At 42.1% G+C, this 230,686-nt stretch carries 244 protein-coding genes, 1 pseudogene and 2 riboswitches (2 of these 247 cut by a window edge); of the genes and pseudogenes, 57 read left to right on the forward strand and 188 right to left on the reverse strand.

Annotated elements, in window-relative coordinates; all coding sequences use genetic code 11:
* From AC0VYO_RS20440 to AC0VYO_RS20455, 4 genes are all read right to left on the reverse strand, one after another.
* Window positions 1-2,457, reverse strand: the start of a protein-coding gene (locus tag AC0VYO_RS20440; protein WP_475368174.1) for an alpha amylase N-terminal ig-like domain-containing protein. 3,057 nt of this gene lie to the left of the window's left edge; 2,457 of the gene's 5,514 nt are visible here — the first part of the coding sequence; the start codon lies at window positions 2,455-2,457; its stop codon lies beyond the left edge, outside the window.
* A gap of 178 nt (window positions 2,458-2,635) precedes the next feature.
* A complete protein-coding gene (gloA2, locus tag AC0VYO_RS20445) occupies window positions 2,636-3,022 on the reverse strand; it encodes an SMU1112c/YaeR family gloxylase I-like metalloprotein (protein ID WP_430247052.1) in 387 nt (128 codons plus the stop codon).
* Between the two features lie 71 nt (window positions 3,023-3,093).
* Window positions 3,094-3,861 (reverse strand): SDR family oxidoreductase, encoded by a 768-nt coding sequence (locus AC0VYO_RS20450; RefSeq protein WP_475368175.1) that lies wholly within the window; start codon window positions 3,859-3,861, stop codon window positions 3,094-3,096.
* An 85-nt stretch (window positions 3,862-3,946) separates the two neighbouring features.
* Window positions 3,947-4,240, reverse strand: a complete 294-nt coding sequence (locus tag AC0VYO_RS20455) for a hypothetical protein (RefSeq protein ID WP_475366136.1) — start codon at window positions 4,238-4,240, stop codon at window positions 3,947-3,949.
* 213 nt (window positions 4,241-4,453) lie between these two features.
* A riboswitch (cyclic di-GMP riboswitch) is annotated at window positions 4,454-4,554 on the forward strand.
* A gap of 22 nt (window positions 4,555-4,576) precedes the next feature.
* Between AC0VYO_RS20455 and AC0VYO_RS20460 the strand changes: the two genes are divergently transcribed.
* Window positions 4,577-4,696, forward strand: coding sequence for an anti-repressor SinI family protein (locus tag AC0VYO_RS20460; RefSeq protein ID WP_194218417.1), 120 nt, complete (start codon window positions 4,577-4,579; stop codon window positions 4,694-4,696).
* A gap of 113 nt (window positions 4,697-4,809) precedes the next feature.
* Window positions 4,810-5,145 (forward strand): helix-turn-helix domain-containing protein, encoded by a 336-nt coding sequence (locus AC0VYO_RS20465; protein WP_194218416.1) that lies wholly within the window; start codon window positions 4,810-4,812, stop codon window positions 5,143-5,145.
* A 190-nt stretch (window positions 5,146-5,335) separates the two neighbouring features.
* Here AC0VYO_RS20465 and AC0VYO_RS20470 read toward each other — a convergent pair whose 3' ends face one another.
* The 3 genes from AC0VYO_RS20470 to AC0VYO_RS20480 are packed head-to-tail and all read right to left on the reverse strand — an operon-like array spanning window position 5,336 to window position 5,900.
* The gene (locus AC0VYO_RS20470) at window positions 5,336-5,473 is read right to left on the reverse strand and encodes a DUF5658 family protein (RefSeq protein WP_475367532.1); all 138 of its coding nucleotides are present in this window, start codon (window positions 5,471-5,473) and stop codon (window positions 5,336-5,338) included.
* Between the two features lie 28 nt (window positions 5,474-5,501).
* Window positions 5,502-5,765, reverse strand: coding sequence for a hypothetical protein (locus AC0VYO_RS20475; RefSeq protein ID WP_475366137.1), 264 nt, complete (start codon window positions 5,763-5,765; stop codon window positions 5,502-5,504).
* A gap of 12 nt (window positions 5,766-5,777) precedes the next feature.
* Entirely contained in the window at window positions 5,778-5,900 is a 123-nt protein-coding gene (locus AC0VYO_RS20480) for an anti-repressor SinI family protein (protein WP_226615716.1), read from the reverse strand.
* A 312-nt stretch (window positions 5,901-6,212) separates the two neighbouring features.
* On the opposite strand from AC0VYO_RS20480, the gene AC0VYO_RS20485 reads away from it, so the two are divergent.
* Complete coding sequence (locus tag AC0VYO_RS20485) at window positions 6,213-6,545, forward strand: helix-turn-helix domain-containing protein (protein ID WP_430245758.1); 333 nt, start codon at window positions 6,213-6,215, stop codon at window positions 6,543-6,545.
* A gap of 71 nt (window positions 6,546-6,616) precedes the next feature.
* Here AC0VYO_RS20485 and AC0VYO_RS20490 read toward each other — a convergent pair whose 3' ends face one another.
* The 6 genes from AC0VYO_RS20490 to AC0VYO_RS20515 form a co-directional block, all read right to left on the reverse strand.
* Window positions 6,617-6,772 carry a hypothetical protein gene (locus tag AC0VYO_RS20490; RefSeq protein ID WP_475368176.1) on the reverse strand — a complete coding sequence of 52 codons (156 nt, stop codon included), beginning with the start codon at window positions 6,770-6,772 and terminating at the stop codon, window positions 6,617-6,619.
* Window positions 6,773-7,011: 239 nt separating this feature from the next.
* Window positions 7,012-7,434, reverse strand: a complete 423-nt coding sequence (fabZ, locus tag AC0VYO_RS20495) for a 3-hydroxyacyl-ACP dehydratase FabZ (protein WP_194218411.1) — start codon at window positions 7,432-7,434, stop codon at window positions 7,012-7,014.
* 18 nt (window positions 7,435-7,452) lie between these two features.
* Window positions 7,453-7,737, reverse strand: a complete 285-nt coding sequence (locus tag AC0VYO_RS20500) for a DNA-directed RNA polymerase subunit beta (protein ID WP_475366139.1) — start codon at window positions 7,735-7,737, stop codon at window positions 7,453-7,455.
* A 36-nt stretch (window positions 7,738-7,773) separates the two neighbouring features.
* Complete coding sequence (gene mreB, locus AC0VYO_RS20505; RefSeq protein ID WP_194218409.1) at window positions 7,774-8,775, reverse strand: rod shape-determining protein; 1,002 nt, start codon at window positions 8,773-8,775, stop codon at window positions 7,774-7,776.
* Window positions 8,776-8,914: 139 nt separating this feature from the next.
* Window positions 8,915-9,187, reverse strand: a complete 273-nt coding sequence (gene spoIIID, locus AC0VYO_RS20510) for a sporulation transcriptional regulator SpoIIID (protein ID WP_048311390.1) — start codon at window positions 9,185-9,187, stop codon at window positions 8,915-8,917.
* Window positions 9,188-9,688: 501 nt separating this feature from the next.
* Window positions 9,689-10,597, reverse strand: a complete 909-nt coding sequence (locus AC0VYO_RS20515; RefSeq protein ID WP_475368177.1) for a peptidoglycan DD-metalloendopeptidase family protein — start codon at window positions 10,595-10,597, stop codon at window positions 9,689-9,691.
* Window positions 10,598-10,898: 301 nt separating this feature from the next.
* On the opposite strand from AC0VYO_RS20515, the gene AC0VYO_RS20520 reads away from it, so the two are divergent.
* The gene (locus AC0VYO_RS20520) at window positions 10,899-12,386 is read left to right on the forward strand and encodes a glycosyltransferase (protein ID WP_475368178.1); all 1,488 of its coding nucleotides are present in this window, start codon (window positions 10,899-10,901) and stop codon (window positions 12,384-12,386) included.
* A 53-nt stretch (window positions 12,387-12,439) separates the two neighbouring features.
* On the opposite strand, the gene spoIID is transcribed toward AC0VYO_RS20520, so the two are convergent.
* From spoIID to AC0VYO_RS20595, 15 genes are all read right to left on the reverse strand, one after another.
* Window positions 12,440-13,444 carry a stage II sporulation protein D gene (gene spoIID, locus AC0VYO_RS20525; RefSeq protein ID WP_430245333.1) on the reverse strand — a complete coding sequence of 335 codons (1,005 nt, stop codon included), beginning with the start codon at window positions 13,442-13,444 and terminating at the stop codon, window positions 12,440-12,442.
* Window positions 13,445-13,628: 184 nt separating this feature from the next.
* The gene (gene murA, locus AC0VYO_RS20530) at window positions 13,629-14,957 is read right to left on the reverse strand and encodes a UDP-N-acetylglucosamine 1-carboxyvinyltransferase (RefSeq protein ID WP_430245331.1); all 1,329 of its coding nucleotides are present in this window, start codon (window positions 14,955-14,957) and stop codon (window positions 13,629-13,631) included.
* Window positions 14,958-14,986: 29 nt separating this feature from the next.
* The gene (locus tag AC0VYO_RS20535; RefSeq protein ID WP_475366141.1) at window positions 14,987-15,733 is read right to left on the reverse strand and encodes a YwmB family TATA-box binding protein; all 747 of its coding nucleotides are present in this window, start codon (window positions 15,731-15,733) and stop codon (window positions 14,987-14,989) included.
* 491 nt (window positions 15,734-16,224) lie between these two features.
* Window positions 16,225-16,458 (reverse strand): DUF1146 family protein, encoded by a 234-nt coding sequence (locus tag AC0VYO_RS20540; protein WP_098445370.1) that lies wholly within the window; start codon window positions 16,456-16,458, stop codon window positions 16,225-16,227.
* A 205-nt stretch (window positions 16,459-16,663) separates the two neighbouring features.
* Entirely contained in the window at window positions 16,664-18,190 is a 1,527-nt protein-coding gene (nuoN, locus tag AC0VYO_RS20545; RefSeq protein WP_475368179.1) for an NADH-quinone oxidoreductase subunit NuoN, read from the reverse strand.
* A 3-nt stretch (window positions 18,191-18,193) separates the two neighbouring features.
* A complete protein-coding gene (locus AC0VYO_RS20550) occupies window positions 18,194-19,693 on the reverse strand; it encodes a complex I subunit 4 family protein (RefSeq protein WP_283153348.1) in 1,500 nt (499 codons plus the stop codon).
* Window positions 19,693-21,534 (reverse strand): NADH-quinone oxidoreductase subunit L, encoded by a 1,842-nt coding sequence (gene nuoL, locus AC0VYO_RS20555; RefSeq protein WP_475368180.1) that lies wholly within the window; start codon window positions 21,532-21,534, stop codon window positions 19,693-19,695. Before nuoL ends, AC0VYO_RS20550 begins: the two co-directional genes overlap by 1 nt.
* Before the next feature lie 16 nt (window positions 21,535-21,550).
* Window positions 21,551-21,865: an NADH-quinone oxidoreductase subunit NuoK gene (gene nuoK / locus AC0VYO_RS20560; RefSeq protein ID WP_194218400.1), complete on the reverse strand. Its 315-nt coding sequence runs from the start codon at window positions 21,863-21,865 to the stop codon at window positions 21,551-21,553.
* Window positions 21,862-22,380, reverse strand: a complete 519-nt coding sequence (locus AC0VYO_RS20565; protein WP_194218399.1) for an NADH-quinone oxidoreductase subunit J — start codon at window positions 22,378-22,380, stop codon at window positions 21,862-21,864. The genes nuoK and AC0VYO_RS20565 overlap by 4 nt, the downstream gene beginning before the upstream one ends.
* On the reverse strand, window positions 22,377-22,796 hold the full coding sequence (nuoI, locus tag AC0VYO_RS20570; RefSeq protein WP_194218398.1) for an NADH-quinone oxidoreductase subunit NuoI: 420 nt from the start codon (window positions 22,794-22,796) through the stop codon (window positions 22,377-22,379). Before nuoI ends, AC0VYO_RS20565 begins: the two co-directional genes overlap by 4 nt.
* A 19-nt stretch (window positions 22,797-22,815) precedes the next feature.
* Window positions 22,816-23,823 (reverse strand): NADH-quinone oxidoreductase subunit NuoH, encoded by a 1,008-nt coding sequence (nuoH, locus tag AC0VYO_RS20575; RefSeq protein WP_194218397.1) that lies wholly within the window; start codon window positions 23,821-23,823, stop codon window positions 22,816-22,818.
* The gene (locus tag AC0VYO_RS20580) at window positions 23,823-24,923 is read right to left on the reverse strand and encodes an NADH-quinone oxidoreductase subunit D (protein ID WP_475368181.1); all 1,101 of its coding nucleotides are present in this window, start codon (window positions 24,921-24,923) and stop codon (window positions 23,823-23,825) included. Before AC0VYO_RS20580 ends, nuoH begins: the two co-directional genes overlap by 1 nt.
* Window positions 24,924-24,925: 2 nt before the next feature.
* On the reverse strand, window positions 24,926-26,077 hold the full coding sequence (locus tag AC0VYO_RS20585; RefSeq protein WP_475368182.1) for an NADH-quinone oxidoreductase subunit C: 1,152 nt from the start codon (window positions 26,075-26,077) through the stop codon (window positions 24,926-24,928).
* On the reverse strand, window positions 26,074-26,592 hold the full coding sequence (locus AC0VYO_RS20590; protein WP_194218394.1) for a NuoB/complex I 20 kDa subunit family protein: 519 nt from the start codon (window positions 26,590-26,592) through the stop codon (window positions 26,074-26,076). Before AC0VYO_RS20590 ends, AC0VYO_RS20585 begins: the two co-directional genes overlap by 4 nt.
* Window positions 26,583-26,960 carry an NADH-quinone oxidoreductase subunit A gene (locus AC0VYO_RS20595; RefSeq protein WP_194218393.1) on the reverse strand — a complete coding sequence of 126 codons (378 nt, stop codon included), beginning with the start codon at window positions 26,958-26,960 and terminating at the stop codon, window positions 26,583-26,585. Before AC0VYO_RS20595 ends, AC0VYO_RS20590 begins: the two co-directional genes overlap by 10 nt.
* A 120-nt stretch (window positions 26,961-27,080) precedes the next feature.
* On the opposite strand from AC0VYO_RS20595, the gene AC0VYO_RS20600 reads away from it, so the two are divergent.
* Together AC0VYO_RS20600 and AC0VYO_RS20605 are read left to right on the forward strand one after the other, a co-directional pair.
* Complete coding sequence (locus AC0VYO_RS20600) at window positions 27,081-27,554, forward strand: YbgA family protein (RefSeq protein ID WP_475368183.1); 474 nt, start codon at window positions 27,081-27,083, stop codon at window positions 27,552-27,554.
* A gap of 103 nt (window positions 27,555-27,657) precedes the next feature.
* Window positions 27,658-28,218 (forward strand): DUF1697 domain-containing protein, encoded by a 561-nt coding sequence (locus AC0VYO_RS20605; RefSeq protein WP_475368184.1) that lies wholly within the window; start codon window positions 27,658-27,660, stop codon window positions 28,216-28,218.
* 57 nt (window positions 28,219-28,275) lie between these two features.
* Here AC0VYO_RS20605 and AC0VYO_RS20610 read toward each other — a convergent pair whose 3' ends face one another.
* From AC0VYO_RS20610 to AC0VYO_RS20680, 15 genes are all read right to left on the reverse strand, one after another.
* Window positions 28,276-28,677, reverse strand: a complete 402-nt coding sequence (locus AC0VYO_RS20610) for a F0F1 ATP synthase subunit epsilon (RefSeq protein WP_194218390.1) — start codon at window positions 28,675-28,677, stop codon at window positions 28,276-28,278.
* Window positions 28,678-28,779: 102 nt separating this feature from the next.
* Complete coding sequence (gene atpD / locus AC0VYO_RS20615) at window positions 28,780-30,189, reverse strand: F0F1 ATP synthase subunit beta (protein ID WP_194218389.1); 1,410 nt, start codon at window positions 30,187-30,189, stop codon at window positions 28,780-28,782.
* A gap of 190 nt (window positions 30,190-30,379) precedes the next feature.
* Entirely contained in the window at window positions 30,380-31,243 is an 864-nt protein-coding gene (locus tag AC0VYO_RS20620) for a F0F1 ATP synthase subunit gamma (RefSeq protein ID WP_194218388.1), read from the reverse strand.
* Window positions 31,244-31,292: 49 nt separating this feature from the next.
* A complete protein-coding gene (gene atpA, locus AC0VYO_RS20625; RefSeq protein WP_194218387.1) occupies window positions 31,293-32,801 on the reverse strand; it encodes a F0F1 ATP synthase subunit alpha in 1,509 nt (502 codons plus the stop codon).
* Between the two features lie 19 nt (window positions 32,802-32,820).
* On the reverse strand, window positions 32,821-33,375 hold the full coding sequence (locus tag AC0VYO_RS20630) for a F0F1 ATP synthase subunit delta (RefSeq protein ID WP_194218386.1): 555 nt from the start codon (window positions 33,373-33,375) through the stop codon (window positions 32,821-32,823).
* Window positions 33,372-33,881, reverse strand: coding sequence for a F0F1 ATP synthase subunit B (gene atpF, locus AC0VYO_RS20635; RefSeq protein WP_194218385.1), 510 nt, complete (start codon window positions 33,879-33,881; stop codon window positions 33,372-33,374). The genes AC0VYO_RS20630 and atpF overlap by 4 nt, the downstream gene beginning before the upstream one ends.
* Before the next feature lie 106 nt (window positions 33,882-33,987).
* Window positions 33,988-34,200, reverse strand: a complete 213-nt coding sequence (atpE, locus tag AC0VYO_RS20640; protein ID WP_121681967.1) for a F0F1 ATP synthase subunit C — start codon at window positions 34,198-34,200, stop codon at window positions 33,988-33,990.
* Window positions 34,201-34,267: 67 nt separating this feature from the next.
* Window positions 34,268-34,978: a F0F1 ATP synthase subunit A gene (atpB, locus tag AC0VYO_RS20645; protein WP_194218384.1), complete on the reverse strand. Its 711-nt coding sequence runs from the start codon at window positions 34,976-34,978 to the stop codon at window positions 34,268-34,270.
* Window positions 34,979-34,997: 19 nt separating this feature from the next.
* Complete coding sequence (locus AC0VYO_RS20650) at window positions 34,998-35,366, reverse strand: ATP synthase subunit I (protein WP_194218383.1); 369 nt, start codon at window positions 35,364-35,366, stop codon at window positions 34,998-35,000.
* A complete protein-coding gene (locus AC0VYO_RS20655; RefSeq protein ID WP_475366149.1) occupies window positions 35,367-35,597 on the reverse strand; it encodes an AtpZ/AtpI family protein in 231 nt (76 codons plus the stop codon).
* 378 nt (window positions 35,598-35,975) lie between these two features.
* On the reverse strand, window positions 35,976-36,605 hold the full coding sequence (gene upp / locus AC0VYO_RS20660) for a uracil phosphoribosyltransferase (protein ID WP_159786319.1): 630 nt from the start codon (window positions 36,603-36,605) through the stop codon (window positions 35,976-35,978).
* A 209-nt stretch (window positions 36,606-36,814) separates the two neighbouring features.
* Complete coding sequence (gene glyA, locus AC0VYO_RS20665; protein WP_194218381.1) at window positions 36,815-38,062, reverse strand: serine hydroxymethyltransferase; 1,248 nt, start codon at window positions 38,060-38,062, stop codon at window positions 36,815-36,817.
* A gap of 137 nt (window positions 38,063-38,199) precedes the next feature.
* Complete coding sequence (locus AC0VYO_RS20670; protein ID WP_276511787.1) at window positions 38,200-38,772, reverse strand: TIGR01440 family protein; 573 nt, start codon at window positions 38,770-38,772, stop codon at window positions 38,200-38,202.
* A 14-nt stretch (window positions 38,773-38,786) separates the two neighbouring features.
* On the reverse strand, window positions 38,787-39,230 hold the full coding sequence (gene rpiB, locus AC0VYO_RS20675) for a ribose 5-phosphate isomerase B (protein WP_283153341.1): 444 nt from the start codon (window positions 39,228-39,230) through the stop codon (window positions 38,787-38,789).
* Between the two features lie 2 nt (window positions 39,231-39,232).
* Entirely contained in the window at window positions 39,233-39,862 is a 630-nt protein-coding gene (locus tag AC0VYO_RS20680) for a low molecular weight protein arginine phosphatase (protein ID WP_475369081.1), read from the reverse strand.
* 154 nt (window positions 39,863-40,016) lie between these two features.
* On the opposite strand from AC0VYO_RS20680, the gene hflK reads away from it, so the two are divergent.
* A complete protein-coding gene (gene hflK, locus AC0VYO_RS20685) occupies window positions 40,017-40,982 on the forward strand; it encodes an FtsH protease activity modulator HflK (RefSeq protein ID WP_194218378.1) in 966 nt (321 codons plus the stop codon).
* A complete protein-coding gene (hflC, locus tag AC0VYO_RS20690) occupies window positions 40,975-41,904 on the forward strand; it encodes a protease modulator HflC (protein ID WP_194218377.1) in 930 nt (309 codons plus the stop codon). Before hflK ends, hflC begins: the two co-directional genes overlap by 8 nt.
* Before the next feature lie 110 nt (window positions 41,905-42,014).
* Here the strand turns inward: hflC and AC0VYO_RS20695 are convergent, their stop codons facing one another.
* Complete coding sequence (locus AC0VYO_RS20695; protein ID WP_475366150.1) at window positions 42,015-42,572, reverse strand: manganese efflux pump MntP; 558 nt, start codon at window positions 42,570-42,572, stop codon at window positions 42,015-42,017.
* Window positions 42,573-42,715: 143 nt separating this feature from the next.
* On the opposite strand from AC0VYO_RS20695, the gene AC0VYO_RS20700 reads away from it, so the two are divergent.
* Window positions 42,716-42,982: a DUF2533 family protein gene (locus tag AC0VYO_RS20700; protein ID WP_194218375.1), complete on the forward strand. Its 267-nt coding sequence runs from the start codon at window positions 42,716-42,718 to the stop codon at window positions 42,980-42,982.
* 38 nt (window positions 42,983-43,020) lie between these two features.
* On the opposite strand, the gene AC0VYO_RS20705 is transcribed toward AC0VYO_RS20700, so the two are convergent.
* From AC0VYO_RS20705 to prfA, 5 genes are all read right to left on the reverse strand, one after another.
* Window positions 43,021-44,061 (reverse strand): L-threonylcarbamoyladenylate synthase, encoded by a 1,041-nt coding sequence (locus AC0VYO_RS20705; RefSeq protein ID WP_475369082.1) that lies wholly within the window; start codon window positions 44,059-44,061, stop codon window positions 43,021-43,023.
* Between the two features lie 188 nt (window positions 44,062-44,249).
* Entirely contained in the window at window positions 44,250-44,681 is a 432-nt protein-coding gene (locus tag AC0VYO_RS20710; protein ID WP_226615742.1) for a GNAT family N-acetyltransferase, read from the reverse strand.
* Between the two features lie 84 nt (window positions 44,682-44,765).
* Window positions 44,766-45,371 carry a stage II sporulation protein R gene (gene spoIIR, locus AC0VYO_RS20715; protein ID WP_194218373.1) on the reverse strand — a complete coding sequence of 202 codons (606 nt, stop codon included), beginning with the start codon at window positions 45,369-45,371 and terminating at the stop codon, window positions 44,766-44,768.
* A 93-nt stretch (window positions 45,372-45,464) separates the two neighbouring features.
* A complete protein-coding gene (gene prmC / locus AC0VYO_RS20720) occupies window positions 45,465-46,313 on the reverse strand; it encodes a peptide chain release factor N(5)-glutamine methyltransferase (protein WP_475366152.1) in 849 nt (282 codons plus the stop codon).
* Window positions 46,314-46,317: 4 nt separating this feature from the next.
* Complete coding sequence (gene prfA / locus AC0VYO_RS20725; protein ID WP_194218371.1) at window positions 46,318-47,388, reverse strand: peptide chain release factor 1; 1,071 nt, start codon at window positions 47,386-47,388, stop codon at window positions 46,318-46,320.
* A 148-nt stretch (window positions 47,389-47,536) separates the two neighbouring features.
* Between prfA and AC0VYO_RS20730 the strand changes: the two genes are divergently transcribed.
* Entirely contained in the window at window positions 47,537-48,871 is a 1,335-nt protein-coding gene (locus tag AC0VYO_RS20730; protein ID WP_475366153.1) for a CoA-disulfide reductase, read from the forward strand.
* 32 nt (window positions 48,872-48,903) lie between these two features.
* Here the strand turns inward: AC0VYO_RS20730 and AC0VYO_RS20735 are convergent, their stop codons facing one another.
* From AC0VYO_RS20735 to AC0VYO_RS20775, 9 genes are all read right to left on the reverse strand, one after another.
* Entirely contained in the window at window positions 48,904-49,278 is a 375-nt protein-coding gene (locus tag AC0VYO_RS20735) for a hypothetical protein (protein ID WP_475366154.1), read from the reverse strand.
* 120 nt (window positions 49,279-49,398) lie between these two features.
* Window positions 49,399-50,016 (reverse strand): thymidine kinase, encoded by a 618-nt coding sequence (locus AC0VYO_RS20740; protein ID WP_194218368.1) that lies wholly within the window; start codon window positions 50,014-50,016, stop codon window positions 49,399-49,401.
* Between the two features lie 307 nt (window positions 50,017-50,323).
* Entirely contained in the window at window positions 50,324-50,530 is a 207-nt protein-coding gene (gene rpmE, locus AC0VYO_RS20745; RefSeq protein ID WP_303532428.1) for a 50S ribosomal protein L31, read from the reverse strand.
* 150 nt (window positions 50,531-50,680) lie between these two features.
* Window positions 50,681-51,946, reverse strand: coding sequence for a transcription termination factor Rho (gene rho / locus AC0VYO_RS20750; RefSeq protein ID WP_194218366.1), 1,266 nt, complete (start codon window positions 51,944-51,946; stop codon window positions 50,681-50,683).
* 504 nt (window positions 51,947-52,450) lie between these two features.
* Window positions 52,451-53,419, reverse strand: coding sequence for a class II fructose-bisphosphatase (glpX, locus tag AC0VYO_RS20755; RefSeq protein WP_194218365.1), 969 nt, complete (start codon window positions 53,417-53,419; stop codon window positions 52,451-52,453).
* Window positions 53,420-53,512: 93 nt separating this feature from the next.
* Window positions 53,513-54,802 carry a UDP-N-acetylglucosamine 1-carboxyvinyltransferase gene (locus AC0VYO_RS20760; protein WP_194218364.1) on the reverse strand — a complete coding sequence of 430 codons (1,290 nt, stop codon included), beginning with the start codon at window positions 54,800-54,802 and terminating at the stop codon, window positions 53,513-53,515.
* Window positions 54,803-54,915: 113 nt separating this feature from the next.
* Window positions 54,916-55,569 carry a fructose-6-phosphate aldolase gene (gene fsa / locus AC0VYO_RS20765; protein WP_194218363.1) on the reverse strand — a complete coding sequence of 218 codons (654 nt, stop codon included), beginning with the start codon at window positions 55,567-55,569 and terminating at the stop codon, window positions 54,916-54,918.
* Window positions 55,570-55,757: 188 nt separating this feature from the next.
* Entirely contained in the window at window positions 55,758-56,621 is an 864-nt protein-coding gene (gene fba, locus AC0VYO_RS20770) for a class II fructose-1,6-bisphosphate aldolase (protein WP_159786369.1), read from the reverse strand.
* Between the two features lie 290 nt (window positions 56,622-56,911).
* Complete coding sequence (locus AC0VYO_RS20775) at window positions 56,912-57,280, reverse strand: response regulator (RefSeq protein WP_194218362.1); 369 nt, start codon at window positions 57,278-57,280, stop codon at window positions 56,912-56,914.
* A 251-nt stretch (window positions 57,281-57,531) separates the two neighbouring features.
* On the opposite strand from AC0VYO_RS20775, the gene AC0VYO_RS20780 reads away from it, so the two are divergent.
* Entirely contained in the window at window positions 57,532-58,062 is a 531-nt protein-coding gene (locus tag AC0VYO_RS20780; protein ID WP_475368185.1) for a DUF2529 family protein, read from the forward strand.
* A gap of 55 nt (window positions 58,063-58,117) precedes the next feature.
* On the opposite strand, the gene AC0VYO_RS20785 is transcribed toward AC0VYO_RS20780, so the two are convergent.
* From AC0VYO_RS20785 to AC0VYO_RS20830, 10 genes are all read right to left on the reverse strand, one after another.
* Window positions 58,118-59,731 carry a CTP synthase gene (locus AC0VYO_RS20785; RefSeq protein ID WP_194218360.1) on the reverse strand — a complete coding sequence of 538 codons (1,614 nt, stop codon included), beginning with the start codon at window positions 59,729-59,731 and terminating at the stop codon, window positions 58,118-58,120.
* A 420-nt stretch (window positions 59,732-60,151) separates the two neighbouring features.
* Entirely contained in the window at window positions 60,152-60,643 is a 492-nt protein-coding gene (gene rpoE, locus AC0VYO_RS20790) for a DNA-directed RNA polymerase subunit delta (protein WP_430245258.1), read from the reverse strand.
* 296 nt (window positions 60,644-60,939) lie between these two features.
* The gene (icmF, locus tag AC0VYO_RS20795; protein WP_475368186.1) at window positions 60,940-64,203 is read right to left on the reverse strand and encodes a fused isobutyryl-CoA mutase/GTPase IcmF; all 3,264 of its coding nucleotides are present in this window, start codon (window positions 64,201-64,203) and stop codon (window positions 60,940-60,942) included.
* Window positions 64,204-64,216: 13 nt separating this feature from the next.
* On the reverse strand, window positions 64,217-64,831 hold the full coding sequence (locus AC0VYO_RS20800; RefSeq protein WP_430245337.1) for a TetR/AcrR family transcriptional regulator: 615 nt from the start codon (window positions 64,829-64,831) through the stop codon (window positions 64,217-64,219).
* Between the two features lie 17 nt (window positions 64,832-64,848).
* A complete protein-coding gene (gene meaB, locus AC0VYO_RS20805) occupies window positions 64,849-65,808 on the reverse strand; it encodes a methylmalonyl Co-A mutase-associated GTPase MeaB (RefSeq protein WP_475368187.1) in 960 nt (319 codons plus the stop codon).
* Window positions 65,809-65,816: 8 nt separating this feature from the next.
* The gene (locus tag AC0VYO_RS20810; protein ID WP_475368188.1) at window positions 65,817-66,959 is read right to left on the reverse strand and encodes an acyl-CoA dehydrogenase; all 1,143 of its coding nucleotides are present in this window, start codon (window positions 66,957-66,959) and stop codon (window positions 65,817-65,819) included.
* A gap of 306 nt (window positions 66,960-67,265) precedes the next feature.
* Complete coding sequence (locus tag AC0VYO_RS20815; RefSeq protein ID WP_475368189.1) at window positions 67,266-68,408, reverse strand: acyl-CoA dehydrogenase; 1,143 nt, start codon at window positions 68,406-68,408, stop codon at window positions 67,266-67,268.
* A gap of 20 nt (window positions 68,409-68,428) precedes the next feature.
* Window positions 68,429-69,283: a 3-hydroxybutyryl-CoA dehydrogenase gene (locus tag AC0VYO_RS20820; protein ID WP_475366161.1), complete on the reverse strand. Its 855-nt coding sequence runs from the start codon at window positions 69,281-69,283 to the stop codon at window positions 68,429-68,431.
* Window positions 69,284-69,297: 14 nt separating this feature from the next.
* Window positions 69,298-70,476 (reverse strand): acetyl-CoA C-acetyltransferase, encoded by a 1,179-nt coding sequence (locus AC0VYO_RS20825; protein ID WP_475368190.1) that lies wholly within the window; start codon window positions 70,474-70,476, stop codon window positions 69,298-69,300.
* Window positions 70,477-70,622: 146 nt separating this feature from the next.
* Window positions 70,623-72,731: a (Fe-S)-binding protein gene (locus tag AC0VYO_RS20830; protein ID WP_283153329.1), complete on the reverse strand. Its 2,109-nt coding sequence runs from the start codon at window positions 72,729-72,731 to the stop codon at window positions 70,623-70,625.
* Window positions 72,732-72,972: 241 nt separating this feature from the next.
* Here AC0VYO_RS20830 and cls point away from each other — a divergent pair, with 241 nt between their 5' ends.
* Together cls and uvsE are read left to right on the forward strand one after the other, a co-directional pair.
* Window positions 72,973-74,160, forward strand: coding sequence for a cardiolipin synthase (gene cls / locus AC0VYO_RS20835; RefSeq protein WP_475368191.1), 1,188 nt, complete (start codon window positions 72,973-72,975; stop codon window positions 74,158-74,160).
* 86 nt (window positions 74,161-74,246) lie between these two features.
* A complete protein-coding gene (gene uvsE, locus AC0VYO_RS20840; RefSeq protein ID WP_475368192.1) occupies window positions 74,247-75,203 on the forward strand; it encodes a UV DNA damage repair endonuclease UvsE in 957 nt (318 codons plus the stop codon).
* Between the two features lie 41 nt (window positions 75,204-75,244).
* Here uvsE and AC0VYO_RS20845 read toward each other — a convergent pair whose 3' ends face one another.
* The 7 genes from AC0VYO_RS20845 to bacA all read right to left on the reverse strand — a co-directional run bounded on the left by AC0VYO_RS20845 (window position 75,245) and on the right by bacA (window position 82,504).
* A complete protein-coding gene (locus AC0VYO_RS20845) occupies window positions 75,245-75,415 on the reverse strand; it encodes a XapX domain-containing protein (protein WP_194218349.1) in 171 nt (56 codons plus the stop codon).
* A gap of 227 nt (window positions 75,416-75,642) precedes the next feature.
* On the reverse strand, window positions 75,643-77,217 hold the full coding sequence (locus AC0VYO_RS20850) for an IS1182 family transposase (RefSeq protein ID WP_475367971.1): 1,575 nt from the start codon (window positions 77,215-77,217) through the stop codon (window positions 75,643-75,645).
* Window positions 77,218-77,388: 171 nt separating this feature from the next.
* Window positions 77,389-79,050, reverse strand: a complete 1,662-nt coding sequence (argS, locus tag AC0VYO_RS20855; RefSeq protein WP_475366165.1) for an arginine--tRNA ligase — start codon at window positions 79,048-79,050, stop codon at window positions 77,389-77,391.
* Entirely contained in the window at window positions 79,047-79,475 is a 429-nt protein-coding gene (locus AC0VYO_RS20860; RefSeq protein WP_194218347.1) for a YwiB family protein, read from the reverse strand. Before AC0VYO_RS20860 ends, argS begins: the two co-directional genes overlap by 4 nt.
* A 332-nt stretch (window positions 79,476-79,807) precedes the next feature.
* On the reverse strand, window positions 79,808-80,686 hold the full coding sequence (gene speB, locus AC0VYO_RS20865; RefSeq protein WP_475367534.1) for an agmatinase: 879 nt from the start codon (window positions 80,684-80,686) through the stop codon (window positions 79,808-79,810).
* A 2-nt stretch (window positions 80,687-80,688) separates the two neighbouring features.
* The gene (gene speE, locus AC0VYO_RS20870; protein WP_194218346.1) at window positions 80,689-81,516 is read right to left on the reverse strand and encodes a polyamine aminopropyltransferase; all 828 of its coding nucleotides are present in this window, start codon (window positions 81,514-81,516) and stop codon (window positions 80,689-80,691) included.
* Between the two features lie 205 nt (window positions 81,517-81,721).
* Window positions 81,722-82,504 carry an undecaprenyl-diphosphate phosphatase gene (bacA, locus tag AC0VYO_RS20875; RefSeq protein ID WP_475366166.1) on the reverse strand — a complete coding sequence of 261 codons (783 nt, stop codon included), beginning with the start codon at window positions 82,502-82,504 and terminating at the stop codon, window positions 81,722-81,724.
* A 209-nt stretch (window positions 82,505-82,713) separates the two neighbouring features.
* Here bacA and AC0VYO_RS20880 point away from each other — a divergent pair, with 209 nt between their 5' ends.
* A complete protein-coding gene (locus tag AC0VYO_RS20880) occupies window positions 82,714-84,771 on the forward strand; it encodes a transglycosylase domain-containing protein (protein WP_475368193.1) in 2,058 nt (685 codons plus the stop codon).
* A gap of 38 nt (window positions 84,772-84,809) precedes the next feature.
* Here AC0VYO_RS20880 and AC0VYO_RS20885 read toward each other — a convergent pair whose 3' ends face one another.
* Both AC0VYO_RS20885 and AC0VYO_RS20890 read right to left on the reverse strand, forming a co-directional pair.
* Entirely contained in the window at window positions 84,810-85,055 is a 246-nt protein-coding gene (locus tag AC0VYO_RS20885; protein ID WP_194218343.1) for a DUF2164 domain-containing protein, read from the reverse strand.
* A gap of 196 nt (window positions 85,056-85,251) precedes the next feature.
* Window positions 85,252-85,779, reverse strand: a complete 528-nt coding sequence (locus AC0VYO_RS20890; RefSeq protein ID WP_303532471.1) for a YwhD family protein — start codon at window positions 85,777-85,779, stop codon at window positions 85,252-85,254.
* A gap of 186 nt (window positions 85,780-85,965) precedes the next feature.
* On the opposite strand from AC0VYO_RS20890, the gene AC0VYO_RS20895 reads away from it, so the two are divergent.
* Window positions 85,966-87,282, forward strand: coding sequence for an NCS2 family permease (locus tag AC0VYO_RS20895; RefSeq protein ID WP_475368194.1), 1,317 nt, complete (start codon window positions 85,966-85,968; stop codon window positions 87,280-87,282).
* A 35-nt stretch (window positions 87,283-87,317) separates the two neighbouring features.
* Here the strand turns inward: AC0VYO_RS20895 and AC0VYO_RS20900 are convergent, their stop codons facing one another.
* Window positions 87,318-88,349: an oxidoreductase gene (locus AC0VYO_RS20900; protein WP_475368195.1), complete on the reverse strand. Its 1,032-nt coding sequence runs from the start codon at window positions 88,347-88,349 to the stop codon at window positions 87,318-87,320.
* A gap of 175 nt (window positions 88,350-88,524) precedes the next feature.
* Here AC0VYO_RS20900 and AC0VYO_RS20905 point away from each other — a divergent pair, with 175 nt between their 5' ends.
* A complete protein-coding gene (locus AC0VYO_RS20905) occupies window positions 88,525-88,956 on the forward strand; it encodes a hypothetical protein (RefSeq protein WP_430245224.1) in 432 nt (143 codons plus the stop codon).
* 81 nt (window positions 88,957-89,037) lie between these two features.
* On the opposite strand, the gene AC0VYO_RS20910 is transcribed toward AC0VYO_RS20905, so the two are convergent.
* The 3 genes from AC0VYO_RS20910 to AC0VYO_RS20920 all read right to left on the reverse strand — a co-directional run bounded on the left by AC0VYO_RS20910 (window position 89,038) and on the right by AC0VYO_RS20920 (window position 92,452).
* On the reverse strand, window positions 89,038-89,532 hold the full coding sequence (locus AC0VYO_RS20910; protein WP_194218338.1) for a YwgA family protein: 495 nt from the start codon (window positions 89,530-89,532) through the stop codon (window positions 89,038-89,040).
* Between the two features lie 188 nt (window positions 89,533-89,720).
* The gene (locus AC0VYO_RS20915) at window positions 89,721-91,034 is read right to left on the reverse strand and encodes an HD domain-containing protein (protein WP_427409017.1); all 1,314 of its coding nucleotides are present in this window, start codon (window positions 91,032-91,034) and stop codon (window positions 89,721-89,723) included.
* A gap of 185 nt (window positions 91,035-91,219) precedes the next feature.
* The gene (locus AC0VYO_RS20920; RefSeq protein WP_475368196.1) at window positions 91,220-92,452 is read right to left on the reverse strand and encodes a dicarboxylate/amino acid:cation symporter; all 1,233 of its coding nucleotides are present in this window, start codon (window positions 92,450-92,452) and stop codon (window positions 91,220-91,222) included.
* 409 nt (window positions 92,453-92,861) lie between these two features.
* On the opposite strand from AC0VYO_RS20920, the gene lipL reads away from it, so the two are divergent.
* Window positions 92,862-93,698: an octanoyl-[GcvH]:protein N-octanoyltransferase gene (gene lipL / locus AC0VYO_RS20925; protein ID WP_475368197.1), complete on the forward strand. Its 837-nt coding sequence runs from the start codon at window positions 92,862-92,864 to the stop codon at window positions 93,696-93,698.
* A 43-nt stretch (window positions 93,699-93,741) separates the two neighbouring features.
* Here lipL and pta read toward each other — a convergent pair whose 3' ends face one another.
* A complete protein-coding gene (gene pta / locus AC0VYO_RS20930; RefSeq protein WP_475368198.1) occupies window positions 93,742-94,716 on the reverse strand; it encodes a phosphate acetyltransferase in 975 nt (324 codons plus the stop codon).
* Between the two features lie 430 nt (window positions 94,717-95,146).
* On the opposite strand from pta, the gene hemQ reads away from it, so the two are divergent.
* The 3 genes from hemQ to gerQ all read left to right on the forward strand — a co-directional run bounded on the left by hemQ (window position 95,147) and on the right by gerQ (window position 96,963).
* The gene (gene hemQ / locus AC0VYO_RS20935; RefSeq protein ID WP_430245216.1) at window positions 95,147-95,893 is read left to right on the forward strand and encodes a hydrogen peroxide-dependent heme synthase; all 747 of its coding nucleotides are present in this window, start codon (window positions 95,147-95,149) and stop codon (window positions 95,891-95,893) included.
* A gap of 168 nt (window positions 95,894-96,061) precedes the next feature.
* A complete protein-coding gene (locus AC0VYO_RS20940) occupies window positions 96,062-96,493 on the forward strand; it encodes a cell wall hydrolase (protein ID WP_475368199.1) in 432 nt (143 codons plus the stop codon).
* Window positions 96,494-96,513: 20 nt separating this feature from the next.
* Window positions 96,514-96,963, forward strand: coding sequence for a spore coat protein GerQ (gene gerQ, locus AC0VYO_RS20945; RefSeq protein ID WP_283153318.1), 450 nt, complete (start codon window positions 96,514-96,516; stop codon window positions 96,961-96,963).
* Window positions 96,964-97,082: 119 nt separating this feature from the next.
* Here gerQ and AC0VYO_RS20950 read toward each other — a convergent pair whose 3' ends face one another.
* From AC0VYO_RS20950 to flgB, 33 genes are all read right to left on the reverse strand, one after another.
* Complete coding sequence (locus tag AC0VYO_RS20950) at window positions 97,083-97,451, reverse strand: DUF423 domain-containing protein (RefSeq protein WP_194219551.1); 369 nt, start codon at window positions 97,449-97,451, stop codon at window positions 97,083-97,085.
* A 115-nt stretch (window positions 97,452-97,566) separates the two neighbouring features.
* Window positions 97,567-98,796 (reverse strand): ABC transporter permease, encoded by a 1,230-nt coding sequence (locus tag AC0VYO_RS20955; RefSeq protein ID WP_475368200.1) that lies wholly within the window; start codon window positions 98,794-98,796, stop codon window positions 97,567-97,569.
* On the reverse strand, window positions 98,793-99,491 hold the full coding sequence (locus AC0VYO_RS20960; protein ID WP_475366172.1) for an ABC transporter ATP-binding protein: 699 nt from the start codon (window positions 99,489-99,491) through the stop codon (window positions 98,793-98,795). The genes AC0VYO_RS20955 and AC0VYO_RS20960 overlap by 4 nt, the downstream gene beginning before the upstream one ends.
* A gap of 48 nt (window positions 99,492-99,539) precedes the next feature.
* Window positions 99,540-99,782: a helix-turn-helix domain-containing protein gene (locus AC0VYO_RS20965; protein ID WP_430245210.1), complete on the reverse strand. Its 243-nt coding sequence runs from the start codon at window positions 99,780-99,782 to the stop codon at window positions 99,540-99,542.
* A gap of 2 nt (window positions 99,783-99,784) precedes the next feature.
* Window positions 99,785-99,931, reverse strand: a complete 147-nt coding sequence (locus AC0VYO_RS20970; protein ID WP_194218329.1) for a YvrJ family protein — start codon at window positions 99,929-99,931, stop codon at window positions 99,785-99,787.
* Window positions 99,928-100,491, reverse strand: coding sequence for a sigma-70 family RNA polymerase sigma factor (locus AC0VYO_RS20975; protein WP_430245207.1), 564 nt, complete (start codon window positions 100,489-100,491; stop codon window positions 99,928-99,930). The genes AC0VYO_RS20970 and AC0VYO_RS20975 overlap by 4 nt, the downstream gene beginning before the upstream one ends.
* A 156-nt stretch (window positions 100,492-100,647) precedes the next feature.
* Complete coding sequence (locus AC0VYO_RS20980) at window positions 100,648-101,085, reverse strand: YaaR family protein (RefSeq protein WP_194218327.1); 438 nt, start codon at window positions 101,083-101,085, stop codon at window positions 100,648-100,650.
* Window positions 101,082-101,519 carry a DUF6115 domain-containing protein gene (locus AC0VYO_RS20985; RefSeq protein ID WP_475368201.1) on the reverse strand — a complete coding sequence of 146 codons (438 nt, stop codon included), beginning with the start codon at window positions 101,517-101,519 and terminating at the stop codon, window positions 101,082-101,084. The genes AC0VYO_RS20980 and AC0VYO_RS20985 overlap by 4 nt, the downstream gene beginning before the upstream one ends.
* A 14-nt stretch (window positions 101,520-101,533) precedes the next feature.
* Window positions 101,534-102,319, reverse strand: coding sequence for a FliA/WhiG family RNA polymerase sigma factor (locus AC0VYO_RS20990; protein ID WP_475368202.1), 786 nt, complete (start codon window positions 102,317-102,319; stop codon window positions 101,534-101,536).
* Window positions 102,320-102,349: 30 nt separating this feature from the next.
* The gene (locus AC0VYO_RS20995; RefSeq protein WP_475366174.1) at window positions 102,350-103,213 is read right to left on the reverse strand and encodes a MinD/ParA family protein; all 864 of its coding nucleotides are present in this window, start codon (window positions 103,211-103,213) and stop codon (window positions 102,350-102,352) included.
* Entirely contained in the window at window positions 103,206-104,375 is a 1,170-nt protein-coding gene (gene flhF, locus AC0VYO_RS21000; protein ID WP_475368203.1) for a flagellar biosynthesis protein FlhF, read from the reverse strand. The genes AC0VYO_RS20995 and flhF overlap by 8 nt, the downstream gene beginning before the upstream one ends.
* Window positions 104,372-106,405, reverse strand: a complete 2,034-nt coding sequence (gene flhA / locus AC0VYO_RS21005; protein ID WP_303532516.1) for a flagellar biosynthesis protein FlhA — start codon at window positions 106,403-106,405, stop codon at window positions 104,372-104,374. The genes flhF and flhA overlap by 4 nt, the downstream gene beginning before the upstream one ends.
* A gap of 2 nt (window positions 106,406-106,407) precedes the next feature.
* Window positions 106,408-107,508 (reverse strand): flagellar biosynthesis protein FlhB, encoded by a 1,101-nt coding sequence (flhB, locus tag AC0VYO_RS21010; protein WP_475368204.1) that lies wholly within the window; start codon window positions 107,506-107,508, stop codon window positions 106,408-106,410.
* A gap of 4 nt (window positions 107,509-107,512) precedes the next feature.
* On the reverse strand, window positions 107,513-108,289 hold the full coding sequence (gene fliR, locus AC0VYO_RS21015; protein WP_475368205.1) for a flagellar biosynthetic protein FliR: 777 nt from the start codon (window positions 108,287-108,289) through the stop codon (window positions 107,513-107,515).
* Window positions 108,290-108,291: 2 nt separating this feature from the next.
* Window positions 108,292-108,561 carry a flagellar biosynthesis protein FliQ gene (gene fliQ / locus AC0VYO_RS21020; protein ID WP_098445458.1) on the reverse strand — a complete coding sequence of 90 codons (270 nt, stop codon included), beginning with the start codon at window positions 108,559-108,561 and terminating at the stop codon, window positions 108,292-108,294.
* An 11-nt stretch (window positions 108,562-108,572) separates the two neighbouring features.
* Window positions 108,573-109,256: a flagellar type III secretion system pore protein FliP gene (fliP, locus tag AC0VYO_RS21025; RefSeq protein ID WP_226615792.1), complete on the reverse strand. Its 684-nt coding sequence runs from the start codon at window positions 109,254-109,256 to the stop codon at window positions 108,573-108,575.
* Complete coding sequence (locus AC0VYO_RS21030; protein ID WP_475366178.1) at window positions 109,256-109,834, reverse strand: flagellar biosynthetic protein FliO; 579 nt, start codon at window positions 109,832-109,834, stop codon at window positions 109,256-109,258. Before AC0VYO_RS21030 ends, fliP begins: the two co-directional genes overlap by 1 nt.
* Window positions 109,835-109,849: 15 nt before the next feature.
* Window positions 109,850-110,980: a flagellar motor switch phosphatase FliY gene (gene fliY / locus AC0VYO_RS21035; RefSeq protein ID WP_475368206.1), complete on the reverse strand. Its 1,131-nt coding sequence runs from the start codon at window positions 110,978-110,980 to the stop codon at window positions 109,850-109,852.
* The gene (fliM, locus tag AC0VYO_RS21040; protein WP_475366180.1) at window positions 110,970-111,953 is read right to left on the reverse strand and encodes a flagellar motor switch protein FliM; all 984 of its coding nucleotides are present in this window, start codon (window positions 111,951-111,953) and stop codon (window positions 110,970-110,972) included. The genes fliY and fliM overlap by 11 nt, the downstream gene beginning before the upstream one ends.
* Window positions 111,954-111,975: 22 nt before the next feature.
* On the reverse strand, window positions 111,976-112,167 hold the full coding sequence (locus tag AC0VYO_RS21045; protein ID WP_303532536.1) for a flagellar FlbD family protein: 192 nt from the start codon (window positions 112,165-112,167) through the stop codon (window positions 111,976-111,978).
* A 41-nt stretch (window positions 112,168-112,208) separates the two neighbouring features.
* On the reverse strand, window positions 112,209-112,961 hold the full coding sequence (locus AC0VYO_RS21050) for a flagellar hook-basal body complex protein (protein ID WP_226615797.1): 753 nt from the start codon (window positions 112,959-112,961) through the stop codon (window positions 112,209-112,211).
* 73 nt (window positions 112,962-113,034) lie between these two features.
* Window positions 113,035-113,397: a TIGR02530 family flagellar biosynthesis protein gene (locus tag AC0VYO_RS21055; protein ID WP_475366181.1), complete on the reverse strand. Its 363-nt coding sequence runs from the start codon at window positions 113,395-113,397 to the stop codon at window positions 113,035-113,037.
* 1 nt (window position 113,398) lies between these two features.
* Entirely contained in the window at window positions 113,399-113,815 is a 417-nt protein-coding gene (gene flgD, locus AC0VYO_RS21060) for a flagellar hook assembly protein FlgD (protein WP_430245173.1), read from the reverse strand.
* Window positions 113,816-113,825: 10 nt separating this feature from the next.
* Window positions 113,826-115,100: a flagellar hook-length control protein FliK gene (locus AC0VYO_RS21065; RefSeq protein WP_475368207.1), complete on the reverse strand. Its 1,275-nt coding sequence runs from the start codon at window positions 115,098-115,100 to the stop codon at window positions 113,826-113,828.
* A gap of 14 nt (window positions 115,101-115,114) precedes the next feature.
* On the reverse strand, window positions 115,115-115,960 hold the full coding sequence (locus AC0VYO_RS21070) for a MotE family protein (protein WP_475368208.1): 846 nt from the start codon (window positions 115,958-115,960) through the stop codon (window positions 115,115-115,117).
* Window positions 115,961-115,972: 12 nt separating this feature from the next.
* Window positions 115,973-116,425: a flagellar export protein FliJ gene (gene fliJ, locus AC0VYO_RS21075; protein ID WP_475369083.1), complete on the reverse strand. Its 453-nt coding sequence runs from the start codon at window positions 116,423-116,425 to the stop codon at window positions 115,973-115,975.
* A 2-nt stretch (window positions 116,426-116,427) separates the two neighbouring features.
* On the reverse strand, window positions 116,428-117,747 hold the full coding sequence (gene fliI / locus AC0VYO_RS21080; protein ID WP_303532550.1) for a flagellar protein export ATPase FliI: 1,320 nt from the start codon (window positions 117,745-117,747) through the stop codon (window positions 116,428-116,430).
* Complete coding sequence (locus AC0VYO_RS21085) at window positions 117,737-118,534, reverse strand: FliH/SctL family protein (protein ID WP_475368209.1); 798 nt, start codon at window positions 118,532-118,534, stop codon at window positions 117,737-117,739. The genes fliI and AC0VYO_RS21085 overlap by 11 nt, the downstream gene beginning before the upstream one ends.
* On the reverse strand, window positions 118,527-119,540 hold the full coding sequence (gene fliG / locus AC0VYO_RS21090; RefSeq protein ID WP_430245159.1) for a flagellar motor switch protein FliG: 1,014 nt from the start codon (window positions 119,538-119,540) through the stop codon (window positions 118,527-118,529). The genes AC0VYO_RS21085 and fliG overlap by 8 nt, the downstream gene beginning before the upstream one ends.
* Before the next feature lie 9 nt (window positions 119,541-119,549).
* Window positions 119,550-121,190: a flagellar basal-body MS-ring/collar protein FliF gene (gene fliF / locus AC0VYO_RS21095; protein WP_475368210.1), complete on the reverse strand. Its 1,641-nt coding sequence runs from the start codon at window positions 121,188-121,190 to the stop codon at window positions 119,550-119,552.
* A 21-nt stretch (window positions 121,191-121,211) separates the two neighbouring features.
* The gene (gene fliE, locus AC0VYO_RS21100; RefSeq protein ID WP_303532558.1) at window positions 121,212-121,502 is read right to left on the reverse strand and encodes a flagellar hook-basal body complex protein FliE; all 291 of its coding nucleotides are present in this window, start codon (window positions 121,500-121,502) and stop codon (window positions 121,212-121,214) included.
* A gap of 22 nt (window positions 121,503-121,524) precedes the next feature.
* A complete protein-coding gene (flgC, locus tag AC0VYO_RS21105; RefSeq protein ID WP_226615807.1) occupies window positions 121,525-121,968 on the reverse strand; it encodes a flagellar basal body rod protein FlgC in 444 nt (147 codons plus the stop codon).
* 5 nt (window positions 121,969-121,973) lie between these two features.
* Window positions 121,974-122,363, reverse strand: coding sequence for a flagellar basal body rod protein FlgB (gene flgB / locus AC0VYO_RS21110; RefSeq protein ID WP_430245157.1), 390 nt, complete (start codon window positions 122,361-122,363; stop codon window positions 121,974-121,976).
* Between the two features lie 243 nt (window positions 122,364-122,606).
* Here flgB and AC0VYO_RS21115 point away from each other — a divergent pair, with 243 nt between their 5' ends.
* Complete coding sequence (locus tag AC0VYO_RS21115; RefSeq protein ID WP_303532564.1) at window positions 122,607-123,428, forward strand: flagellar hook-basal body protein; 822 nt, start codon at window positions 122,607-122,609, stop codon at window positions 123,426-123,428.
* A gap of 11 nt (window positions 123,429-123,439) precedes the next feature.
* Window positions 123,440-124,237, forward strand: coding sequence for a flagellar hook-basal body protein (locus tag AC0VYO_RS21120; RefSeq protein WP_475366187.1), 798 nt, complete (start codon window positions 123,440-123,442; stop codon window positions 124,235-124,237).
* A 49-nt stretch (window positions 124,238-124,286) separates the two neighbouring features.
* Here the strand turns inward: AC0VYO_RS21120 and flgL are convergent, their stop codons facing one another.
* The 15 genes from flgL to fliW form a co-directional block, all read right to left on the reverse strand.
* A complete protein-coding gene (gene flgL / locus AC0VYO_RS21125; RefSeq protein WP_475368211.1) occupies window positions 124,287-125,165 on the reverse strand; it encodes a flagellar hook-associated protein FlgL in 879 nt (292 codons plus the stop codon).
* A gap of 19 nt (window positions 125,166-125,184) precedes the next feature.
* Window positions 125,185-126,564, reverse strand: coding sequence for a flagellar hook-associated protein FlgK (gene flgK, locus AC0VYO_RS21130; RefSeq protein ID WP_475368212.1), 1,380 nt, complete (start codon window positions 126,562-126,564; stop codon window positions 125,185-125,187).
* 30 nt (window positions 126,565-126,594) lie between these two features.
* On the reverse strand, window positions 126,595-127,068 hold the full coding sequence (locus AC0VYO_RS21135) for a flagellar protein FlgN (protein WP_475368213.1): 474 nt from the start codon (window positions 127,066-127,068) through the stop codon (window positions 126,595-126,597).
* 14 nt (window positions 127,069-127,082) lie between these two features.
* Window positions 127,083-127,343, reverse strand: a complete 261-nt coding sequence (flgM, locus tag AC0VYO_RS21140) for a flagellar biosynthesis anti-sigma factor FlgM (RefSeq protein WP_194218296.1) — start codon at window positions 127,341-127,343, stop codon at window positions 127,083-127,085.
* A 111-nt stretch (window positions 127,344-127,454) separates the two neighbouring features.
* A complete protein-coding gene (locus tag AC0VYO_RS21145; RefSeq protein ID WP_226615815.1) occupies window positions 127,455-127,886 on the reverse strand; it encodes a flagellar basal body-associated FliL family protein in 432 nt (143 codons plus the stop codon).
* Window positions 127,887-127,904: 18 nt separating this feature from the next.
* Window positions 127,905-128,690 (reverse strand): flagellar motor protein MotB, encoded by a 786-nt coding sequence (gene motB, locus AC0VYO_RS21150; protein ID WP_475367536.1) that lies wholly within the window; start codon window positions 128,688-128,690, stop codon window positions 127,905-127,907.
* The gene (gene motA, locus AC0VYO_RS21155) at window positions 128,680-129,498 is read right to left on the reverse strand and encodes a flagellar motor stator protein MotA (protein WP_226615816.1); all 819 of its coding nucleotides are present in this window, start codon (window positions 129,496-129,498) and stop codon (window positions 128,680-128,682) included. The genes motB and motA overlap by 11 nt, the downstream gene beginning before the upstream one ends.
* A 24-nt stretch (window positions 129,499-129,522) precedes the next feature.
* Window positions 129,523-129,894, reverse strand: coding sequence for a flagellar export chaperone FliS (gene fliS, locus AC0VYO_RS21160; RefSeq protein WP_303532581.1), 372 nt, complete (start codon window positions 129,892-129,894; stop codon window positions 129,523-129,525).
* A gap of 11 nt (window positions 129,895-129,905) precedes the next feature.
* The gene (locus tag AC0VYO_RS21165; RefSeq protein WP_303532584.1) at window positions 129,906-130,286 is read right to left on the reverse strand and encodes a hypothetical protein; all 381 of its coding nucleotides are present in this window, start codon (window positions 130,284-130,286) and stop codon (window positions 129,906-129,908) included.
* 3 nt (window positions 130,287-130,289) lie between these two features.
* Complete coding sequence (fliD, locus tag AC0VYO_RS21170; protein ID WP_475368214.1) at window positions 130,290-131,759, reverse strand: flagellar filament capping protein FliD; 1,470 nt, start codon at window positions 131,757-131,759, stop codon at window positions 130,290-130,292.
* 112 nt (window positions 131,760-131,871) lie between these two features.
* A complete protein-coding gene (flaG, locus tag AC0VYO_RS21175; protein ID WP_475368215.1) occupies window positions 131,872-132,210 on the reverse strand; it encodes a flagellar protein FlaG in 339 nt (112 codons plus the stop codon).
* Between the two features lie 32 nt (window positions 132,211-132,242).
* Window positions 132,243-132,419: a YjfB family protein gene (locus AC0VYO_RS21180; RefSeq protein ID WP_475368216.1), complete on the reverse strand. Its 177-nt coding sequence runs from the start codon at window positions 132,417-132,419 to the stop codon at window positions 132,243-132,245.
* Window positions 132,420-132,489: 70 nt separating this feature from the next.
* A complete protein-coding gene (locus AC0VYO_RS21185) occupies window positions 132,490-133,593 on the reverse strand; it encodes a flagellin N-terminal helical domain-containing protein (protein WP_475369084.1) in 1,104 nt (367 codons plus the stop codon).
* A 226-nt stretch (window positions 133,594-133,819) separates the two neighbouring features.
* Window positions 133,820-134,068 (reverse strand): carbon storage regulator CsrA, encoded by a 249-nt coding sequence (csrA, locus tag AC0VYO_RS21190; RefSeq protein WP_098445488.1) that lies wholly within the window; start codon window positions 134,066-134,068, stop codon window positions 133,820-133,822.
* A complete protein-coding gene (fliW, locus tag AC0VYO_RS21195; protein ID WP_427391409.1) occupies window positions 134,069-134,518 on the reverse strand; it encodes a flagellar assembly protein FliW in 450 nt (149 codons plus the stop codon). It lies immediately after the preceding gene.
* A 197-nt stretch (window positions 134,519-134,715) separates the two neighbouring features.
* Between fliW and pxpB the strand changes: the two genes are divergently transcribed.
* From pxpB to AC0VYO_RS21210, 3 genes are read left to right on the forward strand one after another with little or no spacing between them, the layout of a single operon-like run.
* Entirely contained in the window at window positions 134,716-135,441 is a 726-nt protein-coding gene (gene pxpB / locus AC0VYO_RS21200; RefSeq protein WP_475368217.1) for a 5-oxoprolinase subunit PxpB, read from the forward strand.
* Window positions 135,438-136,205, forward strand: a complete 768-nt coding sequence (locus AC0VYO_RS21205) for a LamB/YcsF family protein (RefSeq protein ID WP_475368218.1) — start codon at window positions 135,438-135,440, stop codon at window positions 136,203-136,205. Before pxpB ends, AC0VYO_RS21205 begins: the two co-directional genes overlap by 4 nt.
* Window positions 136,202-137,125, forward strand: coding sequence for a 5-oxoprolinase subunit C family protein (locus AC0VYO_RS21210; RefSeq protein WP_475368219.1), 924 nt, complete (start codon window positions 136,202-136,204; stop codon window positions 137,123-137,125). The genes AC0VYO_RS21205 and AC0VYO_RS21210 overlap by 4 nt, the downstream gene beginning before the upstream one ends.
* On the opposite strand, the gene AC0VYO_RS21215 is transcribed toward AC0VYO_RS21210, so the two are convergent.
* On the reverse strand, window positions 137,122-137,400 hold the full coding sequence (locus AC0VYO_RS21215) for a hypothetical protein (protein WP_194218284.1): 279 nt from the start codon (window positions 137,398-137,400) through the stop codon (window positions 137,122-137,124). The two genes, AC0VYO_RS21210 and AC0VYO_RS21215, sit on opposite strands and share 4 nt — an antisense overlap.
* 146 nt (window positions 137,401-137,546) lie before the next feature.
* Here AC0VYO_RS21215 and AC0VYO_RS21220 point away from each other — a divergent pair, with 146 nt between their 5' ends.
* Together AC0VYO_RS21220 and AC0VYO_RS21225 are read left to right on the forward strand one after the other, a co-directional pair.
* Entirely contained in the window at window positions 137,547-139,004 is a 1,458-nt protein-coding gene (locus tag AC0VYO_RS21220; protein WP_430245582.1) for an aldehyde dehydrogenase family protein, read from the forward strand.
* Between the two features lie 167 nt (window positions 139,005-139,171).
* On the forward strand, window positions 139,172-139,684 hold the full coding sequence (locus AC0VYO_RS21225; protein ID WP_475368220.1) for a GNAT family N-acetyltransferase: 513 nt from the start codon (window positions 139,172-139,174) through the stop codon (window positions 139,682-139,684).
* Window positions 139,685-139,722: 38 nt separating this feature from the next.
* On the opposite strand, the gene AC0VYO_RS21230 is transcribed toward AC0VYO_RS21225, so the two are convergent.
* Entirely contained in the window at window positions 139,723-140,019 is a 297-nt protein-coding gene (locus AC0VYO_RS21230; protein ID WP_475366200.1) for a DUF5327 family protein, read from the reverse strand.
* 93 nt (window positions 140,020-140,112) lie between these two features.
* Between AC0VYO_RS21230 and AC0VYO_RS21235 the strand changes: the two genes are divergently transcribed.
* Window positions 140,113-140,661, forward strand: coding sequence for a beta-class carbonic anhydrase (locus AC0VYO_RS21235; protein WP_404683744.1), 549 nt, complete (start codon window positions 140,113-140,115; stop codon window positions 140,659-140,661).
* Between the two features lie 44 nt (window positions 140,662-140,705).
* Here the strand turns inward: AC0VYO_RS21235 and AC0VYO_RS21240 are convergent, their stop codons facing one another.
* A complete protein-coding gene (locus AC0VYO_RS21240) occupies window positions 140,706-141,227 on the reverse strand; it encodes a type 1 glutamine amidotransferase domain-containing protein (RefSeq protein ID WP_475366201.1) in 522 nt (173 codons plus the stop codon).
* 179 nt (window positions 141,228-141,406) lie between these two features.
* Between AC0VYO_RS21240 and AC0VYO_RS21245 the strand changes: the two genes are divergently transcribed.
* Window positions 141,407-142,231 carry a TerC family protein gene (locus AC0VYO_RS21245; RefSeq protein WP_194218275.1) on the forward strand — a complete coding sequence of 275 codons (825 nt, stop codon included), beginning with the start codon at window positions 141,407-141,409 and terminating at the stop codon, window positions 142,229-142,231.
* 37 nt (window positions 142,232-142,268) lie between these two features.
* Here the strand turns inward: AC0VYO_RS21245 and AC0VYO_RS21250 are convergent, their stop codons facing one another.
* Entirely contained in the window at window positions 142,269-142,649 is a 381-nt protein-coding gene (locus AC0VYO_RS21250) for a DUF1499 domain-containing protein (protein ID WP_475366202.1), read from the reverse strand.
* Window positions 142,650-142,843: 194 nt separating this feature from the next.
* Here AC0VYO_RS21250 and AC0VYO_RS21255 point away from each other — a divergent pair, with 194 nt between their 5' ends.
* Complete coding sequence (locus AC0VYO_RS21255; protein ID WP_194218273.1) at window positions 142,844-143,191, forward strand: YflT domain-containing protein; 348 nt, start codon at window positions 142,844-142,846, stop codon at window positions 143,189-143,191.
* Window positions 143,192-143,247: 56 nt separating this feature from the next.
* Here AC0VYO_RS21255 and AC0VYO_RS21260 read toward each other — a convergent pair whose 3' ends face one another.
* On the reverse strand, window positions 143,248-143,736 hold the full coding sequence (locus AC0VYO_RS21260) for a pentapeptide repeat-containing protein (protein ID WP_475368221.1): 489 nt from the start codon (window positions 143,734-143,736) through the stop codon (window positions 143,248-143,250).
* Window positions 143,737-143,964: 228 nt separating this feature from the next.
* On the opposite strand from AC0VYO_RS21260, the gene AC0VYO_RS21265 reads away from it, so the two are divergent.
* The gene (locus AC0VYO_RS21265; RefSeq protein WP_098445502.1) at window positions 143,965-144,156 is read left to right on the forward strand and encodes a hypothetical protein; all 192 of its coding nucleotides are present in this window, start codon (window positions 143,965-143,967) and stop codon (window positions 144,154-144,156) included.
* A 293-nt stretch (window positions 144,157-144,449) separates the two neighbouring features.
* Here the strand turns inward: AC0VYO_RS21265 and fumC are convergent, their stop codons facing one another.
* From fumC to AC0VYO_RS21295, 6 genes are all read right to left on the reverse strand, one after another.
* Entirely contained in the window at window positions 144,450-145,838 is a 1,389-nt protein-coding gene (fumC, locus tag AC0VYO_RS21270) for a class II fumarate hydratase (protein ID WP_475368222.1), read from the reverse strand.
* A 192-nt stretch (window positions 145,839-146,030) separates the two neighbouring features.
* Window positions 146,031-147,983, reverse strand: coding sequence for a TRAP transporter permease (locus tag AC0VYO_RS21275; protein WP_475367538.1), 1,953 nt, complete (start codon window positions 147,981-147,983; stop codon window positions 146,031-146,033).
* A 40-nt stretch (window positions 147,984-148,023) separates the two neighbouring features.
* Window positions 148,024-148,554, reverse strand: coding sequence for a DUF1850 domain-containing protein (locus AC0VYO_RS21280; protein ID WP_475368223.1), 531 nt, complete (start codon window positions 148,552-148,554; stop codon window positions 148,024-148,026).
* A 62-nt stretch (window positions 148,555-148,616) separates the two neighbouring features.
* Window positions 148,617-149,591 (reverse strand): TAXI family TRAP transporter solute-binding subunit, encoded by a 975-nt coding sequence (locus AC0VYO_RS21285; RefSeq protein WP_226615837.1) that lies wholly within the window; start codon window positions 149,589-149,591, stop codon window positions 148,617-148,619.
* Between the two features lie 236 nt (window positions 149,592-149,827).
* Window positions 149,828-150,187: an SLAP domain-containing protein gene (locus tag AC0VYO_RS21290; RefSeq protein ID WP_475366206.1), complete on the reverse strand. Its 360-nt coding sequence runs from the start codon at window positions 150,185-150,187 to the stop codon at window positions 149,828-149,830.
* Window positions 150,171-151,232 carry an FUSC family protein gene (locus AC0VYO_RS21295; RefSeq protein ID WP_283153281.1) on the reverse strand — a complete coding sequence of 354 codons (1,062 nt, stop codon included), beginning with the start codon at window positions 151,230-151,232 and terminating at the stop codon, window positions 150,171-150,173. The genes AC0VYO_RS21290 and AC0VYO_RS21295 overlap by 17 nt, the downstream gene beginning before the upstream one ends.
* 100 nt (window positions 151,233-151,332) lie before the next feature.
* Here AC0VYO_RS21295 and AC0VYO_RS21300 point away from each other — a divergent pair, with 100 nt between their 5' ends.
* Window positions 151,333-151,959, forward strand: a complete 627-nt coding sequence (locus AC0VYO_RS21300; RefSeq protein ID WP_475366207.1) for a DUF429 domain-containing protein — start codon at window positions 151,333-151,335, stop codon at window positions 151,957-151,959.
* A 24-nt stretch (window positions 151,960-151,983) separates the two neighbouring features.
* Here the strand turns inward: AC0VYO_RS21300 and AC0VYO_RS21305 are convergent, their stop codons facing one another.
* From AC0VYO_RS21305 to AC0VYO_RS21315, 3 genes are all read right to left on the reverse strand, one after another.
* Complete coding sequence (locus tag AC0VYO_RS21305; protein ID WP_194218264.1) at window positions 151,984-152,178, reverse strand: hypothetical protein; 195 nt, start codon at window positions 152,176-152,178, stop codon at window positions 151,984-151,986.
* A 55-nt stretch (window positions 152,179-152,233) separates the two neighbouring features.
* A complete protein-coding gene (locus tag AC0VYO_RS21310; protein WP_371017887.1) occupies window positions 152,234-152,707 on the reverse strand; it encodes a glutathione peroxidase in 474 nt (157 codons plus the stop codon).
* A gap of 63 nt (window positions 152,708-152,770) precedes the next feature.
* Entirely contained in the window at window positions 152,771-153,817 is a 1,047-nt protein-coding gene (locus AC0VYO_RS21315; RefSeq protein ID WP_475366208.1) for a class I SAM-dependent methyltransferase, read from the reverse strand.
* A gap of 157 nt (window positions 153,818-153,974) precedes the next feature.
* On the opposite strand from AC0VYO_RS21315, the pseudogene AC0VYO_RS21320 reads away from it, so the two are divergent.
* The 3 genes and pseudogenes from AC0VYO_RS21320 (at window position 153,975) to AC0VYO_RS21330 (ending at window position 158,232) form a co-directional block, all read left to right on the forward strand.
* Window positions 153,975-155,721: pseudogene (locus tag AC0VYO_RS21320) on the forward strand (B12-binding domain-containing radical SAM protein).
* A gap of 144 nt (window positions 155,722-155,865) precedes the next feature.
* On the forward strand, window positions 155,866-157,314 hold the full coding sequence (locus AC0VYO_RS21325) for an amidase (protein WP_475368224.1): 1,449 nt from the start codon (window positions 155,866-155,868) through the stop codon (window positions 157,312-157,314).
* A gap of 24 nt (window positions 157,315-157,338) precedes the next feature.
* Window positions 157,339-158,232, forward strand: coding sequence for a DMT family transporter (locus AC0VYO_RS21330; RefSeq protein WP_475368225.1), 894 nt, complete (start codon window positions 157,339-157,341; stop codon window positions 158,230-158,232).
* A gap of 78 nt (window positions 158,233-158,310) precedes the next feature.
* Here the strand turns inward: AC0VYO_RS21330 and AC0VYO_RS21335 are convergent, their stop codons facing one another.
* The 4 genes from AC0VYO_RS21335 to AC0VYO_RS21350 are packed head-to-tail and all read right to left on the reverse strand — an operon-like array spanning window position 158,311 to window position 161,919.
* Complete coding sequence (locus AC0VYO_RS21335) at window positions 158,311-159,057, reverse strand: IucA/IucC family C-terminal-domain containing protein (protein WP_475368226.1); 747 nt, start codon at window positions 159,055-159,057, stop codon at window positions 158,311-158,313.
* Window positions 159,047-159,847 carry an ABC transporter ATP-binding protein gene (locus tag AC0VYO_RS21340; RefSeq protein WP_475368227.1) on the reverse strand — a complete coding sequence of 267 codons (801 nt, stop codon included), beginning with the start codon at window positions 159,845-159,847 and terminating at the stop codon, window positions 159,047-159,049. The genes AC0VYO_RS21335 and AC0VYO_RS21340 overlap by 11 nt, the downstream gene beginning before the upstream one ends.
* 15 nt (window positions 159,848-159,862) lie before the next feature.
* The gene (locus AC0VYO_RS21345; RefSeq protein ID WP_371017893.1) at window positions 159,863-160,912 is read right to left on the reverse strand and encodes a FecCD family ABC transporter permease; all 1,050 of its coding nucleotides are present in this window, start codon (window positions 160,910-160,912) and stop codon (window positions 159,863-159,865) included.
* A complete protein-coding gene (locus AC0VYO_RS21350; RefSeq protein ID WP_475368228.1) occupies window positions 160,909-161,919 on the reverse strand; it encodes a FecCD family ABC transporter permease in 1,011 nt (336 codons plus the stop codon). Before AC0VYO_RS21350 ends, AC0VYO_RS21345 begins: the two co-directional genes overlap by 4 nt.
* A 166-nt stretch (window positions 161,920-162,085) precedes the next feature.
* On the opposite strand from AC0VYO_RS21350, the gene AC0VYO_RS21355 reads away from it, so the two are divergent.
* Both AC0VYO_RS21355 and AC0VYO_RS21360 read left to right on the forward strand, forming a co-directional pair.
* Window positions 162,086-163,042: an ABC transporter substrate-binding protein gene (locus AC0VYO_RS21355; RefSeq protein ID WP_194218257.1), complete on the forward strand. Its 957-nt coding sequence runs from the start codon at window positions 162,086-162,088 to the stop codon at window positions 163,040-163,042.
* Between the two features lie 158 nt (window positions 163,043-163,200).
* Window positions 163,201-164,118, forward strand: a complete 918-nt coding sequence (locus AC0VYO_RS21360; protein ID WP_194218256.1) for a zinc dependent phospholipase C family protein — start codon at window positions 163,201-163,203, stop codon at window positions 164,116-164,118.
* Between the two features lie 175 nt (window positions 164,119-164,293).
* Here the strand turns inward: AC0VYO_RS21360 and AC0VYO_RS21365 are convergent, their stop codons facing one another.
* Window positions 164,294-165,580, reverse strand: coding sequence for an MFS transporter (locus tag AC0VYO_RS21365; RefSeq protein ID WP_475368229.1), 1,287 nt, complete (start codon window positions 165,578-165,580; stop codon window positions 164,294-164,296).
* A gap of 162 nt (window positions 165,581-165,742) precedes the next feature.
* Here AC0VYO_RS21365 and AC0VYO_RS21370 point away from each other — a divergent pair, with 162 nt between their 5' ends.
* On the forward strand, window positions 165,743-166,051 hold the full coding sequence (locus tag AC0VYO_RS21370) for a hypothetical protein (RefSeq protein ID WP_194218254.1): 309 nt from the start codon (window positions 165,743-165,745) through the stop codon (window positions 166,049-166,051).
* A gap of 93 nt (window positions 166,052-166,144) precedes the next feature.
* Here AC0VYO_RS21370 and AC0VYO_RS21375 read toward each other — a convergent pair whose 3' ends face one another.
* Window positions 166,145-167,020, reverse strand: a complete 876-nt coding sequence (locus tag AC0VYO_RS21375; RefSeq protein ID WP_475367539.1) for an NAD(P)-dependent oxidoreductase — start codon at window positions 167,018-167,020, stop codon at window positions 166,145-166,147.
* 77 nt (window positions 167,021-167,097) lie between these two features.
* Between AC0VYO_RS21375 and AC0VYO_RS21380 the strand changes: the two genes are divergently transcribed.
* Window positions 167,098-168,054 carry a YndJ family protein gene (locus AC0VYO_RS21380; protein WP_475366214.1) on the forward strand — a complete coding sequence of 319 codons (957 nt, stop codon included), beginning with the start codon at window positions 167,098-167,100 and terminating at the stop codon, window positions 168,052-168,054.
* A gap of 46 nt (window positions 168,055-168,100) precedes the next feature.
* Here the strand turns inward: AC0VYO_RS21380 and AC0VYO_RS21385 are convergent, their stop codons facing one another.
* On the reverse strand, window positions 168,101-168,550 hold the full coding sequence (locus tag AC0VYO_RS21385) for a MarR family winged helix-turn-helix transcriptional regulator (RefSeq protein ID WP_276511785.1): 450 nt from the start codon (window positions 168,548-168,550) through the stop codon (window positions 168,101-168,103).
* Window positions 168,551-168,631: 81 nt separating this feature from the next.
* Window positions 168,632-169,078: a MarR family winged helix-turn-helix transcriptional regulator gene (locus tag AC0VYO_RS21390; protein WP_475368230.1), complete on the reverse strand. Its 447-nt coding sequence runs from the start codon at window positions 169,076-169,078 to the stop codon at window positions 168,632-168,634.
* A gap of 162 nt (window positions 169,079-169,240) precedes the next feature.
* Between AC0VYO_RS21390 and AC0VYO_RS21395 the strand changes: the two genes are divergently transcribed.
* Window positions 169,241-169,663, forward strand: a complete 423-nt coding sequence (locus AC0VYO_RS21395; protein WP_475366216.1) for an organic hydroperoxide resistance protein — start codon at window positions 169,241-169,243, stop codon at window positions 169,661-169,663.
* Window positions 169,664-169,947: 284 nt separating this feature from the next.
* Window positions 169,948-170,676, forward strand: a complete 729-nt coding sequence (locus AC0VYO_RS21400) for an MBL fold metallo-hydrolase (RefSeq protein WP_475368231.1) — start codon at window positions 169,948-169,950, stop codon at window positions 170,674-170,676.
* Here AC0VYO_RS21400 and AC0VYO_RS21405 read toward each other — a convergent pair.
* From AC0VYO_RS21405 to msrB, 3 genes are all read right to left on the reverse strand, one after another.
* Window positions 170,673-171,722 (reverse strand): GGDEF domain-containing protein, encoded by a 1,050-nt coding sequence (locus AC0VYO_RS21405; protein ID WP_475366218.1) that lies wholly within the window; start codon window positions 171,720-171,722, stop codon window positions 170,673-170,675. The genes AC0VYO_RS21400 and AC0VYO_RS21405 overlap by 4 nt on opposite strands.
* 135 nt (window positions 171,723-171,857) lie before the next feature.
* On the reverse strand, window positions 171,858-172,856 hold the full coding sequence (locus tag AC0VYO_RS21410) for an NAD(P)/FAD-dependent oxidoreductase (protein WP_475368232.1): 999 nt from the start codon (window positions 172,854-172,856) through the stop codon (window positions 171,858-171,860).
* Complete coding sequence (msrB, locus tag AC0VYO_RS21415; RefSeq protein WP_475367540.1) at window positions 172,853-173,803, reverse strand: peptide-methionine (R)-S-oxide reductase MsrB; 951 nt, start codon at window positions 173,801-173,803, stop codon at window positions 172,853-172,855. Before msrB ends, AC0VYO_RS21410 begins: the two co-directional genes overlap by 4 nt.
* A gap of 265 nt (window positions 173,804-174,068) precedes the next feature.
* On the opposite strand from msrB, the gene AC0VYO_RS21420 reads away from it, so the two are divergent.
* Both AC0VYO_RS21420 and AC0VYO_RS21425 read left to right on the forward strand, forming a co-directional pair.
* Window positions 174,069-175,301, forward strand: coding sequence for an aminopeptidase (locus tag AC0VYO_RS21420; RefSeq protein ID WP_475366220.1), 1,233 nt, complete (start codon window positions 174,069-174,071; stop codon window positions 175,299-175,301).
* A gap of 139 nt (window positions 175,302-175,440) precedes the next feature.
* Window positions 175,441-176,385 (forward strand): ATP-grasp domain-containing protein, encoded by a 945-nt coding sequence (locus tag AC0VYO_RS21425; protein WP_475368233.1) that lies wholly within the window; start codon window positions 175,441-175,443, stop codon window positions 176,383-176,385.
* Between the two features lie 28 nt (window positions 176,386-176,413).
* On the opposite strand, the gene AC0VYO_RS21430 is transcribed toward AC0VYO_RS21425, so the two are convergent.
* The gene (locus tag AC0VYO_RS21430) at window positions 176,414-177,535 is read right to left on the reverse strand and encodes an HD domain-containing phosphohydrolase (RefSeq protein ID WP_475368234.1); all 1,122 of its coding nucleotides are present in this window, start codon (window positions 177,533-177,535) and stop codon (window positions 176,414-176,416) included.
* Window positions 177,536-177,836: 301 nt separating this feature from the next.
* Between AC0VYO_RS21430 and AC0VYO_RS21435 the strand changes: the two genes are divergently transcribed.
* Window positions 177,837-178,946: a DUF2515 family protein gene (locus tag AC0VYO_RS21435; protein WP_475368235.1), complete on the forward strand. Its 1,110-nt coding sequence runs from the start codon at window positions 177,837-177,839 to the stop codon at window positions 178,944-178,946.
* A gap of 52 nt (window positions 178,947-178,998) precedes the next feature.
* Here AC0VYO_RS21435 and AC0VYO_RS21440 read toward each other — a convergent pair whose 3' ends face one another.
* The 3 genes from AC0VYO_RS21440 to AC0VYO_RS21450 form a co-directional block, all read right to left on the reverse strand.
* Window positions 178,999-179,454 carry a hypothetical protein gene (locus tag AC0VYO_RS21440; protein WP_194218241.1) on the reverse strand — a complete coding sequence of 152 codons (456 nt, stop codon included), beginning with the start codon at window positions 179,452-179,454 and terminating at the stop codon, window positions 178,999-179,001.
* 1 nt (window position 179,455) lies between these two features.
* Window positions 179,456-180,268, reverse strand: a complete 813-nt coding sequence (locus tag AC0VYO_RS21445; RefSeq protein WP_226615863.1) for a DUF3100 domain-containing protein — start codon at window positions 180,266-180,268, stop codon at window positions 179,456-179,458.
* Between the two features lie 215 nt (window positions 180,269-180,483).
* A complete protein-coding gene (locus AC0VYO_RS21450; protein WP_475368236.1) occupies window positions 180,484-181,716 on the reverse strand; it encodes a dicarboxylate/amino acid:cation symporter in 1,233 nt (410 codons plus the stop codon).
* A 226-nt stretch (window positions 181,717-181,942) separates the two neighbouring features.
* On the opposite strand from AC0VYO_RS21450, the gene AC0VYO_RS21455 reads away from it, so the two are divergent.
* Entirely contained in the window at window positions 181,943-182,230 is a 288-nt protein-coding gene (locus AC0VYO_RS21455; RefSeq protein WP_194218238.1) for a hypothetical protein, read from the forward strand.
* A 62-nt stretch (window positions 182,231-182,292) separates the two neighbouring features.
* Here the strand turns inward: AC0VYO_RS21455 and AC0VYO_RS21460 are convergent, their stop codons facing one another.
* From AC0VYO_RS21460 to AC0VYO_RS21470, 3 genes are all read right to left on the reverse strand, one after another.
* Window positions 182,293-182,925 carry a class D sortase gene (locus tag AC0VYO_RS21460; RefSeq protein ID WP_194218237.1) on the reverse strand — a complete coding sequence of 211 codons (633 nt, stop codon included), beginning with the start codon at window positions 182,923-182,925 and terminating at the stop codon, window positions 182,293-182,295.
* Between the two features lie 72 nt (window positions 182,926-182,997).
* Window positions 182,998-183,906, reverse strand: coding sequence for a DUF6612 family protein (locus tag AC0VYO_RS21465; RefSeq protein ID WP_475368237.1), 909 nt, complete (start codon window positions 183,904-183,906; stop codon window positions 182,998-183,000).
* Between the two features lie 310 nt (window positions 183,907-184,216).
* On the reverse strand, window positions 184,217-185,254 hold the full coding sequence (locus AC0VYO_RS21470) for an aldose epimerase family protein (RefSeq protein ID WP_475368238.1): 1,038 nt from the start codon (window positions 185,252-185,254) through the stop codon (window positions 184,217-184,219).
* A 365-nt stretch (window positions 185,255-185,619) separates the two neighbouring features.
* Between AC0VYO_RS21470 and AC0VYO_RS21475 the strand changes: the two genes are divergently transcribed.
* Genes AC0VYO_RS21475 through AC0VYO_RS21485 form a run of 3 tightly spaced genes read left to right on the forward strand, consistent with a single transcriptional unit; the run spans window position 185,620 to window position 189,399 of the window.
* Window positions 185,620-187,725 carry a BglG family transcription antiterminator gene (locus AC0VYO_RS21475; RefSeq protein ID WP_475368239.1) on the forward strand — a complete coding sequence of 702 codons (2,106 nt, stop codon included), beginning with the start codon at window positions 185,620-185,622 and terminating at the stop codon, window positions 187,723-187,725.
* Between the two features lie 14 nt (window positions 187,726-187,739).
* Window positions 187,740-188,015: a PTS sugar transporter subunit IIB gene (locus AC0VYO_RS21480; protein ID WP_160918338.1), complete on the forward strand. Its 276-nt coding sequence runs from the start codon at window positions 187,740-187,742 to the stop codon at window positions 188,013-188,015.
* Window positions 188,016-188,019: 4 nt separating this feature from the next.
* Window positions 188,020-189,399: a PTS ascorbate transporter subunit IIC gene (locus tag AC0VYO_RS21485; RefSeq protein WP_475366230.1), complete on the forward strand. Its 1,380-nt coding sequence runs from the start codon at window positions 188,020-188,022 to the stop codon at window positions 189,397-189,399.
* A gap of 42 nt (window positions 189,400-189,441) precedes the next feature.
* Here the strand turns inward: AC0VYO_RS21485 and AC0VYO_RS21490 are convergent, their stop codons facing one another.
* From AC0VYO_RS21490 to AC0VYO_RS21500, 3 genes are all read right to left on the reverse strand, one after another.
* Window positions 189,442-189,579 carry a hypothetical protein gene (locus tag AC0VYO_RS21490; RefSeq protein ID WP_475366231.1) on the reverse strand — a complete coding sequence of 46 codons (138 nt, stop codon included), beginning with the start codon at window positions 189,577-189,579 and terminating at the stop codon, window positions 189,442-189,444.
* A 73-nt stretch (window positions 189,580-189,652) separates the two neighbouring features.
* A complete protein-coding gene (locus tag AC0VYO_RS21495; protein WP_194218232.1) occupies window positions 189,653-189,820 on the reverse strand; it encodes a hypothetical protein in 168 nt (55 codons plus the stop codon).
* Between the two features lie 198 nt (window positions 189,821-190,018).
* The gene (locus tag AC0VYO_RS21500) at window positions 190,019-191,443 is read right to left on the reverse strand and encodes an aldehyde dehydrogenase family protein (RefSeq protein ID WP_283153259.1); all 1,425 of its coding nucleotides are present in this window, start codon (window positions 191,441-191,443) and stop codon (window positions 190,019-190,021) included.
* A 200-nt stretch (window positions 191,444-191,643) separates the two neighbouring features.
* Here AC0VYO_RS21500 and AC0VYO_RS21505 point away from each other — a divergent pair, with 200 nt between their 5' ends.
* Window positions 191,644-192,366, forward strand: a complete 723-nt coding sequence (locus tag AC0VYO_RS21505; protein ID WP_194218230.1) for a 3-ketoacyl-ACP reductase — start codon at window positions 191,644-191,646, stop codon at window positions 192,364-192,366.
* Between the two features lie 103 nt (window positions 192,367-192,469).
* Here the strand turns inward: AC0VYO_RS21505 and AC0VYO_RS21510 are convergent, their stop codons facing one another.
* The 3 genes from AC0VYO_RS21510 to AC0VYO_RS21520 form a co-directional block, all read right to left on the reverse strand.
* Window positions 192,470-193,702 (reverse strand): SGNH/GDSL hydrolase family protein, encoded by a 1,233-nt coding sequence (locus AC0VYO_RS21510; RefSeq protein ID WP_475368240.1) that lies wholly within the window; start codon window positions 193,700-193,702, stop codon window positions 192,470-192,472.
* Window positions 193,703-194,115: 413 nt separating this feature from the next.
* Window positions 194,116-195,291: a GNAT family N-acetyltransferase gene (locus AC0VYO_RS21515; protein WP_475368241.1), complete on the reverse strand. Its 1,176-nt coding sequence runs from the start codon at window positions 195,289-195,291 to the stop codon at window positions 194,116-194,118.
* Window positions 195,292-195,306: 15 nt separating this feature from the next.
* Window positions 195,307-195,888, reverse strand: a complete 582-nt coding sequence (locus AC0VYO_RS21520; protein ID WP_475368242.1) for a hypothetical protein — start codon at window positions 195,886-195,888, stop codon at window positions 195,307-195,309.
* Window positions 195,889-196,068: 180 nt separating this feature from the next.
* Between AC0VYO_RS21520 and AC0VYO_RS21525 the strand changes: the two genes are divergently transcribed.
* Window positions 196,069-196,353, forward strand: a complete 285-nt coding sequence (locus AC0VYO_RS21525) for a spore morphogenesis/germination protein YwcE (protein ID WP_194218224.1) — start codon at window positions 196,069-196,071, stop codon at window positions 196,351-196,353.
* Window positions 196,354-196,446: 93 nt separating this feature from the next.
* On the opposite strand, the gene qoxD is transcribed toward AC0VYO_RS21525, so the two are convergent.
* Genes qoxD through qoxA form a run of 4 tightly spaced genes read right to left on the reverse strand, consistent with a single transcriptional unit; the run spans window position 196,447 to window position 200,294 of the window.
* Window positions 196,447-196,773 carry a cytochrome aa3 quinol oxidase subunit IV gene (gene qoxD, locus AC0VYO_RS21530; RefSeq protein WP_194218223.1) on the reverse strand — a complete coding sequence of 109 codons (327 nt, stop codon included), beginning with the start codon at window positions 196,771-196,773 and terminating at the stop codon, window positions 196,447-196,449.
* A gap of 1 nt (window position 196,774) precedes the next feature.
* On the reverse strand, window positions 196,775-197,383 hold the full coding sequence (gene qoxC, locus AC0VYO_RS21535) for a cytochrome aa3 quinol oxidase subunit III (RefSeq protein ID WP_194218222.1): 609 nt from the start codon (window positions 197,381-197,383) through the stop codon (window positions 196,775-196,777).
* Window positions 197,384-197,397: 14 nt separating this feature from the next.
* Entirely contained in the window at window positions 197,398-199,341 is a 1,944-nt protein-coding gene (gene qoxB / locus AC0VYO_RS21540; RefSeq protein WP_194218221.1) for a cytochrome aa3 quinol oxidase subunit I, read from the reverse strand.
* Window positions 199,342-199,358: 17 nt separating this feature from the next.
* On the reverse strand, window positions 199,359-200,294 hold the full coding sequence (gene qoxA / locus AC0VYO_RS21545; protein WP_194218220.1) for a cytochrome aa3 quinol oxidase subunit II: 936 nt from the start codon (window positions 200,292-200,294) through the stop codon (window positions 199,359-199,361).
* 331 nt (window positions 200,295-200,625) lie between these two features.
* On the opposite strand from qoxA, the gene AC0VYO_RS21550 reads away from it, so the two are divergent.
* Window positions 200,626-201,417, forward strand: coding sequence for an SDR family NAD(P)-dependent oxidoreductase (locus tag AC0VYO_RS21550; RefSeq protein WP_475368243.1), 792 nt, complete (start codon window positions 200,626-200,628; stop codon window positions 201,415-201,417).
* A 51-nt stretch (window positions 201,418-201,468) separates the two neighbouring features.
* On the opposite strand, the gene AC0VYO_RS21555 is transcribed toward AC0VYO_RS21550, so the two are convergent.
* From AC0VYO_RS21555 to AC0VYO_RS21565, 3 genes are all read right to left on the reverse strand, one after another.
* The gene (locus AC0VYO_RS21555) at window positions 201,469-202,914 is read right to left on the reverse strand and encodes a glycoside hydrolase family 32 protein (RefSeq protein WP_475368244.1); all 1,446 of its coding nucleotides are present in this window, start codon (window positions 202,912-202,914) and stop codon (window positions 201,469-201,471) included.
* Between the two features lie 66 nt (window positions 202,915-202,980).
* On the reverse strand, window positions 202,981-204,375 hold the full coding sequence (locus AC0VYO_RS21560; protein ID WP_475366239.1) for a sucrose-specific PTS transporter subunit IIBC: 1,395 nt from the start codon (window positions 204,373-204,375) through the stop codon (window positions 202,981-202,983).
* Between the two features lie 176 nt (window positions 204,376-204,551).
* Window positions 204,552-205,541 carry a LacI family DNA-binding transcriptional regulator gene (locus AC0VYO_RS21565; RefSeq protein WP_475368245.1) on the reverse strand — a complete coding sequence of 330 codons (990 nt, stop codon included), beginning with the start codon at window positions 205,539-205,541 and terminating at the stop codon, window positions 204,552-204,554.
* Window positions 205,542-205,770: 229 nt separating this feature from the next.
* Here AC0VYO_RS21565 and AC0VYO_RS21570 point away from each other — a divergent pair, with 229 nt between their 5' ends.
* Window positions 205,771-207,168 (forward strand): MFS transporter, encoded by a 1,398-nt coding sequence (locus AC0VYO_RS21570; protein WP_475368246.1) that lies wholly within the window; start codon window positions 205,771-205,773, stop codon window positions 207,166-207,168.
* A 39-nt stretch (window positions 207,169-207,207) separates the two neighbouring features.
* On the opposite strand, the gene AC0VYO_RS21575 is transcribed toward AC0VYO_RS21570, so the two are convergent.
* Both AC0VYO_RS21575 and AC0VYO_RS21580 read right to left on the reverse strand, forming a co-directional pair.
* Complete coding sequence (locus AC0VYO_RS21575) at window positions 207,208-208,539, reverse strand: NAD(P)/FAD-dependent oxidoreductase (protein ID WP_475368247.1); 1,332 nt, start codon at window positions 208,537-208,539, stop codon at window positions 207,208-207,210.
* Between the two features lie 87 nt (window positions 208,540-208,626).
* Window positions 208,627-208,992, reverse strand: coding sequence for a hypothetical protein (locus tag AC0VYO_RS21580; RefSeq protein WP_475368248.1), 366 nt, complete (start codon window positions 208,990-208,992; stop codon window positions 208,627-208,629).
* Window positions 208,993-209,224: 232 nt separating this feature from the next.
* Here AC0VYO_RS21580 and AC0VYO_RS21585 point away from each other — a divergent pair, with 232 nt between their 5' ends.
* The gene (locus AC0VYO_RS21585; protein ID WP_475366241.1) at window positions 209,225-210,301 is read left to right on the forward strand and encodes a CotH kinase family protein; all 1,077 of its coding nucleotides are present in this window, start codon (window positions 209,225-209,227) and stop codon (window positions 210,299-210,301) included.
* 82 nt (window positions 210,302-210,383) lie between these two features.
* On the opposite strand, the gene AC0VYO_RS21590 is transcribed toward AC0VYO_RS21585, so the two are convergent.
* The 5 genes from AC0VYO_RS21590 to AC0VYO_RS21610 all read right to left on the reverse strand — a co-directional run bounded on the left by AC0VYO_RS21590 (window position 210,384) and on the right by AC0VYO_RS21610 (window position 218,329).
* Complete coding sequence (locus AC0VYO_RS21590; protein ID WP_430245471.1) at window positions 210,384-212,276, reverse strand: cation:proton antiporter; 1,893 nt, start codon at window positions 212,274-212,276, stop codon at window positions 210,384-210,386.
* 351 nt (window positions 212,277-212,627) lie between these two features.
* Window positions 212,628-214,790 carry a DNA topoisomerase III gene (locus tag AC0VYO_RS21595; RefSeq protein ID WP_475368249.1) on the reverse strand — a complete coding sequence of 721 codons (2,163 nt, stop codon included), beginning with the start codon at window positions 214,788-214,790 and terminating at the stop codon, window positions 212,628-212,630.
* Window positions 214,791-214,954: 164 nt separating this feature from the next.
* Window positions 214,955-215,863, reverse strand: a complete 909-nt coding sequence (locus AC0VYO_RS21600) for an HD domain-containing phosphohydrolase (RefSeq protein ID WP_303532725.1) — start codon at window positions 215,861-215,863, stop codon at window positions 214,955-214,957.
* 105 nt (window positions 215,864-215,968) lie between these two features.
* Window positions 215,969-216,451 (reverse strand): hypothetical protein, encoded by a 483-nt coding sequence (locus AC0VYO_RS21605; RefSeq protein WP_475366243.1) that lies wholly within the window; start codon window positions 216,449-216,451, stop codon window positions 215,969-215,971.
* 216 nt (window positions 216,452-216,667) lie between these two features.
* Window positions 216,668-218,329 (reverse strand): glycoside hydrolase family 13 protein, encoded by a 1,662-nt coding sequence (locus AC0VYO_RS21610; RefSeq protein ID WP_475368250.1) that lies wholly within the window; start codon window positions 218,327-218,329, stop codon window positions 216,668-216,670.
* Between the two features lie 209 nt (window positions 218,330-218,538).
* Window positions 218,539-218,640: riboswitch (purine riboswitch) on the forward strand.
* Window positions 218,641-218,680: 40 nt separating this feature from the next.
* Between AC0VYO_RS21610 and ade the strand changes: the two genes are divergently transcribed.
* Window positions 218,681-220,396 carry an adenine deaminase gene (gene ade, locus AC0VYO_RS21615; RefSeq protein WP_475368251.1) on the forward strand — a complete coding sequence of 572 codons (1,716 nt, stop codon included), beginning with the start codon at window positions 218,681-218,683 and terminating at the stop codon, window positions 220,394-220,396.
* Between the two features lie 47 nt (window positions 220,397-220,443).
* On the opposite strand, the gene AC0VYO_RS21620 is transcribed toward ade, so the two are convergent.
* Together AC0VYO_RS21620 and AC0VYO_RS21625 are read right to left on the reverse strand one after the other, a co-directional pair.
* On the reverse strand, window positions 220,444-221,607 hold the full coding sequence (locus AC0VYO_RS21620; RefSeq protein WP_475368252.1) for an iron-containing alcohol dehydrogenase: 1,164 nt from the start codon (window positions 221,605-221,607) through the stop codon (window positions 220,444-220,446).
* 66 nt (window positions 221,608-221,673) lie between these two features.
* Window positions 221,674-222,645: a Gfo/Idh/MocA family protein gene (locus tag AC0VYO_RS21625; protein ID WP_475368253.1), complete on the reverse strand. Its 972-nt coding sequence runs from the start codon at window positions 222,643-222,645 to the stop codon at window positions 221,674-221,676.
* Between the two features lie 173 nt (window positions 222,646-222,818).
* Here AC0VYO_RS21625 and AC0VYO_RS21630 point away from each other — a divergent pair, with 173 nt between their 5' ends.
* Window positions 222,819-223,304: a CarD family transcriptional regulator gene (locus AC0VYO_RS21630; protein WP_194218204.1), complete on the forward strand. Its 486-nt coding sequence runs from the start codon at window positions 222,819-222,821 to the stop codon at window positions 223,302-223,304.
* 99 nt (window positions 223,305-223,403) lie between these two features.
* Here the strand turns inward: AC0VYO_RS21630 and gntK are convergent, their stop codons facing one another.
* Window positions 223,404-224,936 (reverse strand): gluconokinase, encoded by a 1,533-nt coding sequence (gene gntK, locus AC0VYO_RS21635; RefSeq protein ID WP_430245616.1) that lies wholly within the window; start codon window positions 224,934-224,936, stop codon window positions 223,404-223,406.
* Between the two features lie 208 nt (window positions 224,937-225,144).
* Window positions 225,145-226,044, reverse strand: coding sequence for a phosphogluconate dehydrogenase (NAD(+)-dependent, decarboxylating) (gene gnd / locus AC0VYO_RS21640; RefSeq protein ID WP_475366247.1), 900 nt, complete (start codon window positions 226,042-226,044; stop codon window positions 225,145-225,147).
* 154 nt (window positions 226,045-226,198) lie between these two features.
* Here gnd and AC0VYO_RS21645 point away from each other — a divergent pair, with 154 nt between their 5' ends.
* Both AC0VYO_RS21645 and AC0VYO_RS21650 read left to right on the forward strand, forming a co-directional pair.
* Entirely contained in the window at window positions 226,199-227,056 is an 858-nt protein-coding gene (locus tag AC0VYO_RS21645) for a MurR/RpiR family transcriptional regulator (protein ID WP_194218202.1), read from the forward strand.
* A gap of 152 nt (window positions 227,057-227,208) precedes the next feature.
* Entirely contained in the window at window positions 227,209-228,321 is a 1,113-nt protein-coding gene (locus tag AC0VYO_RS21650; protein WP_430245614.1) for an NADH-dependent flavin oxidoreductase, read from the forward strand.
* Window positions 228,322-228,363: 42 nt separating this feature from the next.
* On the opposite strand, the gene AC0VYO_RS21655 is transcribed toward AC0VYO_RS21650, so the two are convergent.
* Together AC0VYO_RS21655 and AC0VYO_RS21660 are read right to left on the reverse strand one after the other, a co-directional pair.
* On the reverse strand, window positions 228,364-228,681 hold the full coding sequence (locus AC0VYO_RS21655; protein ID WP_475368254.1) for a DUF1330 domain-containing protein: 318 nt from the start codon (window positions 228,679-228,681) through the stop codon (window positions 228,364-228,366).
* Window positions 228,653-230,686 carry the 3' portion of a molybdopterin-dependent oxidoreductase gene (locus AC0VYO_RS21660; protein ID WP_475368255.1) on the reverse strand. It continues 237 nt past the right edge of the window, so the window shows 2,034 of its 2,271 coding nt (coding positions 238-2,271); its start codon lies beyond the right edge, outside the window — the gene reads right to left on this strand; the stop codon is at window positions 228,653-228,655. The genes AC0VYO_RS21655 and AC0VYO_RS21660 overlap by 29 nt, the downstream gene beginning before the upstream one ends.

Genomic DNA, 230,686 nt, shown 5'->3' on the forward strand with positions numbered 1-230,686 from the left:
CTTCTCATCTGTACTTGCTGCATTCCCATTTTTCAAGAAATCAAGAATAGCACCTTCGAAACGATAGTTCATCACGGAATCATATTGATCCCCAAGGAAGTATTTTGATGCGTCATCCCAGATCTCACCTAGAATCAGCGGCTCTTCCCCATCCTTCAGCGTTGCTCCGGCACCGGCCATTTCTTCAGATTTCAATTCATCACGGAACTCACGCCAGAATTCCATATCGACTTCATTTGCGACATCAAGGCGCCATCCGGAAGCCCCATTTGTTAACCATGATTTCGATGCAGAATCTTTGTCATACATAATGTAATCAGAAAATTTCTCATTGTTTAACTCACTATCATAATCAACTGCGTCTCCTTCAACGCTTTTGATTTCAGGAAGAGAATCATATCCCCACCACGCCTGATAGTCGTAGCGTTCCTTCCCATTCTCATCCTTCACTTTTTCATTTTTGATATTAAACCAGTTATGAAAGCCATATTCGTCATTAAACGTTTGGCCTTCTTTTTCAAGCTGTTTTCGTGCTTCTACTCTCGCATCTTTTTCACTCATGTCCTCGTCATTCATTAGGTCATAAATACGAGACCAATATTCATAAGCCCCAACGACATCGTACTTACTATAGCGATCAAAGTAGATGGAGTCATCCCCAACATGATTAAATACGCCATCCATAATCAGGTGCATGTCACGTTTTTCAAGTTCATCGGTAAATGCTTTAAATTCCTCAGGTGTTCCAAACATTGGATCAATCGTTTTCCAATCCGCTGCATCATATTTATGATTTGATGCTGCCTTCGCAATTGGATTTAAATAAAGGGTATTTACACCAAGGGATTGAATATAATCAAGCTTCTTTTGAATGCCTTCGATATCCCCACCAAAGAAATCGTTACTCCATATCTTATCTCCATCATAATCTGCACTGTCCGAAAGCCTTGGATTATCGGGAAGCTCTCCCCACTCCTGGTGCTCAATTGGTTCATGACCACGTGCGGTTTCCTTTGAATCATCGTTTTCTTCATTTCCATTATTAAATCGATCAGGGAAAATTTGATACACCACAGCTTCTTTCATCCAGTCTGGCGTTTCGTATCCTGGATCGAAGACCGTTAATTGATAAAGTTCAGCATTCGTATCAACTGCTTTTCCAGCCGCTCCTTGCTTCGTATCTTCTCCATACTCCGCTTTTGCTGAACCATCACGCACGATAAATTTATAGCCGTAAAGTCCTTTTTCTTCAGGCGTTACTTTCGCTTCCCAAAAATCTTTCCCATCATTTGTGGCTGCCTTCTCCATTGAGATCAGCTTGCTTGTACCCGTATTTTGATTCTTGATGTAGAGGTCGGCTTTCGCTACATCATCTTTCTTTGCTGCTAGACGTAGCGTCACCGTCTTTCCTTCTTTCACAGCACCAAACGGAGCACGATAAGCTTCTTCCCATGAGTTATGTAGAAGACTTGCCTTATTTACTGCACCATCTGACCCTTCAGCACTATAATCTGTGCTTACTTCTTTTGAATCGGCATTGAAAAAGAACGTGACGTCTGCCTTTTCAATGACGTTCAACTTTGCATTCTCTGCTGGATAATCGTCTCCCCATTTATCGCCAAGCACCACTTTATACTCATAATTCCCTTTTGGTACGCTTGTCGTAAAGGAATAGACATTATCAAATTGATCATCAGTCAGAAGCGCTGTTGACTGATCAGGGCTCCACTCTGCCCCTGCATCAATGGCAGGCTGGATCGAGCCAACAAGTCTAGGTGATTTTTCTTTTAGCGGTGTGTAAGTAGTTGAATCTGCAATCGCATGTGTTCCATCATGATAATAAAACGTTACTTTTGTTTTCTCATCCAGTGTTAATTTAAGATTGTTTCCACCATCACCATAGCTCTCTCCCCAAGATTGATTGATCGCTATTTTATATTCATAACTCCCTGCTGGAAGTTCACCAGAGAATTCATAAAACCCTCCTCCCATGGCTTCCATCTTTGTTTCCTCAGCTGTTGGATCCCATTCCTTTGAAGCACCGAGCTCGTCCTGCAAATCGCCAACAAGGGTGACAATTCGTTCGTCTTTCACCTCGCCAATCGTAAAGGTACTATTATCGCTACCATTTGGATTTAAAGGATCTTTCATCCATTCATCTCCCACGATAAATTTGTACTGATGAAGTCCATCGGATAGATCATCTATCGTTAACTCCCAGACGTCATCTACTTTCTCGAGTGGAAGTGCCCCTTCCTGCCAATTTGTAAAATCACCTGCAACAAGAATCGATTCTTCGCTCCCATCTCCTTCATAAATAAACGTAGCTGATGATCCGTCTATGACAGGACTAACTGCTGCCGCTTTCACTGCTCCAGGAATAGCTCCAGCAAGCAATTGAATCAACAGAACGACGACGAGTGACAGTGAAAATCTCCTTCGATTACCCCTTTTCATCCTTTTCCCCCTTGAAAATACGATTAGCGAAACCGTTTGCACAAAACCGTAAATTTCAGGAAACCGTTTGCAGTTATAAATAAAAAATAAGCTAACTGTTCCAAATCCAAGCAAACGCTTTCGCGATCTATTTTGCCACAGGATTTGGAAGTAATCAACTTATTTTTAGAAAATTTCATTATTTTTCGTACAGCTCGATCGGTAGACCATCCGGATCATTGAAAAAAGTGAACCGCTTCATTGTGAGCTCATCCACTCTTACATCTTCAATAGAAGATACTCCTCTTTCTGTTAGATGATTAACGGCCTTATCAAGGTCTAATACTTCAAAAGCGATATGTCTTAGTCCCTTTGCTTCAGGATAGCTTGGTCTTTCTGGCGCATTCGGGAATGAAAATAATTCAATTCTTGTATGATCTCCGACGGCAAGATCAAGTTTGTATGAATTTCGTTCTTCTCTGTAAGTTTCCTCGATAACCTTAAGACCGAGTGTATCTACATAGAACTTCTTTGATTTTTCGTAATCTCCGCAAATAATTGCAACATGGTGCACTTTAGTAAACATCTGCTTCACCTCACTTTAAACGATAAGCTGACAAATGAGCGTCGTCAATAAGAAACCCGAGCAGCTAGTCATTATAGCAGCGATTCCGCCCCATCTACATACATATCTGTCCCTGTTACATGACTGGATGCATCAGAAGCTAGAAAGTAAACGACGTCTGCCACCTGTTGTGGCGAACCTGGTTTTTGCTCAAGCGGATGACTTCCTTCAGGATATTCTACTGGAATTTCAATTTCTTCTACACTATCTTTTTTGTCTGTGTTTTGATCAATGTTCGTCTCGATTGCCCCAGGGCAAATGGCGTTTACGCGGATGTGATACTGTGCTAGTTCAAGAGCAGCCATTTTCATAAAGGCTACCTGTCCTGCTTTTGAAGTACTATAAGCAGACATGCCAAAGTTCGAAAAAGTCCGATTGCCATTTATGGAACTAGTAATAATGATACTCCCTCCATCTTCTTTCATATAAGGGATTGTATGTTTCACCATTAGAAAAGTACTTCTTAAATTTGTTTCAATCGTCTGATCCCACTCATCAACCTTCATTTCTTCAATCGGATTCAGTGTGCCATTAATTCCTGCATTGTTAAACAGAATATCAATGCGTCCCCATTTGTTAACAACTTGCTTCAAACCATATGTAACTCGTTCTTCATCGGCCACATCCACATCAAGGACAAACGCCTCTCCCCCGTTTTTTACGATCGACTCCTTCACTTGTTCTGCTCGACTTTCCTTCAAATCAAATAAGCAAACTCGAACGCCTTCTTTTGCAAAGCGTTTAGCTGCGGCTTCTCCAATTCCAGATCCACCACCTGTTATAACGGCTACCTTCTTCATATTTAGCACTCTCCTTTTTTCTGACTATTCCCGTCCACCTACTTTTTAGACAATTTTATATAAAAAAAGAGACCCGTTAAGGTCCCTATTGCTGGTTTTCAGTTTCATCATTCGGTTGCTTTTCAGTGTCGTCCATGTCCCCTTCATCCATGTTACCATCTTCATCTTTATCGCCTTCTTCTGAACCATCCTTATTCATTGTATCATCGTCTTCCTGATCAATCGTTCCATCGTCTTCGTTAACATTCTCTTCATCTTCTGGTGTATCTTCTTGCATTTCGGGATCTTCTACCGGTCCTTCTTCTTCATTTGCATTCGAACAAGCCGCAATACTCAGGGAAAGAAACATCGTCATCAGTAACAACATCCACTTTTTCATAGAAAAACCTCCATCGTTGTAATAGTCCTATTTTGACCATCTCAAGTGGATGTATGTATTTTCCTAACACCAAATTTAAAAAAAGCTATTTATTTACAAAAAAAGTCATATATTTTTGATATTTTTTACAAATTACAACACATTTCGTAGGTTTAATGGCCTATTATAATAGTAGGATTTTCATAAATATATGATGGATCGTACAAAGTATCCTCCAGAAAAGGGCAACCATTTTTGAAAAAAAGTGGGCGCAAAGTAAACAGATCTAAGGAAGCTTGTTGATAGAAGGCTTCTATGATGGCTGAACTACCTGGAAAGAGTTTAAGGAGGAGTTACATGGGCGTACATACGGAAGAAAATCTGGACGAGGAATGGATTAAATTAATGAAAGAAGCGAAGGAATTGGGCATCAAAATTTCTGAAATCAAAGCGTTTCTCAAAAATGAGGGAATGTAACCTGAACGAAAGCGGCGGAACGGACGCCGCTTTCGTTCTATTTACGGAACAATAACATACTGGTATAATTACATACAATCAAAGAATTTTGTCGAAGCATCGGAGGGATACACGTGATAGGTGAAGAAGTAAAGAAGTATCGTTTACGCAAAGGGTTATCTCTTTCAGAATTAGCGGAACGTGCGAATGTGGCCAAGTCATATCTGAGTTCAATTGAACGAAATATACAATCAAATCCCTCTATCCAATTCCTAGATAAAATATCTAATGTTCTTGATGTTTCGGTAGAGGTACTACTTCAGGGAGATGATCCTATTCATCAGAGTGAGTTAGACTCGGAATGGAAAAAGATCGTTAAAGAAGCAATGGAGTCTGGTATAAGTAAGGACCAGTTCAGGGAGTTTCTGGAGTTTAATAAGTGGCGTGCCAAACAGGGATCTGATCAATAAATTGTTTTTTTAAGAGCCGACATCTTCCAGTAGGCTCTTATCTATTTAGTTAACAGGATATATACCTAATAGCCGTGGATACACAATATGAAAGAATATAATGTTGAAGCCACGATTAATAAAATCCGTATTAAACCGGATTTAAAGTGATGAAATTTTAAAAGTAAGGCGATCAAAAAAAGAGACAAACCTATTTATACATTAGGATAACAAGTGGATCCATTTGAAATAGCATTCGCATTAATGGATTCACTTCTCCGATCCATCCATTTTGAACTCCACAATATGTGATAAATCCATCAAGAGCGTTAATCCATGCTAAATAAATAACAAAAAACTGCTCCTACGTTTTCCCTTTATTCATAATGAGACGATATATTTTGGTTTTGTATAATCTCCCTAAGTTCATCGTACATTTTCTGTTCATCTCGGATTATTCCTTTGATGTCTTGTTCTTTATTTTCAAGTCCGTGGATTTTCTCTAGAATAAAAGATAAATCGCACTTCCCTTTATATTCGTCATTGATGTAGAGTTTGGCGATCTGTTTATCAACCGCAATGATTTTAATCCTCTTCCCTAAAATATAAGAGACAAAAGTCCCTTCCCCTAATTTGATCACCATCATTCCTCCTTATTTTTTTGAGGAATTGATTAGAAAATCCTTCACTTCCTCCTTAGATAATCCCATTCTTCTTGCAATTGAAATAAGGGTCACCCATTCCTGATCCAATTTTTCGTCAGTATACGTTTTCATTCCCCATCCCCCTTATATAATTCAGCAATAAACGACATTAATAAAGAACGTTTTGTTCTTTATTTAGAATGTACATCTAATATAGTCTTATTTTGGAAGATTAAAAAGACTGAAAATTCTTTATATAAGGCTGTTACCAGCTTATAATCTTCTATATCCTACCAAATACTCTCTCGTTCTTAAATTTTAATTATTTTGTTCAAAGAGACTTTTAGAAAATTAATATAAAAACACGACATTTGTTCTGTTTACAGAACAAATTGTTCTTGATAAAATTAACACAATAAATAATGATAAAGTCGAGGTAAAGGGATGATAGGGGAAAAAATTAAACTTTATCGGAATCGTATGGGACTGTCTTTAACTGAACTCGCTAAACGGGCAGGGGTTGCCAAGTCTTATTTAAGTTCGATTGAACGAAATCAACAGGCTAATCCTTCTATTCAATTTCTTGAAAAAATAGCGGCAGAATTAAAGGTTCCTATGGAAGTGTTCATATTAGAAGAAGATCACGAGGAGCCGGCACTCGACACGGAGTGGAAAGAATTAATCGAAGAAGCGATGCGCTCAGGTATTACAAAAAAAGATTTCGCAGACTATTTAGAGTTTAAAAAGTGGCAACTCCATCATGGCAATGATGAATAAAACAACTACTTAAAATCGAATTTCTATTGAAATATGAAACTCCTGTCCACGAAGGACAGGAGAGAAAGTTCTTATTCAGCAGAGTTCTCAGAGTTTTCGTTAGCCGCTGGCTCTTCGGTGTTGGTTCCATTGTTCATAGAGTTATTGCCGTTCTCAGAATCATTTTCACCGCTGTTACACGCTGTGATTAACATTACAGCTACTAACGAAGTTGCAATTTTGAGCATGAATTTCTTGTTATTCATTTCCAAAATTCCTCCCTGAACTCGATAAGTTTTACCGCTATGTAGCGGTTGAGTAAATCATAGCAGGTAAAAAAGGGTATTTGTTAGAATTTACATAGTCTCTATGATCGTTTAACATTACATCAACATTTGAGTCATCATCGAGCCTCTACTAAAGTGAACTTCACACTCCAAAAAACCCCTATTTCCGTATAAATTACGGAAATAGGGGTTTGCTTGTCCTACTTCAATGCAAACATAATCTCGGCTTCAGCTGCAACTTCGCCGTCCACTGTTGCTGTTGCTTTACCTTTGCCGATCGGTCCTTTGATACGAATGATTTCAACTTCGAGACGAAGCTGATCTCCCGGTTTAACCTGTTTTTTAAAGCGACATTTGTCAATACCAGTAAAGAAAGCTAACTTGCCTTGATTATCTTCCTTCTTCAGCATCGCGACAGCACCTACCTGAGCAAGTGCTTCAACGATTAACACACCTGGCATAACAGGGTAATCTGGAAAATGTCCATTAAAGAACTCTTCATTCGCTGTTACGTTCTTAATACCAACTGCTCTTACTTCTTCTTCTACTTCAAGAATTCGATCAACGAGCAGAAAAGGGTAACGATGCGGGATAATCTTCTTAATGTCCTGACTATCTAACATAATTCATTCTCCTAACTGTTACTCTTCTTTTTTGACGATATCACTAATCTTTACCCATGTACTCTTCTTAAAGACGTCTGCAGGGCTTCCGTCTCCAATGACACCGTAACCGATCATCGCACCTGCTACAAGTGAAGCGACGAGCAATAGGGCAACGAGAAGAAGGCGTAGCCAGATTGGAATTAACCGAATCCTTGGCTTACGCTCTTTAATTTCTTTATTCTTATTCGTTTTTATGGCCTCTTCATTAGGAAGTTCCTTATGCTCTGAGGTCTGGTTCACCTTTTCATGGTTGTTCGCCATTATGATTACACCCTTACGAATAGTTTCCGTTCTAATTTAGACTAATTTTTTCTTTGCAATTTTGTCAATATGCTCAAGCATGAGGCCTGTCCCTTTTGCAACGCAGCTCATTGGCTCTTCGGCAATGAGTACAGGTACCATTAGCTCTTCAGCGAATAGCTGATCAATACCGTGAAGCAAAGCACCCCCGCCTGTCATGATGACACCACGGTCAATAATATCTGCTGAAAGCTCTGGAGGAGTTCTTTCAAGTACGCTCTTCGCGGCCATTACCATATGTGTAATTGGCTCCTGAAGGGCCTGCTGAATTTCATCAGATTTCACTGTGATCGTGCGTGGAAGTCCTGAAACCATATCTCGTCCACGAATATCAAGTTCTTCTTTCCGGCCGCCTGGAAATACCGTTGCTACGTTAATCTTAATTTGTTCTGCTGTCCGCTCCCCTATGAGAAGCTTATACGTTTTCTTGATGTAATCCAGGATTTCGTAATCGAACTTGTCCCCTGCCATTTTAATGGAAGAGGCGGTGACAATATCGCCCATTGAAAGAACTGCGATATCCGTCGTTCCACCGCCAATGTCCACAACCATATTACCGCTTGGCTGAAATATATCCATACCAGCGCCAATCGCTGCTACTTTTGGTTCTTCTTCAAGGAAAATTTGTTTTCCACCGCTTTTTTCAGCAGCTTCTTTAATCGCTTTCTTTTCAACAGACGTAATGTTTGTTGGCGTACAAATTAGAATACGCGGTTTAGATAGAAAGCTTTTTACATTAATTTTGTTCAAGAAATGTCTCAGCATCACTTCTGTAATATCGAAGTCTGCAATAACGCCATCTTTCAATGGACGTGTTGCAACGATGTTTCCAGGAGTCCGGCCAACCATTTGTCTTGCTTCTTCACCTACAGCAAGTGCTCTTCCAGTACCAGTGTCTAATGCCACGACAGAAGGTTCATCCAACACTATGCCTCTGCCTTTCACATAAATCAGTACGTTCGCGGTACCTAAATCAATCCCAATATCACGTGAAAACATGACTTATCCTCCCTGTATTCTTTCACTCATCTATTGTCTCAGTCCTAGTATGTTTAAACTACTTATCCATTAGTATATTGTACCACAAATAAAGAACCAGGAAGAAAGTATTTAGAAAAAAATGTCGTTTTTAGGCGTATTATTTGACAGCTTCTTCTTTTTCCGTATCCTTTCTATATTTTATTCTCGTCGCTTCGCCGCCGCGGAGATGGCGTATCGATTTATGATACTCGAGAATCCCCTTCACCTCATTGGCGAGGTCCGGATTAATTTCGGGAAGCCGTTCTGTTAAATCCTTATGAACGGTACTTTTGGACACTCCAAACTCTTTGGCGATCACCCTCACCGTTTTCTTAGTCTCCACGATGTAATTTCCAATCTTGATGGTTCGCTCTTTGATGTAATCGTGCACACCACTCGCCTCCCTAAATTGGATGTGAGAGATGCGAAATGAGACTGATAAAGTGATCATGCTACGAAGCTCTAGTCATCAGGTCGACCTACATGATGTCAGGAGTATTGCATGCAAGAATACTTCGAAGCCTTACCACAACTTCTCACCTCTGCCCCTCATTTACTAAGTTTTGTAACATTTTATTAAGGCAAAGGTGGTTATATACCAAAAAGTCAAGAGGGACAAGGGATTTTATTTAAATTTTCTTATAATGAGCGATTTTTGCCTTTTTTGTATGCTAAATCATTTCCTAAAAGAACCTCTTCTATAGAATTTCTCTTCGCATCTTTGCATGCGATTATTTACTAATTGATTTCTTTAATCCTCAAGATTCAGAGCAATTTCAATGCTTTTTTAAGCAATAAAACTGGAATTAGCATGCTATTTCCCGGGAAAGGTCGAACGATGTCATGTTGAATTGTAAACAAATAAAAAACCCCGATTGCTCGGGGATTTCTGTTACTCTGAATCCTTTGTACCTGATTTTTGATCATCCGATTTCTGCTCATTGTTATTTTGCTCGTCGGATTTATCCTCGTCAGCACTCTTTGCATCATCTTCGGCGTCTTTCTCAGCATCCATTTCGGATTCTGTACTGTTGTCTTTGTTCTCAACATCAGTACCTTCTGAGGCTGATGGGTTGGAAACTTCATTTCCAGCTTTTTCTGGACCTTCAATTGCTGAAGAAGGTTGATTAAAAACATCAAGTGGGTTAACTGGAGTACCATCTTTACGAACTTCAAAGTGTACGTGTACACCAGCGTCTGTATCAAATGTGTTTGTTCCAGCCTTACCAAGCTTATCGCCTTGCTTCACTTTATCGCCTTCTGCCACTTCAACTGCTTCAAGCGATTCATAGACAGTAACAACCCCATCTGCATGTTCTAAATGAACTACATTTCCTAGCAGCTGGTCGTCTGATACTTTAACAACCTTTCCACTCATAGCAGCTTTAACTTCAAAGCTTGCTCCATCTTCACTAGCGTAGTCAATTCCTGCATTTTGGTAGTAGGTATTATTATAGAAAACAAGGGCTGCTTGTTGTTCTTGCGTGCTAGCTGATGTGTCATAGAATTGTTTCTGCACAAATACACCACTATCTTCGGATGCAGGTACTTTAAAGACTTCTGAATCACCAAGGACTGGAACGGACTCGTCATTAGTGTCAAAGGCACTTCTTTCTTCATCAATTCCGCTTAAATCCGGGCCAGCATTTTCTTGCCCACCTTGCATCCAAAGAACGGCTGCAAGAACAATTGCTGCAAAACCAAGATAGACTGCCGGATAGATCCAGCGTTTCCTTGCTAGCTTCTGCCATTTAGAAGCGCTTTTTTCAACAGGATGAGATCGTTGTTTTTCGTCTCCCATTTGTTCATCACCTCAGCAACATTGTGGTCAGGTTGCGAGATTTATATACATGTTCCTAAAAAAATGTCTATTTATTTTTTGATAAGGGGGATGTTTTTATTCATGAATTCGGTTTTCCCAGTATTTACATACGATTTTAGGCGTATTTTTCTATATATGCCATTATTTCTTGTTTTATATTTTGTTATCTGTTTGTAAGAATGATTACTTGAATATGAGGGTATATAACCTTTAACAACACTTTTGGCACTAAAATCCGTTTTGATTTATTCAAGACGAGAATGAAGGGGATTACTCTATTATGAATTACGTCATTACATCAACACTGCCCGAGCAATTTGGAGGCAGAACAAAGTCCCTCCTCGATCGTACTAAGAAATTAGTAGAACAGGCTGACCTGAACTATACCATTATTACAACAAATTATAATCCTTACTATGGGGACATATATGAGCAATATTATAGTGAAAACAAAGTACCGCGTTCGGTGAAAATGATGAACATCTACGACTATCTTGCCGATCGTTCTTATTCTGGTGATAGAGTCGAACAACCACTTGAGGAAGAAGGACTTACGTATCGTGAAATTAAAAAGAATAAAGCCTATCGCTATTTTGAAAACGGCGAATACGTTCTTTATAAGAGTTACGATTCGGAAGATGGATCACTTAAATTCATTGATTTTATGGATCCTTATAATCGCAAACGTGCGTGTCGAAAGGAATTTAATAAACGAGGAAAATGCCATCGGAAGATCAATTACAAACAAGGGACGACAAATAAGCTTGAAGAAATCTATTATGATGATCGCGGACATGCTTATGTTAACCAAACATACGATGGGACGAGTGACAACAAGATTATCCGTATCCATCATTTCACTGAAAAAGGCATCCTTGAATTTAAAACAGAAAAAGATTTCTTCCGCTATTGCCTAGAGCAGATGATTGAGGATTCTTCTACCATTATCAATGACGCTCGTCTTCTTGATAAACCTATGTGTGAGCTGAAAGGTAACGATCTTACGAAAATCGCAATTCTTCATAATACACACTTACAAAGTGAAGATATCAATGATATCAAATCATCTTATCAATATATTATCGACCATGCAGATGAAGTTGATCATATCGTCGCGTTAACCCAAGAGCAAAAAAACGATCTCTCTCATTTAATTTTTAACAATGAAAAGATTAGCATTATCCCGCATTCTATCGCGCCATCAACCTTAAATCTGAAAGGAGAGCGTGAAAATAAATTTGTTTTCATCGGTCGCTTAACTGATGTGAAGCAACCTGACCATTTAATCGAAGCCTTCCAATTGGCTAGAGAACAGCTGTCTACTTTCACTCTTGATATATATGGTGAAGGCCCGATGAAAGAAAAGCTCGAAGAAAAAATCAAAGAATATCAGCTTGAAAAGCACATTTTCTTAAAAGGGCTAACAGATGACCCAGAAAGCGTATTTGCTACTGCAAAAGCATCTTTCCTGCCAAGTCAGTACGAAGGGTTTGGACTCGTTATCATGGAAAGCCTAAACAATGGTTGCCCAGTTGTAGCTTATGATATTAAATACGGACCAAGAGATTTAATAAAAGACCAGGAAAACGGACTTATGGTTGAAAAAAATAATATTGAGGCTTTGTCTGAAGCAATGGTACAAGTTAAGGATAAATTATTTGGCAAGATCGAAGTAGATAAGGAGTACCGTGAGCCAGCTTTCGTAAAAAATTGGACAACACTTATCGGAAAACAAGAGAAAAAATTTAAGTTACCCTTCTTCAAATAATAGCTATTCACAAAACTTACCCAAAGATAAAAGGCCGCATTAAATGCGGCCTTTTATCTTTGGGCTGTAAAATTCGTCACGTATTTTTCCATTTCACTAATGGCAACACCTTGATAATAATATTTAACGATATCAGAGTAAGCACTGCCGTCCTCAGCCATTCCATTAGCTCCATATTGACTCATGCCTACGCCGTGCCCAAATCCTTTCGTGGAAACAGTAATCGTATCGCCGCTCCGGTCCCATGTGAAGTCAGAAGAACGAAGGCCAAGAAGGTCCCTGACTTCTCTTCCTGTAAACTGCTTCCCATTTATTGAAACTTCCGCAACTCTTTTACCTTCCGTCAAGTTTTTGATCGTTCCAATCGATTGGTCATTAGTGAGCGTGACTCCTAACTTCTTTTCGAAGTCGGCTACTGTAAACGTCGCTTTGTCTTCATACTTTGGAGAATCAACGTCCCAAGGACTTTCGACACTTCTTAAGTACGGAGCTTTATTTTCCCAATAATCTTCCGAATTCTCGGTATAGCCGTTGCTTGTTGAGAAAAAGGAAGCATAAATCGGATTCCCATCATACGTTAAAATTTGCCCTGCCGTGGCTTGAACTGCTTCTTCTATTCTTGCATATTTCTCTTCAAAGTCTTTGCCCCATGCTTTCTTAAGCTCGGCTTCATCTCTATATACCTGATCCTGAACCGTATCCGTTACAACCGCTTGATCGGGAAGGTCCGCAGGAGGGTTTGTGAGCTTTGTTACGACAAATGTTCTCGCTGTGAGAGCTTGAGCCTTTAAAGCTTCCATATTGAAATCTGTAGGCATCTCAGCAGCAACAACGCCTTTCACATAATCTTCGATCGGTATGCTCGTCGTCACAGTCTTTGCTGAACGATAGACCGGAACTTCCACTTCCACCACTTCTGCCACCTTCTTCTCAGCCATCTGATTTCCTTCACTTACTGGTTGCTTCATCTCCGTTGTTCCAAAAGGTAAAACCAGGATAGATGGAAGAAGGATTAGAATCGCTGCAAATAGAATAAGTGAACCTACCATTCGCTTCATCCGCATGCCTCCTTCTCGATTGTTTACCCCTATCATCGTATGGAGTTGGACAACCATTTAGAACAGAAATGCTAGCAGCCAAAACGTTTTTTACCAATAATCTGTCAGTCATTAAATATAGTATTTATTTTGGTTGCATACAAAAAAGGAGGCCAGTGGCCTCCTTTTTTTCTTTATTATTAGATTATGCAAATTTTGGTTTCATGTTAACTGATTGCTCTTCAGTTGTTTCTGTTGCAGGCTTTGCATCTTCATCAACTGTTACGCGTTCAACGTCAGCTCCAAGACTTGCAAGCTTTCCAGAGAAGTTCACGTAACCGCGATCCAAGTGCTTAAGCTCATCAACGCGAGTGTAGCCATCAGCTACAAGTCCTGCAAGAATCAAAGCAGCTCCAGCGCGCAAATCAGTAGCGGATACTTCTGCACCTTGAAGTGTAGAAGGCCCTTCGATAATAGCAGCGCGTCCTTCAATCTTAATGTTACCATTCATGCGGCGGAATTCTTCCACGTGCATGAACCGATTTTCAAATACTGTTTCAGTAATCACACTTGTACCCTTCGCTTGAAGTAGCAACGCCATCATCTGGGATTGCATATCCGTCGGGAATCCAGGGTGAGGCATTGTTTTTAAATCAACAGGCTTAAGCGTTTCAGGTCCAACAATACGAAGTCCCTGACCTTCTTCTGTAATTTCTACGCCCATTTCTTCCATTTTTGCAATAAGTGGACGAAGATGTTCAGATACAGCATTCTCAATTAGAACGTTACCACCAGTAATTGCAGCAGCTACCATGAATGTTCCTGCTTCAATACGGTCTGGAATGACAGCATGCTCTGCTCCAACTAGTTTCTCAACGCCTTCAATGCGGATTGTAGCAGTACCTGCACCGCGAACTTTCGCACCCATAGCGTTCAAATAATTTGCAAGACAAACGATCTCAGGCTCTTGAGCAACGTTTTCCATTACTGTCGTACCTTCAGCAAGTACAGCAGCCATCATAATGTTCTCAGTGGCGCCTACACTTGGGAAATCAAGATAAATCTTTGCTCCTTGAAGTCTTCCTTTAATACCTGCTTCAATAAAGCCGTTACCAATCGTAACTTCTGCACCCATCGCTTCAAACCCTTTAAGATGCTGATCAATTGGTCTTGAACCAATTGCGCAACCTCCAGGTAGTGCAATACGAGCATGACCCACACGGGCCAAAAGTGGTCCCATTACAAGAAACGAAGCTCGCATTTTACGAACTGCTTCAAATGGTGCCTCTGTTTCCAAAGGTTTTGTTGCGTCTACTTTAATCGTGTTGCCTTCTATTTGCGTCTCAACATTAAGATAGCTTAATACTTCACTTATCGTGTGTACATCTGAAAGGGCAGGCACATCTTTTAACGTGCTCGTGCCTTCTCCTGCTAAAATAGATGCTGTGATGACGGGCAAGACTGCATTTTTAGCTCCTTCAACTTTCACAGAGCCAGACAATCTCCTGCCACCTCGGACGATGATTTTTTCCAACGTATTCCCCTCCGCGTCCTATTTGTATATTAATATTCAGTCGTAATTATTGGTGTGCCAATTGTTGCGGTTATTCCGCCGCCTATTCCTGTATTGCGTAATGCTATTTGTATGTTCATTCTCTTGTTGTTCGTTACAAGATCTTCTTCCCACTCTTCATGGTATGCGGAAAGAGATACAAACGTCTCTTCATTGATTTCTTCTACTTTTGAAGCGGAAAAAGCTCCTAACAGCTTGTCTGCTTCATTGTACAAAACAATGTTCATTGTATCATTTTTCTCGCCTACAAAACAAGTGAAAACTGGTGATTCTTGCGGGTATAATTGTGTCTTTTGTGCCTTAAAACGTTCGTACGTTGTTCGCCATTCCTCCTGAGAAAATCCTGTTATTTCCATTTTGTAAATAAGATAAGAGCTAATGCGATTGTTTTCTGGATAAGACACGAGTGTCAGTGTTTCTTTCGTACCTAGCTTAGAATCAATTCTTGTCCCACTTACTTTTACATTTCCATCATTTTTTACCAGATCACCCCATGAAAAACCGGGTGCTCTTTCTGTAAGCTTAGACGTAATACCTTTGTACCCTAAGGACTCCTTGATGAAACTCACTTTTTCTCGTGTGTAAAGAGACCAGCCCTCAATTGAATAATTGTGGGTTAATAAAACATTCGCCATTTCGGTTACTTTTACTTCCGTGTCATCTTCAATTGAGACCGATGTACCATTTGAAAAACTCACTAAAAGTAAAATAGATAATACTCCGATTAGAAGCTTCATCTTAACCCTCTCCCCGTTCAGGTCTTCTTATCTTTCAGTGTGACCACGAGGAGGGAGTGCATACATGGAAGTTGTAGTCAGTTCCCGACAAATTCCGTACGAAGCTTCTGTATGTTAACGCTGGTGTGTTTGTTTAGCTGCTGCGCCCACAGTCCCTTAAGTCGCTTCGGCTTTCAGATTGAACGCATGTGTTCGTGCTGAATGGTTCCAGCGCTTGTCGGGTTTAAACGGGCGCATTCGCTTTTCATTGTCTAGCTACAACCCCCAGTCCCTCGATCGCTTCACCATTTAGATTGAACACAAAGACCGTGTTCATTCTAAATGGCTCCAGCGCTTGTCGGGCCTAAACGGGGGTTTTCGCTTTTCTTTGTCTAGCTACAACCCCCAGTCCCTCGATCGCTTCACCATTCAGAATGAACACAAAGAACGTGTTCATTCTGAATGGTTCCAGCGCTTGTCGGGCCTAAACGGGGGTTTTCGCTTTTCATTTTTCAAAAGAAATATTGTAGACGGAGTGACCAGTTGTAGTAATCTAGGAAGAAACTGCTTGCGAGGGAGCCGATGCTTAGGGTTAGTAAAATCATGAGGACTTTCGCCTGTGGACTGTTCGGCTTTTTAAAGAATACATCGAACCGAACGGTTTGTAGCGCCCACCAGGTGATCATAATGAAAACCAGGTTAATGACAATCGTTAAAATCGATTGTTGCGCCAGTGCTTCTGTCATCTTCTCTACCCCCCATCTGCAAGTGCACCATTCGACAAACGTACATTTTTCCATCTAAGAGCCTATTATAAAAGATTTCCACTCAAATGAATACCCTACTTTCCCACTATAAAAGGGATTATTTCAATTCAAAATAAGTCATTTTCGTCATAATCTGGTAGGAATGCACTCATTCATGAAAAAAACAGCAGAATGATCTGCTGTTCTAAGGATTAAAAATCTCTAGAAATTGAAAATGATCATGTATAAAGGATAACGCAATGGAAGGGAAAACCCCAAGCAAAACGGTTCCAGCTGCCGTTATAGCTAGCACGGTGACGATGCCATTTGATGCCAAAACCGGCCTTTTTGTTTGGGAAGGTCTAAAGTACATTTGAATAAACAGCCCAAAATAATAAACATAGGAAAGCACTGTGCCCGCTAGCATAGCGACTACTAAAAAATATCGCTTCGGTTCGGTACCAAGAGCACTCATGAAAATCTCAAACTTACCGATAAAACCAGCTGTGAGCGGGATACCAGCGAGAGATAGAAGATAGATCGTCATAGCAATGGTTACATACGGCGCTCGCTGAAATAGTCCTGCAAACGAAGCCACCGTGACCTCCTCGTCATTTTCCGCCAAGGCATGGATGACAGCGAAAGCCCCCAGATTCATCAACAGATAAGCGGCGAGATAAAACCACACAGCATCAAAGACTAACTCAGAAAGAGCGGCAAACGGTACGAGAAGATACCCTGCGTGCGCAATGCTGGAATAAGCCAAAAGTCGTTTTGCGTTCAGCTGTCTGAGTGCCATCACATTTCCTATAAGAATCGTTAGAACAGCTAATAGAACAAGATAAGGTCGAACCGATACAAGTAGCGTTTCATAGCTGATTCCCTCTGGCGTAATCACTTTTCCTGTACCAGGTGCAAAGACAAACGGTACCATTAGCAGTCTAAGTGTGATTGCAAATCCAGCTATTTTAGAAACAACACTAAGATAAGCTGTAATCGGTGTTTCGGCTCCCTGGTATACATCTGGTGCCCACATATGAAACGGAGCAGCCGTAATTTTAAAGGCTAGACCAACGAATATCATGAGAAAAGCAAAAACGGCAAGATAACGATTTTCCGTTACTACTTCGCTTCCCATTAGCGCTTGAATTTCATATATATTCGTTTCTCCAGTAAGTCCAAATAAATAGCTCATCCCAAACAGCGTGATCGCAGTCGCTATACCGCCATTAACGACATATTTAAACGCCGCTTCATTTGCGAGCTTATCTTTCTTTCGAATTCCCACTAGAACATATGAAGATAAGCTTAATAATTCTAGACCTACAAAAAGCGTAATCAGATCTGCACTCGAAGCCATCATCATACCACCTAGTAAACCCGTTAGAAGAAGGTAGTGGTACTCACCTTTCACTTCGCTTAGATCATTCGTTTTCAAGCCTAGAAGCATAACGAAACCAGTTCCAATTAGCATAAGAAGCTTAAACGCTTTCGCAAAAGAATCCAGTCGGTAAGTTTGATTTAGAATCGTGACAACTCCATTATCAAACTGAAAAATAAGAAAGACAATGGCCAGTGCGATGCCGACGATTGCGAGCCAAACGAGAATAGACCTATCTCGCTTTTTATCCATAAAGAGATCGATCAACGAGAGTGCAACTGCTGTTACTAGTATAGTGAATTCCGGCATCATACTGCTCCATTGGTACGCTAGCAACGTATCGATATCCATTCGTTAACCTCCGATCCCGAGTGTACGAGCGATTTGAAGTGTGTTAGATAACACTGCAGGATAGACACCAATCCAAATAATCATACTGAGTAGAATAGCTGATGGAACAAGCTCAACGGCAGATAGATCTCTTTCCTTATCAAACGTTGGGCGTCTTTCACCAAAGGTAACCGCAAGAACGGCGCGAAGCATATAAACCGCTGTTAAAATGAGACCAATTACGCCAATGCTTCCGATTACAGGCATCGTTTCAAATAAGCCTAAAAAAGCTAGAAATTCACTGATGAAACCGCTCATTCCAGGTAATCCAAGTGATGCCAGCCCGGCTGCCAGGAAAAAACCTGCAAAAAGGGGCGTCTGACTTGCAATACCACCTAATTCTCCAAGTTTTGTCGTGTGAAAACGGTCGATCAGTACACCAACAAGCAGGAACAGCAGCGCTGCAATAAGACCATGAGAAATTGTTTGGAACACTGCCCCTTGAAGACCCGCGGTATTAAATGAAGCAACGCCCAGAATGACGATTCCCATATGCGAAATCGAGGAATAGGCTAGAACAGCGCGAAGTTCTGTTTGAACTAGGGCAATAAAAGCACCATACAGCAAATTAATGACGCCAAGAATAGCTAGAAGAACTGCCGTTTCTTTTAGCTGCTCTGGAAAGAATCCTGCTCCGAAACGTATGAGTCCATATGCGCCTATTTTAAGTAATACACCGGCGTGAATCATCACAATGGCGATTGGAGCCTCCACGTGTACTCGTACCATCCACGTATGTAGCGGTACGATTGGAAGCTTTGTACCAAATGCCAGTAACAGCAGGGCAAACAGCCACATTCTAGTGTTTCCAGATATGATTTCATAGGACTCTGTCTCTTGTAAGAGGGAGGTTAGCTCACTAATATTAGTCGTTCTCGTCTCAACAAAGAGAACGATAATGACAATCAACAATAGGATCGAGCCTATCCCGTTGTAAACTAAGAAAGAGAAGGCTGCTTTTTCCCGCTCATATCCGCCCCATTTCCCTACAAGTAGAAACATCGCAACAAGAGTCATTTCAAAGAATAAGAAAAACAAAAACAAGTTTTCGCTTGAAAAAACGCCGAGAATGCCAAGTTCCAGTATCAAAAACAGGATATAAAAGCCTTTCACACCTTCTTGAATGCGAAGGGCTGCAAGTGAGGCGAGAAACGTAATCAATGAAGATAGCATTAGAAAAAGAAGCGATAGCCCTGTCACCCCAAGATCATAAGTCACTGGATAAGGCTCGTTTGGACTAATCGCAGTCATTAACTCAAACCATTGATGTGTTTCCGCAAATTGAACCCCTGATACTGTTCGATCGTATAAGCTAAATACAAAAATCGTTAACGTTAGTGGTAGCACAGTGCCAAGAATGCCAACTGTTTTAATTGATTGATGCTGTGAAGGCATCATAGCAAGCACGATGACACCAAGTAGTGGGGAGAAAATCAAGATCGTTAGCAAGTAAGACTCATCCATTAGAAATACCCCCCAAATACCGCTATTAATAGGAGCACGACCACTAAACCAGAGAATGCTACGGTGCCGTATGTTTGAACCTGACCGGATTGAATTCTTGCTCCTACTTTTCCTAAGTGCTTTACAATTCCCGTTATGCCTTGAGCGCCTCCTTCAATAATAAAGCGATCAAAATACAACCAGAAATAACCGATCACGCGGGTTCCTTTTACAAAGGTAGCTTCGTATATTTCGTCGATATAATATTGATGCGTTAACAGCTTATGCACTTCGCTCCCTTCATCTGGAGCCATGCCTTTTCTTACATACATGAACCAGGCGAGTCCAATTCCTGCAATGGCTAACAAACTCGCACTGATCGGAATCCACGAGGGTCCTGAATGATGATTGGCTAATATCGGATAAGGACTCGTTTCTAGCCAGTCACCAAGAAACGAACCGAACCATGTTGTCTGAATATACCCTGCAACAATAGCCAAAGCCGAAAGGACAATCATTGGAATCAACATCACCCGAGAAGACTCTTTCGCTTCACTCGAACCTGTGCCAGAAAAGACGAGGAAGTAAAGACGAAACATATAAAACGCTGTCAGAAAAGCGGTTACTAAAGCAATCGCAAATAAAATGTAGCGCCCATCCGCATAAGTCGCGACAAGTATCTCATCCTTACTAAAAAAACCTGCAAATAGCGGAAATCCAGAAATGGATAAGCAACCTATTAAGAAGAGAACTGCTGTGATAGGCAGTTTTTTTCGAAGTCCCCCCATTTTATGAATGTTTTGTTCATGGACCGCATGGATCACACTTCCTGCAGCAAGAAAGAGTAAGGCTTTAAAGAACGCATGAGTTGTCAGGTGGAAAATTCCTGCTGTGTAGCCCGCTGCACCAAGGGCAAGCATCATATACCCTAGTTGACTAATGGTTGAGTAGGCAAGTATGCGTTTAATGTCTTTCTGGACAAGGGCGATTGTCGCTGCAAAAATGGCGGTGAATCCACCTGTTATGCCAACGGTTGTCATAGCCGTTTCTGAACTTGCGAAGAGTGGATACATGACAGCAACGAGATAAACACCCGCAGCAACCATTGTCGCTGCATGGATTAAAGCCGAGACTGGGGTTGGACCTTCCATCGCATCAGGAAGCCATGTGTGGAGCGGGAACTGACCAGATTTTCCTATCGCCCCTACGAAAATAAGAATCGCTATTAGCGTGACCATTGAAGGGGCAATATCGCCTGCTTGAGCCGCTTCAAAAATGACATCGAGTTCAAAGCTTCCTGTTTGCCAAAAGAGAAGAAAAATCGCAATAAGCAGCCCAATATCTCCAATCCTTGTGACGATAAAAGCTTTTTTTGCAGCTGCCTTTGCTTCTGGTTTATAGAAATAAAAACCTACTAGTAGAAAGGAACAAACACCAACAAGCTCCCAGAAAACATAAAGTTGAAGGAGGTTTGGTGAGAGAACGAGAGCCGTCATCGCAAAAGTGAACAGACCAAGATAACTAAAGAACGTTGCATAGCGCTCGTCATTCGCCATATAACCGATCGAATACATATGTACGAGAAAGCTGACAAGCGTGACGATCACGAGCATCAAAGCATTTAGCGGATTCACTTCAAGGCCCACCGTAATCACCACTAAATCGATGGAGAGCCAGTTGTGTTCTACGAGATAGTTCCCTTGAACGAAATGACTGTAAAGCACGAGAAGGGAACAAATAAAGGCAGCACCAGCGAGAACGGTGCCCACAACGCCGGCTTTTCGATAAAGAATCGGCCTAGTGAATAGAATGATGAGAAACGATAGAAGCGGCAACATTGGTATAAGCCAGACATAGTCCACTTTTATACCCCCTTCGCTACTTTTTGAGTGTATTCATTTCATCTACATTGACGGTAGCCCTGTTCCGATAAAGCGCCATAAGAATGGCAAGGCCGACAGCGGCTTCCGCTGCAGCGACTGTAATGGTAAAAAGAGAAAATACCTGACCCCGAATCGAAGCACCTACGCCGTATTTTGCAAAAGCTACAAGATTTAAGTTCACTGCATTCAGCATTAACTCGATCGAGATGAGGACGATGACGGCGTTCCGCTTCGTTAACGCCCCGTAGAGACCGATACAAAAAAGAATCAACGCCGTTAATAGAAAAGCCGAAAGCGGGATTGAGCTCATGACTGCTCACCTTCTTTATCATCGGGATCATCTTTCTTTGCAATAATGATCGCTCCGACAAGAGCGACGAGTAGGAGCACAGATACAAGTTCAAATGGAATAACGTAATCTGTGAACAACATCATACCTATTTGCTCCGTATTATTTTCGTGCAAGCTCTCTGCTTGTGGCCCGAGAGAAACAGTACGAATGCCTTTAAAGACGATCAGAAAGAATACGGTGATCCCAGTTAAAACGAGCCCTTTCTTTGCCCAGCTTGTTTTCGATTCTTCTTCAGAATGCTTCGTGAGCATGATGCCAAATAACATGATGATCGTAATAGCGCCAGAATAAATCAGAACTTGCACAACAGCCACGAATTCTGCTGAAAGCATCACGTAAAGTCCAGCAATGCCGAGAAAAGTTAGCACTAACGCCATCATCATATGAATCACTTTCGTTAGATTAATCATCAGCAAGCCGCCAGTAATCGTCACAAGAAATAGGAAAAGAAAGACGAGCAGCTCTCCGGTCATACTTTATTTTCCTTTCGAAGGTTCGTATCATTTTCATCGAGCCATTCTAAATTCTTAAAAAGATCATCCCGGCTATATTCGGCAAGCTCGAAATTATTCGTCATAATGATCGCTTCGGTCGGGCATACCTCTGTGCAAAGGTCACAAAGAATGCAAATTTCGAAGTTAATATCATACGTGTCGATGATTTTACCTTTCTTGCTTGGGTCTGGATGCTTCTTACCTGATAAGGTGATGCAGTCAGTTGGGCATATGGCAACGCATTGATTACAGACAATACACTTCTCAGGATAAAACTTCTGAATGCCACGAAATCGATCTGGTAAGGCTAGTGGCTGATCCGGATAGTTATAGGTTACTTTCTCTTTCGTCATATTTTTGAGGGTGTAAGCTAAACCTTTCGCAAGTCCTCGCATGTTGGGCTTCCTCCCTTATCTAGAATGAACGAATGATTTCAATGACAACGGTCGTTAGAAAAATGTTCAATAGTGCGAGTGGCAATAGTACTTTCCAGCCAAAGGACATGAGTTGATCCGCTCTTAGTCGAGGGAATGTACCGCGAATCCAGATCATCACGAAGACGACTAGGATAAATTTCAGTGCAAACCAGACTGGTCCTGGAATAAAAGATAAGTAAGGAATCGCCTGCCAGCCGCCAAGAAATAGAATCGTCGTTAGCGAAGCCATAGCGAATAAATATACGTATTCTGCAAGCATGAAGAACGCCCAGCGGAAGCCAGAATATTCAACATGATATCCGGCTACGAGCTCGGATTCCGCCTCGGGTAAATCAAACGGCGTACGGTTCAATTCAGCAACAGAAGCAATTAGAAAAATTACAAAGGCGAGCGGTTGCTTAAAAAGAAATGCCACATTCTCCTGCTCGGCAATAATCGTGTTTAAATTAAGCGATCCTGTCAAAAGCACGATGCCGATCACACTCATGACAAGTGGAATTTCATAGGAAATCATTTGAGCCGCTGAGCGCATGCTACCAAGAAGAGCGTACTTATTGTTTGATGCCCAGCCCCCTGCCAGGATTCCGATCGTAGAAATGCCAGAAATCGCAATATAATAAAGCAAACCAACGCCAATGTTCGCAAACGAAACTCGTTCTGTTAATGGAAGGGCGGCAATCACAATGAAGGCTGGGGCAAACGCGACAACCGGTGCAATGATAAACAATGGACGATCTGCGTCTCTTGGGATGGTATCTTCTTTAAGTAAAAGCTTCAGCACATCCGCTACCGTTTGCAGTAAACCGAACCTTCCCCCTACTCTGTTTGGACCATGGCGGAGCTGCATAAAGCCCAGTACTTTTCGCTCTGCCAAAATAGCGTACGTTACAAAACCGAGTACGACCATCAACATCGCAGCACCTACAAGGAAAAATCCAAGTGTCTGCCAGTAGCTCGGTGTAGATCCAAGCATGTTGTTGATCATTACCCATCCACCTCCCCGAGCACAATATCAATGCCCCCGAGGATCGCAATCAAGTTCGAGATGTTTTGCCCTTCTAACAACTCAGGTAGTATTTGTAAGTTATAAAAGGAGGGACGGCGGAACTTTAGGCGATAAGGTTCTTTCTTTCCTTTTGATGCGATGTAGCAACCGATTTCGCCACGTGGTGATTCAATTCGAACGTAAGTCTCTCCTGCAGGCGGTTTAATAATCCGCGGTACTTTTGCCATAACAGGTCCTTCAGATGGAATTTGCTCTACCGCTTGTTCTACAATCTTCAACGCTTCTTCGATCTCAGCCATGCGACAATGGTAACGCGCTAGCGCATCGCCTTCACGGAAGACTGGAACATCAAATTCAAAGCGGTTATAAAGCGAATACGGTTCGTTTTTTCTAAGGTCCCATTTCACACCGGTACACCGAAGGTTCGCCCCACTCAAGGAATACGAAAGTGCTTTTTCTTTCGAATAAGCACCTACTCCTTTGATTCTTGCCATAAAAATTTCATTCCCCGTCACAAGATCGTGATAGCCAGCAAGCTGTTCTCTCATATAAGGAACAAAAGCACGAACTTTATCAAGCCATCCATCTGGCGCATCCCACTTCACTCCGCCTACGCGCATATAATTAAAGGTAAGACGACCACCTGAAATTTCGGTTAGTAGGTTAATGATGACTTCTCTCTCTCTGAACGCATATAGAAATGGGCTCATCGCACCAATATCGAGAAGGTATGTTCCGAACCAAACGAGATGACTCGCTACTCGTCCAAGCTCCATGACAATAATGCGAAGATAATCTGCCCGCTCTGGAAGCTCCATTGCCATCATCGTCTCAACGGCATGACAGAGGATGTAATTATTCGTCATCGCAGCCAAATAGTCCATCCGGTCGGTATATGGGATGATCTGCGTATATTGAAGGTTCTCCGCAATTTTTTCTGTTCCCCTGTGCAGATAACCAATAACCGGCTTAGCTTCCTTAATGATTTCTCCATCAATTTTGAGAACAATGCGAAAGACACCATGAGTGCTCGGATGCTGAGGTCCTACATTCAAAAGCATTTCCTCTGTCCGTATCATTGCTACACCTCCACATCATACGGCTCATAATCTTTTCGAAGGGGATGCCCTACCCAGTCATCAGGCATCATAATTCGTGTTAAATTGGGATGCCCTTTAAACACGATGCCAAGTAAATCAAATCCCTCACGTTCGGGCCAGTCCGCCCCTACCCAGAGGGACGTGAGGGAATCAATAACTGGTTCGTCTCGATCTATCTTCACCTTGAGCGCTACGCTCTGGCTGTTCTGATAGGAGTAAAGATGATTGTAAATTTCCATATGCGATTCAAAATCTGTTCCATGTGTTTCTGAAAGATAGTCAAAAGCAAGAAGCTCATTGTGTTTAAGAAATTGGGCGAGCTTCAAGTACGTGTGTTTTTTAGCAACGAGCGTCGGAACGTCTTTTGCAAGACGATTAATATAAGCGTCTTCTAAAAGATCGTCACCAAGATTTTGTTGAATGATGTGAAGATAGCGGTCAAGGACAGGTTGATTCGGTGAAGGGGTCTCTTCTACAGGCTCTTCGTTTTCTTCAGATGCTTTTGCTTTCGCCTTTGCAGCCGCCTTCGCTTTTGCGGCAGCTACCGCTTTTGCTTTTGCTTTCGCTTTCGCTTTCTCATCTGAAATATCAGACGCTCCATCCTTTTTCTGCTTTTTAAGTGCTGCAGCTTTGGCCTTTGCAGCCGCTACTGCTTTCTTTTTTACTAGATCGGCATCGGTATCCATATCCTTGCTTATTGCTTCATTCTGCTGCATTTCTTTTTGCTTCTTGAGAGCCGCCGCTTTCGCCTTTGCGGCTGCTACTGCTTTCTTTTTCGCTAGATCAGCGTCTCTATCTTCGCTGGCTGTTTCATCCTGCTTCAATTCTTTTTGCTTCTTGAGAGCTGCTGCTTTGGCTTTTGCTGCTGCGACAGCCTTCTTTTTCGCTAACGCTAGGTCGTCTGACTCTTCACTCACTGATTCATTTTTTTCCAGTTCTTTTTGCTTCTTAAGAGCAGCTGCTTTCGCCTTTGCAGCAGCCACTGCTTTTTTCTTCTGAAGCTCTAGGTCGTCTGCAGGTTTCTCAGCTTCAGCAGCCTTCTTTTGTCGTAACTCAGCGGCTTTCCGTTTTGCCTCCTCAACCGCTATCCGCTTTTCTTCTGCTAGCTCTTCAGGTGTTTTGCCATCTGTCATCGATTGGTCACCCGCTTTCCGGTTCGAGCTTCATATCGAATTTTTTCCTGTAATTTATTAATTCCATAGATAAGTGCCGCTGGATTAGGTGGACATCCAGGGATATATACGTCGACAGGTACGATTTGATCGACCCCTTTGACGACCGCATAGGAATGAATATAAGGGCCGCCAGCTGTGGCACACGAACCCATGGCGATAACCCATTTAGGTTCAGGCATTTGGTCATAGAGACGCTTTAGCACAGGAGCCATTTTCTTCGTTACGGTTCCTGATACAATCATGACATCAGACTGTCTTGGCGATGTTCGAAAAAATGTTCCAAAGCGATCAAGGTCGTAATGGGAGGCCCCTGAACCCATCATTTCAATTGCACAGCATGCGAGACCAAATGTAAGCGGCCATAGTGAATTGCTTCTTGCCCAGGCCTTTACATTTTCAAGCGTTGCCAGGAACACATTCTGCTTCATTTCTTCATATTCTTCCGGTGTAATATTCTCTAGGTTTATATCCATTTCAGCACCTTCTTTTTCCATGCGTATAGTAAGCCAATTAAGAGCATGACAATAAAGATCATCATTTCGATGAACGCAAAGAAACCAAGCTTTTGATAAGCTACCGCCCACGGATATAAGAAAACGGTTTCGACATCAAATATCACAAAAAGCAGTCCGAATAAATAATAGCGAACGTTATACTGGATCCAGCTTTGGTGAAACGGCTCTATGCCGCTTTCATAGGTTGTTTGTTTCTCAGGTGTTGGTTTTGAAGGACGAAGGAATCTTCCTGCTGTTAGGGCAACAGCTGGAAGGAGAAGGCCAAGTAAAAGAAACATCATTACGAAGAGATAACTATTTTGGTACACGTTAAGCGATTCACCCATTCAGGTCTCTCCTCTCATCGTGCTGTAAAGTTGCTAGTCTTGTATACTAATTCAACATCCCAACTCTTATTCTTGCTTTTATTTGTAAGTTTTTTTAAAATTTCGAACAGAGGTGATCGTATGCCAGACAAAAGAATCAGAACGCTTACAGAGAAACTGTGGGCAAAAAACAAATATACCGTGATGGCAAAGGGATATGAACATTATCAAAAGGTGGGAGAAGCATTAAAAAACGCTCAGTCTCATGAAGAGCTAGTTGATGTTTATGATCTCATCAGTGAAAGCTTAACTCTCCCCTATACTAAAAAAGGTATGCGGACAACACTCCAACATATGTGGGGCTATTTCAAAAAACAGGCAACAAGTGAGGAAAAAGAAGATTTTTTTATAACGTTGAATCTACGAATCACTCCATCATCGCCCCTAACCGATCAAGACATTGAAAGCATTCGTAGCCATCTTGCCGTATTACTTAAAAAGTACCCATCCGATTACTTGTTACAAAGCAGCTTTGTGCAAACGAGCAGGAAGTGGAATGAAGTATATGATCAAAAACAACTAAAAACAATTTCTAGAAATGATTATTCTGAATGAAATAATTGAAATTGTGGAGGATTATCGCTTTAGCACATCGTAATTAAATCATGACTAGTTTCAAATCTGAGGCATATCAAAGTGAATAAAGGGTGGGACAAGAATGACGAGCTATATTGGATTATTAAGAGGGGTTAACGTTGGTGGAAAAAACAAACTAAAGATGGCTGAGTTACGAGATGCCCTGACAAAGGAAGGCTTTCTACATGTGAAAACGTATATACAAAGTGGAAATGTCTTTTTTGATTCAGAAGAATCGGAAGATGGTTCAAGGAGAAGAATGGAACAAATCATCAGCACCGAGTTCGGATTGAAAGTGCCTGTATTAATAAGATCTGCAACAGAGTGGCAAAGCATGATCGAGAGTTGTCCGTTTCACGAGGAACAAATTGCAAAAGCGCAAGAAAAGGCTGTTGGAGAAAGCCTTTATGTAGCTATGTTAGCGGAACCACTCCGGGCAGATGCTAAAGAAAAACTTGTTTCATATGCTTCTGAGAAAGAAGAATGTGAGCTGATCGGAAGAGACGTTTTCCTTCTGTTTCATGATAGTATTCGAAATTCAAAGCTTGCGACCTACTTAACTCGAGTCAATGAGTATGCAACAATTCGAAATTGGAAAACCATTAATAAGATAGCTGACATGCTCCCTAATAATGTAACTTAACACCTATATTTCCGCGAAAAAAAGCACCAGAGGAACGTCTCCTCTGGTGCTTTTTCCTTATTTACCTGCCAAATCCAGGCGGTTGATTGCACGCTTAAGCGCTAGCTCAGCACGCTTGAAATCAACATTATCCTGCTTCGCTTGATTTAAGCGTTCTTCTGCTCGTTCCTTCGCAGCACGTGCACGTTCCACGTCAATATCGGAAGGTAGCTCTGCAGACTCAGCAAGGATCGTTACCTGCTTTGGTCTTACTTCAACAAACCCACCGCTAACGGCCAGTACATGCGTGTCAGCTCCATTTTTGAAGCGAACTGCATTGATTGTAAGAGGGGTAACTAGTGGAATGTGTCCTGGTAAAATTCCTAGCTCACCGCTAGTTCCTTTTACGCTGACCATTTCAGCTTCCCCTTCGTATACCGGGCCGTCAGGGGTGACTACACTGACATCCAATGTATTCATTGTACCCCTCCCTGGGTGTGATCGTAATTAGAAAAGCTGGCTTATCGCCCAAATAGCCAAAAGTGGGAGCGAAGGCCCATAGGTCTCCACCCTACTTTTTATTTACGCCATTTGTTTCGCTTTCTCAACTACTTCTTCAATTGTTCCAACAAGACGGAATGCGTCCTCTGGAATATCATCGTGTTTACCATCAAGGATTTCTTTGAATCCTTTGATCGTTTCTTTAACTGGTACGTAAGAGCCTTTTTGTCCAGTAAACTGTTCAGCTACGTGGAAGTTCTGAGAAAGGAAGAACTGAATGCGACGAGCGCGGGAAACAGTTAGCTTATCTTCGTCAGAAAGCTCATCCATACCAAGGATAGCGATGATATCTTGAAGTTCTTTGTAGCGCTGAAGTGTTTGTTGCACTTCACGCGCAGTATTATAGTGCTCGTCCCCAACGATTTCCGGAGAAAGCGCACGGGAAGTTGAAGCAAGTGGATCCACCGCTGGGTAGATACCTTGCTCAGAAAGTTTACGTTCAAGGTTAGTTGTTGCATCAAGGTGAGCAAACGTCGTTGCCGGAGCCGGGTCAGTATAATCATCGGCTGGTACGTAGATTGCCTGAATTGAAGTAACAGAACCTTTGTTAGTTGAAGTAATACGCTCTTGAAGTTGACCCATCTCAGTAGCAAGTGTAGGCTGGTAACCTACTGCTGATGGCATACGTCCAAGCAATGCCGATACCTCTGAACCAGCTTGTGTAAAGCGGTAGATGTTATCGATAAAGAGAAGAACGTCTTGTCCTTGCTCATCACGGAAGTACTCTGCCATTGTAAGACCTGAAAGGGCAACACGCATACGTGCACCTGGTGGTTCGTTCATCTGACCGAATACCATTGCTGTTTTCTTAATAACGCCAGAATCAGTCATCTCGTAGTAAAGGTCATTACCTTCACGCGTACGTTCACCAACACCTGCGAATACCGAGATACCGCCGTGCTCTTGGGCGATGTTGTTGATCAGTTCCTGGATAAGTACCGTTTTACCTACACCGGCACCACCAAATAGACCGATCTTACCACCTTTAACGTATGGTGCAAGAAGATCTACTACTTTGATTCCTGTTTCAAGGATATCAGTAGTTGTTGAAAGTTCATCAAATACTGGTGCTAGACGATGAATCGGATCGCGGCGAACTTCGCCAAGTTCTTCATTAAGGTCAATTTTCTCACCTAGTACGTTAAATACACGTCCTAGTGTAATATCCCCAACTGGAACGGAGATTGGTGCACCTGTATCTAGAGCATCAACTCCACGTACAAGACCGTCTGTTGAACCCATTGCTACGGTACGAACAGAGTTATCGCCAAGGTGAAGCGCGACTTCAAGCGTCAATTCGATGCTCTCTTCGGCACCAGTTTGAGCGATATAGTTAACTTTAAGGGCGTTGTAGATTTCTGGAAGCTTTCCGCTCTCAAACTTAACGTCTACAACCGGACCCATAACCTGGGTAATGTATCCCTTGTTCATCCTGTTCCCTCCTAACTTGCTTTAAGCTGCCTTTGAAAGTAAGTCTTTCAAATAGCATTTATGGTTTATCGTAGTATTGTCCAGCTACAGTGGCCAGGCCCTCGAGTCGCTTCACCTTTTCGATTGAACACAAAGTGCGTGTTCATTCCAAAAGCCTCCAGCGCTTGTCGGGCCTAAACGGCCACTTCCGCTATTCTAACGCTGCCGCTCCACTTACAATCTCAGTAAGTTCCTGAGTGATTGAAGCCTGACGAGCACGGTTGTAAGAAAGTGTAAGATCGCCGATAAGATCGTCCGCATTGTCCGTCGCACTTCTCATCGCTGTCATACGAGATGCATGCTCGGCTGCTTTCGCATCAAGAAGCGCTCCGTAGATCAAGCTTTCGGCATATTGAGGAAGTAGTACTTCAAGAATTTCTTCTTCAGATGGCTCATACTCATAGCTTGCGAGTGATTTGCCTTCGCCCGTCTCAATATCCGTTAACGGAAGAAGTTTCTTCTCCGTTAAATCCTGCTGAATGGCACTTACATAGTGGTTGTAATAAAGATAAAGCTCATCGAAAGCTCCGTCTTCAAACATACCTACTGTTCGAGATGCAATATCCTTAATGTCTGCGAAGGCAGGCTGATCTGAAAGACCAACAATGCTTTCTACGACAGGCATTCCGCGCTTTTTAAAGAAGGAAAGTCCTACTTTACCAGCTACGATAATTGCGTACTCATCTGTAGAGTTGTGACGCTCATTAATTGTTCTATACACATGACGTAGTACCGAGCTATTGTACGCTCCAGCAAGTCCACGGTCTGATGTGATAACCACATAGCCCGTTTTCTTCACTTCACGGCTTTCTAGCATCGGATGACGTACGCCACTTGATCCATTTGCAATGCTTCCGACAACCTCTTGAATTTTCTCCATGTATGGAACGAATGACTTCGCATTCATTTCAGCACGGTTCAATTTCGCAGCGGAAACCATCTGCATCGCTTTTGTAATCTGCTTTGTTTTCTTAGTCGACGTAATTCTCGACTTAATATCGCGTAAAGATGCCACTCATTTCACCACCTTTTAAGCTGGCCACGGCGTTTCCGCCGCATCCCTCTTATTCAGATACTGCGAAGCTCTTTTTGAATTCTTCGATTGCACCGTTGAATTCTTTTTCATCAGGAAGAGCTTTTGTTTCACGAATTGTATTGAAAATGTCTTTCTTATTGTGTTCGATCCATGTCATCATTTCAGATTCAAAACGCTGAATGTCGCCAACTGGGATATCATCAAGGAATCCACGAGTTAGTGCGTAAAGAATAGCAACTTGCTTCTCAACTGCAAGTGGCTTGTTTAGTCCTTGCTTTAGAACTTCAACCGTACGAGCACCACGGTTCAGCTTCGCTTGAGTTGCTTTATCAAGGTCAGATCCGAACTGAGCGAATGCTTCTAGCTCACGGTATGATGCAAGGTCAAGACGTAGTGTACCCGCAACCTTCTTCATCGCTTTAATCTGAGCGGAACCACCTACACGGGATACAGAAAGACCGGCGTTAACCGCTGGACGTACACCCGAGAAGAAGAGATCAGATTGAAGGAAGATCTGTCCATCTGTGATGGAGATTACGTTAGTTGGGATATAAGCTGATACGTCACCAGCTTGTGTTTCGATAAACGGAAGGGCAGTTAGTGAACCTGCTCCTTTTGCATCACTAAGCTTCGCTGCACGCTCAAGAAGACGTGAGTGAAGATAGAATACATCCCCTGGATATGCTTCACGACCTGGAGGACGACGAAGTAGTAGGGAAAGTTCACGGTAAGCAGAAGCCTGCTTTGTTAAGTCATCGTATACAACAAGAACGTGCTTGCCGTTATACATGAATTCTTCACCCATTGTTACACCAGCATATGGTGCTAGGAAAAGAAGCGGAGATGGCTGAGATGCACCAGCTGTTACAACGATTGTGTAATCAAGGGCACCCTGCTTACGAAGCGTTTCAACAACGCCACGTACCGTAGATTCTTTCTGACCAATCGCAACGTAGATACAAATCATATCTTCGTCTTTTTGGTTCAAAATTGTATCGATCGCAATTGAAGTCTTACCAGTCTGACGGTCACCGATGATAAGCTCACGCTGTCCGCGTCCGATTGGAATAAGAGAGTCAATTGCTTTGATTCCTGTTTGAAGTGGCTCATGTACTGATTTACGATCCATAACCCCTGGTGCTGGGCTTTCGATCGGACGAGTTTTTGTTGTTCCAAGTGGGCCCTGTCCATCAACAGGTTGTCCAAGTGGGTTTACAACACGGCCAAGAAGCTCTTCACCGACTGGAACTTCCATGATGCGTCCAGTACGACGTACTTCATCGCCTTCACGAATTTCAGTGTATGGTCCAAGGATAATGATACCAACGTTGCTCTCCTCTAGGTTCTGAGCCATACCCATAACACCGTTTGAAAATTCAACAAGCTCTCCTGCCATCACGTTATCGAGACCGTGGGCACGAGCAATACCATCACCAATTTGGATAACGGTACCAACATCATCAACTTTAACATCAGTTTGATAATTTGCGATTTGCTGCTTGATCAGCGCACTGATTTCTTCAGCATTGATGCTCATGCATATTCACCCCTATCTTCTAGCTCTTCGCTGAAACTAATTCTCGTTCCATGCGTTTAAGTTTTCCGCTAATGCTACCGTCAAAGATGCGATTGCCAATACGTACTTTAATACCACCGATTAAAGTAGGATCGATCACATTCTCGATCAGAAGCGTTGTTTTGCCTACTCGTTTCGCAAATACTGCAGAGACCTTCATCTGCTCCTCTTCCGTTAGAGGCTTCACAGAATAAACTTTCGCTGCCGCTTTTTGCTGCTGCTCATAAGTAAATCTTTCAAATTGACTAACAAGATCAAAAACGATTGCAACACGCTTTCGTTCGATCAATGTAAGAAGCGTATTCATAACAGGTGCTGATAGAGAAGATCCAAAGCTTGTTTGGATAAGCTCTTTCTTCTGTGCTTCTGTAAATTTCGGATGTTCAAACACGTTCATTAGGTTCGGTGTTTGATGAAAAACATCCTTTACTACGACAAGCTCATTCTTGACTTGCTCGACGTTATCGTTCTCACGAGCGATGTCAAAAAGAGCACCGGCATAACGCTTTGCGATTACTTCAAGATCTCTACTCATTTCTGATCGCCTGCCTGATCAAGGTACTCATCGATCAGCTGCTTTTGAGCGCGCTCATCCAGTTCCTTCTCGACAACTTTTGAAGCGATCATAACGGATAGTGATGCAACCTGCTCACGTAGAGAGGCAACTGCACTTTCACGCTCACGCTTGATTTCAGCAGTAGCTGCTTCTTTCAAACGCTCAGACTCAATACGAGCCGCTTCGATCAATTCCTGACCTTTTTGGTCAGCCATTTGCTTTTGGTTCTCAAGCATAGCTTTTGCTTCCTGACGAACACGCTTCATTTCGTCGCGCTGCTCATTCAAGAATGCTTCCGCTTCTTTGCGGTTCTTCTCAGCCGCATCAATTTCGTTCGCAACGTGCTGCTCACGCTCTTTCATGATGCCCATAAGAGGTCCCCATGCAAACTTCTTTAATAATGCAAGAAGCACTAAAAATGCAAAAAGTTGGAAAATAATATCTCCTGCAGCAAATCCTGCTCCTAGAATTAAACTATTGAACACCGTGTTCACTCCCTTCAGAGGTCATACAAAACGAATGGCGAAGGTTTCATTTCGAAACTTTCTCCGCCATCATGAAACGATCCAAAATTACTATAAAGTTCTTAAATTATTGACCTAGTACGATGAAGGCAATAACAACACCGATGATCGGCAATGCTTCAACTAGTGCGATACCGATGAACATTGTTGTTTGAAGAGTTCCGCGAAGTTCTGGTTGACGAGCGATTCCCTCTACTGTACGTCCTACGATAAGACCGTTACCAATACCGGCACCTACTGCCGCTAAACCTACTGCAATTGCAGCTGCAATTAAACCCATGCTAAACTTCCTCCTTATAATTCATAAAATAGTTTTTTATATAATGAAAACTCATTGATACCTTTTTTTAATGGTCATCTGCCACTTTGTGTGCCATGTAAACCATCGTTAGCATTGTAAAGATAAACGCTTGAATTGTACCGACAAAGATACTGAATCCTTGCCATGCGAGCATAGGAAGAAAGGCTCCAAGCGCTCCAGCGAATGATGCTCCACCAAGTCCTGCGAGAAGTCCAAGCAGAATTTCACCGGCGTAAATGTTTCCGTAAAGACGTAGACCAAGTGTTAATGTATTGGAGAATTCCTCAATTAACTTAAACGGGAATAAGAATTTAAGAGGACTGAAAAATCCTTTTCCATATTCCTTAGGTCCTTTCATTTTCACACCGTAATAGTGTGTAAGAACCACGACCATCGTTGCTAGTGTTAGCGTGATTGTCGGATCTGCAGTTGGAGACTTCCACCAGAGTTCTGAATCGACTGCAATGGCGAATGGAAGACCAAGCATATTTGATACAAAAATGTACATGAGTAGCGTCATCCCAAGAAACAGGAAGCGCCCACCGGTTTTCCAGTCCATCGTACTTCCAATAAGTCCTTTAACAAAGTCCATCACCCACTCAATGAAGTTCTGCAATCCCGTAGGACGCATTGCTAACGAGCGAGTTGCTACAACAGCAAGGATAAATACAATAGCAGAAGCAATTGTAATCATAAGAACATTGGAAAGATTGAAAGTAAGTCCTAGAAAGTCATGTGTAGGTGCATGATGTTCCAACAGCTTTTCACCTCTCTTCCTACTTAAAGCGTATTTTGGATATTGAATCTATGAGAATGATAATGTAGGTGATCATTAACCCAATTACCACACCTAGCAAGCTGAAGTGTTCCGGATATCTTGTTGCAATTGCAACGGCTAGTCCAGCAACGGCCAGTCTCGTTAAAAAACCGAGTGACTTTGCCTTCTTACCCTCTGCAGCCGCTTCACCAAGACGATTAATCTTTCGGAACATATTGAATAGGTTGTAAATACTGAAAATAGTGCCAAGAATTAACCCGAGGAATAATGCTTTATATGAGGTAATTCCCCAACCCATCACGAAAATGGCGAGCAAATACAGGGTGAGTTGCATGTAACGGCGGAAACTTTGAGTATATTCTGTCATCTAATCTTCCCCTGTAAACTTATGTAGAAGACGAACCAATCCATAAATCCCTCCGCCCAAACCGAGCAAAAGGCCAATAATAAGAAAAAGTGGAAAGGTGTCGAATAGGCTGTCCATCCACTTGCCTAGGAACACCCCAGTAAGGATCGATCCAACTAGATAAGATAGAATGGTTGTATAGAGTGCCATCGCCTTCAAATCAAGCGCCCCTTTGCTATAAAGGTGAGTCATTGAAAAGCATATTTTGAGCAAATGAAAACCTTATCACTATACCCTTTGTAAGTCTACAATAGGGTGTACTTGATGTCAATGCGTTTAGGGGAAATGGTGTGATCAAATTCACAAATAGAAAAACACTCAAAAAACCCAGTAATACCAAGGATAGTAACGCTTACACGAGCAGAGATGTGTTATTTAGACGAAACAGGGAATCATTCCCTATTAAATACAGCGGAATTTGTCACCTTTTTTTCACATTTGTCGTCATCCGCACATTATTTCACCGATTCATTGAACCATTCTTGACCTTTCAGACACTCCTCTTAAATCGTGTTTCCTTACTTCCAATCAAAAAACCCCTTCCGTTTAGGGAAGAGGTTTTGGAATCCTTTATTTCGTTCCGTATAAGCGGTCTCCTGCATCACCAAGACCTGGAACAATGTATCCTTTTTCGTTTAGCTTCTCATCAAGACCAGCAATGTAAATATCAACGTCAGGGTGAGCTTCGTTCAGAAGTTCCACGCCTTCAGGTGCTGCGATCAGACACATCATTTTGATGTTTTTAGCTCCGCGCTTTTTAAGGGAGTTGATGGCTTCAACAGCTGAACCGCCTGTTGCAAGCATTGGGTCGATCACGATAAATTCGCGCTCTTCAATGTCAGCAGGAAGTTTCACGTAGTATTCTACAGGCTGAAGCGTTTCAGGGTCGCGATATAGCCCTACGTGTCCAACTTTTGCAGCTGGGATTAGTTTCAGAATGCCGTCTGTCATGCCAAGACCGGCTCTTAGAATTGGAACAAGTCCAAGCTTCTTACCAGAGAGAACTTTTGATTTCGCTTCTGTTACAGGTGTTTTCACCATCACTTCTTCAGTCGGAAGTTCTCTTGTAATTTCATAAGCCATAAGTGCTGCCACTTCGTCTACAAGTTCACGGAACTCCTTCGTTCCTGTTTTCTCATCACGAATGTATGTAAGCTTATGCTGAATCAACGGATGATCGAACACGTATACTTTACCCATCGTATGCACTCCCCTTTTCGTTTTGGTTTCGTTCCTAAATCTTCTTCGCAATTCTACATAAAAACACGGTTTGATTCAAGGCTTTATAAGATGATGAAATATTCACGCTCTTCCTATTAAGTTAGCAAGACTCTTTCTTGGTGTCGATTCGTCGTTTTTTCTCTATAAAAACGCCGGAAGTTCATAGGCTCCCGGCGTGTACATCTATATTAGTAGGAAATACTTTCGTACATTGGAAATTTATCCGTAAGTTCCTGAACACGTTTCTCTGCTTTTTGAAGCTCGTCTTCGTTCTCATGATGCTTCAATACGTCACCAATAATACTAGCGATTTCTTCCATCTCTGCTTCACCAAAGCCGCGTGAGGTAACAGCTGCTGTTCCAATACGGAGACCGCTCGTTACGAAAGGACTTTGTGGATCAAAAGGAATCGTATTCTTGTTTGTTGTAATCCCGATATCATCAAGTGCTTTTTCAGCTACTTTCCCTGTCATATCAAGACTCTGTAGATCTAGAAGAACAAGGTGATTATCGGTACCATTAGAAACAAGATTAATCCCCTCTTTTTCAAGTGCTGAAGCGAGTTTCTTCGCATTCGCAATCACTTTTTCGGAGTAAGTTTTAAACTCTTCAGAAAGTGCTTCACCAAATGCTACGGCTTTCGCTGCAATCACATGCATCAACGGACCGCCTTGAATTCCTGGGAAAATAGACTTATCAATTTTCTTCGCGAATTCTTCTTTACAAAGAATCATTCCTCCACGAGGTCCACGAAGGGTTTTATGTGTTGTTGTTGTAACGAAATGAGCATGTGGTACAGGGTTTGGATGATGACCTGTCGCCACAAGACCAGCGATATGAGCCATGTCGACCATAAGGTAAGCATCCACTTCATCCGCAATTTCACGGAAACGTTTGAAATCAATTTCGCGTGGATAAGCACTTGCACCTGCTACAATTAATTTCGGACGATGGGTTTTGGCTTTCTCAAGAACGTCATCATAGTCAATACGCTGTGATTCTTTATCTACACCATACTCGACGAAGTTATATTGCACGCCACTGAAATTAACAGGGCTTCCGTGTGTAAGATGGCCACCATGAGAAAGGTTCATTCCGAGAACAGTATCTCCCTGCTCAAGAATCGTGAAATAAACAGCCATGTTCGCCTGTGCCCCTGAGTGAGGTTGAACATTCACATGCTCCGCGCCAAAGAGCTGCTTCGCACGGTCTCTTGCAATATTTTCAGCGACATCGACATATTCACAGCCACCATAGTAACGACGACCGGGATAGCCTTCCGCGTACTTGTTCGTTAGTACTGATCCTTGCGCCTCCATAACGGCTTCTGATACAAAATTCTCTGATGCGATAAGTTCAATCTTGCTGCGCTGTCTACCAAGCTCGTCTTTCATTGCCTGTAAAAGTTCTTGATCCTGCTTTGCTAGGTTTTGCATTGATATCCCCTTTCCATCCCACACATATTTCCATTCGTCAACACGAACAGTTGTGATGCAATCTCGATTGCATTGTACCACAGAAGTTTGGATCCGTATATTACTTAAACGAACTAATTTATTGTTCGGTTTTGAGGCTAAAAGCAATGCTCATTTTTCCCAAGATATGAGGCGCGTTCTCCCCCAATGAGCTTCGGTCTTGAGCGAACCATTGTTAAGTGAGCTTCACCTATTGACGTGTGCCTACCTCGAACTGGTACTGCCACATGCCTGATGTGCATACCAATAAACGTATCGCCAATATCGATTCCTGCGTCCGCTGAAATAAACTCAACGAGAACTGGATCATTCATTTGAGCATAAGCATGCGTCGCCATCGAACCGCCTGCTCTCGCAGTCGGGATAGCCGCTACAATTTCATAACCCTTGTCATAAGCCGTTTCTCGCTCAACGACAAGCGCTCGATTTAAATGCTCACAACATTGAAAAGCAAGCTGAACACCTGTTTCTTTTTGAAACACATCAATACTTTCATAAATAGCCTCCGCTGCCGAAACGGTCCCAGCAGTCCCAATGCGCTGACCGATCACTTCGCTAGAGCTCATCCCAATGACGAGCAAGTGACGATCTGTCAGACGGGCATCTTTCTGAAGGTCTGAGAGCGCTTCAAGCGTATGCCGAGTAATTTGACGCGCTGTTTGTTCATCCACAGGTAACGCCCCCCTTATTCTTTTACTTCGTATTCTGTAATTTTGCCGACTCTTCTAGCATGGCGTCCTGCTTCATAGTCGGTTTCAAGCCAGACCTTGGCAATCTCCGTGGCAAGGCCAGGGCCAATGATACGTTCGCCCATCGCAAGAACATTGGAATCGTTGTGTAGTCTAGTCGCTTTCGCACTAAAAAGATCATGTACGAGCGCACATCGGATACCATTGACTTTATTTGCTGCAATCGACATTCCAATCCCTGTTCCGCAAATCAATATGCCGCGATCCGCTTCTCCTGAAGCTACTTTTTCTGCGACAGGAATCGCATAATCGGGGTAGTCCACGGAATCGTGACAATCACACCCAAGATCGATGACCTCCATACCAAGCTCCTGAATTACTTTGATGATGTCACCCTTAATGTTAACGCCCGCATGATCTGCACCTATGGCTACTTTCATTCTTACCCCTCCATGTCTTCTTGACGGATCCGTTCCATCATTTGCTCAATCGCTGTCTCAATTTCTGTATAAGTTGTTCGATACTGTTCTATTGTACCGCCAAATGGATCGGATATATCCATTGAAGGCAAACCATCTTCAAGCGCTTGCAATTCTCCAAGATCTTTTTTCATTTCCGCTTCGAATTGATTGCGCTTCTGCTGTTCATCTTCTCCTGTAACGTTTTGAATCTCATGATGAAAAGCCGCTCGCTTCATTTCAATCTCAGCCGCTTTCTCTTGATAAGAATCGTATTTCTTCTCATCTTCTGTTGCTGCATATTCTTTTAATGTATAAACCTTATCAGCTAGCTCTGGAAAATCACGAAGTACAAGTGCTTTGTGACTACTAGTCATCGTAAGAAGGAGATCGCTCCATTCTGCTAACTGTCGATCTAGCATTTTTGCCGTATGGGCAAATGGAACATTTTTCTCTTCTAGAAGTATTTCAACCTGACGACTCGCAGGAGCACCGTTCGCTGCAAAAACACCTGCTGATTTCGCTTCAACTTCTTTGCTTTTATTTTTTAGAATCACTTCCGCCATTGGACTGCGGCATGTGTTACCTGTGCATACAAATAAAACTCTCACCATGTCCACTTCCCTTCTCCTCCTATTATGAGAGATGAAGGGGGATAAATCCACCCTCTATCGCCCAACCGTTATTGTGAAAAAATATGGGAATTACGAAACCTTTTTGTTATCTGCACGTAATACTTGTTATAAGAAAATCGAGGGGGGAAGTTAGATGTCACAAAGAAAAATTGTCATCCTGTCAGGTGCGGTTGTTCTATTTCTTATCCTGGGGGTCATTCTAGTTACAAGCTGGTATACAGTGGATGAATCAGAGCAAGCTGTCATTATGACATTTGGGAAAGTAGATGAAGAAATAAGCGAGGCTGGTCTTCATTTTAAACTGCCATGGCCGATCCAACAGGTGGATATTTTACCAAGAGAGACGTTCAGCTTAACGTTTGGATATGATGAGGAAGATGGAGAAATTGTGGATTTTCCAGAGGAAACAAAAATGGTAACTGGAGATGAAAACATCGTACTCGCCGACCTGGTTGTGCAATGGCGAATTACGAATCCTAAACAATATTTGTACTACTCTGATGAACCGAAAGAAATTCTCTATAATGCTACATCCGCTTCATTAAGAGGTGTGATCGGTAGCTCAGAAATAGACGAAGCCCTTACGTCAGGTAAAGCGGAAATCGAAGGAAATGTTCGCGATATTCTCACCCAATTAATTGATCGTTACGAAATAGGAATTTCCATTCTTGATGTGAAGCTTCAAGACGTTGAACTGCCAAATGATGAAGTACGTAAAGCGTTCACAAACGTCGTCGATGCCCGTGAACAAAAAGAAACGACAATCTACGGTGCGAAGAAATACAAAAACCAGGAGCTCAATGTTGTAGAAGGTCAAAAGGATGCTCGTATTTCGAAAGCTGAGGGTGAAAAGGCTCAGCGAATCGAGCAAGCCCGTGGTGACGTTGCTACCTTCAATGCTCTTTATAATGAATATAAAACCAATCCTGATATTACAAGACAGCGCCTTGTGTTAGAGACGTTAGAAGAAGTTCTTCCTGATACGAAAATTTACATTACCGACGAAGGTGGAGACACCGTCAAATACTTACCGATTCAGCCAGCAAAAGAAAAAACAGCTGAAACCCCAAAGCCAAAGGAGAGTGAAAAGAATGAGTGAGAACGTTTTTAATATGGATGAACACCGGCGTAAGATGAGTCCTAGAAAAATTGTAAAAACCGCAATACTTATCGTTCTCCTTCTCATTATGATTGGCGGGCTTTTCAGCACACTATTTGTTGTAAAGGAAGGCGAGTACAAGGTCATTCGTCAATTTGGTGACGTCGTTAAAATCGAAACAGAACCCGGACTAAAATTTAAAGTACCGTTCATTCAGTCAGTTACGACGCTACCAAAGTATCAAATGCTTTACGATGTCAATCCAGAGGAAATTACAACGAAAGATAAAAAGAGGATGACTGTGGATAACTACGCCGTTTGGTCTGTCAGCGATCCACAAGATATGATCACTAATGCACGAACAATTGAAAATGCCGAAGCGAAAATGGGTGAATTTATTTTCTCAGTCATCCGATCTGAGCTCGGTCAGCTTGAATATGAGGAAATCATAAACGAAGAGAAATCTAACCGTGGTAGCTTCAACGATAACGTTCGGGAGCGAGTAAATGAACTCCTCGATCGCGATGCGTACGGCATTCAGGTAACGGATGTGCGCATGAAGCGCACCGACCTCCCTGACGCAAACGAACAGTCCGTTTTCCAGCGAATGATTTCAGAGCGTGAATCCAAAGCACAGGAGTATTTATCTCAAGGTGACGCGGATTCCGATCGAATCAAGGCGGAAACAGATAAAGAGGTCGATACCATAATTGCTAAAGCAGATGCCGATGCGGAAGAAATTCGCGCAGAGGGAGAATCTGAAGCGGCTAAAATCTACAACAAAGCATTTAGTAAAGATCCTGAATTCTACGAGCTTTATCGCACGCTTGAGTCGTATAAAACGACTTTGAACGACGAAACAGTGATCATGCTCCCAGCAAACTCTCCTTATGCGAGGCTTTTACAGGGGATAACGGAGTAATTCAGCTTATCTTAAGCTTCAGGGAGGGTGTCCGCAAGTACCTTAGCCTTCCCTGGAGCTTTTTATTGGCTGAAATTTGGATTTATTGGCCAAACACACTTAACTGCACATTACAAAATCAAAAGCTTCAGCCCAAACCCAAATAGTATGCAACCGCCGAGAAGTTCGCTGTACGAGCCGATCCAGCTCTGAAATTTCCGACCCATCATTAAGCCTGACCACGTTAAGAGCATGCTAATAAGCCCAAATAATAAGATCGTGATAACCACTCTTGCACCGTAAATGCCAAGACTTAGCCCAACGGAAAAGCTATCAAGACTAACGCTTAAAGAAAAAATAAGTAAACCAAACCCCACTGGAGTGACAAATGGTTTATCGCTCGATGAAAGTGATGATAGTCCCATTTGAATACCTAATAAAAGCAATAGACCGCCGCCGATCATTGTTGCAATCGTGCCAAAATGCTCGGAAAGCACGCGCCCGATGATCATACCGGCAAGTGGCATCCCCATATGAAATAGTCCGATCACAACGCCGATTTTGGCAATTTGGCGAAGCCGGAGCGGGATCATACCCATGCCTAGTCCAACTGAAAAAGCATCCATGCCGAGAGCAAATGCCATTATACTTAACGTTGCGAGCTCACCAATTAATGCAGTGGAAAACATTTCATCTCCTCCCGGGACGTGCTATTCAACTTTTATGCACGTCCTCTTGAAAATAGAAGGGAAAGGAGGAATAATAGGTTAAGAAGGGCTCGTTAAGGGTAATGTTCTAGTATGGAATGAGCCGAAATGGAGGAACTAATTAGATGAGCGTTCACAAAGGTATTTCAAATCAGCTTAATGAAAAAAATCGTGAAATTAAATTGTTTATTCAGTTAGATAAAGAGCGCGAAGCAGCGATTGCTCATGCTGTTGAACAATGTGAAGCGAACAAATCTTATACAACTGAACGGATCAATGAACTTTCACTTCAAATTAATGAACTTGCTAAACAAGGAAGTATCCCTACACGAACTTACGTAACAACGAAAATGGTAGAAGAGTTTGTGGAAAAGAAACGCAATAATAATTAGCCTCGATGAAAAAACCCGCTCAAATGAGCGGGTTTTTACTATTCTTTCATCACACGATTGTTTGCAGCTTTTGATAGCCGGTTCATAACCGCTGCTCCTACTCCCTCATGTGTGAATATTTCGCTATAAATTTCATCCACATCGGATTCATCGAACTGCCTCAATACATCATAAAGACGATTCGCTACAGAAATAAGGTCATCTCTTGATCCACATGGAATGATGATATCTGCTTGATATAATGACTTTGATTCCTCTGTTGCGAGGATGCCTATTTTCAATCCTTCTGCTCTACGCTTGTCCACGATCGTTTGCAAATGCTTTTCTGAGCCATCCACAAGCGTAACAGGAGCTGTCGGTGCATAGTGTTTGTACTTTACACCAGGAGACTTTGGCTTTTGGCCATCATCACTTAATGCTGGATCAACCTTCACTTCGCCGACCACTTCTTCTAACTGCTCCTTCGTGACACCACCTGGACGGAGAATTGTCACGACATCTCCAGAACAGTCCACAACAGTAGACTCAAGACCAACACCAGTTGACCCTCCATCCACAATGCCAGCGATCCTTCCGCTCAAATCATGAATGACATGATCGGCTGACGTCGGACTTGGTTTGCCTGATAGATTCGCGCTTGGCGCTGCAAGAGGTAAGTTCGCAGCTTTTAATATGGCCAGTGCTACAGGGTGATTTGGCATGCGAATGGCTACCGTATCGAGTCCTGCTGTTACATTTCTAGCCACACTCTGTCCACCAGGTAAAACAATTGTTAGAGGTCCCGGCCAAAATGCATTCATCAGATCATCCGCTTGCTTCGGAATACTCGTTACTAACTTTTCCACATGTGGACGAGAGGCAACGTGCACAATAAGCGGATTATCTGCAGGTCGTCCCTTCGCTTGGAAAATTTTTGCGACGGCTTCTTCAGATAAAGCATTCCCACCAAGCCCATAGACCGTCTCAGTAGGAAAAGCAACGACTTCATTTTGTTTTAAATATTCTGCTGCTTCCGCAATTTGTGGATAACTTTTTTCGCTATCCACATTTTCATCCACATACCAAACATTTGTGTGGATACCTTCCATGTTATACACCTTCTTATATCATAAATACTAATAAGCCCGGTTATTTCGGGGAGATATGTGATCTTTCCACAGGATTCTACACGATTCGTAAAAACGCTTCCTTCGTCTTATTACGCTAATATCCACATTGTGTGGATAAGGAATGCTTATTTTGTGTATAACCTTGTTGATGAGATCCCCTACGTTAACCGTTTTCTCATAATCACTCGCTGATCTGAATGATTTGTAAATAACTCATTTGTCTTCAACGTTGTTGGGATATTTTCTACAGGAATTGTCGAGAAACCGAAAACTTGAAAGAAAAAGGATTCTTCTTTTGACGTAAGGTATAACTCGTCCAATTGGTTTTTCTTCGCCAATTGAATCACCTGATCAAAGAAACGTAGCAAACGCTCTGAGGTGGATTCGGAGCTGTTTAAGACGAGAGCTCTAAGTAAACCTGCATTACCAAACGTTTCAAGGGCAATGACACCGAATAGCTCCTTCTCTTCTGATTCTGCGATAAGGAAGGACTCAATCTTAGGTAGCCCGTCCACTTCGAGTCCAGAGCGTTTCACAAAATCCCAAACTGCGGCGACATCTTCAGTAGTTGCTTTTCTAACTAGAAACAATTGAATCTTCCTCCTTCAAATTCTTTTTTGAGCACAATACCGTTCTGTTATGGTCTTATGCTTTGAAGGAGGAAAATAGACCTTTTAACTGAAAATCCCTTTAAACCATTCAACAATCGTATCAATAATTTTGACGAGGAAGAATTCAACTTCTACTTCTTCAGATGGTTCTTCCACTACATCACTTTCAGCTTGGACGGCATCACCATTTGAGAAATCAAGAAAGCAAAGCGGTGGAAACAATACGCACCACCAGTTATCCCCAAGTCCTTCCCCAATCGTAATGAGCACAGCTTCATAATCACCTGCTGGATACACGAAGTCGCCATAAAGCTTCGTTGGAAAAGCCACTTCTCCGAACGTAACGGAAAAAGATTCACGACTACCGATCATTTCTAATTGCTTGCTTACGATGGCTTCAATCTCGGCTAGACGACTTTTAATCACATGACGAGATTCTTCAATAGAAGTTAGATCAGCAACCCATTCATTAATCGATTCATTGACTTCATCACGAATGCTGCGTTTCACGGTTTGATCTTCATTGCTATTGCTATTGGCTAAAATGCGAAGACGAATCGCTTCGTCTGGAATAACCTGTTGATTTGCTGTTACTATTCCCGAACTCTGGAGACTTGAAGCAAGAATAAAAAATGAGATTAATAGATTAATAAGTCCTCTTTGATTCATCTTGTATCCCGTCCCTTCTAGCTCTCATTCTGGCCAGAATCGAACGTTTTAAACGTAGAACTCTTCACCAGAATGCGAGTAGAATCGACAGGGTTATTTTACAACACCAAATACCATCCGTTCTTTCCCACTAATATCTTTCACAACTTCCACTTCAATGTCCTCACCAAAAGAGGATTCAAGCATTGTAGCAACGGTTCTCGCCTGCTTTTCTCCTACTTCAAATCCAATTAATCCTGGAGACGAGATCAAACTAGGGAGACCTTCCGCAAGTCTTCGATAAAGCTCATATCCATCTTCTCCTCCAACGAGTGCCTGAATAGGTTCATGATCTCGAACCAACGGGTCAAGAGTTGCGTATTCTTCTTCAGAAATATACGGAGGATTTGAGACAACGATATCAAGCTTACGTCCTGCTAACGGCTGAAGTAGATCGCCATGAAGAAACGAGATTGGCGCCTTAAGCTGTCGCGCATTTTCCTTCGCAACTTCTAGAGCATCTTCAGAAATATCGACCGCAGTGACTTCTCGATTTTGAAGTTCAAGCGCTAGACTAATTGCAATTGCCCCACTTCCCGTTCCAATGTCAGCAATCGTTGCCTTTGTCGGATCAAGAAATAGCTTCTTCGCTCTTGTAAGGATGCCTTCCACAAGCTCTTCTGTTTCAGGTCTTGGAACGAGAACATGATGGTTGACCCGATACGTTCTACCATAGAACTCTTCCTTTTCGACAATGTGCTGAACAGGAATGCCGCTTGCATGCTCCTGGATTTTTGCTTCAAAACTTTCATAATCAGGCATTTCGTCTTGCATTCGAAGGAGCAATTCCGTTCTTGTTACATTTAACTCATGCTTAATCAGCCATTCAGCTGCTGACGCTTCACGTCCATGCTTCTCTAAAAAAGAAGAAGCCCATTTAAGGGCTTCGAATACAGTCTTCATAAGGTCACTCTCCAGCTTCTGCCATTAAGCGCGTTTGCTCTTCTGTAATTAGCGCATCAATGAACTCATCAAGCTTCCCTTGAAGAATCTGGTCAAGTTTCTGAATCGTTAAGTTAATTCTATGATCCGTCACGCGGTTTTGTGGGAAGTTATACGTACGGATTCGTTCGGAACGGTCGCCCGTTCCAACAGCGGATTTACGGTTATCGTCATACTCTTTCTGTGCTTCTTGTTGGAACTTATCATACACCCGAGCACGAAGAACCTTCATCGCTTTTTCTTTGTTCTTAATTTGTGACTTCTCATCCTGACACGATACAACAACACCTGTTGGCGTATGGGTTAAGCGAACAGCTGACATCGTTGTATTAACACTCTGTCCACCTGGTCCACTTGAAGTAAATGTATCAACACGAATGTCTTTGTCATGGATTTCAACTTCCACTTCTTCCGCTTCAGGAAGCACGGCTACTGTTGCCGTAGATGTGTGAATACGTCCACCTGATTCTGTTGAAGGAACACGCTGCACTCGGTGTGCGCCGTTTTCATACTTCATTTTGGAATATGCGCCGGCACCGTTGATCATAAAGATAATTTCTTTATAACCACCTAGCTCCGTTGAACTATATTCGATGACTTCAGACTTCCAACCTTGCATTTCAGCGAAGCGGCTGTACATTTTGTACAAGTCACCAGCAAATAATGCGGCTTCGTCTCCACCCGCTGCTCCTCGAACTTCGATAATTACGTTCTTCTCATCGTTCGGATCTTTAGGAAGAAGTAGCACTCGTAAGCGCTCTGCATACTCTTCTTCTTGTGGTGTAAGCTCTGAAAGCTCTGCCTTCACCATTTCACGCATTTCTGCATCTTTTTCTTCCTCAAGCATCGCCTTCGCGTCTTGAATGCCTTCGAGAATTTCCTTATATTCACGATACACCTGAACGGTTTCCTCAAGGCTAGCTTGCTCTTTGGAATATTCGCGGAGTTTCGTCGTGTCATTAATGACTTCTGGATCACTTAACAACTGATTTAACTTATCATAACGTTCTTCTACAATTTCTAAACGGTCTAACAAGATCTTTCACCTCGTTTTCGTTGCATAACATTCTAATTATAGTATAGGACATTTCGCCAGTCAAAAGCAAAAATAGCTTTAACATCATTTTTTAAGGGTAAACTGAAAGTAGGCTAGACTGAACGATTAGGAAAGGGGCTGCTTATAGATGAAGTTTGTTATTATTGGCGGAGATGCGGCTGGTATGAGTGCAGCAATGCAAATTATTAGAAACGATGAGGAAGCGGAAGTTGTGACGCTTGAAAAGGGAGATATTTATTCGTATGGCCAATGCGGGCTACCTTATGTCATTAGCGGAAAAATTGAATCTACGGATAAACTGATTGCAAGATCCGTCGATACATTTCGAGAAAAGTATGGAATTGACGCACGTGTCTACCATGAGGTTACAAACGTTGATACTGAAAACAAAATTGTAAAAGGAATCAATTTAAAAACGAATGATCACTTTGAAGAAAATTACGATAAGCTCCTGATCGCTACAGGAGTAAGTCCTGTTAAACCAAACTGGGAAGGCATCGACCTTAACGGCATACATACATTAAAGACCATTCCCGATGCTGAAAAAGTGATAAAAGATCTTGATGATTCCGTACAAAATGTGGCGGTCATTGGCGGTGGATACATTGGACTTGAAATGGCCGAAACGTTCCGTGAACTCGGTAAAAATGTACGCATCATTGAGTTAGGACCGCACCTTGCCAGTATTTTTGATGACGATATGGCTAAGCTTATACACGAAGAAGCCAAGCAAAACAATGTTTCGGTTCATACAAATGAAGGCGTTCAGTCTTTCAAAGGGGATAAGCGCGTCAAAAAAATCGTGACTGACAAAGGAGAATATGATGCAGACCTTGTTCTCGTCTCAGTCGGCGTCAAACCGAATACTGGTTTCCTCAAAGAATGCGGTCTTCATACAACTTCTAACGGTGCTATTCAGGTGAACCGCTACATGCAAACAAGTAAAGAGGACGTATATGCAGCTGGAGACTGTGCAACCCATTATCATCGCATTAAAGAACGAGATGACTTTGTTCCTCTTGGCACAACGGCAAATAAGCAGGGGCGCATTGCTGGCCTTAACATGATTGGGCAACCAAATACATTTAAGGGGATTGTCGGCACTTCTGTTATTAAATTTTTCGGATTAACTCTTGGCCGCACAGGCCTTTCTACTAACGAAGCAAAAGAATTAAATTTACCATTCTCAAGCTGCTCAACCGAGGCAACTGACATTGCGGGTTACTACCCAGAAGCTCGTGAACTTTGCGTGAAAATTATTTTCCGAGATGATAACGAACGAATTATCGGTGGACAGTTTATTGGAAAGTACGGCGTTGATAAGCGAGTTGATGTGCTTGCAACGGCTCTTTACCACCAGATGACGCTTCATGACATTGAGGATCTTGATCTCGCATATGCTCCCCCTTACAATAGCGTTTGGGATCCATTGCAACAGGCAGCGCGACGCGCCCAGCACTAATAAAACAAAACAACCCTCTCGCATGAGAGGGTTTATCTTGCTCGTACATGAATTTTGTACCTCGGTACGGCTTGATAAATTTTAGCAGCGAGGTTTTTTTTCTGTTCATTTAAACTCGCTTCATTTTTATTGCTAAATTTCACATTGACCCACGCGTGATTTCCTGTGATTGAAACGACTCCAGCATCGAAACCTTCTGTCTCGACGACTTCACGAATCTTATCTTGATCGTCACTAATTGTTGGCTTATCAACACTCATATTGCGATAGGACTGAGGATTTAAGTTAATATCTGTGTTTAAATTCTGGCCTTCTCCCGCTTGTCCATCCGCCTCTGGTGGCTTTAATGGCGAACAAGCAGCTACAAGTAAAAGGAATGCAATCATCATAGTTGAAACCTTTCTCATCAGTCAGTCACCTCCTCGTTTTAAGGTGCCCAAAGATGACTGGTTAGATTCTCGTTCTCCTCTTCTATGGAAATGAAACCAGATGTTTTCGCGCATTAAAAAAAGCCCGGTTTCCCGGACTTATTTTGATATTTGCTGCTCTTTATTGTCTCGCGCCGTTGGTTTCCCTGGTACTTTGTGACAATGACGACAGCGTGGTTCATAGGATTCTGACGCACCAACAAGGATAATCGGATCCTCATAATGCGCGGGCTTCCCATCAATTAAACGCTGGGTACGGCTTGCTGGAGAACCACATACAACACAGATTGCTTGTAGCTTCGTAACTGATTCAGCAACCGTAAGAAGCTTAGGAACTTGCCCGAATGCTTCGCCGCGAAAATCCTGGTCGAGTCCTGCGACGATTACACGAACGCCTTCATCAGCAAGCTGCTGAGCCACATCTACGATTTCTTCATCAAAAAACTGTACTTCATCTACCGCAACCATATCTGTATCCTCTGAGACGCGGTCCAGGATCGCTTGTGAATGATCAACTGGGACAGCGATAACGGACATTCCATTATGAGACACAACAGATTCTTCGCTGTATCTATCATCAATTTTAGGCTTGAACACCTGGACTTTTTGCTTTGCATAAGTCGCTCGCTTCACTCGACGAATCAATTCTTCCGACTTTCCGGAAAACATACTTCCGCAAACAACCTCAATCCAGCCGCTGTGCTTCATGACATGCATTCAACCGCTTCTCCTTTCTCCAGCATAAGCATTAAAAAATGACTGATCAGCACAGTCTTTATTTTGCGTATACTTTCATCCAATTATTGATTTTAAACGTTTATAATTTCATCGGGTATGATCTCACTCATTGACTTACTCACTTGTAGGAAGAAACGAGTGAGCAAATTTATTTGCTCGAGCCGTTTCTTCCTACAAGTGCGGAGGTGAGTCAAAAATCTCCCCTACCTTATAAAAAGTGCGTTGTTTCCACTAAGAATATTGAGTAAAAAAACAGGCAAGGAGTAAAAACTTGCCTGTTCTATCATTAACCTTTTAGATTGTATTTTCTTCTAAACTTATCTACGCGTCCACCAGCGTCATTAAACTTCTGACGTCCAGTATAGAACGGGTGACATTCAGAGCAAACCTCTACGCTGACGCCGTCCTGTTTTGTAGATCCAGTTTCGAATTCGTTACCGCAAGCACATCTAACTTTGATGTTTTCATAACCAGGATGAATTGCTTGTTTCATGAATTTCATCTCCTTCCGCCCTGATTCCTGAGGAACCAGAGTTAAATGAAGCTAAAAGGCATTACCTTTTAGCTTCTGCACACATAGAAGTATTATAGCAGGGAGGTAGAGACAATGCAATTGATCATCCTGTGACGAAAGAATCCCTAATTAGCGAGATGAACCGCTTTTTTCTTTCTCAAATAGATCGAAAAATTCTTTGTTTTCCTTTGTTTTCTTAAGGCGTTTCAAGAAATTATCAACGAATTCAAATGAGTCATCCATGCTCTTACGGATTGTCCAAAGCATTTCAAGCTGTTCTTTTGGAAGAAGTAGCTCTTCTTTACGCGTGCCAGAGCGACGAATATCAATCGCTGGGAAGACACGTCGTTCTGCAAGACGTCGATCAAGATGCAATTCCATGTTGCCTGTTCCTTTGAATTCTTCATAAATAACGTCATCCATACGAGAGCCTGTTTCCACAAGAGCTGTCGCTAAGATCGTCAAGCTTCCACCTTCTTCGATGTTTCTTGCCGCACCAAAGAATCGTTTTGGACGATGGAAAGCAGCAGGATCAATACCACCTGAAAGAGTACGTCCACTTGGAGGAATAACAAGGTTATAAGCACGAGCAAGACGTGTAATACTATCAAGAAGAATCACAACGTCTTTCTTATGCTCAACAAGACGCATAGCTCGCTCTAGCACAAGCTCAGCTACTTTTATGTGATTATCCGGCGTTTCATCAAAAGTTGAATGAACAACATCCCCATCAACAGAACGCTCGATATCCGTTACTTCCTCAGGACGCTCATCAATGAGAAGCACGATAAGTTCTGTGTCAGGATGATTCGTTGTAATGCTGTTAGCAATTTCTTTCAGCAACATTGTTTTCCCTGCTTTTGGGGGAGCTACGATTAAACCACGCTGTCCAAACCCGACAGGCGAAATCATATCAATGATACGCGTTGAAAGATTGCCTGATTTGTTCTCAAAGTTCATTCTCTTCTCAGGATACAGCGGCGTTAGCGCTGGGAAATGCACGCGTTCTTTAGAAGAATCAGGGTCTTCTCCATTTACTGCGGCTACGTGTAAGAGACCGTAGTAGCGCTCATTTTCTTTAGGGGGTCTTACTTTACCCGATACGCGATCACCGTTACGTAAATCGAATCGACGAATTTGTGAAGCGGAAATATAAATGTCTTCCGCACTAGCTGAGTAGTTAATCGGTCGTAGGAATCCAAATCCTTCAGAGGAAATAATCTCTAGAATACCTTCCATGAAAAGAAGGCCAGATTGTTCAGCCTGCGCTTTCAATATGGCAAATACAAGTTCTCGCTTGTTCAACTTGCTATAGTATGAGACTTTGTACAGTCTTGCCTGTTCATATAGATCTTTTAACGTCATTTGTTCTAATTCTGATATATTTACTGCCATGTTGACACCACACTTTTTATATAATAATAGGTTTGACCCTAACGGCTGGAAAATGATATGAGTGCGCAAAGAGGTTTGCTTTCACAACGTAAGTACGTTGTATAGAGTTGACCAATTTGACGGTTGAGAAAATAAATAAAGAGAGAAAGAGTTTGTTGAGATCCTGTGAGAGGCTATCCATTCAGGCATCTCTTAAGTGAGAGTAGAGGAAGTGCACAACGAAGGTGTTGCTTAGCAATCGTTACTCTGATAATTCTCGGCTTGTTCGAGCGTCATCTTTGGCTCATGATCAACTTGCAAAAGAAAGCACGGCGAGTATAAGTACCTCTTCTCCACAGATCGAATGAGCCAGGATTAGTTTACTATCTATTTCGTTCACATTATAGTTTCGGTAACTAAACGTAATAACAATAATACAGCACCTTATAGTTTTACCAGATTCCTTAGGAATATTCAACATGTAAAAACCAATGTTGCATGAGATCTCGCTTCCTTTATAGTGATTTAAGGTCGAATGACGAGATCAGGCTTCTTTTGTAAACTATGTTTTCCGTCGATGAAACGAACTGTTCCTGACTTTGCACGCATGACAACGGATTGCGTTGTCCCAGAAGTTCCCTGAAACCTAACTCCCTTTAACAATTCACCATCAGTAACACCTGTCGCTGCAAAAATGGCGTCGTCGCCCTTCACAAGATCTTCCATATGAAGAACGCGGGAGACATCTTCAATTCCCATTTCTTTACACCTGTTTAATTCTTCCTCATTTTGCGGTAGCAGCTTACCCTGTATTTCTCCACCAAGGCATTTCAGTGCTACTGCAGCAAGGACACCCTCTGGTGCTCCACCAGATCCAAACAAAATATCGACGCCCGTATCATCAAACGCTGTGTTAATTGCTGCTGCTACATCTCCATCAGAAATAAGCTTAATTCTAGCTCCGGCAGAACGCACTTCTTCTATAATCTTTTCGTGGCGCTTACGGTCTAATATGACCGCCACGCAGTCTTCAATATTTTTTCCTTTTGCTTCAGCTACTGCTTTTAGATTCTCGTGTACGGAGGCATTAATATCGATTTTCCCTACTGCTTTTGGTCCAACTGCGATTTTGTCCATATACATGTCAGGAGCATGAAGAAGATTTCCGTGATCGGCTACCGCTAGAACAGCGAGGGCATTCCATGTTCCTGCCGCAACAATATTTGTTCCTTCTAAAGGATCGACAGCTACATCGACACGCGGACCATATCCAGTTCCAAGCTTTTCACCGATATAAAGCATTGGTGCTTCATCCATCTCGCCTTCCCCGATGACAACTGTTCCTTTCATCGGAACCGTATCAAAAACGTCACGCATAGCAGTCGTTGCAGCATCATCTGCTTCTTCTTTCTTGCCTCTTCCCATCCAACGCGCTGAAGCAAGCGCAGCTGCCTCGGTCACTCTAACAAGTTCCATCGATAAACTTCTTTCCATCATGCTTCCCCCTAAGTTTACACGATCTCTATTTTTTAAACGCTTACACGAAAAGATGACAGAATGGCGGTTTTCACCGCCTGTTCTGCATTCTTAAGAGCTTTCCACTTCTTTAAGCTCTTCTTGATCTAATTTCTCACGCCAGACTCTCGCGCCAAGATTGCTCAGCTTTTCTACAAGTCGTTCATACCCACGATCGATGTGCTCAAGTCCTGAAACTTCCGTAACGCCTTCTGCCATTAATCCAGCAACGACAAGGGCCGCACCAGCTCTCAGATCAGAAGCACGTACCTTCGCACCTTGAAGCTTAACAGCTCCATTAATGATGGCAGAACGTCCTTCCACCTTCACATTCGCACCCATTCGGCGAAGTTCATCAATGTGCTTAAATCTTGCGCCATAAATTGTATCGGTCACAATGCTACTACCCTCTGCGTTCGTTAAGAGCGATGTAAACGGCTGCTGTAAGTCTGTTGGGAAGCCAGGATAGACGAGTGTCTTTAGGTCAACGCCTTTCCAGCCTTCGCGTGGTGAACGAATATAAACCTGGTCTTCATTCGTCTCTACCTTTACACCCATCTCACGCAGCTTTGCGATAAGTGACTCAAGATGTTGCGAGATGACATTATCGATGACGACTTCGTCTCCCATCGCCGCTGCCATAATCATGTAAGTGCCCGCCTCTATGCGGTCAGGTATGATCGAGTGGTAACAGCCACTTAGCTCGTCAACACCATCGATACGAATGACGTCTGTCCCTGCTCCTTTGATCTTCGCTCCCATACTAGATAACAGTGTGGCAACATCAATAATTTCTGGTTCTTTCGCTGCATTTTCAATGACTGTCCGTCCTTTTGCACGAACGGCTGCAAGCATAATATTAATCGTAGCTCCTACACTTACAACGTCAAGGTAAATACGGGCCCCTCTCAGTTCATCAGCACGAAGGTAAATCGCACCTTGCTCATTTGTTACTTTTGCACCAAGAGCTTCAAAGCCTTTAATATGCTGATCAATCGGACGCGGTCCAAGGTTACAACCGCCTGGAAGTCCGATAACCGCTTTATTAAAACGACCCAACATCGCACCCATCAAGTAATAAGAAGCACGAAGCTTCTTTACTTTTCCATTCGGCAGTGGCATGGCAATCATGTCCTGTGGATTCACAGTTAATGTATTTCCATCGAGCTCAGCTTGTCCTCCGATTTCCTCTAGTAAATCACGGAGAATTCCCACGTCAGAAATGTTCGGCAAATGATCAATTGTGACAGTGGAATCTGCTAGAATAGCCGCCGGAATTAATGCAACCGCACTATTTTTGGCGCCGCTCACTTGAACTGTACCGCTTAATCGGTGGCCTCCAGCGATCATCAACTTTTCCATAACGGTCTCCCTTCTTCGTCCGCATCTCATTCCTGTTCATGTTTCTGTCGAATTTTGATACTTCTTAAGAATAGTATGGGCAAAAACAGGAAGTTCATGCCAATTTAATAAGACTATTTATTTGCTTTCTTCGCTTCTTCCCAGTCAGAAAGGAATTGATCAATTCCTTTATCAGTTAGCGGGTGTTCTAGCATCTGAAGAACGACCTTAAGTGGCATTGTGCCAATGTCAGCGCCACGAAGAGCCGCTTCTGTTACATGCATTGGGTGACGAATGGACGCAGCAATAATTTCAGTCTCAATTCCATGTACCGCAAACAGTTCGGAGATTTCAGAGATGAGATCAAGACCATTTTGACCAATATCATCAAGACGTCCAAGGAATGGCGAAACGTAAGACGCACCAGCACGTGCTGCAAGCAAAGCCTGGTTAGCAGAGAAAACAAGCGTTACGTTTGTTTTAATTCCTGCTTCGTAGAATGCTTTGACCGCCTTCATCCCTTCACGATTCATTGGAACCTTTACGGTAATGTTTGGTGCGATTTCAGCTAGTTGTTTTCCTTCTTCAATCATTTCTTCAGCAGTTGTTGAAACAACCTCTGCACTAACAGAGCCAGATACTAGGCTTGTAATTTCACGAAGACGATCATGGAAATTCACCTTTTCTTTCATAACAAGAGATGGATTCGTAGTTACTCCAGCTACTACTCCCATATCGTGTGCTTCTTTAATATCATTCAGGTTTGCAGAATCTATGAAAATTTTCATTATGTTCGTCCTCCTTTGATTTTAGAAAGCGGTTACGAGAAAGATTTTAACATATTTTGTTTTAAGTTAGCTGATTTGATTGTAAATAAATGAAAAATAGTCGCAAGGTAGTAGTTAGGGGATTAAAAAACGGAAATCAGAAACCGCTCATAATAGAGCGGTTTTGATGATCCGATTTTAAGAAGTTATTACGCTTTGTTAGAAGAACCAAACTCACGCATTTTGCCGATTACTGTTTCTTTAATCGCGTCACGTGCTGGTCCCATGTATTTACGAGGATCGTAAAGATCTGGCTTTTCTTCAAGTACAGAACGAACTGCTTTAGCAGAAGAAAGTTGGCTCTCAGTGTTAACGTTGATTTTAGCATGTCCAAATTTGATCGCTTTTTTAACGTCAGCAGTTGGAATACCAGTACCACCGTGAAGTACTAGAGGAACACCAGTCATTTTGCTGATTGTTTCCATGCGGTCGAATCCTAGGTTAGGCTCGCCTTTGTAAGGGCCGTGAACAGAACCAAGTGCAGGTGCGAAGCAATCTACTCCAGTTTCGTTGATAAGGCGCTCACACTCTTCAGGGATTGCGTATGCAGCTTCAGCATCGTCAACGATAAGATCGTCTTCTTGTCCGCCAATGCGTCCAAGCTCAGCTTCAACAGAAACACCAACTGCATGTGCAGCTTCTACTACTTTTGTAGTTAGAGCGATGTTTTCGTCTAGTGGGTAATGAGAACCGTCGATCATAACAGAAGTGAATCCAGCGTTGATCGCTTGCATACACTTCTCGAAGCTAGAACCGTGGTCAAGGTGAATAGCAACTGGTACTGTAACCTTGTACTCTTCCATAAGCGCTTCTACAATTGTAACAATTGTTTTGAATCCGCCCATGTAACGAGCAGCACCTTCAGAAACACCAAGGATAACTGGTGATTGTTCTTCTTGTGCAGCTTGTAGGATAGCTTGAGTAAACTCAAGGTTGTTAAGGTTAAATTGGCCAACTGCGTAGCCTTCTGCTTTACCTTTTTCGAGCATTTCTTTCATAGAAACTAAAGGCATGGTAAATCCTCCTCAATATAATTTAAAATTGCCAGGATGATACCTGGAACATCTTAATAACGAATACTTGTCATTGAAGCATGCAGATGTATCCAGAAAAACTGTCTTCTTCAAGATGGCACAAACGCGATGTTTTTATGTATGCCGTCGTCCAAGAACTTCCCGCTAAACTGAATTCATTTGCTCTACAATTTCTCCAAAAACACGGTTCTATTATAGCATATCACTTTCATAAAAGAAGGGGAAAAGCTTGATTTAATGGGATTTGTTTATGTAAGCGTTACCTTTCTTTATGAAAGCGACGCTAATTCTTTTTTTACTGCTGCTCGTATCTCGTCAATGTCAAAAGGCTTCGCAAAATGGGTAATTGCTCCTAGATCCATCGCTTCGTGGATCATATCTAGTTCACCGTAGGCAGTCATAATAATGACAAGCGCCCTTGCTTCCATTTTTTTGATTCTCTTTAGAATTTCAAGTCCGTCCATTCCTGGTATCTTCATATCGAGAATGACTAAGTCGGGATCCTCACTTTTTACGATCGATAGTGCTTGAACGCCATTCGCTGCCTGGAATGTTTGATATCCTTCTTTTTGGAAGATTTCATTTAGAAGAATTCGGATTCCATATTGATCATCTACGATTAAAATTTTTTCATTCATGTGAGAGCACCTTCTTTTCAGTTAGTCTTACTGTTTATGTTCGCTTCAAATTGTTGAATCCCTTCCTGATTATACATCGAGGGCTGTAATTCGCAAGTGTCATGTAGTTTCGTTATAATAGGAACCTGCAATGAGCAAAAAAATTGTTCATCTCCTCTTTAGATATAATGAGATTTATTCATATATTTATATCAAAATACAACCAAAAATCAGTTCTCTTTTTTATAAAAACTTTGAAAGGCAGTGATAAGATGCTTAAGATTTTTACGACTCAGCTGATGGGGAAGTTTAAGATTATTCAAGATCAGCATGAGATGGTGATTGAAGATATATCCCGATTGTTCGCACAGACGATAACAGGAGGCGGGACGGTTTATTTTTTTGGCGAGCATGAGCTCCAGGGTGCTGCTCTTGAAGCAGTGTACGGATCTGAGAAGCTTCCTTCAAGTGCGATTCTCCATGACCATGCCACATTAACTGAAGATGACTGCGTGATATTATTTTCACGGTTTAACGATGACAAACTAGCGGCTGAGCATGCTGAGAAATTCAAAGCAAAAGGAGCTCAGGTTGTAGGCATATCAGCAACAAAGAAAGAAACTGATCCTCTGCTTGAGCAAAGCGTTCATTTTCACATTAACACCGGGCTTACTTCCGGTCTCGTGCCAAATGATGATGGGGAACGAATCGGTTACCCTTCTCTACTCACTTCTTTATACATTTATCATGCTCTTTATTTAACTACGAGGGAAATATTAGAAGAGCATGGCTACGAATTCTAATGCTACTTTCTCCTAAAAAAGCCTCTTCTCCGAACGGAGAAGAGGCTTTTTGTAATTATTTGCTGTTAGCGATAGAAGCGCCAATAAATTCTTTGAATAGCGGCTGTGGACGAGTTGGACGTGATGTGAATTCAGGGTGGAATTGTGATGCAACAAACCACGGGTGATCCTTCACTTCTACGACTTCTACAAGACGGCCATCAGGGCTAGTTCCAGAGAAGATGAAGCCTGCTTCTTCCATTTCAGTACGATACTGATTGCTGAACTCATAGCGATGACGGTGACGCTCATAAATTACTTCATCGTTATAAGCTGCATATGCTTTCGTACCTTCCGTTAGCTTACATGGATAAAGACCGAGACGGAGTGTACCACCAAGATCTTCAACATCCTTCTGTTCAGGGAGAAGGTCAATGACTGGATATTTCGTTGTTGGCTTAATTTCAGCTGAATGAGCACCTTCTAGATTCAGAACGTTACGTGCAAATTCAACAGAAGCAAGCTGCATACCAAGACAGATTCCTAAGAAAGGTACTTTGCTTTCACGCGCGTACTGAATCGCAGTAATTTTCCCTTCAATTCCGCGATCGCCGAATCCACCTGGAACGAGGATGCCATCTACGTCAGAAAGAAGTTCCTCAACGTTTTCCTGCGTAACTGTTTCAGAATTAATCCACTTAATGTCAATGTCAGCATCAAATGCATAGCCAGCGTGCTTAAGCGACTCTACAACGGAAATATAAGCATCTTGAAGAGCGACATACTTCCCTACAAGCGCAATTTTTGTTTTGCCTGAGAGGTTTTGAACTTTCTCAACAAGCTCATTCCATTCAGTCATATCCGCTTCTTGGCAGTTCAATTTCAAATGTTGACAAGTGATCTCATCAAGCTTTTGTGCTTGTAGAGCAAGAGGAACTTTATAAAGCGTATCAGCATCTTGCGCTTCAATGACCGCATGCTCATCAATATCACAGAACAAAGCGATTTTGTCTTTCATTTCTTGTGGAACTGGCTGTTCCGCACGAACAACAATAACGTTTGGCTGGATACCAAGGCTTCGAAGCTCTTTCACACTATGCTGTGTTGGCTTTGTTTTCATTTCACCAGCTGCTTTAAGATAAGGAAGAAGCGTACAGTGAATGTACATAACGTTCTCCTTGCCGATGTCACTCTTGATCTGACGAATCGCTTCAAGGAATGGAAGACTCTCGATGTCTCCAACCGTTCCACCGATTTCAGTAATAACTACATCAGCGCTTGTTTCGTTACCTGCGCGGAAGATGCGCTCTTTGATTTCATTCGTAATGTGAGGAATTACCTGTACTGTTCCTCCAAGATAGTCGCCACGACGCTCTTTACGAAGAACCGTAGAGTAGACTTTACCTGTTGTTACGTTTGAATTCTTAGAAAGGTTAATGTCAATAAAGCGCTCGTAGTGTCCAAGGTCAAGATCCGTCTCAGCGCCATCATCTGTTACGAATACTTCACCGTGCTGATAAGGACTCATTGTCCCTGGGTCAACGTTAATGTACGGGTCGAACTTTTGAATCGTTACGCTCACGCCGCGATTTTTCAAAAGTCGTCCTAATGAAGCTGCTGTAATTCCTTTACCAAGCGAAGAAACAACACCGCCTGTTACAAAAATGTACTTCTTATGTTTTGCTGTCATCTTTCTGCCCCCTCATGGTTTGTATTCTGCCCTTCAAGAAAGGAAGGGGATTCATCTGAAACGAGAGATTTTATGTTTTTTAATAAAATCAATGCAGATGGTTACATTTTTCTTAACTTAATCGGAAGGTCCACTCGTACTGGCTAAATTCCAGCTTCTCAATGCATTTCATCAATGAGCTTATTAGAAGAACATGCCAACAGGTTCTAACAGAAGCCATCGTTCTTCTTATACTTTAGCCCTTTAAAAAGCTTAAAATCCTTAAAGTATAAAAAACAAAAAAAACAAAAGTGGCACCTGTCCCATAAATGAGGGGGCACTTTTGTTTTCATATCGTATCTATAAATTAGTTTAGTATTTTGGTGAAGCCCAAAAATGATTCTACCGATTTCACTACCGAAAGTCAAGAAGCGACAGAAATTATTTCTTTTCTTCTTCGTCGTCTTCCACGTCGTCATCATCGTCATCATCAATGTCTTCATCGTCCAAATCTTCTGTATCATCATCGAAGTCATCATCGTCAAAGTCGTCAAGATCATCTACTTCTAGATCTTCAAGATCGTCTTCATCATCTTCGTCGAAACCAAGCTCATCGTCAGTTGATTTCTTGCGTTTCTTTGGTTTAATCGTCGTAGCAAGCTCTTCTTGAGATTGCTCAACAGGATACCAGCCCTTAAGGCCCCACTGGTTATCTCCAAGCGTTACGAAACGACCGTCTGTGTTCAAGTTTGTATAAACTTCTGCAAGCATGTCCTGAAGCTGAGAAGAAGTTAGACCTTTCATTTTTCCAATTCGTTCCATTAACGTATAGAAAGAAACAGGTTTTTTCTCGTCCTGCAGGATGAAATACATAATATCAATCATGGATGTTTCTTGGATGTCTTCAGCAGACAGCTGCTTTAAGCTATTCACGATATCGGCACTCCCTTTCAATTATCTCCTATGAATAATAGCTGCTAATTTGAGAAACTAGCTTATCACTATTTTTAAACGATAGCATTTATTTCAAGCTACTTGTAAATCCTAATACAAAACATACCATTCATTATAAACAAAATTACGCAATCTATGCTACGATTTTCAAACAAATCTATTGAAATAGAAGGATTTCACCTTCAAATGATGTACCTTTTCGTACGAAAAGGAGGAAGGCTACTCCTTCCTCCTACAATAATATGAACGCTTGCATTTGACAAGTTCTTAACGGTCTACATATTTCGACGGTATTTTCCACCAACTTCATAGAGTGCGGTTGTAATTTGTCCTAGACTTGCTACTTTCACCGTCTCCATTAATTCTTCGAAAATATTTCCTTTACTTAACGCTGCTTTCTTTAAGCGATTCAGCGCATCTTCTGTCGTATCCGAATGCGTTTCTTGGAACTGCTTTAAGTTTGTAATTTGCTGTTCCTTTTCTTCCTTACTCGCTCTTGCAAGCTCCATGTTCCACTCTTCTTCTGCAGGTGGATTTGGATTCTTATACGTGTTCACTCCAACGATCGGAAGCTCACCGCTATGCTTTAGCATCTCATAATGCATAGACTCTTCTTGAATTTTACCGCGCTGGTACTGTGTCTCCATTGCACCCAATACACCGCCACGCGCGTTAATCTTCTCAAATTCACTAAGAACAGCTTCCTCCACAAGGTCTGTTAATTCTTCAATAATGAATGAACCTTGTAGTGGGTTTTCATTCTTCGTCAGTCCATGCTCTTTCGTAATAATCATTTGGATTGCCATAGCTCGACGAACGGATTCCTCTGTTGGTGTTGTGACAGCTTCATCGTAAGCATTCGTATGAAGCGAGTTACAGTTGTCATGAATCGCCATTAAGCCCTGCAATGTTGTGCGTATATCATTAAAGTCCATCTCTTGCGCATGCAAAGAACGTCCTGACGTTTGCACATGATACTTTAACTTCTGGCTACGAGCATTTGCACCGTACTTCTCTCTCATTACCGTCGCCCAAATTCTGCGCGCCACTCTTCCAATAACGGTATATTCTGGGTCAAGTCCATTACTAAAGAAGAAGGAAAGATTCGGTGCAAACTTATCGATATCCATACCGCGACTTAAATAATACTCGACATACGTAAAGCCATTCGCAAGCGTGAACGCCAGCTGTGAAATAGGATTCGCACCCGCTTCGGCAATATGGTAGCCGGAAATTGACACTGAATAATAGTTGCGCACATTCTCATTGATGAAGTACTCCTGAATATCCCCCATCATCCGAAGCGCAAATTCTGTTGAGAAAATACATGTGTTTTGACCCTGATCTTCTTTTAAAATGTCCGCCTGAACGGTACCACGAACCGTGCTAAGCGTATTTGCCTTAATATCGGCAAGCTCCTGCTCGTTTGCTTTACGACCTTCTTTTTCTTCAAATCCTTGAATTTGCTGCTCAATCGCCGTGTTCATAAACATTGCGAGTATGATCGGCGCAGGGCCATTAATCGTCATAGATACTGAAGTCGATGGTGCACATAAATCAAAGCCTGCATAAAGCTTTTTCATATCGTCGAGTGTACAAATACTCACGCCACTCTCGCCAACTTTTCCGTAAATATCAGGACGATAGTCAGGATCTTCTCCGTAAAGCGTCACAGAATCGAAAGCGGTGCTTAAGCGCTTCGCATCTTCGTTCTCAGAGAGGTAATGGAAACGGCGATTGGTTCGCTCAGGCGTCCCTTCCCCTGCAAATTGACGCTTCGGGTCCTCTCCTTTTCGTTTAAATGGAAAGACGCCAGCGGTATACGGGAATGAGCCCGGCACGTTCTCTTTCAATACCCAGCGCACAATTTCTCCCCAATCTTCATACTTCGGTAGAGAAACCTTTGGAATATCCAATCCTGAAAGACTCTTCGTCGTTAGTTCTGTTACAATTTCTTTCTCGCGGATAACGGAAATGAATTCTTTTCCACTATATTTCTCTTTCACTTCAGGCCAGCTTTCGATAATCTTACGCGTTTCCCCATGCATATCGTCCATGTTTTCATCTTTCATCTTAGAGAGCATTGCAATCGTCTCGTCATTGTCTCCCGCACTCTCTAGCATCTCAATCGTCCCTTGAAGCTGGAATGCTTTCCTTGCAAGCTGAACCTGCTTTTCAACGTATTCATGGTAACGACGAACGGAACCAGAGATGTCCTGTAAATATTGCTGACGCTGCGGTGGAATAATGAGATTCAGCTTTTCTACGATGTCACTTGTTTCAATGTTTGTTGCCCAGTCATTTCGACATTTACGATGAATCGTATCAACCAATGCTTTAAAAAGCGTATTCGTGCCCGGATCATTAAACTGACTTGCGATCGTGCCGTAGACAGGCATGTTATCTAGATTTTGCTCAAACAGCATGTGACTACGCTGATATTGCTTCTTCACGTCACGCAGAGCATCTTCAGAGCCTTTGCGTTCGTATTTATTAATCACAATCAAATCCGCAAAATCGATCATATCAATTTTCTCAAGCTGTGAAGGCGCACCAAATTCACTTGTCATCACATACATCGAAACATCAGAAATTTCAACGATCTCGGCATCCCCCTGGCCGATTCCGCTTGTTTCAATAATGATCAAGTCATATCCAGCCGCTTTCACAACGGTTAACGCTTCACGTATTGAAAGTGAAAGCTCAGTTTTTGATTTTCGCGTTGCGAGACTTCTCATAAACACGCGGTCATTGTGAATAGCGTTCATACGGATTCTGTCACCGAGCAGTGCGCCGCCAGTCTTTTGTTTTGTCGGATCAATGGAAAGGATCGCTACCGTCTTATCATCAAATTCATTAATGAAACGGCGTACGAGCTCATCAGTTAAGGAGCTTTTCCCAGCTCCACCAGTACCAGTAATCCCAAGAACTGGAGAGTCGGTTGCCATATTCTTAAGCTTATCAAACACTTGCTCAGCAGCGGCCGCCGTCTCTTCTGTACGTTCTCCTCCATAGCTTTCAGCAAGGGTAATGAGACTCGAAACAGCCTGCGGATCGCGCTCATGCAAGCGATCAATCTGGTTATCAATTTGTTTAAACGTCGGAAAATCACATTCCTTGATCATCATATCGATCATCCCTTGCAGACCAAGATCACTTCCATCATCAGGTGAAAAAATGTGAGAAATTCCGTAAGCATGCAGCTCTTTAATTTCCTTAGGAATAATAACGCCGCCCCCACCGCCATAAATCTTAACGTGTGAAGCGCCTTTTTCTTTTAAAAGGTCATACATATATTTAAAGTATTCCATATGACCGCCTTGATAAGACGAGATTGCAATTCCCTGCGCATCTTCCTGTATGGCAGCGTTCACGACTTCCTCAACAGAGCGGTTATGTCCGAGATGAATAACTTCTGCACCGCTCGCCTGCAGAATGCGGCGCATAATGTTAATAGATGCATCATGACCATCAAACAAACTTGAAGCGGTTACAAAACGAACATGGTTCACTGGTTTATACGTTTCGACTACACTCACTGCTGTTCCTCCTCTATCGGTTCGTAGTTTCTACAGGATTTAAAGCTTGAATCAAAAAAGCCTCCTGCATTCTTGTATACTCTTCAATGGAATAATGAGACCGAAGCGCCCAGCGCCTGAACACCCACATCTGTCCCTGCACGAGAATGTTATGAGCAGCTCCGTAAATTTCCTCTTCTGTAAGCCGAAGTTTTCCTTCTGCTACACATTCTTCAATCAATCGCTCAAAAATTTCTGCCATGCCTAGCTCTTTTTTCAATACATAAGGGAGCGTTTCCCGAGGAAGGGACTTTGCTTCCTGGTACATAACAAGCACTTCATCCTGCATATCGTCCATCACATGATAAAACGCATGAAGGGCCTGCCTTAAACGCTCGATTCCTGTTATGTCAGGCTTAAGCTGATCTTCTAGACGCTCTCTCACTTCATCATAAATGCTGTCACAAACGAGATATAACACATCTTCTTTTTTGCGAATGTATTCATACAGCGTACCAATGCTAAAGCCAGCAACACGCGCAATTTCTCGCGTTGTCGTACGATGGAACCCTTTTTCCTTAAAAAGGGAGACCGCTGCTTTGATCATTTGCTCACGTCGTTTCTGAATGAGTTTTTCATCCTTTACCATCGAAGGAACGTTTTTCTTCACCTTCCCATCCCCTTCCTCTCAAGGCTGCCCATATAATCCTGAAGCAGCTTCACAGCGGCTGAGTAAGGGTCGATAGCGCCACTTTTCACTTCATCAATCCAGCCATTATCTTCTGCTTCGCGCTCCATAAGCTGCTTCATCATTTCATCATGCACCACTTCGATCACTTCTCGTTCAAGTGAGGTTTTGCGTCTAGCATCGCGCTCACCAGACTCCTTACTGTATTCAAAATGCTCCTGCATTCGTTTCCAAACATTCTCAAGACCTAGATTTTGAACAGAGATCGCCTTCACAATCGGTGGACGCCAAGGCGCATCATGCTTCACCAGATCGAGCATGCTTTCAAGCTCAGCCAGTAGCTTGGGGACACCAGGTAAATCTGCTTTATTGACGATAAAAAGATCCGCAATTTCCATAATGCCAGCTTTAAAGACTTGCACAACGTCCCCGCTACCTGGGTTCAACACTACGGCAATCGTATCCGCGATCTTCATAATATCGAGCTCTGATTGCCCAACCCCAACCGTTTCAATTAAAATGACATCGAATCCAAAAGCGTCCATTAAGCGAACCGTTTCCTTCGTCGTTCGAGAAAGCCCCCCAAGGCTCCCTCGTGTTCCCATGCTTCGGATAAAGACACCAGGGTCGGTAAAATGCTCCGCCATCCTGACACGATCTCCTAGAAGGGCGCCCCCGCTAAACGGACTCGTTGGATCGACGGCCACAACACCAACAGTGAGATCCTGCTTTCTAAGGTGGGTAATCAGCCTGTTAACGAGCGAACTTTTACCGGCACCGGGTGATCCGGTCATCCCAATATAGTGGGCACGCCCCGTCATCGGGTGGATATCCTTCAGTAATTCCAGTTTGTCTTCAGCATCATTTTCAACAAGACTGATCGCCTTTGCGAGCGCACGTTCATCCTGATTTGAAAGTCGTTCTGCGAGTGGATGCATAGCGCTTCTTAATCAGCCATCAGCATTCTTGAAATAACAAGACGCTGAATTTCATTTGTACCTTCATAGATTTGCGTAATTTTCGCATCACGCATATAGCGCTCAACTGGATAATCCTTCGTATATCCATAGCCACCAAAGACTTGCACTGCTTCTGTTGTTACTTCCATCGAGATATCTCCAGCGTATAGCTTAGACATCGCCGATTCCTTGCCGTAAGGAAGACCCTGACTTTCTTTCCATGCAGCCTGGTAAGTTAATAGTCTAGCTGCTTCAATTTTCGTTGCCATATCAGCGATTTTAAAGCCAATACCTTGATTTGCGCCGATCGGCTTGCCAAACTGCTTACGCTCCTTCGCATAAGCTGTGGCTGCATCAAGCGCGCCTTGTGCAATGCCAACAGCTTGAGCCGCAATTCCGTTACGCCCACCATCAAGCGTCTTCATCGCGATTTTAAATCCTTGTCCTTCATCGCCAAGACGATTTTCAACAGGTACACGGCAGTCTTCAAAAATGATTTCGAGCGTAGGAGAAGAGCGAATGCCGAGCTTTTTCTCTTTCTTACCCATAGAGAAACCTGGCGTTCCTTTTTCAACGATAAACGCAGTAATCCCTTTATGACCCTTTTCTTTATCGGTCTGAGCAAACACGATATAAATTTCCGCTTCGCCGCCGTTTGTAATGAAAATTTTCGAGCCATTTAAGATGTAGTGATCGCCATCAAGCTTCGCCGTCGTTTTCATCCCACTCGCATCCGATCCTGACCCTGGCTCTGTGAGTCCGTAAGCTCCCATTAGCTTACCTTCTGCCATTGGACGCAAGAACTTCTGCTTCTGCTCTTCTGTACCAAATGCATTCAACGGCCAGCCTGCAAGGGAGGTATGTGCAGAAAGCGTTACACCTGTAGACGCACAAACGCGTGATAGCTCTTCCACTGCAATCACATAGCTTAAGTAATCTGAGCCAATACCACCGTACTCTTCTGACCATGGGATGCCCGTTAAACCAAGCTCAGCCATTTGATCAAAAAGCTTACGATCAAAGCGCTCTTCTTCATCACGCTCAGCCGCTGTTGGTTCTACTTCTTTCCTCGCAAAGTCGCGCACCATTTTCCGTAGCATTTCATGTTCTTCTGATAGTTGAAAATTCATCCTGTTTCTCTCCTTTTTGGTGGTTTGGACAATAAAAGTTGATTTTGGACAATATATCTCGAATTTGGCCAATAAAAATGAAGTTTGGCCAATATAATGGTTTTTTGGACAATAAAACGGGTATCACCGGCTTTTCTGAGGAAGTCTCCAGTGCCTGACGGGTCTAAACGGTCACTTCCGCTTTTCTGATCCAGCTGCTGTGACCAGACCCTCTGTCACTTCACCTTCCAACTCGATCACAAAAACCGTGTTCGGTTTGGAAGCCTCCAGTGCCTGACGGGTCTAAACGGTCACTTCCGCTTTTCTCTATTTCATCAAGTTCCGACTAATGACGATTTTCTGGATTTCGCTCGTTCCTTCGTAGATTTCGCATACTTTCGCGTCTCGGAATAGGCGTTCTACTGGGTAATCTTTCGTGTAACCGTAACCGCCATAGACTTGAACCGCTTCAATCGAGGCTTTCACGGCTGCTTTCGATGCAAAGAGCTTCGCCATTGAGACTTCCTGCATGCAAGGGATCCCGTGGTTTTTCAGGTCAGCCGCACGATAGGTTAGGAGTTTCGCTGCCTCTACTTCTGTTGCCATATCGGCAAGCTTGAAGCCGAGACCTTGATTTTGCCCGATCGGCTTACCAAACTGGTGACGCTCTTTCGCGTAAGCCGTCGCGTAATTTAGCGCCGCTTCAGCAATTCCTAGTGACTGTGCCGCGATCCCGATGCGGCCGCTCTCAAGGTTTGCCATCGCAATTTTGAATCCCTGACCTTCTTCGCCGAGACGATTCTCAACTGGCACACGGCAATCTTCGAAAATGATTTCAACCGTATTCGAGCCGTTTAGCCCCATTTTCTTTTCTTTCTTCCCAACGCTAAATCCAGGCATGTCATGTTCGATAATAAAAGCAGTTACGCCTTTGCTTCCTTTTTCCTCAGGATTTGTTCTTGCGAAGGCAACATACGTATCCGCCTCGCCGCCGTTTGTAATGAAAATCTTTGAGCCGTTCAAAATGTAGTGATCGCCATCTCGGACAGCGCGCGTTTTCATGCTGCTTGCGTCTGATCCTGAACTAGGTTCCGTCAGCGCGAACGCACCAAGGTATTCTCCGGTTGCTAGCTTCGGAATGTAGCGCTTTTTCTGTTCTTCTGTACCAAACGCTAGTATCGGCAGTGTCCCAACGGATGTATGAACCGATAGAATCACGCCGACCGTGGCGCTCACTTTTGAGAGCTCATGGATTGCAATGATGTATGACGTATAATCCATTCCCGCTCCGCCATAAGCTTCTGGAATCGGAATCCCCATTAAACCAAGCTCGCCCATTCGTTTAATCACTTCGCGTGGAAAACGATCCGTCTCTTCCATTTCTTCAACGATTGGCGCGATTTCTTTTTCCGCAAAATCACGCACCATTTTCTGCATCATCTTCTGCTCTTCCGTAAATACAAGCTCCATGCTCGTTCCTCCTCGTGGTGTTAATCCTGGTATTGGTAGAAGCCTCTTCCTGTCTTACGTCCGAGCCAGCCAGCTTTTACATATTTACGTAATAGCGGACATGGGCGGTATTTATCATCGCCGAATCCTTCTTGAAGCGTTTCCATAATATAAAGACACGTATCAAGACCGATAAAATCTGCGAGAGTTAATGGTCCCATTGGATGATTCATGCCGAGCTTCATCACGCTATCGATATCCTCAGGGGATGCCACACCTTCATAAACGGTGTAGATCGCTTCGTTGATCATTGGCATCAAAATTCGGTTGGAAACAAATCCTGGGAAGTCGTTTACTTCAACCGCTGTCTTACCGAGATCCATCGCTAGCTTTTCAACGGCCTGGTAGCTTTCGTCTGTTGTTGCTAGACCGCGAATAATTTCAACAAGCTTCATGACAGGCACCGGATTCATAAAGTGCATACCAATCACTTTCTCAGGGCGCTTTGTTGATGCTGCAATTTCCGTAATTGGGAGAGAGGATGTATTCGTTGCAAGAAGCGTATGATCTTGCGCAATTTCATCCAGCCGTGCGAAAAGGTTACACTTCACTTCCATGTTCTCAACAGCTGCTTCAATGACGATGTCTACATGCTTTGCATCCTGCAGATCTGTCGTCGCTCTCAAACGTTCCATCGTTCCGCTTAGATCTTCCTGCGTAATCCGCTCTTTGGAAACTTGTTTCGAGAGGTTTTTCTCAATTCTCTCAAGTCCTTTATCAAGAAACTCCTGCTTCAAATCATTTAAATAAACTGTATAGCCAGAAGCTGCACACACCTGTGCAATTCCAGCTCCCATTTGTCCTGCACCAATCACCATAATTGTTTTGATTTCCATCATCATGCTCCCTTCTATACCTGAACCATAATAGCGTCGCCTTGACCACCGCCGCTGCAGATCGCTGCTATTCCGATGCCACCGCCGCGTCGCTTCAATTCATGAATAAGTGTTATTAAAATGCGTGCACCACTTGCTCCAATTGGATGACCAAGCGCCACTGCACCACCGTGCACATTGACCTTTTCTTCATCGAGTGAGGCAATTTTTCCGCTCGTTAGCGCTACAGCTGCGAACGCTTCATTGATTTCAAATAGATCAATTTCTTCAATTGATTTTCCTGTTTTCTTCAATAGCTCATTGATCACGAGACCCGGCGTCTTAGGAAAATCCTTTGCTTCAACAGCAATTGCTGTATGAGAAAGAATTGTAGCCATGACTTCTTTGCCTTCTTTTGAAGCACGTTCTTCAGACATAAGGACAAGCGCCCCAGCTCCATCATTTACACCTGGTGCATTCCCAGCTGTAATCGTTCCGTCGGCACCGAAGACTGGCTTTAGCTTTCCTAACTGCTCCTCTGTTGTGCCTTTTCTAGGTGCTTCATCATGTTCAACGACGAGAGGATCTCCTTTTCGCTGTGGCACGTTAACAGGGATAATTTCTTCTGCAAAAATCCCCGATTCCATCGCTTTCACAGCACGCTCCTGACTTCTTGTCGCCCAGCGATCCTGCTCTTCTCTAGAAATCTCATACTCTTCCGCTGTCGTGTTTCCATAAACGCCCATGTGACAACCATCAAACGAGCACGTTAAGCCATCATGCACCATGAGATCAACCACTTGTTTGTCGCCCATTCGCATGCCCCAGCGCGCGTCCTTCATGATGTATGGGGCGTTGCTCATCGATTCCATTCCGCCGGCAACAATGACTTCTTCATCACCAGAGCGAATGATTTGATCAGCGAGCGTCACGCTACGAAGACCTGAAGCGCATACTTTGTTAATCGTTTCCGTCTTTACTTCCCAAGGAATACCAGCGTGTCTTGCTGCCTGACGAGATGGAATTTGACCTTGACCACCTTGAAGGACAGACCCCATAATCACTTCTCCTACATCCGCAGGATCAATTCCAGCGCGAACCAAAGCTTCTTTAATCGCTGTTCCACCAAGCTTAGATGCTTCTATTGATTTAAGAGCCCCACCAAATTTTCCAAACGGCGTTCTCACACCGCTAACAATGACCGTTCTGCCCACAAAAACCTCTCCTCTCATTTTTGAAAACGCTACCATAATTGATTAAATTGCGACTGAACGCTCGCTCACCTTACCGACAAAGTAACAAAGGAAAGAGCTCATGCCGGTCGTAAAAACCAGCATAAGCTAACCCTTTGCCAAACAGTCTATTGGAGAACAGTTTCTTTTTGAACAATGGAGCGTTCTAAAATCTCGACAATATCTAGTGTTGCTACTTCTTCTTCTACTTCCTTCGCTTTCGTACCATCACTCATCATCGTTAAGCAGTAAGGACACGCACTTCCGATAACGGATGGCTTCACGCTAAGGGCCTGTTCCGTTCTCGTTACGTTAATGCGAGATCCTGTATCTTCTTCCGTCCACATCAAACCGCCGCCGGCGCCACAGCACATACCATTTTCGCGGTTGCGGTCCATCTCGATCACTTCAACGCCTGGAATACTGCGAAGAATTTCACGTGGTGGATCGTATACTTCGTTGTAACGTCCGAGGTAACAGGAATCATGATACGTGATTCTCTCGTTTACTTCGTGTTTCGGCTTCAGTTTTCCTTCTTTGATCCAGTCATACAATAATTCGGTATGGTGATAAACCTCTGCTTCAAGTCCAAACTCAGGATACTCATTTTTAAGTGAGTTATAAGCATGAGGGTCGATTGTAACGATTTTTGAAATATTATGCTTTTGGAACGTTTCAATATTTTTCTGTGCAAGATCCTGGAACAAGAACTCGTTTCCTACACGTCGTGGCGTATCGCCAGAGTTCTTTTCTTTGTTACCAAGAATAGCGAACGAAATGCCGGCTTCATTCATGATCTTCGCAAAGGAAGCGGCAATCTTCTGGCTACGATTATCGTAAGAGCCCATCGAGCCAACCCAGAAGAGATATTCGAATTCTTCGCCTGCTTTTTCTTTTTCTTTTACTGTTGGAACAACGATATCATCACGCATATCGCGCCAGTTCTCACGCTCTTTACGGCTAATCCCCCACGGGTTGCCCTGACGTTCGATGTTCGTAATCGCACGCTGTACATCGCTATCCATCTTCCCTTCCATTAAGACAAGGTGACGACGCATATCGATGATTTTATCAACGTGCTCGTTCTCAACTGGACATTGATCTTCACAGTTACGGCACGTTGTACAAGCCCAAATTTCTTCTTCTGTAATCACGTTACCAATTAATCCATCGCTCACAAGCCCTTCAGCTGCTGCAGCTGTTTCCTGCTGAGCACGTGATTGATAAGCAATTTGATTTCCTGCTGTGTTAGAAAATGCATATGCAGGAACCCACGGCGTTCTTGATGTAACGGCTGCGCCTTTTTCTGTCAGGTGATCACGAAGCTTAACGATCAAATCCATCGGAGAAAGGATTTTTCCTGTTGCCGTTGCTGGACACATATTCGTACAGCGTCCACATTCCACACAGGCATACAAATCAACAAGCTGCTTCTGATTGAAATCTTCAATCGTATTCACGCCGTAAGTTTCTTGACTTTCATCTTCAAAGTTAATAGATGCAAGCTGCCCTACTTTGTTTGTACGACCCAAGAAAACGTTGACTGGTCCTGCAATTAAGTGAGCGTGCTTGGATTGCGGTACATACACCATGAACGTAAGAAGCACGAGCAGGTGAATCCACCAGAAAAAGAAGAATAGCGCAATCGCTGCTGTTTCATTAATCCATGAGAATAAGAAAGCAATTCCCGAAGCAACTGGCGCACTCCAAGAATAACCAGCATCATGCCAGATAATTTCCATACCGCCTGCAAAAAGAACGGATATCATTAAAAGTCCAATGAACAATAGTACAAGTCCCGCTTTAAAACCTTTCTTTAAACGAGCGATCGCCTCAATATAGCGACGGTAGAATGCCCATACAACTGCTGTTAAAATCATTAGCGTCACGAGCTCCTGGAAAAACGTAAACGCTGGGTAAAGCGGTCCAAGAGGAAGATGTGACCCCGGTGATAAACCTTTCACAATCATATCGATTGCACCGAATTGAACGAGAAGGAAACCGTAGAACATCATCACATGGATGGTTCCACTCTTCTTATCTTTAAGTAATTTCTTTTGCCCAAACACTTTGACTACAATAGCTTCTAGTCGTTCTTTCATGGAATGATCAAATTCTGCTTTCTTTCCAAGCTTAATGTATTCATATCGAGTCTTCACAACATACCCAAATAAGAAGAACGCGTAAGCGGTTACAAGAATGAAAGCAATCCAGTTAGCGATCAATAAAACATCCATGCTGGCAAACCTCTCCTTTCGTGTCATTCCTTCTTAGCCGCTTCGTGATGCTTGAACAAAGATGCTCCCCGACAGTTCAAACAATTTATGAAAACGCTTTTAAGTCAGAATGAAAGTAATTTTCTGACTTTAGTATAACACATAAATAACTGAATGAGCATTCAGTCAGAGAATTTTTTTTACTTTTTTTAAGTTTAGGACAAACTAAGTCAACAGTAACTATTGAAAGGAAGGGAAAATCGTGGAGATCTTTTTAACAGTCCTACTCGCACTCATATTGTGGTTAATAACCGACCTTCATACAGGCAATAAGAAAAGAAAACTCGCTCCTTCCTCTTCACGTCAAAAAATGACGGGAAACCTGACTTTCATTAATGATGGAGATGATTTTTTTAGAGCACTAATAAATGATATTGATGCTGCAGTCTATCAAATTCATATGATGTTTTATATTTTTCGAGATGACGCCACGGGACATATCATTATCGAGCATCTTTGTCAAAAAGCAACCTCTGGCGTCTCTGTCTATTTACTCGTGGACTATGGAGGTAGTCACAGCTTAAAGAAAGCCACCATAAGAAAAATGACCTCCTGTGGCATCGTTTTTTCCTATTCCAGAAAAATTTCTTTCACACGATTTTTCACTTCCATAAATGAGCGTAATCATCGAAAAATCACTGTTATTGATGGAGAGATTGGCTACGTTGGTGGCTTTAACGTTGGAAACGAATATGTAGGGAAGGATCCTAAGTTTGGATATTGGCGAGATTATCACCTTCGCGTGACTGGCGAAGCCGTGCAAGGACTTCAAGATCAATTTTTCCTTGATTGGGAAGAGAGTCATTCCCCTATTAATAAGCATAACGTTTATATACCGCCGCTCGAAACAGGTCAGCATAAAGTCTCGTTTCATATTACGAATGGTAATAGCGTAGAGGAAGCTTTTGCCTCGTATATTGATAAAGCTACAACATCTATTATCATTGGCTCCCCCTATTACATTCCAGGACAAACTGTTCAAACGAGCCTGCTACGCGCCCTGAAATGCGGTATTAAAGTCCAGGTTATTTTGCCAATGCGTGCCGACCATCCTCTTGTAAAAGAAGCTTCATATGAATACCTCGTTGAACTGATTCGTGCCGGTGGAGAAGTTTATCAATATATGAATGGCTTCTACCACGCCAAAGTTATGATCATTGATGAGACATTGTGTGACATTGGTACAGCGAATTTTGATCAACGAAGTTTCCACATTAATGGGGAAATCAACTGCATTATCAGCACTCCTTCTCTCATTGTTGAAATCAAAGAAGCGATCCAAAAAGACATTCTACAATGTGAACGTCTGGACTTGAAGAGACTTCAAGATCGAACGATCGGAAACCGAGTGCTTGCCCCACTAGCAAGACTCTTCAGTCCGTTTCTTTAAAAAGTTCGATGTGCTTTCCTTTGTTTCAATTCGCTTGCACAGGGAAAGAAATGACCAGCCCTTTTTTTGAAAGGAGACCACTTATTATGAAGCTCAGATTTGGATATGTATCAAACGCACTTGCGTTGCACGAAGCTTCACCGTCGCGTACAATGACTTTTTCCACCTGGTCAAAGCTTTTTGAAGAAGAACGTTCAGAGAAGCTTCATACAATTACAGAAACGAATTTAAAGAGTACGTTACGTGCGCTGCACTACAATATTGCACATGAAATTGATTTGTATCGTATGTCTTCTTCCATTGTTCCGCTTGCGACGCATCCTGAAGCAAAGTGGGATTACATTACGCCTTTCCGTGACATGTTTGAAGAGATCGGTGAGCTTGTTCAAAAGCACCGCCTTCGTGTGAGCTTTCACCCGAACCAATTCACTCTTTTTACAAGCCCAAAACAACACGTAACGGACAATGCTATAGGTGACTTGAACTATCATGTTGCTATGCTAGATGCGATGGGACTAGACTCTCGCTCCATCGTTAATATACATATTGGTGGAGCTTACGGAGATAAAGAGGAAACCCTTAAGCGTTTTTACGCGAATTTTGATTCCATTCCTTCTCATCTTCGCTCGCATGTGACGCTTGAAAATGATGATAAAACATACAATGCGAAAGAAACGCTCGAGGCATGTGAGCAAACAGGCGTCCCGTTTATTTTCGATTACCATCATCATCTAGCGAATCCAGGCGACGGACTACCTGAGCGCTTTTTTGAACGCGTTCATGAAACATGGAAGCCAAAAGGACTTCTACCGAAATACCACCTTTCCTCTCCCAAATCTGCTAGCGCCTACCGGAGTCATGCAGATTATGTGGACAGTGAGTTTGCCATTCCGTTTATAGACATGTTGAAGGAATACGGAGAAGATGCTGACATCATGATTGAAGCAAAGAAAAAAGACCTCGCAGCTCTGCAGCTTGTCGACGATCTTTCAGCGATACGTGGCGTCAAAAGACTTAGTGGAGGTTCTGTATTATGGAAATAAAAAATCATTTCGCTATCGATGCAGCTACCAAAAAGCTCAATCTACAGTGACCAGAACCCTGATAACCATTCATACGCCTTAAATCCAAGGTATATCCCAACAATCCCAGCAATGCCTGCGAATGCAGGTGGAGCTGGGATGGGTAGCTTCAAAAACGCAAAAATTAACCCGACCAAAAATCCTGTTAATGTTGCAATCAAAACTGTCTTCATCACATCACCCCTTTTTTAAAGTATGACCGAATGACCGATTCATTATAAAAAATGTGAGCGTGTAAGAGTTTTTAACCTACGAAACCAGTTTAAAATTAATCAACGTATCATTCGCATAAATAGAAAGAGGCTGGGACATAACTAGCTTGAAATAATGAAAAAAGGTTCCGTTCAGCGTTTTTGATGAACGGAACCTTTTTTGTTTGGTTATTCCTAAGATTATTGGATCACTCTGCACTCATGGCGGTGTACTTTCTCAAGTTCACCGCCATGAGCGCAAAGCCCATTTCATTTTTGACCTTCTCTTTGCCCCTTACGGACATCCGAGTGAAACCCAAAATAGCCTTCAGAAATCCAAAAACTGGCTCTACATCGATTTTCCGTTGACCGTAGATTTCACCTGTTTTTTCGTCCGAAAGCAGCTCTTTAACCTTATTCTTTTGTTGTTCCCACTTGGTATTGTAATAGACTCTCCGATTCGTGCCATCTTTGGTCTTTGTACATTGTTTACGTAAGGGACAACCGGTACAATCTTCGCATTCATAAACTTTAAATTCTCGTTTGAAGCCACTCCGGTCAGTGCGATGAGAGACGTAACGGAACGGCAACAATTTCCCATTTGGGCATGTGAATAAATCTTCTTCTTCATTGTAGTCCCAGTTGGATACGCGAAACGTATCCTTCGTAAAGCTCTTCTTTTTCTCTTTGCGATAGGTATTGTACGTGATGAGAGGGATTCGCTTGCGATTCTCCAGGACATCGATGTAGTTTTCTTCGCTTCCATAACCGGCATCCGCGACGATGTAAGGTGGGAGTTTAAAGAAATCATTCTCCACACGATCTAGAAAGGGACGAAATGTGCGTGTATCCGTTGGATTCGGGAAGATATCATAAGCGAGCGTATATTGTCCCTCCGTCGCAATCTGGAGATTGTAACCGGCTTTGAGTTGCCCATTTTTCATATAGTCATCTTTCATGCGCATGAACGTGGCATCATGATCGGTTTTGGAATAACTGTTCCGTTCTTTGAAGATAGCCATATCGTTTTCGTATTTTGTTTTGCGCAATACGAAATCCTTCATTTGTTTAAGGAACTGCTTCGGTCCTTTTCGCTCTGAACGAAGCTTTTTTCGTTCGGTTACATCGGCACTGGTTTCAATCTTCTCATTGTATTCTCCGACTTTTTCTTCTAGCTTTTCTTCTATTTTAGAAAGTTCTTTAATGGAAAGTTGTTCTGGACTTTCCCGTTCGATTTCGGGGATCACTTCTTTTTCAATCAACTCATCGTACATCGCATTCGACTTTTCAATCAGACTCTCGCTGTACCTTTCAACAGCCTTGCGCCACACAAATGTAAACTTATTGGCATTCGCTTCAATCTTCGTACCATCAATAAAGATCGCTTCATCATCAATGAGGTCTTTTTGAACGAGCTGACAACGAAACTGTACGAAGCCCTGACGAAGAAGTTCTTTGACTTCTGGGTGGACACGGAACCGATTGATTGTGCGATAGCTGGGTTCATACCCTTGCGCTAACCACATCATCCGTACACTATCCTTGAGGAGACCTTCAATCTTTCTTCCTGAAAAAGCCGATTGGGTGTACGCACATAAAATAACTTTCATCATCATACGTGGGTGATAAGCAGGGCATCCCGTATCACGTAGGAACGCAGAAAAAGCTTCATCCGGAATCTGTTCGACCAACTCATGGACGGCATAGGCGATATCATTTTCTTGTAATTTCATTTCTAAATCTAAGGGCAAAATCACTTGATTCATGTTATAATCTTTAAACATAAGGGCACCTCCGATGGTTATTGTGTGGTAACTATAATTTTATCAGAGGTTGTCCTTATTTTATTGTTAAATTAAGATGAAAATATAGAAAGAGTGGCCCTGCGAACAAATTCTTTGTCCGCAGGGCCACTCTTATTTTAATTTACTGGGTTTTGTCCCAGCCTCTTTTTATTACATTTTCTCTGGTGCAGTGACGCCAATGATTTCAAGGGTGTTTTGAATCGTTTGACGAACGGCTTTCATAAGTTTGAAACGAGCCGCACTTTTCGCAAGATCTTCTGGATCAAGAACTCGTTCAGCATTGTAGAAGCTGTGTAGTGCTTGAGCAAGTTCAAATGAATAGTTTGTAATGCGATGCGTCATACGCTTATCCGCTGCTTCCGCAATCGCTTCAGGCAATTCACCGAGCTTCTTAAGAAGGTCCATTTCTTTCTCAGATGTAATGAGAGATAGATCCGCATCTTCTGTTAGCCCCATCTCTTCTCCCTGACGAAGAATACTGCATACGCGAGCGTGCGCATATTGCACGTAATACACAGGGTTTTCATTCGAGCGTGATACGGCAAGGTCCATATCAAAATCAAGGTGAGAATCTGAGCTGCGCATTGAGAAGAAATAGCGCATTGCATCGATACCGACTTCATCCATCAATTCACGAAGCGTAACAGCTTTACCTGTTCGCTTACTCATCTTCATTTTTTCACCATCTTTAAAGAGGTTCACCATTTGAATAATTTCCACTTCTAGCTGCTCACGCTTATAACCAAGTGCTTCGATTGCCGCTTTCATTCTTGGAATATAGCCGTGGTGGTCAGCTCCCCAAATGTTAATCAGCTTATCGAATCCACGAGAAAGTTTATCTTGGTGGTAAGCAATATCCGGAGTTAGATACGTATAAGAACCATCGCCTTTAATCAAGACGCGATCTTTGTCATCGCCGTAAGTAGTCGAGCGGAACCACGTAGCACCGTCCTGCTCAAATGTTTCACCGCGTTCATTTAGCTTCGCAAGAACATCATCGATTTTGCTTGATTGATAAAGAGAAGTCTCAGAGAACCAGACATCGAATTCAACACCAAATTCTTTCAAATCCTTCTTTAGCTTCTCAAGCTCGCGCTCAAGACCGTACTCGCGGAAGTAAGCATAGCGCTCTTTCTCATCGAGTTGAAGTAGACGGTCGCCTTCCTTCTCGACAAGATCTTTCCCGAACTGAACGATATCCTGACCTTGATAGCCATCTTCAGGCATGTCCTTTTCTTTTCCAAGTGCTTGCATGTAGCGAGCTTCAAGAGAAACCGTTAAATTATGAATCTGGTTCCCAGCGTCATTGATGTAATATTCACGCGAAACATCATAACCGGCACGATCAAGCACATTACAAAGCGTATCACCTACAGCCGCTCCTCGTGCATGACCAAGGTGCAGGCTTCCAGTCGGGTTCGCTGAAACGAACTCTACTTGGATTTTTTCATTCTTGTCTGCAGATCGGCCATAGTTGTTTCCTTTATCAAGAATCGTTGGAATGAGCTCTGTTAAATAAGCAGTATCCATAAAAAAGTTAATAAACCCAGGACCAGCGATATCAATCTGCTTAATCCCTGCTTTTGTCATATCAAGATTTGCTTTAAGATCCTTAGCAATAGCTCTCGGCGCTTTTTTCGCGATACGAGCAAGCTGCATCGCCATGTTCGTCGCATAGTCACCGTGAGCCTTGTCTTTAGGTGATTCCAAAATCACTTCCGGCATTTCACTCTCTGATGCAAGACTAGCCTTTAATACGGCCTGCTTGATTTCTTCTTTTAGCTGTTCTTTCTTTTGTTCCACACTGTTCATTGACTTGCTCCTTTCCAGCTTAGCGACAGTTCGTGTCGCTGCGTTTCATCTTCCTCGAGGTTAAGCAAATAGCGAAGCGTTAGGCGTCCTTTGTGCTTCTCCTTGTCCACCAATTGCTCAATTCGTTCCGTCCGGATTTGCATCGGCATCGATCCGAACGGTGTTTTATATAGAGATTCTGACACTTGTCCTGGCGCAAATTGCTGACGCATCGATAGCGCCCCTCTTCGAATCACGGTCACTTGCTCTTTATCTATTTTAACAGTAGTTGAAACCTTGCCAATCTCAAGGCTTTCTTCATAGCGTAAATAAAGCGCCTCTCCCTTTTCAACGAGGTTTCCCTGCACGGAATAGTTTGTAGATTCTTTTTCTTTTCCCGATTGGATACGGGAATCAATGGTTATTTCAATCGGATGATCACTCATCACTTCACGTCCTTACTAAATCATTAACTTTCTTATTATAAGAAAAGCGGCAGCGCCTTGTCCACCCCCGACCAGCTTAAGGCGACTCTCAATGTGACGTTCTTTGTCACAATGAGAGATGACTTAAGACCTCGAGGGGGTAGGCGCTGAAGCTAGATCATCAAAAGCGGAAGCGCCTTGTCCACCCCAGCTCATTTTCTGTGTTGATTTTTAGCTCATATATGCAGTGTAAAACTAAGGTTTCACTCAAATAAGCTAAAAGTCGCGCACGGAACATACAGAGCATCCAAACAAAAAAAGACTGTATTCAAAATGAATACAGCCTCTCTGGATTATTTTTTGTGAGTCCAGCCGAGAAGCATTTCACGGATAAATTTACTAGCCGCAATCGGCGTTTGTTCGGATGGGTCATAAGCTGGTGCAACTTCAACAAGATCCGCACCAACGACGTTTATTTCAGAACCAGCAATGGCTGAGATCGCCTCAAGCAACTCTTTGGATGTGATCCCACCTGCTTCAGCTGTGCCTGTCCCAGGCGCATGAGCAGGGTCAAGAACATCGATATCAATCGTTACATACACATTGCGTCCTCTAAGCGTTGGTAGGACTTTTTTAAGTGGTTCTGCTACTTCAAATTTGTGCATGTGCATACCGGATTCTTTTGCGAATTGAAACTCTTCACGCATACCAGAACGAATGCCGAATGAGTATACGTTCTCAGCACCAATCAATCCACAAATTTTACGAACAGGTGTGGAGTGAGAAAGAGGCTCTCCTTCATACTCTTCACGCAAATCCGCGTGTGCATCGATATGGATCAACGCAAGATCATCGTATTTTTTGTGAAAAGCTTTTAGAATGGGCCACGTTACAAGGTGCTCCCCACCCATACCAAGTGGGAATTTTCCCGCTTCAAGCAAAGAATCAAGATATTCCTCAATCATATCTATGCTTCGCTGAGGATTACCGAATGGAAGTGGAATATCTCCTGCATCGAAATAACGAATTTCTTCAAGATGACGATCTGCATAAGGACTATATTCTTCAAGTCCTAATGAAGCCTCACGAATGCGTCCTGGCCCAAAGCGAGATCCGGGACGAAAGCTAACTGTCCAGTCCATTGGCATACCATAGATAACCACATTACTTTCGTCGAAGGATGGGTTACTTAGAATAAACACGTTACCTGAATAAGCTTCATCGAATTTCATGCTCATTTTACAAGGTCCTGTACGAATTTCGGAAGTGCGAAGCAAGCATTGTGAAGCTCTTTCGTATAGTACTTAGTCTCAATCTCGTGGAAGCGACTTTCAGGTACTTCAAGCGGATCATTCTTTTTAGATCCAATCGTAAACGTCCACAGGCCACTCGGGTAAGTTGGAATGTTCGCTGTGTATACGCGCGTAATCGGGAAGATTTCTCTTACATCTTTTGATACTTGCGTAATTAAGTCTGCTTTAAACCAAGGGTTGTCCGTCTGCGCAACGAAAATACCATCTTCTTTTAGTGCTTTTGAAATACCTTCATAGAAACCACGTTCAAAAAGCTTTGCAGCTGGTCCTACCGGCTCAGTGGAATCAACCATGATCACGTCATACTCGCCTTCGCTTTTCGCGATATGCATAAAGCCATCATCAACGAGGACCTCAACACGCTCGTTATCTAGCGCTCCTGCGATAGTAGGTAAGTACTTTTTCGAATACTCGATCACTTTGCCATCGATTTCAACAAGCGTTGCTTTTTCAACAGACGGATGCTTCAATACTTCACGAATAACGCCTCCATCACCGCCACCAACAACAAGAACGTGTTTCGGGTTTGGATGTGTGAAAAGGGGCACGTGTGCGACCATCTCATGGTAAACAAACTCATCCTTCTCCGTTGTCATAACCATACCGTCGAGTACGAGCATGTTACCGAATTCTTCTGTTTCAATCATATCAAGACGCTGAAAGTCCGTTTGTTCCGTATGCAGCGTCTGCTTAATTTTCGCCGTAATGCCGAAGCGTTCCGTTTGTTTCTCTGTGTACCATAATTCCATGTAAACCACTCCTCTATGTCATTGCTACACTAAGTCCGTTCCCGAACCACATAGGTCCAAACACCATTAGTATATAGCAAAAAAATGTATCTAAGCATTCTTAAAGTACAAGAAAAGTATAGTCGACTCTGTGTAAAAAGCAAGAGAATTTTATACTTTCAACTGTCGGTTCAAAAAGTTATTTAAGTGAACAACTCTATTAACACTAAAATAAAATCATCCAAACAAAAAAAGCAAGCACAAATCTGTAAATCGCAAAAGGGATGAGACGGACGCGTTCAATGAATTTAATAAATGTTACAATAGCCAAAAGCGCCACTAAAAAGGCTGTTAAAAAGCCTGTTAGGAACACAGGAATGTCGGATACAGATAAATACTGATAACTTTGCAATAAATCATACCCACTCGCAGCTACCATCATTGGTACAGCTAGAATAAATGAAAATTCAGCAGCTGTTTTATGCGTTGTTCCGAGCAAGACGCCACCTGAGATCGTTGCACCTGACCTTGAAAATCCAGGCCAGAGAGCAAGACATTGAAATACTCCAATAGAAAAAGCCTGCTTCCATGTTAATTCATCCAGGCTCCAGCTAATTGGCGCCCCCTTTTTCAAGTCAGCTATGATCATTAACACGCCACCAATCACAAGTCCGATCACAACCGTGTAAGGGGAGAAAAGATAACTTTTAATAAAGCCATGAAGAAGAAATCCTGCTACGACAGCTGGAATCATTCCAAACATAAGATGAATCAGGGTTAATCCTTTTCTCTCGCTATTTGGTGATAATAAATCCGCAAATCGATGCCGATACATCACTACCACAGCTAAAATAGAGCCAAGCTGAATCACAATCTCAAATGTTTTTGCCCGTTCACCAGTAAAACCAAGCCAATATCCCGTTAAAATCAAATGACCTGTAGATGAAACGGGCAGAAATTCCGTTATCCCTTCTACAATTCCAAGGATAATCGCAATCATCATCTCCATACTCTTCTCTCCCTGCTCTCAGTAACATTCATTATAGTTCATCCTATTCAAAAGCTGGACAAATATTTTCCCTTGTTCATCTGAAGAAACGCATTCGCCCATTCTAGCCTATCCGCGTTGGATAAAAAGGACAATTACCGAAGAGAAACGTGTTTAAGAGTTTCTAGATTGTCACATACTAGATTTAAGATGATGTGGGGGTGAACCACATGAAATGGCTCAGAACTGAGCGATTCCATTATTGGAAGCGTTGGACAATGCTTCTAAGTAGGCTAATGATGATATGTATTGTAATAATCGGGCTATCCGTTGGATCGCTCTATTTGCTAACTGTTTTCATGGGAGCTCCTGAGCTTCAAGTACCGCAAACAACGATTTATTATGATCATAAAGAAAATGTAATTAGCGAGAGTAATAAAGACGGTCAGAATCGCTACTGGGTTGACCTTGATCACATTTCTCCTCATGTCATAGATGCCACGATTGCCATTGAAGATCGGCATTTTTATGATCATATGGGCTTTGACTTCAAACGCATTGGCGGGGCTATTCTCGCTGATATAAAAGCGATGGCCAAGGTTCAAGGAGCAAGTACGATTACGCAGCAATACGCCCGTAATCTATTTTTGGAACATGATAAGACGTGGAAACGAAAAATCGCAGAAGCTTTCTATGCTTATCGACTTGAAGTTCATTATTCAAAGGAAGACATTCTAGAAGGATATTTAAATACGATTTATTATGGTCACGGCTCATACGGAATAGAATCAGCCGCAAGAACGTACTTCGGAAAAAAAGCTGAGGGTCTTTCGGTTGCTGAGTCTGCCATGCTCGCCGGCATTCCAAAAGGACCAGGTTATTACTCTCCATATGCTGATGCAGAAAGAGCAGAGGAACGACAAAGCACGGTACTTCAAGCGATGGTAACTAATCATGCTCTAACCGAATCAGAAGCAAAACAGGCAGATATGGAACAGATGGCTCTCGAAACCTTTACAGAAGATACTAAGCCTGAAATTGCTCCATATTTTGCACAAGAGGTTAAGAAGCAATTAAAATCCGTACTTTCACTTGATGAACGTGTTATTGAGCAAGGAGGATTACACGTTTATACGACGCTTGATACATCAATGCAAAATGCTGCCGAAAAATGGGTAGAATCAAGTATTGATAAAAAAAGCGACATACAAGCTGCTCTCGTAGCGATGGAGCCTACATCAGGAGCTGTAAAAGTAATGATTGGTGGCCGCGATTATACAGAAAGTAAATTCAACCGAGCAACAATGGCCAAAAGGACACCAGGATCGACGTTTAAGCCGCTGCTTTATTATGCCGCAATCAAAAATGGCTTTACGCCGTCTACGCTTATTCGCAGTGAACCTACAACTTTTTACTATGATAATGAACGCAAAACCTACTCACCTCATAATTATGGGGATGTTTACGCGAATGATGAAATCACACTCGCCCAGGCACTTGCCCTTTCAGATAATATAGTCGCTGTGAAAACACACATGTTTCTAGAAGAAAAAACGCTTGTGAATACAGCCAAATCATTCGGCATTAGAAGTAAGCTGTCTGCTATTCCCTCATTAGCTCTCGGCACTAAGCCCGTAGGTATGATGGAAATGACGGAAGCCTATAGTATGCTTGCTAACGGTGGATATGGCGTCTCACCTTATTATATTGAAAAAGTCACGGATCGAGATGGAAAGGTCATCTACGAACACAAATCTGAATCTGAACTTGTATTGGATCCTGATGCTGCCTTTGTCACGACAAGCATGATGACGGGTGTTTTCGATGAATCCTTAAATGATTATACGCGTGTAACAGGCTCAGGCGTTGATCATCTATTAACACGTCCAGCTGCCGCTAAAACAGGTTCTACTTCAACTGATAGCTGGATGGTTGGATTTACGCCTCAGTTAACAGCGGCCGTCTGGGTTGGTTATGACAGAGGAGAGAAGCTAAATCATCGAAACGATGGTTCGTATACGAAGAAAATCTGGGTGAATTTCATTGAGGATGCACTGGCGGAAGAAAAAGCGACCGATTTCGAGCAGCCTGAAAATGTTGTCGGTGTTGAAATTGATACGCAAACAGGTTTAATCGCTACTGAAAACTGTCCTGTGAAACGCTTAACTTATTATATAGAAGGAACCGAACCAACTCACCTTTGTGAAGATCATCCCGGAACGGTCCCTAATGGAAAAGAAAATGAACAGAAAGGACTTTTGGAGCGATTCTTCCAATGGGTCCGTTAAAAAAGACGGATGAGTACATCCGTCTTTTGATTAGCCCTTTATTTTGGATCTGCTTTCTTTAATGCTTCAAGGTCTTGCTCAATACTCATCCACTTCTGCTCTGTCATGCCAATTGCATCTGAAATACCGGCATTGTATAGAGTTGGCCCGATCTCTGCCATAACAAAATGGAGAAAATTCTCTGCTGCGAGCTCACCTATTTCTTCATCACGTTCATCATAGAAATATGATTGAATGCGCTCAATAAGCTCTTTCTTTTTCTCACGAGGGATTTGATTCCACATTTAGCTCACCCTTTCTACATATAAGAGTATAACATGGAAGCGCTCACTTCATTTTCGGAGACAACCAGAACAGCCCGGGGAAGATTCCCCGGGCTGCTTTGGGTCCTAGCTATATGTGTTGCGTATACATAAGTTTACGCTCAGTTTTAGGAAACCTCAAGTGATTTTATCAATTAGTCAGAAAACGATATGAAAGTTAGTCTTGAAGTCCTAATTTCACGTCATCACTTGAACGCTCATAGACGTCTTTATCGAACTCAATCAAATACTCACGAAGCATTTTTTTGGATTTGTCATCCATATGGTCCACGACCACCTTACCTTTCATGGATTTATCCATATTATTCACATGCTCTGGCATGCTTTTCCATGCCCGCTTCGCTTCGGCATTTAAGAAGAATTCACAGGCACCAATGCCATAATAGAAAGGTCCTTCTTCACTTCGTTGAAGGGTAACCCATACGATCCAAGCAGTATGCCCATCAGGTACTTCTTCACGTGTCTTAACGAGCTTCTTCCGTTTCTCAAGGGCACTACGTGCATGCAATGCGCCAACATCAACATAAATTTCATCCGTTGTCGGATCGATAATCACAGGGGAAACGTTATCGAGGTTGATCGTTCCTACTCCATAACCGCCGTGTCCATCTGTGGAGTCCCCACTTAAAATATTAAAACCTGTTGAAGGCTTCTTTTTTGGTTTTTGTTCTTCTTCATTTGCCATTCTTTGTACCTCCTTCATTCACAATTGTCCGCTCTCATTTTATCACAATTACACTTGTGTATTCATCCGACAGCCATTCACACCTTTATCATCAACTATTTTAGATTACCCCTTGTCAAACAGCTTTATTACGAATATTATAGTATTTGTGTTTAAAAAACGTTCGTATTTAATGGAGGTATTATCATGTTTAACTCCTTTTTCCGCTTAAAAGAAAATGGAACAAACGTTAAAACAGAATTCCTTGCAGGATTAACGACTTTCCTGACAATGGTATATATTGTAATAGTTAACCCAATTATACTATCTTCAACAGGCGTGCCATTCGATACCGTCTTCATTGCCACGATTATTGCAGCTGTTGTTGGAACACTATGGATGGGACTTTTCGCGAATTATCCAATCGCGATCGCTCCAGGTATGGGGCTGAACGCCTACTTTGCGTTCTCCGTTGTAGGTGGACAAGCAGGCGTATCCTACCAGGTTGCCTTTGGTGCCGTATTTATTGCCGGACTACTGTTCATTATTCTTTCATTAACACCGTTTCGCGAAAAGCTTATCGAAGCCATTCCTACGAATTTGAAGCTTGGTATTACAGCAGGTATCGGACTTTTCATCGCGTTTATCGGACTTCGCATGACAGGGATTATCGTCGCGGATGAAGAAAACCTTGTTGGTCTAGGAAATCTTCATTCCCCTGAAGTTCTTCTAGCGCTTTTTGGACTTATGATTACACTTATTCTGATGGCCCGAAATGTTCCAGGTGCACTCTTCTTCGGAATGATCATCACGGCTATCATTGCTATTTTTACAGGACAGCTTGAATTTAAGGAAGGCTTCATGCAAGCACCTTCTGCTCCCGAACTTTTCATCTTCGGAAGTCCACTTCAGGCCATTAAGGATATGATTGAATACGGATTATATGCCGTTGTCTTCTCATTCCTACTCGTCACACTCTTTGATACGACGGGCACAATGGTCGGTGTGGCAGAACAGGCTGGTTTGATGAAAGGAAAGAAAATGCCACGTGCACGTCAGGCACTTCTTGCTGACTCGATCGGAACAACTGTCGGAGCGATCTTTGGAACAAGCCCAACTAGTGCTTACCTTGAATCCTCTGCTGGTGTTGCTGCCGGCGGGCGAACTGGGTTAACATCAGTCGTCGTTTCTGTACTCTTTATCGTCTCAGCTTTCTTTGGACCACTTGTCGGTTCTCTATCTGGACTTTCCGCCATCACAGCTCCCACTCTTATCATCGTCGGAAGCTTAATGATTGGCGCCGTTGGTAAAATTGATTGGAGTGAATTTGATGAGGCGTTTCCTGCCTTCTTGATCATTCTCACAATGCCACTTACGGCAAGTATTGCAACAGGAATCGCGCTTGGGTTTATTACGTACCCCATTTTAAAGATCGTAAAAGGGAAATGGCGTGAGGTTCATCCGCTTCTTTATCTTTTCGCTGTGTTATTCTTCTACCAGCTCGCTTTCCTCCCACATGCTTAACCAAAAAGATCTGCCCATTCAGGGCAGATCTTTTTTCATACCCATTTCACTAACCTTTTCTCTTCACTACTCTTTAATGCAAGCTCGATCACTTTAATTACTTTAAGGGCTTCTCTTGCTGTTACAGGCGCAGTACTTTGTTCACAAATCGCTCGGTGCAGTTCTATGTAGTATGTTTGATAAGAACCAGGTGTGGTTGGAATCACTCTATCGCGATTATCTTTCGTTAGCACGCCGTACTGATCGCTCTCGTCTTCTCCCCAGTGCTCATCCCCTGGTAATTGTCCCTTTTTCAGCGCTTCTTCCTGAGGATCAATACCCCATTTTACAAACGATCCCTTTATCCCATGAATTTGATAGCGAGGTCCGTGTTTTTTTACGAGAGAGCCAGCGTGGAGAATCACTCTTCTTTTTCCGTAATGCAAAACCAAGTGAAAGTAATCGTCCGTTTTCCCTTCTTCTTTTTGAGTCAAAACATCTCCATATACGGCCTCAGGCTCGCCAAATAGAGTCAGTGCCTGGTCGATTAAATGAGAACCCAGGTCAAAGAGAATACCAGATCCCTTCTTATCCTGCTCGCGCCAACGATCATGTACCTCCGCACTATACCGATCATAATGCGCCTCGTACGAAAGGACCGTTCCAAGCTCCTCTTCTTTTATGAGCTTCTGAATCGTAAGAAAATCATTATCGTATCTTCTGTTATGATACACACTTAGCAATCTGTCATAGTTTTTAGCTATTTGAATTAACTCTTCTCCTTCTTCTACACTTACCGTGAATGGTTTCTCAAGAACAACATGTTTCCCTGCTTCAAGAGCCTGCTTCGCCATTGGGAAATGAAATTCATTCGGTGTCGTAATAATGACTAACTCTATTTCTCTATCATTTAAAAGCTCGTCTATTGAAGCGACCACTTCTATTTCTGGAAACTGCTCAATTACTTTCTTCGGATTAGAAGTAACCACTTTTGTGATGGTTAACCCCTGTACAGATTCAATCACTGGCGCATGAAAAGTCGCTCCCGAAAAACCAAATCCAACTAACCCTACCTTCACTTCTTTCATCTCCCTCACTCCATTTCAATAATGTAAGACTTTTGAACCCTTTTTGTTATTCGACAAATAAGTTCTATTTTCTCGACTTGTTTTTCCAAGTTTTGATATAGAGAAACGATTATACTAATCATCAAACGGGTATTTATGTAGTGAACTCGAAGTATTTGTAAAAGGTGGTATGATTATGAAAAAATATCTTTATTCTTCCCCCGCAATTGGCTTCTCAATTGGCCTACTTGCGTCCCTTATTTATACGATTATTTTAGCAGCCGGAGGCTATCAGTATACGGGACTAGCAGGTTTCTTTTCACTACTTATTATCCTAGTCGGCTACTTTCTACTTTCGACATTCTGGCTTCCTACCCTTCTTAAAACGAGACATACAATTGCATTGATTTCAGGGATAACCTTCCATACCGTCTCTTCTTTTACGCTAGTCTTTATGATGGCAGGAACCTTGCCTAACATATCCGAACTTCTATTTCCCTATATCAGCACACTGGTATTCTCTTTTCTCCAAATGATTGCAATCATTGTTGCTGGTGTCATTCTTTCAAAAGTCGACCTTACAAAACTCTCTGAAATGAGTCAGAAGAAATTTTCGATAAAAAGTTAATTTTTGCAACAAAAGGTGCCCCTAAGGGCACCTTTTGTTTGTAGAAATATCTTATTCTATTAAACTAGATACAAATGACCTTTAGCATCCTAGCTTTTCTATAAATGTATAGGCCTCAGTAATTTCATCATCAGAATAATTCTGTTTACGTTTGATGGTATGAACCTTCTCAACCACTTCTTCCTTTGAAAGGCGATCGAAGAAAAGAATGGTTGAAACAAGCTCAAGAAAACGTGAACTTTGACTATTGATTTCATCGATGCATTGATGTAATTCCGGCATTTGGAAATCATAATGACCGAGAAATTCATGACCTTCATCTGTTACCGTGTATTTATATTGGTAATAGCCACCTTTGCTTTCCTTCACCTCTGTAACAAGACCAAGGTTACAAAGCTCTTCCACTCGTAGCGTCAATTCTTCTGAATACGGTCCATAGAAATGGAATTGATACTTCTCGTTAAATGGAAACTGTAGCTTCTTACAAATGTAAATGATTTTCTGTAATTTCTTACGTCCAATGACCTCTCCGGCTTCCTTCAACACAGCTATCACTTTCGCGTGATCTTCTAGCAACCTGCACCCCTCCCATGTACTTTTTACAGGTTGTCCAAAAAGCTTTCTTATCTATTAGAAGATGCTTAAACGTTCAGTTGAAACGGGAGCTCACTCCCAAATTAAACTCAACGTTTTAAACACCACTATTTAGCGATGCCTGTAGCGGAAGTCGTCTTCATGCCAGGATCACTTTTCTTTTTGAACAGCTAATCAATTTGAAGCAATGACTTAATACGACGAGTAGCATCTGTATTTCCTTCAAGAATGAAATCTGCAGGGAAATACAGTTTGTGGTCTGTTCGCTTCTTACCAGAAATCGCTTCAACCACATCAGATTCACGGGAAAGCTCACGCAAATCCCCACCTGGTTTCAACAAATGGATCGGCAAACGTTCTTCCTCTTCTCCAGGCCGATAGAAATCATACGGTAAATCAGAAGATGAATCAACCTCAAGATAGTAATCTGGATCAATACCTGCTTCATGAAAAGAGTCATAAAGCTCTCTCCACGCATTCATTTGCTGCATTGGATTAAACTCAATGTACTTAAACAGTCTTCGATTCATAAATCGTTCACAGAGGTCTCTTAGAATATCATCCTCTTCCTCCTGCCAGATCTGGAAATAGAACATAACGACAGAATCATCTAGCTTAAGAAAGTCTTCTAGACGAATATCTTCTTTAAATAGTGAATAGAAGTGAATCGGATCGTGTTGAAAATGATAACCCTCTTCAAACAGTCTTTTTGCACGATGGAGAATTTTACTTAGAATCACTTCTGCACTTCGTGTCACGGGGTGGAAATAAATTTGCCAATACATTTGATAGCGGCTCATAATATAGTCTTCAACTGCATGCATACCGCTCTGTTTAATCACAATTTGATCATCACCAGGTCGCATGACGCGTAAAATTCGTTCAATATCAAATTGTCCATAGCTCACTCCAGTAAAATAGGCATCACGAAGAAGATAATCCATTCGATCGGCGTCAATTTGACTTGAAATTAAGCTAACCACAAGTTTGTTGCTATGTGTTTTGGCAATTACATCAGCCACTTCCAACGGGAAATCATCGCTTACTTTTCGAAGCACTTGATTGATTTCAGTGTCCCCAAGGATAACCATCCGAGTAAAGTCTTCATGGTCCAGGTTAAACACTTTTTCAAATGAATGTGAAAAAGGTCCATGACCTACATCATGTAACAGCGCAGCACACATACTTAATAGCCTGTTCTCTTCGTTCCAGCTATCATATTGAGAGAAAATCTCGTTAATACGTCTTACAATCTCGTATACACCGAGCGAGTGACTAAAGCGACTATGTTCTGCTCCATGAAAAGTTAGGTACGTTGTTCCGAGCTGGCGAACCCTTCGCAAACGCTGAAATTCCTTAGTACCAATTAGCTCCCAGATTAAACGGTATCGGACATGAATATAGCGATGGACAGGGTCTTTAAATACTTTTTCTTCGCTTAATCGTTCGAGCATTCCGCGATAGGCTCCTTCCGTCAAAATCATTCATTCATTATATAACACCCATTCCAAAATGAAAACCTTCCCCCACTTTGTGATCAAACACATCATGAGGGAAGGCTCCTGTTGAACGGGCATATGGAAAGAATGGAACGACTAACAATAGCTATATATACGAGAAATTGTTTCCTTTTTTCATTTAAAAGGTTCGAATCTCATACTTTATGATGTTATAGAACAGTCTCTGCTTCTTTTCCTTCACGTTTCTCTTCAGATTTCGCAATATACATCGCACATGCCGCGTCACCTGTAATATTAACAGCGGTACGTGTCATATCAAGTAGACGGTCAACTGCTAGAATCAATCCAATTGGCTCTACTGGCAATCCAACTTGCTTTAGAACCATTGCGAGCATGATAAGTCCTACACCTGGCACACCAGCTGTACCTATACTAGCGAGCGTTGCTGTGACGACAACAATGATGAGCTGTGTAAAGGTAAGATCAACCCCGGTAATTTGAGCGATAAAGATCGTAGCTACACCCTGCATAATTGCCGTTCCGTCCATGTTAATGGTTGCCCCAAGCGGTTGTACAAAACTACTCACCTGCTTAGGAATCTTCAGATTTTCTTGAGCGGTTTTCATAGATACAGGAAGCGTACCGCTACTTGAAGATGTACTGAAGGCAACAGCCATTGCAGGTGCAAAAGCTTTATAGAATTTAATTGGATTCTCTTTACAAAGGAAATAAATCGCACTACCATATGTGAAGAGAAAATGGATGAGGAGTGCGCCAAGTACTACTAGGAAATACATTCCCATTGACTGTAACGCTTCTTTACCTTGTCCACCAACAGCGGAAGCAATAAGTGCAAATGCACCATATGGCGCTGTTTCCATAATAATCTTAACAAGATACATCATAACGTCGTTACCCTGTTCAAAAAGATTACTTAAGGCTTTCGTACGCTCGCCAAGAATCGCAAGGGCAAAACCTACGAAGATAGCAAATGCGATAATTTGGAGCATGTTTCCTTCAACCATGGCCGATATCGGATTCGTTGGGATAATATTAATAATGGTATCCAACACAGGAGGTGCTTCTTCTGCTTTAAAATCAGCATTTCCTGAGAATGAACCTTCAACACCCGGTTTAATTAAGTAAGCAAGCGCCATCGCAATGGAAATAGCAATGGTTGTTGTAACAAGGAAAAACGCAACGGTTTTCCCACCCATACGTCCAAGCTTCTTCGGATCGCTTATTCCAGCCGTTCCTACCACGATTGAGAAGAATACAATTGGTACAACAAGCATCTTAATTAAGTTAAGAAAGATTTGTCCAACAGGACCAAATAGATATTGATCGACAGGTCCAAATGCATCTGGTGCAAATAAGTTAAAGATAACACCAACAATAATACCTAGAACTAGACCTGCAATAATTTTAACTGTTAGCTTCATAAACATGTCCCCTTTCGTCAAATCGACGTAAATACCACCGTTTCCTGTTCATGAAGAACGATCCAACGCTGGTTGTTTCTCCTATATGTAGATTCTTCGTATGATCTTAGTCATATATGAAAGCTCTTACATACATTCCCATTTCTTTACTGTATATACCCGCTCGCTCGCTAACTTGAAACTACCGTAATTATGATTATATCATTTTAGACAATTCTCGCAATTTCCTTTTTTTCGTAATAGATATATTTCTTTATAAAATCAAAGTTTTAAAGGGAAAATAAGAAGTAAATTAGGAAAAAAGGACGAGTGTTTTGTCATCACCCGGGAAATACTGTCGGATGATGTCTTATGTCTCATTTCTTCTGCTATAATAAATACGATTAGTTAGTGAAGAAGGGATAAGAAAATGCCAACAAACGATTCCATACTTTTTCAGCCAAAATGGCGGATTATAGATCAAACAACACTAGGCCCATCCTTTGATGCGCTGCAATCTTTTGCAATGGATGATACCCTTTGTAATTCTGCTGGAAGTGGTGAATCCCCACCGATTTTGCGCTCATGGGTGCATCACAATACGATAGTTCTCGGCATACAAGATACACGCCTTCCCAACTTTGAGGAAGCCGTTCACTATTTAGAAAGTTTAGGTTATCGCGTAATTGTGAGAAACTCTGGAGGTCTTGCTGTCGTCCTTGATGCAGGGGTATTAAATCTGTCACTTGTTTTAGCTGAAAAGCAACAGCATATTGACATTGATACGGGGTACGAAGCAATGGTCGATTTCATTCAGGAAATTTTGTCGCCATATAACGTAACAATTGAAGATAGGGAAATTGTAGGATCTTACTGTCCGGGTCGATACGACCTAAGCATTAACGGGAAAAAATTTGCCGGCATTTCGCAACGCAGACTTCGCGGCGGAGTCGCTGTTCAAGTTTACCTCTGTGTCGATGGAAGTGGATCGGAGCGAGCATCTGTCATTCAGGAATTTTACAAGCGGGGCGTAAATGGAGAACCAACGAAATTCAACTACCCTGAAATCTCTCCCGAAACGATGGCTTCGTTAAGTGAACTCATTGGGGAAGAGCTAAGCGTTTCCGACATCATGATGAAAACTCTTAAAACGCTTAAGCAATATACCGAATCATTAACAACCGCACATCTTTCCATTCCAGAGCTGTCTCTTTACGATTTCAACTACCAGCGAGTGTTTACTCGAAATGAAAAAGCACTTGGCTAATAAATAAAGCCCCTGAAGGCGTGCCTTCAGGGGCTTTCATTAATTATAGGCTCTGCATTGCTGTAATCAATGCTAGCTTGTACACGTCTTCCTCGCTACATCCGCGAGATAGGTCGTTTACTGGTTTGTTTAATCCTTGAAGGACTGGACCAACGGCCTCATATCCACCAAGACGTTGAACCATTTTGTAGCCAATGTTACCTGCTTCAAGACTTGGGAATACAAATACATTTGCTTGTCCTTTAAGTGGTGATTCAGGTGCTTTCTTTTGTGCTACTTCTGGAACAAAAGCAGCATCGAATTGGAATTCGCCGTCGATCACTAGATCTGGCGCCATTTCTTTCGCTAAACGTGTTGCTTCTTCAACTTTCTCTGTTTCAGGAGATTTTGCAGAACCTTTAGTAGAGAAGCTTAGCATCGCTACTTTAGGGTCCATTCCAAACATTTTTGCAGTTTCAGCACTGCTTACACCGATTTCAGCAAGATCATTGCTGTCAGGAGAAATGTTAATTGCACAGTCAGCAAAAACGTACTTCTCATCACCTTTTACCATTACAAAAGCACCAGATGTTTTCTTCACACCTTCTTTTGTTTTGATGATTTGAAGTGCTGGACGAACTGTATCACCAGTAGAATGAGCCGCACCACTAACAAGGCCATCTGCTTTGCCTTTGTGAACGAGCATTGTACCGAAGTAGTTCACGTTAAGAAGAATATCCTGCGCTTGTTCAGCTGTTGCTTTACCTTTACGACGCTCAACAAATGATTCCACAAGGGCATCCATTTCAGAATACGTTGCTGGATCCATAATTGTAAGGTCGCTGTGCAATGTAAGGCTTAGGCTTGACGCTTTATCCTGGATTGCATTTTCTCCTCCAATAACGATTGGCTTAAGGATGCCATCCTCTGCTAGGCGGTTTGCTGCTGCTAATACGCGCTCATCTGTTCCTTCAGGGAAAACGATTGTCGGATAACCTGCTTTAACCTGGTCTTTCATGTTTGTAAAAAGATCACTCATTGGTTTCACCTCATTATTTTTAATATCCAACTCCTACGATAACCCTTTTTCCCGAAAAACGAAAATAAATCCGCAAGTGTAAGCCTTTGCATGCAAAAGTTCTATTTTTCAGACGAATCAAAAGGGACTATAGTAGTTTTCAATCTTAATTCTCTTCTAAATATAAGCTAACGTAATCATATTTAAACATTGGTACTGATTTACCATCGGATTTCTGAATATCTTTTTCATTCAATCGTCACTCTCAATCGCTTTTAAAGAGGTACAAGTATTGGTATAGTAGGTAGTGGATATAGGGAAACTTCCATCAAAGTGGGCATTGTTTGATTTGCTCTGATGGTTAGTTGAACCAATCGGACCTTTAGGAGCAGTTGCTGTATAAACGTAACCTGCCTTATTGGTGTGATAAAAGATAAGGAGTGAATCAGATATGAATCAAGCAGCAGTTACTCTTGATGGCTGGTATTGCCTTCATGATTTCCGTACTATGAACTGGACGGCATGGAAACAGCTTTCAAGCGAAGAACGTGATCTTGCGATGAATGAATTTCTAACGTTCCTTGAAAAATGGGAAGTCACAGCAGGCCATAAACAAGGAAGTCATACGCTTTATTCCATCATTGGTCAGAAAGCGGACTTTATGTTAATGCTTCTCCGCCCAACTATGGAAGAGTTAAATGAAATTGAAAATGCTTTTAATAAAACGGCATTAGCTGAATATACGGTTAAAGAATACTCTTACGTATCTGTCGTTGAGCTTAGTAACTATATGGCTGGAAAAGATAGCGATCCTGATAATGACCCGCGCATTCAGGCCCGTTTGAAGCCCGAATTAGCTGAAGCTCCTTACGTGTGCTTCTATCCAATGAACAAAAAGCGCGAAGGAAACGACAACTGGTACATGCTTTCAATGGACGAGCGTCGTGAAATGATGCGTAGTCACGGACTGATTGGACGTAGCTATGCTGGCAAAGTAAAGCAGATTATCACAGGCTCTGTTGGCTTTGATGACTGGGAATGGGGCGTTACGCTTTTCGCAGACGACGTGCTTCAGTTTAAAAAGCTTGTCTATGAAATGCGCTTCGATGAAGTAAGCGCTCGTTTTGGTGAATTTGGTAGCTTCTACGTTGGAACGCACCTACCGAAAGAGCGCCTGCCTCAATTCCTATACGTTTAATAGAAAAAATCCCTTCTGACACTTTATTGTCTGAAGGGATTTTTTGTGTATCTGAGTGGTCCACGTCAAAGTCATATTCCTTCAAATTGCACATACAATGAGTTACGTAGAGTCATGGCATCTTTCTTACTTCTTGCACATGGGGTACAACTGAGATGAGGTGTGGCTATGGCGGTGATTCAGACGAACGAAAATGATGTAAACCTTTTGGCTCGCTTGATGCGTGCAGAAGCAGAAGGTGAGGGGCAGTTAGGAATGCTGATGGTAGGCAATGTAGGGGTAAACCGTGTAAAGGTGAGATGCCTTGATTTTAAGAACATCAACACGATGAACAACATGGTTTATCAGAGTCCCGGCGGTTTTGAAGCGACTCAGAAAGGCTACTTTTACCAACGAGCACGCGAAAAAGATAAGCGTCTTGCTCGCAAAGCCATCAAAGGGATGAAATACCATCCTGCCAGCAACTCGCTCTGGTTCTTTAAACCAGGTGGTACCTGCCCTGACCAGTGGTATAACCAGTGGAATGCAGGACGCTTCAAATCCCACTGTTTCTACAAGCCTATCGAAAGTGAATGTGCAGACGTGTACAACAGCTTCTAAGAGAATGCTTAAGGAGGGTTATGATGAACAATCAATACTGGAACACTTCACCGTCACAAAACCAGGGGGGCGGCTATGGTCAAATGCCGCAGCAAGGGCAAGGCGGACAGATGGCACAGTATCCTTCAGGCTATCCTCAAGGCCAGCAGGTTCAGGGAGCATCAACACAGGGAGGCGGAGGCTTTCCAGGACAGCTACCCGTCGAGCAATCATACATTGAAAACATCCTGCGCCTAAACCTTGGAAAAATCGCCACCGTGTACATGACTTTCGAGAACAATGAGAAATGGAACGCCAAAGTATTTAAAGGAATTGTAGAAGCAGCCGGAAGAGATCATATTATTCTATCCGATCCTCAAACAGGCAAGCGGTATATTCTACTCATGGTTTATTTGGACTATATTACATTTGATGAAGAGCTTGAATACAACTACCCTCTTCAACAAACGACGCAATATTCTCCGCGTTAGCGGGTATAGAAAAAGCTGCCGGATTTCCGGCAGCTTTTTGTTTTGGCCAATAAACCGCACCGGCCTGCCACGGTTCGACAAATAGCGGGCGGTGACAGGCACCATCGACCGCCGCACCTCTACGCCTTAAACGCAGCCACAACAACCAAAATCCAGGCTGTAATAAACGCGACGCCGCCTAGTGGAGTAATTGCACCAAGGATCTTAATTCCGCTCAAGCTAAGCACGTACAAGCTTCCGGAAAAGAGGACGATCCCAGCAAACATGAGCCATCCAGCCCATTGCATGAGCCCTGCTGATTGAAGCTTGTCAGCAGCAATGGCTACACCAACTAAACCAAGAGCGTGATACATGTGGTATTGTACACCGGTTTTAAACGTCTCTAGCATTTTTTCTGATAGTCTTCCTTCTAATCCATGTGCCCCAAATGCGCCTAGTCCAACTGCAAGTGCCGCATTAATCGCACCAATAATTAAAAATACCTTTATCACATTATCCGCTCCTTCATCTGAATCTACTCTCCCATCATAGCGGAAAGCGCTTGATCGAAGCAACGAAATCTCGAATTGTTCATACACCTTTCGATTTATGATAAAAAACTTTTTATGATTGCATGTTTCTATGAACGATCTGGAGACTCTCCTTAAATACAAACCATCCGCCTAGCGGAAAGAGTACAACTCCTAGCCAACCTGGGAAAGCAACCCCTGTCACGATACACAGTAGAAGAAAACTTGGCATCGACACTAGTTTTAATGCTTTTTTCCCCGCTTCCTCTTGGATCGATTGATGCCATTGAAATAGATTGGCATAGCAGCTAGATGAGAATTCACTCCAGTCTGCCCTTGAAAGGCCAATCAGCGCATAGAGCGCAAATAGAAGCACGACCACTTTGACGATAAGAGGCAACAGAAATATCGCTGCTGTACCCCAGCCAATGACTTGTAAATAGTACTGAACCTTCCCCATTGATCGAAGTAACCATTTTAAATAAAGGTCTATCATTCTAACTTCTGGAGACTTTTTCTTACTGATTCGCCTAGATCCTCTAAAAAGCATAGGCTGCTTTCGAGTGAAAAGGGGCATTGGCGCAACACCTACTCGCCCCATCAAAAATTTCGTCACGCTCTGCTTATGCCCGCGCTCCATCACCACATCATGGAAAAAAGTCCCCTGCATATTCATTCGTGCTCGTAACTGAACAAGTAAAAGGAGAAGCAAACTTCCTCCTCCAAGAGCAACTGCCCATTCATACCGCCATCCTATGCCACTTATGAGAAGGAATACGATGATCGAGATCAGGTTCACTAAACCGATCGGGAGCCATTTCACCCAAATAGAAGGAACAAATAACTCTATAAAATACCTGCTAGTTTTTATATTCCAACTGACTAAAAGGACAAATAGGCCTGTGACGGCACAACGCTCTATGCCCCACCCCCATCCTGTAATAAGCAAGGGTAAAACAAGGGTCATTCCAATGATCGTCGCGACCAGTCCTTTTAGAAGAGAATAGCATATTCCCCATTTCTTTAATCCGTCCATAAGACTCACATTTTGCAACAAATAGACTTGATCAGCTTCTTCTGTGTACAGTCGTAATGTCCAGAAAGTTGCAACTATAAATAACGGCAGAACCGCCAACTGTTGCGGTACTTCCGCGAGCCATTCAGGCGGAAGAATCCACCAGGAGCGGTAGTACTCCACTCCAATCACGAGACCTGGGATAAGAATATACAGCCATACCGTCCAATCGAGTGCTGAGCGAAGATCTCGGATTTTATAACGCTGATCGTCACGTTCGCGTTGCCACCATAGCTGGAACGACGTCATATTCGTTGCTCCATAAAGGCATCAACACAATCAAGAAGTGAACTTTCCCGAGCGCCTGACTGCTCACGCATGTCTTCAAGCGTACCTTGAGCAAGAAGCGTTCCGTTTGCGAGCAGAACGAATTGATCACAAATTCGCTCTGCCGTATCAAGCACATGCGTACACATTAAAATACCTGCTCCACGAGACCGCTCCTTTTCAATAAGCGCGAGAAAATCCTTCGTAGCGCGCGGATCTAGTCCAAGAAAAGGCTCATCAATGATATAAATATCCGGCTTGAGCATAAAAGCCGTTATGAGCATCACCTTCTGTCGCATTCCTTTTGAAAAGCTTGACGGTAGGTTATGGATTACGTGCTCCAGTTGAAAATAGCGAATCAGTTCTTGAGCTCGCTCTTCCCATTCCTCGTCTCCAAGAACCGCCGCTGCAGCAAGCTCCAAATGCTCCCACAGCGTTAAGCTATCATAGAAGACGGGTTGCTCTGGCACATACGCATAGCGCGACCCTTTCTCAAACGTCACGCTTCCTTTCCACTCTTTCAGTAGCCCTAATATCGTCTTGATTGTTGTGCTTTTCCCAGCTCCATTTGACCCTAATAACCCCAGAAGTTCGCCGCCTTTCACTTCAAATTCGATCAGACGAATGGCGCTATCTTTCTTTTCATAACCTGCTTGTTCGATTTCAACCTTAAGCATCCGCTTCACCTCTACCTCTTTATACGGAAGAAAAAGGGAAAAAGTTTCTTACCCCTTCCCTTTTTGATCTTCAATAAATTGTTCAAAGTTTGGCACATCCTCCATATTGTATTTTTCCACCGCTTCAAGAACTTTTAATACTAATTCCTGACGCAAATCATCTCTGTTTTGAGGGGAAGTTTGCCTGAGCTCTGCTTCAATTTTCTTCTCAAATTGATGAATAATGGCGCCGAGTTCTTCTTTCTCTTCCTGCTTTGCCTGTTGTAAAAGCGTATATAGTCTTTTCTCCATAGTCATCCCTTCTTGTCAGTTTCCTGATCCGCCACCGCACTTGTTAAATCATCAATTTTCTTTTCTAGCCGCACGAGTAAATATAGTGAAACGACGATCGGAAATCCAAGATCTCCAATAATGGCATTAATCACCGTAGTTATGCTCATTTATCCCCCTCCTTTCCTGCTTCTCTTAGCTTCTCAAGCGCACGTTTACGCCTTCTGCTCGCTGCCTGTTGAGAAATCCCCGCCATTTTTGCAATCTCCGTATCAGAAGCTTCATATCGGTAAAAAAGTTCAAGAACTTCCTTCTGTTTTGGCGTTAATCGGGTATATCCTAAATAAAGTGATTTCTGCTGAAAACTTTCGGCAAATGAAATCGTTTCACCACACGTTTCCGTACTTTCAATGAAATCAATCCAGGCATCACCAGACATACCTACAGGCTGATCGAGCATAAGAGGAAAGCGAAGATGCCCAAGTCTTCGCTTTCGGTCAAAGTTGATGGCCGTGTAGCGAATCAGCTTCGTGACGTAAGCAATAAAACGAATTTCTGTATAGTACTTTTGAAAAAGTGAATTGAGCTTATTTACCGCCTCACGATCCTCTGATGCATATGCCTCCATAAAGCTTGTCCAATGCTTCTCTTCTTGAATGAATGACTTAAATAGGAGATTTCCTTTTAAATCATCATACATTTGATTTGTTAAACGACATCCATTCTTCATCCTCACCTCTCCTTTCTCTGTCTGTAGGAATGAAAGTATCCTGGCAGCAAGAAATCACAACCATCATTTCGAACGTATGTTCTTGTTTTAATTATAGAAAAAACTCATGCAAATGACCATGAGTCAATACTTCCTTTTTTAGATGGGTCGTTAGAACTAGAGAGAAAGATCAACAAGTAGCCCCTTTATTTCGCCAACAAGCGATAACAAGGTCATACCATTCTTCTCTTTTTCTCTCATCTCTTCTTGCAGTTCAACGAGCTTGTTCTCTACTGTTTCCACAAGCTTATACGTTCGATTTCTTCCATAATGGTCCATGCTGTTTTTCTCAGATAGCGTTAGCCCCTGACTTACTGCTTCCTCAAGAAACTGTTTCACCATTCGCTTGTATGCCGATAAGTTCTGAAACGTTCGTTCCTTTCCAAGCAGCTCCCCCTGACGATCAATTTGCTGTAGCAGTCGCTTTAGTTCTGCTCCCTTCAGTTCCTTTGATGCTTCCTGAATCACCGATTGAAACGCTACCTGCTTGTTACCTTTTGGGAGATCCATTTTTAAAGAGTCCAGTGACGTTTGGCCATGCTGCTGAATTTTCATCGCTGTTCAGACCTTCCGTGAATATTCACAATCAGCTCAACTTCGCCGACACCACAATTAAGGATTCTTGCAATATCCGTCACCGAAAAACCCTGTGAATGAAGCTGAAGAGCTTTTTGATTGCGTTCGTTGTTAGCAGAAGGGTGCTGGATAATGACCGGCTTCATTTGCTCCTCCACCTCAGGCGATACGGTCTTCCCCTGTTCTAACACACGAAGCCGCGTATCAAGCTGGTTTTCACGTTTATCAACGTAAGATTTCACTTCAGTCATCAGTCGATCATTTTCTTCCTCTAGCTGTTCAATATACACTTCCATCCCCGTGGCGATCTCTTCACTTACATCTGAACTCTTCGTTTGCTTTAGAAACAAGAGAACAATACATAGAAAGCTCACGAGATGAAGGGCAATACTTATAAAGATGAATGGATACATGGAAATCACTCCGATTACTTTGATTGAACGTGTTCTTTATTAGCTCGGAGGACACCCTTCATCCGAAGGAGCGCTCTCGAGTGTAGTTGCGAAATTCGGCTTGTCGATAAACCTAAGATTCTTGCAATCTCTGTAAGTGTTAACTCTTCAAAATAAACAAGAGAGACAACAAGTTTTTCTTTCTCAGGTAGACGTTCAATCGTTTCAGCTAGTAACTCTTTAATAAAATGTTGGTGCAAATGCTTTTCTGGTAAATCAGCTTGTTCATTTTCAATTACACTATAACGCTCAATTTGCTGCTGATCGTCATCGTGCACGGGCTCGTCTACGGAAACCATTGTAGACAGAGAAGCATCTTGAATCACCCGCTGTACTTCTTCAATTGTCATACCAAGATACTCTGCTACATCATGGTCGCTGCTTGACGTTTTATTTTGCTGTTCTAAAGCAGCGTAGGCTTCTTCAATTTTACGTGCTTTGTCACGAACGGAGCGTGGCACCCAATCATTCTGCCTAAGCCCATCAATGATGGCCCCTTTAATGCGCCAGCTGGCATAAGTTTCAAATTTCAAATCACGTTCTGGCTCGAATTTTTCAAGTGCATCAAGAAGCCCTTGATACGCGAAACTATTAAGATCATCACGCTGAACGGATGACGGAAGAGCTGCCGCATAGCGCTGTACAGCGAAATCAACGAGCGGACGATAAAGGGCAATCAATTTGTTACCAGCCTCTTCATTCTTCTCCTCTTTCCATGCTCTCCAATATTCGATTGTCTGTTTATCCATTTTGGGTTTCATGAAGTTCACCACCTGAAAAATTCTTCCCACTTATTTATGAAACAGCATCTTTGTTAGAAATCCTTTTACACCAAGCTTATAATTTGAAGGAAAATCTAGATAAGCATGAACTAAATCATCTATGGCCTTCGCTGCTCTGGAATTTGGATACTCTAGTAGATAAGGCGACTGAGCAATCACCGCTTTACGAACGATAGGATCATCCGGAATCCATCCGAGTACATCAATCGACTTATTCAAAAATTTTGCAGAGGCTTTTTGGAAATTGCGCGCTGTACGCTCTGCTTCCTCAGTATTAGTAGATCGATTCACAATTAACTTAACAGGTAACTGAGCATTTCTTGTATGTAATGCTTTTAGAACGCCATAGGCATCTGTAATAGACGGTGGCTCTGGATTAATCACAAGAAAAACGTCATCCGCTGCCTGCAAAAACCGGATCCCTTCATAGGAAAGGCCCGCTCCCGTATCGAGAATAATGTAATCGACTTTGCCTTGAAGAGAGCCAAATTCCTGGAAAAAGTGATTCTGCTGATTGCCTGTTATAGTTAGGATCTTTCCAATTCCGTTTCCACCAGCAATGTATTGAAGACCATTTACTCCTGTTTCAATGACAGCATTTAAAGAGAGTTTTTTTTCCAGCATGGAAATAAGCGTTTCTTTAGGCGTTACACCCATGAGCACATCAATATTCGCCATGCCAACATCTAAATCAAAAATCATCACTTTCTTATTAAGCGCTGCAAGACTGAGGGCAAAATTCAGTGATACATTCGACTTCCCCACGCCGCCTTTTCCACTTGTCACAGCAATAACCTTCGTCTTTTTCCCACTAGCATTCGGATGAATTCGCTTCATCACTTCTTCCCGCAATTGGTTTGCCTGATCAGACATTCACTCGCTCCCTCATGACCAGATCAAGAAGGAAATCCGGTGTTGTTGTCACCATATCATCAGGTACATTTTGTCCTGTCGTTAGAACCGAGATCGGAAGTTTGTATTCTTCCATCAAGTTAAAAATGGGGCCGCGAACTTTTGTTTCATCCATCTTTGTCATCATCACCTCAGAAATACCAAGAGAGTGAAAATTATCGGTGATCGATTTCATATCAGAATAGCGATGTGTGAGGCTTAACATAAGCGTGATCGATAATTCTTGACCGGATAGCAGTTCTTCAAGCTGTGAAACGTAGCTGTACTGCTGATAGTTGCGTCCCGCTGTATCCATTAGAATGACATCACATGATGAAAGGTTCGCTAGAGCTTGACCCAAATCCGCAGGAGACTGAACGACTTCTAGTGGAATACCGAGAATATCAGCATACGTCCGAAGCTGTTCAACTGCTGCAATCCGATAAGTATCTGATGTAATCAGTCCCACAGATTGACGCTCTTTTAATAATAAATGACCTGCTAGTTTTGCGATCGTTGTGGTTTTTCCTACGCCTGTTGGGCCAACGAAGCATCTTAGCTTCTTCTTTTTTATTCCTATATCAGGATAATTCTTGATTCGCTTTGCGAATTCCTGTCTCATCCACTCAAAAGCATCTTCTTTCGTGTAAGTAGGGTATGATTTTGATTTAATCATTAGTTCCGCCATCACTCCTGAACGAATCGCATGAGAGAATTCCTGTGCTTCTAAATACGTTTGAACTGGCTTTAACTGTTTTGGTAGCCGTTCATTTTCCATCAGCTGCATCATGATTTCTTTCATAGACTTCAGCTCATCAAGTACATTGGCTTCAAGCGCCTCCCGTCGTGGCGGCGTTTGTTTCTCTTGAATCACCTCTGGACTTTTTTCAACCCGTTCAGGCGTTTCTTCACGACGCTTTTTTTCAGATTGCAATAGCGTGGCAAATTCTCGAGTTTCTTCCTTCTCTACCTTTTTTTCATCAAGGGCAGCGAGCACTTCTAGACGCTGTTTTTGGAAAAAACCAAAGATCCCCCCCACTTTCACCTTTTTTGTATTTAAAATAACGGCTTCCTGACCAAGCTCCTGCCTTATCAGCGGCATTGCTTCGCGAAGATGGCTGACTACATAGCGTTTAATCTTCATGGTAGATTAATCACTCCTACACTTTGGACTTCTACATCGGGTTCTAATTCACTATAGGAAAGGATCATCAGCTCCGGCATGTAACGTTCGAGAAACTGACGTAAATACATGCGTATCGCTGGTGACGTTAGTAGAATTGGCTGAATACCTGACTGCTGCAGGCGGCTTACTTGTTGAAGTACTTCCTGGTAAATGGCCTGTGACGTTTCAGGATCAAGCGCAAGGTAGCTTCCCTGATCAGATTGCTGAACAGATTCTGCGAATCGCTTCTCCAATCTGGCCCCAGCTGTTAACACTTTAACCGCTTCGCCTGGAACGGCGACCTGAGATGTGATTTGACGTGATAGCGACTGCCGCACGTATTCAGCTAGCACATCCGTATCTTTCGTTCGAACTCCGTTATCAGCTAACGATTCTAGAATCATATCGAGCGAACGAATGGATACTTTCTCCTTCAGTAGTCTCATCAACACCTTTTGAACATCCCCGATTGTAAGGATATTAGGGATTAGCTCCTCAAGCACTGCAGGAGACGATTCTCTCACATTATCAAGAAGATGCTTCACTTCTTGGCGACTTAACAGCTCATGCGCATGACGCTTAATAACTTCCGTTAAGTGCGTTGATACTACAGAAGGTGGATCCACGATCGTATATCCTGATAGCTCAGCGCGATCCTTCATTTCTTCTGTTACCCATAAAGCAGGAAGTCCGAAGGCTGGTTCAACTGTTTCGATCCCTGAGACTGTTTCATCTTCAAGTCCGCTACTCATCGCAAGATATTGGTTTAATAGCACCTCTCCACCTGCAACACGGTTTCCTTTGATTTTAATAACGTATTCGTTTGGCTCAAGCTGAATATTATCGCGGATGCGAATAACTGGAACAACAATTCCAAACTCAAGTGCGATTTGTCTTCGAATCATAATCACGCGATCAAGAAGATCACCGCCTTGCTTTTGATCAGCAAGAGGAATTAATCCGTAGCCAAATTCAAACTCAATCGGGTCGACCTGAAGAAGACTTGTGACGCTTTCAGGCTTCTTCATTTCTTCTACTTCTTCTTGACCAGCAGCTAGCTCAACTTCCTTCGTCTGATCAAGATTCTTCTGCATCGTCCAGCCGCCATAGACGAGTAATCCTGCGATTGGAAAGGTGAGAAGCGGGTTTATGGGAGTTGCAAGTCCAAGGAGCGTAATAACCGCTCCAACAACGTAAAGCAGCTTTGGATATGCAAAAATTTGTGCAGTAATATCTGAACCTAGATTGCCGTCTGATGCCGCTCTCGTTACGACGATACCTGTAGCAGTCGAAATAAGAAGAGCTGGGATTTGACTGACAAGACCATCACCAATCGACAGCAGCGTAAAAGTAGTTGCCGCATCACCAACCGGCATGCCGTGCACAACCATGCCGATAATCAATCCGCCAATAATGTTAATCAACGTAATGACGATTCCAGCAATCGCATCCCCTTTTACGAACTTACTGGCCCCATCCATTGCCCCATAAAAATCAGCTTCGCGCTCAATTTTCTGACGTCTTTCTTTTGCATCGCGATCTGATATCATTCCTGCATTTAAATCAGCATCAATGCTCATCTGTTTCCCCGGCATGGCATCAAGTGTAAATCGAGCACCAACCTCTGCTACTCGTTCGGATCCTTTTGTAATAACGATAAATTGAATAATAACAAGAATAAGAAAAACAAGGAGTCCGATGACAACACTTCCGCCAACAACGAAAGAACCAAACGTTTCAATAACCTGTCCACCTGTTTTATTCGTCAGAATGGATCTTGTAGTCGAGACGTTCAAACCAAGTCGGAAGAGCGTAGTCAGCAATAAAAGCGATGGAAAAATCGAAAATTGGAGCGCTTCTCTCGTATTCATTGCAACAAGGATAATTGTTAAAGCGAGACTAATATTCAGCATAATAAGAAAATCAAGTAGGAGCGGAGGGAACGGAATAACCATCATGATCACAATCATAATGACAGAAACGAGCACGGCATAATCTTTTATTTTCATTGTTAGTTCCCTCCTCCCGGGTAGCCTTTTATGCTATAAACGTACGCGAGCACTTCTGCAACAGCTTTGAAAAGATCCTCAGGGACGCCGTCACCTATCTCCACCTGATGATAGAGCGCTCGAGCTAGCTGGACGTTCTCTGATGTTATGATGTCATGCTCTTTTGCTTTTTCTTTAATTTTTAGCGCAACGAAGTCCATTCCTTTTGCCACAACTGTCGGTTTATCCATTTCTTTTGGATCGTACTTAAGCGCAACAGCAAAGTGTGTTGGATTTGTAATGACGACGTCAGCATGGGGAATTTCCGAGATCATCCGGTTCATTCCAAGTGCGCGCTGCTTTTCTTTAATTTTTGATTTAATGAGCGGATCGCCCTCGCTCTTTTTATATTCATCTTTAATGTCCTGCTTCGACATTCGGATGTTTTTTTCGAAGTCATATTTCTGATAAACATAGTCTAATAGGGCAAGGAATAATAATAGAATTCCAACAGCTAAGCCCGTTTGAACGATCAATGAACCAACAAGTGCCATTGCTTCACCGATCGACTTTTGCGAAATGAGCATCACTTCGTCTCGTTTATTCCAAAGAACAATGAAGGTGCAAGCTGAGATAAACGTAATTTTTATTAACGACTTTAATAGTTCGACGAGCGTTCGAGCTGAGAATATTCGTTTCGCACCTTTTAATGGGTTAATTCTTTCAAGCTTTGCCTGAAGGGGATCTGTGGAAACGAGAAATCCCACTTGCATATAGTTTCCTAGAACTCCCATGACGAGCGAAATTCCCATAAGCGGGGCTGCGATCAGTGCCGCCTGCCACACATTTTCTTTAAGCATGCGATCAACATTCTGTTCTGTGAGCGTCCAATCTGTAATCTGAACAAGATTGCCTCGAATCATGGACTCGAGGCTTTCAATGATCCACCCACCAATGAAAGACATAAACAGAAACACACCAATCATCATAAAGGCGGATGGAATCTCAGCACTTCTCGCCACTTGACCCTTTTTACGAGATTCTTGCTTCTTTTGTGGTGTTGCTTTCTCAGTCTTTTCTTGTGAAAAGAATTGGAGATCCATTTGTAAGCGATAAGTTCGCATCGTACTACCCACCCAGTATTTGAATAAGCTGCCCCATCGTAGCGAGCATTTCTTGAAAAATCCCTCGCAGTAAAAAGAAAAATGTAGGAATCGTCACTAGAATAAGCACGAAACCGACAAAGATTTTTAACGGCAAACCGACAACGAAAATATTCACCTGAGGTACTGCTCTCGCAAGAAGGCCGAGCGCCACATCCACAAGAAAAAGGGAAGCAACGATCGGTAGCGCGAGCTGAAATGCTGAGAAGAACATCCCTGCAAATACTTCAGCGATAAACTTTGCAAGGGACTGACTATCCGCCTGACTCAGCAGCTCATCAGCTGGTAGAAGTTCATAGCTTCTAACAAGCCCGTCTAGCATCATGTGGTGACCATCAACGGAGACTAGAAAGAGAAGAGCAAGCATGTATTTGAAATTCCCGATAATCGGTACTTGAGCTCTTGTCTGGGGATCGATTACGTTTGCCATCACAAAGCCCATTTGAAAATCAATAAACGCTCCCGCAACCTGAACTGTATACAGGATAAGGGAGGCAATAAATCCAAGTGATAGCCCGATAAAAAGTTCTTTTAAAATAATGATCACGAACGCGAGATCAAGCGTTAGCTCTGCATCAGTACCTAATCCGGCCGTGACGATTAACGCAAAAAAGAAACCAAGTCCAATTTTGAAGCGGTTTGGAACGCTTCGTGTTGAGAAGATCGGCGCTGTTATAAAAAAAGATGTCGCCCTCATAAACACAAGCAAAAATAAGGGAAGGGCGTTAATGACACTTTCCATATCTAGCCGATAAACCTATAAAGATTTTGATATAAGTTCGTTGTGTAATCGAGTAGCGTTGTGAGCATCCACGGTCCAAACAGAACGATCGTTAACAGAACGGCAACGATTTTGGGAATGAACGCAAGCGTCTGTTCCTGAATTTGCGTCATCGCCTGAAACACACTCACGATTAACCCAACGCCAAGTGCGATTAAGAGAAGCGGAGCTGAAATAATAATCACCGTATAAACAGCATCTTCTGCAAGTGAAATGACCATATCCGGCGTCATCGTCGTCCTCCTTAGAAGCTTAATAGAAGTGATTCGACGACCAAATACCAGCCATCGACAAGCACAAATAGTAGAATTTTAAATGGTAGTGAAATCATGACAGGCGGCAGCATCATCATTCCCATCGCCATAAGCGTTGAGGCCACAACCATGTCAATAATAAGAAATGGAATGAAGATAATAAATCCAATCTGAAACGCCGTTTTCAGTTCTGAAATCGCAAAAGCTGGAACGAGTGCGGTTAACCGAATATCTTCGATCGACTCGGGCTTTTCAAGCTCAGCGTATTTATAAAAAAGGGCAAGGTCTTTCTCTCGTGTATGTCCTGCCATAAACTCTTTAATCGGAAGCTCTGCGGCATCGAGCGCTTCCTCCTGTCCAATCTCTTCGTTTATATAAGGCTGTAACGCCTCGCTATTAATCTCTGAAAGAACAGGGGACATCACGAAAAAAGTTAGAAAGAGTGCTAGTCCGACCAACACTTGATTCGGCGGCATAGATTGTGTTGCGAGCGCCGAGCGTACGAAGGAGAGGACAACAACAATTCGTGTAAAACACGTCATCAATACAAGAATGGCAGGAGCTAGCGATAGCACAGTTAGAAGCAGGACAAGCTGAATCGTAACGGAAACATCTTCTGTTGCGTTTGAACCGAAATCTAGTCCTGGGATCGTTAAGTTTATGAGTAAATCCATCACTTATCGTCCCTTCCGCTTCCGTCATCCCAATAATCCTTACGTTTGTTTCTTTGCTTCTTAAAACTTGCCTGAATCATCTCTTGAATTCCTGCTTGCTTTTGATTCATAAACGTAAAGCCCGACCGCTGTTCTTCAGCTTGATCTAAAATACGCTTCACTTCTTCACCCTGAATTTCCTTAAGAAGGTTCACGTTATCTCCAACCCCAAGCATGTAGAGGGAATCCCCGACCTTGACCATTTGAACGGATTTATTGTTACCAAGCGGTGTTCCACCAATTTGAGTGAAAACGGAATGGTGCTGAAGCTTTTGTTGGCGTTTGGACAGAAAGCGAATCAGCAAATAAATGAGGCCAACCACGACGATCGTATAGAAAACGAGCTTGATTAGTAGAAAGAAAATATTTGTGTTTGAACCTTCCACTTCAGCAGGCTGCTCTTCTATATCAGCAGGGTCTTCCCCGTTTTCCGTGAGCCAGTCTTTCACACTTCCATTATCTGCCGCTGCGATGGCGTTAAGCGGCATTACTAAGACAAGGCTGAGGAGTGTCATGATGCCAATCACAAGGTGTCTCACTTTTAAGCACTCCTTCTAACGCAGCTTTGATAAACGCTCTGCTGCACTTAATATATCCGTTACTCTAACACCAAAGTTTTCATCGATGACGACAACTTCGCCTTTGGCAATGAGTTTACTATTGATCAAAATATCAACTGGCTCTCCCGCAAGCTTATCAAGCTCAAGAATCGATCCGTGTGAGAGCTCAAGAATGTCTTTTACAATACGCTTTGTTCGCCCTAACTCCACCGTTACTTGAAGAGGAATATCTAGGAGCATGTTCAAATTTCTTTGTTCCCCGTACGGATGATCTTGCTGGCTAAAATTTGTGAACTGCACGTTTTGGATATTCGGTTCATGTTCTTTCTCACGCGTCGCAAATGAATCCATCGATTCTCTTTCTTCTTCCTCATGATTCTTTTGTTCATGTGACGATGGGTGCTGTTGCTGCAATTCAGCTTCATGCTCCTTTACCTGCTGTGTCTCTTGTTCCTGCACGGCTTCCCGAAGATCTTCTTCACTTATTAGTAATTCACTCACTTGCTTTGCTACAGATGCAGGTAGGACATGGTGTACAACCGTTTGAACAATCGATCCTATGGAAAGTTCAAACGAAACGTTCATATACACTGATTCAGCGGCTTTTTCCAATAACATAGAATTAGCAGGTTCTGAAACAACTTGAAGATTCATAAATGTTCCTGTAAATGAAGAACCTGATGCCATGCTCAGTCCTTTATGTATGCTCTCCATCATTCCTGTCATAACAGCAGTTAAACTCTTATCAACACTCTCGTCACCTTCATCACCCTTTGCCACAAGCCAGATGTCAGCCATATCTTGGGCATCAGGTGGATTGAGCATAATGATCGATTCGCCGGAAGATGCCCCTTCATAGCGAATCGCGGCCTCAACATAAGGAAGGGCTAATTCTTGTTTAAAGCGATCGTCAGGAAGGATGTTCATCTGAACATTTGATACAAAAACGTCCTGCATGAAAACGGAAGATAATGTTGTTGTAAGGCTTCCGATCGCAACGCTAAAAAGTTCATTTAATGCTTCTTCTTCAATTGAATGAAAATACACGTTAGGTTCCTCCCTTCCTGCTGCTGTCTCTTGAAATAATGCGTTGATTTCATCTTTTGAAAGGCGATTATCCGTCATGGCCTACTTCCTCCTCTTCCTTCACTTCTGTAATTTGTACGGCCATCCGACCTTTCGAAGTCCCTGGCTGTCCATGGAACTTCACCCGGTTATCGACCCTCACAATCAATGGATCTGAGACGGATTGATCCAACCGAATCACATCTCCATCTTCTAGATTTAAAAATTCTTCAATCGTGATTTCAGAGTGGCCTAGCTCAGCGATAATGCCTAAATTAGTTTTCTTAAGTCTCTTCTCAAGTTCCTTACTTTCCTGAGGCTCCCGATCCTTTTTCTGATTCGAAAGCCAGTGATGAGCTGAAAGCCTTGGCATAATCGGCTCAAGTACAACATGTGGAAGACAAAGACGGATATTACCTGTTACTTCGCCTACTTTTACATTCAGTGTCACGGTGACGACTGTTTCATTTGGAGATACGATTTGAAGAAAGTGTGGATTAACTTCAAGCTCTTTAAGCTCAGTTTTTAGCTTCAGTACCGATGTCCAGGCATCTTGAAAGCTTTCTAAGATTTTACCGAAAATCCGCTCAATAACAACCGTTTCAATTTCCGTTAAGTGTGTCAGTTTTTCAGGCTGATTCCCTTGACCTCCAAGCATTCGATCCAGCATTGCATAGGCAAGCTCCGGTGCTACTTCAAGCACCATTTGTCCTTGCAATGGTGAAGCAACAAAGAGACTAAGAATTGAATTCTCTGTAATCGACTGCACAAATTCTTCAAATGGCATCTGATCAACAGAATGAACGGAGGCTTGAATGATCGTCCGAAGCTGAGCCGATGAATACGTCGTCATGAGACGTGCGTAGTTCTCATGGATACGAGTTAAAATTCTGATGTGATCTTGAGAAAAGCGAAGCGCTCTTTTAAAGTCATATGTTTGCACTTTTCTATCCTTCATTGACTTCTTCTGCCCTTTATCGTCGATGGCAGAAAGAAGTGCATCAACTGTTGCTGGCGATAGCATATCAGACAACATGGTCACCCCCGTTCTTCTATTATTTCTCTAATACGTGAATATCACGATAGAATTCCGTAACAAGCTGTTTTACTTCCTCGACTGTCTCCATCACAACGTAGCGTTTTCCATTCGTTAATAGAATCATCGTATCCGGCGTTGACTCAATCGTTTCAATGTAAATGGCATTCAACATCATCGCTTCACGGTTTAATTTAGTTAACGGTATCATATGAACAGAGCAGGCCGAGGAAACTCCTCAGCCCTTACCCCCTATCGTTTTAAATTGACGATTTCTTGAAGGATCTCATCTGAAGTTGTAATCACTCTTGAGTTCGCCTGGAAGCCACGCTGAGCTACAATCATTTCAGTGAACTCTTCGGTTAGGTCAACGTTGGACATTTCGAGTTGACCAGCGACGACGCGTGAGTCTTGAGGAAGCCCTGGTACTGCATCCCCAGATTTTTCTGTTTCACGAAAAAGTGAGTTACCTACTTTATTAAGCCCACCTGGATTTGGCACTGTGCTTATCCCTAGATTCAAAGTTTGTTGTTCATTTCCTTGAGTATCTGTATAAGTGATAACCCCATTACGATCAATACTTTTAATTTCACCGATCTGCTGAATAGGGTTACCTTGATCATCTAACACTGCGTAGCCTTGTGTTGTCACAAGATTTCCTGTCGCATCAACCTGAAAAGACCCAGAACGAGCAAGGTAATCAGTTCCGTCACTTCTTACTGTAAAATACCCATCCCCCTGAATACTCAAATCCGTCTGTACCCCTGTCGTCATTGGTGATCCGGGACTATCTACCATATTAATCGCCGATACGGATGAACCAAGACCTACCTGTTTCGAATTTACGGAGTTTCCTGCCACGCTCTGACTGAGTAGATCTTCAAACAGCACTCTACTTTTCTGGTAACCTACTGTATTTACGTTCGCAATATTATTCCCGATAACATCTAGCTTTGTTTGAAAGCCTCTCATTCCTGAAACGCCTGAGTACATTGAATTTAACAAGTTGTTTCCCCCTCTAATTGTTTCGCTGCTTCAATCGGTCCACAGCGAATCGGCCTCCTGCTCGGTCCGGCCATTATAAAATAAGTGCTGAGTCAATGTTTGTGACGATTTGATTCTCCATACTATCCTGCTTCATAGCAGTAATGACTTTATTGTTTTTGACGCTAACAACAAAGGCGAGATCTTTCATTAACATAAGCGACTCGTTTGATCCTTTTTCTCTCGCTTTTTCTACTCCATCATTTAGCTTTTGGAGCTGATTGTCCGAAAGGGAAATCCCATTTTGCTTAAGTCGAACCTGTGCGTGGTGACTAAATGAAATCTGTGAATCGATCGAATGCTTTAGTTGATCAGCAAAAGAATTTTTTGAATTCTCCTGTTTTGTAGTTAGTTGAATCGGTTGCTTTGGATAATAAACTTGATTGATTTGAACCATACTATTCCCCCGTTTCGATACGCTCTAATAGGGAGATATCTACCTGTTTGCCACTATCAAGTTCTGCGAGTACTTTGCCTTCTTTGTATAAAACAGCTTCTACCTTACCTGCGTTCGCTTCGTTATTCTCCTGCCACTGAACGCTTTTACCAATTAAATGTGCGTAATCCTTCATCGAGCTTTGTAACTGACTATCGAAAAATTTATTCATCGACTTATTCATGTTTGTCATTTGCTCGAGTGAACTAAATTGCGCCATCTGCCCGATAAATTCAGTATCTTGCATCGGCTGCATCGGGTCCTGGTTTGAGAGCTGAGCAACGAGAATTTTCAAGAAATCATCTTTTCCTAACTGACCAGGTGCCTCTGTTTTTTGTGTTTGAACAGCTGATGTTGCTGTGACAGAACCTGTATTCATGTCACCCCTCCTAAATAGCGTAATTAATCCCACTAGATGCGCCTTCTTCTTGCTCATTCGTTACGAGTGGATTCTCTTCTAATTCATATTCACCTTTTCGCCCTTGTCGGTGCTTTCCTTGTTGAAACGCCTGACCCTGCTCCTGGCGACCATCCTGCATGAACGATTGTTGTGAGCCCTGCGGCTGTTGAACGACTTCCACTTTATCAAGTTGGATGCCCTGTTGAATGAGCGTATGACGTAGCTGGTGAAGCTGTGATTCAATCATGTCCTTTGCCCCTGAAGTCGCTGTTATAATGTGCGCTGTCACTTTCCCATCAGAAGTTGTTAGCCGAATATCAAGTTGACCGAGATTTTCTGGAGAAAGCTTAATTCTTATGTTTGTTTCATCTCCATTTTTCGATAGTTGCATGCGCTCGGTAATCATTTCACTTAGCTCCGATGCAACATAACGAGCCGGAACTGGTGTAGTCGATTCCTTGATGGTTGTTTGAGATTCATTACCTTTAGCTAGCGGAAGCGCTTCTGGCTTCTCGTCTATCTGAATTTCATCTCCAGACATTTGATCTGTCACAAGCTTCTCTTGATTATCAGCTACTTCTCCAGATACGCTCTTTTCGACGAGTGCCTTTGTTTCTTCTCCTTCAGGAACACTCTGTTTTGGAGTCTCTACTTGAACTTCAATAACTTCTCCATCTAACTGGACGTTTTGATCGGAGTCCATAACAAGTTTCTGATCTTGTTTCGGTTCAGTCGCCATTCTCTCCATCATTGAAAGAAGCTCTTTCGGCTCTTTCATCTTCAACTCTTGCATAAGCTTCATAACATTAGATGGAAGTTTCGTCTCTACCTCAAACGTTTCAGAAAGAACTTGTTCTTCATTTTGTAAGACTTGCTCGATTTCTACAAACTCACTTTTTGTAAAACCGGGTAGACTTACTTCCTCCTGTATACGATTAGCATTCACTTGTAGTGGTTCACCACTCATGTCAGTTCCTTGTTGGGCAAGCGATTTCGATAAAGAGTTTTGATCATGTTGAACTGGCGGAACATTGACAGCACCCATCATGAGAAGGTGCACGGGGGGTTCACCACTTCTATTTGTTGGCTTATTGTCTCCCTCTTCTAGCTCGCTTTCGTTATGTGTCTCTGATTGCTCACTTTCACTCACATTAAGCTTTTTTCCTAAAGCACTTAATAACGTTGAAAATCCAGTTGGACCATTTTCAGTTCGAACCTTAGGCTGAACAATTATGTTTTTTCCAAGTGACTGGATAGCGTTCACTATTTCACCTCCTTTTAATTGGCTAAATCAGCTATGTAACTAGAAGAAATCGATTCTTCCATTTCTCCAAGTAACCCTGTACGCTTCTCTTCATCAAATTCTTTCAGAATGGAAAGCCCTACTTCTTTCTCCTCTTTAGACTGAGCCATCTCCGATAGGATTTGGGCCGCTTCTTCGTCAGTCATTTCTGACAAATTATCAGCTACGTCTGAAACAGAAAGCGAACTATCTTCGCGATCAATCGCATTCATCAGGAGCGTTACTCTCTCTTGCATTGCAGCAATCTCAGGATCGTCTGCTTTTTCAATATCTCTTAACGCGATCGTTAAATCTGCTGCTACAGCTGCATTCATTTTGCCTAGTACAGCGGCTTGCTCTGTGCTTCCCATTGCATCAAGCAGGAGAGCTGCCTCGTTTAACGTAAGGTTTTCCATAATCGTCGCGGACTTCGATGCTGACATTCCTTCATACGTTTTTGCTAACTCCTGAAGCTTCTTCTGACGCTCTTCCTTGTCAGCTAATTCGCTCTTCATTTCTTCAGCTAACGATTCCAGCTCAGACTGTTTTTTCTTCAGCTCGATTTCTTGCTCATCTAACTGCTTTTTCAAGTCTGAGATTTCGCCATCCTTTTGATTTATTTCTTGTTCTAGCACTTCATCTTGATTTTGATCAGTAGCCTCAGCGGTAAAATTATCTTCCACATATGCGATCGGCTTCTTACTAAGTGAAGTGGCCATTGCGAACAGATCGTATCCAAGAAACGGAAGAACAACAAGCATAACCGTAGCGATAAACGCGAGCGGCAAGAGAAAACCGTGGATGATGCGTTCTTTCCATGAACTCTTCTGTCGCTTTCGCATTCCCCTCACCCCTTAGCCGTTTCTTGCAAGCATATACGCACGTACGGTATTTAAATCATCTAGCTCATTTTGTTCAATCATTTTCATATCGTGATAAAACTCTTCTTTTCTCGTCTCTTTGATTGACTGCCACGTTTTCTCTTCTCTTACTTTAGAAGCAAGCGTGTCCTGCTGCTCACTCACTTGATGTTCAACTTGAATCAGCTGATTTCTTTTCTGGTGGAGCTGCCCCTCAAGATAGGTAATATGCTCTTCTTCCTTAAGAAGATCTATAATGGAAACCCCTTCTTGTTGACGCTCTTCCAGTCTCTGACGCATGGAAAGAACCGCTTGCTCAAGATCACGCATGGAATGCTCGATATCCACTTGTGCTTTGAGTGATTCAGCCATGTCTAGCTGTGCCTGTGATTTTTCATTTTCTTTTACATCCAAAATTCGTTGAAATGGGAAGTGAAAAGCTGCGATGGTTAGTCATCCTTTCCAAATCGGGATAAAAGCCAGTCCTGACTTTCTTCAAATGAAGCTTGATCATCAATCCCCTGCTTAATATATTTCTCAATCTCCGGGTGAATTGAGATTGCTTTATCAATATTGCTGTTCGTTCCAGCTTTATAAGCGCCAATATTGATAAGGTCTTCAGAAGAAACATACACAGCAAGAAGTCGCTTAAATTCTTCTGCAGACTTCATATGCTTTGGAGTCACAATTTCTTTCATCACACGGCTAACACTCTCTGAAACGTTAATCGCTGGATATTGGCCTTTTTGAGCGAGCTTCCGATCCAAGACAATATGCCCATCTAGAATCCCTCGCACCGCATCTGCAATCGGTTCGTTCATATCGTCACCATCAACTAGAACGGTATAAAAAGCTGTAATCGATCCCTGTTCAGCTGTGCCAGATCGTTCCAACAATTTGGGTAAAAGAGCAAATACGCTTGGCGTATATCCCTTACTAGTTGGTGGCTCTCCAATTGCCAGCCCAACTTCCCTCTGTGCCATGGCAAAGCGTGTCACAGAATCCATCATTAGCATGACGTTCTTTCCTTGATCACGAAAGAACTCTGCGATCGACGTTGCCGTAAGCGCTCCTTTGATCCGCTGTAGTGGGGGTTGATCAGATGTTGCCACAACGACAACCGATTTTTTAAGCCCCTCTTCACCAAGATCACGCTCAATAAAATCCCTTACTTCCCGTCCTCGTTCACCGATCAAGGCGATCACATTCACATCGGCTTCTGAATTTCGAGCCGCCATTCCCATTAACGTACTTTTTCCAACGCCACTTCCGGCAAAAATACCGATCCGCTGTCCTTGACCGACTGTTAACAGCCCATCAATAGCGCGAACACCAAGCTGAAAGGGGGTCGTAATGCGCGGACGCGTCATTGGATTTGGTGGCTTTCGATTTGTGGATACAGCCTTCAGTCCACCAGGGAGATCCGAGTAATCAAGAGGTCTGCCGCGCCCATCGAGAATCGTTCCAAGTAGTGAATAGCCCACTTTCACTTCAAGTGGCTGTCCTGTCGCCACTACAAGGCAACCTGGACCAATTTCTGATAGGTCATGCATCGGCATGAGCAGAACACGATTTTCGCGAAAGCCAACTACTTCTGCTTCAATTGGTTCCTTTGATGGTCCTGGATAAAGGTAGCAAAGCTCACCAATTTTAACCTCTGGACCAAGTGATTCGATCGTTAGCCCAATAACCTGTGTCACCTTGCCATACTTCTGGACCGTTTCCATCGAATGAAGCTGCGAAAGATATGGCTCAACATTAATGCTCATCGACAGTTCGCTCCTCAAACATAGCAAGCAGCTGTTTCTTCATCTCAGCAAGCTGGCTGTTAATCGAAATATCGTACGACCCGCTCGGCGTATGAACAAGTCCTGAACCGACTTCCAAGTCACTCATCGGCACAAGCTTTAAGCTCGCATTCACATCAAGTTGTTTTTCAAGCTCGTCAACCATTGGTATCACATGCTGATAATCTTCTGTTGAAACTTGAACAATGACTTCTCCACGATCCTTTACTTTCTTTAGCGTATCTTTCACCATGCCAAGCAGCGTCTCTGGATTTTGTTCCATTTCTTTTAAAATGATTTTCTTCGCAATGGCTGTGCTTAGCGATAGAAGAAACGGTTCAGCATCCTGAATTAATTCTTCCTTCTTGTCATAAGCGCCCTTTACCATGTGTTCCATTTCCTTCTTCTTTTCATCGAGCTCGAAATGAATTTGCTGCATGCCTGCTTCATAACCCGCTGCATATCCGCTTTCTTCTGCTTCTCGATACGTTTTCTTCGTGATTTCCTGCCACTCAAGCTCTTTTTGTTCCTGCTTCTTCTCAAGATTTTGATGAACGTTCGCTTCTTCATCTCCAAGTCTTGTTCGAATTGTATGATAAAGATCTTCTAGCCGGATCATCATCTCAAGAAGCTGCGATTTCTTTTCTTCAATTGTCGTAGTACGAGAAGGCAATATGCGATTTTGCTTTGGCTCTGTGACCGTTCGCTGCTCAATTACTTTCGGAACGGCTCGCTTCTCTCCAGAGGTTTTTCTGATGATATTAGACAATCAGATCATCTCCTCCACCGCGTGCAATCATAACATCACCTGTTTCTTCAAGGTAACGGATGACAGAAACGATGCGTGTTTGCGCTTCTTCCACTTCACGAAGCCTAAGTGGCCCCATCAATTCGATCTCTTCTTTCACCGTATCTACCCGGCGGTTAGACATGTTTCGGAAAATTGTATCCTTCACATCGTCACTCGCTACCTTAAGCGCTATAGAAAGATCTTCATCTTTCACTTCACTAATGACGAGGCGAATGGATCGGTCATCAAGCGTAACAATGTCTTCAAAGACAAACATCCGCTTCTTAATTTCTTCTGCTAGGCTTGGATCATCTTTCTCAAGCGAGCTAAGAATTGTTCTTTCCGTACTTCGATCAACACTGCTTAGAACTTGAACTATTGATTCCACACCACCAGTAAACGCATAGTCCTGCGAACCGCTAGCGTTAAGCTTACCTTCAATGATCTTTTCAAGCTGACTAATCACTTCTGGTGAGGTACTATCCATCAGCGCAATTCTTCTTGCTACATCTGCCTGACTTTCTTGAGGTAGCGAGGATAAAATTTTGGAAGATTGCTTCGCATCAAGATAAGATAAGACAAGAGCGATCGTTTGGGGATGCTCCTGCTGTAAAATGTTTAGAATTTGATCAGGATCTGCTTTTTTTGCGAATGCAAATGGCTTTACCTTTAAATTGATGCTTAAGCGAGACAAAATTTCTTCTGCCCTTTTCGGTCCTAGCGCTTGCTCAAGGATATGTCTTGCGTATTCAATTCCTCCGACGGCAATGTAATCCTTTGCTTTTACCATCTGGATAAACTCATCCACGACGGCTTCTCGCTCATCGGGCTCAACTTTGCGAAGCTCTGAGATGCCAAGCGCAAGCTGATCAATTTCCTTCTCAGATAAGTGTTTAAATGTTTGAATCGAAAGGTCAGCACCTAAAGAAGTGAGAAGGATCGCTGCTTTCTGAGTTCCTGTTAATTCTTCTAAACTACTCACCATCCAATCCCCCTACTCTTCGTTCATCCATAGTCTTAGTAGTTTCACAAACTCTTCCGGATCATTTTTTGCGAGAGTTTCAATTTCATCTTTTCCAATTAGTGCATCAGGTGTCATATCCACTTCACGTTCTTCTTTTTCCCTCGGCAAGTAGTGATCCTCTGGTACACTGTACGCCTGTTCAAATTCCATGAAGTCGTCCTCATCCTTATTTCCTTTTCGGCGGAAGAGAAGAATGATTCCACCAATTAGAAGAATACCAACGCCACCAGCTACCGCATAAATCACCCAGCTTGGAACACTGTCTAGAACAGAAGAAAAGATGTCTGGCTTTGGCTCTTCATAGTCCGCACGCCCTCTAAATTCATTCGCAAATACAGAGATACGTTCTTCAAGAGCAGCATCCTCAAGCGGAACATCACTTTCACTCAAAGACGTACGGACAACATTTTTGAGCACAGTGCGAATATCTTCTATATGAGTTGCTGTTAAACTAGTCATATCGTCAGCGACAGGTGGCTCTACACCAACGTTAATTGTAATATCATCAATCATATAAGGGCTTTCTTCGATTTCTTTATGAATACGATTCACTTCACGATTGATGCGATCTTCTACTTTTTCATAAGAGCCGTCGCCCTTGGCATCTGGGTCATCTGCATTATAGTTTGGAATCTCGCCTTCATCTGTACCCGTTCCATCCGGGGCAGCAGCTTGATCACCGGAATAGGATTCCATGATTTTCTCAACGCTAATATCAATGCCTTCACCTGTTTCTTCATCAACAGGTTCGACAAGGTCTTCCGTGCGCTTTTCTTTTGTGAAATCCACGCTAGCCATTACAGAAACAACCACTTTATCTTGTCCGAGAATCATGCCAAGCATTTGCTGTAATTCTTGCTGCATGTCTTTTTCGATGCCGTTACGAATGTCCTCTTGCTGCTGATAAGCGGATAAAGTTGTATCAACGCCGCCACTTTCGCCGTAATCAAAAGCAGTTCCGTTCTGGTCCATGATGACAATGTTTTCAACAGGGAGATTCGGAACACTTTTACTTATAAGATGATAAAGGCCTGTGATTTGGCCCTGGTCAAGCTGAGCACCAGGATCCCTCGTAAGGACGATCGAGGCAGAAGCTGTCTCACCTGTTTCATCAAGCCAAACACTTTCAGCCGGTAGGGTAATCATCACTTTTGATTCCTGAATACCGCCAATTTGTTCAATTAAATAACTCAGTTCATTTTGCATCGCATCTCGCTCTACAACATCGAATTGGCGATCTGTCATCCCCATGCCCATGTTTTCACTAAAGATGCTGTAGTTAACGTTACCACTTTTTGGAATACCCTCAGCCGCTAGACTTACTTTTAAATCAGACGCCTGATCCTTTGGCACGCTGATCGTTGTTCCATCCGCTGAAACTTCTACCGGAATTCCCTTCTGCTCAATGGCCCCTTTGATCTCACCAGCTTCTGTCGGCGTTAAATTAGAATAAATCGGAGTTAAATTAGGTTTAGACATCCAAAAAACAAGGAATAGAAGCAGAAGAAGAGTGACCAGAAAAGTCCCTCCGATGAGCCATTTGGTTTTCGTTGAATAGCTACCCCATGTTTCTTTCCAGCGACTTGTAAAATTTAGTAGTTGTTGGTTCATCTCTTATCCATCCCTGACATACTACATTTGCATACGCATGATTTCTTGGTATGACTCAATAACCTTATTTCTCACTTCTACCGTTAAATTTAGAGATAGTGAGGCTTTTTGTGCTGCAAGCATAACCTCGTGAACATCCTGAACTTCTCCAGTCACAAGCTTATTCGTCATCTGTTCAGATGCCACTTGATTGTTGTTCACCTGTTTGATCGCATCCTGAAGCATCTGACCAAAATCAGCCGTTGCTTCACCCGAAGTAACCTGAGACTTCGCTTGTGTTGGAAGCTGCTGAAGTGCACTAATTGTGTTCATAAGATCCTCCTATGCCCGACCGTTATTTACCAAGTTCGAGCGCTTTCATATACATACTTTTGGTTGCGTTTAACGCTGTTACGTTCGCTTCATAGGAACGAGATGCTGACATCATATCAACCATTTCTTTCACCATATCCACGTTTGGCATTTCCACATAACCTTCTTCATTCGCATCGGGATGAGCGGGATTATAAACAAGTTTATTAGGAGCATTATCTTCTTTAATGTTCGACACTTTCACTCCTGTTGGCGCTTCGCCATTTCCCATTGCGGCTTGAAGCTTACTCTCGAACGAATTTTCCTTAAGCTCTACCACTTTTCGCTTGTATGGCTGCCATTCCCCATCGACGAGCTCAGAGCGAGTCGTTTCAGCGTTTGCGATATTGGATGAAACAACATCCATTCTAAGACGGTTTGCAGTTAAAGCTGAAGCACTCGTATTGAACCCATTAAATAAATTCATATGATTTAGCTCCCTCTAATTGCTTTCTGTAAATCACGGAACTGGCTGTTGGTCTTTTCAATCATCGCATTGTACCAGAGTTGATTTTTGGCAAGTTCGGCCATTTCAACATCCGTGTCGACGTTATTGCCATTTGATTGATTAAGTGTATTTTGATCCGTTTTGACAACGGTCTTTGATGCATTATTTTCGTTACTAAAAGGGACGTGTTTGGGGTTGGATTTGTAGCTCTGCAGATTCTTTGTTGCATCCTGCAGGGTGTCTTGAAATGAAACGGTTTGACGTTTGTAATTAGGGGTGTCAACATTTGATATATTTGATGTGATAGTACGCTGCTGCACCATCGACGCATTCAATGCTTGTTCAAGCGGTCTAATCGATTGAAAAACGTTCACGAAGCTTTTCACACTCCTTGTATAAAACTGTTTTTAAAGTTAAAAAATGGATACAAAACCATAGTTATACTCATTCGACAATTTTTTCGTTAGTGATAGCATAGCATTGTCAAAAATAATAGTAAATGAGTGTTTTAACCTAAAAAACGACTTTTTTCACTTAATTTTCCCATATTTAAACGGTATAATAGAGTTACAAAATTCAATGTACGCGTTCGATAGTACTACGATGGGAGCGAAATAATGTTTAAAGGCATGTATACGGCAACATCCGGTATGATGGCAAGCGAGCGAAAGCAACAATTCTTAACGAATAATTTATCAAATGCCGAAACACCGGGCTTCAAACAGGATGAAGCAACCTTCCGTTCCTTCCCTGAATATCTACTAAAAGAAAGAAATACGAACACACCTACCCCTAACTCTTCCATTGGCACTCTTCAACAAGGCGTCTATACACAAGAAGGCATTCCTAATTTCTCAAACGGTTCCCTTAAAGAAACGAGCAAACAAACAGACATGGCTCTCAACGATGAGAACCTTCCAATTGATGCAGAAACCGGTAAAAAAGGCCTACTTTTATTCGGTGTTCGCCTTGAAGATAATGACATTCGCTATACACGAAATGGAAATTTCTCAGTAAATGAAGATGGATTTCTAACAACGAGCGAAGGATACCAAGTTCTTGGGGAAGATCTTCAGCCAATTCAACTCAATGATGATTCTTTTACAATGACCGACGATGGAACAATTCGTGAAAGAAACGGAAATGAGCAACAAATATGGATTGGCTATACGGGCGATCCATCCAAGCTAGCACAGCAAGGAAATGGTGTCTTCGAATGGGAAGGTAATGAAAATGATGCACCGAGAAATATCCAGACGACAGACATCAACCAGTACGCCGTGAAGCAAGGATTTCTCGAAGGATCGAACGTTGATATGACGACCACGATGACCGATATGCTGAATACTTATCGTTTATATGAAGCAAACCAAAAAGTACTACAAACTTATGATCAAAGCATCGACAAGTCAGTCAATGATGTTGGTCGCGTTTACTAGGAGGGTTACGATTGAATATCCAGATGGCCACAGCCTCTTCTTCACTTAGCCAGACACAAAAGAAAATAGATACAATCGCAAATAATATTGCGAACGTGAATACAGCAGGGTACAAAAGCCGTGAAGCGACGTTTCAAAATCTATTAACTCAAACGTATGCGAACCAAACAGGTGAGGCGACGGAGCCTGGAAGAGAAACACCAGAAAATCTTCGCGTTGGTTTCGGCTCAAAAATCGGCTTAACAACCCTTCGTAATGAACAAGGATCAGCACAAGAAACTGGCAGAGATCTTGACGTCATGCTTGAAGGAGAGAACGTCTATTTCCGAACTCAAAATGGTGATAGTATTCACTACACAAGGGACGGATCATTCGAACTACAAAATCAGAATGGGACTTTGTCACTCGTGAATAGTAGCGGTAACCCGATTCTAGACACGAGCGGAAATGCGATTACATTTAACAGCGATCCGGCTAAACTTGCCATCTCTGATACTGGAGAAATTGTGGGGACGGATGCAACTGGAAATGAACAAACCTATCAACTTAGCATCGCCAAGATTAATCGGCCCGAGGCTCTCACCAATGTGGGAGGAAATGAATTCTCTCTTCAAGATAATGAGCAGCTTGAGCTTGTCGCTCCTGGGGAAGAATTTAAAACGAGACAGGGATTTCTCGAAATGTCGAACGTTGATCTAGCGAACGAAACGACCGAGATGATCTCAACCCAGCGGTTACTTCAATTCCAGAGCCAGGCGATAAAGATGGCCGATGAAATGATGGGACTGGCGAATACGATTAAGAGATAAATGAACTAGATAACCAAAACCCCTCTCACAAATGTGAGAGGGGTTTTGGTTATCTAAGAAAGTCTAATAGAGAAGGCTGAATGATCTTGGCACTTGCCGCAAGGGATGCCTGATAGACGCTTTCTTCCGTTTTAAGTTTCATGATGGATTCCGCAAGATCCACATCTACATTTTTAGAAAGGAATGATTGAACGGCTAGATTCTCATCCTTCAGACGCTGGTTCATACTTTCCACTCGAGATTGACGAGCGCCCATACCGGTCCAGCTTGTCAGAACCTGTTCTGCGCCTTCTTCTATTTTTCCAAGGACGGTATTCATGCCTTCTTTATCTCCACTTGATAATGCCGTAGAAAATTCATCAAGTACTTTGAATAAATTTACCTGACCATCAAATACTTCCCCCGCATCAACGTTAATCTTCACATCGCTAAATGGAGAAATTCGCTGATTGATGGACTGGTTATCAAAAGATACATTCCCATCCTGGTCAATTCCGACGGGTTGATCCGTTTTCTGTCCATTAAAGATGTATTTTCCATCAAGCTTCGTATTGGCTAAACCTTTGAGTTCTTCCCTTAACTGCTTAAATTCTTTTGCCATTGTTTCCAGCTCTTGAGCTGAATTTGTGCCATTCGAAGCCTGTACGCCAAGCTCACTAGCTCGCTGCATCAAGTTCGAAATACTACTAAGCGATTGTTCCGTCATCTCCATCCATGACATCGCATAATCGGTATTCCTCTCATACTGTTCATTATCAGCCAGCTGCGACGATAGCTTCAGTGATTTTTCCGTACCCATTGGGTCATCAGATGGCTTGTTGATACGGGTACCAGTCGAAACCTGCTGATTGGCTTTTTCGAGATTGGTAAGGTTTCGATTCATTTGTGTCACCATGTTACTTGATAACATTTGTTGAGTAATTCGCATTCGATAACTCCTTCTCCGGCTAGACGCCCATCCGGTTAATAATCACATCTAGAAGTTCATCAGTCGTACTAACATATCGTGCTGCAGCGTTATAAGCATGTTGGAACTGAACGAGGTTGGCCATTTCTTCATCAAGTGAAACACCGCTGATTGACATTCGGTTGTTATTGATGGACTGAAGAACGGACTCATGATTATTCACCGTACGCTCAGAAGACTGCGCATTTGAGCCAAGACGTGAAACAAGCGTGCTATAAAAATCGTTGACACTCGTTTGTACCTTATCGTTAGATCCAGAGATATCAAACGTAAAGCTCTGATCTTTCAAATTGCTGATCGCCATTGCAATGTCACCATTGCTCGGAGCATCGTTTCTTGAAGAGGCGCCAAGCGTAGCAGGATTCGCTTTCACGTCTTTCGTGATGGTCGTTTGTTCAAGAAACGTATTTCCAGTCCCATTCGTGTCAAAGAGGGGCTTACCTTGTTGCATTGTTCCATCTGCATTTCTAACCAATGAAAACCCTAAATTTAATAATTCATTCATTCCTGCTGTATGAACGGTGTTCCCACTTGCATCGACCGTATCCTGTCCTTTAACTAGCTGCTCAAACATTCCGTTCAGGTCATTTTTAAGCTGATTTGTTGTCGTAAGGGAATCTTGAATTCCCTTCAATTTCCCGCCAGTAGGATTAGTTTGATCAAACGTAACCGACATTTCTCCATTAGGTTGTTTTTGAACGTTAACGTCGATAAGACCGGATAATTCATCAATAAGCTGATCGCGATGATCCATTAAGTCGTTCGCGTTTCCGTTCTTCACGATTTCTTTATTTAAACTATCAATCTGAGAATTGATTGAGCTGATTTGGTCTTTTACAGCTGCTTGTTGTTTACTTAAACTATCTGCTACGTTTGTTAGTCCTGATTGAAATGACTTCGCTTGATCAAGAAGCTCTTCAGCTCGACTGACAACAACGGATCTGGCTGCGTTACTATCTGGATTCGAAGCGAGATCTTCCCACCCTGACCAAAATCGATCCAATGAAGCGCTTAGTCCATTTTCTCCTGGCTCACCCGATAACGCTTCGATCTGCTGCAGCGTATCTAGCTTCATAGATTCAGAACCTAGCATGGCGTTCCGCTCGCGGTATTGACCATCGAGGTACTCGGAACGAATTCTTTCAATCGATTGAACACTTACACCAGTACCAAGCTGAGAGGAAACACTTCCTGTTTGATAGGAATAAGGGAGGGCAGAAGTTGACTGCATATCAACACGCTGTCTTGAATACCCAGGTGTATTTGCATTCGATATGTTATGACCTGCCGTTGTTAAAGCAGCCTGCTGCGTATATAAACTTCTTTTCCCAATTTCTAAACCATGAAATGTTGATGTCATGCTTTCACGTCCCTTTCCTCACCTGATCTGTCAGGCCTTTGTATCAAAGTAACCTCTTGGTGCTGCTGTCTTCTTTTGATTGGGCCTGCCGTAAGTGATCGATTGTTCTCTCGGAGTCGTCAAATGACCGATCATATGGTGAATAAAAGCCATTGCATCTTTCAAAAGCTCCTCATTCTGTTCATTTAATCCTTTTAGCTTCTCCGCTTGCTGCTTTAACTCGTTGGCTCTACTTTCGACCATTCGTTTGACAGCTGGGCTAAGCTTACCCAATACTTCTTTGAGCGTTTGCTCCTGATCTCCTGCAAATTCAGAGGTTAGCTGCTGGCGTTGTTCTTCTAATAAATTCAACTGGAAAAGAAGATCTTTTTCACTCTTCATAATATCTGTTAAGCTCTCCATGTCCCGTTCAATAATCGCTTCATGCTTCCGTTCAGATAGCGGTATTAATGTCTCATGCAATTGAATCATTTCGCTCAAAACCGTAATTAACTTTTGCCCCATCGTGCCGCCTCCTGTTAGAACCACTGATCAAACAGCTTCTCTGCTGTTTTCTGACTATCGACACGATACGTACCTTCTTCAATCTGCTTCTTTATTGCGGTTACTTTGGCTTCACGCTCTTGTTCCGTTTTCATGTCGTATAGTTCTCTCGCTTTGTTTGAGATTTGAAGCTCATCTTCTCGAGGAGCCTTTTTGACCTGCTCCACTTTCGTAACAGGATTATGCTTCTGGTAAGGGTTTACAATAGGTGGTGCTGACGGTTTATTGACATTCATATCCGGTCACCTCTTTCCGACAATTTATAATACTACTCCTATTCTATTATTCGTACCCTAATTTGAGGATTATACCGTTATTATCGGAAAATTTCTTAAAAAGTTAACCGCTTACTGAATTTTAAAGTCCGTTACAAGAACACGCTCTACTTTTCCATCTTGTAGAACAGTATTAATCTCTGCTTGAACTGCTAAGGTAAACTGCTTCAGACCCTCTGAACCCTTGAGATCTTCTTTCGATAAACCAGCCAGTATCGAAATAACGATAGCTTTTAATTCAGGGTTACGTACTTCTAACTCCTTGTAACTTTTTTCGTTATCCGCAAGTAAATTTAATTGAACAACCGCATAGTTTTCTGAAGATAAATTTGTTGTTAATGGTTCCATACTGTAACTTCTTTCTGCCAGTTCTTCCGCAGTTGGTTCCTTCTCCTGCTGTGCAATCACTTCTTTTAAATTGATATCAAGAAAAAGCACGGCTGCTATCGCTCCTGCACCAACGATTCCTAGTGCCGCTAGGAGGATAATTACGACTCGTTTCACCTTATCCACCCCATTATGTTAATTCTGAACATTATATGGAAGAATCAAAACCTCAACGCGACGGTTCTTCGCTCTTCCTTCTTGTGTTTGATTGGTCGTCACCGGCCGATACTCTCCATAACCTGTAAAACTAAATAGCTTTGGGTTTAACTTATTATTTTCTAATAGCTCTGTCATAAAATTCAGCGCTCGTTCAGAGCTCAAATGCCAGTTTGATTCATATTGAGACGTTTTAATGGGCCGATCATCTGTATGACCTGTAACAGTAATACGACGAGGTGGGTCTGTCACAAGAAGAGAAGAGATTTCCTTCGCAAGCTCCTTCGCATTTCCTGTTAAATCAGCTTTCCCACTTTTAAATAATGCAGCTTCTTTAATCGTAATCAATAGGCCCTCTTCGGTTAATTTCGTTTGAAGGAACGAGTCGAGTTCTTGATCTGCGATATACTCATCAATTCGCCCTTTAAGCGCTTCAAGCTTATTCAGATCCTGCTCTAGCTTTTCTTCCTCCCGCTCTTCTTCCTTCTCGTCATTCTCATCCGGGTCTTCGTCTTCTGTTAACCCGACGAACGATCCATCCTGTGGCTGCATTGTAGAAGGCTCGCTTTCCATGACTCCAGTTCCGCCATTCAACACTTCTTCAAAAGATTGAGTAATCGCTTCATATTTCTTCACATCAACCGTACTTGCCGCAAAAAGAACGATAAAGAGCGCTAGAAGAAGAGTGAGCATATCTGCGTAAGGAATGAGCCAGCTTTCGTCAACATGTTCTTCATGCTCCTCATGCCGTTTCTTACGCATCAGCGCCTACCCCTTCTCCTACTCCGGCCTCGTTCCCTTTCTTTGGTTCTTCCAGATTACGATCTTTACTTGGTAAATAGACAAGTAGTTTATCCTCAACCATTGTAGGGGATGCGCCAGATTGCACAGCTAGCAATCCTTCTAACATAATCATCTTAATGTGCGCTTCTGCGCTTGATTTACGCTTCAGCTTATTCGCAAACGGATGCCAGAGCACATACCCTGTGAAGATCCCAAACAACGTTGCAATAAAAGCTGCCGCAATCGACTTACCAAGAAGCTCCATATCTCCAAGATGACTAAGCGCAGCAACAAGCCCAACAACAGCCCCGAGTACTCCAAGTGTAGGAGCGTATGTACCCGCTTGTGTAAAAATACCCGCTCCCATTTTGTGGCGGTCTTTCATTGCTTCAATGTCTTCTACTAGAATTTCCTCAATCGCTTCATGAGAATGCCCATCGATCACCATTTGAAAGCCACGTTTCAAAAAAGGATCCTCGATTTTCTCAAGACTATTTTCAAGTGAAAGCAGTCCTTCACGTCGAGCAACCGTTGCCCATTCACGAAACATTGGAATCAGCTCTTTTTCGGTTACAAGCTTTTGATTTGAGAAAATAATTTTTAATAGCGTTGGAAACTTCTTAATTTCATAGAATGGAAAAGCGATTAATAAGGCCGCTGCTGTCCCAACAAAAATGATGACGAGGGCAGCGGGGTTTAATAGAGCTGCTGGATTCGCTCCTTTTAGAATAAGTCCTCCTATCAGAACGAAAAAGCCAAGCAGTACTCCAAACAGAGATGTTTTTTCCATTGCATTCACCCTCTTTGTTTCTCGTTATTTCATTTGTTCCATTGCTTCTTTCCACGTGTTGCGGAAATCTTCAGCTAATCCCTCTATCTCTTTTAACTTACCTAAATCATTTGCTATATTAGCTGAAACGAGCTCCGAAATCATATACTCATAGAGTGGATCGAGCGACGACGATAGTTCAATTTCCATGTTCAACGAACTCCGAAGCTCTTGAAGAATGTTTTGCGCTTTAATGATGTTCGTATTCTTCGCTTCGATGTTCTTCTTTTCCATCGCCATCGCTGCAAGACGAATAAACTTAATGCATCCGTTGTACAGCATTAATGTTAATTCCTGTGGAGATGAGGTTGTCACTGCATTCTGCTGGTACGTTTGATAAGGATTTTTCATTGCCATATCCGTTCCTCCTATTTACGCTGATCGAAAAATGCGCCGTCGCTGTAAGCCTGTCCGCTCTTATACTTACTCGTAGCTGATTTGCTCTGCTGAAATCGTCTCATCTGATCTGAAAAAGCAGCATAGAGCTCAGAAAGCTTTGGTTGAATGGTTTCTTCAAGACCACTTAGTTGCTCAAGTAAATGCTTCTCATCCTCTGACCACTGATCTCCTTCATTTTTCATAGCTAGATCAAGCAATTTAATCGTCTCTTCTCGACGGTTAATCATATGATTAATCCCCTCAAGCTGATTTAGTTCATTATCATCCATCGAAGGATTCAATTCTTCAAGCGATTTTGCAATTTGATTTGTCACAACGTGCATCTGATTTAGTGCATCAATTCTTCTCATCTTCTACATCCCACCAAATAAGTTTTGTTGTACCCACATACTTTGTTGATTCATTTTATCCATTGCCGTTTCCATTGCCGTAAACTGTTTCCAGTAACGACTTTCAATTGTCGCAAGCTTATCTTCCCATGTATTCATTTGCTCATCTAAGTTTTTTAATCTCGTTGTTAGAAAACTACTATCAATGAGTGTTCCCGGGGTTCCAGCCTTCTTCCCAAGCTGATCGATGCCTTTGTTGACGCTATCGTAAAGCCGGTCACCAATGCCATCAGTCCCACTCGTAAACAAATTCATCACTTCTTCAGGCTTCTGTTCAAGCGCGCTCTTTAGCTTCGCATCGTCAATAAATAGCTTCCCGCCGTCTTGATAAGCGCCCGTGTTAATTCCGATTTGGGAAAGCATATTTAGCTCACCGGAAGGAACACCGCTTACAGGAGACATCCAGGCATTACGCATATCACTTACAATGCCTCGAACGGTTGAATCGCTTTGAAGTAAACCGCTTTTCGCTTTTTCTTCCCAAAGCTCAATTTCTTTATCCGTTAAATCTTCTCGCTGCGCATCCGTTAGTGGTGGAAAATCGCGATACTTCTTTTCCGTTAATAGCGTCTGCGTTTTATCAACGAACTCGTTGTATTTCTCAACGAACGATTTAATCATATCGAACGGCGCCTGCGTGTCACTTTGAACGGATACAGTTGCTGTTCCTTTCTGAACGAGATCGAGCTTCAGGTTATTAATCGTTGTCGCATTTGTCTTCAGGTTATCGACAGTAATTCCATCAAACGTAACGGAACCGTACTTTCCCTGAGCTGTATTCGCTGCACCACCGAGGATACGATTTTCTATATTTGTGTCGCTAAACCCGCTTAGCGTGAACGATTCATCTCCACCCATCGCTTTAGAAGAAATGAAAAAGCGCGACGTTGTATTATCGAAGCTCGCTCTCATACCGAGCGATTCACCTGTGCCATCATCTACAGCACCAGCGATTTTTTCAGCAAGGCTTTTGAACGTATCAGAAGCGGTAATGTTGATCGATGCCGTTTGACCTTTGCTGTTCGTTATCTGAAACGATGCTGTCTCAGTTGATTTCAACACTTTATCTGTTCCATTTGCTGCTGTGCCTGCATCATTCATAATCGCCTGTCCAGAAGTTAACTTCGCACTTTGCGCTAGCTCATTCACCGTTACGTCATAGGAACCTGCTAGCGAGGCCGATGTTGCCGTTGCTTTTACAGCTGTACTAGATGAAGTCGATTTATACGCATTGTAGCCAGACTGCAAACGCATCGATGAAGCTGCAGTTCGCATATCAGACATCATTGTATTTAGCTCACGGTACGAATCCTTTTGCCACTCGTACGTTTGTTTTTGTTGAGATAGCTTATCGAGCGGAACCCGTTCCGCCGTCATCAGATCTTTCACCATCTGATCGATATCCATTCCCGTCGCTAAGCCGGAAATCCTCATGAACATCTCCTCCGTTCATTCCTCTTATTCATACTATCGGCAGGGGAACCAAAGAGTTTAAGGTGTAATTAGACCTAAATAAAGAACTCTCAACTTGAGAGTTCCAGAGAAGTTATATTTTTTGATCGACTAGAAAACCGAGTAGTTCAGCTGTGGCCGCATAGCGATCAAGAAATTTTTTAGAAGGAATTTCTTTTAACACCTCGTCCGTGTTCGTGTCGATGATTTGGACGTAGTATTCATTTAATTTATCGTGAAGCTGGAATTTGAGGTTTGTTTTTGCAAGTTCTATAAAGTCATTGAGTTCTTTTAATCGAGTAACCAAAGCTTCTTTTGTAAATAAAATTTCTTCACTATCAGTGTTTTGGGGACTTTGGGGCTCAGTTGGAATTTCCGTTTGTTTTACGTTTAGTATCATCCCCGAAGTAGGTGGAATTTTGGATACTTCCATCGTGTTCTCTCCCTATCTTAGGAGGCGAGGTTCTATCCTTTGATGTTCACGTTGTTCCCGAGATGAGGTTGAACCGATTGCTCCAGCATTTTAATAAAATCATTTGATTGATTTTCAGCTTGATTCATAGCGGTTTTTGTCAGGGATGTTTGGACTTGCTGTTGGATTTTGGATTGGTTTAATACGATTGAAAGGGCTGCGATATCCATAGGGCGTCACTCCTTTTTATAGAAAAAGACCTTAGAAGAAGGTCTAAGGTCTTTCGTGGAATATAGTTGCTTAACGAAGAAGTTGAAGAACTTGTTGTGGAGCTTGGTTGGCTTGCGCCATCATTGCCTGTGCTGCTTGAGCCTTGATGTTTTCCTTCGTCATTGTCATCATTTCTTTTGCCATGTCAACATCGCGGATGCGAGATTCTGCTGCAGAAATGTTTTCTGATGAAGTGTTCAGATTATTAATTGTATGTTCTAAGCGGTTCTGATAAGCACCCATTTTTGAACGTTCAGAAGATACTGTATTAATAGCAGTTGCAATTACATCAATTGCAGTTGCTGCACTATCTGCTGTAGCAACACTAATAGCTCCTGTGCCTAAAGTAGTTTTGTCAATTTTAGCTATAGATACACCTAGTTGTTGATCTGTAGCATTCTCAGAACCAATTTGCAAATTAACACTAGCATTCCCATCTGTTACTACAGTCCCTGCTGTTGCTAGTGAGGCAGCTGTCCAAGTGTCGTTAACAGTAATCTTAACTCCCATTTTATCAAAATTTAGAGTTCCAGCAGTATTATCAGTTAAATTAACTACTTGAGTATTCCCATTATCATCTGATAATTCAACTTCTCCTGCACTTCCCGTAGCGGCAACAGTGTAAGTCGTGGAAGCATCTGCACCACCAATATCAAGCCCAGTTACGCCATCACTGCCTACACTAATTCCAGAAGAAGCATCTAGTTGCACACCAAATCCACCATCCAAAAGTGCTTCTCCATTAAATTTAGTTGAAGTTGAAATTCGATCAATCTCACTATTCAATTGGGTAAGTTCATCACTAATTGCAGTTCTATCATTTGAAGATAAAGTTCCGTTTGCACCTTGTGTTGCTAATTCATTCATTCTTTGAAGAATAGAGTGAACTTCACTTAAACCACCTTCAGCGGTTTGAATTAAAGAAATTCCATCTTGTGCATTTCTACTAGCCTGATCGAGACCTCGAATTTGGCTACGCATCTTCTCAGAAATAGCCAATCCAGCTGCATCATCTCCAGCCTTGTTAATACGAAGACCTGAAGACAACTTCTCCATTGAACTACTCGCTGCATTTTGGTTTACATTCATCTGACGGTACGTGTTCATTGCTGAAATATTATGATTAATAATCATCCCTAAATCTACCTCCATGTAATTGGTTTTATCAAGAAAATCCACATCCGTTTGGACTTCCTAACACCACTATTATCGGCAGGGGTTTTTAGATGTTTAATAGTTTTCTGAAAAATAATTAGAAAAACTTGGATTGGTGTCACATTCTAGCGATAGCCATCGTTTTGCTAATGATTTAGTCCTAAAATGGAGAATCATTCTTAAAACATAAAAAAGAACCGCCGCCTTATGACTTCGGTCCCTTTGAACTGTTACTCTTCTGAAACTCCTTCAAATCCTCTAAGCTAAACTCCTGCATCGCCGCAAGCTTATTCTCCGATTGAATCGCTTCATATACTTCTTTTCGGTGGATGGCGATATTTTTTGGCGCTTCTACACCAAGCTTCACCGTATCACCGTCAATGCTAATAATTTTTAGCTCAATTTCATCATTAATCACAATCGATTCGCCCTTTTTACGTCCGAGTACGAGCATTTATTCACCCTCCTCTGTGGTGACTTGCTTTAATAGAGGTTCTTTGATGCCGTACTCCTGCTTCAGTACGAGCTGCTTTCCGGTGTGTTCAGCTGTATTAAAGATGAGCGGAGCTTTTAGATTCATTGTTGCGTCTTTTAATGATCCTTGAACAGTAAGAATCGAGAGTACGAGCGCATGCGCTGGATCGGTGAGATTGAGCTGAGCAAGCGTGCTGTCATCAAGGTTTACTTCATAATTTGGATAAAAGGAAAACGGATCTGCGAGAAAGAAGCAAAGACCGCTTTCTTCAGTTGATTGTAAAAAGTAAAAAGGAGACTCATCTTTGTCGTCGGCGGGTAAAAGACAGTAAGTTCTAAAGTGCTCAAGGCCGGGAATGCCACTTTCAAATGTGATCAGACGATCATCCGTGACGTCCATTTCTCCAAAGCGTGCAGTATGTAATTTCATAGCGATCTCCTTTGCTGATCAGTGTCTACCCTCATTATAAGGCTTATGGCGCTTTTTTCCATGGATAATTTGTTGTCTTTTTGAAATTTCGGTAAACTTAAAGGAACAGAAATCCGATCAACTGGTATAAAAAGTAGAATCCCTTCGAAGTTCTATTCTTAACTTATAAAAAGAGATTAACGAAAGGAGCACTAGTCATGGAGATCACCTTTCATCCACTCGGTGAAGCGGCTGTGAAATGCTGTTTCCAGGAGGATATATCGCCTACTCTTACTGATCAAATTCAAGCGTTTTGTCGGAAGCTACGTTCATTAAAAGGTACTGGCCTTATAGAATGGGTTCCTGCTTATGATTCTGTCGCTGTTTACTACGATCCATGGGATACTTCTTATGAGAAGATCACTGCATTGCTTCAAAACATAGCGGTTGGAATGGACACAAAGATCCATCAAGTAAAAAATGTGATCACCATTCCTACCTTTTATGGTGGCGACTATGGACCTGATCTCGAAAATCTCGCCAACACCAACAGCCTAAGTCTTACCGACGTCATTAACCTACATACAGGTGCAAACTACCTTATTAACATGATTGGTTTTTTACCAGGCTTCCCCTATTTAAGCGGGCTTGATGAACAAATCGCTTTGCCTCGTCTTGAGAGTCCAAAGGAATCTGTGCCAGCCGGATCTGTTGGCATCGCAGGGAGTCAAACGGGCATTTATCCGCTTGACTCCCCTGGAGGATGGAACTTAATTGGCCGCACACCGCTTCGATTGTTCGATCCTGAAGAAGACGAGCCATTTCTTTTTGAACAGGGAGATTATCTACGTTTTAAATCGATTAATGAAGAAGAGTACAAGCGGATTCAGCGGGAGGTTGAAGATGGCACTTACGAACTTGAACGCAGGGAGGGGTTCGAATGACGTTTCGCATTGATTTAAACAGTGATCTTGGAGAAAGCTTTGGCACCTATGTGGTCGGTCAGGATGAACAGGTTCTTGAGCTCGTATCGTCAGCGAATGTGGCTTGTGGCTATCATGCCGGCGACCCGCATATTATGAATAAAACAGTGGAGTGGGCGAAAGAGCATCATGTTGGCATTGGGGCGCATCCTGGATTTCCAGACTTAGTTGGATTTGGACGCCGAAACATGAACATCACCCCAGAGGATGCTTATTCCCTTGTTCTTTACCAAATCGGGTCACTGCACGGGTTCTGCAGGGCGCATCAAGTGCCGCTTCAGCACGTGAAACCGCACGGGGCGCTTTACAATATGGCTTCGAAGGATCCTGAGCTTGCGAATGCGATTGCGCAAGCCGTAAAGGATTTTGATTCAGAGCTCATTCTATTTGGGCTTGCGAATTCAGAATTGATTCGCGCTGCGCAGGACGCTGCACTACCTTATGCATCTGAAGTTTTTGCGGATCGAACGTATCAGCCTGACGGGTCGCTTACCCCTCGCGTTGAAAAGAATGCGATTATTCGAGACGAGCAAGCGTCGATTGAGCAAGTGATTCAAATGGTGAAAGAAGGAACGGTAACGGCTGTGGATGGCTCGATCATTGCGATTGAAGCTGATACTGTTTGTGTACATGGAGATGAACCGTCGGCGCTTGCGTTTATTAAAGCGCTACGGAAACGATTTAGTGAAGAAAACATCGTGATGGAAAGGATCGGAAACCGATGAAGTTATTTTCAGTCGAAAAGCCAGGATTGTATACAACTTATCAGGATTTAGGACGTGTTGGATTTTTAAAGTACGGAGTGCCAGCCTCGGGAGCTCTCGATCGCTTTGCTCTTCAGGTTGGCAATATTCTAGTCGGGAATAAGCGCGATGCGGCAGGACTTGAGGTTACGATGCAAGGACCTGAGCTGATTGCAGAAGAGTCTTTTGTGGTCGCTGTAACGGGAGGGGATTTGTCTCCCATGGTGAACGGGAAACGCATTCCGCTCTGGAAATCTGTGCATATAAAAAAAGGACAGGTGCTAGAATTTGGTCAGCCGCGACAAGGGGTTCGTGCCTACCTGACTGTTTCAGGTGGATTCCATTCAGAAAAATATATGGGAAGTCGCTCCGTTTATGAGCCAGCTGGACTCGGACGTCCCCTTCAAAAGGGAGATGAACTCGTTGGTAAACCTGTGAAACAAAAAGCAGGAACCGGGCTTTTTTTCACCGAGATTCCTGATTATGATCGTGATGTTGAAGTGCGCGTTGTGAAAGGACCACACCATGAACAGATTTCACCTCAAGTTGTGGAACAATTTTTCTCTTCCACTCATGAAGTTTCACCTCAATCCAATCGAATGGGTTATCGACTTCATTCTGATTTGGAAACAAATCATGAAGCGAACGTCATTTCTGATGGAGTTCCGGTTGGCGGCATCCAGCTGCCTGGGAACGGACAGCCGATAATCTTGCTTGCGGATCGGCAAACGACAGGTGGTTACACACGGATAGGAACGGTGATTGGTCCTGATTTGCCACTTATTGCTCAGCTGCCACCTGGTGGGAAGATCCGTTTTAAAGAAATAACGGTAGAAGAAGCACAGGAAGCGGCGAGACAGACTGAGCGAAAGCTTCGTATTTGGGAGCGAATCCATCGCTAGTGCAATCGGAGGTAGCTGTGGAGCTCATCCTTCACAAGCTCCCCCTGATCCTGCTCGTTCATTTGCAGGTGGTAATGATCTCCTTCAACCTCCGCTTGGAAATTATAGAAGCCTTTTTGATTCAAATACTCGCTAAGATCTTCAATTTTCTCACAGTGAGAGAACAAAATTTTATCGCCCACATAATCGTCGTTTACATATACGTTATAAGCATCATGTGCATTTTTTATAGCATCAGCCTCTGCTGGATAAAAAAACGGGATTGGTTCCGGCATTCTGTCTCCCTCCTTTCTTTAGGGATTACTATCAATTTGTCCCTTCACGCCTTTTTTATGTTGGAAAAAAATTCTTGTACGCTAGTATGTTTAATCCTTTAAGCATTCGGGAACCTTCTCTAACGTACACTAAAGGAGGATGACTCATGGCTAACACATATACAAAGCAATATATTAACGGTGAATGGGTTAAAGGTTCTAGTGACAAAACTGTAACAAATTATAATCCATTTTCAGGCGAGGAAATTTTTACATTAAATTCAGCATCTGAAGAAGATCTAGATAAAGCTTATAAAACGGCAAAAGAAGCACAAAAATCATGGGCACAAACAACACCAGGCAAGCGCCAGCAAATTCTTGATAAAGTAGCGGCGCTCATGACAGAACGAAAAGAAGAAATCGTTGACTGGCTAGTGAAAGAATCTGGCAGTACAAAAATCAAAGCAAATGTTGAATGGGCAGCGGCCACTCGCGTTGTAAAAGAGTCTGCTTCGTTCCCATATCGTATGAAGGGACAAATCGCACCTTCAGATACGCCAGGTAAAGAAAACCGCATATATAAAAGCGCAAAAGGCGTGATCGGTGTCATCGGACCGTGGAACTTCCCGCTTCACCTTTCCATGCGATCTGTTGCACCAGCGATCGCAACAGGTAACACGGTTGTTCTAAAACCAGCATCTGAAACGCCAGTAACCGCTGGGTTCTTAATTGCTGAACTATTTGAAGAAGCAGGACTGCCGAAAGGCGTACTAAACGTCGTAGCGGGACGCGGTTCTGAAATTGGCGATGCGTTCGTCACACACCCGATTCCGAAGTTGATTTCTTTCACAGGTTCAACCGAAGTTGGTCAACATATCGGTGAGCTTGCAGGTAAGAACATTAAAGAAACGGCGCTAGAGCTCGGCGGTAACAACGTGTTTATCGTTCTTGATGATGCCGATATTGATCAGGCAGCTGAATCAGCGGCGTTCGGTAAATTCTTGCATCAGGGTCAAATTTGTATGGCGATCAATCGCATTATCGTGCATGAAAGCATCCACGACAAATTTGTTGAAGCCTTCAAAGAAAAAGTAGCTTCTCTTCAAGTAGGCGACCCTTCTGATGCGAAAACAGCTGTTGGCCCACTCATCAACAATGACGCAGTTGAACGCATTCAAGAGTCACTTAACGCTTCTCTTGAACAGGGCGCTGAGAAAATTCTTGGTGGCGAAGTGGAAGGTAACGTGATGCATCCGGTTATTTTAACAAACGTAACGAATGACATGCCGATCGCAAAAGATGAAATTTTCGGTGCTGTTGCGCCAATCATTAAATTTAGCACAGTAGACGAAGCGATCGAAATTGCAAATGGCTCTCCATACGGCCTTAGTGGCTCTGTTCACTCTCGCGACTTAAACCGCGGTGTTCAGGTTGCTCAGCAAATCGAAACGGGCATGGTACACATTAACGACCAGCCGGTGAACGATGAAGCACATATGGCATTCGGTGGTGAAAAAGAGTCAGGTCTTGGCCGTTTCGGTGGTGAATGGGCACTCGATAAATTCACAACTGTTAAATGGATTTCTGTTCAACAAGAACGCCGTCAATATCCATTTTTCCAATAAGCACATGAAAGCCCTCGATTCGTTCGAGGGCTTTTTTTCGCTAGCCTAAATTTGTTTGAATTTGAATTGGTTCCCCGGGAAATAGTGGTAAGAAGATATGTATGGCAATATTGTTGCTTTTTATTTTCATTTTTGAAAAAATAAGATAGAGAAAAGGAGATGGAAACATGATTGAAGTTCGTGAAGAAAAGTTACAAGATCATGAGGACATCTCAACCATATTACAAAAAGCATTTGGTGGAGAAGATGAGGTTAAGCTAGTCAGTAGGATTCGGGAGTCTGCGCACTTTGTTCCTGAGCTTTCGCTTGTCGCGCTACATAATCGACGGGATCCGGTTGGTTACATTCTTTTTAGTGAAATCACCATTTCAACAGAAAAAGAAAAGCTCACGTCCCTAGCCCTTGCTCCTGTCGCAGTCGTTCCCGAATTACAGGGAGAAGGAGTTGGGAGCATGTTGATCAAAGATGGCATGATGAAAGCTACTTCGCTTGGATATCGTCACGTACTCGTGCTTGGCCACCAGGACTATTATCCACGATTCGGCTTCACCCCTGCTTCTGAGCAAAACATTTCTGGTCCATTTGATGCAGGAGATGCGTTCATGGTAAAAGAACTTAAGAAAGACGCGCTAAAAGATGTTAGCGGAGAAGTTATTTATCCGAATGCGTTCGGCGTTTAAAAACGGCAAACAAAAAAGCCGCTCTTTGGCGGCTTCGCTTAAAAATCAAAAATCGAGTCCTCGTTCGCATCATCGTCCTTCATCGGCTTTGATGAAAGCGACTGTTGAACTGGTGCGGCAGCTTGCTGCTGAAGCGGTTTAACTCCAGCGTTGGCGGCAGGCTTAGGCCTATGACTTCCCGATGCTTGGAGCAGCATGTCACAATAAGTTTTAATGGCAATCAGCTCTTCTCGAATGCCATCGACATCTGCATCATTTTCTTCCACATTGTATGTGAGCTGTTTCATTCGTGCATTCATTTGTTGAACCAGCTGATCAATTGGTATATCTTTCATATCGATAAACTCCTTTAAGTGAAGGATCTTTATCACTAGTGTACCAAACTGCATGCCAAATGAAAAAAATTAAAAGGACAAGGAGATAATATTATGGATACCCTTCATGAAGTATTAAAATTTAATGAGGAATTTGTCGCTAATAAAGAGTATGTCCCTTATGAAACAACAGGTCTTCCCGATAAAAAGATCGTGATCCTCTCTTGCATGGACACGCGTCTTGTAGAGCTTCTTCCACGAGCGATGAATCTAAAAAACGGTGATGTGAAAATCGTTAAAAATGCCGGTGCTGTCGTGAGTCACCCATTTGGCAGTATTATGCGTAGTATTCTTGTAGCCGTTTATGAACTTCAGGCGGAAGAAGTTTGGGTTATTGGGCATCATGACTGTGGCATGGGCAAAGTAGATCCAGATGAGCTGCTACACAAAATGGAAGACAGTGTAACAAAAGAAGTTGTTTCTTCCATGAAGCACGTAGGGATTGACCTTCACTCATGGCTACAAGGATTTACAACGGTTCAAGATGGCGTGCGCGGTAGCGTATCGATGATTGAGAATCATCCGCTTCTTCCAAAGGATCTTCCTGTTCACGGGCTTGTGATTGACCCTGCAACTGGAAAGCTGGATCGCGTAACAGAATAATATAAAAAGCTCACTCCTATTTTATGAGGAGTGAGCTTTTTATATTATTTCGCTAAAATATCAGCAAAGGCTTTTCCGTACTGTGGAAGATCTGGCGGGCGACGCGCAGATACAAGATGTCCGTCAACAACAACGGGCTCATCAATCCAAGTCGCACCGGCATTTTCCATATCATCACGAATGCCTGGCGTACTTGTCACTTTTTTCCCTTCTAGTACTTTTGCGGAAATTAATACCCAACCAGCATGACAAATCTGGCCGATTGGCTTCTTATTTTCTTCCATATGCTGAACCATTTTCAATACTTCAGGGAAACGGCGAATCTTATCAGGCGCCCATCCACCAGGAACAAGGATCGCGTCGTAATCGGCAGGATTAATATCTTCATAAGCATAATCGGCAACCACGGGAACACCATATTTACCAATATACTTCTCTCCTGCTTTCTCACCAACGTAATGTACCGTTGCCCCTTCTTCAATTAAACGATAGTAAGGGTAAATAAGCTCCAAATCTTCAAATTCATGATGAACAAGACTGATTACTTTTTTATTTTCTAAACGCATGTTTCCACCTCCACTCTTTACCTTATACCATTTTGGCATCATTTCAAAACGATAAAAGATTTCAAAGGATTTTCCGAGTGGAATCGTATATAGGATAGATCTACCTTTTAAAGCATGTATTTTCTAGTATGGGACTGTCCAACTGGGAATACTAATGAGAAGGTAAAGGAGAGATAACCATGGATGTTGGTCTTTTACTGGAATACGGGTGGGTGCTCATTGTTCTAATCGGTCTTGAAGGTGTGCTGGCAGCAGATAACGCCCTTGTCATGGCCATAATGGTGAAGCATCTTGACCCACAAAAACGTAAAAAAGCATTGTTTTATGGCCTTGGAGGAGCATTTGTTTTCCGCTTCGGTTCTCTCTTCATCATTTCCTTTCTCGTTGATATTTGGCAAGTTCAAGCCATTGGAGCGATTTATCTTTTGTTTCTCAGTTTAAATCACATCGTGAAAAAATTTTTACTCAGCGATCGAAAAGAGAAGAACAAGGAAAATCAAAAGTCCGAGGAGGGACCTGGTTTTTGGACGACGGTTTTAAAAGTGGAGCTTGCTGATATCGCATTTGCCGTGGACTCCATTCTAGCTGCTGTAGCGTTAGCTCTAACGCTACCTCATACAACGCTACCAAAAATTGGAGGTATGGATGGTGGACAATTTCTCGTTATTCTAACCGGTGGAATTGTCGGGCTAATCATTATGCGCTTCGCTGCTAATTACTTTGTGAAGCTTTTGCACCGTAAGCCAGGTTTAGAAACCGCCGCTTTCGTGATTGTCGGATGGGTAGGGGTTAAGCTTGCGATTTATACGCTCGCTCATCCAAACCTCGGCATTCTTGCTGAGGATTTCCCGAAAGAACCCGCATGGAAAATCACATTCTGGGGCGTTCTTGTTGCGATTGCACTAGGAGGCTGGTTCCTTTCTTCAGAACGAGAAGAAGACGACCGAGAAGATGAGAATGAAGATACACTAGAAGAAGAAAATGAGGAAGCGAATGACTTCTGATAAATCAACAACAGGTGCCACATAGGCACCTGTTGTTTTATGCTTTTTGAAATTCTTCTCTGATTTCATTCATTCGCTTCTTATTAACTCCCATATCTGAGTATCCAGTCCGTGAAGCAGAACGAAAGTGAATGCTCTCATTTGCTGTATCAATGTAAAACTCAATATCATCGACAAATTTAAACAGCTTTGATTTCTCCTCCGCTCTTATGTAGTTTTTCCTCTCTTCAACAATTTCTGTTCGCTTTCGATTGGTTAGGATTGTTTTTAATTTTGCGGTTGCTTCCTCTGCTGTCCCATTGTATGAAATAGGTTCCATCCCATGCTTCTCATCTGTGCTTTGACTCGACACACAATTTGGTTTATCTGGACAGGGAGCAAGCTTCCCTTCTTTTACGCCTAATTGTTCTGAACTCATTTCGATCGCCTCCTGATTGGATTGTTCTATTCTTTCTATACCCTATCACAATACCTTTTGAACTTATTATGCCTTACATTGCTATAATCACGCAGCACATTGATGTGTAATTTTCCCGTTTAGAACTTTTTCTGAGCGTGTATAGTACATGTGAGATTAAAAAAAGCAGAACAATCTTTGAAGGAGGCAATATTGTGAGTAGACCAGTAGTACGCGAATACCAGAATGATGAGAAATTAAAAAGCGACATTGAAGAGTTAGAAAATATCGGTGTAGCTAACGATGATATTTACGTGCTTTCCCATGACGATGACCGCACAGAGCGCGTAGCAGACAGCGTTGATGCGAATACAATCGGCAAAAAGGAAATGGGTCTCAGCAGCTTGAAAAATGTCTTTAGTAAGAAAGGCGACGAACTGCGCACCAAAATGCAGGAAATCGGCTTTTCCAAAGATGAATCTGAACGCTATGAAGAAGAAATGGACAAAGGTAAGATTTTCTTATTTGTAACAGACACTGATAAAGTGAAAGAGTGGAAGTAAGAAGTAATGATTGATATAGAAAGAGCCGTTAATCTCAGTTGAGATCAACGGCTCTTTTATTTTTCGTTCTTCTCCTCATAAACCTTCAACAGCTCTTCCACCGAAATCCCATCAATTGTCATACCTTCTACCTCAGATTTCTCGATCTTCACATTTTTTAAGTTACAATCTGTTATCGTACTCCCATGCAGATCACAGTTTTCGAAAAGAATTGGCATGTGCTCCTCTCTTCTTCCTGCCGCAAAGTGATCTTCAGGGGGTAATCCGATATTACGAAAAACAGCCCCTCCCATTTGTGCATCTTCGATTTTAAGATCGCTAAGGTCAATATCTCGGAAAGAAATACCGCTCATATTCATATTTGTAAAGGTCGCTTCTACCATATAAGCGTCAGAAAAGATTGATTGTGCTAAGTTCGAATTCATGAAGTTTGCGTTCGTTAATTCAACTTGATCGAAAAGCGCCTTACGGAGACGTATTTCCTTAAACACTTTTCGCTCAAATTCTTCCCCAACGTTTTGCTCGCTCATATTCTTTTCAAACATTTCAAACAGCTCCTTTTTCATTTTTGATCTAGCTCTTCGAATACAACTTTCAATTGCAGAGGTGGAGCGTTCTAACATCGAAGCAATTTCCCCATCGAATAGCCACCCATATAGTAAAGAACGACAGGGGTAAGCTCACAGACCCCAAAATAAAATAGTTCTTCGCTCGTCTCACACTGCATATATTTGTAGGGCACTAAAAATATTTCTTTCAAAGGGAGTGCTGATATGTTGGATCGAACATTGCTTTTCGTAGCCGCTATGATTGCTGGGTTTGCATTACTTCGTTTGTCTGAGGCAGATTCATTCCTCGAGAGTCTTAATCCGGTCTTCGAAGTTGTTGGCTTTCTAGCAGCGCTGCTATTTGCACTTGTCTTGATCTACAAAGGCATCATGGCCATTTTACCTCGGAAAGTGTAAACGCTTTCCACTCCTGAAAGAAAAGCGAAAGTGGCCCGCTTAAAACCGTAGGATGTTGGAGGCTTTTAGAATGAGACGCTTTTTGTCTCAATCTAAAAGGTGAAACAGCCGGAGGTTTTGGGCCACTGTAGCTAGACATGAAAAGCGAAAGCAGCCCGCTTAAAACCGTAGGATGTTGGAAGCCTTTAGAATGAGACGCTTTTTGTCTCAATCTAAAGGGTGAAACAGCCGGAGGTTTTGGGCTGCTTTCGCCGTACAAAAAAGCGGGATCAAAGAGATCCCGCTTTTTCCTATTATTCTTTTGGTGCAATCATATCTTCAGGACGTACGATATCATCGAACTGCTCCGCTGTGAGCAAACCGCTCTCAAGGGCAGATTCACGTAGCGTTGTTCCATTTTCATGGGCTTTCTTCGCAATTTTCGCTGCGTTCTCATAACCGATATGTGGGTTCAAAGCAGTCACAAGCATAAGTGAATTCTTCAAGTAATCTTGGATCACTTCTTCATTTGGCTCAATGCCAACTGCACAGTTATCATTAAACGACTTCATGCCGTCCGCAAGGAGGCGAGAAGACTGTAGGAAGTTATAAATAATGACTGGCTTGAAGACATTCAGCTCAAAGTTCCCCTGACTTGCTGCAAAACCAATTGTCGCGTCATTCCCCATCACTTGGGACGCTACCATTGTGAGCGCCTCACTTTGTGTTGGGTTCACTTTGCCTGGCATGATCGAGCTTCCTGGCTCGTTAGCTGGAATTGTAATTTCTCCAATACCACAGCGCGGTCCACTTGCAAGCCAGCGCACATCGTTTGCGATTTTCATAAGATCAGCCGCTAGAGCTTTCAACGTGCCATGGACATGCACTACTTCATCATGACTTGTAAGCGCATGGAATTTATTCTCAGCAGATGCGAACGTCTTGTCCGTCATTTTGCTAATTTCCTCGGCCACCATATCACCGAACTTCGGATGTGCGTTCAATCCTGTTCCAACCGCCGTACCGCCGATCGCAAGCTCTTTCATATACTTAACGCTCTCAAGCAGCATGTTTTCACATTTTACAAGCATGCGATGCCAGCCGCTAATTTCCTGTCCAAGCGTTAGTGGCGTAGCATCTTGAAGATGAGTACGTCCGATTTTAATAATATGTTCATTATCCTTCATTTTTTGATAAAGCGTTTCTTTTAATTCAATAAGGGTTGGATAAAGATGATCCTCAACAGAAAGAACTGCCGCAACGTGCAGTGCTGTTGGAAATGTATCGTTGGAAGATTGGGACTTATTCACGTCATCATTTGGATGAACACGTGCTTCGCTTCCTTGTTCTTGTAAAAGTTCATTTGCACGGTATGCAAGTACTTCATTCATATTCATGTTGGACTGCGTGCCGCTTCCAGTCTGCCACACAACAAGTGGGAAATGTTCATTATGATCGCCGTTGATCACTTCGTCCGCTGCTTTCACAATGGCTTCAGCTTTCTCATCTTCAAGCTTGCCAAGACGCTGGTTTGCAAGTGCTGCGCTCTTCTTCAAAATCGCAAATGCCTTCACAACCTCAAGCGGCATTTGTTCGTTACCGATCTTAAAGTTCTGCTTGCTTCGTTGAGTTTGAGCACCCCACATTTTATCTGCTGGTACTTTGATTTCTCCAATTGTGTCTCGTTCAATTCGATAATCCATTGTGATCCTCCTTCAGAGTATAAGCTAACAGGTTCCACTTCGATAAAAAGAAGGGAACTCCTTTCTCTTCAAACGAATTTCTATTTATGACGACGCTTTCATCATATCACACTCTTCTTCTACCGGGAATCAGCAGATCTTAGCGTTTTTACATAGAAAAAGTCGCCCTCTTAGTAGGAGCGACTTTTCGATTTATGCATTCGCAACTTCTTTCTTTCCACCGTCCTGCTTAATCAAAAACTGAAGAGCTAACAGAGTGATAAATAGCCCGAGTCCAATGAGATCTGTAGAACCTTCTGGATAAATAAGCATTACGCCTGCCGCTACTGCAGCGATCCGTTCAACTAAAACAGTTCGACGGTACCAATAACCAATCATTCCTGCGCCGATGCTAATCATTCCCGTTAATGACGTGAAAAGTACCCAAAGAAGACTTTGCCACGTTGTATCAATCATCATGAGCTCGGGTGAGAGCACAAAAATGTATGGAATGATAAATGCCGCAATCGCGAGCTTAGCTGATTGAACCCCTGTCCGAAGCGGCTCACCTCCCGATACACCTGCTGCCGCAAATGCAGCGAGCGCAACCGGCGGTGTAATATCTGCGACAATACCGAAATAGAACACAAACATATGCGCCGATAGCTCGGGGACAGATAATACAATCAAAGCCGGAGCTGCAATTGTTGACGTGATAACGTAGTTTGCGGTCGTTGGAGACCCCATCCCAAGAATAAGGGAGGCAATCATCGTAAAGAAAAGGGTGAGCAACAAATTTTCACCAGAAAGCGAAACAAGACTATTCGCAAGCTTTAACCCAAGTCCTGTTAGAGTTACTACACCTACGATCATCCCCGCTGCAGCGGTTGCAGCCGCCACTCCAAGTGCGGTTCTTGCCCCATTCGCAAGGGCATCAATGAAATCACCGATTCCCATACGAGTTTCCTTATTAATTGCTCCAACGATAATCGCTGACAAAATCGCATAAAGAGCTGCACGCGTAACGGACGTGCCTGACATTAAGAAGAAGATAACAGCGACGATTGGAAAAAGAAGATAGATCCGCGCAAGTACAGCTTTTCGGTTTGGCATTTCATCTTCCGTCAAACCTCTTAATCCAATGCGCTTTGCTTCAAAGTGAGTCATGATCCAAATACCCGTAAAATATAGGAGTGCAGGAATCGCAGCCGCTTTGGCAATTTCCCAGTAGGTGATGCCACCACCAATAAATTCGACCATTAGGAACGCCGCTGCGCCCATAATTGGCGGCATAAGCTGACCACCTGTAGATGCTGCTGCCTCTACTCCACCAGCAAATTCCTTCCGATACCCAAGTCGCTTCATCATTGGAATCGTAAATGAACCTGAGGTCACAACATTCGCAACTGAGCTTCCGCTAATGGTTCCTTGAAGCGCACTTGAGAAAATGGCTACCTTTGCCGGTCCTCCAACCCGTTTTCCTGCGATAACGAGAGCAAGATCATTGAAGTACTGACCAACCCCTGTTTTGACGAGAAAAGCTCCGAAGAGGAGGAAAAGGAAAATAAATGTGGAAGAGACCCCAAGCGGCGTTCCAAGAATTCCTTCTGTCGTGTAGTACATCGAGCGAATAATGCGATCAATACTTAATCCACGATGCTGCAAAAACCCCGGCATATAAGGTCCGAAATAAGAGTAAAGCAAGAAAATAGACGTAATCACGGTAATCGGAAGCCCTACCACTCGTCGCGTTGCTTCAAGAACAAGCAGGATAGCTAAAAGCCCTACAATTAAATCAAGCGTTGTAAGGCGTCCAATCCGATACACAAGTTCATCGAAATTTAAAGGCCAATACATCCCAACGTAAACACCAATAATGGCTAGTAAACCATCATACCAGGCAACTTGAAACTTCCCTTTTGTCTTATTACGCAGCTTCTTTTTGGAAGCAGGAAATAATAGAAAAATTAGTCCGAGCGCGAACGCTAAATGAATGGATCGCTGAAGCTGTGCTGTAAAAACGCCGAAAATAGCTGTGTATAATTGGAAAACGGAGAAGCCTACGAGACCAACAAGTGAGATCCATCCGATTATACCTGTCAGCCTACGATGACCTGCTTCGGGATCGAATTTCGCCATTAATTCCTGCGTTTGTTCATCTGTCATCTGCTCTTTGTCTTGCTTCGTTTTCGGAGGCTGATCTTTCTCACTCAAGCACGTTCACTCCTTTCATCCACTGCCATAAACTGATTGTATCTGATTCAAGGTGAAGCCATGAACCAGGCTCAATGATCCGACTTAATTCAATCTCTTTATCTTGGACAAGAAGGACGTGATTTGCGACGACCTGACCCGTTCTCATATCAATAAACGGAAATTTCCTGTTCATATCTTTAATCTTGTATCCATCCTTATCCTGGACAAATCGTTCCCCTGCATCCGCATTTGAAGGCATTCCGATGGCAAAATTCTCGTATGAGAGTTCGTATTGCACAATCTCACCAGATTCAGATACATAATAAGACTCCTGAACAGGTGTTTTGTGCACAGAATGCGTATAGCGAATGTCGAAGTTAGCCGCATCATCCTCAAAAGGAACATATGCCAGAACTTTGCCTGACTCTCCTTTTTCGAGCGCCATCACAGGAAAAAATGGGTAAAGAAATACGACTAAAATAAGGGCAACTGCAATTGTCGTTTGGTACATGAATTGTTTCGTTGAATCGGAAGGTTTCATAGTAAGAAGACGCAGGCTTTTCACCTGCGTCCATCACATCCTTTTTTTGTAGATTCGCTACTTTACTCGACACCTTTTTCATCAAAGTATTTCTTAGCACCAGGATGAAGGTCAATGCCAACACCCTCTAGCGCTGTATCAGCTGTAATAAACTCACCTTTAGCGTGAGTAATTTTATCAGAGTTATCAAAGATCGCTTTCGTTACTTGATACACATAATCTTCATCAAGGTCTGAACGAGCTACAAGCATCGCAAGAACTGCGACAGTTTTCACATCACTTTCAAGACCGTACGTTCCACTTTTGACTGTATCTTCTGCATAATACGGGTGCTCTTCAATCAGCTTATCAATTTTATCCTGCTCGATTGGAAGAATGTTCACTGGCTTCACTGCAGACAAACCTTCTACTGCACCAGTCGGTGTACCAGAAGTAATAAAAGCAGCGTCGATTGTGCCATCCTGGATGCCTTCAGTAGACTCATCAAATGCAAGATGCTGAGCATCGATGTCTTCCATCGTAATATCATGAGCAGCTAGCACTTGCTCCGCATTCGCATATGTTCCACTACCTGGTGCTCCAACGGAAACTTTCTTTCCTTTCAATTCATCCACAGAAGCAATTCCGCTCTCCTGAAGGGTTACGATTTGAATCGTTTCAGGATATAGTGTTCCAATCGCCTGGATGTTGTCCACTTTTCCATCTTCAAACATTAACTCACCATTTGTTGCATATGCCGCGATATCTGTTTGAGTAAATGCAATATCCGCATCTCCATCTTGGAGAATTTGCATATTTTCAACAGAAGCACCTGATGACTGAGCATTGGCGCTTTCAATATCAGTTCCATCTTGAATTATATTTGCTAGTTCACCGCCAAGTGGGAAATACGTTCCTCCCGTTCCTCCCGTTAATAAACTAAGCTCTGAAGGAGATCCGTTTGCTTCTCCGTCTGAATCAGAACCTCCACAAGCTCCAAGCACCATCGCTATAGATAGTACAATAACGAATAAACTAAGTCTTCTTTTCTTTCCCATGCAACTTCTCCCCCTTTAATAGTTAGAAAATTTCAAATTTACTATATCATATTGTTCCTTTAATTGGTACAGGTTATTAGAACACCCTCTAAAAAGGAAAACTGTTATAAAACAAAAAAAGCCACATTTCTACTCGTTTCGTTTGCATTCGACTTTACCGATTCAAATCAATAACGTCGAATGAAAACGAAATATAGTAAAATGTGGCCTAAAATTTGTTTTCGTTTGTAAAATAATCAGGAAATACTCCAGTTCTTGAGAGAAGCTTGTCGAATCATCGTCTCTGGCGGAAAAATAAACGTCCATGGTACAGCTGAATGAGATGGAACGGTTAACTTATGGGTAAACCGTTCTGTTGCCACTAAGCGGTTATTTTCAAAATAAGAGAGCAGGCGATCATCTAATTTCCAATCACCCATACCATTTAGAATACAAACAGAAGCCAGCAGTTCATTTCGATGATTAAAAGCCACTCGAATTGGAACAAACTGAAGCTTTCCTTCTTGGATCGGGTTCTCTTCATAAATTTCCTGGATTCGTTTACGATCTTTGTCAGCTATCGTACGGTCCCACTTTTCTTCAAAGATCAGCGTCACGTTTTTCACCTCTGTTCATGTACCTACTCTCTTTTTCTTCTAGAATCGACAAATCATCAATCACATCATTCAAGGAAAGCAACTCAAATATCACAATCATTTTTCCTGTAAAATGATGGCGGGGGTCTGTCGCTTCATCTCTTGAATCATCAAGATCATGAAATAGCTGATCGAGCTTTTCAATGCTATCGATATGCTCCTGTGTCAGCTGCGTAGAAGGGTTATGAAAAGCTTTGGAGATCGAACGACCGGCTTCAATAATGATGCGATGATCTTCGGGATCGATGCCATTTTTCGTATCGGTAAATAGCATATTTCCAAGATGGTAAAGGATCTTCTGCAAGTATTCCAGTTTTTTAAGAACAACAGAAAAGGTGCGAACTTCATGAATGCTATGCCTGCGGTATTTCCACTCTTCCCGCTGATAGGCAATTAATTTGTATGTTCGTTCAAGGTCACGACTTAAGCGCTGATATACGAGTGTTTGTCTTTTGGCATGCGGAAGATCTGCGATAATTTGATCTAGTAAATCACCAGCGTTGCGGTACAGTCGCTTTACACCTTGATTGATCATAGTATGGAATTTCGGTGGCATAACAAAGTAGTTTACTGCTGTTGAAACAACAATCCCAATGAGCGTCGTACTCAACCTTCCTACAAAAGATATCATATACTCTCCTGATGTATCGGGAATCATCGCAACTGCTGTTAGCGTTGCAACAAGCATACCGTCATCAAGTCCAAGCTTATGACAGGCAATAAGTGTGAAGGTTGCGGCTAGCGCATAAGTGAAGGGTGATTGATGGAGCATAGATTCAAATAGCATTGCAAATCCAGCCCCGATTGCAGCGGCTGGAAAACGCACGATACCCTTTTTAATGGAATCCGATGCGGTTGGTTCGACTGTTACAATTGCCGTGATCACAGCAAAGAGAACAGGAAGGCCGAGCGCATCACAAATCCACGCCGTCAGAAATGCAGCTAGTCCCGTCTTAAGAATTCGTCCACCAACAAATTTAAATACTTTGTGCTTGATATCTATCATACGAATCAGTCCGTTTCTATTCCTCCATTATAACGTACACTACTCGTTTACATGAACCCATTTTCCACTTATTGTTTAATTAAGCGAAAGGAGAGATGTTATGAAACGCTTTATCGGAATTGATTTATCAGGACCATCCAATACAAAGGATACCTCTATAGCGATCTTCCATGGAGATGATTCCGCGTTTTCCTTTCATCAGCTCATCGAAGGGGCAACAGATGAGGACATTTATCAGCAAGGAAAGCTTACACATAACACAATCATTGGAATCGACGCCCCGCTTTCTTACCAACCAGGTGGTGGCGATCGACCTGCAGACAGAGCACTCAGAAAAGCGATCGTTAAAATCGGGATGCGAAGCGGATCGATTATGACGCCAACGATGACGCGAATGGTTTATTTAACGCTTAGAGGAATCTCACTCTCGAGGACGCTTTCACCACATGCTACTATTGTGGAAGTGCATCCTGGAGCCGCGATCGGTTTGCGAGCAGCCAATATCGAATCTATTCTCGCTTATAAATCAGAAATGGAACATCGCTATCAGCTAAAGTACTTTCTCGAGCAAGAGGGGGTAACAGGAATTCCAGAAAAAGCACTCGAATCAACGCATTCTTTTGATGCGTGTCTTGCTGCTTATGCTACGTGGAGATGGGAGCATGGTCGATCGGAATTTCTATACGAAGCCAAACCACCTTTCCATCCATTCGACATGAGCTGTTAATAGGTAATTAAAAAACCCTGCGCACTAATTGCGTAGGGTCTCATCAAAGACTTTTGGAACGACGTCGCGAACGACAATATATAAAGTGCTTAAGAAAAATGCTGTAATTGCCATCGCAAATGAAGGAAACACATCCCATTCACGGTCCATGCTCCATCCACTGAGCATCGCTCCTGAAAACGTGCCAATCATATAGCAAAACGGAATCCACCATTTCATTTTGATTTATCACCTCAGAAATGATATACCCCGTTTCGACAAATTCCGAACCTTTTTAGAGCATTTCCTCAATATCTTTCTTAATAGCGGCTGGTTCTGTCTTTGGCTCATAGCGTTTCACGACATGACCATCTTGATTTACGAGGAACTTCGTAAAATTCCAGGGAATGTCGCCGTGTTCAACATCTGGCGCTTCGTGCGTTAAATAGCGATAAAGAGGATGAGCATCGCTACCGTTTACATCGATTTTCGCAAACATTGGGAAACTCACGCCATAATTAATGGAGCAAAATTCCTCAATATCATCCTTCGATCCAGGCTCTTGCTCTCCAAATTGGTTACAAGGAAAGCCTAGAATTTCAAACGGCTTGTCCTCAAGCGACGTATACAGCTCCTGAAGTCCTTCATACTGTGGTGTTAACCCGCATTTACTAGCCGTGTTGACGATTAAAAGAACCTTTCCGCTATATTCTGATAGCGGCATGTCTTTCCCTTGAAGCGTTTCTGCAGTGAATGAATGCACACTCATTTTATCCCTCCTATTCGTTGTCTCACCTCACTTTTATCATAGTTAAGCAAGAATCGCTAGTAATCAGCGCGCTCTTGCAATAATGCCGTTATGCACTTTAATATAGCCGTGCCTTACAATATCCATGCCGTTTTCATACGCATAGAGTCCCATTTGACGGATATCCATTAGCTCACGATACGTATGATTCATCATATCAGCCATCACATGATAATAAAGACGTGATTTCATCTGATTTCGAGGTGTTGTCATAATGACGTATCCATCATCTTTTACAAATTTGCGATGCCATTCTAAAATGGCTGGCTTATGTTCATCCGGCACATGTTCAAGCAAGCCTACACTTAGAACAATATCAAACTCTTTATGAAAATCGAGATCACGAATGTCTTTTACAAGATAGCTAATGTTCATTTGATCTTTGTACCAAACTTTTGGTCCGCCCGTTTGTGGATTTGTTCCAAGAAAGGGATACGTATTCGGAAAATGAGCAAAACGATCTGTTTTACAGAAGGCATCGTAATCTACCATGACAACTTCTCCACCCGGATACATCGCATGAAGCTGCATCGCTTCATACCCTTCGGCAGCACCAAGAAAGAGAATACGAGGATTTTTTACATCAAGTCCTTCAAAAAGCGCTCGCTTTCCACGCGGATCCCAAATCCCATCCTCGATGCGGTGCACATAATTCCAGAGAGATAAGCGTACCATCTCCCCCAGGCCATTCTTGACATCACGAAGATGAAAGCCTTTGAAGCTATCTTTTAGAGAAGACTTCAAGCGCTGCTGTTCGGCAGGTACATCTTGCATAAATAGATTGTGAAATGAGCGATTAAAAAACTCCCACGAGGTTTTCACAGGCATATCCTGCTTATGTTCAGACTCCCAATCTAGACGCTCTTTCGCGAGCTTCTTCACTTCAAACGGCCTTCCTACCTGTTTCCAAGACATTTGCGACCAGTCGCTTACCATATTTGCATTCACAAAGCGATCGAGCTGTTCATTCCTCGGATTCCTTAAATCGACACGATAACTCGGCAGTAATGCTGTGTATTCAAAGTCTTGTTCCGAAAAAGGGTGTTCAGGCGTTAATGAAGCAAGTTCCAATTAGCTCACTCCTTATTTTTTCACTTATTTTCTCACGGAAACGCTTTCATTACAAACATTTTACGAATATGCCGACAAATGATCACGATAACCTATCTAAATTATTTGTGATGAAGGTGATATAATAGAGAAATTAACGATCAGGAGTTGGAAAAGAATGAAGATTGTAGTAAGTACGTTAAATGCGAAGTTCATCCATACGTGTCTCGCATTACGGTATTTGAAAGCCTCTGCTGCCCCAGATTATGATGTACAAATGGCAGAATATACGATTAAAGATCCGATTATGAATATTGTAAGTGACCTCCACAGTATGAAAGCTGATGTCATTGGATTTAGCTGCTATATCTGGAACATTGAAGAGACGATTCCTGTCATTGAAATGTTAAAGAAAGTAAATCCATCGCTCACGATCGTACTTGGCGGTCCTGAAGTCTCATATGATGTGTATGAGTGGCTCGATCGTATTCCTCAGGCTAATTATATTGTTATGGGAGAAGGAGAAGTGACGTTTAAAGAACTGCTTCAATCAATTGAAACAGGAGAATCAGTTGAAAACGTAAAAGGGATTGTTTACAGAAAAGATGGAAGTAATCATATTAATCCACCAGCACCAAAACTAAGCTTAAGTGAGATTCCATCGCCTTTTCGATTCGAAGAAGACCTTGCTGATCTCGGTCGCCGCGTCACTTACGTTGAAACGAGTCGGGGATGTCCTTATTCCTGTCAATTCTGTTTATCCTCTATTGAAGTTGGCGTAAGGTATTTTCCTGTAGATCGAATGAAGGAAGAGCTGCGTTTCTTAATGGATAATGGGGCAAAAACGATTAAGTTCGTTGATCGAACATTTAACATTAGACGAAACTACGCGATTGATATGTTTCAATTCCTTATTGATGAACACCGCCCTGGCTGTGTGTTTCAGTTCGAGATCACGGCTGATATTATGCGACCTGAAGTACTAGAATTTCTCAATCGCGAAGCTCCGCCCGGACTCTTCCGATTCGAGATCGGTATTCAATCAACCAACGATGCAACAAATGAACTCGTGATGCGAAAGCAAAACTTCGAGAAGTTGGCACGAACGGTGACAATGGTGAAAGACGGCGGCAAAATTGATCAGCACCTTGATTTAATCGCTGGACTTCCTGAAGAAGACTACGCTTCTTTCCGAAAAACGTTTAACGACGTTTTCTCCTTCCGTCCGGAAGAGCTGCGAGCTTGGCTTTTTGAAAATGCTACGCGGCACAGGTGTCCGTCTAAGCGCTGAGAAACATGGCTATCTTTACATGGATCATGCACCTTATGAAATTCTTGGAAATAACGTTCTTTCCTTTGATGACGTTATTCGCATTAAGCAGGTAGAAGACGTGCTAGAAAAATACTGGAATGATCATCGTATGGACGCAACAATTGAGTATCTTGTTACGGAAGTTTTCCAATCTCCATTTGATTTCTTCCAAGGTTTCGGCAGCCATTGGGAAGGAAAAGGCTGGTCACGAATTGGTCATCAGCTAGAAGATTTATTCCGACGCCTGGCTGACTTTATTGAGAAGCATGCTCCAGCTCATCATGACCGCGTCACATCACTTATGAAAATCGATTACTTATCAAAGTCCAAAAAGAAGCCTCGTACGGTGTGGTGGCGTGATCGCCTTGAGAAAGAAGAAGAAAACGCCCTATTGAAGCTTGTAAATGAACAACCAGCTTTGCTTGGAGAAGACTATCAAGTGTTAAACCTATCAGAACGAGAACTGTATAAGCATACAGTAATCGATCTGTTACCGAGCTCAGAAGACGGGCAAATACAGAAAACCATTTTACTCGTTTACTATCATCCGAAAACAAATGAGCGTAACGTGTTTTATGGTGTTCTTCCTTCAGAATCTTCCGTTGCGTTGTAAGACTGAAGGGAAAAGGCATTTCGACATAGATGAAATGCCTTTTCTATTGAGTGACGTCTCGATTTAAAGGATTTTGTACGTTCAAGACGAATACAGTAATGTACTGATGCCGGAGGGTAGGCCGGTAAAATATGGAGGGATAGCATGAAACTATTAGAAATGGATGCCTTGTCCCTATCGAAGAAGATTTCCAACAGAGAAATTTCATCGTACCATGCCGTTAGAACGTATATTGAACACCTGAATGCCATTAACCCAGCCTTAAATTGCCTTGTAGAAGATCGCTTTGATCAAGCTATAGAAGAAGCTAGAAAAGCAGATTATACCCTCACTACAGGAGATGCTAAAGGGCGACTGTTTGGCGTTCCAATTAGTGTAAAAGAGTGCTTTCATGTAGCGAACATGACGACAACAGGTGGCCTCGGGTATCGTGCAGGATCTCGCGAGAAGAAAGATGCTGAGGTTGTCAGACGCCTTCGCGAAGAAGGTGCCATCATACTCGGAAAAACGAATACACCTTCCCTTTGTTTTTGTCAGGAAACGGATAATAAGCATTACGGCAGAACGAATAACCCGTGGGACACCTCAAGAACAGCAGGTGGATCCAGCGGTGGGGAAGGTGCTTTGATCGCTGCAGGCGGTACCGCAGTTGGTCTCGGTGCTGACATCGGCGGCTCGATTCGATTCCCCTCACATTTTAATGGCATTATTGGCTTTAAATCCGGCAATCGTCAGGTATCTCAAGAAGGAAATTTTCCTTTTGTTGACAAGCCAGAGCAAGAACGCATGCTAGGAATTGGTGCGATGAGCAAGTCTGTTCAAGATGCGAGATTAATTAACCAGATTATCGCTCATGAACAACCACCTGAACGTAACCTTGCAGATTTTAAACTCGTCTACCCAGTTCCTCACCATCGCTATCCGATTAATCGTGAAACGTTTCAATTGATCACAACCATAAAGGATGCGTTTGATGGCGAGCTTTCTGAAGAGCAGGCAAATCCCCCATTTTTTGAAGAAGCCGCTCTTATGTGGCAACAAATGATGTCGATCGACGGGGGAGCCGATATGGCTAAGCTTATGTTAGAAAACGATAAAGCAAGTCCAATCGGTGAATACATGAAGGAAAAGCTTTTCCGTAGTTCAGATGTACATCCCTACTTATCGTGGGCGCTTATTGGAACGAAGCTTTTCAAGCCTAACCAAAAACAAATTAAACAAATCCATGCTTCGCTAAAGCGTGGAGATGAGATTTTAGAAGATTATTTGGACGACCGAATCTTAATTATGCCAGTCTATCATTCACCGGCACCGCTTCACGGAGAATTGTATCAAGAACTTTTCTCCATTCGTAAAACCTTCTTGAACTATATGCCTTACATTGCGTATGCGAATGTGTGGGGGCTCCCTTCTCTTACAATTCCAATCGGAACTAGTAAAGAAGGCCTTCCAATCGGTGTACAGCTAGTAAGCCGCGTTGGTCATGAAGAAGCGCTTTTTCAGCTAGGGGAGCAAATTGAACAGCGCATCGGCGGGTATAACCGCTGTGTGCAGCATGATCAAAAAGCCGAGGCTGAAGCAGAACTCGTTTAAGTCGTAATGGAGGATTGAATCCCATTGTTTAAAAACCAACATACGAAGCCATACATCGCCATTATAATCGCGATCCTATTTATCTCCACTTCCGCCGTCATCGTCAAGCTAGCAACTGCTCAAGCTTCGATTATTGCGATGTACCGTCTCGTTTTTGCCATACTTATTATGCTACCGATTATCCTACGAAGCTATCGAAACGCCTTTCGTCATATTAAAGCTTCTGATTGGGGATTCGGAAGTCTTGCAGGCGTTAGTCTCGCCTTTCACTTTATTCTCTGGTTTGAGTCGCTCAACTACACGTCCGTTGCAAGCTCTGTTGTTCTTGTCACATTACAGCCGCTGTTTGCCTTTATCGGTACGTATCTTTTCTTCAAAGAAAAACTCACCCTTCTAGCTATTGCTGGAGGGGTGACCGCTGTGACCGGCTCTATTCTGATCAGCTGGGGGGATTTCAAGATTAGTGGAATGGCTCTGTGGGGAGATCTTTTAGCCCTGACGGCATGTGCCATGGTAACTGGATACCTCTTGTTCGGTCAGAACATTCGAAAGCGTCTGGATCTGATGCCATACACCTTTATCGTGTATGGCATCGCTGCTCTTACGCTTATCATTTATAACGTTGTATTACGCTACCCGTTCTTTTCTTATCCAGCTACAGACTGGGGATATTTCATCTTGCTAGCGATATTCCCAACGCTTCTCGGTCATTCTCTATTAAATTGGGCTATGAAGTGGGTGAGCGTGAATGTCATTTCAATGAGCATCCTATTTGAACCGATCGGAGCTAGTATTCTCGCCTATTTTATCCTTGGCGAAACATTGCATACGATGCAATGGATTGGTGGCGGAATAATCATTGCCGGTCTTTATCTCTTCATAAGAAGCTACACCTCCAAAAGAAAACTGAAAAAATAGCTTGGCGTCCCCCGAACGGGGGACGCCAAGCTATTTCGACAGTATTCGAGCTAAACCGGGTGGTGCCTGTCACCACTCCTAGCGCGCTTTAGGACACGTCTTACAGCACGCGCCACCTTCCGATACTTGATCGTACAAACAGCAAGTACGGCGGAAGCGGATCTCTCCTTCTTCACGCTTCACTTTCTCTGAATAATACGGCATGAACGGGTTTGCGCCGCAGGTGAAACTTGTGCAGTTAAACTCCGTGAGAAGGAAATGAAAGTCTTCTTTAGCTCGACGCACTTGTTCCTCATTTCCTTCAGATGGCATCAGAGTTTCATAGAGCCAGAACAAGTAAATGGACACATTCTCCCATAGAATCGCCGCTGATAATTTCGTCGCTTTCACCATTGCTTCAACAAACGGAGCAAGGTTCTCGTTAATCAGTTTATTGGCAAGTGCTACTCTTATTTCAACACGATCTTTCTGATTAGTGGTGACGTCTACGTCGTTATCAATCATAAGCTTCATCATCCAGGGCTCCGCATCTGTATTAACTTCATAGCAAAGCTCATCAGTTCCAGCCAGAATCGCTTTATCCCACATCGTAAAAGCATACAGTATCGGCACAACCGTCATAAAACCATATCTTTTCATAAACTGTGATCCCGCCACAATTATAGATGGAAAATGGCCTTCCTCCACGAGCTGTTCAAGAAGACCTTTTAAGTGATGCTCATCGTGTAGCTGCACTAAACTTGCACTGCTTTCACCCACAGTCAGGCGAAACTGTTTCAGCCTTTCTTTCTCGTCTCTCGTAAACACCGGGTGCTCAGCGACCATTTACCTTCCTCCCTTTGCCATGTGGTACACAAAGCGGTGTACCGAATAGCGGATCCTCGATAATGTCACATTGAAGCCCAAACACATGCTTCACAAGCTCTTCATTCACGATCTCTTCAGGTTTCCCCTGATCATAAATGCCCTTATCCTTCACAGCAATAATATGGTCGGCATAGCGACAAGCGAGGTTTAAGTCGTGAAGAACCATTAGAATGGTCCGGTTATCCTCTTTATTCAATTCAAATAGTAAATCGAGTACCTCCACTTGGTGAGCGAGGTCCAAGTACGTTGTTGGTTCATCAAGTAATATAATATCCGTATCCTGAGCAAGGGTAAGCGCGATCCAGGCACGTTGCCGCTGTCCTCCAGAGAGGGAATCAACATTACGCTCAGCAAACTCTTCCATGTGCGTTGCTTTTAGCGCGTTTTGAACGGCATCTTCGTCCGCTTCAGACCATTGACTAAACCACGTTTGATAAGGATATCGTCCTTGCTTAACGAGCTGCAGAACTGTGAGGCCTTCAGGTGCGACTGGTGACTGTGGAAGGATAGCCATTTTCCGAGCGATTTCCTTTGTTGGCTTATTCGCAATAGCCTCTCCATCAAGAACAATTCCTCCAGAATGCGGCTTTAGAAGTCGAGCTAGACTTCGTAATAGCGTTGATTTGCCACATCCATTTCCACCAATGAGAACGCTCATCTCTCCTTTAGGAATCAATAAGTTCAGCTGATCGATAACGGTTTGTTCTCCATATCCAAGCGTTAAATCTTTCGTTTGCAGTGCGTACACGTCGCCACCTCCTCATCATTTGTTTCTCGATCGAATCAATAAATAGATAAAATACGGTGCTCCAATCGCCGCTGTGAATACACCAGCCGGAACCTCCAAAGGTGAAAAAAGCGTGCGGCCAATTAAGTCAGCAATCATCACAAGTATACTACCAACAAGCGCAGCCACCGGCACAACTACACCGAAAGACGATCCGACGAGCTTTCTCGCAATATGCGGTGCCATTAAACCTACGAATCCGACTCCACCAGCAAATGCAACAGCCCCTCCTGCAAGCGCCGTGCTAATTAGCAGTAACGCAATGCGGTCTTTTAAAAGCATCGCTCCTGCACTTCTTGCTACATCATCACCAAGCTCTTGCAAATTCACCCGTCTTGAGTAAACCATTAAAATAATCATCAGAACGACTACCCACGGCAGCAGTGTCAGAACATCCTGGCCGTTCGTTCCGTGAACACTTCCCGTTATCCAGATGTTTGCATCAGACGCTCTGTAAATAGGACCGATAATCATCAATAATGTCGTTAGCGCCTGCAACAATGCCGTTAACCCTATCCCAATCAGCACTAATCGAATCGGTGAAATACCATTTTTCCATGATAAACCAAACACAAGAAATCCTGCTAAAATAGCGCCGATAAAGGAAGCGAGCGGCAACCATTGAATGCTTACCGTAAGGGCATTCGCTTTATCACTAAAGATCGTAAGAAAACCAATCGTCGCAAGTGCACCGCCCCAAGTGATGCCAAGAATATCAGGTGACGCAAGTGGGTTCCGAATCATTCCTTGAAGAATAGCGCCAGATACAGCAAGGGCCGCTCCAGCCAAAATGGACATGGCGATTCTAGGAAAGCGGAACTGCTTCACAACAAGCTCATTCATCTCATTCCCATAACCAAATAGCGCCTTCACCACTTCATCCGGGGTCATAAATATCTCCCCAAGGCCAATACTAAGTAATGCGATGATGATAACAGCGCCAGTCAGTCCTGCTATTACCCAAAGCGAGCGGCGATCTAGTAGAAAAGAAACAGCTTTCATTCGAAAGGAAGTGTATTTCATCATAGCTGTTTAAACTCCCTTCGAGCAATATAAATGAAAAATGGCGTTCCGATGACAGCCGTTAGTACACCAACCGGCGCTTCAAGTGGCATAATTACGTACCGAGCGGAAATATCAGCTGATAACAAAAGAATCGCCCCAATGATTGCGCTGTACGGAATGACCCAACGATAATCCGGTCCTGTAAAAAAACGAGCAACGTGTGGTACGACGATGCCAATAAAACCAATCGGTCCGGCTACGGCTACTGATCCTCCGGCAAGAAAAACGATAAAAAGTGCTGCGAAAGCTTTGACAAGCAGGGTACGTTGCCCAAGTCCTTTTGCGACATCTTCTCCAATCACCAGAGTGTTAATTTTCGGACTGATCAAAAGCGCACCGACTAAGCCAAGTCCAATGTAAGGAATAACCGAGTAAAGCATATTTAGACTGCGCCCTTCAATCGAGCCAGCAAGCCAGAAGAGAACATCTTCAAGCGCTTTCTCATTCAACACAAGCATTCCTTGCGTTAATGAGGAAAACATCGCCGCAATTGCCGCACCGGCAAGGGTCAGCTTCATAGGTGTAAGCCCTTCTCTACCAAATGAGCCAAGCACGTACACGACGATGGAGGCGAACGCAGCTCCAAGAAACGCTAACCAGCTAAATGCTGCAAGTGACGTAACAGAGAAAAAGGTGACCGCAATCACAATCACAAAACTCGCCCCCGCATTTACGCCTAATATGGACGGCGAAGCAAGAGGATTTCGAGTAATCGCCTGCATCAAAGCACCCGCGACAGCAAGACTTGCGCCTACGGCAGCCCCGATCAGTGCTCTCGGAACGCGATTTTCGATAATGATAATATGTTCATTGCTTCCATTAAACTGCGTAAAGGCTTGCCAGGCCGTTGTCCATGTAATACTTGTTAAGCCATAGACCACGCTCGCAAGCATCAGTATTATGACAAGCAACAAGCCAACTGCTAATCCGAACCATTTTTTATTCATCGAGTGTAATTTATGCGTCATAAAGGTTAATCCCTTTCTTTATCATCCTTTTTAAGTTTAAGAAAAGAATGAAAACGTGTCAATGAATATGAGAATCACTCTCATTTACCTGTTGACTAATTTGTGACAATTCAGTATGATTACATCGTAAATGAAAACGATTATCAATGACAAGGAGGATATACATATGTTAAAAAAAGGATGGCTCATCGTTAGTCTAAGTGTACTTATGATCCTTGCTGCGTGCGGCACAGGTGGGAATAATGAAAACGCTACTAACTCTAGTGGGCAAGAAGAAGAGTCTACTCGAACGGTTTCACATGCAATGGGTGAAACAGAAGTGCCAGAGAAGCCAGAAAAAGTTGTTATTTTAACTAATGAAGGAACAGAAGCACTACTTGCTATGGGAGTAACACCAGTTGGGGCAGTACAATCATGGCTCGGCGACCCGTGGTATGAGCATATTTCGGACGATATGAAAGATGTTGAAGTCGTTGGAACAGAAAGTGAAGTGAATCTTGAAGCTGTCGCTGCACTTAAACCTGATCTCATAATCGGAAATAAATTACGTCAAGAAGACATCTATGATCAGCTTAGCGCGATCGCTCCAACCGTTTACTCAGAAACGTTGAAAGGCGACTGGCAGGAGAATTTCAAATTCTACGCTAAAGCACTAAATATGGAAGACAAAGGCGAAGAAGTGATGAGTGCTTACACCGACCGCATTGACTCCATGAGTGAAGAACTTGGCGATCAGCTTGATCAAAAAGTGTCGGTTGTTCGTTTTCTAGCTGGACAAACAAGAATTTATTACAAAGACTCGTTCTCTGGCGTTATCCTTGAGCAGCTAGGCTTTGATCGTCCAAAATCACAGCAAAAAGAAGATTTTGCTGAAGAAGTAACGAAAGAACGTATTCCAGAAATGGATGGCGACGTGCTCTTCTACTTCACGTATGAAGCGGGAGATGGCGAAGCGAATTCCACTGCGGAAGAATGGACAAATGATCCATTATGGAACAATCTTCAAGTTGTCAAAGACGGTAACGTTCATGAGGTGAGTGATGCGATCTGGAATACGTCTGGTGGCGTCATTTCGGCTAACTTGATGCTTGATGATATTGAAGACGTTTTTCTAAGTAAATAAAGAAATAAGTGTAGCCCGGCCTGCGCCGGGCTTTTAATATGCTTGAATTTATGAATTTAAGGGAAAAAGAAAGAGAAATGTTTTCTGAAGATTATGGCAAGAAGACAGGTTCTCTTCAGGTATACTAATAGAAAGACATATAAGGAGGGGATAAATCGATGCCAAATGTCTGGACACATATTTTATTCGGAGAAGAAGCTGCGATGGAAGCCGGCATATGGAATACGATCAAAGGTGACCTGCCTTTCTTTCGACTTGGTGCACAGGGACCTGACCCTTTCTTTTATCATAATTTCTGGCCCTGGAAAAAGAATAAGCCTGTTCAAGAAGCGGGATCAGTTCTTCATCAAGATCATTGTGGTTCATTCCTCATGGAGATGATTGAATACGGAAAGCAGGACGATCCGATGCTTCGCGCATATATCCTTGGCTTTGTGACGCATCATATTCTTGATCGAAACACGCATCCTTATATCCACTATCGTGCCGGTCTTGAAGGCAACCGACATCAACAGCTTGAAATTATTATAGATACCATTTTGATGAAAGAATACAAAGATGTAGAAACGTGGAAAACACCCGTTTACCAAGAGATTCACATTGGCAAATCACTCTATCCTCCTATTGAACTCATGCTGTATGAATTGATCCAAACCTTTTATCCAGAAACAGCTGAACGTATGCCAGACGACTATATTACTCAATCTTATCGGGATATGGTACTTGCGCTAAAAATATTATTCGATCCACACGGATGGAAAAATCAACTTTTAAAGAAACAAGTCTCTTCCTTTTCCTATCGAAAACAAATTGGCAATGAAGATTATTTAAATCGTGAAGGCACCACTTGGATCCATCCAGCTATTAAAGACGAGGAATCCACCGCGACCTTTGAAGAGCTGCTTGAGCAAGCGGAAGAAGAGGCAACAAGTATCCTGCCTCTTATTCATGATTACTGGCACAACGAAGAAAACTGCCTAACTGAATTAAAAACACAAATCGGCAACCGCTCATATGACACAGGAAAAGATTGCACGCTTTCACTTGAGTTAAAGCACTTCGACCCCATTTTGTAAGGGGTTTCATGTCATAGGAAGGCTCTGAGCAGTGTTATACTGCTCAGAGCCTTTTTTGTGGTCTGTTACCTGGTGAACTGTAGAGAAAACCACTTAATTCCGCGATTTTCTCAATAATTCCGCGATATCTCACTTTTTTCCGCGAAAACCATTATTAATTCCGCGATTCTGCTAATTACATATCCACCCCTTCATTCACCATCACAACCTTCGCCTCCTCTTTCCCTTTTTCGATATTCACTTTACTAAGTAAATAGATGCCTGCTAGAAAAAAGACAACTAGCGATACGATCCCAAGTCGACTTGAGCCTGTTACCTGACCAACGAAGGCAAAGAGAAACGGACCGAATATCGCTGAAAATTTAGCTGAAATCCCATAGAAACCGTAAAATTCTGCATGACGATGATCCGGAACAATACTTCCAAAAATCGAACGACTTAATGCTTGGGCACCCCCCTGAACGAAGCCGACCATGATCGCAAGTAGATAGAAATGCGTAGCAGTTGTCATAAAGTATCCTAGTAAAACGATGCCCACATATATCCATAGTGCTAGCATAAGCGCTCGTTTCGGGCGAATTTTCTTCGCTAAGTATCCAAACAAGAAGGCGAACGGTATGCCTACAAACTGCGTAATGAGGAGCGCTGCAATCAAATCATTCGCTCCTATTCCGATATCTCTTCCATAGATCGTCGCCATTTTAATAATAGTGGAAATGCCATCATTAAATAACCAGAAAGCGACTAGAAAAAGAAGCAGCTGTTTATAGTGGTTCAATTCCCTAAAGGTTGTGCGAAGTCTTTTAAAACCGATTGTCACGTAGGAGCCGCTTAATTTCGGCTGACTATGCTCAACTTCATGCACGTTTTTGAACATTGGGATCGAGAAAACAAACCACCAGACTCCAACACTTGCGAATGAAAGCTGCGTCGCGACAAGCGTATTCGGAAGGAAAAACCACGATGGATTTAAGATCATCATCAGGTTAACGAGAAGCAGAAGCCCGCCGCCAATATAGCCAAAAGCGTAGCCTCTTGCTGAGATGCGGTCCATCTCCTCCCCTTTTGCGATCTCGGGTAAGAATGCATCGTAAAAGACGTTGCTACCTGAGAAACCGATTGTTCCAAAGATTAGTAGAATCGAAGCAAATAAATATCCGCCCTCACCAACGAAAGCCATTAAAACACTCGCAATCATTCCCATATAAGCAAAAAAGCGCAAATATGTTTTCTTTGAATTAGAATAGTCAGCAATAGCACCAAGGATCGGGGCAAGAAAAGCTACGATTAGAACGGCAATGGATTGCGAATAGCCCCAATATGATGTGGCAAGGCTTTGGTCAATATTCTTGGCAGCGACATCGTAATAAAAGACAGGGAGTACTGCTGCCATCATCGTCGTTGCAAAAGCAGAATTAGCGAAATCATACATCATCCAGCTACGAATCTCTTTTTTTCTCATCTTTTTGCCTCCCTGATGTTCAATTCCTTTCAGCATAGCAGGTCGTGACACCTCTTTCTTCAGGCTGGAACATTCTTCATGATCATTTTACAAATGACAGGCTTGCTACATATTCTAGCTGCGAGTACACTAGCGGTAGAGTAATGAAACGGAGGTCGTCCTATGGACCAAAAAGAAATTCAAGACAAAGTTATTGAAAACTATCAGCGCGATGAAAACATGATGATTCTTGTTTTTGCTCAGTGGTGTGTAAACAATGACTTAAATCCAGAAACGCTTTACGCAAAAGCTTATCCAGATCAGGTGAATAACCCTGCTCTTAAACAAAGCATTGAACTCGTTGTACCAAAAGAAGAATCAGAGCATATCCCAGATCAAACGGTGATTGGCGTCCTTTCTCTTTTCGGAAATGATGATCTTGCATTTGTTGTAACAGAAGAAATCGACAAACGCCAAAAAGAAGATAAATAAGCGTTTACCACAGTTTATTCGATAGCAGAGGGAAACTTCCCTTTATAATCAACGAAAGACCCGGTGCATATGCTCCGGGTCTTTCGTTTTCAATTAGGCATCGCGAAATAGTTTCACAAGTGCCTGTGTACCACTATCTTCTTCTCCACGCTCAGCAAGATCTTCGTAGAGCTTTTTTGAAAGCTCAAGGCCAGGTGTCAGCATGCCCATTTGCTTGGCAGATTCAAGAGCAATCGTCATGTCTTTAATAAAATGCTTCACGTAAAAGCCAGGCTCAAATCGATTTGAAACCATTCTTGGCGCAAGGTTGCTTAGCGACCAGCTGCCAGCTGCGCCAGATTCAATACTTTCAAGAACTGTTGTCGGATTCAACCCTGCCTTTTCCGCATAAACTATCGCTTCAGTAACACCCATCATGTTACTTGCGATGGCAATTTGATTACACATTTTTGTGTGTTGTCCTGCTCCTGCTGGGCCTTGAAGAACAATATTTTGTCCCATTACTTCGAAAATCGGTCGAGCTTTTTCAAACACTTCTAACTCTCCACCGACCATAATGGATAGTCGCCCTTCCTTCGCTCCAACGTCTCCTCCTGATACAGGAGCATCAAGCGCGTAGAGCTGTTTTGATAGAGCATGCTGATAGATTTCTTCAGCAAGAGCCGGGCTAGAAGTTGTCATATCAATTAGAATCGAATGCGGCTTAGCATGTTCTAGTATCCCTTTCTCACCTATGTAGACCTCTTCTACATCTTTAGGATAGCCGACCATAGTGATGATTACGTCAGCATTCGCTGCCACGTCCTTCACTTCATCTTGCCATTCTGCCCCTTCTTGAATAAGCGGTTCTGCCTTGCTTTTTGTTCGCGTTGAGATAAGCGTGCGATATCCCGCTTTGATTAAGTTCCGAACCATGCTTTCTCCCATTACACCAATCCCAACAAAACCTAGTACTGGCTTTCGATCCATTTCAATCGCCTCTCTTCCCAGAATTTCCTTTTCTATCACTTCTCTTCATCGTACACTAAAAGAGAGGTGAAATCATAATGAAAACAAGCAGTTTTGCCGGTCTATTTCTTTGGGTAGCCTTCGTTGTCACGAAATTACTCACAACTCCAATCGATACACTTCAATATGTCATGATGTTATTAATGTTCGCTTATCTTGTACTTGTGCCGTTAACCTTAAATCTCGTCCCACAGAGAAAGAACTCCTTTTATCGTTATGCCACCTGGATTCAGCTTCCATCAGCTGTTTTTGCTGGTGTTTCCTTCTTTATTGAACAGGGAACGCTCGCTGTACTTCTAGCCGTTCCGTGGTTTCTTACGACGATTTTAATTGCGCTCTACGGATTTTCTCGTCTCCTCCAAACATGGAAGAGAAGCACAATTTTTGAAGTTCTCATTCAACTGGGGTTGATGTACATAAGCATTGGGGGACTCTGGCTCATTCTACATCGGTCAGGCATCCAGATTCTCCATTTTAGTGATGTAATCGTCCTGCTCACATCTATTCATTTCCACTATGCCGCTTTCATTACACCCATTACGATGGCGTTCATCGGGAAAATGCTTCTAAAAAAAGCACCTTCCATTCAGCCGTGGTTTAAAACGATTGCGAACTTTGTTCTATTCGGACCACCTTTCATTGCGGTTGGTATTACACTATCGGATTCGTGGCCCGTTCTTGAGTTTATTTCAGTCGTTGAATTCGTAACACCGCTCATCGTTTTTTCGATTCTTTGTCTCGTCTATTTAGTGCCAACATTGGATTATTCCGTTCAAATGTTGCTCTCAATTTCATTCGCTTCTCTGCTATTCTCGATGAGTTCCGCTATGATTTATGGATTTGCTCATGTGAATGAAACCGTTATTCTCGGTATTCCTTTAATGGTCTTTTTCCATGGATTCGTGAACACATTTGGCTTCTCTTTATTTGGCCTGCTTGGCGTGACCGCGATGCAGGAAACAAAAGTACTCAAAAAAACCAGCCTCTCTACATAATGTGAGAAGCTGGTTTTTTGGATCATATTAAGAAATAAAGAGGAATTTATAGCTCCTCTGCATAGTGACCGAGTTTTTTCAGTAGTGTAATGGCCGTTTCTTTCTCAGACTCATCCAAACCGGCAAAGATCGACTGGACTTGTTTCTCATGGTTAGGAAAAATTCGATCCATTAACTTTTTACCTTCATCCGTGATAACAGCATGTGTGATCCGTCGATCATTCGGACATGGATTGCGCTTCAAATACCCTTTTCCTTCAAGCTTGTCGACAACGTAGGTGATGCTTCCACTCGCAAGTAGAATTTTCTCACCGATTTGCTGTAGCGGCTGATTTCCTTTGTGATAAAGCAACTCAAGCACAGCAAATTCCGTTGGATTTAATCCATAGCTTTGAATATCCGTTTTAATATGATCGGTAACAGAGCGATTCGATCTAGCCAGGACAATGAATAGCTTTAGTGAAAGCTCACGATCTTTATCATTCATAACGTTCACCCTTAACTTCTAATATCTTGAATTCGAGATAATTATACTTAATTCCAATAACTTATGTCAACTTAATCTGGAAAATTGCTACTATTTTTCATTCACGGAATGAATATGGTCCAACAGCTGTTGAAAGCCAGATAATGCCTTCGTGAATTCCTCTTTTGATAAACCACTGTTTGCCGCCATAGCGTTTGGAATGATCGAAGCTTCCTCTCTCAACCCTTCCCCTTTTGATGTTAAACGAACCATCACTCTGCGCTCATCTTCTTTCGAACGCTCTCTCATCACAAGACCCGCTTCTTCCATTCTTTTTAGCAGGGGAGTTAACGTGCCTGAGTCCAAATAAAGCTCTGCGCCAAGCGCCTTCACGGTTGTTTCATGTTTTTCCCAAAGAACAAGGAGAACGAGATATTGAGGATACGTAATATCAAGCTGGTTCAAATAAGGACGATACATCTTCGTAATTTCCCTTGAACAAGCATATACAGAAAAACAGAGCTGATTCTCTAGTTTTAATTGTTCGTTATGGTTCATGATAACCCCTTCTTTTCAATAAGTTGTGCACAATCAACTTATCCCGATTTGACTGTTATGTCAACATGATCGCTTTCTGTTGACAGATAAATAACGATGAGATATATTTAATCTTGTAAAATTAAATTGTGCACAATTTAAATTATTAGGAGGAATTTTATTATGGAATCGTTATATACTGCAAAAGCATCAGCACACGGCGGCAGACAGGGTAAAGTAGAATCATCGGACGGCGTCATCAACATGGACCTTCGTATGCCAAAAGAACTTGGCGGTCAGGGAGGAGAAGCAACGAATCCTGAACAATTGTTTGCAGCAGGTTATGCAGCTTGTTTCGATAGCGCCTTAAATATGGTCGCACGCATGAAGCGAATTAAAATCAAAGATACGGTAGTAGAAGCGCACGTATCAATCGGAAAAGAAGAAGACGGCGCATTCGGACTTAGTGCGAAGCTACACGTTACAATTCCAGGTGTCGATCAAGAAACAGCAAACGAACTTGTTGAATCGGCACACCAAACTTGCCCTTATTCAAGAGCAACGCGCGGAAATATGGAAGTGGAGCTAGAAGCAATCGCGAAGTAAGCTTCAATCACTGGAAAGAGCTGCCGAGTGTCGGCAGCTCTTTTTACTGTTTGAGCGTTTTAGCCAATAAATTTCGATTTCGGACAATAAAATCAAATTTTAGCCAATATCCACACCACTCCACCAGAAACACACCACTCCAACTAGGAGAGAAGGTTTTTTTCTCCTCAAAAATCGCTATACTAGAAGTAGATTAGCGGAAGGTGTGATGGATTGTGCTCACCGTTTCAGAATTCGAGGGGGTTAAGGCTGTAAAAGGGACTTTTCAGCTTGGGGGCGTTCGGATGAACGTATATATGTACCTTGTAGATGAGCTCTTGATCGACTGCGGACCTAGCCGCCTTCAAAAAGAAATAATGGATTTTCTCTCTAAGGAGAACTATACCCAAATAATCTTAACGCATCACCATGAGGACCATACAGGCAATGCTTCGATGCTTTCTTCAGGAATACCGATGTATATTCATCCTGAAGGCATTCCTTTGTGTCGTGCGAGACCTCACCTCCCACTCTATAGGCGCGTTTTCTGGGGCTCCCGAAAACCATTCGAAGCTAGGGGAATCGAGCACCGAGTCGTAACAAAGCATCATACATTTGATTTACTTCACACGCCTGGTCACGCGCCAGATCACTTGGCTCTTCTTGAGAAGGAACGAGGGTGGCTGTTTACAGGTGATCTCTACGTCATGAGTCAACCAAAAAGTATTTTCGCGTTTGAATCAATTCCAGACGTCATTCAATCACTCCAAAAAGTACTATCACAAGACTTTAAGACTGTTTTTTGTTCGCATGCTGGTATATTACCAAACGGGCGCAGACGATTAGAGGAAAAGCTTTACTATCTTCTTTCCATTCAAGACCAGGTTCTTGCAAAACATAAGGATGGCAAGCCGGCATCCGTCATTCAGAAAGAATTGTTTCCAAGTCGCCATGTGCTGAACTACTTCTCACTTTTCGAAAATTCATCTAAACATATCGTTACCTCGATCATAAATAAAGAAGGATCACGCTAGTAGACGTGATCCTTTTCAGTATATTGATCATACCAATAAATTCGATTTCTCCCCTGTTTTTTTGCGAGATATAACCGCTCATCTGCGAGTTTCATGCATGGAATAATGCCATTTTCTAAAGGATAAAGTGCTGTTCCAAAGCTCATTGTCACACTGAAATATTCGCCCTTTGCAGTGAAGGTCATGTTTCTGATGAGTACCTGAATATGTAGCAAACATTCTCTCGCTTCTTCTACATCCTCAGCATCCAACAAAAGCGCTAATTCCTCTCCGCCATATCGATATGCTCTGCCTTTTGTTCCAATTTGTTTCTTTAATACTTCGCCTATTTTACGGAGCACATTATCGCCAACTAGATGCCCAAATTGATCATTCACCGATTTAAAATAGTCTAAATCGGCAAGAACAACAAGAATTGGCTTCTCCTGCTCAGCACAGTAACGTAAATCTTCTTGAAAGGAGCGATGATTGTATAGATCTGTTAAAAAATCTTTCCGCGCAATGTCTTCTAATTGAGTATTCTTGGAGCGCATCTTCCGTTCTCTTGAAACGATAATCCCGCCAAGAATCCCCATAAATATAAGGAACATAAAATCTAGAAGATATGAAATCAGGTCCTCACCCGTAAACGAATAACCGCTAAAAATAAGAACTCCTGTATAACCAACACCTAGAAAAAGCGCTGCAATCATACCTCCGCTAAATTTCCAATACACTGCAACATGGAGGATAATTAAATATCCGATGGGAAAGAGTGGACTCCCTCCGCCTCCAGTTAACACAATAAGCCATAGAAAAGCGACGTAATCAAAAGCGACACTCACTTTCGTCATATAGTGGTATCGTTTTGAATTTAAAGGCGTTCGATGAAGCGCATATTCAGCGACTGCCATATAAACAAAACCAAATATAAGCAAACTCAAAAAAGCGATGCTATTTCCCTGTAATAAAATATAATAATATGCCCCTGCAATGAGGAGAAAAACCCATCGAAAAAGCGATAAAATCTTTTCAATTATATGGTCGTTTTCTGTTATCACATTCATTATTTCACCCTTTTCACCTTGATTTATTTCAAGTATGAAAATTTTTCCACTACATTTATTATAACGCAAAAGTTACGAAACAATAGGCTGTTTTCAAAACTTTCGAACAAGATGAATACAGAAAAAAGGAAGACTTCACGTGGAAGTCTTCCTGTTCATCAACTGCTTTATTTCTTCTGCTACAGCTAATCCTGATAATACAGCACTTTCGATTCGCGTTCGTCCGGTTTGATCATTTTCATGTAAGAATGCATCCCCTGCTACAAAGATAGCCTCTTTATCAGAAACGTTTAGAAACGGATGATTATGAACGTGAACTGCTTGAGCATATCGCCATCTTTTTAATTGTTGAGACACCAACGACTCAAGGGGAAGCAAGTGCTCTATCTTTTTCAGGATATCAGCTAAAACAGCTTCATCCTCATAATGATAAAAACTCTTTGAGAAATCAGGAGTTGCATAGACCGTTATAATACGTTCATCCGAAATACCTTTTACACGATTATCAACCATACGCTCGATGCCATCAGGCAAATCTGAATCCTTATGCCCTTCAGGAGGTAGCCTGGTTTCGTCTTCTTTTTTAAAAGTCAGAAGGCCAACTACCGCAGGATCGAATGTTATTTGGTTGAGCGATTGAAGCGATTGATCCGATACTTGAACATCACTCGCTTCAAGAAGCTGAAGCGTCTGGGGAGCTGGTGGAGTAAGTAGTACAAGGCTTGCCTGGACTCGCTCACCTTTCTCCGAAATAACGACGTACTCTTCTTCAGCCCGCTCAATTTGCTCAACTTTACTATTTAATTGATGCGGTACTCCACTAGCAAGATTCTTTACTAATTGATTCATACCGTTTGTTGCTTTGTATCTTGCATGTTTGTCTCCAAACCACCTTGATATCCATTGGTTCTGTTCCCATTCATCGACAAATTGCTGGAACTGATCTGTTCGAACGGTGAAAAATTGTGCCCCATGATCAGCTCGACCATCTCCTATTTTTTTCGTTGCGAGCCGGCCACCGACACTTTTGCTTTTATCAAGTACTAAGACATTAATCCCGTCTTCGGTTAATTTCCTTGCTGCAAGAATTCCAGCAACACCGCCGCCTACAATCGCAACATCAACTTTTCTCATTCAAATAGAACTCGGTATTCGCCGTATCCTTCTTCTTCAAGACTTTCTTTTGGAACGAATTTCATTGCTGCTGAATTAATGCAATAGCGAAGACCATTCTCTAAAGGACCATCATTAAATACGTGACCGAGATGAGAATCGGCTTCCTTGCTTCGCACCTCTGTTCGAATCATAAAGTGACTGAAATCCTTCTTTTCTTTCACAAAATGATTGTTGATCGGCTGCGTAAAACTCGGCCAGCCACAGCCAGCATCATATTGATCCGTTGAGCTAAACAGTGGTTCACCAGAAACAACGTCAACATAGATACCTGGTTTGGCATTATCGTAATACTCATTCTGGAACGGACGCTCTGTTCCATTTTTTTGTGTCACTTCGTATTGAATATCTGTTAAACGACTGCGAAGTTCGTCATCGTTTTTCTCATACGCCCAGTTTTTCTCTATGAAATCAGCGCGACCTGATCCTTTTTTGTAGCGATTGTAGTGGGCAGGATTTTTCTTATGGTAATCCTGATGATAATCTTCAGCCGGGTAAAATGGCTTGGCTGGGAGGATTTTTGTCACGATCGGTTTTGAGAAGCGTCCACTTTCTTCTAGCTCTTTTCGAGACTCTTCAGCCAGTTTCTCTTGCTCTTCGTTATGATAATAAATCGCTGTGATGTACGTGTCACCGCGGTCAAAGAACTGCCCGCCTGAATCTGTTGGATCAATTTGACGCCAAAATAGATCAAGTAGTTTAGTGTATGGAAAGACGTTAGGATCAAATGTAATTTGAACGGCCTCAACATGACCGGTAGTTTTCGAAATGACTTCTTCGTATGTTGGATAAGGCTTCTCTCCGCCTGTATAGCCAGATACGATGCTTTGAATGCCTGGCATTTCTTCAAATGGCTCAACCATACACCAGAAACATCCTCCAGCAAATGTTGCAAGCTCATAATTCATACTCATTCTCTACCACTCCAATATAGAAGATTTATTCTACCCTTAAGTGCTACTAAAGGTTCGATTGGTTCGTCTAACCATCAGAAGGAAATGAACCACCTCCTCCTGATGGAAGTATTCACTTTACATATAACATATCCGAAATGGACGGTTTATTGCCAGAAACTTGCTTTATGAGTAGGTAATCAGGGAATAATTTACTAAAAATCAAGAAATCTGCTACAATTTAGAAGTATAACTACGTGAAAAAAGGAGATCTTCGACTATGGCTACGTTTCAAGAGAATCTACAGAAATACGCAGATCTAGCGGTTAAAGTAGGAGTAAATATTCAACAAGGACAAACTCTTGTTGTAAACGCTCCTCTGACATCAGCCGAATTTGTTCGAAACATTGCTGAAAGCGCTTATGAAGCTGGAGCTAAAAATGTCCATGTTGAATGGAACGATGAAACCTTAACTCGTATTAAGTTTGACAAAGCACCTGACGAAGCATTCAAAGAATTTCCGACCTGGAAAGCGAAGGGCTTTGAAGAGATGGCAGAAAACGGAGCGGCTTTTCTCTCAATCACCTCTTCTAATCCAGACCTTTTAAAAGGTGTAGATCCTGAACGCATTTCGAATGCAAGCAAAACAGCAGGCAAGGCGATGGAAGGGTACCGCAACTATATGATGTCTGATCATAATAGCTGGTCAGTTGTTGCCGTTCCTTCTAAAGGATGGGCTCAGAAAGTGTTCCCTGACGCACCAGAGGAAGAACAGGAAGCCAAGTTATGGGAAGCTATTTTCCAGGCCACTCGTGTTTCAACTGGCGATCCGGTTCAGGCATGGAAAGAGCACAGTGCTAACCTTGAACAAAAGGTAGATTACCTAAACAATAAGCATTACAGCAAACTTCACTATCGTGCGCCGGGAACAGACCTCTCTATTGAACTTCCAAAGGCTCACCAGTGGGTTGGCGGAATCAGTGAGAATGTGAAAGGCGATCATTTTGTTGCGAACATGCCAACAGAAGAAGTGTTTACAATTCCGAATAAAACTGGTGTGAACGGTGTTGTGTCCTCAACAAAGCCCCTTAGCTACGGCGGAACAGTCATTGAGGACTTCACGCTTACATTTGAAAAAGGACGCATTGTAAAAGCAGAAGCGAAGAACGGCAATGAAACACTACAGCATCTAATCGAAACGGATGAAGGCGCTCACTATCTCGGTGAAGTAGCGCTCGTTCCTCATGATTCACCGATCTCGAATGCAGAAATCATTTTCTTCAACACGCTTTTCGATGAAAATGCTTCGAATCACCTTGCGATTGGGAATGCTTATTCCTTCTGTCTTGAAGGTGGAAAAAACATGTCTAAAGAAGAGCTTAAAGCGGCAGGAGCTAACGAAAGTGTAACGCATGTCGACTTTATGATCGGTTCAGAAGAAATGGATATTGATGGAATTAAAGAAGACGGGACAAGTGAACCAGTGTTCCGCAAAGGAAACTGGGCAATTTAGTTTTTAAAGCAGAGCAAACGAGCTCTGCTTTTTATTTTGGGACAGGTGATAGAACGTTTTCACTGGGATTATGATGAAAACTCCTTTATACTTGAGTAAAATGATAGGTTTTAACGGTTATAAAAAAGGAGGTTATTACATGAGCGCAAAAATATATATCATTCATGAGAACGAGGAATGGACAAAGCCCCTTAAGCATGAACTTGAACAGCTTAACGTCCCATATGAAGATTGGTTTCTGAGCGAAGGAAATTTCGACTTAAGTGACGTACCACCAGATGGTGTTTTCTATAATCGGATGAGTGCATCCTCCCACACTCGTGATCATCGCTATGCACCCGAATATACTGCAGCAGTACTATCATGGCTTGAGAGTCATGGGCGAAGAGTATTAAACGATAGCCGCGCACTAGCCCTTGAAGTCAGTAAAGTTGCCCAATACGCAGCCCTTAGAAAACATGGGGTCGTTACACCAAAAACGATTGCCGCTGTCGGAAAGGATCATCTTGTGAACGCAGCTGATGCATTTTCTGAGCCATTTATTACGAAGCATAACCGAGCTGGAAAAGGACTCGGCGTTCAGCTATTTAACAATCCAGAGACGTTGAAGGGCTATGTGATGAGTGATGCGTTTGAAGATTCGATTGATGGGATCACATTGCTTCAGCAGTACATTCAGGCTCCTGACGCTTCGATTACTCGCTGTGAGTTTGTAGGCGGAAAATTCCTCTATGCCGTTCGTGTCGATACATCTGAAGGTTTTGAGTTATGTCCAGCTGATGCTTGTCAGGTTGGGGATTCTTTTTGTCCGACAACAGAAGAACCCGCTCCTAAATTTGAAATCATTGAAAACTTCGATCATCCTGTTTTGACCAATTATGAAGCATTCTTAAAAGCCAACGGCATCGCCTTTGCAGGAATTGAATGCATTCAAAATGAGCGTGGCGATTTGTTTACTTATGATGTGAATACAAATACGAACTACAATGCCGATGCAGAGAAAAAAGCAGGTGTTTCTGGGATGAAAGCCATCGCTGAAACGCTCGCACAGGAACTTTCTAACCTTCATTCTCTACAAAAATAAAGAGCGCCGCGGGCGCTCTTGTTGCTTCTTAATCTTCGTATTGCTCTTTGATCTGGAGAAAACCGTCCATATTTGCTAAAAAAACGTCAATAAGATTAGGATCAAACTGACATCCTCGCTCCTTTTTAAAATGAGCGAGGATTTTTTCTGCGTTCCACGCCTTTTTATAAGGACGATCCGTAGCGAGCGCATCAAAAACATCAGCAACAGAAACAATCCGTCCATAGATGTGGATGTCGTCGCCACTTAGCCCCTCTGGATAACCTTTGCCGTCCCAGCGCTCATGGTGCTCCTTGGCAATAACGGCCGCTGCCTTTAGTATACTGCGATTAGAATTTTTCAAAAGGTTATAGCCGATATTAGCATGTTCCCTTACTGCAATGAACTCCTCTTCTGATAGTTTACCAGGCTTATTTAAAATCGCATCGGCAATGGCTACCTTCCCGATGTCATGCATCGGTGAAGCTACTTTAATGAGATCAGCTTCTTCTTCACTCAATCCGCATTTCATCGCTAGAAACTTTGCATACTCCGCTACTCGCTTAACGTGAGCTCCTGTTTCCTTTGAACGAACTTCCCCAATTTCCCCCATTTTGAAAATGATCTCTCGTTGAGCCTCTTCCATCTCAATGTTCGTTAACACAGCTTCGAGCGCTTGAGCTGTATAAGAAGCTGCAAGGCTTAAATACTTTACGTCCTGAGCTGTAAATACTTCATCGGCGGTTAATTTGTTGATGACCTGATAGACTCCAAGCCTTTGATTTTGCTTATTCGTCAGAGGAATCATCATGACAGACTTCGTTCGGTAGCCTGTCTTCACATCCAACTCTGCACAAAACCGCTTGTCCTCATAAGCATCATCGATTACGAGTGAGTTTGCTGTTTGATAGACGTAGCCTACAAGTCCGCTCGTGGCAGGAACACGAATTTTCTCCATACCATGAGGAACTCTTGCCAACAATTCATCTGTTTTCTCATCATATAGCCAGAGCGTACATCTGTCAGCAACCGTCATATCCCTCCCCATATCAGCCATAAGCATCAGAAGTCGGTCCAGATTGTTCTCAATCGTGATACGAGACGCATAATCAAAGATAATTTCGAGAAGCTCTTCAGAATGAAGCTCTCTTTTTAATCGGCCATGAGACATGTAGCAATTAGGCCTCCTTCAACGTGCTCATTTCTACTCGTGTGAATGAGCCAAATAGTAAAATATGAACGTGCAATTGTTATGAATACTTCTATCATACACTTATCCAAAGTTTAGTGGTAGATAAAGGAAGATAGAAAACCCACAATCACACCCAGTTTTTGTGTTGCAAATAGGTACAATTTGATCTCACTCACCCAAGTAGGCATCCCTTGTTAACAAAACCATTCGAAAGACTTTCTTCTTTCCTGATTCTACATTCATACGTATATAGAAAGGCAAACAAGGGAGTGGAAAAGTTGTGAAGTCCTTAATATCATTCTTTCTACCACAAAAGAAAAAGAGTCTATCTGCTCCTCTCATATACGAGTTAAAAAACGCGATCAAAACTCATTCAACTCCCACCTCATTTTCGGCGGAGGATCAGCAGCTCGTTCAATTCATTCTTGAAAAAACAGAGCGTGCAAATGCAAATAACGTCACTCGAACCAAAGCTTATCTGAGTTTCTTTTTCCAACATCCAGAAATTCATTGGGCTTTCCTTGCCCATCTCGTATCTCGGAATGCAGGATGGACAATGACTGATGTACAAGGTGAATATCTCCCCCACCTATTATCAGTAGATCAGCAGATATCCTTCTTCTCTTTTTTGGAACGAGGAAACTGGCTTATTTTTCAGGATGCCTATCCTCAGCTTCTTGTTTATCAAGAAAGTATTAAAAGAAGGAAACCACTTTTTCACCTACTATCTGCTTTTCACGTCTCTTCTTTTATGAGTGTTGTATGGAGAAGGTTCTGGATTGAAAAAGACCGTGATATCCTTTCAACAGCCCTGATTATCAATGAACAACACTACATCGATTCACGCATAATAAAGGATGATGTCTTCCATAAATCAGTTTTTAAAACATTGCCTTTTCAACTACAAAATGTTTTCAATATGAACGTGATATTATTTCCGAGGAATGATAATACCTCTATTCAGCTAATTGGTGAAACTGCCAATCATTTTCTTTATGTTAAGGAACGGATCCATCTTGGAAAGCGTCTCTACCAGATTCTATTTTCTAAGCAAGAAATCCTCAACGACATTTTAGATTGGGCATCACATCATCCGCATACTGGTTCACGTAAAGACTTTTGGCCACATTTTTTCCATCCGGTAAAGGAAGGAATACCAGGAGAAAAGCGCACCATCGAAAAGTGCAAGGTAACAGAAGGCCCGCGTATTTATAGCCCTCTTTTATCTGTTTGGAAGGAAGTCAGTCACGAGCCCCCCAATCGAGAGGATTGGTTTACAAATGATTCAGCCCTGTCCCTATTTTCGTTACCCGCTCCCGATTTGACAGGAAACGTCGCGAAAACCTACTGTCACTCAATTGAATGCCTCGAAAAACTCTGTCGCATATAAAAGACCCGTTCTTTTCCAATAAAAAAACTTCCGCACGGGAAGCTTTTTCTGATTAGATTATGTTTTGCATTCTCAAAACTACTTCAGCAATGAGGGCAGAACCTAGAAACGTTCCTACCATGACAAACATAGCGACCACTACGCTTCGCCAGCCTAGCTTAACAAAATCTGTCCAGGAGCGTCCGATTGCTATACCAGCATAAGCTAATATAGGAGTCGCAAGGGCAAGGATATTAATATTTTCCGTCCACTTTACGACATATTCAGAACCTGGCATGATTGGCATCGAAAGAAGAATTCCAATAATACCAATGTAAGCAACACTTGGAATATTCACAGGGAGAACGTGCTGAAGAATAAGTCCAGCTAAACAAATGACAATTAAAACGAGCATACCAGGTAAAGCTGAGACCGGAAACACACTATACCCAATCCAGTTTCCCACAGCTGCGATCAAGCCGAAAATCACTAATAATAACGTCCACTCTTGTACATTTTTTAATAGCATCTTATGCTCCTTTCCTCATGCTCGCCTGAGGTGACTTTTCTTTTGTTAGCAGCTGATACATTTTTTCTGTTAAAGGAAGACCTATGAAAATGCTCATGTATAAGCCTGTTGAGAGCGACAGCAAATTGCTCGCACCTGCAAATGCAATAATGTCGTCTGAAAATGCAGGAAAAGCAGCAACGAGCGAACCACTTGCAGCGGCCATCATACTTCCACTTCCAATCCCAGAAGCCATTGCGAACGATAATGGATGGAGCGGTGTAATTGTCGCAAGGAACCCAGATATCACTCCCATAAATACTGCCCCAAAGACTGTACCAAATATATAAATGGCCATAACCCCTCGTCCTTCAGGTGAATTAAAGCCATATTTATCAACAATCAGCCCAACGTTTGGCTCCCTTGCTACAGAATGCGCCATGCCAATGCTTTCTCTCTTCAGTCCAAGAAAAACAGCAATTGGCAGAGCAATGAATATCGTACCTAAATTTCCGAATTCCTGCAGAAGCAAAGCGGGACCTGCTTCGATTAATTTCGGTAGAGACGGTCCAATAATCACGCCGATTTTTGCGATAAGTAACGTTACACCAAGCACAATTAACGGTTCAGCATGAAGCGCCTGCGCTTTTTTAACAACTGGTGTAAAAAACAGACCGAGTCCAATAAGCATGGCGTACAGCATTGGCAATAATAGAATAACGCCAGGCCCTATTGTAAATTGAAAAACACCAATCCATTCTGTTAATGCAACAATTCCAAACACAAGTAAGTGCAATCTCCAATCTTTCCAAATCCCCTTAAGTTGATCTGACACCCGTATCCCCCATTTCCTTTTCTGCATGAAAGCTCTAAAGTTATTATTATCTTAATATTTAGATTCTTAAAAGTAAATGGATTATTCATACACCGGGGTAAGATTTAGCTTATAGGTTTTTTAGGAAGCGGATACAAATACAGTCACTATCGTCTTTATCCTTTTAAGAAAAAATTTAGACCAAAACAAAAAGCCAGGCATCACCCGACTTTTCATTACTCCGCTATCTTCTCTTTTGCCAATCTCTCTTTTCGATTAATAATCGAAGCACCAACAAGATCTCCCGTTACATTAAGACCAGTGGCACCCATTCCAACTAAGGCATCCACGGCTGTTAATAAAGCAACGGTTTCCATCGGTAACCCAACCTGAGCAAACACGGTGGCGATCATGACGATTCCAGCACCAGGGACACCTGCTGTACCAATTGATGCAAGTGTTCCAACGATAACGACCATCAACATGTCTGTAAAGCTTAGCGGCGAGCCAACGACATTTGCAGCGAACACCGCAGATATCGCAATTCGGATTGCCGCTCCATCCATATTAATCGTGGCACCTAGTGGCAAACTAAAACTATATAAACTTTTCGAAACCCCTAGCCCTTTCGCCGCGTTCATCGTAAGTGGCAATGTGCCAGAGCTACTTTGCGTAACAAAAGCGGTGATCATCGGCTTACTTGCATTACTAAAAAATTCTTTCGGACTTACTTTGAATAATAGCAAGAACAGTACATATATTCCGATCTGTACAATTAAAGCAATATAAAGGACAGCGATCATGTTTCCGAGTGAGAGAATCGTATCCACCCCCTGGTTTCCAATTGTTTTCGCAATGATTGCAAAAATTCCGATTGGAACGTACTGCAGAATCACATTCATAATTTTAAAAGTCGCTTCATTCAAGCCTTCAACTACTTTATATAGGTGCTCACCGAGCTGACCGTGTTCTTCTGAGTTTCGCAGCGCAGAAATCGCGATACCAAAAGCAAAAGCAGTAAAAATAATTCCAAGTAGATTCATCTCGTTAAACGCTGTAACGATGTTTGATGGTACGATATTTAAAAGAACACTTACAATCCCAGGATTATCCGGAACATCAAATGATTGGTTAGGATCGATTGATAATCCTGTACCTGGATTAAATAATGTCGCTACTGTTAGTCCAACGATGATAGCTAAAGCAGATGTTAAAACATAGTACAGAAACACCTTACCTCCCATACGGCCGAGATTATTCAATTTCGTTTGATTGACACCAACAATCAATGTAAATAGAATTAATGGGATAATAAGAAACGATAGCAATTTAATTAATAAATCTCCAAGCGGAGCGAGAATGGCCGCATCCTTGCCAAAAACAAGACCAACTATAATACCGAGAACTAGCGCAACGGTGATTTTTACTATTAACGAAGCATTCAAATAGCCTCTCATTACATTCTTCATGATTTCCCTCCTAATAAAGGAATGTGAATTATTCGTATATAATTACTAGGAAATAAGATACAGCACTATAAGCTATAAGTCAAAATGTTAGCTTTAACCTCCAAATATGTGAGCTTAACCCACTCTACAAAACTTTCATTCTTTAAATCTCTTTTTCCATGTATAGAGAAGGATAAACTCGGATAGACTGCTTATTAAAATCTATTAAAATAGCTGGAGGATGAACATGAGTAAATTAGAAGTATTCCCCGTCACCCCTTTCGAAACGTACCTTGAGATGACGCAATACGGAACAGAGGTCCATTTTGAATACGATAAGTACGAGCTCTTATCCGGAACAGTTGAAGATGGAAAGATGTATTTTCTAATTGATTACAACACAGGACTAACGTATGAAGTAGAAGAAAACATTGCGCATACTTTATTACAATTAAATGAATTAGGAAAAGGCGATCATCTTGTCCAGGAGATCAGACCGCGTTTACGACCCTCTACATCCCTTTCCCGCATATAAAAAAGTCCTGCTAGACGGCAGGACTTTTTTATATGCTTCATTCGTTTATCTGGCGGAGTTACCTACATATCCATCACGTTCACTAGTTCAGATTGAATCACATATCGTTCAGGGGCGTGCCCAATGAATTCAAAAGGATAGCACGTCGTTAACGTTAATGTCGCCTCTTCTTTGTCGACAATAACCGTCCTGTCGTCCTCATCAACAACCTTTATTCCGACAACGATGTACTCATATCGTTTTCCATCGAATTCAAAAAAGATTGGATCATCTTTCTGAACATTATTCAAACCAGTGAAAACGGTGTCCCGATGTCCACTTAATACGGTATGGCGGCCCTGATCAGGTGTCGTTGTATACTGACTTACGTACATCCCAACACCTTGACTTAACGTTTCTTCATCTGTTCCCCAATAAGTAGTAAATCCTTTTTCAATTGCAGGGATAATTAATCGACCAACTTCCTCGCCCTTCTCATAAGCATTTATTTCATTACTCATTACCACCGCTTGCTCTTTTGAATGACTACTAGCCGTTTCTATTTCCTGAACTTCGCTTGCTTCTTCGGTATTCCACCTCTCAGTCTCTTCAGCATCTACTTGCTCAACTGCTTGCGTGGACTGCCACCACTCATAGCCATAGAAGGCTGCTATAAATAGACCTGCACACATCAAAACAACATAAACTTTGTTCATTTCTCCACCTCAATTGCTCGTCCTATAGAAAGGGAAAAAACCGCATCATGCTTTGCGGTTCTTCACAATAGATTATTGAGTACGTGTTTTCCTTCTGAAAACCAATAGGCCACCTGCTATTACAGCTAGAGACGCTCCACCTAAGGCAAGCATAGGATTGGCAGTAGCCGTTTCAGGCATTTGTCCGCCCTCCAATGGCTTCGCCGAATCAATCACATTAGCTGGAACGGTAATTTCATCAACACCGTTATAGTTGTCTACCGACATTTCCATCGATTGAGTCATATTCATGCTTTCTCCCTCGATTTCCATATCCATATCAATGTCCATTGATAATTGCTTCATGTAATAAGTCTCTTTATCGATCGTCACTTCATAGTTAAAATCATTAATCGTCATCTGCTCCATAAGTCCTTTCATTGACCCGGAGTCTTCACCTGACATACTCTCTTCAAACATTTTCATAGATGCTTCCATTAACGTCTTGCCGTCGCCCTCATATGTTAAAACGAATCCTTCGCCAGTTTCTTCAACGCTCATCTCTTCACCAAGTTCTTCGGCTTGCGACATCTGGCCTTCCACCATCGTCATGCTTTGAAGCTCTTCTAAACCTTGCGTCAGTTCTTCAGGCATCTTAATCCAGCCCTTTTCAGGATCTTCCTGGTAGAAACCTTCCTCTGTCCAATAAGACTCTAGTGAGACTTCACCTTCCTCAGGCGATTGTGTTGTCACAACCTGATGCATTGCGAAAGGCTTCAGCGTTATGTCCGCTTCAGATTCGCTAGAAATGGACATCGTTTCACCTTTAAGAGGAATCGATTGTTCCATATTTGTTTTTGTAGAATAGCTCTCGATTTCAGTCATTGCTTCATTCGACTGCTTTAGAATGTCCCTCGCACTCATTTCCTTTGCAGAGGTGTGAAACGGGGCACCTACAAAAACAACTGCTGCTAACGATAGTGGGGCTAATTTCTTTAACATCCAAACACTCCAATTCATTTTTTTGGCAAGAGAAGGCTAGGGATCTGACGTTACATTATGTATGGAACTACCTGATGGTTTTCGTAATCACCAGTTTCTTTCACCTATACCTTAATTTCCCAGTTTATATAAATCGAAACATTTTTATATAAAAAACCAAGGAGCCTCCGAATAAAAGGCTTCTTGGTTTTGAGAGACAAACTATAACGAATCAGAAAAGATTCCAATAACATCAAGATAGATCCTATATGAGATACAAATAGTACTTTTAACACCATTGTATATAAAAGGACTTGATGAGGATTTACGGTTACCTAGTTTGAAATTTATAGCGTGTTTTTGATTCATATGGTGTGTTTTCACTTAGCACAACAGACGGAAATTCTGGTTGATTAATAGCATTGGGATGTTTTTGCGTCTCGAGACATACACCTAAATATTTTTTTGAAGGAACCTCTCTTATTTTGAAACCTTCACTTATGCTGTTGCCTGTATATAGCACAACACAAGGCTCGCTCGTAGCAACGGTCAGCTTCCGTCCTGCAGAACTTAATACAATTTCTTGATGATCTTCAAGGATAAAAGGATGGTCATACCCTTCACCTACTAATAAATTCTGCTCATGAGGATTATTCACACCCTCACTCAATTTTTTCCCGTCTCGAAAATCAAAAGACGTTCCCTGTACATTTAATAGCTTTCCAGTAGGTATCATGTCACGGTTTAACTCTAAATAGTAATTGCTTTTCAACTTTAAAGAATGACTCAACACATCTTCCTTCAAATCCCCACTTAAATTAAAATAAGTATGGTTTGTCAAATTCATGATCGTATCTTTGTCAGAAGTAGCACTGTAATGAATCGTTAATTCATCTTGATTGTTTAATGTATAACGTACAACAACTTCTACATTGCCCGGATAACCTTCTTCTCCGTCAGCACTATGATATTTAAATTCAATAGTCCCCTCATCCTGATGATTTTGAATCACTTTGGCATCCCAAATTACGCTATTAAACCCCCTACTGCCTCCATGAATATGGTTGTTAGCATCGTTTTTATGTAATTGAAATTCTTTTCCACCTAATTCAAAGGAACCGCCTTCAATTCTTCCAGCTACTCTCCCAATAACGGCCCCAAAATAATTGGAACAAGTTAGATACTCTTCCAGGGTGTCATAACCCAGTACTATATTTTCAAGTTGTCCATTCTTATTTGGGCTGAGAATACGAGTAATAATGCAACCATAATCAATACAAGAAATTTCAAAACCACTTTTCGTTTGCAACTTAAATAATGTTACATCCTGACCATTTAACGTTCCAAAGTTTTCTTGGGATATGTTCATAAGTATTCCATCTCCTTATAAAGCGAAGTTATAAGACTATTATCTAAAAAGGTTCTAGGAAAATTGGGGGTGGAAAAACCAAAGAGTGAATCGATTCTTTTAATTCTTTGGTTAGTATATCACCTACCTATTTGTTAATCTACTGACTCCATACATATACGGTTCTTTCTAGAATTTGATTCGAATTTCTCTCTTCAAACACGTTCCAATTTCACATCTGTTCACTTTTGCAAATTGACGAAATACAAAAACAACACATTGCAAACCCTTTCATATTAACCCTATCGCCTATATACTTAGCAATATCAAATCATGATTTGTTTCATCCGTATCATTTTGCAATTGTAAGGGAGTTGGAGATCTCCATGTCACTTGATGAAAGAAGCACATTTTTACTAACAAAGCTCGTGAATGCAACAGAGTTAGTTACGGTTGATCATGTCATTGACCAATTAGGAATATCAAAACGAACTGTTCATTATGACCTACAAAAAATTAACGATTGGCTAGATGAGAACAAGCTACCCATTATCCAAACAAAACAAGGAATGGGGTACTGTCTCTCTGAAGAGACCAAACAGACCGTTCCTAAATTGATGAAGGAGCTAAAAGAATGGCAGTACCACTATTCTCAACCGGAACGCATCACCTTAATTGGCGTTGAACTCTTAACAAACGATAAGCCAGTCTTTATGCAGAACTTTATGGAACGTACTCAAGTAAGTCGCGGCACAGTCGCTAAAGATTTAAAGCTTGTTAAAAAAGTTCTGGCCGAGGAAACATTAACTTTACAATTTGAAAGAACAACCGGCTATGTAGTGGAAGGTAAAGAGGAAAACAAGAGGAGAATATTGAGTCGTTTTCTGTCCGAGGTTCTCACCAATGGACAATTAACCGAAATGACGAATTTTCTTTATCCTCTCTTAAAGAACGGTGATGAACACACCTATTCACACCTCATTCCGATGAAGCAAATCATCATGAATGCTGAGCCGATTCTAAAAGTAGAGCTAACGGACGATACGATCCATGTTCTAGCCATTCAGCTTGTCGTTCTTCTTCAACGTTTGAAAGGCGAGCATCGCATCCAGCTCGATCCAGATGAAAAACACGCTGTTTGTTCAACGAGAGAATTTGAAGCAGCAAAGAGCATTGCAAAAGAATTAGAAGTTCAATTCAAACTCTCACTATCAATGGATGAGATAGGTTTTATCACGATGCACCTTCTTGGCTCAAGGGTCAATTATTCTGAAGTAGGCACTGTTGGTAGTCTTGAAAGTAACAAGCTTAGAAAAGTTGTTAGAGAGATCGTTAATGAATTTCAAGTTTACGCTTGTGTCTTATTCGAACAGCGCAATGAACTAGAGGAAGCTCTTTTTCTTCACCTTAAACCAACGTACTATCGATTGAAATATCATGTTCCAATTACAAACGAACTAACAGAGTCGGTACAACAGGAATATCCAGATGTCTTTTCCATTACGAAACGTGCCGTTTGGCCGATCGAATTGATGATGTCTCAAAAGCTACCAGATGATGAGCTCGCTTATCTAGCGATGCACTTTGGAGCATGGATGCAGAAGGAAGAGCTTCCGGAAGTGACGTTCGGAAAAGCGATTATCGTTTGTGAAAAAGGAATTGGTACATCAAATATTTTAAGAGGACAGCTTGAAAAGCTTCTCACAAATGTGGAAGTCATCGGGACAGTATCAAGAAGACAATTCATACAAAACCACTACGACGTGGATTATGTCTTCTCAACATCACCATTGGAACATGACACGTTACCTGTCTTAACGGTGAATCCCATTTTGACACAGCAGGGAAAAGAGAAAATCCTTCATTGGATGGAGGAAGTACAAACAACTTCTCATGAAGAAACTGACTTGAACCCAGATGTGATCGTTGAAATCATGAAGAAACATGGCACGATTACGAATGAGAAAGAACTAAGAAATGAATTACATCAGTTATTTGCTCCATCACCAACCAGCTTATCAATAGAAAGGTTTGAACGACCTATGTTAAATGACTTACTACATGAAGAAACCATTCAATTTGCTACGCAGACAGCAGATTGGAAAGAAGCGATCAAGACAGCAGCTCTGCCGCTCCTTGCGACAGAGCAAATCACCTCTTCTTATATCGATGCCATGATCAAAAATGTAGAAGATTTGGGGCCTTATGTAGTCATCGCTCCAGGAATCGCTATTCCTCATGCCCGTCCAGAAGAAGGTGTGAATACGGTTGGTATGAGCTTGCTTCGATTAGATCAAGAGGTTCCCTTTTCATCTAAAGAAAAGCATCAGGTAAAGTTGTTAATCGTACTCGCTGCAGTAGATAACGAAACGCACCTAAAAGCTCTTGCTCAACTTTCGGAGCTGCTGTCAGAAGAAGAAAACCTAGAAATGATTTATGGTGCAGAGGAAAAAGAAGAAATTATTAAACTCGTATCAAAATACTCAAACTAAGGGAGAGAATAAAAATGAAAAAAATTCTTGTTGTATGTGGTAATGGACTAGGAAGCAGCTTTATCGTAGAAATGAACGTGAAAAGTATTCTAAACGAGCTTGGAATTGAAGCTGAGGTTGATCATACAGATCTTACAACTAGTAAATCTGAAAACGCCGATTACTTCTTAGGCTCAACAGAGATTGTTGAAAATCTAGAAGACGGCAAGCGAAATGTCATTAAGCTAAATAATTTGATGGATAAAAAGGAACTAAGGACGGCGATTGAAGCAAATTTGAAAGGGGCATAACATCATGGTCGATCTTATAATGAAAGATATTCTAGGAACACCGGCGATTCTTGTAGGGTTATTTGCCCTTATTGGTCTCCTTCTTCAAAAGAAAGATGTCGCAAATGTTATATCAGGTACATTAAAAACGATCATGGGATTTGTCATTCTAGGGGCAGGCGCTGGCGTGCTTGTCGCCTCCCTTGATAACTTTAGTAGTATGTTTGATCACGCTTTTGAAATTCAAGGAATCATTCCGAATAATGAAGCGATTGTAGCATTAGCACAGGATGCGTTCGGCGCAGAAACAGCGATGATTATGCTTTTCGGAATGGTAGCAAACATTCTTCTAGCACGCATTACCCCTTTTAAATATATCTTCTTAACTGGTCATCACACCATGTTCATGGCATGTCTGATTGCTGTTATTCTTTCAACTGGTGGCTTTAGCGGCGTAACAATGATCGTCACTGGTTCAATTATTCTTGGTTCTCTGATGGTCCTCTTACCTGCCTTACTGCAACCTTACACAAGAAAAATTACAGGTAGCGATGATTTCGCGATCGGCCACTTTGGCTCATTCGGTTATCTAATCGCAGCTGCTGTCGGAAAAGCAGTTGGTAAAAACTCTAAATCTACTGAGGAAATTAAAGTACCTAAGTCTTTTAATTTCTTGCGAGACACATCTGTATCCGTTTCTCTTACGATGGCGATTCTCTTCTTCGTAGTCGCTCTTTTCACAGGGCCTGCGTTCATCGAATCCGAGCTAAGCGGTGGAACAAACTTCTTAGTCTTCTCATTTATGCAAGCGTTAACGTTTGCAGCTGGAGTGTACATCATTTTAGCGGGTGTAAGAATGCTCCTATCTGAGATTGTGCCAGCCTTTAAAGGAATTGCAGATAAAATCGTACCAAATGCGATTCCAGCACTTGATGCTCCATCTGTGTTCCCATTCGCAAACAATGCGGTCATCATCGGTTTCTTCTTTAGCTTTGTCGCAGGACTTCTCAGCATGTTCCTTCTACCGATCTTAGGTCTAAAAGTGATTGTCCCAGGTCTTGTGCCTCACTTCTTTACCGGTGCCGCAGCTGGCGTATTCGGTAATGCGACTGGCGGGCGTAAAGGAGCAGTATTTGGCTCGATGGCTAATGGTGTAATCATCAGTTTCTTACCAGCACTACTTCTGCCAGTGCTTGGTTCACTTGGATTTCAAGGAACGACGTTCGGAGATTCAGATTTCGGTGTAGTTGGACTCCTTCTCGGTGGCTTGATTGAACTGCTATCTTCTAACGTTCTATTCCTTGTGATCGTTGCTGCGATACTAATTGCTGTATTTGTAGGGACTGGCTTAATTAAACGTTCTTCAGCGAAGAATAATTTAGAAGAAAAACATGAAGCTATGTAGATGATTGAAAGAGACCATCCCTAATTAAAGGGATGGTCTCTTTCATACTACGCCAAATACTTTTCCGCAGTTACCATATAAACTAGCTGATCCTAGCCATTGGAAATACATTCTCTCTAACGTTGAAAAATCAGCCATTCCAATTTGCGTGCCAAAGATTAAACTCTTTCTAATGGACATCTCTAACTCTTGGATTAATAAAAACTTAGCACCTTTATAGTCGATTCCATTTAAAAGAATAGTTTACAGACTATTACATCTTTTCCCGATCAAGCTTACGATTAATTTCATGAAGCAAATAAAGCCCTCGGAGCAAGCAACCTACGATAATACCAAATCCAATGATGAGTCCGATCTCATTCAATGGCAACAATATAAGTCCAACTACGCTGCTCGCTACGATAAGAAAAAAGAGAAACATCTCGCACCTCCTAAATTCATACAAAACTAATTTATCATTTCTTACGTCTAACATGGAGTTGTGAGCAAAATTAAAAGGTTTTGTTGTTTCTTTACAGACCTTAATAAGTGATTTCCGCTACTTTTAACTACAACCCTACTAAAAAAAGAGCAGCTGCCATTATGGCAACTGCTCTCTTTCATAATTTATCAAATTCACTTAAGAAGGGAATCCTAGTACGGCTTTCGTTTCAAGGTACTCTTCAATTCCGAAGTCTCCCCACTCGCGTCCGATACCGGATTGCTTGTAACCACCAAATGGTGCTGCAAAGTCCATATCTGCATTGTTCACTTTAATTCGTCCAGCACGGATGCTTGTTGCAACTTTGCGAAGCGTTTCTTTATCTTCACCAAAGACATAACCTGCCAGGCCATATACAACGTCATTTGCAATTTCGATCGCTTCATCAATTGTTTCATATGTGATGATCGACATAACTGGTCCAAAGATCTCTTCTTGCGCAATGACCATGTCATTCTTCACGTCTGTAAAGATAGTTGGTTGTGCGTAATAGCCCTTTTCAAGACCTTCTGGCTTACCAGTTCCACCTGCGATGAGTGTCGCGCCTTCGTCAATTCCTTTTTGAATATAAGACTGCACGGTATTCCACTGCTTTTCAGAAACAAGTGGTCCTACATAGTTATTTCCATTCGGATCGCCAACTGGGAATTCAGGAAGAACATTTTTTACCGCTTCTTCAAATTCTTCTTTTCTAGAAGCAGGAACAATCATTCTAGTCCCAGCTGAACATACTTGACCAGAGTTTGTTGCAATGTGGCTTACAGCAGCTTTAGCAGCTTTTGTAATGTCTGCATCTTCAAGCATGACAAATGGAGATTTACCTCCAAGTTCAAGTGCCACTGTCTTGATTGTTTCTGCTGCGTTTTTCATTACTTTTTCACCAACGCCTGCTGATCCTGTAAACGAAACAAAATCGATATCAGGATGTGAGCTAATGCCGTCACCGATCGTTTCGCCTGTACCGTTCACAAGGTTAAATACGCCTTTAGGTACACCAACTTTATCAAAGATTTCTGTTAAGATAATTGCTGCAAATGGTGTGATTTCAGCTGGTTTTAAGACAACTGGACTACCTGCTGCAAATGCACTCGCAATCTTAGTAGACGATTGGTTTGTCGGGAAGTTCCAAGGTGTAATAAGGCCACTTACACCAACTGCTTCTTTAAAGATCGTATGATCGCCACGATCTTCTGAGAAAGAATACTCTTTCAGTGCTTTCGCTGCTTCAGAGAAGTGTTGATAGCCCATGTTGTAATGAACTTTCTCTGAAATGGATCGAGGAGAACCAAGTTCTTGTGTAATCACGTCAATGATTTCTTCTTTACGGTTCGCGTATTCTGCCGCAATATCTTCGAGCATTTTCACACGTTCTTCTCGACTTGTTTGAGAGAAAGAAGGGAATGCCGCACGAGCTGCTTTAACTGCTTTATCCAAATCTTCTTTCGTTCCCAAACTAATCTTGCCGATGACTTCTTCTGTCGCTGGATTGATTACGTCATGTGTTTCTGAACCTGTAGATTCAACCCATTCGCCGTTAATGTAATGTTTTAATTGGTTACGCATGATGTAAAAACTCCTTTTTATGTTTAATCGATTTATATCATTTAGCTTATCTTTGCTTCCACAGTAACTGTAACCGTTAAGGACTATAGTTAAACATACGAATGCTTTTATGAAGTTTAGTAAGCGATTGCTTATTTTTGAATTCTGGGTATGCTAGCTTTAGACTATTAGATAGAGACGTGAAGAAAGGATGATCAATAATGGGACAATCCATTAAAGGTAAAATCGCTTATATTACTGGGGCAAGTAGCGGTATCGGACGTGCGACGGCTCTTCAGCTTGCAAGTGAAGGGGTTCATGTTGGCTTGATTGCCAGAACAGAAAGCAAGCTAAAAGAAGTCGCTGCGGAAGCAGAATCTTACGGTATTAAAGCCGTTGTTGCTCCTGCTAACATTGCAGAGATTGAGGAAGTTAATAAAGCCGTTGATCACTTAAAAAACGACCTCGGCTCGGCAGATATTTTGATCAATAATGCTGGTATGGGGCGATATGGCTCATTCTTAGAAATGGCGCCCGATGACTGGAAGGAAACTCTCGAAGTAAATGTTTACGGGACGTATCATGTAACGCGGGCTGTTCTTCCACAAATGATCGATAAAGATAGCGGTGATATTATCACAATCTCGTCAAGTAGCGGCCTAAAAGGAACAGCTGGTTCAACATCTTATAGTGCTTCTAAGTTTGCCATCCAGGGCATGACCGAAGCCCTCATGCAAGAAGTTCGCCGAAATAATATTCGCGTCTTCACACTAAATCCAAGCCTTGTTGCTACTGAACTCGTCTTCGGCGACAAGCTCGACGAACAGGATAAGGAAAAGTATATGCAACCTGAAGATCTCGCTGAATATATGGTTGGCCAGTTGAAATTGCACCCTCGCATTTTCATCAAGCAGTCATTGCAGTGGGCGACAAATCCGTTTTAAATCATAAAAAACAAATACACAAACAAACCAGGGGCCTCATTGCAATGAGGCCCCTGGTTTGTTTAAAACGCTTTCCTACATAATAATTAAACGTTGCCTTCCCTCATTCAAGCATCGATAAATCAACCGTATCTGCCATCTTCTCGTACCCTTCATCATTTGGGTGCAAATGATCTCCAGAATCGTACTTCGAGAGATATTTCGCAGGATCGTTAGGATCTCTCAATGCTTTATCAAAATCAATTACATCATCGAAGGCTCCGCTTGTCCGGATCCATTCGTTAACTTCCTGACGTGTTTTCTCCCCTTCTTCTGTATACATATCGGAATCTTTATATGGTGTTAACGTCCCTCCATAAATATCAAGACCCTTTTCATGAGTTGCTTTAATAATTGCTTTCATTCGATCAATGATTTTCTCTGAATCATATTCAGGATAGTGTCTTAAATCATTTATACCTTCGTGCAATAGAACCGCTTTTATCCCTTCCTGGCTTAAAACATCTCGATCTAATCTAGCTAATGCGTTCTCGCCTTTTCCTTCTTCGCTATTAATTAAATGATTCGCAGATACCCCTGCATTCAAGACAGACATGTTCACTTGAGCTTCTTCTTCATTCATTCGATTGGCAAGATAGTCTGGCCATCTGTTATTCGCATTCATAGTTGAATAATTGCCATTCGCTATTGAACTCCCCATTATGACGAGTGCACCATCTACTGAATTATTTGAAACCACCTCTAATCGATCTAGCCAGAACCAGGCTTCTTCTTTTGAAGTGTATGATGTACCTTCCGCATCCCCAGCATGATTCCCTTCCTCCGACATGTACACCGTTTGGTTTGAACGCTGATGCCATGTTGTAGGTCCAGTCTCACCATCTACTGATAAACTGACAGCAAGATTCTGATCCGCACCAACAGGGAATTCAATCGAATCGCTATACTGCTTTTCACCTGGAGGAATTGTAACGGATTTCTCTCCGTTAAACGTGATAACTTGATCTGTCTCGCCGTCTACGCTCGCACCTTCTTTGGAGACAGCAACCCTTACTTCTTTCATAGATAAAGGTAATGAACCAAATTCATTAGATAGTCGAATACGCATTTGATCTCCATCCATATGGGGACGAAGTATTAAGCGGATTGTTTGATCCTTAAAACCTTCATGCGAGTTTCCATCCTGAGCAGGCGCCTGCATGCTTGCTGTCCAAGATCCGACCCACTCACTCTCTTCTGATGCACTATTATTTGATGAAGGCCATCCTTTTGCACTTACCAAACTGATTGATCCAATGAGTGCAATGATGATAAAGCCAATTCCTATTCGTGTCATTGTTTTCTCGCCTCTCATGTTGTTTTCTATTGAACTTGTGACTTCCAAAGCGCTTCCGATAAAAAAGCCTTCGCATATTTCCAATAATCTCAGTTGGTCGACCACTCTTTGTTTCCTATTCTTAATTAAGAAGCATACCCTTATTCCTATAGAATGAAGCCGCTTGAGCTTTAACGTAAAAAACATGCAAACAAACTGATATATAGATTACGAACAGTTAAAACGGAATAAGATGATAAGATTCGCACATTATCAATTTAAAAATCCGGTCCATAGGAAGATCAACAAAAAAATCCCCTCTTTCATTATTTGAAAGAGGGGATTTTTTAATGAAAAACGGTTCAATTAAACAAAAGCGATTATTAATTCATTTACCTCAACAATTGAGAAAGCAGCAGGCCAAGGTGGACTTATTAGAAGAAATCCATAAAATTCGTTTCTCTGTTCGGTATTGTTTTTTGCAGAATGGCTACTTCCTTCTCTGATCCTTGCAGTAAACCTGCTTCATAAAGCAATTCCGGCATCTGATAGCCAGTTAGAAGGGCTGTCAACGTATTAATATTACATCGTAGTCCACGTTTAGGTGGATGCGTACAAGCGGCATTTTCTTTATCTCCCTTGTACACATTAACTCCCTCCGCGCTAATATGATAGCTCCCATTATTCCATTGTGCATGTTCATCTGTAATATGTAGAAAGAATGATTCATTCTTATCTAACTTGAATGGATACTGTTTTAGAAAGTTCTCTACGTCTACGATTCGTGCCATGAAATAGGCTTCAACTATTGTTTTCACTTTAGGATTATTTAGCAAGAAAGGAAGTTGATCGGCTACATTCGTCAGAAGTGTTCCATCATCAATCATGGAATCATGCTGACAGATATAATTCCAAAGCCCTCGTCTCGCCTCACCATCCAAACAAACCAATTCCTCTACCTCAATCGAACGATCTTTTACTTGATAGTACACATATCCTGTTAATCTGCCTTCTTCGTTTCGATATCCCGCAAACTGAAATCCTTCTGAATATACCCGTTCCCGCCACCAGCTTTCCGTTCGAACAAGCATGCCATTAAATCGATTAGCAAATTCTTCATATACTGGATTAAGCGTTTCGTAAACGTGTTCTAGTGCAATTCGTCGAACTTTACCATTTACACGTGGTAACAGTTTGAAATCTTCCTTCTTAAAATTTAACTTTTTCCAGTCATTCAGAACTTCAAAACCAAACTTACGGTAAAAGGGAATTTGGAAAGGATGGAGAAAAGAGATTGTTTGTCCTCTATTCTTCATTTCCAATAGGGCGTTTTGTAGTAAACGTGCTACTCTCCCACCTCTTCTATGCTCAGGGTATGTTGCAACCGACGCAATACCGCCCATAGCGAACTTTTTCCCAGCAATCCATGTTTCAAAATCAATTAAATGAAGCTTAGCGGCAAGCTCGTCGCCTTCAAAATCTCCCCATATTTCATGTTGACTATAGCCCCTAATTTTTTCTTCTAAATCTTTATCAGGAACTTTATATTGAAAAGCATATTCTGAAAGTCGTACGGCATCAATTACTTCGCTTTTTTCTAATCTTCGCATGTTAAGCCTCCTATTTTAATGTTTTCCTTTTATTACAATCATGAGTGGACCAATAATCGGTAGAACACCATGTATTCCTGACACATGGTCGCGTTCACGTAAAGCCAGAATAGAGAGTCCTGTTAAAACTAGAAAATCGATCGTCATCACATGAACAAAATTCGATTCTAGAAAAGCTTTTTGATAAATAGAAGCATCTCCAGCCACTAGTCCGTAAATCATTAAACCAAGAGCTATCATAATAAGGACAAGGGAAAGACCACGAGATTGAAGTAATATCCTCAACTTATCTGGCGTTCGATTGGGGGCATCCTTCTTCTTATTTAAAATAAAATATGGCATTAAGCTAAATGCCCCAGCTACAAATGAACCAAGTACAAATGGCCATGCTGGTATTGAACCACGGTCGCTCCGTAACAGCAATACAGCAAAAACAGCAGGAAATACTCCGAGTAGTGAAAACATGGCAAGCAAACTGGGATCGGGTTGATTCATCGTTAATAATTCAGAAAGATAAGGACCATTTCCTTCTGGCGCTAGAAAAACTGAATACAGTATAAACCCAAGCCATATGATAAGTAAGATGAATCTCTTCATCATGCACCTTCTTTCCTCTTTATCTTTCTAAATCATAAAGTTATCCTGAAAAAATCTCAAATATGTGTAGAATTTTCGAACAATTGTGGTATACTAATTGTAACAAAACATTCACAAATTATTCTTTATTTCGACATAAGTTTAGTTTGTAAGCGGTATCATAAAAAGGAGTTGTTAACTATGGATGTCTATATGGTCTATCTTTTCGTTATCACGGCTACACCGTTGTTTCTGTGGCAGGATTATAAGAAGCTTGCTTTCTTACACACACCGTTTATTGTGGCAATCTGGGCGCTACTTATTTTCTACATTGGTGGCGGTATGACTCCAGTAGCACATACACTCTTTATTACTCTTTTCGCGATTAATGTTCTTTTCGCTCATTTAGCGGCTTATCTCATCTTTGCTCGCCCATTCCTTAAGGAACGTTCACTTGCAAAGAAAATGTCACAAATAGAAGACTAAATTTTCAACAGTACTGTGGAGATTCATAAATCTCTACAAAATTTCAATTTAAAAAAAGCTGTTCACCTCTTGAGGTGAACAGCTTTTTTTGAATCACATATTCATATTGTGCATGCCGAATGACATAACCCAGATTGTACCGGCAACGACTGCAACCGCAATGAAAACTGCGTAAAGAATCGTTCCGACCTGAATTCGGCTACTATCACTCTCAGTAATATGCATAAACATTAAGAGCTGAATCGCTGCCTGAATCAATGCCAGGATGACAACAATAATCATAATCGTTCTAAAACTAAAGTCTGAAGCGAATCCGACCCATAAAGCAAGTAGTGTTAAAACGATCGATAGACCGAAACCAACTAAGTGGCTCCATGGGAAGTGGCTATGACTATTTGTCTGCTCGTTGTTTGAGGCCATCTTACATCACCATCCCATACAAGTAGACTGCTGTGAAGATAAAGATCCACACAACGTCAAGGAAGTGCCAGTATAAACTTGAAATAAAGACCTTCCTTGTTGTGTCAGGTGTTAATCCGCGTTGCTTCAATTGAATCAAAATAAGTGAAATCCATGCAATACCCATTGTTACGTGGGCACCGTGCGTTCCGACTAATACAAAGAAGCCAGACCAATAGGCACTAGTTGTTAGTGCAGCACCTTCATGAATGTAATGAACAAATTCATAAATTTCAAACCCTAGGAATCCTAAACCTAATGCGAGTGTAATACCTAACCAGAGAAACAATCCTTTAAGAGAATGATTTCTCATATAGTGAATAGCAAGTCCACATGTGAAACTACTTGTTAGTAGCAAAAATGTTTCAATTAACACACCACTAATTTCAAAAAGCTCTTCTGGTCCTGGACCGCCAGCTGTACGACCAACTAATACTAGATAAGTGGCAAACAGCGTTGAGAACAAAGCGATTTCGGCACCGAGGAAAATCCAGAAGCCTAGAATATTCAGTCGGCCAGTTTCCGACTGATATTCTAAAGGCGTGTTAGGAGAATATTCGACTGATTCCATGCTTCACGCCTCCTTTATAAAGTAGTTTTTTTCTCATCTTCTTCTATTTCTTCTACGCTAACGTAGAAACCTTTATCATAATCAAATGAACGGATCACCATTGTTGCAAGGACACCAATTAGCCCAAGAATAGACATCCAAGTCCAAGAGAATACCATACCAAATCCTGCAATAAAGAAGAATACACTCATCACAATCGGCACGCCAGAGTAACTAGGCATATGAATTGGTTTATAAGGTTTCTTCTCAGGTGTTTTCCCTTGTTTCTTCTCTTCTTTCATAATCCAGAATGCATCATGTCCTTTCGCTTCAGGAAGATGAGCGAAGTTATAATGCGGTACTGGAGCTGGTGTTGACCATTCAAGTGTTCTAGCATCCCAAGGGTCACCAGTTGTTTCACGTGGAGAGTAACGGAAGCTATAGTAGATGTTATAAACAAGAATCAAGAATCCGATTCCCATTAGCATACCACCGAACGTAGCAAGTACGTTCAAGCTCATCCATCCGTCTCCAATTCCATAAGTGTAAATACGACGAGGCATTCCTGCAAGACCTAGGAAATACATCGGGAAGAAACATAAGTTAAATCCTGCAACGAAAATCCAGAAACTCCATTTACCAAGACGCTCGTTCAAACGGTGATTGAACATTTTTGGATACCAGAAGTATAGACCTGCGAAACAAGCATACACAGTACCCGAGATGAGCACGTAGTGGAAGTGAGCAACTAGGAAGTACGTATTGTGGTACTGATAGTCAGCAGCTGCCATCGCTAGCATAACACCTGTTACCCCACCGATAACGAAGTTCGGGATAAAGGCAAGCGACCAAAGCATCGCTGTCGTAAATCGTATTCGCCCTTTGTACAGAGTGAATAGCCAGTTAAAGATCTTCACACCTGTCGGAACGGCGATTAACATCGTAGTGATGGAGAAGAATGAGTTAACTGCTCCACCTGCTCCCATCGTAAAGAAGTGGTGAACCCATACTAGGAAGCTTAGTCCGGCAATAACGACCATGGAATAAACCATTGCTTTATAACCGAAAAGTGTCTTACGTGCAAATGTACTAATAATTTCTGAGAACATACCAAACGCCGGAAGAATAACAATGTACACTTCAGGGTGGCCCCAAATCCAGAAGAGGTTTGCCCAAAGCATTGGCATACCGCCATCCATCATTGTAAAGAAGTGACTTCCAAACAGACGATCAAACGTCATAAGTGCAAGTGCCACGGTAAGAACCGGGAATGCAAAGATGATGATAACCATCGTAATTAATGAAGACCATGTAAACATAGGCATTTGCATAAGCTTCATAGATGGTACTCTCATTTTCAAAATCGTAACGAGGAAGTTAATACCCGTTAATAATGTACCGATACCTGCAATTTGTAAGCCGAGTAAGTAATAGTTCTGCCCTACTCCTGGGCTTAGTTCGAGACCAGCTAATGGAACATAACTTGTCCAACCAGCAGATGGAGATCCACCAATAACAAATGAAATGTTAAAGAGCATAGCCCCCATGAAGAAAGTCCAGAAACTTACTGCGTTTAAAAACGGATAAGCAACGTCTCGTGCACCAATTTGTAATGGTACAACAACGTTTATTAAACCAATTAAGAACGGCATAGCCATGAAAATAATCATGATTGTTCCGTGCGTTGTAAATATTTCATTATAGTGGTTCGCATCCAAAAAGCTTGAATCTGGAACCGTTAATTGCGCCCTCATGAGCATGGCATCTACACCACCGCGGAAAAGCATAAGAACTGCTGCGATGATATACATGATACCGAGTTTTTTATGGTCAACAGTGGTTAGCCATTCCGTCCATAACCATTTCCACTTTTTGAAATACGTTAAGGCGAAGATTGCGCCAATCAATGTTAGTGCAATTGATACATCCGCCCCATAGATCAGCGGATCCCCGGTGACAAAAAATTCATCCAATTTCATGGTGTCTTCCTCCTCTCTTAATGCGAGTGTTCCTCGGAATCTTTTTCAGAGTCTTCATGGTTCATTTCTGAATGATCCATTTCTGAGGACTCATCTTCATCAGTTGATTCGCCATTACGGACCTTTGTTGCGTATTCAGCGTCCATTCCATGATCAACCCACTGAAGGTGAGTTTCTGAGAATGTCTGCTCTTCTGTATGACCTTTAAGCATCAACTCATTGTATTTCTCTTGAGTAAGTTCAGGTGCGTCTTGCGCCTCTTCTACCCACTCATCGTAATCTTCTTGAGATTCAGCTGTTACAGTAAATACCTGCTCAGTAAATCCTTCACCAGTGAAGTTGGCATTACGTCCGCGATACTCACCAATTTCATCAGCTTGCAAATAAAGTTCTGTCATCATGCCAGACATTGTGTATTCCTGCCCACCAAGTGACGGAATCCAAAATGATCCCATTGAATCTGCCGATGCTAATTTAAATAGAATTGGGTGATCTTCAGGGATATGAAGATAGTTCACCGTTTCAATATTTTCTTCTGGATAGCTAAACACCCATTTCCAATCGACTGATGTCGCATGAATCACGATTGGATCTTTATGAGACGTCGCTTCCGGTGCCTCTTCTAGTGCAAAAATCGTTTGTACAGTCGGCACTGCAAGGACAATAAGAATAATTACCGGAATTACAGTCCAAACAATTTCAAGGAACACATTCCCCTCGATATGTGGAGGTTCGTATTCAGGACCACTCTTACGCTCACGATATTTAACAAGGATGAGTGTAAATAGCACGAACACGACCAAAACAATAAACAGCATAAAGCCAATAGAGAAAAGAATTAAATTCGCTTGTTGTTCTGCTACAGGTCCTTTTGGATCAAGAACGGTTAAGTTACTACAGCCACTCAATACCATCACTGCAAGAAACATACTGAGCGCAAAAAATGATTTCATTCGCTTCACCGCCAGGCCACCTTCCTTTCTTCCTATATATTAGTTAAGTAGATTTTAAACAAAAAATGACAGAAACAACTGTTACCATTGGCTATTGTAGCAGGTTCCTTTCATAAATGTGACAGGTGTCACAAGATGTCAAAAGTTGCTCATGTATTTATCACTTTTTTGTCACATTTCATACATATTTTGTTCAAATTTGTGGAATGATTTAACTTTAATGGATATAACAGCGCTTGCTTCATTTGTCTCTGCTTTTCTTCAGGCACGATCGTTGTCTGTTCAATAGACTAATTGATAAAGTATGACTGTATTTTGAAAGGAGCTTATCATGAACTTACAATTAACTGACAAACTAGCACTTGTTACAGGGTCAACATCCGGAATAGGTAAAGGAATTGCGGAAGTACTATTAAAAGAAGGTGCAGAAGTTATTATCAACGGACGTACGTATGAGCGTGTACAGGATGTGGTGAAGGAACTATCATCACTCGGGAATGTACACGGCGTTGTTGGAGATCTTTCAAAGCAAGGCGAAAGCAAGCAACTCATTGAAGAAGTAAACAAGATTGGTCAGCTCGACATCTTAATTAATAATATGGGGGCATTTGAAGTTAAGCCGTTCACAGACGTATCAGATGAAGAGTGGATGAGTTATTTCCAAACAAACGTCATTAGTGCCGTGAGACTGAGTCGCGAATTTCTCCCTGCTATGCTATCAAGGGATACAGGACGAATCCTGAATATCGCGAGTGAAGCAGGCGTTAAACCACTATCCCAAATGCTTCCATACTCGGTAACGAAAAGTTCTTTAATTAGCTTATCACGCGGACTTGCTGAAATAACTAAAGGCTCAAATGTTACTGTTAACTCTGTACTACCGGGTCCAACATGGACAGATGGCGTAGCAAGCTTCATGGAAGGCGCAGCTGCCGAAGAAAAGAAAGATCTTGATAACTTTACACGAGACTACTTTAAAGACAACGAACCAACATCGTTAATTCAACGTTTTGCACGAGTCGAAGAAGTGGCAAACACAGTAGCCTTTCTCGCGTCCCCATTATCATCAGCGATAAATGGATCAGCTCAGCGTGTAGAGGGCGGAATTATTCGCTCCGTTTAATAGCACCACCCAATATGAAAACCCCTCTGACTTGGTCAGAGGGGTTTTCTGCTATTTTGCTTCAAGTAGCCACTTTGTCGCTTGCACATCTACATAGCCGTTACTTTTAAAGGTAAGACTTACATCATGTTCTTCAGGGAAAAACCTTGATGTGAACACTTCCTCACCATCATTTACAAACACTTCAATCGAGGATGAATCGACATAGAATCGAAGGTTATAAACTTCATCGATGGAGCAGCTTCGCGACTCATCCTTTCCATCAACAAAACTCTTTCGTTTAAACGTTAATATTCCTTTATCAGCATCATAAATCATTTCGGCATTGTTTCGGAAGTTAACAGCAAACGAGTTTTCCACTTTCTGCACATGAAGAAGTAATTCATATGTGGTTCCGTGAAACTCCTCCCATTCCTTTTCTTCATTAGAAAGCGTGATTTCTTTTTTCACTTCATTCTGTCGCATCGCTTCTAATTCCTTCACAGGACGTTGGATAAGTTTATCCCCTTCGTAATAAAGCTCTCGTGGAATGGTTAGCATGTGTATCCATTTGTGTTCGATTGTTGGATGATGCTCTTCTCCCTGCTCAGGCACACCCATCCAACCAATCATCAGCCTTCTTCCGTTCTCATCAAGTGTCGTTTGTGGTGCATAAAATTCAAAACCTCGATCAAGCTCTGTAAACGATCCGTGATTCATCTTTCCACTCACATAATTCATTTCTCCAGAAAGGTACCCTGTTTGATAGACATTTTGGTACAAGTATCCTGTAGGCTTTAGCCCTTGTGGGGAAAAGAGAAGAATATCCTTCCCATCTAACTCAAATAAGTCAGGGCATTCCCACATGAATCCTAAATCACCAATCGGTTCTTCCCCAGAAGCTGTGACGTCCCCTTTCAACATCCAGTCCTTTAAATTGGTTGATTCAAATAAGGCGACTCGACCTTTTTCATTTAGGTTCTGCGTACCAACCACCATGTACCATTTCTCTAAATGCTGCCACACTTTTGGATCTCGAAAATGAGGGGTATATCCTTCAGGCAAGTTTAATACTACGCCCTTTTTATCAAAGTGAATCCCATCTTCTGATTCAGCCAGACACTGATAGGTTTCACGATTTCCCTGCTCATCTTTTACATTCCCAGTATAGAAAAGCATCAATTTATCTTCAGAGACGACCGCACTTCCCGAATAGCAGCCATTCTTGTCGTACCAGTCCCCAGGGGCTAAGGCAATTGGGGCAAGCTCCCAGTTAATGAGGTCTGTCGACGTATAATGTCCCCAGAATTTAGCGCCATGATCCGTTTTAAAAGGCATCCATTGAAAGAAAACATGATAAACGCCCTTCCATTGTATAAAACCATTTGGATCATTTAATAACCCTGCAGGTGGCATTAAGTGAAATGCTGAGCGGCGGTAGTCACTTTCAACCGTTTCACGTTGTGCCTCTATTTCTTTCATTGCAAGATCTTTTAGCTGCTCGTTTCGATCCGTCATAAAAATCACCTAGTTCATTAAAATTTTGAAAAAGGGGATCCGCTTTATTGAGGATCCCCTTCGCTATTATTTATCTAGCATACCGTCTTTGTAGCCAAATGCCCATGTAAGACCAAAGGCAATCCCAATCGAAATGATGTTAACAAGTAGATACAATACAATCTGACTATTCAAGAATAGTAATGTACCTGGGATAACAGTAACTGCAAGGCCCGTCGCTTTTAACTTAAAGAGTGATGCGAGGAATCCGCCGACTGCACCACCGATTAATCCCATGATAAATGGCTTCATATACCGGAGATTGACACCAAAGATAGCCGGCTCTGTAATTCCAAGAAAAGCAGATAAAGAAGATGGAAGGGCTAATGCTTTCAATTTCTTAGACTTTGTTTTCAGGCCAACAGCAAGTGCTGCCCCACCCTGAGCTGCGATTGCCGCAGAAATAATTGGGTTAAATGGATTGTAGCCAAGGTTTTCAAACAACTGAATTTCAAGGAAGTTGAAAATGTGATGAACACCTGTAATAACAATAATTTGATGGAAGAATCCAATGATTAAACCACTTAGACCAAATGGAAGATCAAGAATATAAATCGTACCATCCATGATGTACTCTTCTACCGTATGGAAAATAGGTCCGATCGCAAATAGCGACAAAGTAATCATAATTAACAATACTAGGAACGGAGTTAAAATAAGATCTAGTGCTTCTGGTACTATTTTACGAATTCGTTTTTCTAACTTTGCTCCGAGTAAACCTGCAACAAAAGCGGGAATAACCGAACCTTGATAGCCTACTACTGGAATAAACCCTAGAAACTTAAGTGGCTCTGCATTTCCTGCCGCTACTTCCCATGCGTTCGGAAGAGCAGGCGTAACAAGCATCAATCCGAGTACGAGACCGATCGTCGGATTTCCTCCAAACACTCGGAAGGTTGACCATGCTACAAGCGCTGGTAGGAAGATAAATGCTGTATCCGTTAGAACTTGTGTAAATAGAATAAAGTTATCTGAGATATCCCCTGGTGTTAAGCCGAATAGAGCAAGTATCTCTTCTTGAAGCACAAGACCGCGTAGTCCCATAAATAACCCTGTTGCTACAAGCGCTGGAATGATTGGAACGAACACATCACCAAATGAGCGGATCGCACGTTGAAACGCATTTCCTTGCTTCGATGATTCTTCTTTAATTTCGGACTTAGTAGAACCAGTTGCTCCTAGCGCTGTCACCTCATCATAAATTCGGTTAACAGTCCCTGTTCCAAAAATAACCTGATATTGTCCAGAATTATAGAAGGCACCCTTTACTTTCTCTACCCCTTCTACTCTTTCTTGATCAATTTTTTCTTTGTCGTGTACCATAATTCTTAGTCTTGTTGCACAATGGGCAACAGATTGAATATTCTCCTGTCCACCAATAGCATCAATGACTTCCTGAGCAATCTCACGGTTTGTAGCCATATCATTAACTCCCTTCACATTATATCTTGCGCATGGTATCGATTCCATATTTGGCGAAATAAGAGCGTTTTCATTTCCTCGCTCTTTTTAGTCTATCGTTAAGTAATTAAATAATGAGTGATATGTGAACGATTCCACATTGGTTAAAAAGAAATTGACATCGCTTTCACTAGTTACTATACACTATCCCTTTCAATAAGTCTATAGTTAAGTTTAAGCTTTTTCTTTTCCAAAACTTTCCCTGATAGCTGCTCTAAAATAAGCTGAGCCGTTTTCTGTCCAGCATCTTCATTAAAATAGTCCACAGTTGATAATGCCGGCGTCACGTGGCGGGATAAGTCAGAAGCACCGATACCGAATAATGCCATATCTTCTGGAATGCGAATCCCCTGCTCTTTCAACAAGCCAAGCGCTCCAATCGCCATGCGATCCGTTACGGCAAAAATAGCGGTTGGTTTTAATTTAGATTGCTCCACTAATTGTTTGGCAGCTTCATATCCGGACTCAAATGTAAAGTTCCCATATTGAATCCAACCTTTTTCCACTGTTAAACCGTGCTTTTTCATTGCATCAAGGTAACCCTGTTTCCTCACGATCCCAACAGCATGGTCTGTTTCTGGTACACCTATAAAACCAATGTGGCGGTGACCTTTTTCTATAAGTGACTCTGTCACACTATATGAAGAATGATAGTCATCGTATACGACAGACATGACGCCATTTAATTCCTGTCCAATTGCAACAAAAGGAATAGAAGCATCTGAAATGGTATCAAGTAATTCTTGGTTCCGATTTGTGGCAAGCAAAATAATACCGTCCACCTGACGACTTTTTAATAGCTTTATATTTTGTATTTCTTTCTCAGGCTGTAATTGGGTATTGGTTAGAAGAATCTGATAACCGTTGGCCGCAAGCTCATTCTCGATCCCATTAACAACACGACTGGCTGTTTCAGTACTGATTCTTGGCAGAATAACGCCTATAACGCCCGAACGCTTCGTACGCATTGTTTTCGCATGTGCACTCGGAATATATCCCATCTCTTCCACTGCTTCAACGACGCGCTGCCTTGCTTCATGACTAACATAACCATTGTCATTCAGCACTCGCGAGACTGTTGTTCTTGAAACACCTGCTCGTTTTGCTACATCCTTAATTGTTGGCATAACCGTTCCTCCATCATGACAGTCTTTCCTTAATTCATCATAATCGATCTCACTGCTGTTGTCTATAACTGGAAATATGTGTAGGGAGGACCGATTTTGTAAGTCTCCTCAGTTTACTTCTAATGTAATGCCCTCTATGATGTAGAAGAGTGTGTGTTATTTCGTGATACTAAATAAATAGCGTTAATAGATACTCCAAAAAAATAACTTTATTTAAAGGAGGGCTGCTATGACAGACCACTATGAACATGAAAATTTAGATGCATCAGCGCGGAAAAAGCTAATTATTCTTGTCTGTACGATTCTAGCTTTTGCCGTTATGAATGGAACGATGTTCAACGTTGCCATTCCTGATATTGCTGCATCTTTTAATCTCAGTCCATCAGAAGTAAGCTGGGTGTTAACTGGATATATTCTTGTATTTGCCATTGGCTCTCTTATGTACGGTAAGCTAGCGGATATCTATCCAATCAAAACTCTTTTTACTATAGGGATTAGTATTTTTGCTACAGGGGCCTTTATTGGTTTTCTTTCTCCCAACTATACTACTCTTCTAGCAGCACGAATACTTCAAGCAATTGGTGGCGCAACGATTCCAGCGCTTGCCTTTATTGTTCCGATTCGGTTTCTCCCTAAAGAAAAAGGAAGAGTGTTTGGATTGATCTCTTCCACTGTTGCTTTTGCTTCCGGTGTAGGTCCCATCATCGGTGGCGTTGTAGGAGGTACGCTGAATTGGCGCTTCCTTTTCCTTTTCTCTGTTGCGACTGTATTTGCCATTCCGCTCTTTAGAAAATGGCTACCCAATGAAGAAAAGCGTTCAGGATCTATTGATTTACCAGGTGCTGCGCTTATGGCCGTATCGGTAGCATCACTGTTGTTCTATATTACAACGTTCCTTTGGTATTTACTCGTCCTCTTTACCGTCTTTTTCATTCTATTCTTATGGCGAACATTTACGATTACACACCCATTTATCGATCCCGTTATATTGAAAAATACCAAATACACGATTACCGTGTTAACTAGTTTCCTTGGAACTTCCGCGCTCTTTGGATTGATCTTCGTCATCCCGATTATGTTGCGAGAGCTTAACGGGCTATCAACCTTAAATATCGGTCTTGTCTTATTTCCCGGGGCAATGGCTGCTGGGTTAATCGGCCAAATCGGTGGTAGAATCATCGAACAGCGTGGCGCAATACTTGTTGTAAAAATAGCGCTTCTTCTGATCGCAAGTGGAACATTTTTCATCTCAACGTTTTCAGGTTACAACGCATGGGTCATTGCACCGTGTCTATTAATAGCTTATCTTGGGTTTCCACTCATCCAAAGTTCAACAGCTGATCTTCTGTCTTCCATTCTACCTGATAATCAAAATGGTGTAGGTATGGGGGTTTTCAATTTATTGAACTTCCTTGCTGGCGCTTTTAGTTCAGCTATTTTCGGAAGGCTTCTTGAAATGAAAAACGTTACTTTTTCAATGAATCCACTTTCAAGATCAGGAAGTAATCTTATTTTTAGTAACTTGTACCTTGGGTTAACCTGTATTGCTCTGCTCGCATTTGCCATCTTCACTTTGAAATTTCTATCAAAACGTGAAAAAGCACTATCCGAATCATCTGCGTCATAATAAGCAATCAAAAGATCGGCCATAGAGCCGATCTTTTTCTTACATCAAATTTGCAACATATAAACCGCTTGCTGCTGCCTGTGATAGAGAATGCGTTTCACCAGAGCAATCTCCGATCAAAAAAAACCCTTCTATCTCTGTTTCAAATTGATCATTTGTCTGGATCTTAGCTTCATAAAACTTCCCATCCATACCATATAGTAACGTCTCTTCATCAATTGGCTCAGCGATCAACTTTTCGAGGCAATCAAGAAACTCCTGAAGCGCACGAAGATAGATGTTGGGCACTTCGTCTATCAAGTTCCCAGCTTCTCCATCAAGGGAAGGAACAATTGAATTCGAACTTAGGATTGTCGAAGTTGTAGCCTTATGTTTTTTTAAATCCCGCAGACGCTGGACAACAATTCGATCCCTTTCTCTATTAATCCCCCTAATAATTTGCTGTGCAGTGTGATCCGCTTCCTCTTTCGAAGAATAAAAAGAAGGAACAAATAAAGTGAAGTTCAAGTTGTTTCCTGGAGCATTCTTTTCCCTTTTATTCTGTCCATCGGGCATAACAAGTCCGTGTTGATATTTCCTTATGATTCTCCCATTTGGGTTCATACAGTACGTCGTTCCTTCAAATGCCTCTCGTTGGATATGAAGCTTCGTTTCGAACGTATCCTTCAAAATGGATGTGAGCTGATCACCTCGCATTTCTACTCGGATACCCAAATCAAGGCGAGCAGGACCAGGCACGAGACCAAACTGTTCACATTGGGCATACATCCACTCACTTCCGCTATTGCCTGTCGAGATAACAACATTTTTTGTTTTCATGATTCCTTTTGATGTATCTATGTCAAAGTATTCTGCTTTTTCAATCGAGTAAACGTCCGTTTCAAATCTTAAATCGATTCTTTCTAACAAATACTCATACAAATTTTGAAACACTTCAAAAGAAAGGTTTGTTCCAAGGTGTCTAACTGATGTCGTGAACACATCTAATCCTACGTTTTTGGCTTTCTCCTCTAACTCCGAACTGTATGTATGATAGAGCTCAGCCTTGTCCCCGCCAAAAGAACAAAGAATGCGGTCGACTTCCCACATCAATTTTTCCGACTGAGCAGTACCCATTTTTCTACCGAGACTACCACCAAAATCATTCGTATAATTAAATTTACCTTCTGATTTACCTAGCCCAGCAAACCCTATGTATTGGTCACAAACGTCACAAGAACATTCTTGTTGTGAACGAGCCCTACAATTTCGGTCGGTAAGCTTCTTTCCTTTATCGATTAACATAATTTTATATTCTGGATGTAGCTCTGTTAACTGATATGCCATAAAAATACCACTAACTCCAGCTCCAATGATCGTGACATCGTACATGGCACTACCTCCACTCTTTTTATTTAAAAGCATACCACATCAAAAGGACTGATCTCTAAAAATCAGTCCTTTAAATGAAAGCAAATATTATCTAACGACGTCCTCTTGAACGTCTGCCACTTGATCGTCTTCCTGAGCTACATCTGCCGCTCGAACGCCTACCTGAGCGTCGGCTGCGTCGGCTGCGACGGTTACTACGTCTCCCTGTCGAGAAAAGTCCAGAGCGCACGCCGCACGAGCGTTTGCCTGAGCTACGTCTGCCGCTTGAACGCCTACCTGAACGTCTTCCTGAGCTACGACGTCCTGAACGTGAACGCTTCCCTGAGCTACGTTTTCCACTTGAGCGACGACTACGACAACCGCTCGAACCTTTACCTGAACGACGACCAGATTTCTTCCCTGACTTACGCTTGCCACCTCTAGCTTCGATCGGGTTTTGAATAAGAAACTCATCAAGACCTGCTTCCTGAGCTTGTTGTAATAGCACCTCTACATTCATTGAAACATTCTTCAACACTGTTTGCTCCCTTCCCTTATCTTCTGCTTTAGCATTACTATATGATATGAAGAAATGAAGAGCTTGTTCAGTTCCTACGGAAAATTCCACTCTCTCCCATTTAAGTGGCATGATCTCATATGACCTCATATCTTGTTATGAGTAGGAAAAGGATAAAGGAAGTGACGTATGAGCATTCCACACTATCATTTATCGATCGATAAAAAAGGTATGAAAAAGCTAAAGAAAGATAAATGGAGCGATCAACTTGTACCAGCTGTTTTACAAGTAGACCAAACGAATTATGAGGTGAAAACAACTTATCGTGGCGCACACACGCGAAAATTCAAAAAAAAATCCTATATGGTTGAGTTTAATGACAAGAACTTATTTCATCATCAAAAAACACTGCACTTAAATGCCGAATTCAATGATTATTCATTATTAAGAAGTAAGCTTTCTTTCAATTTATTTCATAAATTGAATGTACTAACTCCTAATGCTGAACACATTATGCTCACACACAATAACCTCTTCTCAAGCATCTATTTAAAACTGGATTCGATAGATGAATTTTACCTTAACAATCATAACCTACCAGATGGGCCCATTTACTATGCTCAAAATGATGACGCCAATTTTTCACTCCTTCGACCTGATGATTACAAACCGAAGAAATCATTGCTTGATGGATATATGAGAAAATATGGATTGGAATCAGACGATCATTCAGTTGAAATTCTTCTATATAAAATCAACACATTATCACAAGAAAAGTTTATAACTGAAATAAACAATTTAATAGACGTTGAAAAATATTTAAACTGGCTATGTGGCGTCGTTTGCACACAAAACTTTGACGCCTTTATTCAAAACTACGCCCTTTACCAAAACAGAGAAACCAATCGGTTTGAAGTTATTCCATGGGATTATGACGCTACGTGGGGGCGAGATATTAACGGAAGAATGATGGAACATGACTATATCCCCATCAGTGGCTACAATACGCTTACAGCGAGACTACTAGCCTGTCCTACCTTTAGAGCTCGATACAAATTAAAACTTGAGCAAACAATCGAAACATTCTTTACCACCAAAGAACTTGAAAAAGAGATCAATGAACTTCACCAGACTTTGAGACCTTATGCCCTTAACGATACTTTTCTAAAAAATAAACTAAGCTACTTTGATTCCGAACCTGACTTTATACTTCAATACATCCGAGACCGAGTGAATTTTATAAAGAAAGAATTGGCCGATTTTTAGAGGGATTTTTAGCCGGTGCCTGTCACTCTAATGAGCCTAAACACTAAATGAAAATAACCAAAAAGCCCCCAAATGGGGGCTGTTACTCATTTTCTTCCTTCTGTTTCTTCTGTTCTTTATCTTTTTCTAGTTTCTCATCGGATCGCTGCTTCTCAAGCTTTTCTCTAATCCGATTAAATTCTTTACTAGGTGGCATCAAACTAACAATAACATCACCTGCTTCAGCTCTCGTTTGAGAGTCATGGGCGAAGAACTCCAAACTTCCAGATGGCTTTTTCACAAAAAGCATGATCGTTTCATCGTCTCTTTCTTCAAGGTATTGATCATAAGCATATTGCTGAGTGATGTTTGTTTTACGCAAAACATACCCACTTTCTACCTTACGATTCAGGCTTTCCCATGTAGCTCCTTCTTTAAAGGCTACACGTCCACCGATCGTGTGAACAAGCTCCTCAAGGTCATCTCCTCGATCGTTACGTAAGCTTAACTGGAAGAGGTTATTACGACCAATCTCCGGAACGAACGTCGTACAAACGAGCGCATTGTAAGAATCGAGCTCCGTAGCTGCAAGCATATACTCGTAAGGGGTGAGATCAAGGCGATACTCTGTTTGCTCAGAGAGTATTTCTCCTCTATAAAAAGGTACTCCTGCTTTTCTCGTTGTAAGCAGCCTTTGCCATGATGAGTCTGTAATTAATACAGGGATTTTAAGGTCTTTCAGCGTTTTGGATAATGCCGTAGAGAACGTACTACCCCCAACAATCAGAACGCCGGGCTGGCCATCACTCGCTAGTCCAAGCTTCTCAGCAGTCCAACGAATAGAAAAGCCGTGAACCACAACAGTAGCGAATACTAATGCAAACGTAAGCGACATTAATATTTTTGCATCCTCAAATCCTGCATCAAGTAAAACACTAGCAAAATAGCTCGCTACGGTTAATGCTACAATACCTCGCGGCGCAATCCAGCCAACAAGCGTTTTTTCTTGCCATGATAAATCCGTTCCAATGGTTGATAACCAAATGGATAGTGGTCTTACTACAAATAACATCAGAATTACGAAGACCAGTATTTGCCAATGGAAAATTTCAAGCAAAGTGTCAACTGATAAAGAAGCTGTTAGCATGATGAAAATCGTCGAGATCAATAGCACTGATATATTTTCTTTAAAATGCCTCATATCATCAATCGAAGAGATATGCATGTTGGCAAGAGTAATACCCATTGCCGTAACAGCAAGCAGTCCAGTTTCATGCGTGATTTCATCAGCCACTGCGAAACAAAGAATCACCACTGCGAACACGACTGGAGATTTCAAGAATTCAGGTACATAACCTTTCTCGAACATCCAACCTACTCCGCGACCACATAAGAAGCCAAATAATGTCGCAAAAAGGGATCCTAAGAAAAAGACAAGTAGGACGGTTGCCGTTGCTTCTTCTACTTTTAAGAATTTAATAATTTCGAATGCAAATACAGCGAGAAGAGCCCCAAGTGGATCAACGATAATCCCTTCCCACTTTAATATTTTCGCGGGTCTTGGTTTTAGTTTGGCTTGCCTCAATAACGGCAAAATGACCGTAGGGCCAGTGACAATAAATAATCCACCAATAACAAATGCTACGCCCCAAGATAGACCTGCAACGTAATGGGCTGATAACGAACCAAGGAGCCACGCTAGAAAAGCTCCTATCGTTACAATTCTTCCAACCGGTCTTCCAAGCCCTTTAATCTCACGAAAATCAAGATTTAGACTTCCTTCAAATAAAATAATAGCAACTGCGATAGATACAAACGGGTCAAATAAGTCACCAAATACATCTTCTGGATGAAGTAATCCAAAAAGCGGACCGACAAGCAATCCAATGATGGACATAACGACAATGGCAGGGAAGTGAAAACGCCAGGCAATCCACTGTGAAAAGATGCCAAGGGCACCCACAAGCATAATATTAAATAAAATCGAATCGACCATGGATAGCCTCCTTATGTTTAACAACTGCTAGTTCTTCATTTCTATTCTGTCCTTTGTATATAACTTCACTATAATCGAAGTGAACAGAAATGTTTGAAAATATGCTCAAATTTGTAGATATTAGTAAAAAAGATGGAAAGTCTATTACCTGCCGTCATTTTATACGTAATTACCTGTTAAAGGCAACTATCTACTCTTTTATTAGTAATGAATTCCTACTGACAAGGGATGTACTGTGATTGGAGTATTACCCTCTAAACTACAAAACGAACCTATTCCCCCCATCTTATTATTTTGTCATTACAATATTAACATCGCTATGAAAAAAGAAGCAGGTCCCCCTGCTTCCTGTTATTTATCTTGATCAAGTTTTAATTTCGCTAAAGCATCAGCAAGAGCTGTATTAACTGGTTCATCCTGGCCCTGGTGTTTCATATATTTTGATACGTCTTTCTTCGTTGCTTTGGTATTCTTTTCCTTTTTCCGTCGTTCATTAAACGTCGATAGCTTTTCACGATGACCGCACTTGCATATAAATGTCTGTGCGTCTCCCTGTCCATGAAGCTCGAGCTTTTTCTTACACTTAGGACATCTAGCATTCGTTACTTTACTTTTCCCTTTACGGTACCCACATTCTCGGTCCTGACAAACGAGCATTTTCCCCTTCTTACTTTTCACTTCGAGCATTAAATTACCACATTCGGGGCATTTCGTTCCCGTCACGTTATCGTGCTTATATTTCTTCGTACTTGATTTGATCTTCTGAACCGTTTCATTTGCGTAAGCCTTCATCTCTTCAATAAATGCCTGCTTCGATAGTTCGCCTTTTCCAATCGCTTCAAGCTTTTGTTCCCATTCTGCCGTTAGAGCCGGGGATTGTAATTCGTCTGGGACAATGTCTAACAATTGCTTTCCTTTAGATGTAATTGTTAAGTCTTTGCCATTCTTTTCAATCAAAAAGCTATTAAATAATTTCTCAATTATATCTGCACGCGTTGCAACGGTTCCTAGCCCACCTGTCTCACCAAGGGTTTGGGCTAGCTTCTTATCCTGATTACCAAGAAATTGAGCTGGCTTCTCCATTGCAGTTAAAAGAGTTCCTTCATTAAAACGAGACGGCGGATTTGTTTTTCCTTCGGTTCTTGTAAGAGAAAGAACTCGAAGTTCCTGTTTTTCTTTTAGCTCTGGAAGAATGACATCCGCTTCTTCAGTATCGTAAACTTCTTTCCAACCAGCTGAAAGAACACGTTTGCCTTTCGCATCAAAACGCTCTTGGCCAATCTTCGCAACAACCGTGACTTGTTCGTATTCAAATGGAGAGTATAGTGCTGCCACAAATCGCTTTACTATGAGATCATAAACCTTACGATCCTTATCGCTAAGCTCGCGAATAATGGGTGTTTGCTCCGTAGGAATAATGGCATGATGATCAGAAACTTTTCGATCGTCAACAATGTGCTTTCCAGTTTGAATTGGGTTCCCAAGTACTTTTCTAGCCGTTTTCTCATAAGGTGCCACTGCTTCTAGTCGTTCTTTTAACGTATCCTTCATATCAGAAGACAAAAAGCGAGAATCTGTTCGAGGATATGTGACGAGCTTATGCTGCTCGTACAGGCGTTGTGTAGCTGAAAGAGTTTCCTTTGCAGAGAAGCCATAGCGTTTGTGAGCGTCTCTCTGTAATTCCGTTAAATCATATAAACCTGGAGCGAACGTCTTTTTTTTAGCTTTTTTCACTTCTTCAATCTGAGCTGGTTTGCCCGATAAATTCTTTAGGTAAGTATCTATTCTGTCTCGATCAAATACGCGCGAATCATTCGATTTCGCATCGCGATAAGTTAATGTAAAACCATCCACAACAGCAGAAATCCCATAATAGCGTTCAGGTTCAAAGGCTTTTATTTCTTCCTCTCGCTTTGCAATAATCGAAAGCGTTGGTGTTTGTACTCTGCCACTAGAAAGCTGTGCATTGTATTTTGTCGTAAGCGCTCGAGTTGCATTAAGACCTACATACCAATCCGCTTCAGACCTAGCTGCAGCTGCCTGGTATAGGTTCTTGTACTGATTTGCCTCTTTCAAATTCTTAAAACCATCACGAATCGCTTTATCCGTTACAGAAGAAATCCAAAGTCTTTTTAACGGTTTTTGGACACGTGCTTTTTCAATAATCCATCGTGCCACAAGTTCCCCTTCTCGTCCCGCATCAGTGGCAATAACAATTTCACTAACATCTTTCCGATTCATTTGCGTTTTTACAACGCTAAATTGCTTCCCACTTCTTTTAATAACAACTAGCTTCAGTGGGGCAGGAAGCATCGGTAAGTCCTCTAGCTTCCACGTCTTGTATGCTTCATCATAAACTTCTGGATCAGCTAGTGTCACAAGATGACCAAGCGCCCATGTGACGATATAACGGTCTCCTTCAAGAAAACCATTTCCACCTTTTGTACAATTCAATACCCTCGCAATATCACGTCCAACAGAGGGTTTTTCTGCAAGAATAAGCTGTTTACCCACAATACCAATCTCCTCAAATATCGATTCTTTTCTATTTACTATCATACCAGCTTCGATGTTACACGTGAAACAATGGAAATAAGATACTGTTTCTTTCGCTATAAAGTTTGTAGAAGATAGATGAACATACAAAAAAAGAAGATGTTATCCCATCTCCCCTTTTGTTAAACCTTATTAAGTATGCCATCTTCAATTAAAACCTCTTCAAGAGCATCAACGACTTCAGCGTCATATAAGACACCTGAAAGACGCTTTAATTCATTCATGGCATATTCTGGCGTATACGCTTTTCGATAAGAACGATCGTCTGTCATCGCGTCGTAGGAATCGCTGACACCGATGATCTTCGCGCCAATCGTAATTTCTTCATCCTTTAAACCATCTGGATAACCAGAACCATTAAGTCTCTCATGATGTTGGTGAATAATGTTGCTGACATCAGCATAATATGTGTCCTTTATCATCTCTGCTCCATCGGCTGGATGCTTTTTGATAATGTCATATTCTTCATCGGTTAGCCCACCGGGTTTGTTGAGAATTTCTTCAGGGACATTAATTTTGCCTACGTCGTGGAGGATCGACGCAACAATTAAATTATCAACATTTTCTGGAGATAGATTCATCTTTTTACTAATTTTCATACTCATACTTTGTACACGTTCACTGTGTTCTTTTGTATATTTATCTTTTTCCCCTACGCTCTTAACATTTTGTATCAATTTAATGATGTCTTCACTAATCAATCTAAATGTAGGTTCATTAATAACCCAAAGAAGATGCGCTTCAGCTATAACCTCAAAGAATATTAATTCTGTTATAGCTTTAACTGAAAAATAATCTCCTTCATTTAAAACGAGGTCCTGATCCTCACACTTTATTTGTCCTTTAAGAATATAGAAAAACTCATATGCATCAGGGTTCTTACCAGGATAAATATAAAAAGCCGTGTTTTCATTTATTGTATGGATCATAAATTCAAGGCCTGCTCCCTTAGCTAGTAAACTTAGGGAGGCTGATTCTTGTTCTACACTTTCAAGATATGAATTCTTTCTTCCAACAACAAGACCATTCACCATTTACCCTCCTCGAGTGCGGAACAATAGATTTATATGTATTCATTATATAGTGCTTTTAAGATACAAAAAAGGTACATCATGAAATTGATGCACCTTTTTTGGTCATGGCCCGATAACTTTAATCGGATCAACCCATACCCAGCGGTCTCCAATTTGTACGTACACCCATGAACATTCAGCCTGAATGCCCTCTTTAGCAGCTTCTGCAATCATGTCTGCAGTCATTTTGTTTGTTTTATCAATTAGATTGTCAATTAGTTTATCAAGTTCTTGATTGTATTTAGAAGTAAGTTCAGCTTTCTTAGTCTTTACTTCTTTCTCTATCTTAGCAATTTCAGCGTCTGATTTCCCATCCTGACGAGCGGTAGCGAGTGTTGCATCAAGCTTAGTTGTTTCAAGAGAAAGCGTTGACAATAGTTTGTTACCTTTAACCTGTGCTGTTTGAATCTCTTCTTCAATCTTAACATTTGTTTCTTCAATTTTCTGTAAAATATCACTGTGATCATTTTCTGCTGCAAAAGTTCCAGTACCCATGAACATAAATAGTGCAACTACTGAGAATAAAGCTACGATTAACTTTTTCATTTTAATCCTCCCCTAGTAAACTCGTATTCTGTGAAAAGATAGAATTGGGTCATACTTCCCACTAATCAACACTATACGGTAAATTTTTCAAGAAATCTATTCTTTTTTACCCTCTTTATTCTACATTTTTGGAAATTATTAGATTGCATTTATCGTTTATAAATGTAAATGATTTCTATAAAATAAATAAACAGCCGATTGAATCGGCTGTCTGTATTAGCGATTTATTCGATAAACTCTCGCTTCATAAGGCTTTAAATTAATCGAATCATTTACTTCTTGCACAACAGGATAGTTATTCAGAAGCAATTGATCTTGCTCTAGAACCAGTCCTGTTTCAAATACAGCTGGCTCTATTGATAGGTTCGTCACAACAAGAACTTGATCTTCTTCTGTTGTTCTCGTATAGGCATAAAGCTGCGGATGCTTTTCAAGAAGCAAATCATAGGTCCCGTAAGTGAAAACTAGGTTTTCTTTCTTCAGCTGAATCATTTTTTTGTAGAAAGTTAGAATAGAGTTGGCATCATTCTCTTGCTTTTGTACATTAATATTTACAAAATTCGGATTGACTTTTAGCCACGGGGTCCCTGAAGAAAACCCAGCATTATAGTCGCTGTTCCACTGCATTGGTGTGCGACTATTATCACGAGAAGAAGCCCAAATCACTTTCATGATCGATTCGTGTGATACACCAGCTTCACGTTGGATGCGATAGCGATTTTTATCTGCAACATCGTCATAATCTTCAATAGAAGGGTATTGAACATTTGTCATGCCGATTTCCTGTCCCTGATAAATGAAAGGCGTTCCTTGCATAAGGAAGTACATCGCTCCCATTGAAGTCGCACTTTCTCGCCAGTATTCCTTGTCGTTCCCCCATGTTGATACTACACGTGGCTTATCATGGTTCTCAACAAACAATGCATTCCACCCTTTGTTTTCAAGCCCCTTCTGCCAGCGTGTCAGCACCGACTTGAGAGATACGATATCAAGTTCAGGTTTATCTACTGCATCCCATAATCCAAGATGCTCAAATTGAAAAATCATATTCATTTTCCCATTTTTTTCGTCGACCCATTGATCAGCTTCATCAATGCTTACGCCGTTGGCTTCTCCAACCGTCATCACGTCATAATTAGAATACGTTTCATCCTTAAATTCTTGAAGAAATTCTTGAATACCCTTCTGATTCATATGCATATCAAAGGAAGAGACGTATTTTTCATTTGCAGGATTGGGCATATCCGGGAATCCTGGGCGTTTTTTAATGTGACTAATGGCATCAATACGGAAACCATCAATCCCCTTATCAAGCCACCAATTCACCGCATCATAAAGCGCTCCTCGAACAGCGGGATTTTCCCAATTTACATCTGGCTGCTTTGTTGAGAAAACATGGAGATAGTACTGATCTGTTTTCCTATCGTATTCCCATGCTGAACCGCCAAAGATACTTTCCCAGTTATTCGGTTCTTTGCCATTCTTACCGTCACGCCAAATATACCAATCACGCTTCGGATCTTCCTTCGAAGACCGTGACTCGATAAACCATTGATGCTCATCACTTGTGTGATTCAATACGAGATCAATAATCAGCTTCATATCTCGCTTATGCACTTCCTCTAGAAGCGCATCAAAATCTTTCATTGTACCGAAATCTTCCATTATATCCTGATAATCAGAAATGTCGTATCCATTGTCATCGTTTGGAGATTTGTACATGGGACAAATCCAAATCACATCAATGCCAAGATTTTTTATATAATCAAGTCTTTGAATAACCCCTTGTAAATCACCTATACCATCACCATTTGAATCCTGGAAGCTACGAGGATAAATTTGATAGCCTACTGCTTCTTTCCACCAGATTCTATTCATGTCTCTACACCCTCATCTTTTAGTTAAAGTTAGTAAAGTGCAAACGTTTGCCTAATTTTCGATAAAAAAAACGCTTTCTTTTGTCTATTTAGATGTTCTTACTTGTAGTTTACTTGTATTCCACCCATTTATCAATATGAATATGAAAGTATTTTTTCGAGATGATGACAGATGCTATTGACGAGAGTTCAAGAGATCTATAGAATACGCTAATAATGCGTACCAGGTTTCGTATAAATTTGGAGATAAGGTCCAAAGGTTTCTACCAAACTACCGTAAATGGTTTGACTACGATGACAATTCTGGCAATGTGAATATGTCATCCTCTGTCTAAATGAGAGGAGAATAATAATGGAGAAGTTAACCAGAAGAGTTCAAGCAGCTGCGGGGAAACGCCCTGCAGATCTTGTGATTAAAAATGGAATTGTATTAGATAGTTACAACCTAGAGCTGATTAAGACAGATGTAGCTATTGTTGATGGTGTGATTGCTGGACTTGGAGATTTCGAAGGTCATCATATTATTGATGCGGATGGGAAATACATCGTACCATCACTAATCGATGCTCATGTTCATATCGAATCCGCAATGGTCACCCCTTCCGAATTCGCCAATGCTGTTCTTCCTTGTGGAGTGACGACAATTGTCACTGACCCCCATGAAATAGCGAATGTCTGCGGATCCGAAGGTATTTCTTATATGCTTCAGGATTCTGAAAACGTTCCGATGGATATATTCTTTATGCTTCCCTCAAGTGTGCCTTCTACCTCCTTTGAGAATTCAGGCGCGACCCTTTCTGCCGAAGATCTCAAACCTTTCTATGAGCACAGCCGCGTCCTTGGCCTAGCTGAAGTGATGGATTATCCTTCAGTCGCTCATACTTCACCTTCTATGATGCAAAAGTTATTCGATGCGCAAAACAAGAAAATAGACGGACATGCCGCTGGGCTCCATTCCAATGCTCTAAACATTTATAAATCAGCAGGAATTACTACGGATCATGAATGCATCACGGCTGAAGAAGCGCTCGAGCGGATAAAACGTGGGATGTATGTATTCATTCGCGAAGGGTCCGTAGCCAAAAACTTAAAACAACTCATTCCCGCTGTAACTGAACGAAATGCTAGAAGATTCATGTTTTGTACAGACGATAAACATATCGATGACCTGATCAATGAAGGAAGCGTCGATCATAATATTCGACTTGCTATTCAAGAAGGGGTAGATCCACTTCTTGCCATTCAAATGGCATCATTAAATGTGGCTGAATGTTTTGGGTTATCAACGAAAGGGGCTATTGCGCCCGGCCTTGATGCTGATTTTCTTATGCTCGATGACATCGAGTCCTTTTCTATCTCTCATGTTTATCGTGCTGGAGAACTTGTTGCAGAGTATGGAAAGACAAAAATGGGAACAAAGGTTACTCCTTCGAATCGGATTACAAGCTCTGTTCATCTCCCCACACTAAGAAAAGATCACCTGAAACTAGCCGTTTCAAAGGAAGAAGCGAATGTTATTGAACTCATTCCTAATCAAATAGTTACAAAGGCCAGAAAATTAACGGTTGATCATGATGAAAATGGTGGGTTTGTTTCTTGTTCTAGAAAAGACCTTATGAAGCTTGCTGTGATTGAGCGCCATCATCATACAGGCAACATTGGCCTTGGGGTCGTGAAAGGTTTTCAAATCCATGATGGGGCAATAGCAACAACCGTCGGTCATGATTCGCACAACTTAATTATGGCAGGAACGAACGATGAAGACATGATTAAGGCTGCAGAAGTCATTCAGGAAATGCAAGGTGGGTTGGCTGTTATTCGAGGAAAGAAAGTGATTGGTAAGCTACCGCTGCCAATAGCTGGACTACTTTCGGATAAAGACTATCCTACTGTCATAGAGGAACTTGAAGAAATCGAAAAAGCATTAAAGGAAATTGGTGCTCCAGATCACTTCAATCCTTTTCTTACCCTTTCGTTTTTAAGCCTCCCTGTTATTCCGGAGCTAAAATTAACGGACCTCGGACTTTTTCATGTAGGAGAGTTTCGCCATATTAATATAGATGAATAGACGATATGAAGAAAGCAGCATGGCAAAATCGCCATGCTGCTTTTGAATTATAGAGAACGTTGTAAAATATCTCGAACGCTCTCACGATCCAGTTCTTTATAAGTGCCAACGCCTGGCTTAATAAATGTTTTTTCAACCATACCATCAAATTCAGCATCGTCAATTTCGTAATCAGCAAGACGTGATGGAGCGCCAAGTGAATTCCAGAACTCACGAAGCGCTTTCGCCCCTTCAACTGCTACTTCTTGATCACTTTTCCCTTCTGATGAAACGCCAAGAACGTTTACCGCTAGCTGTTTCACGCGGGAAGGATCTTCTTTAAGAACATGTTCTAACCAGTTCGGGAATAGAATCGCCAATCCGCCTCCGTGAGGAATATCGTAAACAGCAGATACCGCATGCTCGATTCGATGTGTTGCCCAGTCCCCACCATCTGTACCATTACTTAATGTTCCGTTAAAGGCTGTTGTACTAATGTACATCATCGTTTCACGATGTTCATATGATTCAAGATCATTTAGTAGCTTAGGACCAGTTTGAATTGCCGTGCGAAGAAGTGATTCAATAAATCCATCGATCATTGGTGTATTGTTTGTACGATGGAAGTAATGCTCTAGCGCATGTGACATACTGTCAACAATGCCATACACCGTTTGATTCTCCGGAACCGAGAATGTATAAGTAGGATCTAGTACCGAAAACGTCGGAAATACATGAGGAGAACCCCAACCGAGCTTCTCTTTTGTTTCCCAATTTGTAATAACAGAAACTGAATTCATCTCAGATCCAGTTGCAGCTAGAGTTAATACCGTACCAAATGGGAGAGCTGATTCAATCGGCTCCTTCTGCGTGATTAAATCCCATGCAGAACCTTCGTAATGGGCACCTGCCGCGATCGCTTTCGTACAGTCAATTACACTACCACCACCAACAGCTAGAAGGAAGTCTATTCCTTCTTTCTTACAGATGGCAGAACCTTTTTCAACTGTTGTTAAACGTGGGTTTGGTTCAACACCAGAAAGCTCATGCACCTCTGCATTTACTTTTTTAAGTTCTGACATGACAGCATCATATACGCCGTTTCGTTTAATACTTCCTCCACCATATACAACAAGAATTTTCGCACCATATTTAAGTTCACCTTGCAATTGAGTGATCTGATCTTTCCCGAAATAAAGACGAGTTGGATTGTATTGTAAAAATGTATTCATAAGACACCTCATTATCGTTAGTCGAAGTTAGTGTAACACATTCACTTCCTAAAAACGTACGTTAAACTATCGGTTAGTGATGACGACTTCACGCCTTTGCTCCTCCGCACGATAAGCAGCCTCCATCAGCACTGTTAATTCAAGGGCAAGTCCTAGGTTTTCATCAGTTTTGATATCCTTTTGAATGTGGTCGATCCACTGAAAGAATGGGGATGGGCGGTCATCTGGAACCGCTACCTCTTCCGACTGATCAGATACTTTCTTTAGTAAAACCTTCTCTGGCATGCCATATACAGCTGATCCTTTAGTGCCATGTATTTCAATGGTAAATGGGGAGTGATCATTTACAAACCCTGTTTCTGCAATACCGTAGGAACCGCTTGGATATCCAAATGTCACGACAGCCTGGTCCTTTACTTCTTTCTCCGTTACATAACCGAACTGAGCTGTGACACTTTGCGGCATTCCTTGGAATAGCCTCGTTAAGTACAATGGATGACAGCCAAGGTCGATTAATGCTCCGCCCTGACACTCTTCTTTCTGATAGAAATGCTGTGGAAGCCAATCAGCAGTCGCTCCATTATGAGCAAGGCGTACACGTGTCTGTGTGATGTCGCCAAGATCACCTGACTCAATCAACTGCTGAATAGCTTCAGTATAACCATCATAAACGCGGGGCAAAGAAACAAATAACTTTACCCCAGTCTCATTCACCGCTTCTAGAATCTCCAGCGCCTCATTTTCTTTAGCAGCTAGGACTTTTTCAGTAAAGATATGCTTTCCTGCCCTCGCTGCTCGAATGATGATCTCCTTATGCATGTTTGTAGGTGAGCTCACTACAACAGCATCGATATCTTCTCGATTAAGAAGGACGTCTAGATCACTTATGTACTCCACCGCTCTTTCCTGCGCTTCTTTTCTTCCACGTTCTTCGTTCTCATCCCAGATCGCTTTTATATCTGTATCAGGGTGAATCTGCGCCTCTTTGGCATAATCTTTTGCATGAACGTGCCAGAAACTAATCATTCCAATCCTCATTTTGTAAACGCCTCCATTATTAGTTAAACCCATATATGTCTATTATTGTAATGGAGTTTACACTGATCAATCAAACATACCGCTACAACGAAAAAAATATTACATTCGTACAAATTAATTGTTTATGTTATAATAGTAGATGTGCTATAATTTATAAATTTGGGGGTGGGCGCTTGTTTGAGGTAGGCGATAAGATTTTTTATCCCATGTACGGTGCAGGTATAGTCGAAGCAATTGAGGAAAAAGAAATACTGGGCGAAACTCAGATCTATTATATTCTTAATATGCCTTTTCGTGATATTCAGGTGATGATTCCAAAAGGTAAGACGGAAAACCTGAAGATTCGTGAAGTGTCTGATGTCAGTACGATGGACGAAGTGCTAACTTCTTTTAATGAAGAAGTTGACGTAGAAGAGCCCAGTGCTAATAGGAACCAGCGTTACCGGGATAATATGAACAAGCTTAAAACTGGAGACATCCACAATCACGTGGAAGTGATCCGTGAGCTCGTAGCCCTTAACAAGAAAAGACCGCTCGGAACTGACGATAAAAAACTACTGGAGAATGCCCAGCAGTTTCTCATAAGCGAGATCGTTTTGACGAAAGACGTCGAGTTAGATCAAGCAACGGTAATATTGAAGGAAGCCATTAAGCATTAATGCTTGATGGATAACAAAAGACAGCCCAATCGGGCTGTCTTTTTGTGTGGTGTTGAAAGGATTCCAGTGTCTGACGGGTCTAAGCGTGGCACATACGCTTTAGTTTTTCCCCAATTTTTTATTTTGGTAGTTGGCTATGGCTGTGTATTCTTCGGTTAGATTTCTTGAGATTCTGATGTAGATTGGTAGTAGTTCGGCGTAGGTTTCTACGTTTTCTTTTTTTGGTTGATGGCTGAATGTGTCTCCGACGAGGTCGGATACGATGCTTAGTGAATCGATTTCGCCGAGTGCTTTTTTACCGAGAACGATTGCACCGAGGCAGGAGCTTTCGTAGCTTTCTGGAACGGTTACTTCTTGGTTAAAGATATCAGCCATCATCTGACGCCATAGTGCGGATCGCGCAAAGCCGCCTGTTGCTTTAATTTGTTTAGGCTCTCCTATTAGTTCTTCTAATGCAAGAAGAACGCTATATAAGTTATAAATTACGCCTTCTAGTACTGCTCGAATCATATGTTCTTTTTTATGGTGCATGGCAAGACCAAAGAAGCTTCCGCGTGCATCGGAATTCCATAGTGGTGCACGTTCACCCGCAAGATAAGGATGGAATAGAAGTCCATCGGCACCAGGGTTAACCTGCTCTGCAATTCTTGTTAGGATTTCATACGTATCAATCCCAAGTCGTTTCGCCGTTTCTGTTTCGGATGCGGCGAATTGATCACGAACCCAGCGGAATGTGATTCCTCCATTATTCACCGGGCCGCCAACTACCCATTTATCTTCTGTTAATGCATAGCAGAAAATTCGTCCTTTAGGGTCTGTTACAGGGCGATCTGTTACCGCTCGAATCGCTCCGCTTGTTCCAATTGTTACAGCAACGACACCTGGCTCAATTGCGTTAACGCCAAGGTTTGAAAGCACACCATCACTTGCACCAACTACAAAGTTCGTTGAAGAAGTTAATCCTGTTTCTTCAATATAAGGCGCTTTTAAACCAGTCATCATATGAGTAGTTGAAACGGGTTTTGATAGCTGATCTGCTGTCACCCCAGCGATTTTTAATGCTTCAACGTCCCAGTCGAGCTGCTCCAAATTAAATAATCCTGTTGCTGAAGCAATGGAATAATCAATGACATATTCCTCGAAAAAGCGGTAGAAAACATATTCTTTAATGGAAATAAACTTTGATATTGATTGAAACAATTCTGTTTCATCATTTTTTAGCCAAACAAGCTTGGACAGGGGAGACATTGGATGAATAGGCGTTCCGGTGCGGCGGTAAATTTCATGACCGTCCATCTCATTTTTTATTTTCTCTGCCCACTTCGCACTTCGGTTATCTGCCCACGTAATACAGTTTGTAAGTGGTTTTCCTTTTTCATCTACCCCAATTAAGCTGTGCATAGCTGAGCTAAATGAAACAAACTTTACCTGTTCCCCTTTTAATGAGTTATCTTGAATCACTTTTCGAATCGACTCCACTACAGCTAACAAAATTTCTTCAGGATCTTGCTCAGCTGTTGCTGGTGTTGGTGTATACAATGGATATTCCACGTTATGTTTTGAAACGGGTTGCCCATTTTCTTTATATAGAACGGCTTTTGTACTCGTCGTACCGATATCTACACCGATCATATATTGCTTGTTCATCGTCATGAGCCATTCCTCCTACATCGTTATTGTAATCGACCTATTCACTGACTAGTATAGCTTTTCGTAGTCCTTATTACGAACTTGCCTAAGATGGTAATCTGTAAGCGCGTTCAATTAACGCAAGATGTTTTGGTAAGAAAAGATCAGGAAGCATGTTTATACAAACATGCTTCCTCCTTTATCTTCCAAATTAATTGCTTTTTTCAGTTGCGTGACCGCCGAACTCATTACGAAGCGCGGCTACAACTTTACCTGTAAATGTATCGTCTTCTAAAGAACGATAGCGCATCATTAATGCAAGAGCAATAACAGGCGTTGCTGTCTGAAGATCAAGAGCTGTTTCTACTGTCCATTTCCCTTCACCTGATGAGTTCATAACACCACGAATCTCATCAAGGTTAGCATCTTTAGAGAATGCCTGCTCTGTTAATTCCATTAACCATGAGCGAATAACAGAACCGTTATTCCATACGCGCGCTACTTTCTCGTAGTCAAAATCATATTCGCTTTTGCTTAATAGATCGAATCCTTCTGCAATGGACTGCATCATACCGTATTCCACGCCGTTATGAACCATTTTTAGGAAGTGTCCACTACCTGATTCTCCGGCATAAAGGTAACCATCTTCTACACAAATATCTTTAAACAGTGGTTCGATCGTTTTGAAAACTTCGCTATCTCCACCAATCATTGTACAAGCGCCATTACGAGCTCCTGACTTACCACCGCTTGTACCAACATCAAAGAAAGAAATTCCCTTTTCTAGGAGCATCTCACCTCGGCTTTTTGAATCTTTGTAGTGAGAGTTTCCTCCATCAATGACAATGTCACCACGATCAAGAAGTGTCGACAATTCTGTTGTCACAGCTTGAGTAATCTCACCTGCAGGAACCATCATCCAAAGAACCCGAGGCGTTTCTAGCGCTTCTACAACATCCTTAAGAGAAGACTTCCCATTAAAACCTTCTTCGTTCATTTTTTGTACTTGCTCATCATTAGCATCATTTACAACAACGTTATGTCCATGATCACGTAAGTTTAAAGCAAGGTTGTATCCCATTTTACCTAAACCAATTAATCCGACGTTCATATTAAAAACTCCTTAAGTGAATGAAATATTTTTTCCTATAATTTAATTATACATTAAATATTTTTTGTTTCAATTGGTTGAGTGGAATCTATTTTCATCTTAATTGTAATCGGTTACAATTATACAATCAGGATTGATAGAGAGGAGAATGTAAATGTCCGATACGGAAACCCGTCACTGCCTTCCAAGAATTCGCTCTTCCTATTCGCAATTTAGCGAAAAAGAACGACAGGTGGCGGATTATATTTTGAACCATTCTAATAAAATTATCCATAGTACCATTAATCAGGTGGCAGAAGATTTAAACGTTGCAGATGCAACCGTTTTCCGCTTTTGTAAGCGAATTGGCTTTAAAGGCTTTCAAGCGATGAAAATTGCCCTTGCTGCGGAAATCGTGAATCCCATTCAGGATATCCATGAGACCATCACAGAAACGGATTCAACGAAAGAGGTAGCAGAAAAGGTCCTCCGTTCCAACATACGAACGCTTGAAGATACGTATCACATACTCGATAACGCAACCATTGATCAAGCTGTACAGATTTTATTAAATGCAACTCATATTGAATTCTACGGAAATGGTGGTTCTGGGATTATTGCGATGGACGCCCAGCATAAGTTTATTCGAACAGGATTACGCTCCACATCATACAGTGATGCACATTTACAAATCATGTCCGCTTCTCAGCTATCAAGTAGCGATGTGGCTGTCTTAATTTCTCATTCTGGAACGAACAAAGATATGCTTCGTGTTGCTGACATCGCAAAAGAAACAGGTGCAACGACGATCGCCATCACAAACCTGGCGACATCTCCACTAAGTAAAAAAGTTGATATTCCTCTTTATACTGTTTCACAAGAAACCGATTTCCGCTCTGAAGCGCTCGCATCAAGAATTGCACAGCTAAGTCTCGTTGATGCGCTTTATGTGAACGTCATGATCGCTCGAAAAGAAAAATCTAAGCACTCTCTTCAGCTTATGCGAGAGGCAATCTCTTCTAAACGAATATAGCCTCATACTAAAACCCGCCATCATTGGCGGTTTTTTTATAAGTTTTACTAACACATCATAAAAGCACATTGAAAGACAAGAAATGAGCTGTCATGCTAAACTGTAAGAGTTGGAATTACAGTACGTGTATTAAAAGGAGGACAACAATGACTATGAATCGAAAAATGCTTCAATCTTATACTCTACCTTCTGGCGTAGAATTGAAAAACCGTGTCATGCTTGCTCCAATGACAAACTTCTTATCAAATGATGATGGTACAGTATCCGCACAAGAGCTTGCTTATTATGAAAAGCGTTCTGGTGGAGTTGGCGCAGTTATTACGGCATGTGCTTATGTGCTCCCACACGGGAAAGGCTTTGCTGGTGAAATTGGCGCTAACCGTGATGAACAGATTCCTGGTTTGAAGAAATTAGCTGACACCATTCATGCAGAAGGTGCAAAGGCGATTCTACAAATATTCCACGGAGGTAGAATGTGCCCTCCTGAGCTCGTTCCGAATGAAGAAATTCTTAGCGCAAGTGCTGTACCCGCTGAGCGGGAAGGTTCGAAAACTCCTCGTGCAATGACAGAAGACGAAATTCAAGAAACAATCCGTGCTTTCGGCGAAGCAACGCGAAGAGCTATCGAAGCTGGGTTTGATGGTGTTGAGCTTCATGGTGCCAATACGTACCTTCTTCAACAGTTCTTTTCTCCGCATTCTAACCGCAGAGAAGACACATGGGGTGGCAGCCTTGAAAATCGTATGAAATTCCCATTAGCTGTTCTAGAATCTGTTCAGGAAGCAATCAAAAAACATGCTAATGGCGCTTTCGTTCTTGGCTATCGGATCTCACCTGAAGAACGCGAAAATCCTGGAATCTCAATGGATGATACGCTTCAGTTTGTTGATGAACTTGCTTCACGGAACTTGGACTATGTTCACGTTTCACTATCCGACTTCTATCAAGGTTCAATGCGCGAAGAAGATGCTACACCACGCATGGAGATGATTAAAGAACGAATTGGTCACAACGTTCCTGTCATTGGTGTCGGCTCACTTCATACCCCTGTTGAAGTGGAAGAAGCGCTTGAGACTGGTGTACCTCTTATCGCTCTTGGCCGTGAAATGATTATGGAACCGAACTGGGTTGAGAAAGTTCAAAACGGTGACGAAGATAGCATTCGAGTGACGTTACGAAAAGACGCTCAGCAAGAACTTGTATTACCTGATCCACTTTGGAATGCCATTTTTAGCGTACCAGGCTGGTTCCCAATCGAAGAATAGAAAATAGCAAAGCCCCCGCATTTTAAAGTGCGGGGGCTTTGCTTATTTTAGGACGGGTCTCAAATCCTCTAACTTCTCAAATAAATGCCAGACAAAATCATCGACCCCAAGCTCACGATGTGGATGCAAATCCTCAAGATCTGGATCACTTACATATTTGTATATACCTTCTTTGGATTCCCATTCAACAAGCATCATCACTTGTCTCGGCTCGATATCCCCTTCTGGTGATGATTGTAGCTTGCCAATCGCAACAACCTTCCCTCCGTATTTACGTACTGGCTCCTCTGCCCTTTTTGCGTATTCAGCATATTCTTCTCCATCTTTTACGTTAAATAGATTCAGAGCGTACAAAGCCATGTTCACTCCTCCCACTTTTTGCTTTTCTAACGACAATCGGTATACCATTTAATACAGCTGTTCCTGAAACAGCATCAAGTCTTTTTTCATTACTTAATATATTCGTATTGACGCCTTTGTTTTCCTTAGCCACCGTCATTTTCGTCCCATCTAGGTTATGACCATATCCATGTGGGATGCTGCCTACTCCAGGCATAATGTCTTCTGTTAATGCTACATTTACTTCAAGACTACCTGTATCTGATAGAACTTGTGCGAGGTCACCATCTTGAAGGTCAAGTCGCTTGCCATCTTCTGGGTGAAGCAATAACGTACAGCGATCCTTCCCCTTCATAAGAACAGGCAAATTATGCATCCAGGAATTGTTTGATCGTAAATTTCTTCGACCGATCAATACCATATCTACTTGGTCAGACGATTCTTCTTTAAGCCTTGCCACGTCTTTTACAATGACTTCAGGGGCTAACTCAACCTTACCTGTGTGAGTCAGTAATACTTCAGGAATTCTTGGCTTTAACGCTCCTAAATCAATTCCGTGCGGGTTTTGTTCAAGTTTATTTAGGCTTAAACCACCTTGCTTTTTGAAATGGTCTCCATAAGGACCTGACCTAAGCATATAATCAAGCATTCTCTCTGGACCAATTCTGCCCTCAAGGACGCTAATAATCTCTTTCGGATCCTGGTCGAAAAGGGGCGATTGTTCATTTTGCACGTCTTTTTTAATGAGGTAATGAATCGATTTCTCATCTAATTTCGCTGCTGCATTGTCATCAGGCTCTTCTTCTCCAACTAATGTCGCAAGCTTTAGGAGGATTTCCCACTCATCCAGCTGGGATTCTTTCTTTTCGAAAACAGGAGGCGAGTAGTGAGAAATGTTTCGAACAGACAGTTGATAAAATGAAAGATCATAGTGTGAGCGTTCAAGTGGTGTAGGAGCTGGAAGAATCACGTTAGCATTTCTTGTTGTTTCATTCAGGTAACAGTCAATGCTTACCATAAAGTCGAGATTTTCAACGCCGTTTTGTAAGCGCTTACTATTTGGTGTTGACAAGATAGGATTACCAGCTACAGTTACAAATGCACGGATCTGTCCTTCCCCTGGCGTATCCATTTCTTCTGCTAAACACGCAACTGGAAGCTCACCGAGTACTTCTGGCAGTTCGCTCACTCTGCTTCTAAAGCGATCAAATCGGTAGCCTTTTTTCTTAGATGTCTTGCCACCGGCTGCAGGAGTTGTGAACATAACACCACCTTCGCGATCAAGATTACCTGTCACAACATTGATCACATCAATCAACCAGCTATTTACTGTGCCAAATGTTTGTGTACATGTCCCCATTCTTCCATACACAGCAGCACACGTTGCGGAAGAAATATCCCTTGCAATGGTGCGAATCGTTTCTGAATCGAGACCACATATCGAAGCAACCTTATCAGGTGGAAAATCTTTCGCGAGCTCTTTCACTGTTTCAAGTCCATTCACATGACCCGATAGGTGAGTTTCCTTCGCTAACTTTTCATCAAACAACGTATGGAGGATACTAAACAAAAAATAACCATCTGTTCCTGGTTTAATAAAATGATGATCATCTGCTACTTTAGCTGTGGCTGTACGAATGGGATCAACAACAACAAGACGCCCACCGCGATCTTGTAATGCCTTCAGCCTTCCTCTCATATTTGGTCCTGTCATTAAGCTACCATTTGAAACAATTGGATTCGCTCCAATCACAAGAAAATACTGTGTTCGATCGATATCAGGGATCGGTATACTGAAATCACTACCATACATAAACTCAGCTGCTAGCTGCTTTGGAATCTGATCGACTGTGCTTGCTGAATATTGATTTCGACTACCGAGAGCACGAAGAAAGAGAGGTAAATAAAGTAAACCTGAGAGATTATGAACATTAGGGTTACCGAGGTAGACGCCCACTGCATCGCGACCATACTTTTCAATCACACGACGAAGCCCTTTCCTAACTTCCTTAAAAGCCTCCTCGTA

Source organism: Anaerobacillus sp. 63XJN7_4_ISO-PGPR-S23-413, from assembly GCF_056173725.1.

Coding starts and splice junctions, on each gene's coding strand:
- fliW (WP_427391409.1), bottom strand. CDS start 134,518: ATGAAATTACATACTGCACGCTTTGGAGAAATGGACGTCACGGATGAT.
- AC0VYO_RS20480 (WP_226615716.1), bottom strand. CDS start 5,900: ATGAAAACGTATACTGACGAAAAATTGGATCAGGAATGGGTGACCCTT.
- AC0VYO_RS21625 (WP_475368253.1), bottom strand. CDS start 222,645: ATGAGGATTGGAATGATTAGTTTCTGGCACGTTCATGCAAAAGATTAT.
- AC0VYO_RS20740 (WP_194218368.1), bottom strand. CDS start 50,016: ATGCATGTCATGAAGCACAGCGGCTGGATTGAGGTTGTTTGCGGAAGT.
- flgC (WP_226615807.1), bottom strand. CDS start 121,968: ATGAATTTATTTAATGGGTTCAATACGAGTGCTTCAGCTTTAACTGCA.
- AC0VYO_RS21335 (WP_475368226.1), bottom strand. CDS start 159,057: ATGGTCGCTGAGCACCCGGTGTTTACGAGAGACGAGAAAGAAAGGCTG.
- AC0VYO_RS21045 (WP_303532536.1), bottom strand. CDS start 112,167: ATGATACCGTTAACTAAATTAAACCGTGAAGCGATGATGTTGAATGCC.
- AC0VYO_RS21465 (WP_475368237.1), bottom strand. CDS start 183,906: ATGTTAAAGAAATTAGCCCCACTATCGTTAGCAGCAGTTGTTTTTGTA.
- AC0VYO_RS20815 (WP_475368189.1), bottom strand. CDS start 68,408: ATGGAGCTTGTATTTACGGAAGAGCAGAAGATGATGCAGAAAATGGTG.
- argS (WP_475366165.1), bottom strand. CDS start 79,050: ATGAACAGTGTGGAACAAAAGAAAGAACAGCTAAAAGAAGAAATCAAG.
- AC0VYO_RS20585 (WP_475368182.1), bottom strand. CDS start 26,077: ATGACAGATGGCAAAACACCTGAAGAGCTAGCAGAAGAAAAGCGGATA.
- AC0VYO_RS21210 (WP_475368219.1), top strand. CDS start 136,202: ATGAAGTTATTTTCAGTCGAAAAGCCAGGATTGTATACAACTTATCAG.
- AC0VYO_RS20630 (WP_194218386.1), bottom strand. CDS start 33,375: ATGAGTAGAGATCTTGAAGTAATCGCAAAGCGTTATGCCGGTGCTCTT.
- flgL (WP_475368211.1), bottom strand. CDS start 125,165: ATGCGAATTACTCAACAAATGTTATCAAGTAACATGGTGACACAAATG.
- upp (WP_159786319.1), bottom strand. CDS start 36,605: ATGGGTAAAGTATACGTGTTCGATCATCCGTTGATTCAGCATAAGCTT.
- AC0VYO_RS21485 (WP_475366230.1), top strand. CDS start 188,020: ATGGTCGATCTTATAATGAAAGATATTCTAGGAACACCGGCGATTCTT.
- AC0VYO_RS20490 (WP_475368176.1), bottom strand. CDS start 6,772: ATGCTCAAAATTGCAACTTCGTTAGTAGCTGTAATGTTAATCACAGCG.
- nuoN (WP_475368179.1), bottom strand. CDS start 18,190: ATGGATATCGATACGTTGCTAGCGTACCAATGGAGCAGTATGATGCCG.
- AC0VYO_RS21350 (WP_475368228.1), bottom strand. CDS start 161,919: ATGACGCATAAATTACACTCGATGAATAAAAAATGGTTCGGATTAGCA.
- AC0VYO_RS21355 (WP_194218257.1), top strand. CDS start 162,086: ATGTTAAAAAAAGGATGGCTCATCGTTAGTCTAAGTGTACTTATGATC.
- AC0VYO_RS20915 (WP_427409017.1), bottom strand. CDS start 91,034: ATGATTTTGACGGAAGGAGCCTATCGCGGAATGCTCGAACGATTAAGC.
- AC0VYO_RS21325 (WP_475368224.1), top strand. CDS start 155,866: ATGAAACTATTAGAAATGGATGCCTTGTCCCTATCGAAGAAGATTTCC.
- AC0VYO_RS20590 (WP_194218394.1), bottom strand. CDS start 26,592: ATGGATATAAACCTAGAGAATATTACACCGGAAGAATATGAAGAAATG.
- flhF (WP_475368203.1), bottom strand. CDS start 104,375: ATGAAGATTAAACGCTATGTAGTCAGCCATCTTCGCGAAGCAATGCCG.
- AC0VYO_RS21360 (WP_194218256.1), top strand. CDS start 163,201: ATGCCAAATGTCTGGACACATATTTTATTCGGAGAAGAAGCTGCGATG.
- AC0VYO_RS21115 (WP_303532564.1), top strand. CDS start 122,607: ATGTTTAAAGGCATGTATACGGCAACATCCGGTATGATGGCAAGCGAG.
- AC0VYO_RS21505 (WP_194218230.1), top strand. CDS start 191,644: ATGGGACAATCCATTAAAGGTAAAATCGCTTATATTACTGGGGCAAGT.
- AC0VYO_RS21515 (WP_475368241.1), bottom strand. CDS start 195,291: ATGCGAAGATTAGAAAAAAGCGAAGTAATTGATGCCGTACGACTTTCA.
- AC0VYO_RS21305 (WP_194218264.1), bottom strand. CDS start 152,178: ATGAAATGGTGGATTCCGTTTTGCTATATGATTGGCACGTTTTCAGGA.
- AC0VYO_RS20885 (WP_194218343.1), bottom strand. CDS start 85,055: ATGTGGAATCAAATCCCTCGTGAGAAAAAGAAAGAGCTTATTGAGCGC.
- flaG (WP_475368215.1), bottom strand. CDS start 132,210: ATGGAAGTATCCAAAATTCCACCTACTTCGGGGATGATACTAAACGTA.
- AC0VYO_RS21400 (WP_475368231.1), top strand. CDS start 169,948: ATGAACGTATATATGTACCTTGTAGATGAGCTCTTGATCGACTGCGGA.
- AC0VYO_RS21295 (WP_283153281.1), bottom strand. CDS start 151,232: ATGATAGATATCAAGCACAAAGTATTTAAATTTGTTGGTGGACGAATT.
- AC0VYO_RS21225 (WP_475368220.1), top strand. CDS start 139,172: ATGATTGAAGTTCGTGAAGAAAAGTTACAAGATCATGAGGACATCTCA.
- gloA2 (WP_430247052.1), bottom strand. CDS start 3,022: ATGTTTACTAAAGTGCACCATGTTGCAATTATTTGCGGAGATTACGAA.
- AC0VYO_RS21575 (WP_475368247.1), bottom strand. CDS start 208,539: ATGTACGATGTCACGATCATTGGAGCTGGAGTTAGTGGTATTTTTATG.
- rpiB (WP_283153341.1), bottom strand. CDS start 39,230: ATGAAAGTAGCCATAGGTGCAGATCATGCGGGCGTTAACATTAAGGGT.
- AC0VYO_RS21470 (WP_475368238.1), bottom strand. CDS start 185,254: ATGAACATATCCCAAGAAAACTTTGGAACGTTAAATGGTCAGGATGTA.
- AC0VYO_RS20960 (WP_475366172.1), bottom strand. CDS start 99,491: ATGCTTAAGGTTGAAATCGAACAAGCAGGTTATGAAAAGAAAGATAGC.
- AC0VYO_RS21285 (WP_226615837.1), bottom strand. CDS start 149,591: ATGGGAAAGAAAAGAAGACTTAGTTTATTCGTTATTGTACTATCTATA.
- AC0VYO_RS20595 (WP_194218393.1), bottom strand. CDS start 26,960: ATGGGTGAATCGCTTAACGTGTACCAAAATAGTTATCTCTTCGTAATG.
- AC0VYO_RS20895 (WP_475368194.1), top strand. CDS start 85,966: ATGTTTAACTCCTTTTTCCGCTTAAAAGAAAATGGAACAAACGTTAAA.
- hflK (WP_194218378.1), top strand. CDS start 40,017: ATGTCACAAAGAAAAATTGTCATCCTGTCAGGTGCGGTTGTTCTATTT.
- glpX (WP_194218365.1), bottom strand. CDS start 53,419: ATGGAAAGAAGTTTATCGATGGAACTTGTTAGAGTGACCGAGGCAGCT.
- glyA (WP_194218381.1), bottom strand. CDS start 38,062: ATGCAAAACCTAGCAAAGCAGGATCAAGAACTTTTACAGGCAATGAAA.
- AC0VYO_RS21560 (WP_475366239.1), bottom strand. CDS start 204,375: ATGGCTACAAACCGTGAGATTGCTCAGGAAGTCATTGATGCTATTGGT.
- rho (WP_194218366.1), bottom strand. CDS start 51,946: ATGGCAGTAAATATATCAGAATTAGAACAAATGACGTTAAAAGATCTA.
- bacA (WP_475366166.1), bottom strand. CDS start 82,504: ATGGAGATGATGATTGCGATTATCCTTGGAATTGTAGAAGGGATAACG.
- AC0VYO_RS20900 (WP_475368195.1), bottom strand. CDS start 88,349: ATGAAAGAAGTGAAGGTAGGGTTAGTTGGATTTGGTTTTTCGGGAGCG.
- AC0VYO_RS21610 (WP_475368250.1), bottom strand. CDS start 218,329: ATGAATAGAATCTGGTGGAAAGAAGCAGTAGGCTATCAAATTTATCCT.
- AC0VYO_RS21345 (WP_371017893.1), bottom strand. CDS start 160,912: ATGATGAAATACACTTCCTTTCGAATGAAAGCTGTTTCTTTTCTACTA.
- lipL (WP_475368197.1), top strand. CDS start 92,862: ATGCCAACAAACGATTCCATACTTTTTCAGCCAAAATGGCGGATTATA.
- AC0VYO_RS21265 (WP_098445502.1), top strand. CDS start 143,965: ATGTTGGATCGAACATTGCTTTTCGTAGCCGCTATGATTGCTGGGTTT.
- fliG (WP_430245159.1), bottom strand. CDS start 119,540: ATGGTGAGTAGTTTAGAAGAATTAACAGGAACTCAGAAAGCAGCGATC.
- AC0VYO_RS21220 (WP_430245582.1), top strand. CDS start 137,547: ATGGCTAACACATATACAAAGCAATATATTAACGGTGAATGGGTTAAA.
- AC0VYO_RS21185 (WP_475369084.1), bottom strand. CDS start 133,593: ATGATTATTAATCATAATATTTCAGCAATGAACACGTACCGTCAGATG.
- AC0VYO_RS21550 (WP_475368243.1), top strand. CDS start 200,626: ATGAACTTACAATTAACTGACAAACTAGCACTTGTTACAGGGTCAACA.
- AC0VYO_RS21235 (WP_404683744.1), top strand. CDS start 140,113: ATGGATACCCTTCATGAAGTATTAAAATTTAATGAGGAATTTGTCGCT.
- AC0VYO_RS20455 (WP_475366136.1), bottom strand. CDS start 4,240: ATGAAAAAGTGGATGTTGTTACTGATGACGATGTTTCTTTCCCTGAGT.
- AC0VYO_RS20605 (WP_475368184.1), top strand. CDS start 27,658: ATGACGAGCTATATTGGATTATTAAGAGGGGTTAACGTTGGTGGAAAA.
- rpmE (WP_303532428.1), bottom strand. CDS start 50,530: ATGAAACAAGCAATTCATCCTGGTTATGAAAACATCAAAGTTAGATGT.
- AC0VYO_RS20600 (WP_475368183.1), top strand. CDS start 27,081: ATGCCAGACAAAAGAATCAGAACGCTTACAGAGAAACTGTGGGCAAAA.
- AC0VYO_RS20955 (WP_475368200.1), bottom strand. CDS start 98,796: ATGACGTCGTTCCAGCTATGGTGGCAACGCGAACGTGACGATCAGCGT.
- AC0VYO_RS20990 (WP_475368202.1), bottom strand. CDS start 102,319: ATGAAACCCAAAATGGATAAACAGACAATCGAATATTGGAGAGCATGG.
- fliI (WP_303532550.1), bottom strand. CDS start 117,747: ATGAGCATTAATGTTGAGCCATATCTTTCGCAGCTTCATTCGATGGAA.
- AC0VYO_RS21510 (WP_475368240.1), bottom strand. CDS start 193,702: ATGACACGAATAGGAATTGGCTTTATCATCATTGCACTCATTGGATCA.
- AC0VYO_RS20775 (WP_194218362.1), bottom strand. CDS start 57,280: ATGAATGAAAAAATTTTAATCGTAGATGATCAATATGGAATCCGAATT.
- AC0VYO_RS21370 (WP_194218254.1), top strand. CDS start 165,743: ATGGACCAAAAAGAAATTCAAGACAAAGTTATTGAAAACTATCAGCGC.
- AC0VYO_RS21425 (WP_475368233.1), top strand. CDS start 175,441: ATGAGCGCAAAAATATATATCATTCATGAGAACGAGGAATGGACAAAG.
- AC0VYO_RS21570 (WP_475368246.1), top strand. CDS start 205,771: ATGACAGACCACTATGAACATGAAAATTTAGATGCATCAGCGCGGAAA.
- AC0VYO_RS21375 (WP_475367539.1), bottom strand. CDS start 167,020: ATGGATCGAAAGCCAGTACTAGGTTTTGTTGGGATTGGTGTAATGGGA.
- AC0VYO_RS20830 (WP_283153329.1), bottom strand. CDS start 72,731: ATGGATGTTTTATTGATCGCTAACTGGATTGCTTTCATTCTTGTAACC.
- AC0VYO_RS21055 (WP_475366181.1), bottom strand. CDS start 113,397: ATGGTTCAAATCAATCAAGTTTATTATCCAAAGCAACCGATTCAACTA.
- meaB (WP_475368187.1), bottom strand. CDS start 65,808: ATGCATCCACTCGCAGAACGACTTTCAAATCAGGATGAACGTGCGCTC.
- AC0VYO_RS20850 (WP_475367971.1), bottom strand. CDS start 77,217: ATGTTTAAAGATTATAACATGAATCAAGTGATTTTGCCCTTAGATTTA.
- AC0VYO_RS21490 (WP_475366231.1), bottom strand. CDS start 189,579: ATGTCCATTAGAAAGAGTTTAATCTTTGGCACGCAAATTGGAATGGCT.
- pxpB (WP_475368217.1), top strand. CDS start 134,716: ATGGAGATCACCTTTCATCCACTCGGTGAAGCGGCTGTGAAATGCTGT.
- AC0VYO_RS21645 (WP_194218202.1), top strand. CDS start 226,199: ATGTCCGATACGGAAACCCGTCACTGCCTTCCAAGAATTCGCTCTTCC.
- AC0VYO_RS21405 (WP_475366218.1), bottom strand. CDS start 171,722: ATGAATGTGATAACAGAAAACGACCATATAATTGAAAAGATTTTATCG.
- AC0VYO_RS20515 (WP_475368177.1), bottom strand. CDS start 10,597: ATGGGAGACGAAAAACAACGATCTCATCCTGTTGAAAAAAGCGCTTCT.
- AC0VYO_RS20565 (WP_194218399.1), bottom strand. CDS start 22,380: ATGACCGGAGAGCTGCTCGTCTTTCTTTTCCTATTTCTTGTGACGATT.
- AC0VYO_RS21475 (WP_475368239.1), top strand. CDS start 185,620: ATGTCACTTGATGAAAGAAGCACATTTTTACTAACAAAGCTCGTGAAT.
- nuoH (WP_194218397.1), bottom strand. CDS start 23,823: ATGATCAACAACATGCTTGGATCTACACCGAGCTACTGGCAGACACTT.
- gntK (WP_430245616.1), bottom strand. CDS start 224,936: ATGATCGGTGTAGATATCGGTACGACGAGTACAAAAGCCGTTCTATAT.
- gnd (WP_475366247.1), bottom strand. CDS start 226,044: ATGAACGTCGGATTAATTGGTTTAGGTAAAATGGGATACAACCTTGCT.
- atpA (WP_194218387.1), bottom strand. CDS start 32,801: ATGAGCATCAATGCTGAAGAAATCAGTGCGCTGATCAAGCAGCAAATC.
- spoIID (WP_430245333.1), bottom strand. CDS start 13,444: ATGAAGCGAATGGTAGGTTCACTTATTCTATTTGCAGCGATTCTAATC.
- AC0VYO_RS20880 (WP_475368193.1), top strand. CDS start 82,714: ATGAAATGGCTCAGAACTGAGCGATTCCATTATTGGAAGCGTTGGACA.
- AC0VYO_RS21585 (WP_475366241.1), top strand. CDS start 209,225: ATGAGCATTCCACACTATCATTTATCGATCGATAAAAAAGGTATGAAA.
- motA (WP_226615816.1), bottom strand. CDS start 129,498: ATGGAAAAAACATCTCTGTTTGGAGTACTGCTTGGCTTTTTCGTTCTG.
- AC0VYO_RS20820 (WP_475366161.1), bottom strand. CDS start 69,283: ATGGAAATCAAAACAATTATGGTGATTGGTGCAGGACAAATGGGAGCT.
- flgK (WP_475368212.1), bottom strand. CDS start 126,564: ATGACATCAACATTTCATGGTTTAGAAATTGGGAAAAGAAGTTTATAT.
- flhB (WP_475368204.1), bottom strand. CDS start 107,508: ATGCGAACTTATCGCTTACAAATGGATCTCCAATTCTTTTCACAAGAA.
- fliE (WP_303532558.1), bottom strand. CDS start 121,502: ATGAACACAATTAGTGCACTTCAGCAGCTTCCAACACAAGCGAAGTCT.
- AC0VYO_RS21480 (WP_160918338.1), top strand. CDS start 187,740: ATGAAAAAAATTCTTGTTGTATGTGGTAATGGACTAGGAAGCAGCTTT.
- AC0VYO_RS20890 (WP_303532471.1), bottom strand. CDS start 85,779: ATGGCAAATGAAGAAGAACAAAAACCAAAAAAGAAGCCTTCAACAGGT.
- AC0VYO_RS20695 (WP_475366150.1), bottom strand. CDS start 42,572: ATGTTTTCCACTGCATTAATTGGTGAGCTCGCAACGTTAAGTATAATG.
- fumC (WP_475368222.1), bottom strand. CDS start 145,838: ATGGATTATCGAATTGAACGAGACACAATTGGAGAAATCAAAGTACCA.
- AC0VYO_RS21280 (WP_475368223.1), bottom strand. CDS start 148,554: ATGAAACCTTCCGATTCAACGAAACAATTCATGTACCAAACGACAATT.
- AC0VYO_RS20535 (WP_475366141.1), bottom strand. CDS start 15,733: ATGAAGCTTCTAATCGGAGTATTATCTATTTTACTTTTAGTGAGTTTT.
- AC0VYO_RS21520 (WP_475368242.1), bottom strand. CDS start 195,888: ATGAAGAGATTCATCTTACTTATCATATGGCTTGGGTTTATACTGTAT.
- fliF (WP_475368210.1), bottom strand. CDS start 121,190: ATGAACCAACAACTACTAAATTTTACAAGTCGCTGGAAAGAAACATGG.
- AC0VYO_RS21390 (WP_475368230.1), bottom strand. CDS start 169,078: ATGAACCATAACGAACAATTAAAACTAGAGAATCAGCTCTGTTTTTCT.
- AC0VYO_RS20785 (WP_194218360.1), bottom strand. CDS start 59,731: ATGACAGCAAAACATAAGAAGTACATTTTTGTAACAGGCGGTGTTGTT.
- AC0VYO_RS21495 (WP_194218232.1), bottom strand. CDS start 189,820: ATGTTTCTCTTTTTTCTTATCGTAGCGAGCAGCGTAGTTGGACTTATA.
- AC0VYO_RS21205 (WP_475368218.1), top strand. CDS start 135,438: ATGACGTTTCGCATTGATTTAAACAGTGATCTTGGAGAAAGCTTTGGC.
- AC0VYO_RS21620 (WP_475368252.1), bottom strand. CDS start 221,607: ATGAATACATTTTTACAATACAATCCAACTCGTCTTTATTTCGGGAAA.
- AC0VYO_RS21655 (WP_475368254.1), bottom strand. CDS start 228,681: ATGGCTTTGTACGCTCTGAATCTATTTAACGTAAAAGATGGAGAAGAA.
- speE (WP_194218346.1), bottom strand. CDS start 81,516: ATGGAATTATGGTACACAGAGAAACAAACGGAACGCTTCGGCATTACG.
- AC0VYO_RS21590 (WP_430245471.1), bottom strand. CDS start 212,276: ATGGTCGATTCGATTTTATTTAATATTATGCTTGTGGGTGCCCTTGGC.
- AC0VYO_RS21650 (WP_430245614.1), top strand. CDS start 227,209: ATGAATCGAAAAATGCTTCAATCTTATACTCTACCTTCTGGCGTAGAA.
- AC0VYO_RS20655 (WP_475366149.1), bottom strand. CDS start 35,597: ATGACTCACCTTTATAGCAAAGGGGCGCTTGATTTGAAGGCGATGGCA.
- AC0VYO_RS21250 (WP_475366202.1), bottom strand. CDS start 142,649: ATGAGTTCAGAACAATTAGGCGTAAAAGAAGGGAAGCTTGCTCCCTGT.
- AC0VYO_RS21455 (WP_194218238.1), top strand. CDS start 181,943: ATGAGTAAATTAGAAGTATTCCCCGTCACCCCTTTCGAAACGTACCTT.
- AC0VYO_RS21365 (WP_475368229.1), bottom strand. CDS start 165,580: ATGAGAAAAAAAGAGATTCGTAGCTGGATGATGTATGATTTCGCTAAT.
- AC0VYO_RS20845 (WP_194218349.1), bottom strand. CDS start 75,415: ATGAAGACAGTTTTGATTGCAACATTAACAGGATTTTTGGTCGGGTTA.
- fliQ (WP_098445458.1), bottom strand. CDS start 108,561: ATGACGCCGGATATGGTCATTTCACTTGCAGAAGATGCTGTTTATACG.
- AC0VYO_RS21215 (WP_194218284.1), bottom strand. CDS start 137,400: ATGCCGGAACCAATCCCGTTTTTTTATCCAGCAGAGGCTGATGCTATA.
- prmC (WP_475366152.1), bottom strand. CDS start 46,313: ATGAAGACTGTATTCGAAGCCCTTAAATGGGCTTCTTCTTTTTTAGAG.
- AC0VYO_RS21275 (WP_475367538.1), bottom strand. CDS start 147,983: ATGACAGATGAACAAACGCAGGAATTAATGGCGAAATTCGATCCCGAA.
- AC0VYO_RS21245 (WP_194218275.1), top strand. CDS start 141,407: ATGGATGTTGGTCTTTTACTGGAATACGGGTGGGTGCTCATTGTTCTA.
- AC0VYO_RS21420 (WP_475366220.1), top strand. CDS start 174,069: ATGGCTACGTTTCAAGAGAATCTACAGAAATACGCAGATCTAGCGGTT.
- fabZ (WP_194218411.1), bottom strand. CDS start 7,434: ATGTTAGATAGTCAGGACATTAAGAAGATTATCCCGCATCGTTACCCT.
- ade (WP_475368251.1), top strand. CDS start 218,681: ATGGAGAAGTTAACCAGAAGAGTTCAAGCAGCTGCGGGGAAACGCCCT.
- AC0VYO_RS20860 (WP_194218347.1), bottom strand. CDS start 79,475: ATGAGTGATCATCCGATTGAAATAACCATTGATTCCCGTATCCAATCG.
- fliR (WP_475368205.1), bottom strand. CDS start 108,289: ATGGAAAGTGTCATTAACGCCCTTCCCTTATTTTTGCTTGTGTTTATG.
- AC0VYO_RS20485 (WP_430245758.1), top strand. CDS start 6,213: ATGATAGGGGAAAAAATTAAACTTTATCGGAATCGTATGGGACTGTCT.
- AC0VYO_RS21135 (WP_475368213.1), bottom strand. CDS start 127,068: ATGGGGCAAAAGTTAATTACGGTTTTGAGCGAAATGATTCAATTGCAT.
- AC0VYO_RS21565 (WP_475368245.1), bottom strand. CDS start 205,541: ATGCCAACAATTAAGGATGTAGCAAAACGAGCAGGTGTTTCAAGAACA.
- AC0VYO_RS20965 (WP_430245210.1), bottom strand. CDS start 99,782: ATGGAGAAAAGACTATATACGCTTTTACAACAGGCAAAGCAGGAAGAG.
- AC0VYO_RS20450 (WP_475368175.1), bottom strand. CDS start 3,861: ATGAAGAAGGTAGCCGTTATAACAGGTGGTGGATCTGGAATTGGAGAA.
- AC0VYO_RS21580 (WP_475368248.1), bottom strand. CDS start 208,992: ATGAGTTTCTTATTCAAAACCCGATCGAAGCTAGAGGTGGCAAGCGTA.
- flhA (WP_303532516.1), bottom strand. CDS start 106,405: ATGAAAATAAAAGATTATGCCGTGCTCGTTTCTGTCATTATGATTGTG.
- flgD (WP_430245173.1), bottom strand. CDS start 113,815: ATGAATACAGGTTCTGTCACAGCAACATCAGCTGTTCAAACACAAAAA.
- AC0VYO_RS21555 (WP_475368244.1), bottom strand. CDS start 202,914: ATGACGGATCGAAACGAGCAGCTAAAAGATCTTGCAATGAAAGAAATA.
- AC0VYO_RS20650 (WP_194218383.1), bottom strand. CDS start 35,366: ATGACAGAATATACTCAAAGTTTCCGCCGTTACATGCAACTCACCCTG.
- AC0VYO_RS21395 (WP_475366216.1), top strand. CDS start 169,241: ATGGAATCGTTATATACTGCAAAAGCATCAGCACACGGCGGCAGACAG.
- qoxC (WP_194218222.1), bottom strand. CDS start 197,383: ATGGAATCAGTCGAATATTCTCCTAACACGCCTTTAGAATATCAGTCG.
- qoxB (WP_194218221.1), bottom strand. CDS start 199,341: ATGAAATTGGATGAATTTTTTGTCACCGGGGATCCGCTGATCTATGGG.
- AC0VYO_RS21070 (WP_475368208.1), bottom strand. CDS start 115,960: ATGCGAAAGCGACAGAAGAGTTCATGGAAAGAACGCATCATCCACGGT.
- AC0VYO_RS20730 (WP_475366153.1), top strand. CDS start 47,537: ATGAAGTTTGTTATTATTGGCGGAGATGCGGCTGGTATGAGTGCAGCA.
- AC0VYO_RS21240 (WP_475366201.1), bottom strand. CDS start 141,227: ATGCGTTTAGAAAATAAAAAAGTAATCAGTCTTGTTCATCATGAATTT.
- AC0VYO_RS21605 (WP_475366243.1), bottom strand. CDS start 216,451: ATGAAAAAGTTAATCGTAGCTTTATTCTCAGTAGTTGCACTATTTATG.
- fliS (WP_303532581.1), bottom strand. CDS start 129,894: ATGGCAATGAAAAATCCTTATCAAACGTACCAGCAGAATGCAGTGACA.
- qoxD (WP_194218223.1), bottom strand. CDS start 196,773: ATGGCCTCAAACAACGAGCAGACAAATAGTCATAGCCACTTCCCATGG.
- AC0VYO_RS21380 (WP_475366214.1), top strand. CDS start 167,098: ATGAAAACAAGCAGTTTTGCCGGTCTATTTCTTTGGGTAGCCTTCGTT.
- fsa (WP_194218363.1), bottom strand. CDS start 55,569: ATGAAAATTTTCATAGATTCTGCAAACCTGAATGATATTAAAGAAGCA.
- AC0VYO_RS20980 (WP_194218327.1), bottom strand. CDS start 101,085: ATGAAAATTCAGCAGCATGGCCAAACGTCACTGGACTCTTTAAAAATG.
- AC0VYO_RS21230 (WP_475366200.1), bottom strand. CDS start 140,019: ATGAAAGATATACCAATTGATCAGCTGGTTCAACAAATGAATGCACGA.
- AC0VYO_RS20680 (WP_475369081.1), bottom strand. CDS start 39,862: ATGGTGAGAGTTTTATTTGTATGCACAGGTAACACATGCCGCAGTCCA.
- qoxA (WP_194218220.1), bottom strand. CDS start 200,294: ATGAAATCATTTTTTGCGCTCAGTATGTTTCTTGCAGTGATGGTATTG.
- csrA (WP_098445488.1), bottom strand. CDS start 134,068: ATGCTCGTACTCGGACGTAAAAAGGGCGAATCGATTGTGATTAATGAT.
- AC0VYO_RS20940 (WP_475368199.1), top strand. CDS start 96,062: ATGGCGGTGATTCAGACGAACGAAAATGATGTAAACCTTTTGGCTCGC.
- AC0VYO_RS21310 (WP_371017887.1), bottom strand. CDS start 152,707: ATGAGTGTGCATTCATTCACTGCAGAAACGCTTCAAGGGAAAGACATG.
- fba (WP_159786369.1), bottom strand. CDS start 56,621: ATGCCTTTAGTTTCTATGAAAGAAATGCTCGAAAAAGGTAAAGCAGAA.
- AC0VYO_RS21260 (WP_475368221.1), bottom strand. CDS start 143,736: ATGTTTGAAAAGAATATGAGCGAGCAAAACGTTGGGGAAGAATTTGAG.
- AC0VYO_RS20975 (WP_430245207.1), bottom strand. CDS start 100,491: ATGAAGAATGGATGTCGTTTAACAAATCAAATGTATGATGATTTAAAA.
- AC0VYO_RS21180 (WP_475368216.1), bottom strand. CDS start 132,419: ATGGATATCGCAGCCCTTTCAATCGTATTAAACCAATCCAAAATCCAA.
- speB (WP_475367534.1), bottom strand. CDS start 80,686: ATGAAATTCGATGAAGCTTATTCAGGTAACGTGTTTATTCTAAGTAAC.
- AC0VYO_RS20780 (WP_475368185.1), top strand. CDS start 57,532: ATGCTTAAGATTTTTACGACTCAGCTGATGGGGAAGTTTAAGATTATT.
- pta (WP_475368198.1), bottom strand. CDS start 94,716: ATGAGTGATCTTTTTACAAACATGAAAGACCAGGTTAAAGCAGGTTAT.
- fliY (WP_475368206.1), bottom strand. CDS start 110,980: ATGACGGATAATCGCCTTTCAAAAGATGAAATCAACGCATTATTTCAA.
- AC0VYO_RS20540 (WP_098445370.1), bottom strand. CDS start 16,458: ATGACAGAAGCACTGGCGCAACAATCGATTTTAACGATTGTCATTAAC.
- AC0VYO_RS20520 (WP_475368178.1), top strand. CDS start 10,899: ATGAATTACGTCATTACATCAACACTGCCCGAGCAATTTGGAGGCAGA.
- AC0VYO_RS20905 (WP_430245224.1), top strand. CDS start 88,525: ATGAAAAAATATCTTTATTCTTCCCCCGCAATTGGCTTCTCAATTGGC.
- hemQ (WP_430245216.1), top strand. CDS start 95,147: ATGAATCAAGCAGCAGTTACTCTTGATGGCTGGTATTGCCTTCATGAT.
- AC0VYO_RS20760 (WP_194218364.1), bottom strand. CDS start 54,802: ATGGAAAAGTTGATGATCGCTGGAGGCCACCGATTAAGCGGTACAGTT.
- AC0VYO_RS21500 (WP_283153259.1), bottom strand. CDS start 191,443: ATGCGTAACCAATTAAAACATTACATTAACGGCGAATGGGTTGAATCT.
- AC0VYO_RS20500 (WP_475366139.1), bottom strand. CDS start 7,737: ATGGCGAACAACCATGAAAAGGTGAACCAGACCTCAGAGCATAAGGAA.
- AC0VYO_RS20995 (WP_475366174.1), bottom strand. CDS start 103,213: ATGTCTGATCAGGCAAACCAATTGCGGGAAGAAGTGATGAAGCGAATT.
- AC0VYO_RS21440 (WP_194218241.1), bottom strand. CDS start 179,454: ATGCTATTAAAAAATGTACAAGAGTGGACGTTATTATTAGTGATTTTC.
- AC0VYO_RS21165 (WP_303532584.1), bottom strand. CDS start 130,286: ATGAGAAGAATTGATGCACTAAATCAGATGCACGTTGTGACAAATCAA.
- fliD (WP_475368214.1), bottom strand. CDS start 131,759: ATGAGGATTTCCGGCTTAGCGACGGGAATGGATATCGATCAGATGGTG.
- AC0VYO_RS21450 (WP_475368236.1), bottom strand. CDS start 181,716: ATGAAGAATGTAATGAGAGGCTATTTGAATGCTTCGTTAATAGTAAAA.
- AC0VYO_RS20700 (WP_194218375.1), top strand. CDS start 42,716: ATGAGCGTTCACAAAGGTATTTCAAATCAGCTTAATGAAAAAAATCGT.
- atpE (WP_121681967.1), bottom strand. CDS start 34,200: ATGGGTTTAATTGCAGCTGCAATTGCAGTAGGTTTAGCGGCAGTAGGT.
- AC0VYO_RS21300 (WP_475366207.1), top strand. CDS start 151,333: ATGAAACGCTTTATCGGAATTGATTTATCAGGACCATCCAATACAAAG.
- AC0VYO_RS20610 (WP_194218390.1), bottom strand. CDS start 28,677: ATGAATACATTGGATGTCAGTGTAGTCACCCCTGACGGCCCGGTATAC.
- AC0VYO_RS20550 (WP_283153348.1), bottom strand. CDS start 19,693: ATGGATGAGTCTTACTTGCTAACGATCTTGATTTTCTCCCCACTACTT.
- AC0VYO_RS21460 (WP_194218237.1), bottom strand. CDS start 182,925: ATGAACAAAGTTTATGTTGTTTTGATGTGTGCAGGTCTATTTATAGCA.
- AC0VYO_RS20810 (WP_475368188.1), bottom strand. CDS start 66,959: ATGAATTTTCAACTATCAGAAGAACATGAAATGCTACGGAAAATGGTG.
- AC0VYO_RS20580 (WP_475368181.1), bottom strand. CDS start 24,923: ATGATACGGACAGAGGAAATGCTTTTGAATGTAGGACCTCAGCATCCG.
- AC0VYO_RS21430 (WP_475368234.1), bottom strand. CDS start 177,535: ATGTCTCATGGCCGATTAAAAAGAGAGCTTCATTCTGAAGAGCTTCTC.
- nuoK (WP_194218400.1), bottom strand. CDS start 21,865: ATGAGCTCAATCCCGCTTTCGGCTTTTCTATTAACGGCGTTGATTCTT.
- uvsE (WP_475368192.1), top strand. CDS start 74,247: ATGAAGCTCAGATTTGGATATGTATCAAACGCACTTGCGTTGCACGAA.
- spoIIR (WP_194218373.1), bottom strand. CDS start 45,371: ATGAATCAAAGAGGACTTATTAATCTATTAATCTCATTTTTTATTCTT.
- nuoI (WP_194218398.1), bottom strand. CDS start 22,796: ATGCGAGGACTTGCGAAAGGTTTAGCTTACACCCTCAAAAATATGACG.
- AC0VYO_RS21525 (WP_194218224.1), top strand. CDS start 196,069: ATGGATGTCTATATGGTCTATCTTTTCGTTATCACGGCTACACCGTTG.
- mreB (WP_194218409.1), bottom strand. CDS start 8,775: ATGTTTTCACGTGATATTGGGATTGATTTAGGTACCGCGAACGTACTG.
- AC0VYO_RS21410 (WP_475368232.1), bottom strand. CDS start 172,856: ATGAGAAAAGTTGATGTTGCGATTGTAGGCGGCGGTGTTGCTGGAATT.
- AC0VYO_RS20735 (WP_475366154.1), bottom strand. CDS start 49,278: ATGAGAAAGGTTTCAACTATGATGATTGCATTCCTTTTACTTGTAGCT.
- AC0VYO_RS20970 (WP_194218329.1), bottom strand. CDS start 99,931: ATGAGCATAACTACGGTGATTAATGCCATTATTGGAGATCTTGGATTT.
- hflC (WP_194218377.1), top strand. CDS start 40,975: ATGAGTGAGAACGTTTTTAATATGGATGAACACCGGCGTAAGATGAGT.
- fliP (WP_226615792.1), bottom strand. CDS start 109,256: ATGGATTTACTCATAAACTTAACGATCCCAGGACTAGATTTCGGTTCA.
- msrB (WP_475367540.1), bottom strand. CDS start 173,803: ATGAATTATGAGCTTGCAACATTTGCTGGAGGATGTTTCTGGTGTATG.
- flgM (WP_194218296.1), bottom strand. CDS start 127,343: ATGAATGTCAATAAACCGTCAGCACCACCTATTGTAAACCCTTACCAG.
- AC0VYO_RS20800 (WP_430245337.1), bottom strand. CDS start 64,831: ATGGTAAAGGATGAAAAACTCATTCAGAAACGACGTGAGCAAATGATC.
- AC0VYO_RS20920 (WP_475368196.1), bottom strand. CDS start 92,452: ATGAAGCTAACAGTTAAAATTATTGCAGGTCTAGTTCTAGGTATTATT.
- gerQ (WP_283153318.1), top strand. CDS start 96,514: ATGATGAACAATCAATACTGGAACACTTCACCGTCACAAAACCAGGGG.
- AC0VYO_RS20985 (WP_475368201.1), bottom strand. CDS start 101,519: ATGTATCCATTCATCTTTATAAGTATTGCCCTTCATCTCGTGAGCTTT.
- atpD (WP_194218389.1), bottom strand. CDS start 30,189: ATGAACAAGGGATACATTACCCAGGTTATGGGTCCGGTTGTAGACGTT.
- AC0VYO_RS20460 (WP_194218417.1), top strand. CDS start 4,577: ATGGGCGTACATACGGAAGAAAATCTGGACGAGGAATGGATTAAATTA.